This is a genomic window from Rhizobium sp. USDA 3886 (assembly GCF_056279785.1).
Window position 1 is genome coordinate 1,396,780 of the sequence record NZ_JBWCDC010000001.1, and the last position, 219,223, is coordinate 1,616,002.

Consider the following 219,223-nt stretch of genomic DNA (forward strand, 5'->3'; position numbering starts at 1 on the left):
CGGCCAGCGCGGACTACCGCGACATGGTTGATGCGGTAGGCCTCGCCAGTGGGCGTCGTACCGGCCGTAAAGTCGAGATCGCAGGTATAGCCGGCGGAAAGCTCCTGCTTGCCTGCCTCGATGTCCTTGATGGTCGCCTCGTCGCTGTGACGTGCGGGCTGTACTCCGGATAGGTCGACTCGGCGCCGATCCGCTTCAGTTCCATATGCCGCCATGACAGAGAGGCCGATGCGAATTCCAGCACGACAGCGCCGCCATCGAACGCTTTCGAGGAGCAACTGCTGGTGGCCGTATAACCGGCTTAGCTGAAGCTCACGGGGCGATTGCTCACTCAGCGCCAGTGCCTTCCACAGGCCCTTATCCAGGAGCCATCGCGATGACTAAGATGCTTATTGCTAAGCGCCGAAACCTAATGGGCGAGCTCGAGGACTGCAGCATCCTGGATGCTCTTTATCGGACGAGCTGCGTTTACCTGTGCCCGGAGTGCAACCGCTACGTCCGTCCGAACAGCGACCACCATGGCGCCCATTTTAAGCACCTGACGAAATCGCCGAAGTGCAGCTACTCTCGCCCACAAAGAAAGGTGGGTGCCAGGTAAACATGCCGTGTTTTTCAGAACTGGCATGGATCACCAATGGAGAGATGGATGGAAGACGAAGACGAATTACTAATGCGCGAGATCAACGCTTTCGCGGATCGAGCGGAAGAGAACAAACATTCTCATTCGGACATCAACGCAATCGCCATGACGTTGAATGCCCACTTCCCGCACCGCTCGGTCGATGAGATCGAGCAAAAAGCCAAAGACGTTTGGCGCTCTCGCGATCTGTTCTGGTTCAGTTGACAGCGAACCGGGCAGGAACTGACCCTTTCGTCTCTCACCCTGTGGAGAAGTCGAATAACCGGAAAACCGCGTGCAAAGCCGTTCCTGTTGTTGAACTGCACTTGCGACTCATGGGTGTTCATTATCAATTGCTCATGCAACCAGCAAAGGAACGGCTATGGCACGCTACATTGCAGTTTACGATATCGCCGATACCTATCGAGATCCGCACGCCGCGTTTATCGCTCAAGCGGAGAAACTTGGATGGTCGACTTGGGTATGGGCGCTTACCGCAAAGAAATGGTATAAGCTACCCAACACCACCCTGATCGGCGACTTCCAAGATCGCGACGCGGCACAAGCAGCATTCAACGCCGCAGCAAAGGCCGCCAGAGCTGAGAAGGGTGAGCTTACGGTCGAGAAGTATTTTGTCGCCGACTGGGGCTCAGCCACATTTGACTCTGATGTTAAAGCCGACCCTGCGAAATGATCGCTCGCTCGGTGCGCTTAGACATAGGTGACTTTTGTCATCACCCCGGAAGCCGTGTGTTGTAAGGCCTCCGAGGTGATTTCCTTCACCGTTCGTCACCGGCCTTTTCAAAGGTCAGGCGATAGACCCCGCCGATCTCGAACTGCTCGATGGCAGCCGGATTCGTGACGGTCATGGCAAGCTCGCCCTGCGACGTATACTTCGCCCAGTCGCCATTGCCTTCTGGTAGGCCCTGCAGATAGCCACCAAAGGCCGCGGCAAGCTTGACCTTGACGTTAACCTGATCGGGCTGGCTGGTGGCGCGGTGGTTGATTTCCTTAACGTAGAACATTGCCTGTACGCTCATGCGTCTTCTCCTTTTTTGCCGGAACCCGCCGGCGCGGATGGTGCCCCCGGGACCGAAACAAATGGGCCTGCTTCGCGTTTATCATATAGGCGCTTTTGCTTACGGGGCGCCGGAAAGGAGGACATCATGTCTTCCGACATCTCCTACATGCCGTATGACCGCCGCGCAGAAACAGACGGAACGTGGACCGTTGTTGATGCCATTACTGGCCATCCTGCTACGATCGGGTACAAGCAGTTGAACGACCTGACGGGCAAGGATGCCTCCGAATTCATGGACATCCTCAACCGGAATAAGGTTGTGTCCACATGGCGTCGTCTCCCAAGATACGCAATCCAGGGACTTCCAGCACAGAAAAGGCGCATCGATCCCGATCAAGCATAGCCGCGGTCGCAGCGGTTCTGCTGAAATGAAAAGCCCGCCGACCGGTTAAGGTGGCGGGCTGTGGTGGTCGGGACGACCGGTACCGCAACCACCCAAAATTGGTAGTTGAACAGCAAAGTGCCGATTCGTTCACCGGTTGTCCTGTAATGTTGCTACTTATATTAGCAATGCAATTCTGAGCGCCTCGAATTTTGTGCCCAAGCCTTAGCCCGGGCTAGTGCGGATGCATGCATCCGGCGATCAATCCGGGCAGAGCCTCTGACTTCATGCCGCCTGCCTGCCTCTCGACCGCTTGCGGTTCGCCCGTTCCAACCGCTTGATGAGCGCCGCGAGTTCCGGGTTATCCGGATGCGTCGCTCGGCAGCCAGTGCAGCGTGCTTAGCAACAGGTGTTGTAACCTTATCCAAATCGATAGCCGAATTCGGCATCATTGGCGACACCCTGCCCCAGTCAGGCTCTTGTAACGATTGAGGAAATTTAATTATCGCGCTGGAAATGTGCTGGAATTCATTTTGAAGATGGCGTTCCGCCGTCCTACGAATTCTTCCCGTTTCCTTGCAGAAATCTCGGAACGATCCAGCGATATGAGGCGCTGCGAGGCACATCGACCACTTGCCAAGCAGGACGCGGCGATCTTCGTCCTTCACATAATCGAGCAGCCAACGGTACATGACTTCCTCTGCTCTGGATATGGCGGATGACGACGGTCGATAGCGGAGTTTCACCTCCTTGTAATCGAGGGCGTGCTCCGGCCAGAAGGCTCGCAGTGCTGCCGGTCGCAGCCCGCGCACATCAATATGCAGGAGGGTGTCGGCGGCCTCGACGAACCTTGCCCTCACGATGAGGCTGGCGTCGGCGATCATTGCCGCACTTTCCGTCAGGTCTTCAAACCGCAAGGCGCTGTTCTGGTTCATCAAGAATGCTCTCCAATCGATCGTAGATGTAGGTTCTGAGGGTTGCGCGTACCGGCCAGGGTCGGCGCGCAACGGCCTTTCCGCGCAAGATACCAAGGGGGATAGTGTCGAAGGCTTCGAGGACTTCGGAGGGGCGATCTAATGCCCAATCCTGGCGCTGTGCGAGGATATCGGAGATCGCGGCTATCGTCTCCGACCAGAGCTCGTCCCTGTTGTTCTTTGTCTGCTTGATGCAACGGAGGACAAAGACCAAGTGGCCGTCCCCATATTCGTTCCTGATCTCGTGCATCGTTCCTCGAGCGTGGCTTTGCGCGGCCGCACGGCGTCGATAGACCGGCACCAACTTGATGCCGAGACCGTCGAGCAGTGCGTCGAGCTTGCCTTTGCTCATATGCCAGCTGCCCTCCACATGATTGCCTTCTGATCTGCCGGAATACGATGCGTCCCCCGCGCCATCGGATGCTTAGGAGCTCCGCTCGACGTCACGCCCCAGCACCACAAGTCAGATACGGCCCTTCCCCGGACTGGATTTCATCGGCGACATGTTGGGTGCACGGAGAACCAGGTCGGCGCGATCTGCAATATGTCGGCGCAGATGGTTCAGCACTACGGGAGGGAGGTCGCACTGCGCAGCTTGGCGCGGGATGCGATGAAGCTCATGGAGGCTCGATGGAGCGAGATCGAACCGGCCGCTTTCAGGAACAGGAACGGAACGTGGATTGGAAACCGTTTCCAATTTGTTGGAAACCAGTCCCCGGGAAACTCCGGAGCAAGGCCGTATTTCTCAATGATTTCAAGAGGTTTTTGGTGGGTGATGTAGGGCTCGAACCTACGACCTGCTGATTAAGAGTAATCGAAAAATCTCGACACGCCCTGAGAAGGAAGGAAAGTGGTTTCCAATAGCTGGCTATGACAACCCGCAAAAACACGGGAACAAATGGTGAATTGGAAACCGCTTTTCAGCCCTCGATCTCCTACAAAACCAAAGACCCCGCAGAGAGAATGCGGAGTCTTTTCTTTGTCCGTCATCTGACTGTTACTGGCAATTACCTCCGGCATCCTTGGCCGTACCAGGTACGGGCTTGGTCGCTTTATTATTCGCTGTTTTGCCTTGGACGCAGTCAGAAGACTCTTGCTTGCCGGCAGCGTCCTTGTCTTTATCGGAAGCGGAGGTGGAGGTGCCGCCGGACTGGCCCGAACCACTAGTTCCGCCAGAACCGCCGCTGGCCTGAGCCAGGGCTGACGTTGCAAGACCGATCGAAAGTACAGAGGCGGTGATGAGTTTCAGAAGCATTGGATTCTCCTATTCTTGCATGTTGCTTCTGACGGACCGAACTCCGGCGCGAAAAATCAGTTCCTTTCAATTTTCTTTAGCCATCTCGTAGATCGCCGCGTTATCCTGCACTTCGCGGAGCCCCTTGTAGGACGAATGCCGCAGGTTTCCATCGTCCACGCCCGGTACTCAATCTCGGCAATCAGCGTCGGCCTCACCCAGACGATGCCCTTCCGCCGGCCTTCGTATTCGACCGTTCTCCGCACCGCACCAGTACTTGTAGGTTCCAGCGCCAGGTCATCTCGACCGGTGGGCGTATCTATCAGACTAAGGCTGCGATCGACGCCAATTCCAACGGATTGTCACCGGAATGTTGTGATGGGTGTCGCCTGTCACGAGGACGCCGATCTCCGGATCCTCATCGATGCGAACCTGTGGATCGATGCGCAGCAGTTTCGTGCCGCGGCGGAACGCCTTCCGCAGTTGCCCTGCAAGCTCGTATCCGTCGACAATTGCCGAACCTTTCGGCCACATGACGTTCGTTCGCATGAAGCCTTGCCGGATCGGGTCCAAGACCAGCGAAAGGTCCGTCTCGATCGAGCGGTTGAAGTGGATCTCGATGCTGACGTATTTCGTGGTGGCTGATCGCCTCGGCGCCCTGGTTGCTCACGTCCCAGCGGAAGACGACACGGGCGCCCATCGGATCGAACAGGCGCGGCATGTTCTGCGACGTCAGCAAGCCGCCTTCGTTGAAGGCCTGCCTCAGCGCCTCAGAGAGAGGCCGGAATGCGGCCGGATCGATGTGAAGGGCTTCAATGGCGCCTTGGATATCGTGGCTTTCAAGACTTTCGACCACCTCGCGCAGCACGATCTCGCTCCTTATGTCGTCGATCGCCTCGCGAAAGGCCCGCTCCATGTCGGGAGACAGGCGGTCAATGAGATCGCTAAGCTGCTGGCGAAGGGTGGCCATTATTCGGCGCCCTTGCCGGCCTTCTTCGAAGCGGGAGCCTTGATGATCTGCCCGAGGCCGAGACGTTCGAGGTAGTCCGCTTCACCGTTCGGGATGTCGAGGATTACACCAGGCTTCCGGGCCTTGTAGCTCTTCGAGAGTAGCACCTTAGTCATATGGGGTTCCTTTCCATTGTTTCGGCTTTCGATGATACTCGTGCCAAGAAGATCGCCGGGGGGTGACACATGGATGAATTCGAGAAGATCATCGTCAAAAACATTCCGTATTCTGACTTAGGAAAGCTCTCCAAATCCGTGAGGAAGTACGCCGGGAGTTACGGGCTCACGCGACCGAGCTGCGGACCGGGAATGCCTGCGCTCGACGCTCACTGCCGGTTCCCGTCACTGGATGACAGTATTGAATTCAAGCTCCAATGGGCACCCGACAACGACTAAGGCGCTATCCTTCCCTGGACGATGAAGACGACGTTGGTGACGCCGTCGTAGTCGTTCGGATCGGCGGCAATGATGTGATAGTCCACGCCGCCGGCCGTCACGACGTCACCAACGTGGGGCACGATCGCGAAGCCGACCGATGAGATGTAAATCTGCCGGTCTGCGGTGGTGATGACCGTGCCGTCGATATACCGCTGGTCATAGGTCATCGCCACGAGTTTTGCCCCGTACTCGGTTTCCGTCGGCGCACCGCCTTCAACTGGGTCAGGTGCAGTAACCCGCGTCACCGTGCCCGCTTGGCCATATGACGAGATCAGGCGATGCGCCGTGCCCTGCAGGCGGGTGTAGAGAGGGTTGGACATCCAGAACTTCCTAGTGCTCATTCATATGGCATGATACGTCACACACTTCTTTGCCGAGGACGCCCTGATGGAAAGACCGGTTTCGAAAAGAGCTCCTCAGCCCAGGAGATTGAACAATGGAGTTTTGTGGTCCCTAATCGGTATCTGGCTGATCGTCCTACCTTTTCTAGTCATGCTGCTCTCTTTCGGGAGAGAAGTCTCGGTCTGGTTCACAGAACAGACACCTGCCGGAAATACTCTCGCCTCGATCATGACTGATAAGTTTCACGTCATTTTTGGACTGCCCGCCGCCGCCCTTTTCTCTCTACTTGTGGTCAGCACGCTCCGCCAAGCTGTCGGGCAAATCGAGCTCAAGGCATTCGGCGTGGAGTTCAAGGGAGCATCTGGTCAGGTCGTAATGTGGGCGATTTGCTTCTTGAGCATCGTTCTCGCCGTGAAAATCCTTTGGTAGTTAGACCACCAGTATCCCAGGCAGGATCGGGGTAAGCGATGCATACACCCCATCTGGTGATGGCAGGTCAGCGGGTTTATCCGTGACAGAGCGATCCAGGAATTAGCTCGGGTGTGAACTTCTATGTCTGCTACTGTGCCTGATCATAGAACCTTCCATATGATTGAGGCCGTCGCCGGCCCATTGGAAGGAGCTCCGCGACAAGTGCGGCGACATTGGTCGAATGACTTCAAGGCCACAGGCTGTGGCCGAGACGGTGCAGCCTGGAGCGAGCGTCTCGGCAGTAGCACGCCGACTTGGTGTTGATCCGTCACAGTTGTTCACGTGGCGTCGCATTGCCCGGCAGAAAGCCATGTCTTTGCCGTCGAAAGCCGAAAAGGGGCAGCAAGCTGCCCAAGCATTCCCATCTTCCACAGTCGACATCATCATCGGTGATGCGGTAATCCGCACGGGTGCCGAGATCGATGAGGCTCATCTTGCTCGGGTGATCCGTGCGGTGCGCTCGGCATGATCCCGGCCGGTGCGAAGGTGTTTCTGGCAAGCCACCCCGTGGACTTCCGCAAAGGTCCAGATAGCCTTCTGTCGCTGGTGCGCGATGCCGGTAATGATCCGTTCAACGGCTCGCTTTATGTCTTCCGTGCAAAAAGAGCAGACAGAATTAAGATCGCTTGGTGGGATGGTTCCGGTGTTTGCCTGTATTCGAAGCGGCTGGAAAAAAATCAGTTCGTTTGGCCGAAGATCGGCCATGCCAGGGTGCAGCTCAACCACGCACAATTGATGGCGTTGATCGACGGCATGGACTGCGTCCGCTCGATTGCTGTGAAACGGCCGGAACTTGTTGGGTAAAAGCCCTGCGGCAGAGTGAATCAGGCCGTCGAAACTGCGGGAAATCGTCGGCAAAATGTGCTCTATTTGCAGGCATGACACCAGCCGATCTGCAGCTTCCCGATGACGTTGATGCGCTGAAAGCCATGATCCTGGCGATGGCTGAGAAGGCTGCGCGCGCGGACGCTCTGGAGAGTGAAGTCGCTGATCTCAAGGCTCGCAATGCGGACGCCGACGAGCAGATCGCCAAGCTGAAGCAGGTCCTCAAAGCCTTCGACCGTTACCGCTATGGAAGACGCTCGGAGAAGCAGAGCAAGAACATCGACGCGGATCTCGACGAGCAGGGTGCGTTTGTCTTCGAGGAGATCGAGACCGGCATTGCCGCCATCCAGGCATTGGTCGAAAAAGGAAGAGGTGCAGGCGCTGCGAAACGTGCGCCGCGTCCACGCAAGGGCTTCCCGCCGCATCTGGAACGTATCCATGTGGTGATCGAGCCGGACGAGCTTCCTGAGCATGCCGGCACACAGAAGATCCTGATCGGTGAAGATACCTCCGAGCGGCTGGATGTCATCCCACCGAAGTTCCGGGTGATCGTCACCCACCGTCCGAAGTATGCCTTCAAAGACGAGGACGGGGTCATCCAGGCCTTGGCACCGGCGCACATCGTCGAGAGCGGCATCCCAACGGAAGCGCTGCTCGCCTATATCGCGGTCTCGAAATACGGCGATGGCTTGCCGCTTTATCGGCAGGAGGCAATCTTCCTGCGCGACCATGTCGAAGTCGATCGCGGCATCATGGCACGGTGGATGGGCAAGCTCGGGTTCGAGCTCGAGATCCTTGCGGACTACACCTTCAACCAGATCAAACAAGGCGAGCGAATATTCGCCGACGAAACGACATTGCCGACGCTGGTGCCAGGATCGGGATCGGCCAAAACCGCGTATCTATGGGCGTATGCCAGGGACGATCGGCCATTCGGCGGAAGTGGTCCGCCGATGGTGGCCTATCGTTTTGAAGACAGTCGATCCGGCGATTGTGTCGCTCGGCATCTCGACGGCTATCGCGGCATCCTGCAGATAGATGGCTACACTGCTTACAACCGCGTCGCCCGACCTGACCGGGGAAACGACGGCGCGCTATTGGCTGGGTGTTGGGCGCACAGTCGCCGCCGGTTTTACGAACTCCATGCGAGCGACAGTTCCAAAGTGGCAACGGCGACGATCGAAAAGATGGGCGCGCTGTGGGCGATCGAGGAAAAGGTGCGTGGACAAAGCCCTGATCGGCGTGTTGCCGCCCGCCAGGAGGCGTCCATGGTCGTCGTTGCCGATCTCTACAAGCTGTGGCAAGACACGCTGCCTCGCATCTCTGGGAAATCCAAGCTCGCCGAGGCCATCCGCTACGCCATCAACCGGCGTGAAGCCTTCGAACAGTTCCTTCACGATGGACGGATCGAGATGGACTCCAACATCGTTGAACGGGCTATCAGACCCCAAGCAATCGTTCGGAAAAATAGTCTATTCGCGGGTAACGCCGGCGGCGGCCGAACGTGGGCGACCATCTCAACCCTTATTCAGTCCGCCAAAATGAACGATGTTGATCCGCTCGCTTGGCTAACGCAAACACTCCAACACATTGCGGCCGGATGGCCGGCCAGCGATATCGACGCTCTCATGCCCTGGAACTTTCAAAAGTAACGGTCTCAGTTCACCGCTTACGGATCGGGCACAGAAACGGCCAGAGCAGCCCTTCGATGACCGTAACTACCGGCGTTGCGAGGGCTGCCAGTTCAGCAGGCGTCAGATCCGTCGCCGTCTGCTGATACTCTACCTCAAGCTGGCCGACCTTTTCGCGCTTGACCGTTGCGGAGCCGGTTACGACTGGCGACAGACTGCCAGGATTGGTTAGCTCGAGGAATGCCGCTTCATACGAGGCATTGACGATTGCGACCGGGATTTCATTGTCCGGTATCGCTTCGCCGTAATAGGTCGTGGCACCTGTGCGCGGCCATGCCCGTTCCTGAGCATATGTTCGCCGAGAACTGCGGAACCTTGATGATCTCGATCTTGGCCTCGAAGATCAGCGAAGCGATGTTTCCTGCCGTGCTGTCGGCGTTCTTGATAGCGTCAAGGGTGGACGTCAGCACGCTTTCGCCCCAGCCGAGATTGACCGCCTGGTTGAAATCCTCATCGGGCGCCATCGCTCCCCCGAAGATCACCAGCCGCGATGGATGAATTTCCATCTGCATGCCATTGGCGCCGCTCAGGATGTAGTTCTTCGGCCGTCCATACCATTCTGAGGCCGGATCGCGATCGATCTCGCCAGCGGTCAATTGCCGGCGCGTCATGACCGTGAGGTATTTCAGTCCATCCGTGCCGATGCGCTCGACGTTGAGCGGTTCTGCCGGGTTCCTGTCGGCCGTGCCGATATAGACAGCACCGCCGCCCCCAAACGGGCGATATGTAGGCACGGTTGTAAACGACAGACTTGTTTATCGTTCGACGGACAGTGCCTCTATAAGCTCCCCGTTCGCGACGGCGAATCGAGCGGGCATTGCAAGAGCCAGCTCTGCCGGAAGAGCCATGTGGGGTGATGAACCGGATATCCCGGATTGAATCCAATGCTACCAAAACATCCAGATCAGTGCAGCGATTGCACATAGGCAGAGTACCAGCAGCGCGCCCCGCTCGACCTTCGCGCTCATCTCGGCCACCATGCCGGAAGCGATGACAGACCAAACGTCAGCGCCACCAGAGCGAGATAGACGGTCCATGCAGCAGCGTTGCGGACAGGACGAGGCAAGCGAGCCAGACGATCTTGCAGGCGATGTGGAGGGCTTGGTCCTGGGCGAACGTCGTCTTGCCCCTCACCTTCGCCTCGTCTATCACCGCGTGTGCCACCCATTCGAGCAGACCTAGCCAGACGCTCCCCGTGACCACTGCCACGCCGGCACCTTGGATGCCGGAATGAGCGATTAAGTGATAAACGCGCAGCGGGCCTGATTGTTTGGCGTCGGAGAGGAACTGTCCCTGCAGCGGGTAATCGCAGAGCCAATGCGTAGCGAGCAGCATCAGGGCGAGAGTGAGGATGGCTTCCATGCATAACCTCGGGCATACTTTTCAGGCCGAAGAACCCGAACCTTGGGAGGATGGGATGGCAGACAACAAGAAAGCGGTGAAGCAGGACCGCGGCAGAGTTGCAGCTGGCCAGCCATACGAACTCTCTTACTTCAAAAGGAAGCACGGCCTTTCCGACGAGCAAGCCCGAGATATTATCAAGAAGGCCGGCAACAATCGAGACAAGGCCAACGAACTGGCTGAGAAGGCGAAGAAATAGCCTGCCGACTGCGCAACCTCGAATGAAGGTGGCTGCCGCCCAAGCGGCGAGCGCCACCTATTCCCCATCTATTTTAGATCGAACCGCCCCATGGCTTGTGGAGAAGTCGAATAACCGGGGCGACAATGTGCAAAGCCGTTCATGTTGTTGAACTGCACTTGCGACTCACAGGCGTTCATCGTCATCTTGATGCAACCCAAAAGGAACCGCATATGACTAGATACGCTGTCTATTTGAGGCGCCCGGTTGAACAGGTCGGACATCTGACAATCGAAGACAATCGTTCGATGGCCGATTTGGCAAACACACTTCAGCGTGTCGGCTATATCCTCACAGAGGAAGTCACGACATTGGGTGGAAGACCGGCCAGAGCGAAGGAGTCAACGATATTCCTCCGCGACGTCAGCCGGATTCACCCAGAATAATGAAAGCCTCTCATGCCGTTCGTTCTCAGAACTGGCATCGGTAACCTCGGGGGACGAAAGGTGGAGAAACAATTCCGCAGGACTGGGTTGCCACATGGCAACGAGCAGCGCTGCACGCTCTATTTCTATGAAGATGAGGGCCGCTTCACAGTCCGAATCTACCGGACATCATTCATCAATGGCGTATCATACGAGGAAGACCCACTTGAAATCTTTCTCAAGAGGCCCGGCTTCAACATCGAGAAACGCGCTCTGCGCAGCCTCCTACAACCTATCTCTGGATTAATGCAAAAGTGGGGTTCATCTGTCAGTAGAAAGCCCACTGAGACATGACAAAGCTAACGTAGCTAAAAGACGCAATTTGATGGGCGAACTCGAAGACTGCCACATTAGCCGCGCCCCCTCCTCATCAGTCTATCTCTGTCCTGAGTGCAACCGCTACGTCCGTCCGAACAGCGACTACCGCGGCGCCCATTTCAAGCACATGACCGTATCTCCGACGTGCAGTTATTCCGGCCGCCGTAAGAATAAAACCCGACAGGCATAGTTATGGCAGTTCTCGCGATATTTTTTGGCTTGGCATCTGCTGCACTTTGAGTCGCTTCCAGCCTCGCCTGGGTCTGGGCGGCGAAACTTTCTCCTCCACTTGTGAAAGCCCCTCACGGCGCGCGGGACAGTATTGTCTTGAGTGACGGTCCCGGCGGTGCCGTAGCGATCGGAGGTGCCCTCATCTCCAACTTCGACGAGCTGGACAGTTTTAATAAGAAAGTCGCCTTCCGGAATCAGCTCGCAGCTTGGGTCAGCGCTGCGGCCGCTGTGCTTTCGGGAGCAGCGGTGGCGGCCAGTACTTTCATAGCGGCTGAGATGCCTCTGCATTGATCACATATAGAGAGAACCATGGATCGTTCGTTGCGACTTTTTTCAGCCGACCGACGAGGCTTGTACGGCGATGGAGCATTGAAATTATGGTTATCGGCACCGCAAGCTCATATGAAATTCCTTAGGTCGCACCGCGACGATTTCACGTCCGATGACATCGCTCAGCACATCATCAGTCTATTTCCTGACGGGTTGTCTATCCACGGATGGGAGTTCGCGACCAGGTCATCTGGTATCCGGCTTAACGACGGAGCTAGAGTGGTAGAACCTAGCTGCGCCGTGGAGATGGTATTCGAATTCGTGCGGCGCGCCGACTTTTCCCTTCGGCCATCACGATTGCAGTCTTATTTTGCATTCGATAGTGTCGACGAGGTCAAGGCGTTCACATCAGCCCATCCGATATACGAAGTCAGCGCGAACAGCTTTTTCAAGTGCGACCAAACTTGGCTCACCGTTGCGGATCAGATGGCTGTGGCATTCTATAATGCTCATCAATTCTGGTCGGGCGCAGCATCAGCCACCCCAAAATGGGAATACCTTCTTGTGCCGCCAGTCGAGGTTAAAAAGCTTGATCTGTAGTGCAGGATGAAATGAAAAACCCGCCGACCGGTTAAGGTGGCGGGCTCGGATTAGCGGAGAGTTTTCTAGGCCTGCGCGATTTGCCAAATTTTGGATCTGGCATCTTTCAAGCGCATGATTTGGCTTTCGAATTCGTATCCTGCGTGGCCGTCTTTGGTCGACCATCATGATATATCTTTGTTCTTCCCTTATGTAGACGCGGAGCGCGCCGTTCATAAGAAGGTGCCGTCTTCTTCCTCCGCCCGCGTTGATCCCGTGTCCTTAATCGCTGTCGCAAGGTTGACCGCTCTCCCGAGCTTCCGGCGCGTCACCGGCACCCTTCGAAGGCGGTCACCGGTCCTGTGGAGGCACTTGGCCCCGAATGTTTACCGACACCAAGGCGCCCCGGATTTTCAGGTGGTCAGTCTCCGGTCTGGTGTTCTGAGCGACCTATTTGTGTGACGTCCAGTCACTTGCCATAAGGATCATCTTCGATCTTCTGACGCATCTCCGATTGAGTCAGCGTGTTCTGACGCTCCATGAGATAGGCCGCAATATCGCCTCCGCATGCGTCTTCGAGATCCTTGGTGGTGAAGCCATCGGCTTCCGCCTGCGCGCGCAATATCTCAGCTTCCCTTTCGAACCCAGACGAGCTTTCTTCAAAGCCCGGCGTATTGATGATGTCGTCGACCTTGTCGTCGAGCCAGTCGCTGATGCTTTTCATTTGCTCCTCCTTTCCTAAGAAGGTGAAGGTAGGGCGCGGCAATAACCGCGGCTAGTCTCAGGCGAGCCGAACTATCACATGGAATTATTTGTCGGCTTTCCTGGACATTGCCGGTGCTGACACCGACGATAGCAAGCGTGCTCGACGAATGTATCTGGGCGCTGGGACCTCGTCCTTACTACGTGGAATAAAATCTCGGGCCGCAGTTGGCTTTGGAGATGGTTTCCCTAAATGCTTTCGAAGGGTTCACTGTGATCCCTTCGCTAACCGAAGGAGATTTGATGAACCTTAAAATCTACTACCGCAAACTGACTATCGAGCTCGCGATTTCCGCCGCGTTCCTCGCTCTGATAATCCATGCAATGATCTTCGCCGCTCGATAACGGCGGCCGGGATGGTCGTCTCGACCATCCCTTCAACCTATGCGGCCTGGCGCTTGCGTTCACGCCGACGGTTCGCCTTCTCCAAGCGCTTAACCAGCTCCGCAAGCTCCGGGCTCAGCGGATCGTAGACCGGCTTTGCGCCGTCCATCAGATGATGAAGATCATGCTTGGCAACAGGTGTTCTAACCTTATCCAAATCGATAGCCGAATTCGGCATCATTGGCGACACCCTGCCCCAGTCAGGCTCTTGTAACGATTGAGGAAATTTAATTATCGCGCTGGAAATGTGCTGGAATTCATTTTGAAGATGGCGTTCCGCCGTCCTACGAATTCTTCCCGTTTCCTTGCAGAAATCTCGGAACGATCCAGCGATATGAGGCGCTGCGAGGCACATCGACCACTTGCCAAGCAGGACGCGGCGATCTTCGTCCTTCACATAATCGAGCAGCCAACGGTACATGACTTCCTCTGCTCTGGATATGGCGGATGACGACGGTCGATAGCGGAGTTTCACCTCCTTGTAATCGAGGGCGTGCTCCGGCCAGAAGGCTCGCAGTGCTGCCGGTCGCAGCCCGCGCACATCAATATGCAGGAGGGTGTCGGCGGCCTCGACGAACCTCGCCCTCACGATGAGGCTGGCGTCGGCGATCATTGCCGCACTTTCCGTCAGGTCTTCAAACCGCAAGGCGCTGTTCTGGTTCATCAAGAATGCTCTCCAATCGATCGTAGATGTAGGTTCTGAGGGTTGCGCGTACCGGCCAGGGTCGGCGCGCTACGGCCTTTCCGCGCAATATACCAAGGGGGATAGTGCCGAAGGCTTCAAGGACTTCGGAGGGGCGATCTAATGCCCAATCTTGACGCTGTATGAGGATATCGGAGATTGCGCCGATCGTCTCGCTCCAAAGCTCGTCGCGGTTGTTTTTCGTCTGCTTGATGCAGCGAAGGACGAAGACGAGATGACCATCGCCGTATTCGTTCCTGATCTCGTGCATCGTCCCTCGAGCATGGCTTTGCGCGGCCGCACGGCGTCGATAGACCGGCACCAATTTGATGCCGAGACCGTCGAGCAGTGCGTCGAGCTTGCCTTTGCTCATATGCCAGCTGCCCTCCACATGATTGCTTTCTGATCTGCCGGAATACGATGCGTCCCCCGCGCCATCGGATGCTTAGGAGCTCCGCTCGACGTCACGCCCCAGCACCACAAGTCAGGATACGGCCCTTCCCCGGACTGGATTTCATCGGCGACATGTTCCGCAAAGTCTATGTCCCAGGCTATCGCGCCCCAGCAGACAAACACTTTGGCTGCGGCTTTCGCCTTGGCAACGACATGAGGGAGGTTGACGAAATAGAGATCGTCTCTGACGTCCCATGCGCCATGCTCGATGGTTGCGACGATACGGCGGCACTCCGAAGGGTCTGAGGTGCAGAAAGGATAGAGGTTGACGGCGTCATATCCGCCGAATCCGAACTCGCGGAACCATCTATTCCACCAGAGAGAGGTGTTGTCCTCGACGAGCTTTCCTGCCCTCGACGGATTGTGGCCAATAACACAGGCATGCGGGCCTTCTCCCCAGCGCCTGGTCAGCGTCAGCCGGTTCGGGCCGTAGAACTCGGCATCGCGGTGCATCTCGAAGCCGAAGAGGTCAGTCATTCGCTCTCCTTCGGCCGATAGGCACGCTTCAAGTGATGCCAGCAGTAATTATCGTCGCCGGTGGCCTGAGCACAAAAGATGAAGGGACCGCCTTGGTTAACCTCCTGCTCGATCTGCTCCGGAGTGATGTTCTCCTCGGTAAGGCGCTCAAGCTGGCTGAACAGGTGGTTGTTGAGGTCGATAAGTCTGTTTTTCATTCGCCTATCCTCGCTTGGATCTCGTATTCGTCGGTGAGCCTTCCCAACCAGGCCATGCCCTGGCGCGCCATATCTTGATGTCTTGAAGTGCAGCAGCTTCCGGCTTTCCCATCGATGATCGTCTGGCAGCCGCGCCGCAGGCAAGGAAGAACGCGGTAATCAAGCTGCTGGAAGTTGGGTGCACGGAGAACCAGGTCGGCGCGATCTGCAATATGTCGGCGCAGATGGTTCAGCACTACGGGAGGGAGGTCGCACTGCGCAGCTTGGCGCGGGATGCGATGAAGCTCATGGAGGCTCGATGGAGCGAGATCGAACCGGCCGCTTTCAGGAACAGGAACGGAACGTGGATTGGAAACCGTTTCCAATTTGTTGGAAACCAGTCCCCCGGAAACTCCGGAGAAAGGCCGTATTTCTCAATGATTTCAAGAGGTTTTTGGTGGGTGATGTAGGGCTCGAACCTACGACCCGCTGATTAAGAGTCAGCTGCTCTACCAACTGAGCTAATCACCCGTTCGCGCTTGGCTGCGCGGTGTGACGGGGCGTATAAACAGGATCGCTGGTCTTGTCCAGCGCCCTGCCGAAAATTCTTTGATTAATTTCGAAGAATTTTTCGCACGGCTGAAATGGGAATGAAATCAAAGGTCGAGCGTACCCGTGGCGATGCGCACCGCCTGCCCGCCGATCCGGGCATTAGAGATGGTCCCGGCTTCGACATCGACGTGCAGGTGAATGAAGGATGGCCGGCCCATCTCCACGCCCTGTTCGACCGTGATCGGATGATGGCCGTCCGGCAGCCGGTCGAAATGATGGATCGCGCCTGAAAGAGCTGCGACAGCCGCGCCGGTCGCCGGATCCTCGGTTATCCCCATGTCGCTTGCAAACATACGCGCGTGGAACTGCGCCGAATGGTTCATGCCGGCGCGGCAATAGACATAGGCCGAGGCCAGCGAACCGTCGACGAATGGCACGGTCTTCTCCCATAGCTGCGGATCGAACTCGAGCCGCGTTGCAGCCCCAACATCGTGGACCGGCACCAGCAGGAAAGGAACGCCGGCGCTCCAGATCGAGGGCACGTGATTTTCGAAGCCGATCTCCGTCACCTTAAGCGACAGCGCATTGGCGATGCCCAGCTTGTCCAGCGGCATGCTGATCTGCTGCGATTTTTTCGGCAGATCGAATTCGGCAAAACTCGCCTCGCCCCGCCGCAGCCGGACCGCGCACCGCACCGGCCCGACATTTTCCTCCAGCACCGAGACGAGATCGAGCGTCATGTCGCGGCCATGCGCCTCTTCGGCAAGCGCAATCGCCGCGCCGACGGTCGGGTGGCCGGCGAAGGGCAGTTCGCGGCCCGGCGTGAAAATCCTGAGCTTGGCTGTGTAGGCCGGATTTGCGGAGGGACGTACGAAGACGGTCTCCGAGAGGTTCATCTCTCGGGCGATCGCCTGCATCGCATCGTCGCTCAGATCGTCGCCGTCGAAGATGATGGCCAGCGGATTTCCGGCGAGTTTGCGGTCGGTGAACACGTCATAGACGCTGTAGCTGCGCGCCACGTCGGTCTCCTTAATCGGTCATCGAACCTGCAACCTGCCCGACCGGCGAAACGAGTGCAAGATATTAGCCATCGTTTATATTGGCGAAATACCAATCGATGATCGGAAGCATGGCGACGTTATAGGGATAGGCCGAATTATCGGCCGATCGAATTGCGACCGCTCCGGCGATTTCCTTGTCCTCGGCAACGAGCATATGGGCCGCGATCCGCTCGATCATTTCATCCGCAGTGAGGTCGAAGCGGAACAGCCGGAACACGGTGACCGTGCGGCGGAAATGGCTGGCATAATAGGTGGCATCCGGCGTCGCATCGCGAAGATCGATGCCCGTTTCCTCAAGCACCTCGCGCCGCATATTGCCCTCGACGTCGCAACAGCCGCCCGCGATATCGTCGAGGTCCAGCGAACCGGCGGCACAATAAACCTGGCCGGCATTCGCCGTATGCGCACCCATGCGCACGGCGATGATCGCGCCATCCGACGACACCATGATGCCGAATGCGAAAAGATGGATGCCGCCGCGGCGTTCGGCCTGCTTGCGCCACCACATGAAGGTCGAGAAAGGAATGATATGGCCCGCGCCCGCTATACCGCCATCATTCAGGGCAAGCTCATGCTGAAACACCATGCGACCGTCGAAGAGCTCCGGTTTGGCCGATATCTCGCGCTTCCAGTTCTCGCCCGCAAGCGCTGCATTCTGCAGATGAAAAGGATGCTCGCCCGGCAGCACGCGAAGGTCGATCGAGGCGACAGGAAAAACAGTCTTCTCCGGCGGCCACCCGGCAAAATCATCTGAAAATTCAAGACTCATATTAAATCCAGTGTCATGACGACGGGGCAATGGTCGGAGGCTTTCGGCCGGTCCCAACCGGTGCGCGGATAGCGCTCGACTTCCTGGCCTGGCGGAAAGATGGTGCGGAAAGGCTGGCCGTTCCGAATGATCTCCGCCGCCCGGCCAACGTTTGCTTTCGCAAGCGCCGGTGAGAGCCAGAGATAATCGAGCTGGCAAAGCCACTGCTCTTCGGGTCCCCGCGCGTGATAGAGCGTCCAGCGGTCGAGCGGATCGCGGCGACGAACGGCGTTCTCGGCAAAGCCGTCATGGCTGAACACGTCGAGCGCGCTTTCGGCCTCGTCCTTGTGTTCGAAACGGTACCCGCTCCTGCGCACGCCGATGACGTTCACCCGCTCCTGATAGTCGTTCATGTCGCCGCAGATCACGAAATTCTTGTTGGCTGTATGTCCGGCGCCAAACCTATCCTCGATGATCCGGCGCACGGCCAGCGCCTCCGCCCGGCGGACGGGCATCGTCGCCTGCCTGCTGCTGACGCCGTTGGTGCGTGGCCCGTCCATCGACTTGAAATGCACGACATAAAGCGACAGCGGCACGCCGCCGATCACGAGATCGAGTTCCAGGCAGTCGCGCTTGAAGATCTTGTCGTCAATACGGTTCGTGAGCGCCAATTGATCGTTGAACAAATCGAGATCGCGATAAGTGAGCATCGCGTGGCTCTTGATCTCCTTCAGTTCGATCTTCTGGCCGTCATGCGTTTCCTCGCGCATGAGGACCGCGACATCGATACCGCGGCTGTCATTGCCCTTGACGAGATATTTCTGCCGGTAACCGGTTCCCACCATCCGGAAAAGATAGCCGTACTCGAAGGCCTGCAGCGCCTCTATGTTGTCGATTTCCTGCAGGCAGAGAATGTCAGCATCGGCATCGGCGATCGCAAGCGCCGTCATCTGTCGTGTATCATCGGTCGAGGCGATGACCCGCGCCTGTTCGAGCTGCTGATAGATGCCTTCGCTCTGCACCTCGAAAAGCTTGATCACACGGTCTTGGCGCAACTGATTGCGAAAGCCGGTGAAATCGAAACGCGTCATCAGGTTTTCGACGTTGAATGTGGCAAGGCGAAGCGACATCGAACATTTCCGGTTGGCGTTACGTCATTTGTAGAGACGAAAGAGGCATTCGGGAAGGCTGCTTGGACGAAATCAGAGCCGCCATGCGGCACGGATCGCGACCTTTAACACATCGCCCGCCTGCACTGCCGTACGGCTGAAAGCGCGCAGCATCTTGCCATCCTCCAGGGCGAGTTTCAGCGCATAACGCTCGCCTTCATAGAGAACCGATTCCACCGTGGCCGGAATGCCCTCGCCGCCGAGCAGGACGTCTTCGGGACGCACGAGCATATCGATCTGCGGTCCCTCGCCTGGCTCGCCGGCGATAATAGCCTGCAGCGCTTTCCAGTCGAGATCGCGCCTGTCACCGACCGGAGACCGCGCGGTCAGGATCGCCCCTCGCCCTATCAACCCACCGACCATCCGCCCTTCGGGGCGCGCATAAATTTCGGCTGGTGGCGCGACTTGCAACAGGCGCCCTTCGGACATCACCGCAATGTCCGTCGCCAGCGCCATCGCCTCGCTCTGGTCGTGCGTCACATAGATCATCGTTGCGCCGGAACGCTGGTGAAACTCGCGAAAGGTCTCTTCCATCTCCTGCTTCAGATGCCGATCGAGATTGGCGAGCGGCTCGTCGAGCAGCACCACATCCGGCGATGTCACCAGGCAGCGTGCCAGCGCCACGCGCTGGCGCTGCCCGCCCGAGAGGTCGGCCGGACGCCGCTCGGCGTAGTCCGCAAGCCGCACAGTCGAAAGCGCATCCCGCACCTTCCGGCCATAGGTTTCGCCTGCAATGCCGCGCACCTTCAGCGGGTAGCCGACATTGCCAGCGACGTTCATATGCGGCCAGAGCGCATAGGACTGGAAGACCATCGCCATGTTGCGCCGTTCGGGCGGCAGAGATTGCGACGCATCGGCAAGCAGCCGCTCGCCGAGATGGATCGAACCGTCGCTCGGTGTCTCGAAGCCTGCGATCATTCTGAGCACCGTCGTCTTGCCGCAGCCGGAAGGGCCGAGAAGCGCCAGGAATCCTCCATCGCGCACGTCGAGTGAAAGCGCGGTCACTGCCGGTTTTCCGGTGCCGAAATCCTTGGCTACATGATTGAGGATCAGCTTCGCCACGGCACCACGCCCTTGGGAAGCTGCTTTGCCAGCAATTCCAGAAGCAGCATCATGACGACGACCATGACGACGACAAGCACGGAAAGCGCCGACGCCAGATCCGAGCTGCCGCTGTCATCGAGATTGTAGATTGCCACGCCGAGCGTCTGCGTACCTGCGGACCAGAGCAGCGCTGAAATTGTCAACTCGTTACAGGCAATCAGGAAGACGAGAATGACGGAAGCACCGGCTGCCGGGGCAATCAGCGGCACGATGACATCCCTCAGCCGCCGGAAGAAGCCTGCGCCGGAAAGCCGTGCTGCCTCCTCCAGCGCCGGATCGAGCTGGTGGAACGCGCTGACGACCGGCTTCAGGCTGACGGCAAAGAAGCTCGAGAGATAGGCGATCAGGATGATCCAGATGGTGCCGTAAAGCGTGACGTTGAGAACAGGCACCGGTGCGGCAAAGACGAGGATGAAGCACACCGCGATGACGATGCCCGGCAGCGAATAGGGTATTTCGATCAGACTTGAGACGATGCGCGCAATCGCATCCTTGCGCCGCGTCAGGGCATAGGCCGCCAGAAAAGTCACCAGCAGGAGACACACCGCCGTTCCGGCCGCGAGCGAGAGCGAATTGACAAAGGCCGTCCGCGTCACCGCCTGGCGGAAGAGAATTTCATGAAAGGCGCTGAGGGACATGGTCTTGAAGGTCAGCGGCACGCCATATGCCGGCACCAATGCTCCGGCAAGCAGCGCGAAGAACGGTGCTGCCAGCATGAAGAACAAGATGATCCAAAGCAGCGGCGCGAACAGATACTTCCATCTGCCGAGACCGAAGGCCGCTGTCGCGCCCGAAAGGCCAAGCACACGATAGTCCCGGCCGCGCAAGGCCCGATCCTGGATCGCAAGCCCGGCCACCGAAATGATCGCGATGATTGCCGACAGCAGCGCCACATCGCCGAACGTACGGCTGGTGAAGGCCGAGAATTTCGAGAAGATCAGCGTCGGCAAGGTATATATCGAGGCGGGAATGCCGAGGATCGCCGGAATGCCGAAATTGCCGGTGCAGGAGACGAATGAGATCGCCGCACCCGCGATGACACCGGGCAGCGACAGCGGCAGGATAATATCGCGAAACACACGAAAGCTGGACGCGCCCGAAAGCCGCGCAGCCTCCACGCCGTCGCGCGGCAGCGCCATCAGCCCGGCCCTCAAAGCCAGATAGACGAGCGGCGCATGCTGCACGCCGTAGAGCAGCGCAATCCCGCTGACAGAATAAAGCGGCTGCGGGGAGCCTAGCGGTGGCGCGATGTGCAATGCTTTGAGAAGCGGGCTCGACGGGCCGGACATCTGCACCCAGGCCAGCGCCGTCACCTGCGGCGGGATCATCATCGGCAGCACGAAGAGGAAGCTCAAAAGCCCCTTGCCGCGAATATCCGTCAGCGTCAGCAGGAAGGCGAAGGCGCAGCCGATGACGAGCGAAAACGCCGTGCCGAGAACGGCGGTAACGATTGTGTAATAGGTGGCCGACCAGAGGGCCGGATCGGCAAGCACGGCAGCCACGCCACCATTCGCCAACGCGGCAATGCCTGCAACGGCGAGCCGCGCCAGCGGCAGCACGCTGAGAACCAGAACCATAAGAATGACAAAGGGAAACAGCCAGGCCGGCTGGCTGCTTCCCGCACGAATATATCCCTGCATCGGCTATCCGGTTGTGATCAGTTCGATCCGTAGATGCCCGAGAAGGTCTTCAGATCCTGATCGGTATTCTTCAGCGCTTCGCCAGCCTTGATCGGTAGCACCTTGATGCTGTCGCGTGCCGGAAAACCTTCCGGTTGCTTCATGCCGTTACGGGCCGGAATATAGCCGAGCTTCACGAAGGCTTCCTGACCCTTTTCAGACAGCACGTAGTCGACGAATTTCTTCGCCGCGTCGGCGTTCTTGGTGCTCGCCAGAATGCCGACGGGCTCGGTCACGGCCGAAACGCCCTCTTGCGGGAAGACGAACTCGACCGGTGCGCCCTTTGCCTTCTCGCGGATCGGCATATAATCGACGACCATGCCGTAAGCCTTCTCGCCGGAAGCAACGGACTTCAGGACCGCGCCGTTGCCGCCGGCAGCTATGGCGCCGTTTGCGGCAAGCGCCTTGTAGTAGTCCCAACCGAGGCCATCGACTGCAGCCAGCGTCTGGGCATGGATGAGAGCCGCACCGGAGGTCAGCGGGCTCGGCATAGCAACGAGGCCCTTGGCGTCCGGCTTTGTCAGATCCTTCCAGCTCGCCGGCTTCATCGGAGCCGAGGTATTATATATGATGCCGGTGGTGATGAGCTTGGTGGAATAATAGTATCCCTCGGCATCGTAGAGCGCGGCGTCGTAGTTTGCCGCTTCCGGCGACTTGTAGGCGAGCAGCTTACCGGCTTCCTTGAGGCGCTCTAGCGTCACCGTGTCGGCAATCAAGAGCACGTCGGCGACCGGATTGCCGGCTTCGATCTCGGCCTGGAGCTTCGCCATGATCTTCGGCGTGCCGTCGCGCACCCAATCGACCTTGACGTCCGGATTGGCGGCCATGAAGCCATCGACCGTCGCCTGCGCGTCTTCGTTCGGCTGGCTGGTGTAGAGCACGAGATCGGCGGCCTCGGCCGAAACGGAAATGAGACCGGCAGCCAGCAGTGCGGTAAAGATGGACAGCTTCTTCATGGCAATTCCCTCATGATGAACATGAGCGTTCCATAGAGAGGGCGAATAACATGATTGTGACAGTCGGCTAAAGATCGCCGCGAATACCGGCGCGAGCCGCACTTGACCGTAACGGCACCCCGCTATCTTCTACCCCGCGTTTCGATTTTTGATTTTTGAAGTTGGGAGATGAGCAATGGAATATCGTCTGCTTGGCCGCTCGGGCCTCAAGATTTCGACCATGACGATGGGCACGATGACTTTCGGCGGCAAGGGCTGGGCGAAGATGGTGGGCGATCTCGGCATTGCCGAAGCCCGCCGCCTCGTCGACATATGCCTCGATGCAGGCGTCAATCTGATCGATACCGCCGATGTCTATTCGGCCGGTGTTTCGGAGGAAATTCTTGGCGACGTCCTTGGCGGCAAGCGCAAGAACGGCGTGCTGATCGCCACGAAGGCGCGCTTCCCGATGGGCGACGGCCCGAACGACGCCGGCTCGTCGCGCCAGCACTTGATCGCAGCCTGCGAGGCAAGTCTCAGGCGCATGAAGACCGATGTCATCGATCTTTACCAGCTCCATGAATGGGACGGCCAGACGCCGCTCGAAGAAACGATGGAGGCGCTCGATACGCTCGTGCGCCAGGGCAAGGTCCGTTATGTTGGCTGCTCGAACTTTTCCGGCTGGCACATCATGAAAGCACTCGGCGTCAGCGAAAGGGAAAGGCGCCAACGCTTCGTCAGCCAGCAGATCCATTATACGCTCGAAGCCCGCGACGCCGAATACGAGCTGCTGCCGATCAGCGTCGATCAAGGTCTCGGGGTTCTCGTCTGGAGCCCGCTTGCGGGCGGCCTCCTCTCCGGCAAGCATCGCCGGAACCAGCAAACGCCGGAGGGCACGCGCCAGTTCGCCGGATGGGACGAGCCGCCGATCCGCGACGAAAACCGTCTCTGGAATATCGTCGAAACGCTTGTCTCGATCGCCGAGAGCCGCGGCGTATCGGCCGCACAGGTGGCGCTTGCCTGGCTGATCGGCCGCAGGGCCGTGACCTCCGTTATCATTGGCGGGCGCACCGACGCGCAGTTCAAGGATAACCTCGCGGCCGCTGAACTGAAGCTGACGGAGGAGGAGCGCAAACGCCTCGACGACGTCAGCCTGCCGCCGCTGATGTATCCTTACTGGCACCAGCTCAATACGGCGAGCGATCGCCTCAGCGAGGCGGACATGGAACTGTTCGCCCCGCACCGCAAGAAATAGGCTTCGAAGGGATCGGCGGCGTTCAGCCGCCGATTTCCTTGGCGATCAGCTTGCCGAGACGACCGATGCCTTCCTGGATCATGACGTCGTTGGCGCATGAGAAGCTGACGCGGATCGTGTTCTCGCCTGAGCCATCGGCAAAGAAGGCCCTGCCGGGAACGAAGGCGACCTTGGCGGTCTCGATCGATTTTGCAAGCAACGCCGCGCCATCCATGCCCTTCGGGAGCGTAATCCAGATGAACATGCCGCCTTCCGGTTTCGTCCAGGTGATACCGGCCGGCATATGCTTGGCAAGCGCAGCCAGCATCGCGTCGCGGCGATGGCTATAGGCGGCCTTGATCTTTGCAACCTGCGCATCGAAGCCGCGCTCGGCGACCTGGGTAATTGCCATCTGGTTGATCGTCGAGGAATGCAGGTCGGCCGCCTGCTTCATCAGCACCAGCTTACGGATGACCGGCGCGTTGGCGACGACGAAGCCGACGCGAAGACCGGGCGCCAGCGTCTTCGAGAAGCTGCCGCAATAGATCGTGCGGGTGTTGTCGATATGCCCCTTCTTGGCGATCTCCAGCGCCAGGATCGGCGGGACCGGCTCGCCGTCATAACGCAGCGACTGGTAGGCGGCATCTTCGATAACCGCGATATCGAGTTCTTCCGCAAGCTCGAGTACCTTTTCACGGCCCACGCGATCGACGGTCTCGCCGGTGGGGTTCGAAAAGTCGGCGGAGAGATAGGCGAACTTCACCTTGCCGCCATTCCGGGCAGCCGCCGCGCGGTAAGAATCCGGCGTGCGGTTTCCATTCGGCGTCAGCTGGTCGTAGGACGGCTCGTACGCGTTGAAGGCCTGCAGCGCGCCGAGATAGGTCGGCCAGGTAACGAGCGCCGTATCCTTCGGCGAGAGGAAAAGCTTGCCGAGATAATCGAGCCCCTGCTGCGAGCCGGAGACGATGAAGACGTTGTCGAGTTCGCAGGGGATATCGAGCGCCGCCATCTGTTTCACCAGCCATTCGCGCAGAGGCTTGTAACCTTCGCTCACCGAATACTGCAGCGCCGAGCCGACAGCCGCGCTATTGAAAATATCAGCATAGGCCGCCTGGAATTCCTTGCCGGGAAACAGCGCCGGATCCGGAATACCGCCGGCAAACGAAATGATGTCCGGCTGGTCGAGAAGCTTCAGAAGCTCGCGGATTTCCGATGCACGCATGCGCGACGAACGCGTCGCAAACATATTCTCCCAATTCAACATGGGCGTTTCCTCATATTTTCTATAGCCGCCACCAGACCACGCAGCCGCATTTATGTCAACAATACTGACCTATTTTCTTGTCATGGTGACAAGTTTCAGGTCTTGTATTCGAAAGCGGCAGGGACAGGAATAGCGGGATGATGGAAATCGAATGGCTCTTGACCGATCCGCGCAGTATTCTTACCTTGTTGAGATCGATACCACAGAGGTAAGAATGGCCACTGCAACGTTGTCCACGAAATTTCAGATTTCCATTCCCAAGGAAGTGCGCGACCAGCAGCACTGGACGGCGGGCCAGGAGTTCGTCTTTATCCCGAAAGGTAAAGGTGTATTGCTGATGCCCGTCCCGGGATTGAACGATCTGCGCGGGCTTGCAGAAGGCGCAAACCTCGAGAATTATCGCGACAGGAACGACCGCTTTTGATGCGGGTCGTCGATAGCTCCGCGTGGGTCGAATGGCTGGTCCGGGGTCAGGCCGCCGAACGCATTCAAGGCGAAATACCCGAGCGAACTCAATGCATCGTTCCCACCATCGTGCAGCTCGAGCTTGCAAAATGGCTGGAGCGGGAACGCGGCGAAGAGGCCGTCGACAGTTTCTTCGCTTACACGGCCACATGCGTCGTCGTACCGCTCGACACGGTACTTGCCCGCAGGGCTGCAGAGATTTCGGCTGCTCATAAGCTGGCTATGGCCGACGCGATCATCTATGCGACTGCAGAACAGCATGATGCCGATATTTTGACGCTGGACGCTCACTTCAAAGATTTGGATCGCATCATTTATTTCGAGAAGAACGGATGACCTCTTCATTCTACGACGAAAATGCCGAGATCTACGCCTCGCGAAACCGCAAACTGCCGGCGGCGCGGCTCGATGTGTTTCTCTCCGCCCTACCCTCCGGAGCTGCAATTCTCGAACTCGGTTGCGGCGGCGGACAGGACAGCGCCTACATGCTTTCGAAAGGCTTCGACGTGACGCCGACGGATGGCTCGGCGGAACTGGCCAAGCAAGCTGAAAAACTGATTGGCAAGCCCGTGCAGGTGATGCGTTTCGAAGAACTGCAGTCCGAGAACGAATTCGATGGCATCTGGGCCGAAGCCAGCCTGCTGCATGTGCCGCGCGCGGACTTGCCCGGCGTGCTCGCGCGTATCCGCCGGGCGCTGAAGGATGGCGGCGCACTCCACGCGAGCTTCAAGGCGGGAACGGCAGAGGGCCACGATGGCTTAGGCCGGTATTACAACTACCTTTCCGCGGCCTGGCTTTCGGAATTGCTGACGGCCGGCGGCTGGCGGCACATCACCATCGGTGAAACAGATGGTAGCGGCTACGACAACAAGCCAACGCGCTGGCTTCACCTCCAAGCACAAAAATGAAAAGGCTGGAGCATTCGCCGCGGCCTTGGCCCCGTGATTGACGCCGCTTGATTGGCTGCATTTCGTCGGGCGTGATCCCGTCCGCCTCGCCGGCGTAGCCCCGCGGGCGGCAGATCCGCCGACGCTCAGGCCGGCGTGACGGAGCGCACGGTGCCGCTATTGTCGACCACGCATGTAAATTTCCGGCCGCTTGCGTCGAGGTCGACACCATAGGTCGCCGCATCGATCTGACGCGAACCCATCGGCAGGATCTTTGTACTCTCTGTGCCGGCGCTCTTCGCCACCGCGTTGGCGCAAATCAGTTGCAGATCGGCCGGCGCCGTCTGCAGGCTGGTTCGCGACATCTCCGTCGGTGGCGGCGCCGACGACTGGCAGGCGCCAAGAAGTGCGGCCGCAACCGAAATGAATGCCATCGTCCAGTTCAAACGCCCGTTCATAGGTATCCCCGACACGTCCGCCTCCGTTCCTTTTGTTGGCAGCGCACTCCCAAAGACAGCGCTCTCACCGGCCTTGCCACCGCAGTCCTTCAGATGCCCTTGTAAAGCGCCGCTCCTTGCATCAAGACGATGACCTTCGCACCAACCGAGACCCGGGAGTAAAGGTCGACAACGTCGTCGTTGTTCAGCCGGATGCAGCCGGACGAAACGTCGAGCCCGATCGTCCACGGTTCAACAGTTCCGTGAATGCGGTAGATCGTGTCGCTGTCGCCTTCGTAGAGATACATCGCTCGCGGGCCGAGCGGGTTGTCCGGGCGCCCTCCCGGCATTCCGGCGGCCCATTTCGCCGCGTTAGGGTCGCGCGCCACCATCTCCGGCGGCGGCGTCCACGTCGGGTTTTCTGCCATCCGTCCAACGCGGACCATACCGGCCCAACCGAACCCCTCGCGCCCGACGCCGATGCCGTAGCGGATTGCCTGGCCTCCGGGCTGCACGAGATAGAGAAAGTGCTGGTTGCCGTCGATGATGATCGTGCCCGGCTCCTCGGCCGTGCGGAACGTTACAAGCTGCCTGCGGAACGCCTCCGGAGGCTGCTTGTTGCGCGCATAGTATTGCCGCGCCTTCTTCTTGTCGAAGTCGACCCATTTGTGCGTCTTCGAATCATAGATCTGCGTCTGTGCGAGAACAACGAGCGGTCCCAGGCACACGGCGGCAGCAAGAAAGAAGGCGCCGATTCTGCGAGGCCGCGCGACGACGGTTTGGCGGCGATCGAAGCACTTCGTCATTGCTTAGCCCACCCGTCGATTCGTATTGCATTGGCTTCGACCCATTTGGTCGCGTAGTCGATCGGCGACTGGCGCTCCACCTCGAGCGCGTAGCTCATCTTCGTCACCTCTTCCTGCGAGAAATCCACGTGATCGAGAAACCTGGCGATATCGGGGTGTTTCTTGCCGAAGGCGGTGGCGTAGGCGATCCGGAACTCGGTGGCGTCCCAGGCCGTCGTCGCGTTCGACTTGCTGATCCACAATGGATCGCGGGCCGGCACGATCTTCCACTTGGCATCGTCGTGCGGCGGCTCCTTGAGACGGACGAGCGTGTGGAGTTCGAAGACGTGGTGTGGCGCATAGCAGTAAAATACCATCGGCCGACCTGTCGCCACTGCCGCATCCACCGCCGCCATGGCCACATCCTCCTCCACTTCGACCAGCGTCAGGTTCGCCCCATAGCCATAGCTGTTGGCCCGCACGCGCTCGATCCCGGTCGACAGCCAGGTGGGCGCGCCGATCCACATCTCGCCAAGCCCATCGTCATCCGTATCGAGGATCTTCGTCTTGGCCGCATCGGCCAAGTCGCTGACCGACTTTATGGTCTTTGCCGCATCGGGCGTCGCACAGAGGCCTTGCCATGCAGCCACGCCGCGCGGCGACAGGGTCACGGTGCTCCTTTCCGTCACGTATTTCTTGATGAGCTCGTCGAAATTCGGGCGCCACACCTCGGGCTGAATATCGACCTTGCCGCCATCGAGCCCGACGAAAGCATTGAGCGTGCCGAGCGGCTGAATTTCTGCTTCGAGACCGAACTTCTTGGCGATCCCGACCTTCAGGATATTGGCGGCCGCTTGCCCCGACGGCCAGTTCGGCATGGCGATCACCAGATCTGTCGCGCCGGCTGGCAGGACCGCCGCGAGCGCGAATGCCAGCGCCATGGAGCAAATGCGCAGTTTTGTCTTCACAGTCCCCTCCGAGCAGATTGACCTGACCGATCCGAATGACATGCGAATGCGAGATGCCTGCGAGTGGATGGCCGAAGCCGACACCACCAATCAATTGCGACGCGATATCAAGACCGCGTCTCAGCATTTTTCAATTGCTTCTGTTTTTTAAGCCCAATTCAGCGCGCTGTGCCCGCTCAGTTTCCACCATCGAGAGCAAGATGCCCAGCTTCTTGGCCCCCGTCAACTTGCCGTTGACGGTTTTTTATCTTGGGATGCCGGAGATTGCCGGCACCTTGCTCCAAAAATAAGGGCCGGAGCGTTCCGCCCGGCCCCTTCTAATCCAGCAGTCAAGACGCGCTTAGTTGACGCTCTTGTCGACCAGCTTGTTCTTGCCGATCCACGGCATCATGCCGCGCAGCTTGGCGCCGACTTCTTCGATCTGGTGCGAGTCGTTGACGCGGCGGATACCCTTGAAGCGCGAGCCGCCGGCGCGGTATTCCTGCATCCACTCGGAGGTGAACTTTCCGGTCTGGATGTCCTTCAAGACGCGCTTCATCTCGGCCTTGGTTTCTTCGGTGATGATGCGCGGACCGGTAACGTACTCGCCCCACTCGGCTGTGTTGGAGATCGAGTAGTTCATGTTGGCGATGCCGCCTTCATAGATCAGATCGACGATCAGCTTCACTTCGTGCAGGCACTCGAAATAGGCCATTTCCGGCGCGTAACCGGCTTCGACCAGCGTTTCGAAACCAGCGCGGATGAGCTCGACGAGACCGCCGCAGAGGACAACCTGCTCGCCGAAAAGGTCGGTTTCGCATTCTTCGCGGAAGTTGGTTTCGATGATGCCCGAACGGCCGCCACCAACGCCGCAGGCGTAAGAGAGAGCGAGTTCAAGTGCATTGCCGGACGCGTTCTGGTGAACGGCAACGAGGCAGGGAACACCGCCGCCCTTCTGGTATTCGCCGCGAACCGTGTGGCCCGGGCCCTTCGGCGCGATCATGACGACGTCGACCGAAGCCTTCGGCTCGATGAGGCCGAAGTGGACGTTGAGGCCGTGCGCGAAAGCGATCGCGGCGCCGTCGCGAATGTTGGCAGCAATTTCCGCCTTGTAGATGTCGGCCTGCAGTTCGTCAGGCGTCGCCATCATCATCAGGTCGGCCCATTTGGCGGCTTCGGCAACGGTCATGACCTTGAAGCCGTCGGCTTCAGCCTTCTTGACGGTCGGCGAACCGGCCTTGAGCGCGATGACGACGTTGCCGGCGCCGCTGTCCTTCAGGTTCAGCGCATGGGCGCGGCCCTGCGAGCCGTAGCCGATGACGGCGACTTTCTTGGACTTGATGAGGTTGAGATCGGCATCACGATCGTAATAGACGCGCATTTGAAGTTCCTTCCCTTTGCTTGTCGTGTTGATGGTAGAACAGCGGAAATCAGCTCAGCGCCGGCATTTCCGCCAAAACCTTGTCCGTGCCGTAAAGCCGGAGGAAGGCGGTGACCGCCCTCTCCGCCTGGCGTGCGGTATCCTTGAGGCCTGGCTCGCCGAGCAGCATGCGCACATGCAGATCGGAAACAATCAGGCCGTAAAGCGTGTGATAGGCCTCGTCGGCATCATAAAAGCGCAGCAGCCCGGCCCGCTTCCCCGCATCGATCAGCGCCATGGCGCGGCGGTCGATCTGGCGGCGGCCGCGCTCCAGAAGCAGCTTGCCGAGCTTCGAGCCGTCGCGATGCGACTGGCCGATCGCCAGCCTGTTCAAGGCCAGCGAGACATCGCCGGCCAGAACCTCCAGCAGGTCGCGTGCGAAGAGGACGACATGGTCATGCAGGCTTGCCGCCGTCAGCCGCTCGCCATTGCGCTCGAAGGTGCGCACCTTGCTTGCCTGGTAGGCGATCATCGCAGACAGCAGGCCATCGCGGTCGCCGAACCACTTGTAGAGGCTTTCCTTGGAGCAGTTGGCCGCGCGCGCGACGCCGGAGGTCGTCAGCGCCTTCTCCCCGCCATCGACAAGAAGCTGCAGCGCCTGCTCCAGAACGGCGTTCTGACGCGGCGAAAATTCGCTGGGCTCCAAGGTTTCGACAGACACGATATGCGCTCCCAAATACGTACCGTACGGTACGGTTCGTGGGTGCTTATCGCGCAGACGCCATCCCCCGTCAAGAGGGGTCACGACAGGCGAAGCACAAATTTTCTGCAGCCGGCCGCTTTATTCGGCAGCGGTCGCCAAGAGCTCTGCATCGACGTCGCGCGCAGGCGAGATGCCGTAAAGACGGCTGTATTCCCGGCTGAATTGCGACGGGCTCTGATATCCGACGCGATGCCCGGCCATTCCAGCATCCAGCCGCTCGACCATCATCAGGCGACGCGCCTCGTGCAGGCGGAGCTGTTTTTGGAACTGCACCGGCGTCAGTGCGGTGACGGATTTGAAATGATGATGGAACGAAGAGACACTCATGCCGACATGATCGGCGAGCGTTTCGATCCTCAGGGGTCGCGCATAGTTTTCCCTGAGCCACGCAACAGCGCGGGCAATCCTGTTGCTCTGGCTTTCTGATAGGACAATGCTCAGGAGGCGCGGGCCGTCAGGCCCAGTCAGAACGCGATAGAGGATCTCCTGCTCGATCAGGGGCGCCATGGCGGCGATATCATTTGGACGGTCAAGCAGGCGCACGAGCCGCACGGCGGCATCCAGCAATTCCGGTGGCGCAGCGTTGACGACCATGCCGCGCAGCCCGCCGGTATTCGCCTCCGGGCGCGGGATGTCGACACGGTGCAGAAGCGCAGCAACCCGCTCGGCATCGATCGCCATTGCAAAGCATAGATGGGGCGCCTCCGGGTTTGCTTCCGTCACACGCCACGACACCGGAAGGTCAAGTGACGTCAGGAGATAGTCACCGGTGCCGTAGTTCAGCGTTTCCGTCCCGAGCCTGACGCTCTTTGCGCCCTGCAGCACCATAGCGACGCAGGGGCGGTAGGCCGAGTGGAAAGGTCCCGCCGGCTGGGAACGACGGCTCAGGAACAGGTTGCCGATTGCCGTCGCGAACTCGCCCTCCCCGGACGTATGGCGCGCCGCAATGGAAGCGATTTCCTGATATGGGTGGAAGGGCAGTGTCATTGAGTCACTCGTTCTGAGAGGCGCAGTTCATTTTATCTAAGCTTCATGGCAGCATCCCACAAACCCGAAGTCGCATTATGCGGTCTCAGGAAGCAAAGGAGTAGAAAACGATGCGTTTCATCAATCCTATTCCTTTCGTTCGCGACATAAATCGCTCGAAGGAATTCTACAACAAGCTGCTTGGTCTAAAAATTATAGAGGACGCCGGAAATTTTGTCCTTTTCGAATCCGGCTTTGCAATTCATGAGGGACGATCGCTTGAACAAACGGTCTGGCGCCAGACGCGTGACGCCGCCGAATCCTATGGGCGAAGAAACTGGATTTTGTATTTCGAACACGGCGATGTTGATGCCGCCTTTGAAAAGATCGCGCCGCAGGTGGAGTTGATCCACCCCGTAGAAAAACAAGCGTGGGGCCAGCGGGTCTTCCGTTTTTACGATCCGGATGGGCACGCAATAGAAATTGGCGAACCACAGAGTTGAAGATCGACATTTGACATGTCCCGACAATCTGCGTGGGAACGTTTTTCACGCGTGGATGTCCGCAAATCATCACCCTGGAGCATGGCGCAGCACACCTGAACGACAGCGCCCGGCCTGCAACTGCCGCCAATAGCCTTGCTACCAGACAGCGCGGATTTGCAGGATCGTGCAAAAAGCTCGCAGGATCTTTCTAGCACTTCTTTGCAGTTTCGATGCATAGTTCGGCCGTCCAATTCTCACATCAAAGGAAGTTTCAGATGGCTATTGCAAAAGGCTATGCCGCGACCGATGCGTCGGAACCGCTGACGCCCTTCACCTTCGAGCGCCGCGAGCCGAATGACGACGATGTCGTTATCTCGGTTCAGTATTGCGGCGTCTGCCATTCGGATATCCACCAAGCCCGCAACGAATGGGGCAATTCGCGTTACCCGATGGTCCCGGGCCATGAAGTTGCCGGCGTGGTGTCCGCTGTCGGCTCAAAGGTCACGAAGTTCAAGGTCGGCGATCGCGTCGGCGTTGGCTGCTTCGTCAATTCCTGCATCGGCTGCGCTACACGCGACCTCGACTACGAACATTTCCTGCCAGGTCTCACCCAGACCTACAACGACGTCGAAGCAGGCGGCGAAACGCCAACCTATGGCGGTTATTCCGACTCGATCGTCGTCAAGGAAGGCTATGTCCTCTCCTTCCCGGACAACATCCCACTCGACTCTGGCGCGCCGCTGCTTTGCGCCGGCATCACGCTCTATTCGCCGCTGCGTCACTGGAAGGCCGGTCCCGGCAAGAAGGTCGCAATCGTCGGCATGGGTGGGCTCGGCCACATGGGCGTCAAGCTCGGCGCCGCCATGGGTGCCGATATCACCGTGCTCAGCCAGACGTTGTCAAAGAAGGAAGACGGCCTGCGGCTCGGCGCCAAGGAATATTACGCCACGAGCGATGCCGAGACCTTCACCAAGCTCGCCGGCACGTTCGACCTGATCATCAACACGGTCGGCACGGCGATCGACTGGAACGCCTACCTCAACCTTCTGAAGTTCGATGGCTCCATGGTGCTTGTCGGTGTTCCGGAACATGCCGTACCTGTCCACGCCTTCTCCGTCATCGCCGGCCGCAAGAGCCTTTCCGGCTCGATGATCGGCTCGATCAAGGAAACGCAGGAAATGCTCGACTTCTGCGGCGAGCACAACATCGTCTCCGAAATCGAGAAGATTGCGATCCAGGACATCAACGAAGCTTACGAACGTGTCATCAAAAGCGATGTGCGCTATCGCTTCGTCATCGACATCGCCTCGCTGGCGGCCTGACAACACGCAGGCGGCTCACCGAGCCGCCTGCCTATTTCTCGTCCCGCATGGTTTCCCTCTGAGTGATCAGCCGCGCGCTGTGCTGGCCGCTGAGATAGATCCAGAGCCAGCTCCAGGCGACGGCAAAGCGCGAGCGCGTGCCGATCAGGAAGTAGATGTGGGCGATGCCCCATATCCACCAAGCGATCCACCCTTTGAGCTTGATCCTGCCGAAATCGATGATCGCGGCACTTTGGCCGATCGTCGCAAGGCTACCCTGATGCCAGTAGCGAAAAGGCCCCGGCGCAGGCTTGCTCTGCAGCCGCGCGCGGATGACCTTCGCAACGTAAGCGCCCTGTTGCTTGGCGGCAGGCGCGATCCCGGGCACCGGCTTGCCGTTTTCCCGAACGACGGACGCCGTATCGCCGATGACGAAGACGTCCGGCAATCCCGGCGCGCTCAGGTCCTTTTCGACGATAGCCCGGCCTGCCCGGTCGGCTGGTATATCCAGCCATTTCGCCGCCGGCGACGCCTCCACGCCCGCCGCCCAAACAATCGTCCTGCTCGGGATGAATTTCTCGCCGACCTTTACGCCGTCTGCGGTGCAGTCCGTCACGAATTCGCCGAGATGAACCTCGACGCCGAGTTTTTCGAGCGCCTGCTGCGCATAGGCCGAAAGCTCCTCGGCGAAGCTCGCAAGCACCCGCGGCCCCGCTTCGATCAGCACGATTTTCGCATTGCGCGTATCGATGTTGCGGAATTCCCGCGGCAGCGTCTTGCGCGCCAGCTCGGCGATGATGCCTGCAAGCTCGACGCCGGTCGGTCCCGCTCCGACGATCGCGAAGGTCAGAAGTGCATCGCGCGCGACCGGGTCGGTTTCCGTCTCCGCGCGCTCGAAGGCCAGCAGCACGCGCCGGCGGATCGTCGTCGCGTCTTCCAATGTCTTCAGACCAGGAGCAACGGGCGCCCAGTCGTCGCGCCCGAAATAGGCATGCGTTGCGCCGGTGGCCAGAACGAGCGTGTCATAACCTAACGTCATTCCGCCGCGTAATGCCACTTGCTTTGCCGAGGTGTCGACGCCGGTGACTTCACCGAGCAGCGTCGTGACGTCGGGCCGATCGCTGTAGAGATGGCGGATAGGCCACGCAATCTCCGAGGTGGACAGGATCGTCGTCGCGACCTGATAGAGCAGCGGCTGGAAGAGATGGTGGTTGCGGCGATCGACCAGTGTGATCTTCGCCCCCGCGCCCTTGAGCCCGTTGACGAACTGCAGCCCGCCAAAACCGCCGCCGACAACGACGACACGATGATCGCTCATGACATAGCCCTCTTCGCCATTTCGCTGTCGCAAATGTCACGCTTTACGGGCAGGTTTCAACTGCCGGTTCGGCATGGCTGCCCTGCAGTCTCAGTCGGCATAGCTGACCGGGATCGCTGTGCCGCCTTTCAGCAGTTCCATGGAGATCGACGCCGCGACCTCGAACAGCTCGATCTTGCGGACGATCTGCTTGTAGATGACGTCATAATGCTCGACGCGCGGCAGCACGATCTTCAGGATGTAATCCTGATTGCCCGTCAGCCGATGGGCTTCGACGATTTCCGGAATGCCGCTGATAGCCTTGCGGAACGTCTCGATCCATTCATCGGAATGGTGCGCCGTCTTGATCAGCGCAAAGACCGTGGTCGGCACGCCCATCTTTTCGCGGTCGAGCACGACGACGCGCCGGGCGATGTGGCCGCTTTCCTCGAGGCGCTGGATACGACGCGAACAGGCCGATACCGAAAGCGCGACACGCTCGGCAAGATCGCTGACGGAAATGCCGGCCTCCGCCTGGAGAAGATCGAGAATCTTTTTGTCACGATCATCAAGCATTGCCATCTTTCATATTGGCGCCGATTTTTTGCACGATACAGAGAAAATGGGCAAATTCCTAGATCAAGGCTGCAAAGTCGGTCAAAGAATGCAAAGATTCGGCGCGAAGACTGATGCATGCTTTGCGCAGATAGAAATCTGAACAGCGGGAGCGCGAAAATGCAGACAATCGGCTTGATCGGCGGCATGAGCTTTGAAAGCTCTGTGGTCTATTATCGTCTGGCGAACGAGATGGTGCGCGAACGCCTGGGCGGCCTCGCATCTGCCGAACTCGTCATGCACTCCGTCAATTTCGAAGAGATCGTCGCCATGCAGAAGGCCGGCGACTGGAACGCCGCTGCCGCGCGCCTCGGCGATGTCGCGCTTCGCCTGCAGGCCGCCGGTGCCAGTTGCATCCTGATCTGCACCAACACCATGCACCTGATCGCCGATCAGGTCGCATCCCGGCTCTCTGTTCCGCTGATCCATATCATCGACGAGACGGCGAAGTCGCTGAAGGCTGCCGGGCGCAAACGTCCGCTGCTGCTCGCAACGCGCTACACGATGGAGCATGGCTTTTACGCGGATCGCATGAAAAGCCTGGGCGTCGACGTGAGGGTTCCGGACGCAGACGACCGCACCATTATTCATGACATCATCTTCAACGAGCTTTGCGCCGGAAAAGTGCTCGACAGTTCTCAGGCAAAGCTGATGGAGATCATCGAACGCGAACGCGCAAATGGCGCGGACAGCATCATCCTCGGCTGCACCGAGATCTGCCTCATTCTCGATCCAAACAGGCTGCCCCTGCCCGGCTTCGACACCACGGCGATCCACGCGAAGGCCGCTGTCGACTTTTCGATCGGTGAAGTGCGGAGCGAGAAAACAGAAGCGGCGTAACATGCAGTTTACTTGACTCAGTCAACTAAATACAGGACAAAATCTCCTAATAGGAGGTTTTGTCCATGTATGACTCTGCTCTCATCGACGCTGCCCGCGACTTCAACCGCTTCTACACCAACTTCCTCGGCGTGCTGAACAAGGCCTACCTCGACACGCCCTTCACCCTGACGGATGCACGGGTGCTTTTCGAGATCGGCTCGCATGACGGCATCAGCGCCGTCACGCTGGTGCGCGATCTGCATCTGGACCCCGCTTACCTCAGCCGCATTCTGAAGCGCTTCCGCAGCGAGGGGCTGATCGAGACGAAGGCCGATCCTGCCGACCTGCGCAGCCAGACCATCAGTGTCACCAGCAAGGGATACGAGCAATTCCGGGAACTCGGCCACCGCGCGAATGCGCAGATTATTGAGCGTTTCGAGGCGCTTGCCCTTGGCGAGCGGCAAAGCGTCGTCAGCGCCATGCAGACTATCCGCTCGCTGCTCGACCCAAACCTAAAGCCGAACCCACCGATCATCCGCGCACACCGGCCGGGCGATATCGGCTGGATCGTCCAGAGCCAGGGCAAGGCCTATGCCGAGAAATATGGCTGGGACATGCGCTTCGAGGGCCTCGTCGCCGAGGTCGCCGGCAAGTTTCTGGCGAACTTCGACCCGGCGATGGAATATTGCTGGATCGCCGAGCGCAATGGAATCAACATCGGCTCGATCCTCGTCACGAACGGTGGCGACGGCATTGCCAAGCTCCGCCTCCTCTATGTCGACAAAGCGGCACGCGGCTTGGGACTTGGCAGAATGCTGGTCGACGAGTGCATCCGCTTCGCAAAAGCAAAAGGTTACCGGCAGATATCGCTCTGGACGAACGACGTCCTGCACGCCGCACGCGGGATCTACGTGAAGGCCGGATTCAGACTTGTCTCCGAGAAGAGACACCGCATGTTTGGCCCGGAGGAAACCGGCCAGACCTGGGTTCTCGAGCTCTGATTTCGCCGTCGCAAAAGTTTCGCTTGATTTGGAAACGATCATTTTCTAATTAGGTGAGCCATGACCACAGCGATCCTCGACGACAAAAGCCGACCCCGCGGCAGGCCGCGTGAATTCGACATGGATGCAGCACTCGACAAGGCGCTCTGCGTCTTTTCCGAACGCGGCTATCATGCGGCTTCCATCAGCGAATTGACCGACGCGATGGAGTTGACCTCCGGCAGCGTCTACAAGGCCTTCAAGGACAAGCGCGGCATCTTTCTGGCTGCCTTTAACCGGTACCGCGCCGTGCGCCGCGGCCTGCTTGATGAGCGCCTGGACAAGGCAGAGAGCGGGCGCGACAAGATTTACGAGCTCATGCGTTTCTACGCCGCGTCATCGCACGGCGACATCGGCCGCCGCGGCTGCCTCGTCGTCGGCAGCGCCAACGAGCTTGCGATCTTCGACGGGGGAAGCGGCAGAGCGCGTCGCCGCCGCCTTCGCGGCCAACGAAGCGTTGCTGCTGGACCTCATCCGTCTCGGCCAGTCCGACGGCTCTATCCCGGAAACGCTCGATGCGGCCACCACGGCTCGCGCCCTGCTCTGCCTCACGAAAGGCATGCGCGTCGCCGGCAAGACCGGCCGCCGCGAGGAAGACATGACAGCCGTCGCGGACGCCGCGATGAAACTTCTCGCCTGAGACGCTCCGCCCACAAAAAACGGGTGGCGCCGAACGACTTCAAGACCGATCCTCCCAGATCCGCATACCGGAGTTTTTCATGAGCATTTCAACTGCAACGAATGAGACCGCCGTGCCCCGGACGATCTCACCTTTGATGACGTTTCTTTTTGCGGCCGCCTGCGGCCTTGTTGCCGCAAATCTCTATTATGGGCAGCCGCTGGCCGGTCCGATCAGCGCCGATCTCGGTTTTACGCCGGCGGCCACCGGCCTGATCGTCACGCTGACACAGATCGGCTACGGCATCGGCCTGCTTCTCATCGTGCCGCTCGGCGATCTGCTCGAAAACCGCCGCCTCGCGCTGATGCTGATCCTGGTGTCGGCCGCCGCACTCATCGGTGCAGCACTTTCCTCAACGCCCGCCCTGTTCCTGCTGGCCTCGCTCTCTATCGGCCTCTCCTCGGTCGCGGTGCAGGTTCTGGTGCCTTTCGCCGTCCATATGGCGCCGGATGCGATGCGCGGTCGCGTCGTCGGCAACGTCATGAGCGGTCTTCTCTGCGGCATCATGCTGGCTCGCCCCTTTGCGAGCTTCGTCGCCGAAGCCTCGTCGTGGCACATGGTCTATTACATCACGGCGGCCGTCATGGTCGGACTGGTCCTCATCCTGCGCGCAAATCTGCCGGTTCGCGTCCCGCATACGAAGCTCGGCTACGGCGCCCTGCTCGCCTCGATGCTCCACCTTGCAGTGACGTCGCGCATCCTGCAGCGCCGCGCGCTCTATCAGGCAGGCATGTTCGGCGCCTTCAGCCTGTTCTGGACGACGACGCCGTTGCTGCTTGCAAGCCCGGCTTTCGGCCTCTCCCAGAACGGCATCGCGCTCTTCGCGCTTGCCGGCGCTTCCGGCGCCATCGCCTCGCCGATTGCTGGACGCCTCGCCGACCGTGGCCTGACGCAGGTTGCCTCGGCCTTTGCTATGCTGCTCGGCATGGCTGCCTTCGTCATCAGCCACTTCGCGGGCGACGGTTCGCTGACCGCGCTCGTCCTGCTGACGGCGGCGGCGATCCTTCTGGATTTCGGCGTGACGACCAATATGGTCTGCGGCCAGCGCTCGATCTACGCGATCAGTGCTGACCATCGCAGCCGCTTGAACGGTCTCTATATGGCGACCTTCTTTGCCGGCGGCGCTCTCGGCTCGGCGCTCGGCGGCTGGGCCTATGCGGCCGGGGGATGGACGATGACAGCCTGGATCGGCTTCTGCTTTCCGGCTTTCGCCTTCCTGCTCTTCCTTACCGAGGGGCGCGGCAAGTAAGCCGCATCTCAGCCTTCAGCGGCATCGAAGCGGGCGCGGGCGCCGCGAACGGCATCATGGTTCGCTTCCGCCCAGTTCAGAAGCAGCGCCAGGGTGGCGTAAAGCGAGCGCCCGAGTTCGGTGACCCGGTATTCGACGCTCGGCGGCTTCGTCGGAAATACCTCGCGCTCGATATAGCCCTCGCGCTGCAGGTCACGCAGCGTCTGCGTCAGCATCCTCTGCGAGATATCCGGTATCTTCCGCCGCAGCTCGCCGAAGCGGTAGGGCCGCGCGGCAAGCGCCTCCAAAAGCAGCGTCGACCACTTGCCGCCGATCTGCTGCATCATGTCCCTGACCGGGCAATTGTTAAAATCGAGACTGCCGAGATCGATCTCCCGGCGGATACCGGGGGCCGGCTTGCTCTTCAGATTGACGACAGCGCTCATAATGGGCTGGTTCCCTTTTGGTAACGTAGAGCGGAAAAACTGCCTTCTTTACAGCGCGAAGTCAATTCCTATTTTAGAGCTGCTCTCTTTTTGAGACTACCATAGAGGAAGACCTATGAGCGAAACGATTCTCGTCACCGGCGCCGCCGGCCAACTTGGCCAGCGCGTCATTCATCACCTGCTCGAAACATACAAGGTTCCGGCCGGAAGCATCGTCGCCGCCACCCGCGATCCGGCGAAACTCGCTTCGCTCGCCGCAAGGGGCGTCGCCACCCGCAAGGCCGACTTCGACGATGCGGCAAGCCTCGAAGCCGCCTTCAAGGGCGTCGATCGGCTGCTCATCATCAGCACCGACGCGCTCGCCGTTCCCGGCCAGCGCCTGACGCAGCACAAGGCCGCCGTGGAGGCTGCCGCCAAGGCGGGCGTGAAGCACATCGCCTATACCTCGATGCCCTCGCCGGACAAGTCGGTCGTCACTTTCGCACCGGATCACCTCGGCACCGAAAACGTCATCAAGGCAGCCGGCATTCCCTACACGATCATCCGTAACGCCTGGTATTTCGACAATTATCTGCACGGCATGCCGCATAACCTGCAGTCCGGCAACTGGTACACGGCAAGCGGCGACGGCAAGATCTCCAATATCTCCCGCGAAGACTGCGCATTGGCGATCGCCGCCGCCCTCGCCTCCGGCACGGGCGAAAGCGCGACCTACACGCTAACGGGCAGCGAAGCGCTGACGGCCGACGAGATCGCCACCGGCATCGCCGCTGCTGTCGGAAAGCCCCTACAGGCCGTCAAAGTCAGCGACGAGCAGCTCGGCCAGGGTATGCGGGGCGCGGGCCTTCCCGATTTCGTCGCCGACATGCTGGTCTCCGCCGATGCCAACATCCGCGCCGGCAACTTCGATCTCGTCACGGACGACTTCAAGACGCTGACCGGCAAGCAGACGCAGAAGCTCAAGGACTTCTTCGTTGCAAACAAGGCGGCGCTGCTGGCCTAGGCCGCTTGCGCTTATAGGAGGCTGGCGCACCGGGACAAAGAGCACGTCGCCGCCTCTTGAGCCGCTGCGCCTCCAAACACTCCGTCATGCTTGGGCTTGACCCGAGCATCCAGTCCTACATCGGCTAGTAGCGGCTTGGATCCTCGGCTCAAGGCCGAGGATTCCGGCGGAGGGTTTAGGGACGGAAGAGAACCGGCCCTGCGGTGACGCGTTTATCGCCGATCGGCATCTACCGAAAATCCGATGACCTCAAACCTTCTGCCCGCAGGCCCGGCAGAACCGCCGCACCGTTTCCGCCATGCCGTATTCCAGCGCATCGGCCGTCAGGCCGTGGCCGATCGAAACTTCCGCAAGCTTCGGGATGCGCGTCACGAGCGGCGGCAGGTTGGCCACAGTCAGGTCATGGCCGGCATTGACGCCCAGGCCGATCGCAAGGGCTGCGTCCGCCGTCTTGCCGAGCACTTCGAGAATGGGGCCTGCCCGCTCCGGCGCGTCGTAACAGCCGCCATAGGGGCCGGTGTAAAGCTCGATCCGGTCCGCCCCCACCGCCTTGGCGATCTTAACCGCCTCGGCATCGCCGTCGCCATCGGCAAACAGCGAAACGCGGGATCCCATCTTCTTCAGCCGTCCGATGACGTCCGTGAGGAAGGCCTGGTGTTTGCGGAAATCCCAGCCGTGGTCGGATGTCGCCTGCGACGGATCATCGGGCACGAGGGTCACCTGCTCGGGTGCGGCATCCTTGCAGAGCTCGAGGAATTCCTCCGTCGGATAGCCCTCGATATTGAACTCTGCTTCCGGAAACTCGTCGTCGATCAGGTTGCGGATCACCGGTAGGTCAGAGAATCGGATATGCCGCTGGTCCGGCCGCGGATGGACGGTCAGCCCGCTGGCACCCGACTGCAAGGCGATGCGCCCCAGCCCTTCCACGCTCGGCCAAGGCAGATCGCGCCTGTTGCGCAGCATGGCGATGGCGTTGAGGTTCACGGAAAGCGTCGTCGGCATGTCGATGATCCATTCGATATCGGTAAAGCGTGAGCTGCTTTTATGCCAACGAACCGGCCGAGGCCAACGAGATTCGCATATGGCTGCATGCAAATCTGTGATGGACGCCTCACCAGAGATTCAGCGACGCCCGCTGCCAATCCGGCTAACGTCACGCCGGAATCAAGTTTTCGAATGCTGCGCGTTGCTATCCTATTTAAGAACGATTATTTTTAGCACTTACAAAAATGCCCATTCACGCATAACGTGAGAATAAGTATCGAGTAAGTACGCCGCGTACTGCTTCTTCCCGACGACAAGAACGCCTCGAGGAAACACCACTCCGCAGCGCCTTCGAAGCAACTGGCAAACCGCATGAGGTGCAACTATTTGCTCCAGGAGGGTTCATGCCAGACGGTGCCAAACGTGCCGCCGGTAAAGCTTCGGAAAGCCGGTCCAGGTCCAGATACCGGTTCCTGCCATCTGCAGCACTACCGCCGGATTTGCCTGAGGGACCGGTGCCAATCGCCGAAATGGCGAACGCATTCGGGGTCACACACAGGACACTCCATTTCTACGAAGAGAAACGACTGCTCTCGGCAAGCCGCATCGGCCTGATGCGCGTTTACGGCGAAGACGACGTCATGCGCATGGCCGTCATCAACATCTGCCGCGAGGCAGGGATGCCGATCGCCGTCATTCAGGAACTAATGGGCGATCTGGGCCGCGCTGCCTCACAGGAGGAAGCCGAGGCAATCTTCCAGGAGGCGCTCGCCGTCCGCAAGCGCGAGCTAACGGCGGAAATGTCGACACTGCACCGTCAGCTACAGCAGGTCAGCGACCTGCTCGACCCCGACGCCAGCAGCGAGATACCGTCGCTGAACGACAACGAGGATCAATCCACTCTTTCAGATAAGGAACTGCGCTGCCTCTCTTTGATGGCCGAGGGCTTTTCGACGCAGCGCATCGCCCGGTCGCTTGACCTGAAGCATGACGAAGCACAGGCGCTCGAAGCCGACATCATCTTGAAGTTCCGCGCAAACAACCGCTTCCAGGCGATCGCCAAGGCGGTGCTTCTCGGCATCGTCAAGATTTGACGCTCCGGCAACGGCCGCCACCGTTTCCGCAGCGTCACCGCACGATTGTCAACGTTTCCGCCGCGCGGGTGATCGCCGTGTAAAGCCAGCGTTCGCGGGTATCGCGGAAGGCCCAGCTTTCATCGAAGAGCACGACATTGTTCCACTGCGAGCCCTGCGCCTTGTGCACGGTCAGAGCATAGCCGTAATCGAATTCGTCGTAGCGCTTGCGCGTATTCCACGGGATTTCGCCTTCGACATCCTCGAAAGCCTGCTTCAGCAGCTTGATCTTGGCCGCGCCGCGATCCATGTCGTCGTCTTCCGGCCGCACGAGCAGGTTGATACCCGGCTTCGTCGTCTCCTTCGACGAGGTCATCACCTGCCAGAGCGAGCCGTTGAGCAGCCCCTTGGCGGGGTCGTTGCGCAGACAGACGAGCTTGTCGCCAGTCTGTGGATAATCCGCCGTGAAGCCCTTCAACTCGCGCAGCCGCTGGTTATAGCGCCGCCGCGTGCGGTTGGTGCCGACGAGCACCTGGTCGGCGTCGAGCACCAGCGCCTGGTTGACCTCGTTCTTCGAGATCACCTGGGCGGTGCCGTAGTCGCCATGCATGATTTCGTTGCCCTCGCGCACCTGCATGGCAAGCTTAATGATTGGATTGTCACGCGCCTGCCGGTGGATGTCCGTCAGTAGGTAATCCGGCTCCTGATTGGTGAAGAAGCCGCCACCCGAAACCGGCGGCAGCTGGCCGGGGTCGCCGAGCACCAGGATCGGCGTGCCGAAACTCATGAGATCCTTGCCGAGCGCCTCGTCCACCATCGAGCATTCGTCGACGATGATCAGCGCAGCCTTGGCAACCGGGCTCTGCCGGTTGATGGAAAACATCGGCGCGATCGAGGTCTTGCCGGTCTGCTCGTCCTCGATCGCCTCTTCGCCGCGCGGACGGTAGATCAGCGAATGGATGGTCTTGGCGTTGCTCGCCCCGCGCGAACGCAGCACCTGCGCCGCCTTGCCGGTGAAGGCGGCAAACAGCACGTCGCCGTCGACATTCTCCGCAAAATGCTTGGCGAGCGTCGTCTTGCCCGTTCCGGCATAGCCGAACAGACGGAAGAGCGGCGACCGGCCCTCCTTCAGCCATTTCGAAACGGCCTTCAGGGCTTCGTCCTGTTGCGGAGCAAATTGCATGCGAGCGACTTGGCAGGATTCGCCGCTGCGAAGCAAGGCGGAAAAATGCGCCAGGAGGTAGCTGCCGCGCGATTGCCTGCTTTCAGCCGCTTGAACGCAGGTTTTGCGCCCTTTAGTGTCGCCGCGTTGCCTGAGGGATTCGCGTGAGAAGAAGCATTCAACTCTGCCTGATGATGTTGGCTGTGCCGATGCCTGCTGCCGCCCAGGCGGAATGGCTGGCCGTCGAACAGGTCAAGCCCTACGCCATCACCGGCAAATCCGGCGCCGAGCTCTACGCATCGATCGGCGAACATGGCCCGAAGGCCGGCATCGGACGCGTGATCGCGCATACGACGTTCAAGCTCACCTGGACCAGGAAGTACGAGCCGCAGCCGGACAAATCCTGCAAGCTGACGGTGGCGCGGCCGAAACTGATCATCACCTATACGCTGCCGAAGCCTTCGACGCAGCTACCGCCTGCGACCAAGGTGAGTTGGGAGAGCTTCATTACAGGCGTCGAGACCCACGAGCGCTGGCACGGCGAAACCATCAAGCATATGGTCAAGGCGATCGAGGCCTACAGCCTTGGCCTCACCGCCGCCGACGATCCGGACTGCAGCAAGATCCGCGTCGTGCTGACGAAACGCCTCGGCGAACTCTCCGGCTACCAGCGCCAGCAGGGCCGCGATTTCGACAAGGTCGAGATGGGCCAAGGCGGCAACATCCAGCAGCTCATCCTCAAGCTGGTGAATGGCCCGTAGGCAATTCCAGTCTGCGCGTAATCCCAATGCCGTCCAGAAAGACGTCGTCGTGACTGACGACCAGTAGCGCGCCGTCATAGGCACGCAATCCGCTTTCGACCGCAGCGATCGAATCGATGTCGAGATGATTGGTCGGTTCGTCGAGGATCAGGAGCGAGGGTGGTTTCGGTCCGCCCAGAACGCACGCCAAGCCGGCCCGCAGCAGCTGGCCGCCGCTGAGCGTCGATACGATCTGGAGCGCCGCATCGGCCCTGAACATGAACCGGGCGAGCGCCGCCCGGCAGGCATTTTCGGCCGCGCGTGTGTTTATCCGCAGAAAATTGTCGCGAATCGAGATCGACGGATCGAGCAGGCTCACCTGCTGGTCGAGCATTGCGAACTTGGTCATGACTGAAACCGTCCCGGTCCATGGCTTCAACGCCCCGGTGACAAGCGCCAGCAATGTCGTCTTGCCCGAACCGTTCGGGCCGGTAACGGCGATGCGCTCCGGTCCAACGATATCGAAGGACAGATCGCTAAGGACCGCATCGGCAGGACGATAGCCTGCCGTCACGGAGTCCATCTTCAGGACAACCTTGTTGGCAGGCAGTCCAGCCGGCGGCAGCGTTACCGAAAAAGGCTGCAGGATTTCGATCCTCTCGTGCGCGGCGGCGGCATCTTCGAGCGCCTGGGTACGCCTGCGTTCGGCAAGCCGGGCGTTGTCGCCGCGTGTTGCTTCGCTACGCCGTTTCAATCCGCCGGCGACGATGCGCGGCATGTCGCCCTTGGCGGCCTTCTTCCGGCCGGCGCGATCCCTGCGCGCTTGCCGTTCGGCCGTCGCTTGCGCGCTTCGCTCAACCTCGGCCACGCGCTTCTCAGCGTCGGCGAGATCATGCTGCGCTGCAGCCAGCTCGAGAGCCTTGCGCTCCCGGTACTGGCTCCAGTTGCCGCCGTAACGGGTCGCACCGAGCGACGTCAGCTCGACGATCGCGTCCATGGTTTCGAGCAGCTCCCGGTCATGGCTGACGGCGATGGCTCCCGCCCGCCAGTTTGCGAGCAGGTCGATGACGGCTCGGCGTCCATCGCGGTCGAGATTGTTGGTCGGCTCGTCGAGGATGAGAAAATCGGGCTCGACGAAGATCAGTGCGGCAAGTCCCGCCCGCGTGCGCTGTCCGCCCGACAGCGCGGCAAGACGTGTCCCGGGCTCAGCATCGATCCCGGTGCGATCGAGAGCGGAGGCCATGCGTGCTTCCAGCGTCCAGTCGGCAGACGCAAGCTCTTCGGCCGTCGCTTCGCCCGCCTCGGCCCGCCGAAGGACGGCGAGCGCCTCGGTCACGCCGAAGAGATCGTTAACTGTTTCGTCGGCTTCCACCCGGACGCTTTGGCGCAGCACGCCCAGGCTACCGCCCAAAGCTATCGTCCCAGACTGAGGCTGGAGTTCGCCGGAGATCAACTTGAGAAGCGTCGTCTTGCCGACGCCGTTGCGGCCGACAAGACCTGCGCGGTCCGTGCCGAAGTTCAGATCGAGATTTGAGAAAAGCGGCCGGCCGTCAGGCGTGGACCACGACAGATTGGAGAGAGTGATGGATGCAGGCATGGATATGACGTTCCCCGGTGGCAAGGCGAATTGGCGTTGCGATCGGGTTGAAATCCATTGCTGCACACATCCTGTTCAAATGATCGATTGCCGGCAATTTAAGCGACGAATGTTTCTGGTTCAAGGCGGGCAAGTCGCCATCATTTGCAAACGAGGCATTCATTTCAATAATTTCATCCTCTGCATGGAATAAAATCACGGCTCCCCGTGTCTCATCTCCGGCAGCGAAAAGCCTGCCGAACGTGAGGAGAGACCCGCATGAAATCCGCAAAATTCGTGATCGCTTTCGCCGTCGTATCCGCTGCGGCAACGGCTGCATTCGCGGCAGAGCCGGTGATGACCGTCGAGACCGCCAAGGGCAAAGTGCTTGCCGGCGAAAACGGCATGACGCTCTACACCTTCAAGAAGGATACGAAGGGCGTTTCCAATTGCTACGACCAATGCGCCACGAACTGGCCGCCACTGAAGGCCGCTAGCGATGCGAAGGCCGATGGGGCATATTCGATCATCGATCGCAAGGACGGCACGAAGCAATGGGCCAAGGACGGCATGCCGCTCTATTTCTGGGTGAAGGATACCAAGAAGGGCGATATCACCGGCGATGGCGTGGGCGGCAACTGGGAGCTTGCCAAGCCCTGAGTGAACCGGCGTGAAGACACCCGCACCTGAAACATTCGAGGGCCAGATCCTGGCCCTCCTTCCCTCGCTCCGGCGCTATTCGCGAAGCCTCACCCGCTCCGACGCCGATGGCGAGGATCTGCTGCAGGACTGTGTCGAGAAAGTGCTTGCCCGCCGCTCGCAGTGGCGCGGCCTGAACCTGCGCGGCTGGGCGCTGACCATCATGACCAATCTCTACCGCAACACGCGCCGCCAGACCCCGCCCGGCATGATGGTCGAGCTTGACAGTGCCGAGGTCCTGCCCTCGCCTGAGACGCCCGCCGACCCGCTGGAGCGCTTGCGGCTGGAAGATGCGCTGAACAGCCTTTCGGAGGAGAACCGTGCCGTGCTGATGCTGGTGGTCGTCGAAGGCTATACCTACAGCGAGGTGGCCGCCGTGCTCGACATACCCGTCGGCACCGTCATGTCACGCCTGTCGCGCGCCCGCCAGAGGCTTGGGGACCGAATGAAGGCTGACAATGTGATTACGCTTCGGAGACCGAAATGAACGAAACCAACCCGACCGTGCCCGAAGCGGACCTCCACGCCTATGCCGACGGGCAGTTGCCCGAAAGCGCCCGCGCCCGTGTCGAGACATGGCTGCAGGACAATCCCGAGGACGCCGCCAAGGTGACGGCATGGCAGGCACAGAATGCCGCGATCCGCGCGATGTTCGCGCCTTACGAAAAATCCAAGGAAAGCGACATCCTGCTGGTCAAGCCGGAGAATGGCGCTTCCATTTGGGCAAGACGCTCGGCCATCGCCGCAGCTGCCGTTTTCCTCTTCGCGCTTGGCGCCCTTGCCGGTCATTACGGCCCTCCGCTCCTCCAGCAACCCGAGCTGCAGCTTGCCGCTTCCGAGACGCTGCCGGCAGAGGCACAGAACGCATTCCTGGTCTATGCAGGCGAGGTTCGCCACCCGGTCGAGGTCTTCGCCAACGAGGAGGCGCATCTGGCGACCTGGCTCGGCAAACGGCTGTCGATCCCGAACCTGAAGGTGCCGGACCTGCAGCCCCTCGGCTTCCGGCTCGTCGGCGGACGGCTGCTGCCGGTGGATGGAAAGCCGGGTGCGATGTTCATGTACGAGAACCAGGCGGGCGAACGCCTGACCGCGCTGGTCGGCCGCAACAAGGCGAACCGGACGACGAGCTTCCGCTTCGCGTCCGCCGGCAATGTCGAGACGTTCTACTGGATCGACGGCGAACTCGGTTATGCTGTCACCGGCGAGATTTCGCGCGACATGCTGCGGCAGGTGGCCGAGGAGTGCTACAAGCAGTTTCCGTCGTGACGATCAGCGCAGCGGATCGTTGGAACGCTCGATCGGCTTTCCATGCGGCGTCGCTTCCGCGGCACGCTGCCAGCTCTCCTGCAGCAAAAGGATAGCACCAGCATCGGCGATGCCCTTGCTGACAAGGAGCGAGGAAAGCGCTGCAACCCAGCAGTCGAAATAGTCGCTGCCGTCGATTGCCCGGCCGGGCCTGTGCAGTTCGGCCGAAAGCGTCTCCGCCCATTCGCTCCATGTGAAGAGACTGCGTTCGTGGAGGTGTACCGTCATTGCAAAAGCTGCAGCCGCCCAGGGCTCGGGAAAGACGGGCTCGCCATCGGCGGATTTCGGCAGCTCGGGCGATCGCGCCAGCGGCGAAGCCGTTTCACACAGGCTCAAGATAGCTCTCCCAGGCATCGATCGAAACCGTCAGCGAGGAATCGGCGCCCTCGCCCCAGATTTCCTTCCCGTTGAACACGACGGTATAGACCCATTGCGGATTCTCGCCCTTGCCATGCGCATTGTCGTCCGGGAACACAAAGGAGCCCTGCACCGCCTCGATCACGCCGCTCCTGGCACGCGCATAGCGCGGCAACCGGGTATGCGTTTCCGGATTGAAATTCTTCGTCCGGACCTTGTCGCCGACGGCAAAGCGCGCAGCCGTTTCCACCGGACGGTCGCAAGCGCCTCCGCGCGCCAGAACGCTTGCAACCATATCCGCCTTCAGAACCCGTTTCGGCACCGCTCCGGCCGTCTGCTTGTGCCCGGCGTCGATCTCCGCAGCCGTTGCGAACCCGTGCCGCTCGAGCAGCACTTCCAGCGCCCGCATCCATATTTCGTAATAGCTTGCGGAAAGATAATCAGCCGGCGGAATGTTCTCGCGCGCGTGCCGGCTCTCGTCGATCGTCCAGGCGCCGAAGGCACCGCAGGATAGCGTCAGGCCGAGCGCTCGTTTCTCCCATTCGGCATGGAAATACGGCTCGTCCTTTTCAGGCGCGACCGGCCCGAACCCCATCTGTCCGCCAAGATCGTGCGGCCCATTCATGCGGCAACTCCCGGCGCGGAGGCAATTGCTGTTCCGATCATCGCATCGCGGCTGACGAGACCGGCAAGTTGCTGCTCGCTCAGACCTTCCGTTCCCTCGGGACGCTCGGGAATGACGAGATAGCGCAGCTCGGCCGTCGAATCCCAGACGCGGATTTTCTTCTCCGCCGCAAGCGTCAGGCCGAATTCGGCAAGCACGCCGCGCGGATCAATCACCACCCGCGCGCGATAGGCCGGCGCCTTGTACCAAACCGGCGGCAGGCCGAGCACCGACCATGGATAACAGGAGCAAAGCGTGCAGACGACGAGGTTATGAGTCTCCGGCGTATTGAAGACCGCGCGCATATGTTCGCCTTGCCGTCCGGTATAACCGAGGCTCGCAATCGCCGCCGTAGCATCGGTCTTCAGCCATTCGGCAAACGCGGCATCGCTCCAGGCCTTAGCAACGACATGGGCGCCGTTGCGCGGGCCGATCTTCGTCTCATAGGTCTCGACGATCGCATCGATCGCCGCCGGATCGATCAACCCCTTCTCCGTCAGCACCGTCTCCAGTGCTTTCACGCGCGCCTGCATGTCGGAATAGCGGTTGTCGTGATGATGGTCGTGGTCGTGATCAGGATGATCGTGCAAGACGAGGCCCTCCGCGCATGAAACCTTATCTTAAGGCGCTTGGAGGCAACCCGCCAAGCCAATCTATGCGCCTTGCGGTTTTTCGATAGTCTCGGCGCATGAACATTCTGATTCTCGGCGCAACAGGTTTCATCGGCTCCGCCGTCGCCGCCCGTCTGGCCGCCGACGGCCATGTCGTAAGCGGCCTCGGCCGCACTTCCGTCCAGGCCCGGATCAAATGGCCCGATGTCCGCTGGCTGCGCGCCGATCTCGCGCACATGACCACCGCTGCCGATTGGCAGGAGACACTGAAAGACCAGCATGTGGTCGTCAACTGCGCAGGCGCCCTGCAGGACGGCCTCTCTGACGATCTTGCCGCATCACAGGCAGATGCGATGCTGGCGCTCTATGCTGCGGCCAAGACATCGAACATCCGCCTTATCATCCAGATCTCAGCAAACACGAGTGGTCCAGTTGCCGATCTGCCGTTCCTCGCCACAAAACGCCGCGCCGATGATGCCCTTGCGTCAAGTGGTTTATCTTACGTCATCCTACGCCCGGCGCTCGTTCTCGGCCGCAATTCGCACGGCGGTTCAGCACTCTTACGAGTACTCGCGTCTATGCCATTTGGGTTGCCGCTTATCCATTCGCAAAGCCCGGTCGAGACGATCGACATCAAGGATGTCGCTGCCGCCGTCGGCGCAGCAGTCTCCGGCGAAATTGCCAGCGGAAGCGACGTCGCGCTCGCATCCGGAGAGACGTTAACACTCTCCGACCTCGTGAAACTGCATCGGACGTGGCTGGGCCTTCCGCCCGCGCCCGTCATCCCCATCCCAACAGCGTTGGCAAAGCCCTTAACTTGGCTTGCCGATATCGCCGGACGCCTCGGCTGGCACTCACCCTTGCGTTCGACCGCCACGGCCGTCATGTCCAAGGGCGTCACAAGCAGCGGAACGGTCCCAACCATCCGCCGCGGCTCGGCCGCGGCTACGCTGGCAGCCAACCCGTCGGGCATTCAAGATCTGTGGTTCGCGCGCCTCTATCTGCTGAAGCCACTGATGGTCGCATGCCTCGCTCTGTTTTGGTTGCTGTCCGGCATTATTCCGCTTCTGTCGCCAGAAGCGGCAAGTCAGCTTCTTCTACCCTTCATGCCGCCCGCCGCGGCAATGGCACTCACGCTTCTCACCTGCGCCGTCGACATCGCGCTCGGTGCAGCACTCCTTTTCCGGCCCATCGCCCGCAAAGCCCTCCTTGGGATGCTCGCAGTTGCTGTCGCCTATCTGGCCGGAGGTTCACTTCTGGAGCCGGAACTTTGGCTCGATCCGCTGGGACCGCTCGTCAAAGTCCTGCCGTCGTTGCTGCTGATGCTCGTCACCCTCGCCGTCCTGGATGAACGCTGATGCTTGCACAATGTCTCCTACTCGCCCACGTGATCGGCGCAACGGTCCTCTTCGGAACAGGTGCGGGTATCGCCTTCTTCATGGTCACGGCGCACCGGACACGCGATCCGAAACTGATTGCGCATGTCGCGGGGACAGTAGTGGTTGCCGATACGGTCTTCACGGCCACGGCCGTCATTCTCCAGCCGGTGACAGGCTATCTGCTTGCCCGCATCGTCGGCTGGGATTTCAGTGAAGGCTGGATCGTGCTTTCCCTCCTGCTCTATGTCGTCACCGGCCTCTTCTGGCTCCCAGTCGTTTGGATACAGATCAGGCTTCGCGATCTGGCGCGGTGGGCAAGCACCAGCGGCGTTCCGCTTCCGGACGAATATTTCCGCCTCTACCGGATATGGTTCGCGTGCGGGTTCCCCGCATTCTTCGCCGTCGCCGGCATTCTCTGGCTGATGCTCAACAAGCCCTCGCTCGCATTAATTCAGCTGCCGCTGCGTTAGCTAAATTACGAAACGTCATGTTGGATGCGATCAAGGTCAGCCTTGCGATGGCGTAAACACCTGAAACAAAAGAGCTAATCCCTATGATCCCGAGGCCAAATCCGGTTTGCGTGATATTCTCCGCCGGCTTGCAAGCAGGGGAAAGGCATTGCGATGAACAGGATCATTCTTCCCGCATTCGCTGTCGCTACTGTTTTTGCTTCTTGGGCGACCGCCAACGATTACCACAATCTAAAAGAGGGCGAGTACCAGATTCCCGGACATCCTTATAAGTCCGCGGAGAACTGTCCGCGCACCGCACCGGTCGGCGAGTTCGACCGCCGCTGCGACATCCCGCTCTTGGGCTACCGCAACTTTACCGACCCGACGATCATAGTGCAGTCGGGCGGATTGTGATCGAATCGGCGGACGACTGCTTTGGATCGTCCGCCTTCTCCGTCGAAGGGTCTTCGCATTATTTCAACATCGGCCAGAGGCTAACCACCAAGAGCACCGCCATGGTGACGTTGAACCATTTGAGCCGTAGGGGGTCGGATAGCCATTCGCGCAATGCGGAGCCGAAACCGGCCCAAGTCGAAACACTCGGAACGTTGACCGCCGCAAAGGCGAGGCCGACGATCAGCACGCTTGCGAAGTAAAGTTCTGGATTGGTGTAAGTCGCCATCGCCGTCACTGCCATAACCCAGGCCTTGGGATTGACCCATTGGAAGGCGGCCGCCGCAAGGAATGACATCGGCTTGACGCTTTCCATTCCCTCGCTCAGCGACCGTGACGTCGCGATCTTCCAGGCGATCCGGACGAGATAGATACCGCCCGCGAATTTCAGCGCTGTATAAAGCGCAGGCACCGTATGCAGCAACGCGCCGAGCCCGAGGCCGACGCCGAGAAGTAGCGAGAAAAACCCAGCGCCAATGCCGAACATATGCGGGATCGTCCGGCGAAAGCCAAAATTCGCGCCCGATGCAAAGAGCATCATGTTGTTCGGCCCCGGCGTGATCGAGGTCGTGAAGGCAAAAAGAACGAGAGCCAGAAACGTATCCAGCGGCATGGAACCTCCCGCGGATCGTCATCAACCACGTCGATCCCTGTCAATGAGGCAGCTAACCGACCATTATTCCTTAAGCCAGATAATCATTGTCACAGTGACAGGATTGCTTGAAAGATGACGCGGCTGCGCAATCTTTGAAGGAAAAACGGAAGATTCGGCCATGCAAGACGACCCCATTCCCAAGATCACCTTTCCGAACGGCATCGAAGTCCCGGCCCTCGGCCAGGGTACCTGGAACATGGGAGAACGGGCGTCGGAAGCCGAGCGCGAAATCGCGAGCCTCAAGGCGGGCATCGAGTTCGGCATGACACTGATCGACACGGCCGAAATGTACGGCGAGGGCGACTCCGAACGCATCGTTGGCCGCGCCATCAAAGGCCGGCGCGACGGACTGTTCATCGTGACCAAGGTCTATCCGTGGAATGCCAGCCGCAGGGGCACGATCGAGGCCTGCGAGAGAAGCCTCTCCCGTCTGGGTGTCGACCAGATCGATCTCTACTTGCTGCATTGGCGCGGCGAACATCCGCTTGCCGACACGGTCGAGGCCTTCGAGGACCTGAAGGACGCCGGAAAGATCGGCGCCTGGGGCGTTTCGAATTTCGATATCGGCGACATGGAGGAACTGCTTACCGTCCCGGGCGGCAGGCTTGTCGCCGCCAACCAGGTTCTCTACAATCTCGCGCGGCGCGGCATCGAGTACGATCTGCTGCCCTGGTGCCAGAAGCATGATATCCCGGTCATGGCTTATTCGCCGATCGAGCAGGGCCGTATCCTGCACAATCCCGAGCTCATCCGCATCGCCAAGGTCAATCAGGCGACACCGGCGCAGGTTGCCCTCGCCTTTCTTCTCGAACGCGACGGCATAATCGCCATCCCGAAGACGTCGAATGCCGAACGCGCCGCCGAAAACCGCGATTGCGTATCGCTCGATATCAGCGACGAGGATTGGGCGGCCCTCGACGCCGCCTTCCCGCCGCCGACCCGCAAATCGGCGCTCGAAATGCTCTGAACAGGCGGCGGCGAGCCAGACGCCGGTTCACATTCCCTGCGGGCCGCGGTTCATGGCGGCGATGCCTGTGCGGCAGACTTCGATCAGGCCAAGCGGCTTCATGATCGCCACGAACTGATCGATGTTCGAGGACTTGCCGGTGATTTCCAGAATGAAATGCTCGACGGTCGCATCGACTACCTTGGCATGGAAGGCATCGGCAAGACGCAGCGTCTCGGCGCGCGTTTCGCCGGTCCCGACCACCTTGACGAGCGCCACTTCCCGTTCAATCGGCCGCTCCTGCCCGAGTTCGCGGGCGCGCACCGTCAGATCCACGACGCGATGCACCGGCACGATGCGCTCGAGCTGCGCCTTGATCTGCTCCAGCACATGCGGCGTGCCGCGCGTCACGATGGTGATTCGCGACAGATGCGCCTGATGCTCAGTTTCGGAGACCGTCAGACTTTCGATGTTATAGCCCCGGCCGGAGAACAGGCCCGATGACGCGGGCAAGGACGCCTGGCTCGTTATCGACGAGGATCGAAAGGGTATGGTTCTCGGCGGCTGCGGTTTCCGGCGAGATGAAGTAGGCGGAGCCTGTCGGCTGTAGATGTGCGTTCATAGTCTTGGCTTCCTCACCTTCGATATCAAACGAGCTGACGGCCCTTGGCGTCGATCGCATTGGCGACCGCTTCGTCCGTGGCTTCGTCCGGCAGCAGCATCTCGTTATGCGCCTTGCCCGACGGGATCATCGGGAAGCAGTTGGCGAGATTGGCGACGCGGCAATCCAAGATGACCGGCTTTTTCACGTCGATCATCTCCTGGATCGTACCGTCGAGATCATCCGGCTTTTCGCAGCGCAGGCCGACGGCGCCATAGGCCTCCGCCAGCTTCACGAAGTCCGGCATTGCCTCCGTATAGGAGTTGGACAGCCGGTTGCCGTGCAGCAGCTGCTGCCACTGGCGGACCATGCCCATGTATTGGTTGTTCATGATGAAGATCTTGATCGGCGCATTGTGCTGGATCGCCGCCGACATTTCCTGGATGCACATCTGGATCGAGGCATCGCCGGCAATATCGATGACGAGGCTTTCGGGATGGGCGATCTGCACGCCGAGCGCTGCGGGCAGGCCGTAACCCATCGTGCCGAGGCCGCCCGAGGTCATCCAGCGGTTCGGCTGTTCGAAGCCGAAGAACTGCGCGGCCCACATCTGATGCTGGCCGACTTCGGTGGTGATGTAGGTGTCGCGGTCCTTTGTCAGTTCATAAAGACGCTCGAGCGCATATTGCGGCATGATGACGTCGTTGCTCTTCGTGTAGGCGAAGGAATTGCGCGCGCGCCAGCGTGCGATGCTCGTCCACCAGTCGGAAAGCTGGCCCTTCTCCGGCCTCTTCGGCAGGGCACGCCACAGGCGGACCATGTCTTCCAGCACGTACGCGACGTCGCCGCGGATGGGGATGTCGACGCGAACGTTCTTGTTGATCGAGGACGGGTCAATGTCGATGTGAATCTTCTTGGAATTCGGTGAGAAGGCATTGATGCGGCCCGTAATGCGGTCGTCGAAGCGGGCGCCGATGCAGACCATGACGTCGCAATCGTGCATCGCCATGTTGGCCTCGTAGGAACCGTGCATGCCGAGCATCTTCAGCCAGTTTTTGCCGGAGGCCGGATAGGCGCCAAGGCCCATCAGCGTCGAAGTAATCGGGAAGTCGGTGAGTTCCACCAGCTCGCGCAGTAGCCTGCAGGCTTCCGGACCGGAATTGATGACGCCACCGCCGGAATAGATGACAGGACGGCGCGCATTGGCCATCAGCTCGATTGCCGCATGAATCTGGTTGAGATCGCCCTGGAGTTTCGGCTGATAGCTTCTCTGGATCGTATGATCGGACGGCGGCGTATAGGTGCCTGTCGCGAACTGAACGTCCTTCGGAATATCGACGACGACCGGGCCGGGCCGGCCGGACTGGGCGATGCGGAAGGCTTCATGGATAACGGCAGCGAGCTCGTTGACATCCTTGACCAACCAGTTGTGCTTGGTGCAAGGCCGCGTGATGCCGACGGTATCGCATTCCTGGAAGGCGTCTGAACCGATGAGCGAGGTCGGCACCTGGCCGGTGAGGCAGACGAGCGGGATCGAATCCATCAGAGCGTCCTGCAGCGGCGTGACGGCATTGGTTGCGCCCGGACCGGAGGTGACCAGCATGACGCCGACCTTGCCGGTCGAGCGGGCATAGCCTTCAGCTGCATGGCCGGCGCCCTGCTCATGGCGGACGAGGATATGCTTGATCTCGTCCTGCTGGAAGATCTCGTCATAGATCGGCAGCACGGCGCCGCCCGGATAGCCGAAGAGATGCTCGACGCCGTTGTCCTTCAGCGCCCGCAGAACGATTTCCGCTCCTGTCATCCGATTGTCTGCCGTCTGCTTGTCCGTGCCCGTCATGTTTTCTGATCCGTTTTGACTGCTGGGATTGAGGTCTTTGGTGCGGATGCCTGGATTTCAGGCATAAAAAAAGGCCCCAGAGGGAGCCTGTCATCTAGCGCATGGGTGGCTGTCGCCGGATGGTCACACCATCCTGCCCATGCGCTTTCCCACCACAATAAGAACCGCTGCGATTTTCATGGGCGCAATTGATAGACAGAAAATTTCACAGCGTCAACGCTTGCCGAAATAAAAAATCGGCGCCCGGAGAACCATGCCGCGTCGGCTATCCCATTAAGAAACAAGGTCCCGGAAGGATTTTGTTAAAGGATAAATCATAGGATTGCTGGCTAACGTAGGGAGTGGGCCGTTGCTCAACAACGACTTGCAAACGTCAGGCACAGCCAGTGAGCAGGACCGCCGCGACAATCTAACCCCCGGGAATCGCTTCCTTGGCCGTGTCGTCGCGTGCAGCGGTTCCCGCGCGACCATCGCCGCCATCGCGGAGGCCGGAGGCACCGATCTTACCGAACTCTGGTCCGTGGGCCGCCTGATCTCGATCAGCGTCGGCCGAAACCGCGTCGTCGCTCTCGTCTATGCCATGAACACCGGCACGCATGCCTGGGGTGAAGGACAGGACAACTATTTCAGGATCGAGACCGAACTGCTCGGCGAGGTTCGCGTCGAGGAAGACGGCCGCGAGGAATTCTCGACCGGCATTTCGTGCTACCCCCATCTCGGGGCCATCGCCCACCGCATCCGCACCGCCGATCTGATGCGCATCTACGACGCCGGCGCCGGAACGACGGCGGTCATCGGCAAGCTCACCCAGGACGAAAGCATCGACGCGGCGATCCACATCCCCTCGATGCTCTCCAAGCATTTCGCGATCGTCGGCTCCACCGGCGTCGGCAAATCCACGGCCGTCTCCCTGCTTTTGCATAAGGCGATAGAAGCCGATCCGAAACTGCGCGTCCTGATCCTCGATCCGCACAACGAATTCGCCGCCGCCTTCCCGGAGCATTCGGTCGTGATCGACACCGACACGCTCGACCTGCCCTTCTGGCTGATGCGGCTTGAAGAATTCGCCGAAGTCGTCTTCCGCGGCCGCACGCCGGTGCCGGAAGAACTCGACATGCTTCGCGACATCATGCCGGACGCCAAGCGCGCCTTCCGTGGCAGCGACAATTCGCTCGTCCGGCGCACGACCGAAAAGAGCTCGATCACCGCCGATACGCCGGTCCCCTACCGCATGGCCGACCTGCTGGCGCTGATCGACGAGCGCATCGGCCGTCTCGAAGGCCGGGCCGAGAAGCCCTTCCTGCGCTCATTGAAGATGCGTATCATCGCGGCGATCAACGATCCGCGCTACCACTTCATGTTCTCCAATAACACGATCAGCGACACGATCATGGACACCGTGGCGCAGATCTTCCGCATTCCCGGCGACGGCCGGCCGATCTGCACGTTCCAGCTTTCCGGCATCCCGTCGGAAGTGGTGAATTCGGTCGCTTCTGTCCTTTGCCGCATGGCCTTCGAAATCGGCCTCTGGAGCGACGGCGCCGTCCATATGCTTGTCGTCTGCGAGGAAGCGCACCGCTATGTTCCGGCCGATCCGAATCTCGGCTTCATCCCGACCCGCCAGGCGATTGCCCGTATCGCCAAGGAAGGCCGCAAATACGGCGTCTCGCTCGGCATCATCACGCAGCGCCCCGGCGAACTCGACCAGACGATCCTCTCGCAGTGCTCGACGCTGTTTGCCATGCGCCTTGCCAACGACCGCGACCAGGACATCATCCGCTCGGCAATCCCGAACTCGTCGATCTCGACGACAAGCTTCATCTCCTCGATCGGCAACGGCGAAGCGATCGCCTTCGGCGAGGCGATCAGCGTGCCAATGCGCATGCGCTTTTCGCGTGTCGAGCAGCATCTGCTACCAAAGGCGAACGGCGCGACCGCCAAACACTCCGACGAAGATCCCGATACCGTCGATCTGCGCAAGATCGTGACGCGCATGCGCGCCGTCAGCGGCGGGCCGGATATTTCGTCCTTCCAGCAAAGCTACAACACAGCGCAGAGCGACATGCTGTTCGACGACGAAGAGCCGCCGGAGGATGTGCCCTATCCTGCACCCGTCTCTGCCCCACCGCTGGCACCGACCGATTCCTACAGGCCGGACATGCTGCCGCGCAGCGATGCACCGCGCGAGCCGCGAGCCGCACCGCCGCAGACATCTCTGGACAGCCGCCTGGAAGCTCTTCGGCGCGAGATGCGCCTCGAGGAGACAGTTCCTCAGAAACCGGCATTCTCGCAGGATTCCACCGCTACCCCGCGCCGCGAGCCCGGCATGTCACTCCGCGACAGCATTCTCAAGAAGCCGCTGAGCAGCCTCCACAACAAGGATTGAGCGCTTACTGCCCCTGAGGTTGCCTGGTTGCAGCGGCAATTACGCTCAGGTGGCGCTCTATCAGCGTCAGAAAGGCGATCGTTCCGCAGACCAGCGCGGCGACCGCGATGCCGGCGATCGCGCCAACGATCGCTCCGATCACGAACATTCCGGACCCGCCGTGAGCCGAGGCGGTGGTTGCGCCGGAGAGCGTGCAAAATGCCAGGATGACGACTGCGATCAAGGCATTGATGGAAGCGAGCGTCTTTGCAAGAAAATTGTTCATGGCATCCTCGGTCCGATGGTTTGTATTCCTAATGATTATAACGAGCTGACAAACTTGGAACTTACGCGCTGATCACGGCTGCGGCGATGTCAGGTGCTTCCAGCTCTCATCCATCTGATTGCGAAACCAGGTCATCTGCCGCTTGGCATATTGCCGCGTCGCAGCGGCAGCCTTCTCGATCACTTCGCTGCGCGTCATCTCGCCCTTCAGCATCGCTGCAATCTGCGAGACGCCGATTGCCTTCATCACCGGCATTTCCGGTGAAAGGCCGAGCGCCAAAAGCGTCTTGACCTCATCTTCAGCACCCTGCTCCAGCATTTTCTCGAAGCGCCCGTTGATGCGCTGGTGGAGCACAGCGCGCTCCGGCATGACGACGATCTTTTCAGCGCTTGCCGGATCGACGATCACCGGACCTGCCTGTTCTTGGTAACGCAGAATCGATTGCCCCGTTGCCTCCACGACCTCCAGGGCACGTACGATGCGCTGCCCGTCCTGGATGCTGAGACTGCCTGCAGCCGCCGGGTCGAGCCTGGCAAGCTCGGCATGCAGCACCTCCGCGCCTTTATCCAGCAAACGCGCCCGCAGGCGGGTGCGGATCTCCTCCGGTATCGCCGGCATATCCGATAGGCCGCCGGTCAGAGCCTTGAAGTAAAGCCCCGTCCCGCCGACGAAAACCGGCAATTGCCCCTTGGCGCGCAGCTCGGGCAGCAACGCTGTGACGTCGCGCAGCCAGGCCCCCGTCGAATAGAGATCGCCGGCCGGCACATAACCGTAGAGATGATGCGGCACGCCCTGCATCTCCGCCTCGGACGGCCGCGCCGTCAGGATGCGAAGCGTATCGTAGACCTGCATGCTGTCGGCGTTGATGACAGCGCCGCCGTGGCGTTTCGCCAATTCCACAGCAAGCGCGGACTTGCCGCTGGCAGTCGGCCCGGTTATCAGGATCGCACTTGTTGCGCTCAGAAGGTTTTCCATATGGCTCTCGTTGCCACGCTTGTTGCCAATCCGTCAAATCCCGTTCTCACACCGAGGTTCGCCGAACAGGCGGCCGAAACCGTGAAAGCATCCGGGCTCTACTGGCTGGCGGACGGTATCGCCTGCGATATCGCCCTTCGCGACGGCACCGATGCGCAAGCGGCGGAGGCAAATATCCTCGCCATCATCGCCAGCGCGCCGATCGATCTGGTCGTCCAGAAGGCCGAAACGCGCCGCAAGAAACTGCTGATCGCCGACATGGATTCGACGATGATCGGACAGGAGTGCATCGATGAGCTCGCCGCCGAAGTCGGCCTCAAGGACAAGGTCGCAGCTATCACCGCGCGTGCCATGAACGGCGAGATCGCCTTTGAACCCTCTCTTCGCGAACGCGTGGCGCTTCTGAGGGGCCTGCCCGTCTCGGTCGTCGACGAGGTCATCGCCAAACGCATCACGCTGACGCCAGGCGGTCCGGAACTGATCGCCACGATGAAATCGAAAGGCTGTTACACGGCCCTCGTCTCCGGCGGCTTCACTGTCTTCACCAACCGCATTGCCGCAGCCCTCGGCTTCGACGAAAACCGCGCCAACATCCTTCTCGAAGAGGACGGCCAGCTCTCCGGCTTCGTTGCCGAGCCGATCCTCGGCAAGCAGGCCAAGGTGGATGCGCTCAGCGATATTTCCGCGAGGCTCGGCATCTCCACCGAAGAAGCGATTGCCGTCGGCGATGGCGCCAACGATCTCGGCATGATCCATCTTGCCGGTTCCGGCGTCGCCTTGCACGCCAAACCCTCCGTCGCCGCCGAAGCGAAAATGCGCATCAACCACGGCGATCTGACCGCGCTGCTTTATATCCAGGGCTACCGGAAGACGGATTTTGTGACGCCATGACAGTGATCGCGACGACGGAGCGTCTACTTTTGCGCAATTGGACGGATGCGGACCGGCCACTTTTCCACGAGATCAATTCCGATCCCGAAGTGATGGAATTCTTCGCCTTCCGCCGCGACCGTGCCCAAGCAGATTCGATGCTGGACAGCATCCGCGATGCCATTGCCACAACAGCGCTTGGCTTCTATGCCATGGCCCTGAAGGAAACCGACGAGCCGATCGGCTTTTGCGGCCTCTGGAAACCCGAACTCGAACCGTTCCTCCCGGCAGGCACAATCGAAATCGGCTGGCGTCTTGCGAAGCGGCATTGGGGCAAGGGATATGTGACAGAAGCGGGAGAGGCGGCACTCCGCCATGGCTTCACCCAATTTGCTCCTCCTGAAATCGTCTCTTTCGCGGTAACGGACAATCATCGTTCCACCGCGGTCATGCGCCGGCTTGGCCTGCATCACGATCCGCACCGCGATTTCGACCATCCCCGCGTTCCCGACACGCATCCGCATCTGAAACGCCACGTGCTCTATGCGATCAGCCGTGAGCAATGGGAACGAGGGATCGGCTGACGTCGTATGCCCATGCGCGACAGAGACAGGAGAGTGATGTGCAGTCTGTTGTCGTCGCTGACCGGAGATCGGAAGAGGATGTGCGGCATTCCGCCCGAACTGGTCGTGGGAAGCGCCATCGCGACGCAACTTCTTCAATTCGCTCCGTTTGCATATTTCGGGTGAGCCACCGCCATATGCCGAAGCGGCTGATCACTCAGCAGGATGCGGTGTTTGCGGATGGTGGCCGGGCGAAGAGGGTGGACGCTTCCACCAGCCGGCCGAACGGTTCACCAGCCGGAAATAGAGGCCGTAGGGCATCAGCCGGAGAAGTTTCAGCATATAGGTGAAGCGCTTCGGAAAGCTGACTTCGAAGCGGCTGGATTTGAGGCCTGCCGCGATTTGTTCGGCGGCTTCCTCTGGCGAAACGAGCGGCGGCATGGGGAGGCTGTTTTCGCGCGCCGCCGGCAGATCGGCGAAGCCGGGGCAAATGATCTGGATGCGGATGCCCATCTTGTCGAGATCGAATTTCAGGCTTTCGGCCATGTTGATCAGCGCCGCCTCGGTGGCGCCATAGGCTGCGCTGGTCGGCAGCCCGCCATAGCCGGCGGCGGAAGAGACGATGGCGATCTGCCCCTGCCCCTTGGCTTTCATGTGCCGGATGGCAGGCAGCAGGCAATTGACGACGCCAGAAAGATTGACGGCGAAGCTCTTCTCGAAATCCGCGCGGTTCAATTCCTGGGCATACACAGGCTGGTAAATGCCGGTATTGAAGACGGCCAAAGCGAGCGCGCCGTGCTCGTATTCGATCGAGGCAAGCACATGCTCCATATCCTCCGGATCGGTCACGTCGCCGTCGAGAACGACGATGCTGCCGCAAAGGCCGCGTGCTTCGGCCTGCAGTTCGGCCAGTTCTTCATGATTGCGCGCAGTGACGGCGACTTTGTATCCCTCGCCTGCCAGTTTCAGCGCCAACGCCCGCCCGATGCCTGAATTCGCGCCGGAAATCCAGGCGATGCCATGTTCGGGACGGGCGATGAATTCACGCATGATAGACTTCCTCCAGACTGCCGATCCAGCACGAAACCAAAACCGGAAGTTCCTCGCTGCCTCCCGAATTCATGCCTCTATCATGCTATTGTGGCTCATTTCAGCCGATCCCCCCGGTCGATGGTCCGGCAGAAGGGATTGATCGGAACGTGTCCGCCGCAAACCTCGTCCTTCCGGGCGGGGTAAGGCGGACGGGACGCCGTTAACCATGTTCCGGTCCGGCATCCGCCGGCGCTTGCGGAACATATGAAGAACGTCCTATGGTCGTTCCGATGAAGGAACGGCTGGGCTACCGATACAGGATCTACCCGGACGCGCGGCAGGCGCGGCTGTTCCGCCAGACCGTCGGCTGCTGCCGCCTCGTCTACAACCTCTGCCTCGAGCAGCGGAGCATGGCGTATGCGATGCCGTCCCGGCACCGCCTGTCCTCGTTCGACCAGATCAAGGAACTGCCGGGCCTGAAGGCCCATCTGCCGTTCCTCAAGGACGTTCCGAACCACTGCCTGCAGCAGGCGGCCGTCGACCTCGACAAGGCGTTCAAGAACTTCTTCAAGGGCCACGCGGCGTACCCGAAGGCGAGACGGAAGTTCCAGAACGAATCCTTCCGCTTCCCAGACCCGAAGCAGATCTCCTTCGGTGAGAAGGGAATCCTGCTGCCGAAGGCGGGCTGGGTGAAGCTCGTTCTCCATCGGCCCTTCCTTGGCGAGGTGAAGAACGTCACGGTCTCCGCCGACGGCGACCACTGGTACGTCGCGGTGCAGACCGAGCGTGAGGTCGACGAGCCTGCGAGCGTGCTCGACCTGCCGGATCTCGTCGAGCTCGGGGGCGACCTCGGCGTGGTCAACGCGCTCGCGCTCTCCGACGGCACGGTCTACGACCTGCCAAGAATGACCGAGAAGGAGAAGCGCAGGGAGGCGAACCTCGCCAGGCGCGTCTCGCGCCGCAGGAGGGGTTCGAAGAACCGTCTGCGGGCGCAGCGCGATCTCAGGCGGTTCAGGGCCAGGATCGTCCGGCGCAGACGGGACGCGAAGCATAAGATGACGACCGACGTCGTCAGTCGCTGCGACGTCCTCTATCTCGAGGACCTGAAGCTGAAGAACATGACCGCCTCGGCCAAGGGGACCGTCGAGGAGCCGGGCACCAACGTCGCGCAGAAGTCCGGACTGAACCGGGCGATCCTCGACGTGTCGCCCGGAGCGACGCGTCTGCAGTTCGAATACAAGATGCGCCGCCGCGGCGGCGCCGTCTTCTACGTCAACCCCGCACGGACGTCGCAGCGATGCGCCGAGTGCGGGCATGTCGATCCGAAGAACCGGATCGACCGCGACCGGTTCGAATGCGTCAGATGCGGCCACGCCGCCTGCGCCGACCACAACGCCGGCCGCAACATTCTTCATCTGGGCCGCAAGGCCCGAACCGGAGGACATCCGGGGATGGCCTGTGGATCGAACCTCGCGGGAGGTCGGAAGCAGGAAGAAGACGGTAGCAGTCAGGTCGCGCAAGCGGCCTGATCAAGACCAGAAGCTCCGGCCTTCAGGCAGGGGAGTAGTCACGTGCTCGATCAGCTTCTGGGACTGGGACCGCCATTGAGGGGCAGTCCGGAGGCAAATTGCAAGTCACGCAGGATTTTTGAAAGCAGAAGTCTAATTTTATCGTGGCAGGCGGGGTCCTGGAATAGCATTTCTTGCCAACCCAGCCTTGTGAAGGGAAAAGACCGTTCCTAAACTACCACTTCCACAGAGGCAGATTCCATGACCTTCCACCCATCCGTCATCGAGGCGATCGGCAACACTCCGCTCATCAAGCTCAAGGGCGCATCCGAAGCGACCGGCTGCACCATCCTCGGCAAGGCGGAGTTCCTGAACCCCGGCCAGTCGGTGAAGGACCGCGCCGCGCTCTACATCATCCGCGATGCCGAGAAAAAAGGGCTGCTGAAACCCGGCGGCGTGATCGTCGAGGGCACCGCTGGCAATACCGGCATTGGGCTGGCGGTCGTCGCCAACGCGCTCGGCTACCGCACGGTGATCGTCATCCCGGAAACGCAGAGCCAGGAGAAGAAGGATGCGCTGAAGCTGCTCGGCGCCGAGCTCGTCGAAGTGCCTGCCGTGCCTTACAAGAACCCCAACAATTACGTGAAGGTTTCCGGCCGCCTGGCTGAGCAAATGGCGAAATCCGATCCGAACGGTGCCATCTGGGCGAACCAGTTCGACAATGTCGCCAACCGCCAGGCGCATATCGAAACCACAGCCGCCGAAATCTGGAGGGATACCAACGGCAAGGTCGACGGCTTCGTCAGCGCCGTCGGCTCGGGCGGTACGCTTGCGGGCGTCGCAGCCGGTCTCAAGGCGTTCCGCAAGGACGTCAAGATCGCCATCGCCGATCCTGAAGGGGCAGCACTTTACGAGTTCTACAAGAACGGCGAATTGAAGTCCTCCGGTTCCTCGATCACCGAGGGTATCGGCCAGGGCCGTATCACCGCCAATCTCGAAGGCTTCACGCCGGATTTCGCTTATCAGATTCCCGACGCCGAAGCGCTGCCTTACGTCTTCGATCTCGTCGAACACGAAGGCCTCTGCCTCGGCGGCTCGACGGGAATCAATATTGCCGGCGCGGTACGCCTCGCCAAGGATCTCGGCCCGGGCCATACGATCGTGACGATCCTCTGCGATTACGGCAACCGCTACCAATCGAAACTTTTCAACCCCGATTTCCTGACGTCGAAGGGGCTGCCCGTTCCGGCATGGCTGACTGCGTCGCAGGACATAAAGATACCTTACGAACCAGCAGCGTGAGACCCATGCCAGTCAATCCCCTCTATCGTGACGATTTCTATCTTTCGACATGCGAAGCGGTGGTCACCGCCATTCACGAAGACGGGGGCATCGAGCTGGATCAGACCTGCTTTTATGCAGCCTCCGGCGGCCAGCCGGGCGATACCGGCTTTCTCGAACGCGCCGACGGCTCGAAGATCGAACTCGGCCCGACGAAGCACGGGGCGACCAAGGATATTGTCATCCACACCCCGCCTGCGGGCCAGCCGCAGCCGGTCGTCGGCGAAAAGCTGGTGCTGCACGTCGACTGGCCGCGCCGCTACCGGCTGATGCGCATGCACACGGCCTGTCACCTGCTGTCCGTGGTCTGCTCCTATCCGATCACCGGCGCTGCGGTCGGCGAGGACGAGAGCCGCATCGACTTCGACATGAGCGAAACGATCGACAAGGATGAGGTGACGGCGAAGATGATGGAACTCGTCGCCCAAAACCATCCGGTCTATGTCCAGTGGATCACCGACGAGGAATTGGCTGCAAACCCCGGCATCGTGAAATCGAAGAACGTGCGCCCGCCGATGGGGCTTGGCCGCGTCAGCCTAGTCTGCATCGGCGAAAACTCGGCGATTGACAGCCAGCCCTGCGGCGGCACACATGTCTCCGAAACGCAGGAAGTCGGCCAGATCCACATCGCCAAGATCGAGAAGAAGGGCAAGGAGAACCGGCGCTTCCGCATCCGCTTCGGCATGCCTGGCAGCGAAGCCTAGAACCAGTCAGGGAGAGATCAGAATGAGCGAAGAGAAGAGCCGTTTCGTCGTCTCGGCCGATTGGCTGCAGGGTGAGCTCGGAAAGCCGGACCTGCGCGTGCTGGACGCCTCCTTCTACCTCTCGGCGCAGAATCGCGACGCGGACGCCGAATATTCAAGCGGCCATATTCCGAGCGCGATCCGCTTCGATCAGGACAAGATCGCGGACCATTCAACCGGTCTGCCGCATACCATCCCCTCGCCGGATTATTTCGCGGAAGAAGTAGGCAAACTCGGCATCAGCGAGACGGACCGCATCGTCGTCTATGACGGCATCGGCATGTTCGCCTCCCCGCGCGTCTGGTGGCTCTTCCGGGTGATGGGAGCGAAAAACGTCTTCGTTCTCGACGGCGGCCTCGATGGCTGGAAGGCGGAGGGTCGCCCGCTCGAAACGGATGTCCCGGCCTACAAACCGGCGACCTTCAAGACGAGCTATGACGCAAGCCGCGTCGTCACCCTGGAAACGATGCGCGACATCGTTTCCAGCAGCGCCCTGCAGATCGCCGATGCCCGCAGCGCCGGACGCTTCGCCGCCACCGAACCGGAGCCGCGCGCCGGGATGCGCTCCGGCCATATGCCAGGCGCCCGCAACCTGCCGTCCGGCGTTTTTGCCAATCAGGGCCGTTTCAAATCACTGCCCGAATTGAAGCAAACGATCGAGGATGCCGGGATCGACCTTTCGAAACCGGTCGTCACCTCGTGCGGTTCGGGGATTACGGCCGCGATCATCACGCTGGCGCTCGAATCGATCGGCCATACCGACAACAAGCTCTATGACGGCTCGTGGAGCGAATGGGGCAGCCGCGACGATACGCCGGTGGTGACCGGTCCTCCCGACCCGATCAAGGCCTGAGACGCGCCATGGCGAAGTCCCCCCTCCTCGCTCACGGCCCATATCACCCGACTGGAAATGACTTCGCCGCCGAAGGCAAGCCTGCCGGTGCCGGTCAACATTCAGACGGCGATCATGCGCGCGCCCGGCATTCCGCTGCCCTTCTATCGCTACCTCTACCGGCAGGTCGGCGCCCGCTGGCAGTGGGTCGACCGGCTGCGGATGAGCGACGAGGCGCTGACGGAAACGCTGCACGACAAGCGCAACAATATCAGCGTGCTCTACGTCAACGGCGCCCCTGCCGGCTTCTACGAGTACTTCTGCGAGGACGAGGACACGATCGAGCTCTGCCATTTCGGCCTGATCGAGCACGCGCTCGGCCTCGGCATTGGCAAGTGGTTCCTGCTGCAGGCGCTTTACGCGATCTGGACACTGAACCCGACGCGCGTCACGACGACCACCAACAATCTCGACCATCCGCGCGCCCTGCAGCTCTACCAGATGTTCGGCTTCTCGCCGGTTTCGACCGGCACCGGGATCGTACGGCCGCTGAGCGATAAGGAACTGCTGGAGATTGCCAGGAAGAGCTGACGGTGCATTCTACGATCACCGCGATATGCCCGTAATCTGGTGTCGCTACCCTTCAAGTGGCCAAAGAAAAAGCCAAGGAGCTGTTCCGTGAAGTCCTCCCCGACAGCTATGTCTGCGATCGAACGCCCGCGTGGCAGTCCCGGTGAAGTCTTCTGGGTCTTCCTGAAACTCGGCTTGACCTCCTTCGGCGGCCCCATTGCTCATCTCGGCTACTTCCGCGACGAGCTGGTGGTGCGGCGCAGGTGGACCGACGAGGCCGGCTATGCCGATCTCGTTGCACTTTGCCAGTTCCTGCCGGGACCGGCGTCAAGCCAAGTCGGCTTCTCGCTCGGCATCCTGCGCGGCAACGGTTTGCTTGGCGGGCTTGCGGCATGGTTCGCCTTCACCATGCCGTCGGCGATCATCCTCCTGGCTTTCGCGCTCGGTGCCGCCGCTTTCACCGGACCCGAAGCGGAGGGATTCCTCCACGGCTTGAAGCTCGTGGCCGTTGCTGTGGTGGCCCAAGCGATCTGGGGTATGGCGAAGAGCCTCACGCCCGACCGCGAACGTGGCGGCATTGCGCTGGCAGCCGTTGCCATCGTTGCCTTCATCGGGGGATCGTTCGGCCAGATTGGGGCAATCGCGCTGGGTGCCGTCGCCGGGCTCTGGTTCTGCCGCGCGGAAGTACCCGCGTTAACTGGTCATCTCGGCTTTCCCGTCTCGCGCCGGGGTGGAGCGATCGCACTCGTCTTGTTCGCAGCCTTCTTCCTGATCCCGCCGCTGGTTGCGGGCGCAACGGGCCATCAGGCGGTCGCGCTGTTCGATGCCTTCTACCGCTCGGGTGCGCTGGTCTTCGGCGGCGGGCATGTCGTGCTGCCGCTGCTGCAGACGGAAGTGGTGACACCCGGCTGGGTGACGAACGAAGCCTTCCTCGCCGGCTATGGTTTGGCGCAGGCGGTGCCCGGGCCGCTCTTTACCTTTGCGGCCTATCTCGGCGCGGTCATAGGACCAGCGCCCCATGGATTTGCGGGAGCAGCCATCGCGCTTGTCGCCGTTTTCCTGCCGGGACTGCTGCTGGTCTATGGCATGCTGCCCTTCTGGGATGCGCTGCGGCTGCGGCCGGCGGCACAGGCCGCCATGCGCGGTGCGAACGCCGCCGTCGTCGGGATCCTCGGAGCCGCACTCTATAGCCCGGTCTGGACGAGCGCCGTGCTCTCGACCGTGGATTTCGCGCTGGCGCTCACAGGATTCCTCCTGCTTACGGTCTGGAAGACGCCGCCCTGGATCGTGGTATTATTGTTGGCAGCGAGTGGTGCGCTTCTCCATCTGATTTGAGATCTCCGGCCAAGAGGAGAATTTCGCGTTGGCTCGGGATTGAAGCAATGAGGAGTACAACGGAGGAAAACGATCATGCCAGGCATCAGCGTGCGCTACATCGTCGATGACGTCGATGCGGCAGTGGAATTCTACACACAGCATCTCGGCTTTTCCGTCGCGTTTCGTCCCGCGCCGGGCTTTGCCATCCTGACCAGGGACGGTTTCCGTCTCCTCGTCAGCGGAATGACGGGACCGGGCGGGGCGCCTCAGGCGATGCCGGACGGGCGCAAGCCGGAACCGGGCGGATGGAACCGCATTCAAATCGAAGTCGCGGATCTGGAGACGGAGGTCGCGGCGCTGCGCCAAGCCGGTGCGCGCTTCCGGAACGAAATCGTGCAGGGAATGGGTGGCAAGCAGATTCTTCTCGAGGATCCCGCAGGAAACCCGATCGAACTGTTCGAAGCGCCGAAAAAATGAGCTTCGTGACTTTGCGCAGCCGGTATTGAAACAATGGCGCAGGAATCGGGTGGTTAAAGCGGCTTTGAAGGCGCATTTCATGGCAATTGCGAAGGAGATTTGCCATGTCAGCCATCCGTTTTTCCGCCATGCCGTCCGCCGATGCCGAGCACCTCTGGAACGGCGGCCGTGATGCCTATGACAACTTGCCGGAGACCATGGTCTCCGATGGGCCGGGTCATCCCTGCCGCCATTGCCTGAAGAATATCGATGCCGGCGACGAGCTTCTCGTTTTCGCCTACCGCCCGTTTCCGGAATTGCAGCCCTATGCCGAGACCGGCCCGATCTTCCTGCACAAGAACCGCTGCGAACGTTATGCGGCGGCGGAAGTGCTGCCGCCCGTGCTGACGACGAGCCGCGATTTCATCGTGCGCGGCTATGGCGAAAACAACCGCATCGTCTACGGCACCGGCGCCGTTACCGCGATTGCCGACATTCCGGGCTATGCCGAAGAGTTGCTGAAGCGTCCGGAAATCGCCTACGTGCATGTCCGCTCGGCGCGCAACAATTGCTTCCAGTGCCGGATCGACAAGCAAAAGGCGCCGGCCTTCAGCGAGACCGGCGCCTTCATCTAGTCTAACGCAACATGATGGGAATTACGCTACGTTCAATACGCTTTCCGCTGCGTAGGCTTCATAGCCCAGCGCATCGGCAACCGGCTTGTTGGTGATGCGGCCCCTGTGGACGTTCAGGCCGTTGCGTAGATGCTTGTCCTCGGCGATCGCGCGCAGGCCGCGGTCGGCGAGGGCCAGACCGTGGACGAGCGTCGCATTGTTCAGCGCATGTGCGGACGTGACGGGAACCGCGCCTGGCATATTGGCGACACAGTAGTGCACCACGCCGTCGACCTCGTAGGTCGGCTCGGAATGCGTCGTCGCATGCGAGGTCTCAAAGCAGCCGCCCTGATCGATCGCGACATCAACGATCACCGAGCCCTTCTTCATGCCCGAAAGCATCTCGCGGGTAACGAGCTTCGGCGCGGCAGCGCCGGGGATCAGCACAGCGCCGATGACGAGGTCGGCGGAGAAGACCTCCTCCTCCAGCGCCTGGATGCTGGAATAGCGCGTGTGGATGCGGCCGCCGAAAATGTCGTCGAGCTGGCGAAGGCGCGGCAGCGACTTGTCAAGGATGCTGACGTCGGCGCCGAGGCCGGCTGCCATCTTGGCTGCATGCAGGCCGACGACGCCGCCGCCGATGATTGCGACCTTGGCCGGCAGCACGCCGGGCACGCCGCCAAGGAGAATGCCGAGACCGCCATTGGCCTTCTGCAGCGCCGTGGCGCCTGCCTGGATCGACAGGCGTCCGGCGACTTCCGACATTGGCGCGAGCAGCGGCAGGCCGCCACGCTCGTCGGTAACGGTTTCGTAGGCGATTGCGGTGACGCCGGACGCAAGCAGGCCCTTGGTCTGCTCCGGATCGGGTGCCAGGTGCAGGTAGGTATAAAGAAGCTGGCCGTCGCGAAGCTGCGCCCATTCGGAGGGCTGCGGCTCCTTGACCTTCACGACCATGTCGCACTTCTCAAAGATGTCTTTTGCCGAGGCCGCGATCTTCGCGCCGGCGGCTGCATAGGCGGCATCATCGGCACCAATGCCGGCGCCTGCCTTTGTCTCGACCCAGACGTCATGGCCGTGGGCAACATATTCACGAACCGAGGCGGGTGTCAGGCCGACACGATACTCATGATTCTTGATTTCCTTCGGGCAACCGACACGCATTTAGCGTTCCTCTCATTTTATGTCCGCTTATGCGGCGCGCTATCGACGATCCAAATCCAAACACCCGGCGCGCGAAATGTCCTTGCAAAGACCATTTGCGCGGACGCTATTTTTCGAATATTATTGTGCAAACCCCGCTCTTTTCGAAGGTTATTCGAATGCCGGAACTTGATACCATCGATCGTGCGATTCTGAGAGCGCTTCAAGCGAACGCCCGCATCACCAATGCCGACCTCGCCAACAAGGTCGGCCTTTCGGCCTCGGCCTGCTCGAGACGGCTCGACATTCTCGAGAAGAGCGGTGTCATCGGCGGCTACCACGCACGTCTTTCGCACAAGGCGCTGGACTACAAGATGATCGCCATCGTGCACATCTCGCTCTCCGGCCAGTTTACGAAGACCCTTGCAGAATTCGAGGCCGCGGTGAAGCGCTGCCCGAACGTGCTCGTCTGCTACCTGATGTCAGGCGAATACGACTATATCCTGCGCGTCGCTGCCCGCGACCTGGAAGACTACGAGCGCATACACCGCGACTGGCTTTCCGCCCTGCCCCATGTCGTCAAGATCAACTCCAGCTTCGCGCTGCGGGAAATCATCGACAGGCCGAATGTCGGCCTTTGAGGCCTTGCAAAGCGGCATGAATCCTGACCTGCTTCCGTCGTATGCGGGCCTCTCCCGCCTTATGGCAAGACATGAAATCCAAGACACAAGGCTATATCTTCGTCCTTCTGGCGATCACCATCTTTTCCGTGCAAGATGGGATCTCGAAGCATCTGGCGAGCATCTATCCGCCGGTTTTCGTGACGATGATCCGCTACTGGGCCTTTGCGCTTTTCACGATCCTTCTCGCGTCGAGAATGCGCGGAGGCCTGACGGAGACCGCGCGCACGAAGCGGCCTTTGCTCCAGGTCGCGCGTGGCGTGCTGCTTGCCGCGCAGGTCGTGCTGGCGATCACCTGTTTCGCGATCATCGGTCTTGCGCGCACGCAGGCGATCTTTGCCGGCACGCCGATCCTGATCGCCCTGCTTTCCATGCCGCTGCTCGGCGAGCGCGTCGGATGGCGCCGCTGGACGGCAATCTGCGCGGGGCTCGCCGGCGTTCTTCTAATTCTGAAGCCCGAAAGCGGTTTCTTCGATCCGAAGCTGCTGCTTGCGGTCTTGGGCTGCTTCCTCTTCGCCTTCTACGTCATCGCCACCCGCCTCGTCAGCCGCGACGATTCTTCGATGACGAGTTTCTTCTATACCGGGGTTGCGGGCGGCGTAATGATAACGCTCATCGGTCCTTTCTACTGGACCTCGATGTCGGCCGGCGACTGGGGCTGGATGGCGCTTCTCTGCCTGACCGGCATCTCGAGCCACTACTTCCTGATCCGCGCCTACGACATGCTCGATGCCGCAGCCGTTCAGCCGCTCACTTATCTGCAGCTTGTCTACGCCTCGATTATCGGCGTCGTCATCTTTGGCGAAGCCCTAAGCCTCAACACGATCGCCGGCTCGGTGATCGTTGTGGCTGCCGGCATTTTTACCATCTGGCGTGAGCATGTGGTGGCGCGCAGCAGCGCTGTCGGGAAATAGGGCCATACTCGTAATTTAGCATCTGCTGTAAAAGGATTTTCAACCTTTTCGCGATAGTGAATGCTACGTATTCTTTTGAGGGCAGGAAATGCGCAATCTGAATATCATTACCCGCAAGGCCGAACGCAAGTATTGCCGCATTTTCGGCAAGGTCCGCTATCTCAATAACGAAGTAGACGTCCGTATCCTCGATCTCTCGATAACGGGCGTTGCGCTGGAAATTCGAACGCCGCTGCATGCGGCATCAGGCAGCCGCGTTCAGATCGTCGCCGAAGACCTTGGAACGCTCTATGGTATTATCCGGTGGAGCCATAACGGACGCCTTGGCATCGAGTTCGATCCGAACTCGAACTCCAGGGCACAGGTTGCCTCCTATTTCCGATTCTTCCACAAGGAAGTCCGGCCGGTGTTGAAGCGATAACATTCAACACCAGCCTGTCATTTTCCCGATGCACTCCCGTGCAAATCACTCTAGGCTCGCCGCTGCGTTGAGCCATGCGTGATTTGTGAAGGAATGTTCGATGTCTTCCATCCTTGATTTGCACCCGATTACCCGCCGGTCGCTGCTCGGCGGACTTGCCGCGACTTCGGCGCTCGTTCTGCTTCACCCGTTCGCGGCGCGGGCGGCCGCCAACCAGGCGCATCTGCGCCTCATGGAAACCACCGATATCCACGTCAACGTCTTCCCCTACGACTATTATGCCGACAAGCCGAACGATACGATGGGTCTGGCCCGTACCGCGACGATCATCGACAACATCCGCGCCGAAGCGGCAAACGTACTGCTGGTCGACAACGGCGACCTGCTGCAGGGCAATCCGATGGGCGATTACATGGCCTATCAGCACGGCATGAAGGACGGCGACGTGCATCCGGTCATCAAGGCGATGAACACGCTTGGCTACACCGTCGGCACGCTCGGAAACCACGAGTTCAACTACGGCCTCGATTTCATGTTCAAGGTGCTCGGCGGCGCGAATTTCCCGTTCGTCTGTGCCAACTTGACGAGGGGCCAGCTTGCCTCCGATCCGAAGAAGGACGATCTCTTCTTCAAACCCTATGTGATCGTCGAGAAGCTGATCAAGGACGGCGCAGGCAACGAGAGCCCGGTCAAGATCGGCTTCATCGGCTTCGTGCCGCCGCAGATAATGCTCTGGGACACCAAGAACCTCGAAGGCAAGGCGCAGACCCGCGATATCGTCGAGGCGGCCAAGGCCTGGGTTCCGGCGATGAAAGAGGAAGGCGCGGATATCGTCATCGCGCTTTCCCACTCCGGCATCGATGGCGCGGCACCCTCCGAGAAGATGGAAAACGCTTCGCTGCATCTTGCCGCCGTCGACGGCATCGACGCGATCTTCACCGGCCACCAGCATCTCGTCTTCCCCGGTCCGAAGAGCTGGGACGGGATTGCCAATGCCGATCCGATGAAAGGCACGCTGTATGGCAAGCCGGCTGTCATGGGCGGCTTCTGGGGCTCGCATCTCGGCCTCATCGACCTGCTACTCGAAAAGGACGGCAAGAGCTGGAAGATCGTCGATTTCACCGCCGAGGCGCGGCCGATCTATCACCGCGACGACAAGAAGAAGGTCGTTGCCGATGTCGCCGACAAGAAGGACGTGATCGAGGCCGCAAAGGCCGAGCATGAGGCGACGCTTGCCTATGTCCGCACCCCGGTCGGCAAGACTTCGGCACCGCTCTATTCCTACTTCGCGCTCGTTGCCGACGACCCGTCGGTGCAGATCGTGAGCCAGGCGCAGACCTGGTACATCAAGCAGATGCTGGCCGATACCGAATTCAAGGATCTGCCCGTGCTTTCGGCCGCCGCGCCCTTCAAGGCCGGCGGCCGCGGCGGCGCGGATTATTATACCGACGTTCCGGCGGGTGATGTCGCGATCAAGAACGTCGCCGACCTCTACCTCTATCCGAACACCGTGCAGGCCGTAGTCATTACCGGCGAGCAGGTGAAGAATTGGCTGGAAATGTCGGCGGGCATGTTCAACGAGGTGAAGCCGGGCACGAAGGATGCGGAACTGCTCAACGGCGATTTCCCGTCCTACAATTTCGACGTGATCGACGGTGTGACCTACCAGATCGACCTGTCCCAGCCGCGGAAGTTCGACAATGACGGCAAGGCGATCAATCCCGATTCGAACCGCATTCAGGATTTGAAGTTCGGCGGAAAGCCGATCGACCCAAAGCAGAAGTTCGTCGTGGTCACCAACAACTACCGCGCCGGCGGCGGCGGCAAGTTCCCGGATATCGCCGCAGACAAGGTCGTCTTCCAGGCGCCGGACACCAACCGCGACGTGATCGTCCGCTTCATCCACGACCAGGGCACGATCAACCCATCCGCCGATAGCAACTGGACCTTCAAGCCGCTGCCAGACACAAGCGCCGTCTTCCAGAGCGGGCCGAAGGCTAAGCAGTTTCTGGCCGATGTGAAAAGCATGAAGATCGAGGACGCAGGCGAAGGCGCCGAAGGCTTTGCCAAATTCAGGTTGATACTTTAGCGGAATGGGAGGGCGCGGGAATCCGCGTCCTCTTATTCAGCAGCTATCGGCAAATCCGGCGGCGACAGCTCAGCCAGCTGCGCCGTGAAATCGGCGTGTTTGGGGCATTGTGCAAGCCTTGCCCGAAACGCATCGATCATCCAGCTGGCCGCCGGACCGGGCGGGCTGGCAATCCGTCTCATGGCATAGATCGGATACTCGCCCTGCTCGAAGGCCGGCAGGTCGAGATGGACCAAAGCGCCGCTTATCAGATCGTTGCGGATAAGCGAGGCCGGCAAGCCGCCCCAACCAAGCCCACCGCGAATGAGGGAGTGTTTCGTGGCAATGTCGCTCACGCGCCATGTCTTGTAGGAGAGCACATTGAAATCGCGGCCTTTTGTCAAACCTGACGCATCCGTCACGACCAACTGGGTTTCTTCGCGGACATCCGCCAGCGTCAACGGCTTGCCGATCTTCGTCAGCGGATGACCATGCGCGGCAACGGGCATCATGAAGGAGTGTCCGATTTGCTCTGCGACAAGCGCGTCGTGTTGCTTCAGCAGGGCCCCGCCAATACCTATCGTTGCCTTGCCGCTCAAAACGAGATCCATCACGACACCGAGTTCGCCCACCGTCAAACTGAGCGCTACAGACGGGAACCTGTCACGGAATTCGCGTAGCACATCGACCACCGCATGCGACGGCACCATGACGCTGATGGCAACAGAAACCTCGGCTTCCAGCCCGTCCTTGAGACTCTTCACGCGGGCACGCATTACCTCCAGATCGGTCAGCAGGCGGCGTGCGTCTTCGAGCATGGCCTTGCCCGCATTGGTGAGCTTCGACTGGCGGGCGCCGGAACGTTCGAAAAGCGGCATCTCGAGCTGCGCCTCGAGGTTGGCGATTGTGTAGCTGATTACCGACTGCGCGCGGTTGAGTGCGCGCGAGGCGGCCGAGAAGCTGCCGGTTTCCGCCACCGTGAGGAACACCTGCAGCTGGTCCAATGTCGGGTTGGGAAGCATCTTCCATCCAATCTATCGATAGCTTTGATCGACATTATCACAGTTTTTTCGATGGCAGACCAGACCTATTTTCGCTCTGGAACAGCGGCTCGAATCTCCCAAGCGAGCTCGCAGAATCTTAATTCGAGAGGAATTACAACAATGTCGTCCATCCTGCTCCTGACATCCAGCCCGCGTGCTGAATCGCTTTCGACCACCATTGCCACCGACCTTGCCGGCAAGCTTCAGGCCCAGAAGCCGGGCAGCGTCATCGCCCGCCGCGATCTTGCCGCCAATCCGCTGCCGCACATCGACGACCTGTTTACCGCCGCGATCCGCAAGCCTGCCGAAGAGCGCACGGCGCAGGAAGCCGAAGCGGTCAAGACCTCCGATGCGCTGGTCGACGAACTGCTCGCCGCCGACACTATCGTTATCGGCACCGGCCTCATCAACTTTAACATCTATTCGTCGCTGAAGACCTGGATCGACAACGTCGCGCGCGCCGGCCGCACGTTCAAGTACACCGAAAGCGGCCCGGTCGGGCTTGCAACCGGCAAGAAGGTCTACGTCGTGCTCGCCTCCGGCGGCGTCTACTCGCAGGGTCCTGCCGCCGGCTTGAATCATGCCGTTCCGTATCTGAAGTCGGTTCTCGGCTTCCTCGGCATCACCGACATCGAAACCATCTATGTCGAAGGCCTCGCCTTCGGTCCGGAAGCTGCGGAAAAGGCAATCGGCGCCGCCAAGGCCCGTGCTGAAGAAATCGCCCTCGCCGCCTAACCGTCCGACATCGCCCCCCAGAAGCGGCCGGCCCTGTCCGGCCGTTTTTGTTTCAGCGTGCCTCGCCTGACGTCGGCAACCCTCGTTGCCAACTCTCAGGCGGTGTAATCGAGCTTCCCCGTCCTTTGATCACGAACAATGTCCAAGCTGCGGCAAGGCTCCAAGGGGCGGCGCAACGAGCCGACAGGCATTTGGTGCGAGCAGCACTTGTCCCGCAGAACCAAGCGTCGGATTAGCTGACGTTGACCAGGCCTGTACGCCCGAAGACGCAGTTCCGGCCGTTCTTCTTCGCCTGATAGAGCCGGTGATCGGCGGTCGAGAGAACGGTGGTGAAGCTGACGCCGTCCGCGTCGGCGGTCGCAACGCCGATGCTGACGGTGACGGGTCTTCCGTCCGGCGTCCTGACGCTCGTCGCGATCGCCCATCGGAGGCGTTCTGCGAGCAGCAAGCCTTCCTCGTGGTCCGTGCCCGGGCAGATAGCGACGAATTCTTCGCCGCCGAAGCGGAACACCCGGTCTGCGGAGCGCAGGATGGCCGCAAGCCGGGAAGCGATCGCCTTCAGCACTTCGTCGCCCTGCAGATGACCAAAATTGTCGTTGACGTCCTTGAAGTGGTCGGCATCGATAATGACGACGGTCATGAACTGTCCCTGCCGCAGGGCTTCCCGCATCATGACCGGCGCTTCGAGTTCCATGCGCGAGCGGTCGTAGACGCCGGTCAGCATGTCCCTGCCCGTCCGTTCGAGAAGATCGTTGTATCGCTCGCGGAACGTCAGGTCGCCGAAAAGATCGCTGAGCGAGCGCGCGGCGGCCGGAACGCCGTTCCGGTGAATACAAAGCCGGTAGAAGGCAAAGAGCGCGGTATAGATGCAGACCGCGAACATCTTCGCCCTCCAACCGTCCCAGAAGGCCGCCAGCGGCACGTCGAGAAAATAGTGTAAGGCGCCGAAGAAGCCGATCTGGTCGAAGGTCAGAAGTGCGAAACCGCACAGCATGAAACGGAGGATCACCTTGCGTTTCAGCCAATGGCCGAGGCGCTCGTAAAACAGGATGATGCCGAGCGAATCGAGATAGAGCAGCGCCGTGCCCCAGACCATCAGCCAGCCTATCTCCTTCAGGAAGCTGAAATCGGCGGCGTTGCCGGGCGAAATCTCGACGGTCTCGTGCAGTTGCAGCACCCACGCGATCGCAGCGGTCAGCAGATTGCCGAGGAACAGGCCGTAGATCGGCTGCCGGACTGTCGACGCATCCTCTTGAAGGTAGAGCATCAGGATCATCATCAGCTTGCCGGCGAAGAAGACCGACGAGCCGGGCGAGGCGACGCCGAAGGGCAGCGACACGTAGAATACGGCAGCGAGATAGGTTTCCAGGAAATGCATGACGCCAAGCGCAGTCATGAAAACGCCAAGGCCCAGCCGGTGGCGGAAATGCAGCAGGCTCACCATCAGCGCGAAGTAGCCGACAGCTTCCACCACAACGAGACCGAGATTGACAAATGCCATCGCGCTTTTCGCTCCCCAACCCGCCCTTTATAGCGCGATACGGTTAAGAAACGGTCCAGTTCACGCCCGGAAATGAACAGCTTCATGCCGGATGACTTGCACGGTACGGTACTGCCAGGCAGCGGCTCGCCGGCGAAGGGCCGTTAGACCTGCCGCTCCTTTTCGCCGTCGGCGAAGAGCGATGGCCCATGCTGATCGATGATCTGTTGCGCCTTGCGCACAGTGCATTCGATTGCATCGTCCGGCGAGGAGAACACGTCGGCGCGGATGAAATTGCGAACCAGGACCTCGCCGCCGACCGTCTTTTCGATACGGCCCGCCAGGCGGTACTGTCCGCCTTCCTTGCGCGGCTCGGCATAGATGGCGCACTCGCCGTAAAGCTGCGGCTCACCCTTCGGGCTTGCACCGGCCTCGGCGGCTTTGCCGCCGGAAAACATCGAGAAAATGCTGGAAAAAATCGAAGCCATGTTTCGCCTTTAGCACGGGCCGCCCGCGCCCGCAAAGTCAAATGATGAGGTTGGCGAGGATGTCGTTCTCGGTGATGTCCTCGAAGCCCATGCCCGCCTTTTCGAAGTTCGAAATCAGGGTGGCAAAGTTCTCCGGCGCCTTGGTTTCGATGCCGATCAGCACCGAGCCGAAGTTGCGCGCCGTCTTCTTCAGGTATTCGAAGCGGGCGATGTCGTCGTCGGGGCCGAGCAGGTTGAGGAAATCGCGGAGCGCGCCCGGGCGCTGCGGCAGCCGCAAGATGAAGTATTTCTTCAGCCCGGCGTGGCGCATCGCCCGTTCCTTGACGTCGGGCAGCCGCTCGAAGTCGAAATTGCCGCCGGAGACGACGGCGACGATCGTCTTGCCGCGGATGGCCTGCGGATCCATCGCCGCGATCGCCGTCAGGGACAAAGCCCCCGCCGGCTCCAGCACGACGCCCTCGACATTAAGCATTTCCGAGATCGTCACGCAGATGGCGTTCTCCGGCATCAGCATGACCTGCCGGGCTGGAAAACCCTTGAGCGCTGCGAAATTCAGGTCGCCGATGCGGGCAACGGCCGCGCCGTCGACAAAATTGTCGACCTTGGAAAGCGTCACGACTTCACCAGCCTCGATGCTCCGCTTCAGGCTCGGCGCGCCCGCCGGCTCGGTGAAGACAAAGGCGGATTCCGGAACGGAACCCTTGAGATAGCCGGTGATGCCCGCAGCAAGCCCGCCGCCGCCGACCGGCAGGACCAGCATGTCCGGCACCCTGCCCTCTGGCAACTGCTGCAGGATTTCGGCTGCGACCGTTGCCTGCCCCTCGATAATATCCGCATGGTCGAAGGGCGGCACCATGACGCCTCCGGCCGCCTCCGCGTGGTCGCGCGCAGCCTGATAGCACTGATCGAAGAAATCGCCGTAGAGCTTGATGGTGATGAATTCGGCGCCGAAGATGCGCGTCTTGTCGATCTTCTGCTGCGGCGTCGTCACCGGCATGAAGACCACGCCCTGGACGCCGAAATGGCGGCAGACATAGGCAAAGCCCTGCGCATGGTTGCCAGCCGAAGCGCAGACGAAGAGGCGCTCGCCGCCGCCTTCAGTGATCGCCTTGCGGAGGAAATTGAAGGCGCCGCGGATCTTGTAGGAGCGGACGGGCGACAGATCCTCCCGCTTCAGCCAGACATCCGCACCGTAGCGCGCCGAAAGATGGTCGTTGAGCTGCAGCGGCGTTGCCGGAAAGAGGGTGCGCAATGCTTCTTCCGCGCGGTCTACATCCTGTCGTGTGACGGTCATCGGTCCATTCCTGTCTCAGGCCTTCGCTATGGCACAGGTCGGCCGGCAAAAGAAGTCCGTTCGGCCACCACGCGGTTCCGTGCGGAAAGGTTTTCTTCATCGCGTCCGGCGGATTGCTGCGGCTCCCCCGTGCGTTCGCTTTGCAATGCTGCTAACGTAACAGGATGATGACCTCCCGTTTTATCCGACCGCTCGCCTGGCTGCTGCTTGCCGCTATCATTTTCGTCACCATTTCGCCGATCGGCCTCAGGCCGCACACGATGACCAGCGTCAATGCCGACCGCGCGCTTGCCTATGCCGTCACCGGCTTCGTTTTCGCGCTCGGCTATCCGAAACAGTGGAAGCTCGTGGCACTACTGCTGATCTTCGGCACGCTTGCCATCGAGTTCCTGCAATACCTGTCGCCGACGCGGCACGCCCGCCTTCACGATGCCGTCATCAAGGCGGCCGGCGCCATGCTCGGCATCCTTGCGGGCAGCGCCGTCTACCGGCGCGCGCAGACCAAGCAGCGACTAAACGCCGTCTCTGCTCAGGAACCACAAACAGCCGCCGCTCTTGACTGAATCGCTCCAGTTGTTGAATGAAGAGCCCCGCGCGCCCGCGCTAACCGGTGACGCAGCGGTACATGAAGTTGTCGCCCTCGACGCTCGCCGACGTGGCAGCGGCGCTGCAACCAACGGCCCCGAAGCTGCGGCTGGTAGCCAACGACTGAGCTGAGTGAACTCGGGTCACCGGCTAGTGATGTTCGGCGACAACTCGTTAATGGCTGGAGGACGATGTTGGCGCGTTGATCCTTAGGGAATTTGTTCCGCTGAATTTTGTTATCAACAGGGACGACAGCTCCTCCTGCGTCCGATGCCCTTGGTTGAATAAGTCAAGCGCAGTGCTGCATAGCAGTTGCGAAGCCTCTTCATTCAGGGTCAAGCGATAGTGACGGCCGCAAGTCTTGACAGCTCTTAGAATGACCTTCAGGTCTTTTGCTTTCAACGATGCACCTAAATCGAACATTCCAGCCTCCCTTATTTAGCTCCCGCTTACGAAATGCTACTAAAGTATAAAGGTCGTCAACGTCATGTGCGTTTCCGCACAATCCCGCATCCCGTTCTGACCGATCATGGTTCCGAGGCCGGAGGTTCTGCAGGTCGTTAAGTCGTCTCCTGTGAGACGTCCTTGGTCCTGTGATCACCGGCTAAAGAGCGGTTGTATGTGGCTGCGGCGCTAGAACCAACGGCTCCGAAGCTGTGCCTTGTCGAGAACGGGTGACCACCGAGCTGTGTGAAAACTTGGTAGTGTCTCAGTTTGTCAGTTTGTGACTCCGGTTTCGACCCAGACTGGCCAAAGCCGCTCGACGAGAGCTTACTCTATATACCTCATCAGGAGCGCCCGATGACCAGCGACACAGAGCTTCTTGAGCACCTTTACGACCGTTTCAACGCCCGCGACATGGAAGCGGTGCTGGCGACCATGCACCAAGATGTCGTGTGGGCCAACGGCCTGGAGGGCGGGCATGTCTATGGACACGATGGCGTTCGCAAGTATTGGGCGCGACAATGGGCGACGATCGATTCTCATGCTGAGCCAATTGGCTTCTCGATCGGGGCAGATGGAACGACCAATGTCGAGGTCCACCTGACCGCGCGCGATCACGAGGGAAACGTGCTGTTCGACCAGATGGGCGGACATATTTTTCAGATAGAGGAAGGCTTGATCAGGCGCTTTGATATCCGCTAGTCCGGACATCCAACGCTCCAGGCGTCAGGAGACAAGTCGGAACTTGACAGATGCTCTCTGATAAAGGGAGCAGCAGAGGGCCGCTAAAGGCTCGAAGAAGCTGCAAAAAGATGCCCTAGTGATACCCGAAGAAGATGCCGAAGTCGGAGTTCCATTAACAGATGCCTAACGCTTGATCTTGTGACAAATCCGTGTGACAAACCGCGCCGTGACAAAATGCGGACGTGGTGAAACTGGTAGACACAAGAGACTTAAAATCTCTCGCCTTCAAGGGCTTACGGGTTCGATCCCCGTCGTCCGCACCAACAAGCTAAAGCGTGTCGCACTTATTCCGCCTCATAACCTGCCGCTCTGAAGAAATTCAGGCATTCCTCGACGGAGAAGATGCCGACAATCTCACCCAGGGCTTTTGTTATTGCATCGAAGCTTCGTGCGGCGCGTTTTCGCAGCAAGGTCTTGAGCTTGGAGAATGCCATCTCGATGGGATTGAGGTCGGGTGAATAAGCCGGCAGGAGCAGCAGCCACGCCCCTCGCTCCTTGACCAGTTGCACAGCGCGCTCGCTCTTGTGAAAGCCGACATTGTCGATGACCCACGGAGTAACGCATCACGCTACCTCCCTCATCATGTGAACATGGCAGCGGGACCCGGAGGCCAAGCACGGCGAACCGACAGCACCTGTCAATGCGTGGTGGCGCCGTGGAAGCCAACGGAGTCGAGCACCGTTATCTGCTCGCCGTTAATATAGAAGCGAATCTCGCGCGCTTGGTCGTCTATTTCGATGCGCGTCGGGGCAACGAGCTGCGGCGCGTCAGCGCGTAGCCCGTTTGCATTGGCGCGTGATACGCGAGGCTCGCTGCCCGAGGCCGCAGCCGATAAGAGGATGACAATCGCCCCCGCAAATGCGGCAGAGATCGAGAGGCGAGTTAACGTACTGCTGGTCATGATGTTCTCCTTGCTTGTTGAAGGGAAATTTTATTGCTGCGAAGATCACGCATGAATAGAGGCGTTGGTGCGGCAACACGGGCGTTGCCTCTGCATATTGATTGAAGTCGGTGATGCCTGGAAAGAAGCTCACTTCAGGTGAGGCATAGTAGTTTGTCGGAACTTATCTACACACCGAAGTCGACATGTCCGAGCTCATGATCAAAACTTCTTTTGGCTAACATTTCATTTGACGCCAATGATGCCATACGTTCGCATGGACTATATTAATAAGAAACCTTGCATATATAGGCGCGTTAAGGCAACTATTGACGTTTGGAATGTCGCGGAAATTTCTTTCTTTTCCTGGAAATGAAGTGGAATTGGCGCAGTCAGGGAGCTGTGCAGAAAGGCATTTGTATGGTCCGTGATTTCAGTCGGAAGTTGCGCTTGACCGGCGCCGTACTCGGCTGCGCCACCTGCAAGGAACTTGCAAGTGAGTTTCGACGGGTCAACTCTCGCACGACGTTCGACGTCGAACGTGCATACAAATGGCTACAAGGGCGTGCGCTGCCACGACAGCAGCAGGTCTATCTTGACTGGCTGGCGCTTCTGAATATCGACCGCCCATTTGCTTGGCTTATAGAATGCGATACCGAAGAACTACTCGACCTTCTTTGCAGAAGTCGAAATCTGCCACCTGATGATATACGTCGTCGCGCAGAAGCATTCGCGGCCGGATCGTCCTTGGCCGTTAACAGGCGGAGCGTTGGCGGTAATCATCATATATGTGGTTTGTATGTGGGCTACTCGTTTGCGTGGTCACCATATTATTCTGGGCGCGTAATTCGCGGTGCGCTGGCCGTCGAATCGCCACTGGCGCAGGGGCGGCTTACCGCAAGTTATACGGAGAACTTACCAACCTCCCATGTCAATGTGCGAGGATCGGTGACAATCTCAGGGCGATCACTTTATATGCATCTGTGCGAACAGGGCAGCAAGCTCCCGTTGTTTCTTAGCTTGTACCGTCCGACGCCGCCTGCCAGCGTGCTCGCCGGGCTTATTTGCGGGGCGACTTTGGTTGGCCACGACCCGCGACCGTCTGTAAGCCGAATTGTTTTTCTTCGGGTTTCCGCTTCAGAGGGACGCGCGCTGCAGGCCAGCCGCTATCTCGAGGATGGCGAATCGCTATCCGCCGACCTCAGCGCCGCAGGTTTGGTCCTTTCGGCCCCCGAAGAAGTGGAGGAAAGCTTGAATGACTTTCTTCGCGGCACCGACGGTGGAGGTCGTGATCAAGTTCTTGCGGATGAGTATGCCGGGCTGGTGGCATTGTTCGATCGTGCCCTGATTGATCAAAACTCGAGCTCCACACCCTAGTATCGCCCAAAAGTGTGCAGCGGTTTTGGGACAACGACATGCATAAAAACACCTAAAGCGCTCCGCATGAATGCGACTCGCTTTAGCCATTTGCGGGATTTAAATCCCTCGGCCTTAGGCCTTACGGGTTCGATCCCCGTCGCCCGCACCAATTCGCAAGCCGTGACGCGACCGTTGCGGTGTCGGTCAACTCACTCACCATTTCGTCCGCGGAAAGTGCCAGTAGTCGGAGCCGGTTCGGCGGGAGATGAGTTTCAGCGTACCATCCGGCTGGACCACGTATCTCTCGTACGTCCGGTATCCGAACTTGTCCGGAAACTCATGCTTGACGGTGTATCCCGGCGGTGCGGGATAGTGGATGATCCTGCCATAGGTGAGGCTGCCGCGGATGGGCTCCAGCGGAGCGGTGTTGCAGCCGGCAACAGCAAAAGCGATCAGCAGTGAAGCGATAACAGCGCGCATCAAGAATCTCCGGTCCCTGACATATAGGACCAATTGCAGGCCGCATAGCCGCGGCGGAAAGAACCATGCGCCCAGCCGCGTTGCCCACACTATCTTTATCAATCCTAATAAATATGATTTTATGCCGGCGTCTGAAAGGCGGCAGGGCTGGAGGGCACCTTCGCGAATGCAGGAATTGCAGTGCCACATATGTGAGTAAGCTTGTCTTTGGGAGTAAGGCGATGGTTTACGATTGGAGTGGAGAAAGGGCGCGGCGTCTCAGGTTTTACAAGACAGCCGTTGCATGCCTGTTCGGGAGCATGCTTGCGGGGACCATGTTGCTGGTCCTGATCGCCCAGTTTCACTGAAATGCGCAGGTAGCATCGGTGTCCAAACCAAAACGGCGCAGTGATGAGCCGCGCCGTCTTTATCTTTTGATTGGATCGCTTCTCAGCCGAGCTTCGCCGCAATCTTTGCGACGTGGGCGCCCTGATATTTTGCCGCTTCCAATTCGATTGCCGAAGGCTGGCGCGAGCCGTCGCCGCCGGTGATCGTGGAAGCACCGTAGGGCGAGCCGCCCTTGATCTCATCGACGCCCGTCTGGCCCTGGAAGGAATAGGGAAGACCGACAACGATCATCCCCTGATGCAGGAAGGTCGGGATGAAGCCGAGGATTGTCGATTCCTGGCCGCCGTGCTGTGTTGCGGAGGAGGTGAACGCCGAGCCGACCTTGCCGACCAGCTTGCCGCTCATCCAATGGCTGCCCGTCTGGTCCCAAAAATTGCGCATCTGCGATGCGACGGTGCCGAACCGCGTGCCCGCGCCGACGATGATCGCGTCGTAGTCGGCAAGTTCGTCGACGGTTGCGATCGGAGCTTTCTGGTCGAGCTTGAAGTGGGAGGACTTTGCGACTTCTTCCGGAACCAGTTCCGGAACGCGCTTTACGGTGACTTCGGCGCCCGCGGACTTGGCGCCTTCGGCGACTGCATATGCCATAGCTTCGATATGGCCATAGGCCGAATAGTAGAGAACGAGAACCTTTGCCATGGTGAACTCCCTTGCGGCATGGGTTGAATTGGTAACCGGGGAAAGTTCTATCAGCGCGCTCCTGCGCGCATAACCCGCGCGGGAAGAACTCAGTGTTCAACGCATGTAGACAAAATTCACTTGGCGTTTCTAATTCCCCTCTCCCGCGACCGGGTGCCGCCATTTGCAAGCCGGGAAAACGGCGCTACCTATAGCGAAGCCCCATCATCGGATATCCTTTTCATGAATACTGAAACCGTCGTCACCGCCGCCATGCTCGCCATCGGCGATGAGCTTCTGTCCGGCCGGACCAAGGACAAGAATATCGGCCATCTGGCGGATATGCTTCAGCTTTCCGGCATCGACCTCAAGGAAGTGCGTATCGTCGCCGACGACGAGGATGCGATCGTCGAAGCACTGAACGCCCTTCGCGGCAGATATGACTACGTCTTCACCTCCGGCGGCATCGGCCCGACGCATGACGATATCACCGCGGACGCGGTTTCGAGGGCTTTCGGCGTGCCCTGCGACTACGATGCAGCCGCCATGACACTGCTTGGTGACATGTACCAGCGCCGCGAGATGGAATTCACCGAAGCGCGCAAGCGCATGGCGCGCATGCCGCGCGGGGCGGCACACATCGCCAATCCGGTGTCGACTGCGCCCGGCTTCATCATCGGCAATGTCTACGTGATGGCGGGTGTGCCGCAGGTATTCCAGGCCATGGTCGACAATGTGCTGCCGACGCTCCGCACGGGCCAGCGCGTGCTGTCGCTCGCGATCGCCTGCCCTTATGCCGAAGGCGATATCGGCATGCTGCTCGCCGCGATTCAGAAAGCGCATCCCGATACCAGCATCGGCTCCTATCCGCGCTATGTCGGCCAGAAATTCTCGACGGAGATCGTCGTGCGCGGCCGGTTGCAGCAAGCCGTCGACGCAGCGGGCGCTGAGGTTCACGCCATGATCGAGGATATCCGCAAGACGAGGGAGATTGACGAAAACCGGTCCGCTGAAGCCTAGAGCAGCAATACACCGCCCGCGAGCAACCAAGGAACCGTTCCATCGGCAACGCATTTCCTGCTTACGAAGTCCATTTCAGCCGCGAGGAGAATTGATATGCCTTACAAGACCATACTCGCCATTCTCGATACGGCCGACAACAGCCGTGCGGTCTCCGATTTCGCCTTTGCGCTTGCCGCCGAAAACGATGCCCATGTCATCGGGCTCCACGCCGAAAGCATCTCGGCCGTCCCGCTGGTCGCTCCGATGGAAATTCCAGATCCCATCGCCGTTCAGGCGCTGCAGGAGATGGCGCATTCCGAGACCGTAGAAGTGGAGCGCATCTTCCGCCAGAAAGGCGAAGCGGCCGCCGCATCGTTCGAATGGCGCAGCTTCGCAACCTCGGCGGGCTACGGCTCGGCGCCGCTGATCGAGAGCGCCCGTAGCGCGGACCTCTTGATCGCCGCTCAGGCCGATCCTTCCAAGCCATCCGACAGCCAGGTCGATGTCGACAGTTTTCTTTTCGAGAGCGGCCGTCCGGTTCTGATGATCCCCTATATCATGCGGCAGCCGAAACCGATCAAACGCGTGTTGATTGCCTGGAACGGCTCGAAGGAAGCCGCACGCGCGACATTCGATGCCATGCCGATCCTGAAGGCCGCCGACGAAGTCGAGGTCTTTTCCGTCGATCCGGTGGATTCGGCTATGCAGACGGCAGGTCTGGCGGGAGCGGAGATCGCCGCCACGCTTTCCCGCCACGGCGTGAAGGCGACGCTTGCGGTTGCAGAGGGCACCCATAAGAGCGCCTCGAACGTCATCGAAAACCGCCTCTCCGACAGCAGCATCGATCTTCTGGTCATGGGCGCCTACACCCATTCGCGCCTCTGGCAGATGATCTTCGGCGGCACGACGAAGTCGCTCTTGCAGTCGATGACGGCCCTCACCCTGCTCTCCCGTTGACGAAGTACCGGCGGGACTTGCCTTTTACCCGCAAATCCCGCTAATTGCGGCAACCGGTGACGGCTCCGGCACTTTCTTTCGCGCAGGATCGCCTGCGCGATTTGCGTTTGACGGATTGCGCTCGATCGCCGGCGATTCCTTTTCATGCCGCGGAGCAGTTCGATGTCCCTTCCCGATAAAGCCTTTCCCGTTTCCTGGGACCAGTTCCATCGCGACGCCCGCGCGCTTGCCTGGCGCATCGCCGGCCTCAACAAGGAATTCACGGGCATCGTCTGCATCACCCGCGGCGGGCTGGTTCCGGCAGCGATCATCTGCCGCGAGCTCAATATCCGGCTGATCGAAACGGTCTGCGTCGCCTCCTATCATGACTATGTGAACCAGGGGGATATGGTAGTGCTGAAGGGCATTGCGCCGGAACTTCAGGAAAACGGCGGCGAAGGCATCCTCGTCATCGACGACCTCACCGATACCGGCAAGACGGCGGTGCAGGTGCGCGCCATGCTACCCAGGGCGCATTTTGCCTGCGTCTACGCAAAGCCGCTCGGCGTGCCGACGGTCGACACCTTCGTCACGGAGGTCAGCCAGGACACCTGGATCTACTTCCCCTGGGACATGGGCTTTACCTACCAGGAGCCGATCGCCAAGGCGCCGCGCTGACCGAGCGTGCCCGCTCAGGTGCGAATAAACGCCAGGCGGAATTGTCATCTTAGTAATACTGCAGATGTATGATGTGAGCCCAGCCTGCACGCGCACATCGGTGCACCGTGCCAAAGGGCCGTGCCACGGATCGCGCGAGGGCGAAAACGCGCGGAGCAAGGAAGAGGGGAATGGCATACCGGGGTTGGGTTAGTGCGGTCGTCGCTTCAGGGCTGGCGATCCCCTCGCTGTTGCCCGTGCTGGCCTTTGCCGAACCCGCTTATGTCGCCGTCGTCCGCGAATATGTCGATACCGTCGTGCGGCCGATGGTGGGCACACCGATGATTCTTGCAGCGATCAGGGAGCAGAACGCCAAGTTCAGCGACGTCAGCAGCACGGATATCCAGGTCCTTGATTCGACCTACCGGTCCGAAGTGGAAACCGGCGCCCTGCAGATGATATCTGCCATTCTGTCCACGCCGGTTTCGCGCTACCTGAAGGAAAAACAGGATGCCTCCCAAGGTGTTATCCTCGAGCTTTTCATTACCGACAGGAACGGGCTCAATGTCGGCGAAAGCGGGGTGACGGCGGATTTCTGGCAGGGTGACGAAAACAAATATCTGGAAACCTTCGCGCGCGATTCGGACGAGACTTTCGTCGACCGTGCCGAGCGCGACGAGGCCACGCAGATTCTCGAAGCGCAGGCCAGCTTCACCATCCGCGACGAGGCTGGAGCGGCGATCGGCGTTGCTACGGTGACCGTCGCGCTCGATGCAATGTGAGGCCCCCGAATCGGGATGCCGATCCGGGTCGAAAATGCCATCCTTAGATTTGGATTCGGCGAACTTTTTCTTTCTGTCGTCGCTTTTCAGACGCGCGAGGCCCGCAAAGCCTTGAAATTCAGAGCTTTCAGGCTTTTCCCCAGTCTTCACAGGGCCATCCACAATATGTTGTGGTGAACACTTCGTTAAAAACCACCCCTTGACGGAATCGCCCATTTCTCACTTAATGGTTTCCGATGTTGCGGCGGCAACTGGACCGGGTTTAACGAGGCCGGTTCTTTTCAAAATTCGAGCGTGGAATCAGGGTGTTGCATCCATGATGGATGGCAGCCGTGAGGGGACTTGTGCGCGATTTTTGACCTCCAAAAAAGTGACATCCGGGGCTGGCGATAATAAGCTGTTAATACTATATTTAGTGTTTGCAGCCACCATCACCACTAGATACAGGGAAAGACATCTCCGGATGACACTCCTGTGACGGTACGGAAATCGAGAACTGGCTGCGCACCTTCCGGTGCTGCCGGATGAGAAAACTTGCGCCTTGGTCGACGGGGATGGGGCGCGCTAACAGAGGTCAAGGACATGCGCATAGAACGCCGTTTCACAAAGGCAGGCCAGAGCGCTTATGCGGACATCGAGTTCCGCAAGGCGACGAGCGAGATCAAGAACCCGGACGGTTCGATCGTCTTCCGCCTTGAGAACATCGACGTTCCGGCGCAGTTCTCCCAAGTCGCGGCCGACATCCTGGCCCAGAAGTACTTCCGCAAGGCCGGCGTTCCAGCAAAGCTGAAGAAGGTCGAGGAAAACGACGTTCCTTCCTTCCTGTGGCGCTCGGTTGCCGATGAAGCGGCCCTCAAGGAACTGCCGAAGGATCAGCAGTACGGCTCCGAAATCGACGCGCGCCAGGTCTTTGACCGTCTGGCCGGCACCTGGACCTACTGGGGCTGGAAGGGCGGCTACTTCTCGTCCGAGGAAGATGCCTCGGCCTTCCGCGACGAACTTGCCTACATGCTCGCCACGCAGCGCGTCGCTCCCAACTCCCCGCAGTGGTTCAACACCGGCATGCATTGGGCCTACGGCATCGACGGCCCTGGCCAAGGCCATTTCTATGTCGATCCCTTCACCGGCAAGCTGACCAAGTCGAAGTCGGCCTATGAGCACCCGCAGCCGCATGCCTGCTTCATCCAGTCCGTCGAGGACGACCTCGTCAACGAAGGTGGCATCATGGACCTCTGGGTCCGCGAGGCGCGTCTCTTCAAATACGGCTCCGGTACCGGCTCAAACTTCTCGTATCTGCGCGGCGAAGGCGAAAAGCTTTCAGGCGGCGGCCGCTCTTCCGGCCTGATGAGCTTCCTGAAGATCGGCGACCGTGCAGCGGGCGCCATCAAGTCGGGCGGCACGACGCGCCGTGCGGCAAAGATGGTGGTCGTCGATATCGACCATCCGGATATCGAGGAATACATCAACTGGAAGGTTAAGGAAGAGCAGAAGGTCGCGGCCCTCGTCACCGGCTCCAAGGTCGTCGCCAAGCACCTGAAGGCGATCATGAAGGCCTGCTTCAACTGTGAAGGCGGCGCCGATTCCGATTGCTTCGACCCGGCCAAGAACCCCGCCCTGAAGCGCGAAATTCGCGCCGCCAAGAAGGACCAGGTTCCGGAAAACTACGTCCAGCGCGTCATCCAGTTCGCCCGCCAGGGCTATAAGGACATGGAGTTCAAGACCTATGATACGGATTGGGATAGCGAAGCCTACCTCACCGTTTCCGGCCAGAACTCCAACAACTCCGTCTCGATCCGCGACGACTTCCTGCGCGCCGTCGAAGCCGATGGCGACTGGAACCTGACGGCCCGCAAGGACGGCAAGGTCATGAAGACGCTGAAGGCCCGCGACCTCTGGGAGACGATCTCCTACGCCGCCTGGGCGTCGGCCGACCCGGGCCTGCACTTCAACACGACGATGAACGACTGGCACACGAGCCCGGCCGCCGGCCCGATCCGCGCCTCCAACCCGTGCTCGGAATACATGTTCCTCGACGACACGGCCTGCAACCTTGCCTCGCTGAACCTCATGCAGTTCAAGGATGCGGGCACCAAGCGCATCAACATCGCCGACTACGAGCATGCCGTGCGCCTCTGGAGCGTCGTGCTCGAAGTCTCCGTGATGATGGCACAGTTCCCGTCGCGTCGCATCGCCGAGCTCTCCTACGAATACCGTACGATTGGCCTCGGCTACGCCAACATCGGCGGCCTCCTGATGTCGTCGGGCATTCCCTATGACAGCGATGAAGCCCGCGCCATCGCCGGCTCGCTGACGGCGATCATGACCGGCATTTCCTACGCCACCTCGGCGGAAATGGCCGCCGAACTCGGGCCGTTCCCGATGTTTGCGCCGAACCGTGAAAACATGCTGCGCGTCATCCGCAACCATCGCCGCGCCGCCTATGGCGAGACCTCCGGCTATGAAGGCCTTTCGATCAACCCGGTCGCCCTCATCCACTCCGAAAACCCGGACCAGGATCTCGCAGCGCATGCCAAGAGCGCTTGGGACAAGGCTCTCGAACTCGGCGAAAAGCACGGCTACCGCAATGCCCAGGCAACCGTTATCGCGCCGACCGGCACGATCGGCCTCGTCATGGATTGCGACACGACCGGCATCGAGCCCGACTTTGCGCTCGTCAAGTTCAAGAAGCTCGCCGGTGGCGGCTACTTCAAGATCATCAACCGCGCCGTTCCCGAAGCATTGCGCACGCTCGGCTACTCCGAAAGCCAGATCGCCGAGATCGAAGCCTACGCCGTCGGCCACGGCAACCTCAACCAGGCGCCCGCCATCAACCCCTCGACGCTGAAGGCCAAGGGCTTCACCGACGAGAAGGTCGAGGCCGTCAATGCGGCTCTTAAGTCCGCCTTCGACATCAAGTTCGTCTTCAACCAGTGGACGCTTGGGCTCGACTTCCTGAAGGGCACGCTGAAGGTTTCCGACGAGCAGCTTGCCGACATGAGCTTCAACCTGCTCGACCACATGGGCTTCTCGAAGAAGGACATCGAGGCTGCGAACATCCACGTTTGCGGTGCGATGACGCTGGAAGGCGCGCCGTTCCTGAAGAACGAGCACCTCGCCGTCTTCGATTGCGCCAATGCCTGCGGCAAGATCGGCAAGCGCTACCTCTCGGTCGAAAGCCATATCCGCATGATGGCGGCTGCCCAGCCCTTCATCTCGGGTGCGATCTCCAAGACGATCAACATGCCGAACGATGCAACGGTCGACGATTGCAAGAGCGCCTACATGCTCTCCTGGAAGCTCGGCCTCAAGGCCAACGCGCTTTATCGCGACGGCTCGAAGCTGTCGCAGCCGCTGAATTCTTCGCTGATTGAGGACGAAGGCGACGAGGATACGCTGGAGGAACTGCTGGCCCAGCCGGCTGCCGCCCAGGCCGTCACCGTCACCGAGAAGATCATCGAGCGCGTGATCGAAAAGGTCGTGCGCAGCCAGGAAAAGCTGCCGGGTCGCCGCAAGGGCTATACCCAGAAGGCAAAGATCGGTGGTCACACGATCTTCCTGCGCACCGGCGAATATGACGACGGCCGCCTCGGCGAAATCTTCCTCGACATGAACAAGGAAGGTTCGGCCCTTCGCGCCTTCATCAACAACTTCGCGATTTCGGTCTCGCTCGGCCTGCAATACGGCGTGCCGCTCGAAGAATATGTCGATGCCTTCACCTTCACGAAGTTCGAGCCGGCGGGCATCGTCACCGGCAACGACGCGATCAAGAACGCGACGTCGATCCTCGACTACGTGTTCCGCGAACTCGCCATCTCCTATCTCGGCCGCCACGATCTGGCGCATGTCGATACGTCCGACTTCAATAACACGGCGCTCGGCCGCGGCGTGTCTGAAGGCAAGGCGGACATCGTCTCCAAGGGCCTGACCCGCGGCTACAAGCCGACGCTGGTTTCGGGCACCGGGGCATCGGAGATCAAGGGGGCTGCAACGGCCGCCCCTGCCCGCGCCTCGTCCGGCGCGACGATTACCGCGATTGCCGGCAACACCGTGCGCAAGCTCGAAGCCGTCGCCGCCCCCTCCGAGGTCGTCGCCTTCAAGCGCGATTACGAGGAACGCGCCAAGGAGCTGGCGGAGGAAATCGCCGAAGAACTCGTCGAGGAATCCAGCGCGCTCTTCACCGACGCCGCCGCAGCCGACGCAGCCTCTGCCAAGACCGAAGCCAAGAAGGTCGAAGCCGAACGCCGCGCCCGCTCCATCATGCAGGGCTACACGGGCAACATGTGCACCGAGTGCCAGAACTTCACGATGGTGCGGAATGGCACCTGCGAGAAGTGCGATACGTGCGGCGCGACCAGCGGGTGCAGCTGATTTCTGTGAATATCTTGTTCCTGTAACGCGCACATAAACCCGGTCAAAAAACGAAGGAAAACGGACATTCTACAGCTATCGGTTGCCATAGCGAAGGAATTTCACTCCTTCACAACCTGCAGCTCGCGTAGCATCGGCTGCTTCAGACATGGGTGAAGGAATTACTCCGGGCGCGCAAGCTCCCGGAGTTTCGAATCTAAATGCCAGGAAAAGCTGACCGACCTCTATGTCGCGATGCATCGTCCTGGTGAATGCGCCTGTACGTTGGAGTGGCGGCAACACACTGCTCCACGCGCATCACTGTTGTCCCAACACGCGAGACAACGTGCTTACACCATTGAATTTTAAGACATTTTTAAAGAATAACGCTTCCCTATTTCCACGAAACATCGTAGATTCAGGGGTGCGAATCAGCAAGAGAACGGAGGAATTCTGCTGTGACTTCGGAGATCTTCATCTCCGCAATACCGCAACCGAGCTACCAACCCGGTTGCAGCATTTTGCGAATATCGCGTGCGTCATTCGCAAGGCGAATAGACCGAAGCCCTCCGCCGTAAGCAGGAACACTATGGGGGATTCGGGACTATCTGTCGATGGTTGGGCGCATGTTTTCCACGGTTCGAAAAGGAACACGGACATGAGTACCCGCAAGACATTTGACGTTGGACGAGACTCTGGCTCGGGCAAATTCGTCACGGTGAAAGAAGCCGAGGCCCGTCCGAACACGACAACTGTCGAACGCATCCCGAAATCCGGTTACGGCGACACCAAGGGTGAGCCCGTCCGCCGCAAGTAAGCGAAGGAGGTGCCTATAGAAGGCACCTCTTTTGAAACCTTGAAACCCAGAGTGAGGTTAAAGCATGACCGACAATGAAGACGTCGGCCTGAAGGCCGCGTTGCGCAGTTTTGGAGAAATCGTCCGGCATAAGCGGCAGGCTTGCCGCTGGGTCTTTAGGGAGCTCTCCGAGAAGACCGGTATCGACATCACGTCGCTCAGCGACGTCGAAGCAGGGATCGATGTCCTGACGGCTACGGAACGAGAAACCCTTTGCGAGTTCCTCGGGATCGACATCGACACCTTTCCGAAGATCCTCCGCAACGAGCGCTCCAAGGCAGTCTCGACCAAGGTCGAGACCCCGAGGGAGCTTCGTTCCGCATCAATCGTCGACCTGACGAGGTACCGCGAGACATGGCAAACGACTACTTCACATCCAGAGGACTAAACACTCCGAAGATGATGTCGGTGGCGATGAAGTATCGTAGCGAGTTCGACATGCAGCATGTCGAACTCGTCGACATCGTCAACATTATCGAGTTCAAGCTTGTCGAAAGGTTCCCGGATTTCAGGCTCGTCATCGCCCGAGATTCCGAGATGACAGAAGACGCGCTAGCCGAGCCGCTGAAGGGCCGGATAACAGTCAGGAAGTCGGTCTATCTTGCGGCGTGCGATGGAGACGCCGAGGCAAGGCTCGTTCTTGCCCATGAGTTAGGTCACTTCCTGCTGCACCGGGAAAAGGACGTGCCCATGCACAAGGATTCGCGTGGCGCCGTCCAGAACATCAGAGGCATGACGGCAACCGAAAGCGTCGAGGACCAAGCTGACATGTTCGCGAGACATTTCCTTGCGCCTCCCGATCTTGCCTATCGGTTTAGAAACGAACCCCGGCGGTTGGCGGAAGCTGCAGGCGTGCCGCTCCGGATATCGAAGGGCAACATAACGATGTCGAGGCGGCAAGAGGTTTACGCGATCAGAAACCAGGGAGGGACTGCCGGCCTTAAAAGCGACCTGTGATTTCGTCCGCAGTTCAGTCCAATCCTTCGACTGCCGTCATCCGCGGGTCGGTCGCGTTTATCGAAAAGGTCATTGCATGCCAGTTCCGAAAATAGGTTTCTCCGCGTTTCTGAAGATCATCAACAGCAACCCTCGTCCCCAACGATCCATCGTTCGGGACCGGTGCCGTCCTAGTTCGGGTGGCTACGATTTTCATAAAAGCTTCCGCTACCGCGTTCAGCAAGTCTCGTTCGCAGGCCTCACGCCTGCCGAGGTGCTAGCGTCCACCCAGCAGATATCTAGGGAGCCTGAACGGCGGTCGGCTCGGCGGGCGTTGGAGCAGTTCTTCGTATGGAAGGAAGAACACCCCGGTGAGATGTTCTCGTCTCAGGCGGTGTTGTTCGAGAGTCCGGCCGGACAGTTCAAGCTTGAGTTCGTGCCAGACTTCCTGTTGGAAATCGCAGGGCGACGGACTGCAGTTCATCTCTGGAACACCCAACATGATCTCAGCGCACACCTTGTACGCGCCGCGTTGTGCTCCGTAGCTACCCATCACCCCTTGGACGGCCGCCCCGACGACTTCGCGGTGCTCTCGCTTCGGGACCGTACGCTCTATCGATGGTCAGATGCCGACAGGGAAACCGCATTGCTTGGCGAACGCCTCCTTGAACTGCTCGACATGCAGTTCGCTGCTGCACGCACGGAACTCGGCCTGCCGGCGTCGCCGCGGGAGGAGCCCCGTCCCTTGTCCTGATCCTAGTGATCGCGCCGCAACTGAAATGCGGCGCCGACCGATCCGAAGAATTGTTGGAGTTACGAATGGCTAGCGTCTTCTTTTCATATTGTCACGTAGACGAAGCATTGCGGGATCAGCTCGAGAAGCAGTTGTCGATCCTGAAGCGCCAAGGCGTCGTGGAAACATGGCATGACCGGAGGATCGGCGCGGGAGAGGAAATCGACGCGGCGATCAGTAAGAACCTTACATCGGCAGACATCATTCTTCTTTTGGTCAGTCCCGACTTCATCAATTCCGACTACTGCTACGACCGCGAAATGATGGCGGCGATGGAGCGCCAGGCGGCGGGCAGCGCGATCGTCATACCTGTTATCCTTCGGGCATGCGATTGGCATGGCGCGCCGTTCGGTAAGCTAAATGCCACGCCACCCGACGGTCGCCCCATCACTCAGGCCGTCGACCGCGACCAGGCCTTTCTCGAGGTCGCAAAAGCCGTGCGGGCTGCGGCCGAGCGGATTGGGAAAGTTGCCGTCGATGCGGGCGTTGCTCGGACCAGATTCTCTCCTCCGACTGAATCGTCAGCCCTCAAGCGAACGCTCCCGGACACGCCTCGCTCGAGCAACCTCCGCATGACGAAGACCTTCACCGACCGCGACCGAGATCGCTTCAAGGCCGATAGCTTCGAGTTCATCGCCAAGTTCTTCGAGAACTCCCTAAACGAACTCCAAACACGCAATCCCGGCGTGGAGGGAGACATGCGAAGGATCGATGCAAACCGGTTCACTGCGTCGGCCTACCGCAATGGCAAGGCCCTCAGCCGATGTACCGTTTTTGTCGGCGGCGACCGAGGCTTTATCAACGGCATAGCATATTCGGACGGCGAAATCTCGGCGAGCAATTCCTACAATGAGATGCTGCATGTGGAGTTTGACGATCAATCGCTTTTCCTGAAGTGCTCTGGGATGAGGCACATGACGGGCAACGGTCGTGACGAGAAGCTTTCGCCGGAAGGAGGCGCAGAACTTTTCTGGACGATCTTCATGGCACCGCTTCAACGCGAACGAGGCTAGGAGTGCTGAAGATGCTTTCGATCTCTGAATTCTGGGTTGGCGACGTCGCCGAGGCTCCCTTGCGCAGTCTCATCCTTCCCCGCTCCACGCGTGAACAGCCAGGCTTCATCGGACAAGTCGAAGACGTTCCGTACTTCGTTTTCCTGAACGGCAAGAACAACTTCGGAGCGTTCAAGCAGTCCGTGAGGCTGCGGAACCCAGGCATCATTATTCCCAACGTCAGCGTGGAAGTAGATGAATCCTCGGTCGGCGCATACGACGCGTGGGAAACCCGCGCGGGGTCATTCGTCTTCGACGGAGGAAAGGCGGGAGTGCTTGCTGGAGACACGCGGACGGAGGGTGTCGGCCGCTTCGTTGTCACCGTTGCCGATGTCACCCGGAGTGAGGTCTCCTTGTCATTTTCCAGATGGCAGGTAGTGCTTGGCTCAGGTCAAGATCGGAAAGTGCTTCTTTCTATCGACGCCACACCATCTTCATAGCGCGCTACGTCCAATCCATGCGGCGGTTCGCGCGCGCCGAGCAAAAAATGTCGAACGTCTGGCGCCTTTAACACTTTAGACGCCGCGGCGCCGTACGTCTCCGAATGCCGGTCGAAACCCGGCTGAATCCTTCAGGAGACCAATGTGAAATTCATTGTAGCTGCGTGCCTTCTTAGCGAGAGGCTGAAACCTCGCCCCAAGCCTGGAATTCAGGAGTTCTTCGAACGATCGGAGATCACGATACCCTTCGCAACCTATCTTACGATCGAGCGTGGCCTCGACGTCCTCTCGAGAAACGATACGGAGAAGGAAATCCGACTGCGTGGACAGATCGAAGCGCTGGTCGCGGGATGCGAATTCCTCCGGGTAGACGATGCGGCGATCGCCCGTGCCCTGGCTCGAATCCTTGGTCATACGGTCGGCTTTCCTGGCTTCCAACTTTCATCAGGACCTGCCCGATCCATGCATCCTATCTCGTTCCCCTGCCAGACCCGATCCAGTTCGGCTCGCCGCACGACTTTGCTGCGCGAGTACGGCTCGCACGCGAGTCATGGAATGCATTCTGCAAGGTCGCGACGCCGGCCACCCCGTCTGCCTTTGAGAAGTATGTGTCGGATCGGCTTCTCGGGCGTTCTCGATCTTCATTCTGGTTGGACGAGCTCCCTCTTTACGCGGCAGGAAAGCTCACCGAGACGGTCGGCGCGATCGTCAATCATGGCCGAAACTTCGTCGCGGGCGACCTTAGCGAGGCCGAGTGGCTTGAAGCCGGTCGAACTGGCTTCGAGATAACCTCGTCCGGGGCGGCGGCCTTCTCCGAATGCCTGGTTCGCTCCATGACCGATTCTGGAACGGGAACGGCGATTTCGGAGGCCGACTGATCTACGGCCGTCTTTACGAAATGCTCGCACATGAAAATGAGGACCCGGCCTACGATCCTATTCGCGACCTCATTCGAGAAACCGCCGTCCGGTCCCTTCCGATCGGTCCCGACCATCAGCTTTTCGGGAAGGCCTCTCCGCGACGCTGGCATTCAGTTCATTCCGCCACGAAGGAATTCGGACTGCATCACAAGACTGCCCGGAAGATGTTCGCGGCAGCGGGCCTGATCCCGTCTGGCGACGAAACCGCTGATAGCCGAACTGTTGTCGCGGCCGGCGAGATCGAATCCTTCATTCATCGATGGCAGTCGTCTCTCAAGACCGACGCCGCGAGGGAGCGGGTGAACATCGGGAGATCCTCGTGGGACATCGTCCTGAAGGAGGGATACGTCAAACCGTTGATCGAGGACTACAGGCAGCATGGGGTAGCTCCCCTCTTCCCGCTGGATGAACTCGACCGGTTTATTGCTCGGCTGCAAACCGTGGCACCCTCGGGAATGGCAACGGCACCGGATTTTGTCAGCTTGCCGACAGCGGCGAAAAGGGCGTCCGCCCGCCTGTCGCAGATATTGGAATGGCTCTTCGATGGGGCGCTGGGGACCGCCTATATGGAGGCCCGCCACCGAGGGTTCGAAGGCGTTCGCGTCAGCGTGGCGGAAGTGATCGCGGTGTCGGGTAGGTGAGCTCTGAAGGTATTGTCATGACGCGTCGTCGAGATCCACAGGACGCCCGCCCACTTCTTGACCCGACAGGTCAGAGTTAGATGGTCTGCCTGTAGCCGGGATTCGGCTGCCTCAGCCGGTGGGATGGAGCTTGGTGCTTCCGATATTTTAACAAAATTCTTGGTTGAGACGGGTCAGCTCACATCTGCGACAGTAAAGGCGTCATCTTTCTGTAGGTCGCCTCGTATTCCGAGGCGCGAAGGACTGACCGGTTCTCAGTGAATGTGATGACGTCGGCATCCTGAGGCTGGTTTCCGTGAAGCGAGATCGTTCCGACAATGGTCTGTCCACCGTTCGGTCGTTTGGACATGACTTGTCGAATGATGGCCGGGGCATTGCTCATGTCCTGTTCCTGCTGCACCGGACTGTCGATAACAAGCGGAGCGCTGAAGGCCGTCGTGAACTTCTGAATGGTGTCGGCCAAAGCAAGGACATACGCCAGAAGAAGACGGGGCTGTTCGCTTCCTGTTTCGACCATGGACCCTGCGATCTTCGTAACCGCGTCGTTGTCAGCCTCCTGGACGTTCAGATTTCGCATGTAGGTGCCCATTAGCGCGGCATAGTAGTTCTCGATCTTGTCGCGCCGAGCGGGATCTTCCAGTTTGCCGATCTCGTCCTCCGCATCCGAGATTTCCCCCGCCTTTTCCCCGATAAAGTGTTCAAGCTCCCTAATCTGCTCCTCGAAAACCTCGTATGCGGCCGCCCGGCCCCGCGCCTCGATGACATCCTCCAGGGTTAGTTCACCGCGCTTCTCTTCAAGGATTCGCTGCATCTCGCCAATCGTGGAATCGGCCTCGCCGATGGCGGCTTGGAGTTTCGCCACGCTGTCGGCCAGTTGCCGGCGTTTCTGTTGCGCGCCATTCAAGAACTCGAAGCACTCCTCCCTATCGGCCAGGATCGCAAAACGATTCCGAAAGTCGTTGACGTGGACCACTCCACACGTGGGACACATGATCTCATCCGGCTGGTCTGCCGACCAGGCGGCGTCGTCCGCAAGTTCACTCGCGGACGCCTGGACCATGGCGATCTGCTGATCGATACTGGCTCGTTGGTCGAGAATGTCTGCTAGCTCGACTGCTCTCGTCTGACGGATCGTAAGTATCGATCGCATCCGCAAGAGAAGATCATTGATTGCGATCTCGTGTTCGACCGCATTGAGCTCGAGGCCAGAGAATTCGGGCTGCAGCTTGAGCTTGTCACGAGCCTTGCAGACGATGGTACGATCCTGTTCGAAGACCGCTTTTTCGATTTCAAGCTTCTTCTTTTTAGCCGTCAGCTCGTAGTACTCGTTGGGTCGAATTCCTGAATGAAAGTAGATGAGCGCAGGTCGAAAGCGCGTGTACTGTCCAAGATTCGCGAACGACGTCAGCGGTCTCTGCCATCCTCCATCTTGGTCTACGTACATAGGAAGAAACGCGTAGGCTGGCGGTGGTGTCTCCGGCTGACCTTGCCGGTTCGAAAATACCAGCTTGAAGCCGAGAAGTTCCGCGATGAAAGGTCCAAGCTCGCTGGTGAACGACGATGTGGATAGCAGAAGCTCGTTGTTGGCGTCGAAAATCGCAACCGTCTTCTTGTTGCGAACCGCTTGAAATCTGGTCCCATCGACGGTGAAGGTCAGCAAGGACTTGACGTTGACGTCCTTCCACTTCGGATGCACCACGGCCGGCTCCGCGCCCAGGGTCCAGTAAATGCATTTGATAAGCGAGGATTTACCGACGCGGTTCTTGCCCGTTATCACCGTCAGGCGCGGGTGGAACATCACCTTTCTCGCCTTCTTTTCGGTCAGCGACAGCAACTCCAGACTTTCGAATATCAAGCTTTTCATGGTTCTTTTTTCTGAGGTTCCGGACGAGAAGAAGGAAGTTGTCGCTTGGTTTCATCGCATGTACTCGTAAAGAGCGACGGCGAAGACAAAATCGTCCGACGCACCCGGTTTCCATTTTCGGATCTGGGCCGCGACCAGTGGAACCGCAGTGTTGATTCCATCAAAAAGCTCGCCGGCACCGTCGACAATGGGCGCAATCTTTGTCTTGACCTCGGATGCCATTTCCAAGGTCGCCGCACTCCAACGCCTCTTTTTCTCAGCCATGTAGCTGTGCCATTCCCTGCTCAGGGCGGCCTCGCGACTATGATCGAGATGGAGGTGTCTTGATGCACTTTCCCATGTGGGCCGGTAGCTGGCCTCGTTGTCGAGCTGGGTCAGCCAACCCTCAACCTGTTCCCGTGTCATGAACTTGGATCGCTTAAGCTCCTCGAAATTCTTGACCTGAGCGAGCTTTTTCGAACGACGCCGTCCTTCGTTGACGAGGTGCAGGGTGAATGGGATCGGGCGGGCGTCAATATTGCGTTCGTGGAGAAGCATTCCGACCTGTCCGAAGACGGCGTCTTCATAACTCCCCAGCCCCAGACGGCATTGCTCGTAATGGAAGTAACCGAGGTGATCCGACTCTTTGAACCCTCTGCACTCGAGCTTTATTGCCGTCACGAATTTTGCAACGTCGGCCTCTTGCAATGTTGCCAGGGGAACTTCCTCGTAGCGTGCCCCGACCTCCGACAGCGGCTGGTTGCTGACCATCACGAGCTTGCCAACAACGGCGCCGAACCGCTTGATGTTGTCGAACATCTTTCCCGCGATCGACGATTTCAGCGTCTGTTTCGTCTTTCCAGCTACCGGCCGGTCAAGGATTCGAGAAAGGGTCCAGTGACCTGAATCCAGTGACTTCATCTGGTAGAACACGGCAACCGTCGGCGCATCTGCGTCGTCAAGCTCGACCAGGTCGTCGTGGAACTCGAACCCAACAGCGTAGTTGGCGCCGGCTTGGTGCAAGTCGATGACCTTGGAAATTCCCCAAGCAGTCTGAAAGTCAAATCTGTCGTACGCCGTGCGGCCGCCGTTCTCACGTTCGGGTACGTTCAACAGATCGTCGATGACTGCGCCCAATTGCCCTCCCCAGCCCGAAACGGAATCGAGCACAAGTATTGTGGGTGCACTTTATGGGTGTCGTCAGCCCTTGGAAAGGTTCGGCTTTATGGGATGCACAAATAAAGATGGCGCTGGCGGAGGTTACGCGGATGCGCGCTGAGGGAACGGTGAAAACGGCGGGGCTTTGGTGCTTTTTGGCGGAGGACGCTGCGCGGCACTCCGATTTGTCTTTTGTTTTCAATACGCGATCCGAAGAAAAACGCGGGGTATATGTGCTCGTTACAGTTCCTGTAGGCAGCCATTCATTTTGACCGGCAGCCATTGAAATGACGCAGATTACGCCTCGCCCAACGCAGAGATTGCGGGCGGGGCGCAATAACTGAAGATCACCAGCAAATACTGGGAAAAAAATATAACGGAGCTAAACGCAGAAACTGCGATGCATCGGGAAGTGGAAACAGCATGTTTCGGTCACGTAATGATAATTTCCGCGCGTTTCTATAGTTCTAGGTGGCAAAATCTACCTCGTCGATTTCCAACAGTTCAGCGAATGAATCAATCCTCCCGCATATAGTTGAGGAATAGCATGGCAGATGATGAAGAGCTGCTTGATATTCATGCCGATGCCTCAGTCGCGGCATCGCCCCCTGAAGGTCCGCAATTCCCCCGAACGTGAAAGCAATCGTCTGGGCCCGCTCGGCGGGGCGCTGCGCCTTTCGCAACAAGCTCCTCATCGGCGACCTGCTTTCCGGCAAATCAGACCTTAACACAGCCTACATTGCTCACATCGTCGCTGACGCTCCGAAGGGAGCGCGCGGCGACAAGGTTCTGTCCGCCAAGCTATCAAAGGATCCGGCCAACCTGATGTTGCTCTGCGACGTCCATCACAGGCTGATCGACGGTCCGGAAACCAGCGGTAAATAGTCGCGTAAGTATGAAACAGACTGATCGCAATGCCCGTGGGCTCAGATAGCGCTCGGTCGTATAGACTTGCAGCGGCCCATTTCGTCCGCCCGGAGGCGGCCTGCAGTTCACCGTATTCGTGATATTCGACGGAGCTTGATCATCGCGAACAAGATATGAACAACTTTTTTGAGTCAAGACTACTCGCCCGATCTTCACCTGGTGGTCCGGGTGGATGTAGGCGCCCAGAAGCCACCGAACCGGGAGCTGATTTGCCGTGGTGGACTTTGCAAACCTCCGCAATGCACCTAATATTGGTGCAATCAAACCAGTAATGGGTTGCACCCTCGCTCGTGGTGACGAGGAAGTCGGTCAAATAGGAGTCGTCGCCGAACCAGCAGTTCATGGCGCGGCGTTACATGTAGACTCGATCAGGTTGCCGAACTTCTGCCCCTCGGCCTCCACCAGCCACCAGCCGACACCGCGATCATCTTAATCTTTCATCGGCTCGCCGAGCGTATGCATCAGGCGGTTAGCCCAGCCGAAGATGGCGGACGAGAGGACGAGATCGACAGCTTCGAGTTCGTCGAGCCCGACGTCGGCCAGCGCCTGCGCGTCGGCCGCCGTCGCCTCGGCAGGCGTGGTCGACAGCCGTGCCGAGAAGTCGAAGATTGCCTGCAGATGCTCATCCAACTCTGCCTCGAGACCGTCGGCGAACACGGCGTCGATGACATCTGTGCGTTTCGTCAGGTTGTTGAAGCGCGATGCGTGGACGGCCGCGCAGTAGACGCAGCGGTTGACAACGGACGCGGCGACGGCGCCCAGCTCGCGTTCGCTCGATGCCAGTCCGTCCTTTCCGTACATGATCAGGTTGAACAGGGGCGAGCGGACCGCGAGCGTCTCGGGGTCGTGCGCCAGGGTGAGCACATAGGGCGAGATGCCCTTTTTGGACGGCGTCGTCTGCATCGCCGCGTGCTGCTCGTCGGTGGCGGTCGCGAAATCGACTGGAACGACATAGGGCTGCCAGCGCGGCACAGTCGTAGTGAAGGTGTGGACGACCTCGCTCATCGCATTTCTCCAAGCAGCTTCAGGCCGGCGAGAACGCGGACCTGGTAGTTGACGAAGGCCGCAAGCTCCGCGAGCCGGACGATGTCGGCATCGGTTACGCCGACTTGGCGCAAGGCCTCGATATGCGCTCGCGTCGCATCGCGTGGCGCGACCGTCAGCCGGTCGGCATGACGGACGATCTCCGCGGTACGCGGGTCCGCCACGTTCGTGTCGGGCTCGGCGAGCAAGGCCGTCGCCGGTTCGTCGGCACGGGCGACCAGGGTGTCATAGTGGCTTGCGAGAGCAGTGTTGTGATTGTGGCGCGCCATTCGTGCAGCGAGCGCGGCCCTGAAGCCGTGGGACAGTCCGCCGGGATCGCGCGGCAGGAGCACGGCGTCATGGGCAGCCTCACTCAGACGCAAGATCTCGGTGCGTTTTTCCATGGCTTCGGCGAGCGCGGAGCCCGGCCTCGCGGAGACGAGGGTTTCGATGAGTGTCAAAACAGGCTCCTCAGTACATCAAAGGCATTCGGTCTAGGTAGGCGCGACACCCAATCATGTCAATTGGTAATGATATGTCGCATATGATGCGGAATATTTATCTATTGACGGTCGTCAAATGAGGACTCTCATGCTTTACTGACATAAAGGAGGATGTTCGATGTCCATTATGCATTCTAACTTTTTCGATATTCGGCAACTCGAAGCCTTTGCTGCGGTGATGTCCGCCGGCAGCGTGACCGGCGCGGCGCGGCTGCTTGGTCGATCGCAGCCGGCGGTGACCAGGCTCATCCAGGATCTGGAAGTCGACATCGGCTATGCCCTCTTGCACCGAAGCGGACCTCGCATCACCCCGACCTCGCGCGGCCTACTGTTTCACGCCGAGGTGGAGCGCCATCTCGCAAGCCTCACCCACATCCGCGAACGGGCGAATGCCATCGGTCTCGACGAGCCGGCGTCGCTGACGATCGCGGCCACGCCGTCTCTTGCGGCCGGCGTTCTGCCGCAGGCGATCGCGAACGTCGCGCCGGGTCTCATTCCACGCCACCTTCATGTGCAGGCGCTCGCGGCCGAGAATGTCGTGCAGGCCGTGCTCGCCCGCTCGGCGGACTTCGGGATCGCAAGCCTGCCGCTGGAGCATCCCGGCCTCGACGTGCACTGGGTCGCCGAAGCGCCGTGCGTCGTCGCTCTCGCCGCGGATGATCCGCTCGCCGGTGATGGCGTCGTGCGGCTCGGCGATCTCTCCGAGCGCCGGATCATCACCTTGGCGAACCCATATCGTCTGCGCCACCGCGTCGACGAGGCCCTTGAACGGGCTGGCGTCGTCCCGGGCCAAATGATCGACGTCAACGCCTCGATGACGGCCCTGACCATGGTCCGGGCCGGCCTGGGGGCTGCCATCGTCGAGCCGGCCACCGTCGTTGGCGTTCCGCTCGAGGGCATCGTGATGCGCGTTATCGACCAGACAATACCCTTCGTGTTTGGCGCGATCTCGCCTGCAGCGCTGCCGATGAACCCGACCGTTACGGCCGTGATCGACGCAGCCCGCGCCGTGGCTCTTGCGATGCCCGGTTGCCGACTGCATGACTCGGGCGGCGTCGAGGCCTTGGCCGACACCGTGTATGGACAGACTCCACTGCTTGAGGGAGTTCCGTCATGAGCGACCTGTCCTCCCTCCCTCAAGGACTCGACGCGCTCGAGACTCGCCTGAAACAGGATCTTGCCTGGCTGGAGTTGCCCGCGAAGTCCTGGATTCCTCCTCGCGAAGTCGACGGCAAGACGGTCGTCGACGTCGTCATCATTGGCGGCGGCATGGCCGGGCTTGTCGCATCGGGCATGCTGAAGCGGCTCGGAGTCGCGAACCACGTCGTGCTCGACAAGGCGTCCGCTGGCCAGGAGGGGCCATGGGTCACCTTCGCGCGGATGCGAACACTTCGCTCCCCCAAGCAGTTGACCGGGCCTGCGATGGGGCTGCCGTCTCTTACGTTCCGCGCCTATTACGAGGCCCGCTACGGCAACGAAGCCTGGGTCGCTCTCGACCGCGCGCCGCGCGAGACCTGGATGGACTACCTGATCTGGTACCGCCGGGTGCTCGAGCTCCCGGTGTGCAACGGGATATCGGTCGACGCGATTCTCCCTCGCGAGGACGGAATGCTCGACCTAGTTTGCCGTCAGGGTGACAGAACAGAAATCATGATCGCGCGCCACGTGGTACTGGCGACAGGCCGCGACGGCCTGGGTGGCCCGTTTCTACCTGCCATCGCCGACGACATCGATCGAAATTTCTGGGCTCATACCGCCGACGAGATCGACTTCGCCGCACTTCGTGGAAAGCGGGTCGGCGTCGTCGGAGCCGGCGCGTCCGCGATGGACAATGCCGCCACGGCGCTTGAAGCCGGCGCCGCGCGCCTCGACATGTTCGTGCGTCGCAAGGAGCTGCCGCGGATCAACAAGTTCACCGGCATCGGCAGCCAGGGGGTGGTGCATGGATTTGCGGACCTTCCCGACGAGTGGAAATGGCGGTTCCTGAACTACGCGATGGGCCAGCAGACGCCGCCGCCACGGCCGAGCGTCCTGCGCGTCAGCGCCTTCCCGCAGGCCCGTCTCCACCTGGAAAGCCCGATAAGCGAGCTGAAGCAGATCGGCGACCATCTCGTCGTGGCGACGCCGAAAGGCCGCTATCCGGTCGACTTCCTGATCTTCGGAACCGGCTTCAAGATCGACCTAACCAACCGGCCCGAACTTGCCGCCGTCGCACCGTATATCCGCCTATGGCGCGACCGTTTCCCGACGCCGGCCGGAATGCCTAACGCGGAACTCGAAGGCTCGCCCGATCTTGGAGATGCGTTCGAATTCTTCGAGACGGAACCCGGCGCCTGCCCGGCGTTGGCGAAGATCCACTGCTTCAATTTCCCGGCGACGCTGAGCCACGGCAAGCTCACCGGTGACATTCCAGCGATCAGCGAAGGTGCCGACCGGCTCGCGCGCGGCATCGTCAAGGCGTTGTTCGTCATCGACCGCGAGCGTCATTTCGCCGACCTCCAGGCGTTCGACACGCCCGAGCTGCTCGGAGACGAATGGGTCGATGCCGAGACCACAACCGAAAAGGACACCGAACTGAATGCTTGAGCTCAAGAACCTAAAGCTGTCCTACGGAACCACGCAGATTCTCAACGGCGTCGATCTCTCCGTGAAGCGCGGAGACGTGGTGTCGATCATCGGCCCCAGCGGTACCGGCAAGACGACGCTGCTGAAGTGCATCAACTACCTGGTAAAGCCGGCGTCCGGCACCATCGCGTTCGATAAGCTCAAGATGGACTACCAGCGCCCGGACAACACCGCGATACAGGCGATCCGGCTCCGGACGGCCATGGTCTTCCAGCAGTTCAATGTCTTCAAGAACATGACGGTCATTCAGAACGTGATGGATCCGCTCGTGGTCGTGCAGCGCAAGTCAAAGGACGAGGCGCGGGCGATCGCCCTGCAGGAGCTCGATCGGGTAGGTCTCTCCGACAAGCTGGACAGCTACCCGTCCCAGCTCTCCGGTGGCCAGCTACAGCGGACCGGCATCGCGCGGGCGCTCGCGGTCAAACCGGACGTGATGCTCTTCGACGAACCCACATCGTCGCTCGATCCCGAACTCGTCGGCGAAGTTCTTAGGGTGATCAAGGACGTCACGTCGTCGGGGATCACCTCGCTGCTCGTCACCCACGAGATGCAGTTCGCAAAGAACATCTCGAACCGCATCGTCTTCATGGACCGGGGCGTCGTCGCCGCCGACGGCAGCCCGACCGAGATCTTCGACGCGCCGTCGAATCCACGCCTTGCCCAATTCCTCAATTCCGAGCTTGCAATCCAGTAGAGAAAGGATGCCTGACATGCCTTCTATTAAGTCAACTTCCCGCCGTACTTTCGGCCTCGCCGTAGCCGGCGTCGCATTCGCTCTCGCAACGGCTGGCGTATCCCATGCCCAGGACGTGCGCACCATCAAGATCGCGACGGCAGCCGAATCCAAGCCACTGTCCTGGGGTGCGATCGGCGTCGAGCCGCAGGGCTACGAGCCCGACGTCCTGAAAGCCATCAACGCGAAGCTGCCCCAGTACAAGTTCGAGATGGAAGGCGCCGCCGACATCGCTCAGGAGACGGGCCTCGTCACTGGCAAGTACGACGTCGCGACCGGCGGCTACTACCGTGCGCCCGCTCGCGAAAAGCAGTTTCTTATTCCGGAGAGCCCGATTGGCGCCAGCCTGATCAAGATCTATAGCCGCAAAGACAGCGGCATCAACGAGATGAAGGATCTCGTCGGCAAGAAAATCGTGCCCGTCACTGCCGGCGGAGGCATCTACAAGTTCGCCACGGCGTGGCAGGAACAGAACCCCGACTATAAGATCGAGATCACCGCTTCCAGCGCCGGCATTCCATATCCGGATCGCCTGAAGGAGGTCCAGAACGGCAAGTACGACGCGCTGGTTCTGCCGTCCAACCTTGGCGAGCAGACGGTCATCGACCAGCAGAAGCTCGACATCAAGGCGAGCGAGCCCGTCGCTATCAACAACACCTTCGTCCTGATCCACCGCTCCGAGGAGAACAAGGCCCTCTCCGAAGGCATCGACAAGGCGCTGAAGGAACTCAAGGCCGACGGCACGCTCGCCAAGCTCTCGCAGAAATGGTTCGGCGAGGACATCACCACGTACATGAAGTAACGCTCGGTTGAGACACCGGCGATCAGGCCCAAGACTGAAAGAAGGAGTGTTCCGAAGTGGACTTATCCATAACGATCCCAGAGCTGCTATCGGCGCTGCCGCTGACGCTTGCGATCACGTTCACGGCCATGATCGCCGGCTTCGTGCTGGCCTTGATTGCAACGACGTTCCGGGTGCGCAGGACGCCCGTGGTCAGCCAATTTGCCGACCTTTACGTGTCCTATGCCCGCAGCGTCCCCGTCGTGCTCCAGTTGTTCGTCGCCTTTTACGGGCTTCCGTTGGTGGTTGACCTGTTCGATGTCGAGGACTTCGTGTCCCCTAACGTGGCGGCGATGGTCGGCCTCAGCCTCTACCATGGGGGATATCTCTCCGAGGTTCTACGGCCAGCCTATCTCGCTGTAGAACGAGGTCAGCACGACGCCGCGGACAGTCTCGGATACACGTTCCGTCAAAAGATCCTTCGCGTCGTCGGGCCGCAGGCCGTGCATATTGCCCTGCCCGGCTACGGCAACGCGATCATCTACCTGATCCACAACGTCGCGCTCGTCATGTACATCGGGGCCGCGGACGTGATGGCGACCGCCCATCTCGTCATGGAGCGGGACTACAACCAGTACCAGTTTGAGACGTATCTCGTACTGGCGGTGATCTATTCGCTGCTGTGCCTCGTGGCATGGCTCGTCGTCCGCTTCTTCGAAATGCGGAACTCGAAGTTCGCGCCAGCGGCCACGCCGGCCAAGGTTACCATGATGGCAAGCGTCTGATCAAAGAGGAGGTCATCACATGTTCGATTCCGAAGTTCTTCTACCCGATCTCTGGGACATCCTTGGCGCGGTTCCCGTGACGCTCGCCATGGCGCTTGCGATCTTCGTCCTCTCCACGATCGTCGGCAGCCTGTTTGCGATGGTCGAGTATCGGCGGGTATCAGTGCTGCGGGAGCTCGTCGTTGCCTACAAGGTCGCCTTCAAGGGCGTCCCGATGGTAATCGTGATCTTCCTCGCCTACTACGGTCTTCCACCGGCCCTCCAATTCCTGGCCTCGTTGATCGGGATCGAGTTCAACGGTCACGTGACGCCGAACTGGGTCACGCTCATCGTCGCATTGACCACCTGCGTCGCGGCTTTCCAGGCGGAAGTCGTGAAAGGCGCTCTGAACTCCTTTGACACCGGTCAGGCGGACGCGGCCTACTCGTTGGGCTACAAACGCAGCCAATTGTTCCGCCGGGTCATGCTTCCCCAGGTGATCGTAGCGGCAATCCCGGACCTCGCCAACTCGTTCATGGTGATCATGAAGGCGCTCTCTCTTGGGTTTGCCATCGAGGTTGTCGATATCTTTGCGCAGTCGCAACTGACCGCCGCGCTGAATTTCTACTACCTCGAAGCCTTCTTGATCGCGGTCGTCGTCTACATGGTGATCGCCTATATCGTCACACATGGTGCCGACCGGGTGGAAGCGGCCCTTAGGGCGCGGACCTAGGGGAGCCCGCGCGCCGGCATAGCGCACTGGGACGCCCATGCAAATTAGATAACGATATGCTCGCTGCGAAGCTGGAGTAGTCCGAAGGATCGATCGCGAAGCCGCCATGGCGATAAACTGCCAGTCCTGTCCGTTCGGGACGCCCGTCTCGCCTCTCCTCCATCCTTCTATCGGTGGCTGGGACGAACGCGGCCTCGCCTTCAGTTGATTTTCCTGTTACGTTTCGGCTATGACGCTACCAACCACGTAGTTCCTTTCCGCCGGTTCGGCGGGGACAATCAGGGTGACAAGTTCCCTGCGCCCTCTGAAGATCAAGCTATAGAGTTTGTGGACGTGGCGTGGACCACGTTCTTCCTGAACGACTTCCGCATCGGTCCGCTGGAAGAAGCTCCTCTCGAAGCCAACGCTGTCGATGTCGGACATTGCGACGGTGCAGCCTTCCACCGCTTTGCCACCGAGCGTCGCCCTGGTCAACGCGATACGGTTCGCTGTTGCCGCTCGCCGACAAGCCAACCCTCGATCGCCTCCGGGTTTTCCATGGGGGCCAGCGTCAATGCCTACAGGAACAAAAGGTGAAACAAACGAATGTTTGGGGAACCTGGATGCTTGAGCACGAATACACGCTGCTGGGTGGAGTAAGTCGCCTTATCCTGGCAGCACGCTGGCTCCGACGCTTGGTCCGCCCGTCGAGTTTCCACTCCGACGGGTCGACCGTCCTGCCGAATACCTTTTGCAAGCGCTCGATCGCTTCGCCAACCTCGAACATGTCGACGTCGGAGATCACTATCAGATCGACGTCGCTGTCCGGCCGTTCGTTACCGGCGGCCATCGATCCGAAAAAGAAACGCCGTCTCGATTCGATCACGAAACGGCTCCAACTCCCCTGCCACGACGTCAGCCAACCCGAAGGTCTTCATGCAGATCGACCGCAGTTCTTCGTAGATGGGACCGCCTGTATCCATCGAATAAGGAACCTGGTTTCCAAGCGTGGACCTCACCACGATGCCAGATTGCTCAAAAGCCTGGATCACGCGGCGGCGCGCGCCAACTCCAGGCCCGCCAATGGCAACCAACTCGTTCGTTCCAATCAGCCTGTTCGGCTGCAGGATGAGTGCTCGCAGCATCGCCTGCTGGCGCTTGGATATCATGAAGTCGATTGTTGACATGTCGAACCCATTTACAGGCCCGATCAGACCAGTAATTGGATGATTTTCGACCGTCTACGGCGATCGAAGGCCAATCAACCGGCAGCAAAGGCGGTCGGACAGCAGGTCACCAGGATAGAGCGGCCTCAATAACGGGAAGCCGAGGTAACATTTCGGGCTCGGTGCTGTACTCTCCATTTGCTTCTGCGTCAGCATGACATTGACGCCACAAGACTGTACATTTGGTTCGCAGCACTCCTCGTTTCCACGGGAATTGTCGCAGATGCCCTCTTCGCCCACCACCAGACGCCTCATGGCCATTTTGACGGCGGACGTTGTCGGCTACTCGCGCATGATGGAAGCAGACGAAGAAGGAACGCTGGCAAGCGTTAATGTCTTGCAGGAGGAGATACTGAAACCTCGGATCGTCAAGGGTGGTGGCCGGACGATCAAGCTCATGGGTGATGGCCTCCTTTCGATATTCGACAGCCCCGCGGTCGCCGTCTCGACGGCGTTGCAGGTTCAACACCTGCTAGCAAGCGAGGCCGTCGCTACCGTTGGGACTAAACCAGTGAGAATTCGGATTGGTATAAACTTCGCCGAGGTGATGACGACGGATGACGATGTGTTCGGCGATGGCGTCAATGTCGCAGCGCGTCTGGAGCACCATGCGTTACCCGATGGAGTGTGCATCTCAGAAACAACTTACGCCGCCCTACCCGAAGAATTGCAGCAGCTGTTTGCAGACGGAGGACTGCTACGCCTCAAGAATATTTCGAAGCCGGTGCATGCCTGGCACTGGCCTCGAGCTCCTGCAAAAGAGCAGCTGGTCAGAACCGTCGTTGCCGTCCTTCCCTTTCAAAACGCTGCGACAGGCGCAGATGAATTTATGGTGGATGGCTTCACCGAAGACATCATCTCCGGTCTTGCGAGATTCAGGAGCCTGTCCGTCATTGCGGCGTCCTCAGCGTTTGCTTTCCGCGACCGTTCGGAGGATTTAAAGGAGGTTGGACGCAAGCTTGCTGCCACCTATCTCGTTACAGGCAACATGCGTCAGTCGCAAGACGAGGTCCGGATCGCGGTGCGGATGATCCAGGCCGACACGGAGCGATTGGTCTGGTCAGAAAAATATCAACGCCGAGCCTCGGATCTCTTCAGCATTCAGGACGACATCGTGAGAATGATCGTCGCCAATCTAGTGGGGCAGATCGAGAGCGCTGATTATCGAGAGTCCATCCGAAGGCCACCGGCCAGCCTCGCTGCATACGAATTTTATCTGCGAGGGCTAGTGCATCTCAGAGGCTATGAGCCGGACGACAACGTTAAAGCTGTGGAAATGTTCGAAGCTGCCGTTGCGGGCGACGGGGGCTTTGCGCTGGCACACGCACATCTTGCATTGGCCCGGATCGCAGCCAGCGGCTATGCAAACGCACCGGAGGCCGTCCTTCGCGACGGCATCGCGCTCGCACGACATGCCGTAAAGCTGGACGAGGGAGAATCTGGCGCCCATCGTGTGCTTGGGCTTGCGCATCTTTACCTAAAGGACTTTGAGAACTCCGAAAGAGAATTCCGTTTGGCGTATAAGCTTAATCCCAGTGACGCCAATGCTTTGGTACAGCTCGGCGGACTGCTGGCAAGGCGAAATCGTATAGACGAAGCGCTTCCGTGGGTCGAAGAAGGGATGCGGCTCAACCCTTTCCCACCCCACTGGTATCACGCGGTACTGGGAAATCTTCTCTATTTTAAGGGCGACTACGAGCAGGCTTTAGCGGCGCTACGCCGGTTACCGAATCCCGGAAAATACACCAACACTAGGATAGTCGCCTGCTTATCGATGGCGGGTCGCCTTCAAGAAGCTACCACGCTTGCCCAAAGCCTTCGCGAAAAGCATCCGGATCTTACTATCAGTGAATTTCTGGAGCGGGGGATCGTGGTCGAAACTGCCGAACAGACTGCTAAGTTCAGACGAGGCCTGGTGGGAACTGGATTGCCGGAATAGGTACCGTGACCCTTGAAAGGACGTTGAGCCACCTAGAATTTTGATCAGCGCTTGGCCTGCCCGGTGCTGGCCGGGATTGCGGAGGGTTGGCCAAGTGCGGGTGAGAGTCGTCTTCGCTTTAGCCTTGAGAGCGGTTTTTGAAGCGCCATAGGGATTCGTTTCCGGTCTCGACGATCTCGCAGTGATGGGTCAGACGGTCGAGGAGCGTCGCCGAACACTGTCGGCCATTCTCCAAAAGCCGGGCTCGTCGTGACGATGATCGAGGTACGCTGGTCGGATGCCGGCCTTCTCTTCTTATTGCTGGTTTGGTCGTCAGTTTGCGGCGCTTGTCTGCTCCAGTTCGGAAAGACGCTCCTTACACAGCGCCGCGACAATCTGGTGGAGCTGCTCCGTTCGCTCGAGCAACCAGGCTAGCGCTTCTTCGGTGATCTCGAAGTGTTTCGAGTATCGCGCCTTTACATAGGCTTCGTTGAGGATGTTGTACCAGGCGGTATAGCGGTGCTGGTCACGCGGCCAGGCGTCAATGAGCCGGCGGTCCTGGTCTTCGGCCAACCCGCGCAGGAATTTCAGATTGTGCGACGGCGGGCTGTAGTTGGTCAGCGTCAGAAGCAGGCAGGAATAGGCAGTTTCAACCGCTTGGTGGAGCATGAAAGTGGCGAGGGCCAAGTTGGCTTTGCTGAGATAGAACCTACTTCCGTCGGCGAAATCTTTTGCATTAACGAAGTGCTTCGCAAAATGCTCCTTCGCCACCCTATACGCATCGACGGCGGTTAGCTTTTTCGGTTCGGCCAGCGGCCGGTCGTCGAGCTCGTAGAGCACGATGCCCTCGCGCAGGATGTCGACGAAGAAATACTGGCCGTCGGCCAGGAAGTTATTCACCTCCCTGGCACCATGGACGATCAGCCCGACCGGCGTCTTCACATCCTTGTCCCAGAGCAGCCGGTCGGTCGCTTTCTCCCAATATTGTGGCTCCGCCAGCTGCTTGGAATTGACGAGCACCAGGATGTCGTAGTCGGAGCGGTAGCCCTTCATCGTGTGCGGCTCGTCGACCCAGGTGCCGCGCGCGAACGAACCAAAAAGCAGAATCTTTAAGATCCGGCCGCGCTTCTTGAAGGCGGCCGACGTGCCTGACAGCGCATCGGCGAACTCCTCATGGATGATCGCAACGACGCGAGCAAGCTCGCGCTGCTTTTCTTCCGGCAGATGTTCCAGGGACGATCGCATGGGTTCATCGATAGGCCAAAGACGATTCGCCGTCTACTACTGGAAACTATAGGAAGTGCGGCCGCTCGCAAGCCGACGCAATCTGCTGCGGCCTACGGTGGGGCGGAATGATTCCCAGCTATTTCAGGGGCAAGCTGAAGCCAAAGCACGTCCGCTGGTCTCGGAATCGGAATTGTGGTGACGGCTGTCGCTCGTCGCCCACGAGAGTTTTCTCCAATGACTTTTCTGTCCCGCGCTTTTACCCGCCATCTGCGCCGCCTGCGCATTTGACGATGAGGCGAAGCTGGAATGTGCGGCGATCGAGGCTCGTTCAACGGCGTGTCGATGGGACAGGCTGCAGAATGCGGGACTGTCACCATCGCTACTATGAACTGATAGAGTGCCGAGGCTCTTTCGAGCGCCGATGAGGTAATCCTTGCCTAGCCGGCCGGAGTTTAATCACGGGCAGACGGCTCCAGAAACCGGCGTAACGCGGCGCCGATCGTTTCTGGGGATGCCTAAACTCGCTGAATGGAGATCACGCTACCCTGGATAATCCGTGGAAAGGAAACGACAATGAGCGATAGCGACAGCAAAGAGTTCGTTCTTGCAGGCGTCGTCATGAAGCGCCTGCTGTCCGGAGAACAGACCGCGGGGCAGTTCTGCCTCTTCGAAAACAACAGCGGCGGAAACACGCGGACGCCGATCCATGTCCACGCCAGGGACGACGAGACGGTTTACATCATCGAAGGCGAGCTGACCGCGATGATCGGCGGCGAGCCTCGACGCCTAACCGCGGGCGAGAGCATCTTCCTGCCGCGCAGCATTCCGCACCAGCTTATGAACCTGAGCGGCAATCCTTGCAGATACATCCTGATCGGGACGCCTGCGCTGTTCGACCGGTTTCTCGAGGAAGCTGGCCGCGAACGTCAACTCGACGAAGTCGCAGGACCGCCGACAGCCGAGGAGATCAAGCGTCTTCACGAAGCTTCGCCAAGGTTCGGCATCACTTTGCTCGCGGATTGGCCCTCCGCCCAAGTGACACGCCCGCCCTCGCCCTCGAGGGCCGCTGCACTTTCGCCTCAGGGTGAGGTTGACGGTTTACGCTCCGCTCCAAGGGCGGTAGGCAATAGCTGTCAGTGGCTGTTGTAGAGCGGCGGCGACACGTCTTCGGCGGCAAGATCGGGATAAAGCCTAAGCCTGATGCGTTCCAACTCCTCCACGTTCCGCCGCTCCCGCTCCATCACCTCAATCGTTATATTGCGCCATGAAGCGCCGGCCGGCTGGTCCCATACTGTTCCGCCGGATGCAATGAATTCGCAGAAGCTCCTGCCCGATCTGATGCGGCTGGTGATCTCTACGTAGTGGTTGAGACGGTGATCCATGGAAGCCTCTCAAGCTCGTCCATGCCGAACGGTCGCTCTTAAAAATGACGAGATAATGACGCCCGCGCGGACGCCGCTATTCGCCAATCAGCAACAGCTGCGCTTTTTGTCGCCATCCATGGTGCTCATCGCGGAAAACGGATCATCTGCGTCTCTTGCCGCCTCTCGGCAATCCCGCCTATTCCATCGGCACGGCGATGAACCGCAGATCGCCGTTTGCCGAGGCGATCATCAGCTGCGCGTTGCGCCGGCCTTCCTGCTTCAGCGACTGCACCTTCGCCGCGACGGCATCCGGCGACTTCATGAATTCCTGAGCGACCTCGACGATGACATCGCCGGCCTTCAGGCCCTTTTCGGCAGCGGCCGAACCGGGCGCCACCTCCGTCACCACGACGCCGTCCACGCTTTCTGCAATGCCGAAGGTCTTGCGGATCTCGGGGCTGAGCTGCGACAGCGAGAGGCCGAGGACATCCTTCGGCGTCTTGGCATCGGGCGTCACCTGCCCCTGCTGACCGTTCTGGCCATTGCCGGGCGGCGGCGGCGCCTGATCCTGATCCGGCTCGTCCATGTCGTCATTCTCGTTCGGATCCGGGTTGATCACGCCATCCCCCGAAGCATCGTCGGAAGCAGCCTGATCGCTGTCCTCCAGACGGCCGAGCGTCACCTTGACAGTCTGCTCCTTGCCGTCGCGCATCACCACGACATCCACGGCCTTGCCGACAGGGCTTTCGGCCACGACGCGTGGCAGGTCGCGCATCTCGTTAACCGGCTTGCCGTCGAATTTCAGGATGACGTCGCCCGCCTTGATCGAACCGTTATCGACTGGCCCGCCCTTGATGACGCCGGCGACGAGCGCGCCCTTGGCCGTATCGAGACCCAGGCTGTCGGCCACGTCGTCGGTGACCGGCTGGATACGCACGCCGAGCCAGCCGCGGCGCGTTTCCCCAAATTCACGAAGCTGGTTGACCACGCCCGCAGCAAGCTCCGAGGGCACCGAAAAGCCAATACCGATCGAGCCGCCGCTCGGCGAAATGATTGCCGTATTGATGCCGATCACCTCGCCCTTCATGTTGAAGAGCGGGCCGCCGGAATTGCCCTTGTTGATCGCCGCATCCGTCTGGATGAAGTTGTCGTACGGGCCTGCGTTGATGTTGCGGCCCCGGCCCGAAATAATGCCGACGGTCACCGATCCGCCGAAGCCGAACGGATTGCCGATCGCCATGACCCAGTCGCCGATGCGCATGTCGGCGGAATCGCCGAATTTCACGGCCGTCAGCGGCGTCTTCGGCTCGACCTTCAGTACCGAAAGGTCGGTCTTGGTGTCCGTGCCGATCAGCTTCGCTTTCAGCTTGGTTCCATTGGCGAAATTCACCTCGATGTCGTCCGCGCCCTCGATCACGTGGTTGTTGGTGACGATGTAGCCCGATGGATCGATGACGAAACCGGAGCCGAGCGAGCTGACATTATGGTTGCCGCCCGGGCCGCCCTGCTGCTTGTTGAAGAAGTCGTTGAAGAATTCCTGGAACGGCGAGCCGTCCGGTGCGCGCGGTGCCGGGCCGGCGCCCTCATCGCCCTTGACGTTCTGCGAGGTGGAGATGTTCACGACCGCATCGAGAAGCCCTTGAGCAAGATCGGCAACAGAGGCCGGACCATTCAACGGAGGCGTGTTCTGCGCTTCAGCAGCGTCGGTAAGACTAATATTTGCCAGAAGTGCAACCCCGGCCAGGAGCGCGAGCGATCGTCTGAAGGTCGGGCGTGTCGTGGGGGCCATCAAGCTTCCTCTTATGCGGTCAAGCGGCAGTCTGACCATCAACATAGGGCGGAATGATGGAGCGTGAAATCACCTTTTCGAGAAATCCCGTGCAATCTGCGTCAGTGTCTGACGAGCCAGACGAGCGCGACACCAAGCACCACCGCGCCAAGTCCGAAGATGCGAAGCTGGCGCTCGGGAACCATTGGAAGCAGCCGCGCCATCTCGACAAGAAAACGAGGGGCCAGTGCGTAGACCAGCCCCTCGATGATGAGAAAGAATGCGATTCCGGTCAGGAAATCCTGCATCCGAAACGTGTCAGTTTGACGGGGCCAAAGGGGCCGTCGTTTGAGGTGGAGCCGGAGGCGTCGTACCGGCAGGATTGTCGAAATAACGGAAGAATTCCGTATTCGGCGACAGCACCAGCGTTGTATCCTGGGACGACAGAGCTGCGGAATAAGCCGCCATCGAGCGGTAGAACTCGAAGAACGCCGGATTCTTGCCGAAGGAGTCAGCGAAGATGCGGTTGCGTTCCGCATCGCCTTGACCGCGGATGATTTCCGCATCGCGCTGGGCTTCCGCCGTGAATTCGACCACCTGGCGATCGGCGATGGCGCGGCGGCGCTGGCCCTCTTCGGTGCCTTGCGCGCGAAGCAGCTCGGCCTCGGCAAGACGCTCGGCACGCATGCGGCCGTAGGTTTGTGGCGCCACCTGCTGCGTCAGATCGGTCCGGCGGATACGCACGTCCTGGATATTGATGCCGAGATTTTCGGCGTCGCCATGCAGGTCGTCGCGCACTTCAAGCATCATCGCCACGCGCTCGTCCGAAAGGGCGGCATCAAAGTCACGCAGACCGTAGACACGGCGGAGAGACGAATCGAGCTGGGTGCGAAGTCGCGCTTCGGCGGCTTCGCGGTCGCCCGACACCGTCTCGCGGAACTTGCGCACGTCCTTGATGTCGTAGATCACGAAGGCATCGACGTCGAAGGTCGAACCACCGCGAACCTGGACGCGGATATTGTCGAGGTCAAAGCGCAGCGCCTGCTTCTCGACGATCTGAACGCGATCGGCATCCATGAAGGCTAAGGGCAGCTTGAAGTAGATGCCCGGCTCCGTCTTCACCGACTGGATCTGGCCGAAGCGCACGACGATTGCCTGCTCGCGCGCATTGACCACGAAGATCGAGGAATAAACGACGACAAGCACGACGGCGAGCAGAATGATAATAACGGGAAGTCTGTTCGAATTCATGGCTCAACCTCCCTGCCGTGCGGGTTTGCCAATCTCGTTGAGCGGCAGATAGGGAACGATCCCCTGCTTCTCATCGATCACGACTTTCTTGGAATTCTTCAACACCTGTTCCATCGTCTCGAGGAATAGCCGCTTTCGGGTCACTTCGGGAGCCTTCGAATATTCTTCGTTGATGGCAGTGAAGCGCTGCGCCTCACCGTCCGCTTCCTTCACGACACGGTCCTTGTAGGCCGCTGCCGCTTCGCGAATCTGTGCCGCATCGCCTCGTGCCTGGCCAAGCTTCTGGTTGGCGTACTGGTTCGCCTCTTCGACGAGACGCTGCTTGTCCTGTTCGGCGCGCTGCACCTCTTCGAAGGCATCGGCGACATCGCGCGGTGGCGCTACGTCCTGAATTGTGACCGCAGTAACGGCAATGCCCGAATTGTAGCGATCCATCGTGCCCTGCACGATAGCGGCAACTTCCGTCTCGATCGGCTGGCGGTTGTTGCGGAACGCATCCTGGGCCGGCCGCCGGCCGATGATTTCGCGCATGGCGCTTTCGGCGACCTGCTGCAGCGTTTCGGCCGGGTTTTCGACGTTGAAGAGATAGGCCTTCGGGTCGATCACGGTGAAGAAGACCGAGAACTCGACGTTCAGGATGTTCTGGTCGCCGGACAGCATGAGACCCGTCGAAGCCGAGGCGGACGTCGAGCCGATATTCTGCTGCTGCACCGTTACCTTGACGATCTCGACGGTTTCCATCGGCCAGAAGTGGAAATGCAGACCGGGCGTCGAAATCTCTTCCTTCGGCTGGCCGAAGCGAAGCTCGACCCCGCGCTCGTCCGGCTGGACGATATAGATGCACTGGAAAAGCCAGAAGACGACGAGAACCGCGGCGATGATCACCGCAACGCCGCCGTTGAACCCGCCGGGGACGATGTTGCGCAGCTGATCCTGGCCACGCCGGATGATGTCTTCGAGATCGGGAGGCCCGCCCCGGCCGCCGCGTGGACGCTTCGGTCCCTGCCCCCATGGTCCCTGATTGTTACCGCCGCCGCCGCCCCAAGGGCCGCCGCCGCCATTCTGATTGCTCCAGGGCATCAAAACCTCGTTATTTGTTAAACTCCCAATCGCATCGTGCCTGCGGGGGCGGCAGGCCTTAAGCGATTGTGACCGTTATAGGTATCACCGCTGCCGCTTTCAACGCGGCATGAAGAACTTGGCGATGTTTATTGATAAATATTTCGTTTTCAGGCGCTGCGACGCTCATAGATGACGAAGCGGGTCGGATAATTGTCCTTTTCCCCCGCAGGCACGTCGATTGCTTCAACCGCCATCCAGGCGGAGGGGTCGATTGCCGGGAAGGACGTGTCGCCCGCAACTTGGGTTTGCACGTGCGTGACGCACATACGGTCCGCAAGCGCCATTGCCTGTGCATAGATTTCTCCGCCGCCGGCTATGACGATCTCGCTCTGGCCGGCCTCGCGTGCCAGCCTTTCGGCAATGCCGATCGCCTCGGGAAGAGAATGCGCCATCGTCACGTCCGGATGGTCGATCGTCGCGTGCCGGGAAATCACAACATGCGGGCGTCCTGGCAGCGGTTTCCCGAAACTCTCATATGTCTTACGCCCGACCACGATCGGCTTGCCGAGCGTCAACGCCTTGAAGCGCTTGAGATCGGTCGAAAGCCGCCAGGGCATATCGCCGTCGCGGCCGATGACGCCGTTCTCGGCCACCGCAACGACAATTGTCTTTTTGATGTCGGACATGGACTTCCTGAGTTGAAGTAACGGCTTTGTCCACCGGGTCTATCGCCGGGCAGGCCAACAAGCAAGACAAGGCTCGACGAAATGCCGCCCGCGCCTGCGGCACGTCTCAATGCGAGACATCGCATCGCAGCATACGCATTTCGTAAACCACGCCGCATGTTTGGATTTTACTCCAGAAAATGCTACGTTAAGTTGAGATTTATGGGAGACAGATCAGCGCAAAACAATCGGCCGTGCCGCATCGACCTCGTTATCGTCGCGATGGCGGCGGGGCTTTTCGCGTGGGTTGTTACGGGCGGCAAGGCCGGTTCTCCGGTAACGACAGGTCTGGGCACGGCATTCGCCTGGCATTTTATGGGCTTTCCCATCATTCCCGTGAAATTCAGGGAACGCATGCTCGGGCGGCCCGGAAAGCGTCTGTTAACGGCTGTCGGCCTAATCCGGAAAGGATAACGAAAGGCTGGTGCGAATGACGAATGCGATACATCGATTCGATGTCATCTGCGACCCGATGGACCGATGGATCGTCTGGGACCACGTCACGGAGTCACCGGCGTCGTTCGGCGGACGGATTCTCGACGGGCTGGACGAACAGGAGGCATCGAGGCTCGCGGAAGTCATGAACGAGCTTCAAAGACGTCAGCAGACACCTGCCGATCGCGCCGGCAAGCGTCCGGCCCGCTAGGACAAGCGTCGTCAGACGGCGACCGGGGCGTCGATCCGGTCATGCGACTGATATCCTACGACCTCGAAATCGTCGATCCGATAGCCGTCGATCCCGTCGGGCTCGCGCGTCAGCAGCAGCTTGGGGAAAGGCATCGGCTTGCGCGCAAGCTGCTCTTTGGCCTGGTCGAGGTGATTCAGGTAGAGATGCGTATCGCCTCCGACCCAGATGAGTTCACCCCGATCCATCTGCACCTGCTGCGCGACCATCGCAAGGAGCGCCGCCTGCTGGCATATGTTGAAGGGCGCGCCGAGGAAAATATCGCAGGAGCGCTGGTTCACAAGCATGGAAAGCCGGGGCCGGCCGCGGCCGCTCTGCAGTCCGGAAACGTGAAACTGATAGGTCATATGGCACGGCGGAAGCGCCATCTGATCTATCTCGCCCACATTCCAGGCGTGGAACAGCATGCGCCGGCTCATGGGATTGGTCTTGAGGCTATGGATGAGCCCGCCGATCTGATCGTGCTCCACCCCGTTCCGGTCAAGCCACCGCCTCCACTGCTTGCCGTAGACCGGCCCGAGATCGCCCCATTTCGCTGCAAAGGCGTCAACCTCGATAACGCGCTTCTCGAACGCGTCCTGGGATATCTCCTCGCCCGTCGCCTTGCGGTATGCGGCAAGCGGCCAGTCCGTCCATATCTTGACGTTTTCCTTGAGCAGCGACTGAATGTTCGTCTGTCCGGTCAAAAACCAGAGCATCTCCTTCACCGCCGTCTTCCAGAAGACCTTCTTGGTGGTGAAGGCGGGAAAGCTGCCGTCCGAAAGATCGAAGCGCATCATCGCTCCGAACGTCGAAAGTGTGCCCTCGCCGGTGCGGTCCATCCGCCGGTCGCCCTTTTCCAGCAGATGGGCCATGATATCGAGATATTGATATTCAGGATGGCGAAGCATCTGTGTCTCCAATGTGCGGCAGCCTGGGTTGCAGAAAATCCACCCGGCCGCTGCCGATTCCGCTTGGACGAATTTAAGCGCTCCTGCCGCTCAAACCAACTGCGAAGAGGGCTTATCCCGATAATTCTGCTGCCACATGCAACGCTTTTGTGACGTATCCCCTTTTCATGCGCTTCGGAAAACACTATATCACCCTTGCCGGTTTTCGGACCGGCTATGGCGATAAATGAGCGGTGTAATAAACCTATTGGACCCGGGGGCGGTACCCGGCGCCTCCACCAAAAACAGCCGGTTCACGACTGCTTTTGATGGGGGCGAAACAGGATCGACAAGGGTGTAAAGATCGACTTTTTGCTCGGCATGATACCGCCGTTATCGGGTCACAAGTGTAGTTGCAAACGACAACAACGCTAAGGAATACGCTCTCGCTGCCTAACGGCGGTGCGGGAATTCCGCTCTAAGTCCTTTTGGTTAGCACCTTAAGGCGGGGTCCGAAGGCACCTGGCAACAGAAGCCTTCACCTTCTCCCTGCCGCCCAAATCATGTATTGTTTGTGAAGATGACTCGGACACTTTGCCTTTCCCAAGGCCGCCGGACATGGCATATACCCTTGTGAAAAGACTTCCGAACCAAAGAAAGACAGGAATAGTATGGGGCAGGACCACATCCGCTACGACATTTTGGCACAGGACGCGCTGCGTGGCGTGATCCGCAAGGTCTTGTCCGAAGTCGCGACGACGGGCCGCTTGCCCGGCGACCATCATTTCTTCATCACGTTTCTGACCGGCGCACCCGGCGTCCGTATCTCGCAGCATCTGAAATCCAAGTATCCGGAACAGATGACCATCGTGGTCCAGCACCAGTTCTGGGATCTGAAGATCACCGAATCGCTGTTCGAGATCGGCCTTTCCTTCTCCGACGTGCCCGAAAAGCTGGTCATCCCCTTCAATGCCATCCGCGGCTTCTATGATCCTTCGGTCAATTTCGAGCTCGAATTCGACGTGCCGCTGACGGACGGTGAGGAAGTCCCCGCGGGCGAAATCACCGCCTATCCGGTCGCACCCGAGAAAAGCGAAGAAACGCCTGCGGCAAAACCCGCCGAGGGCGACGAGAAGAAGCCGGGATCCGTCGTCTCGCTCGACGCCTTCCGCAAGAAGCAGTAATTACCAAGGGAAGCATCTGCTTCCCTTTTTCATGTGCCCTTTTCCAAGCCGGATGGAGGTAAGCCATGAGCGCCGAGATCATCAATCTCCGCCAGTTCAAGAAAAAGCAGGCCCGTTCCGAAAAGGAAAAACAGGCCGAGCAGAATCGTGGCAGTTTCGGCCGTACCAAGACCGAAAAACAGCTGACCAAAGCACTGAACGAGAAGGCCGAAAAAGCGCACCGCCAGGGCCGGATCGAAAAAGACGAAGGCGGCGAATGACGGCGCATCGAAGCCGAAAAGAACCCGCAATGAATCGCTTGGCGGCGTTTCCTCACTCAACTTGTCAACTCCGCGAAACGGGCCTGCGGAAAGCCTGATGATCCGCAAACATTCCGCCAGCCTGCACGGGCACCGCACCAGCTTCTCGCTGGAAGACGAATTCTGGGCCGAGCTGAAGGCCATCGCCACAGCCCGCACCATTCCGCTCGCGGCCCTCATATCCGAAATCGACGATAACCGTGCGCCGGAAAGCAACCTCTCCTCCGCGTTGCGCATCCATGTCTTGAGCTGGCTGAAAAACCGCAGCTAAGCGGGCCTTCACTGAGGCAACGGCACGCCCGGCAAGGCATCAAAATTCAATCGATTGCCCGTTATCGGTGGCGGCTGGTTGAGCTGCAGCGCGCGCCGCGCCGCCTCTTCCGCGGCTGCTTTCGCCTCGGCCTCCGCCCTTGCCTTGGCTTCAGCCTCCGCATTGGCTTTCGCTTCCGCCTCGGCCTTTTGCCGCGCAGCTTCCGCAGCGAGCGTCCGCAGGCGCTGCTCTTCGCCCCTGCGCTGGGCCTCGATCGCCGCGGTTCTTGCGCGTTCCGCATCGTTGAACTTGTAAAGCGCCACCTCGCGACGCAGACGCTGCTTTTCCAGGACGTTCGACTGCAGACGCTCGACACGCCGGCGTTCGCGTTCGAATGCACGCAGCGACAGATATCCGGCAAGATCGGTTACATCCATCGTCCGGCCGGGCGATGCAAGCAATCCGGAATAGTTGAGCCGCAGCGCGGGCTCTGCGCCCGCAAGCGCTTCCTCGCCCGGATTGAGAGCAATGTTCAGCGATGCGTTGATACGCTCTTGCGGGAGGCTCAACTGCGCATTGCCGGTGACCTTGGCGAGTTCGGTGGCAACGGTGACATTCTGGACGCGAAGCACGCCGTCGGTGATATTGAACGGAATGCCCGTCGGCGGAAGTTTCGCCTCGCCATTGTTGAGCAGCGTCTCGACGATCGGATGTATCTTTCCGGCATTGAGCTGGTCCTGCATCGGATCCGTTGCCGCAAGCAGCGGTGGCAGGAGCGCGAGGTTCAGCCCGCGCACGCTGGTTTCGCCAAGCCGCATCTCGCCGGACCCGGTGAGCGAACTCAAGAGTTCCGTCATCGTCTTGCCGGAGGCTTCCATGCCGAGAGAAAGCCCGAACTTGCCGTTCGCAACCGGCGCGCCGTCGCGTGGCCACACGACGCCGGCGAGATCGGCATCGGCCAGCGAAAGCTTGGTCTGAAAGAAGCCGGTGCCTTCGGCGTTGGTGAAAAGCAGGTTACCGGAAAGCTGGCCGCCGTCCCAGCCGCCCTTCATGTCGTTGAGCTGCAGTTCGTCGCCCTTATAGACGAATTTGGTGGTGAAACCGGTCATGGCCGCCGACCATCCCGGCCAGAGCTCCTTGGCCGAGAACTTCAGGTTGACATCCATGTCTTTGAAAACCGGCTGCCCGAGTGCAGCGGTCGAGAAGTTGCCCGTCGCCGCATCAGTCGTCGGGCCATAGACGGCCTCGCCCAGCCAGGTCGCATCGGCGCGGTCAAGCGCGAGCTCGCCGCTCGCCGTCGTCCTGTCCGTTTTGCGGTCGACCGTCAGCGCACCCGAAAACTGATTTTCTGCGGCATGACCCTTGAGGTCGGAAAAAACGATCTTGTCGCCATCGACGGTCGCCGTCGTCTGCAGCCCGAAGGGCAGCCCGGTGCCCATCTGCGGCAGCGCGATGCCGTTCATCACGAGATATGGATCGAGATCGGCGCTTTCGAGCGAGACGCCGATCTGGCCGTTCATGAAATTCCCGGGACGGACATCGACCTTCCCGTTTGCGGTAAAGGACGTCCGGTCCGTCGCAAAAGTCAGCGATGCATCGGCCGGATCGGTGCCGGTTGCCTGGACCTTCAGGGCGAGCCGGCCGTTGGCGTCAGCCTCGATCGGAAGTGGATCGAGACCCGCCTGCCCGAACAGGATCGAGGTCGTGCTGTTTTCGAGTGTCGCCTCCAGGCTCGTCGTGCCCGCGCCGGTCAGTGCCAGGAGGTCCGACATGCGGTAGTCGAGGTTCACACGGCTGCCGTTGGAAACGCCGGCGAGCGTCAGCGCGAGCCCGTCGCCCTCGTCGCCGCCGAGCGTCAACGCGCCGCGCAGCGCCGTGTTGGTGTACCAGGCAGCATTGCGCACCAGCCTGTCCATCACTGGATGCTGCGGCAGATGCTCCTTCAGCATCGTGAAAAAAGATCCCGGATCGGCGGACTTGAAGGTGATCTCGCCCGAGCCTTTGTAATCGAGCAAGGAGCCTTCGGCCCGGCCGGTGGCGGTGAGTTCCGCACCCGCCAGATTCTTGGCGACCAGCTTGTCGATGGCAAGCGCCCCGTCGGCGATCGTAAAGCTGGTCTCGACATTCTCCGCCTCGACGCCGAAGGCGCTGAACTTGTCCGCCTTCAGCTGCGCCGTGATCTTGTGGTCGAGCACGTTTTCGCCTGCGTCCTGGCCCGTGAACAGGCCTGTCAGTGCCCTCAATGCATCGAGGTCGAGCGCATCGCCGGCAAGGTCGACGTTCAGGAGCGGCGGCTGGTTCTCCAGCGCCTGCCGCTCGAGCTTGCCCTTCAGCGTAGCCGGACCGATGGCAATCTCCAAATTGTTGAAGGTCTGCCGCTGATGCGTCAAGCTGACGTCGGCGGAAAAGCCCGCCTGCTTCAATTGACGGATCGCAGGATCGACCGAGCCCGCAAGCCAGGAGGCAAGCCCTGAGGGCTGATTGGAGGCAACGGTAATCCGTCCATTGAACGAAGGTTCGCCCCTCAGCGTCAGCTGACCCTGACCCTCTACCTGGGTGCGCCCGGGCAGCGTTCCAACGGCATTGTCGATCGTCCAGCCGTTGCCGGCCGGCTGCAGATCGAGCTGCACGTCACGGATCGTCGTGTCCCCGGCAACGATTGCCGGCAGCTTGACGCTCGCCTTGCCCGGCACCTGCGGCACGGGAATCTGTGCAATGATGCTAATCAGCGAATTGAGCCGCTGCCGGGCGGACTGGCCGGGATCCCGCGCGGTCTTACCGCCGGCGCCTTGATTGCCTATCCTGTTCACGTCGATCTGCTGGCCATCGGCGATCAGCAGGAACTCGGGCGCGTTGCCAGTATCAAGCGTCGCCTCGCCGGTGATCACATACGGATCCTCCACCGAGCCTATCTCCATCCGGTATTCGGAAAGCCGGATGCGCTCGTTGGTCAGTTCGAAGCGGCCCTTGAGGCGCGGCGGCAGCACGTTGTTTTCGTCGGATTTGGCCGTGCCGCGGTTCTCGACCGCAGCCGATATGAGACCCTGATAATTCGGCTTTCTGTCGATCAGCTTCAACTGGCCATCGAGATCGATTTTGACCGGACGCTGACGAGGTATCAATTGCGCCCTGACCTGCAGCGCACCGGTTTCATCGGGCTGTCCGCTGGAAATCGAAAAGCTGCCATGCTCGCCGTCGAGCGCGGCATCGCCTTCGATCCGCCAAGGGCCTGCCAGCGACCTCGCCGACATCTCCGCGTTTAACCCCGTAATGTGGCGGGCACGGCCAGACTGATCGTCGATGAACTGCACGTCGCCGCCGGTGACATGCACGCTTTCCAGAATGACAGTCTTTGCGGGAATTTCCGGCCGGCTGCCGCGCATCCAATCGAGTGTGCCGTCCTTGAGCAGCCGCAAGCGCAGCTTCGGGTTGACAACGCGCATATCGAAAATCAGCGCCTCGCCGGAAAGGAACGGCGCAAGTTCGGCATCCATGGCGAATTGTTCGATCTGCACGACCGGCTGACCGTCGGATTCCTGCCCGACACGAACGTCATGCAGCGTTACCGCAGGAAAAGGCAAAAGACGCGCATCGACTGTGCCATGCACCGTCACCTTCTTGCCGATAATGCGGCTCGCCTGATCCTCGAAATTCATGCGGAAGTCTGTCCAGTCGATGAAAAGCGGCGCGAGCAGTGCCACGAAGAGCACTACGACGATCACTCCCCCCAGAAAGACGAGGAACCGGCCTATCAATTCAAGCATTCTCCATTCGGGATTCTGTTGCCGACACTACTGTCATTCATGCCGGGAGCAAAGCCGAAGATCATGAGATTGTTCCGTTTTCAGACAAGATGGAAAATCTTGCCCGGATTGAAGATATTGTCCGGATCGAGCGCTTGCTTGACCTGCCGCATAAGTCCTACGGCGCCGCCGAGTTCCTGCTCGAGAAACGCCATCTTTCCCTGTCCGATCCCATGCTCTCCGGTGCACGTTCCATCCATCGCAAGAGCCCGCTGATTGAGCCGCGTCACGAAAGTCTCCGCAACGGCGACACCTTCCATCGTCTTGTCGTCGAACAGGAGAAGCACATGGAAATTGCCATCTCCTGCGTGACCGACGATCGGCGCCAGCAGCCCATGTTCCCGGATATCAGCCTGCGTCTCGGCAACGCAATCCGCAAGTCGTGATATCGGAACACAAACATCGGTCGAAAGTGCGGCAAGCCCCGGCGCCAGCGCGCGGCAGGCCCAATAAGCATCGTGCCGCGCCTTCCAGAGCTTGTTGCGCTCCTCTGCATTTGCCGTCCAAAGGAATTCGCCGCCGCCGCATTCGGCCGCGATCTCGGCAAACTGCGCCGATTGAAGTTCGACGGTTTCGTCGGTTCCGTGGAATTCGAGGAAGAGCGTCGGGCTTTCGGCGTAAGCCAGACCCGAATAGGCGTTGCATGCCTGCATCTGCACGTCGTCCAGCAATTCGATGCGCGCGACCGGAATGCCCATCTGGATCGTCATGATGACCGCATCGCAGGCGGCTTTGATCGTCGGGAACGAGCAAGCCCCGCCCGCGATCTTCTGGGGAATTCCCTGCAGCTTGAGCGTCACCGAGGTCAGAATCCCGAGCGTGCCCTCGGCGCCCACGAAAAGCCGCGTCAGATCGTAGCCCGCCGAGGATTTGCGTGCCCGGCGCGCGGTGCGGATTTCCTCGCCATTGGCCGTCACGGCCGTGACCGAGAGCACATTGTCCTTCATCGTGCCGTAACGCACGGCGTTAGTTCCGGAGGCCCGCGTCGAAGCCATGCCGCCGATCGAGGCATTCGCACCGGGGTCGATCGGAAAGAAGAGCCCGGTGTCACGGAGATAGACATTCAGTTCCTCGCGCGTGATACCCGGCTCGACGGTGCAATCGAGATCTTCGGCATTCACTTCGAGAACCCGGTTCATCCGGCTGAAATCGATCGAAATCCCGCCGTTCGGGGCATTCACCTGTCCCTCCAGCGAAGAGCCGGTGCCGAAGCCGATGACCGGCACCTTGTGCTCGGCACAGACCCTGACGGCGGCCTTCACGTCATCGGCCGTCTCGGCAAACAGCACGCCGTCCGGCAGCTGTGCAGGAATGTATGTGGTCGTATGCGCATGCTGGGCGCGGAAGGATTCGCCGGTCTGGAAGCGCTCGCCGAAGCTCTGCTTCAATATCCCAACCGCCGCGGAAATGCCCGCCTCGTTGCGTTTTCCAGCCTTCGCGTCCCTGAGCGCCATCCTGTTGATCTCCCATGCATTCCACCATTACAGGCAGGCTGGTATGAGACAACGGATGGCGCCTGTCCAGTCAAGAGTCTCGCCCGGCGGCTCAAACGAGAGGTGGATTGAGCCGCGCGAAGCCTTCCTGTCTCCTGTACGGGAAATAAGGGTAAGGCGCCGGCACAGCGCTGACCTTATTGAGCCTCTCGACCTGCTCCTTCGTCAGCGACCAGCCGACGGCACCGAGATTCTGGCGCAACTGCTCCTCATTGCGGGCCCCGATGATGACGCTGGACACAGTCGGCCGGGCGGTCAGCCAATTGATGGCGATCTGCGGCACCGTTTTACCGGTCTCCGCGGCAATCTCATCAAGAACGTCGACGATGTTGAAAAGCGTCTCGTCATCGACCGGCGGGCCGTACTCCGCCGTCTGGTGCAGCCGGCTTCCTTCCGGCAGCGGCTGGCCGCGGCGGATCCTGCCGGTGAGCCTGCCCCAGGCGAGCGGGCTCCAGACCAGCGCGCCGACGCCCTGATCGGCAGCAAGCGGCATCAGCTCCCATTCGTAATCGCGGCCCGCCAGCGAATAATAGACCTGGTGCGCCACGTGACGCGCGTAGCCGTGTCTCTCAGAGACAGCGAGCGACTTCATCAACTCCCAGCCGGCAAAATTCGACGCGCCGATATACCGGAGCTTGCCGGCAGCAACGAGACGATCAAGCGTCGAAAGCACCTCCTCGACCGGCGTCGAGGCATCGAAGGCATGAAGCTGCAGCAGATCGATATAATCGGTGCCGAGACGGCGAAGCGCCTCGTCCACGGATTTGATCAGCCGCGAGCGCGAGCTTCCCCAATCCGCCGGCCGGTCGCCCATCGGCAATGCCGTCTTCGTGGAGATGAGCACGGCGTCCCGCTTTCCACGGATCGCCTGCCCCAGGACCTCTTCGGACGCGCCCGCCGAATAGACGTCGGCTGTATCGAAGAGATTGACGCCCGCCTCGAGGCAGATGTCGACCAGGCGCCGGGCCTCCGCCGCATCCGTATTGCCCCATGCGCCGAACAGCGGGCCGCTGCCACCGAAGGTGCCCGCGCCGAAACTCAACACCGGTACCCTGAGGCCGGATGCGCCGAGATTTCTGTATTCCATGGTTTGTCTCTCCTGTTGTCTGTGGACAGATAGACACTCACTGAAGCGCGATATAGATTGCCTGAAAGAAAATCATTTATGATTTGAATTCATCATGAGCCGTCAAGACATCAATCGCTCCGGCGAAATGGAAGTGTTCGTCCGCGCCGTCGAGCTCGGCGGCTTTACAGCCGCGGCATCCGCCTGCCGGATGACCCCATCGGCCGTGAGCAAGCTCGTCGCCCGGCTCGAAGCCCGGCTTGGCACACGTCTCATCAACCGCTCGACGCGGCGCCTGCTGCTGACGCCGGAGGGCTGCGCATTCTACGACAGAAGCGTTTCCATACTTGCCGATATCGCCGAGGCCGAACGCTATGCGTCAGCAGGCGAGCAGGCGGCGGGGCCGATCCGCATCAATACCAGCGCGTCTTTTGGCAATCATGTGCTCGCGCCGCTTCTGCCCTCTTTCATGGCGCTTCATCCGGCCGTGACGCTCGACATTTCCTACACGGACAAGATCGTCGATCTCATGGAGGAGCGCACCGACGTCGCAATCCGCGCCGGCCCGTTGAAAAACTCCAGCCTGATTGCCCGCAAGCTCGGGTCGGCCCGCAAGTTGATCGTCGCTTCGCCGAACTACCTTTGCCGCCATGGCGAACCAAAGTCGATCGCCGATCTCGATCAACAGTGCCGCATCGGCGTTTCCTATTCCCGCGCCATCCAAGGATGGCCGCTTCTCGATCAGGGTGAAAGCATACTTGTCCCGGTCACGCCGGGCGTCCAGGTCGGCGACGGCGAAGGGATGCGCCATATGGCACTTTCCGGCGCTGGCCTTGCGCGCCTTGCCGTCTTCACCGTCCGCGCCGACATCGCCGCAGGAAGGCTCGTGCCCGTCCTCGAAGACCTGAACCCCGGCGACATCGAGGAATTCTATGCGGTCTATCTCGGCCAGGGCGGTCCGTTGCCCGCCCGCGTCCGCGCACTGCTCGATTTTCTCGCGGCTAACGTTCGTCTTTGAACCGAAAGTCCCTGCCAGGGCCAGATTTCGCAATTGACCCCAGCGGGTGCTGACAAATATACCGGCCATGCGTCTTCGGCTGACTTGGCCGGTCCTTTCGTTTTCGCGATTACTTCCCTTCTTGCCGGATCGCGGCCTTCCTCCTGCATTGGTCAAAAAGATACCGTTCGATGCCGTTTAAAGCCGCAAGCCGAGCCTTGCAGAAAGCCAGCCTGCCGAGGTGGGTACTGCTGCTTAGCCTCTCCACCGCCCTCGTTGTCGTGCTCGAACTTTTCGCCCTTCCGGCATCGCTGCTCGTGGGGCCGATGATCGCGGCAATCTTTCTCGCTTTGGTCGTCGGCAAGGGCCAGATGCGCGTGCCTTATTGGCCCGTGCAGTTCGGTCAGGCCTTGGTCGGGCTGATGATGGCGCGCGCCATCACGCCGGACATTCTCGCCACGATGGCCAAGGACGCGCCGCTCTTCATGCTGGTCATCGTCTCGGTGATCGCCGTCGCAGCCGTGCTCGGCTATCTCCTAACCCGGCTGCAGGTGCTACCCGGCACCACCGCCGTTTGGGGCTCATCCCCTGGCGGCGCCTCGGCCATGGTCATCATGTCGGAGGCCTATGGCGCCGACGCCAGGCTCGTTGCCTTCATGCAATATCTGCGGGTCGTCTTCGTCTGCGTTGCCGCTTCCGGCGTCTCGCGCCTCTGGGTCGCCGCAGACGGCGGCGGGCCGCCACCGCTCATTCTCTTTCCGCCGATCGACTGGCCCGCCTTTGTCGCAACCGTGCTGGTTGCCTGCTGTTGCATCTACGCCACCTTCCGTTTCCGCGTGCAAGGCGGCACCATCATCCTGCCGCTTCTCGCAGGCTCCCTGCTGCAGGGTTTCGGCCTCTTGACGATCGAGCTGCCGATGTGGCTGCTTGCGATCAGCTACGCCCTGATCGGGTGGAGCATCGGACTGCGCTTCACCCGCTCGATCCTGAAGCATGCCGCCCGCGCGCTGCCGCGCGTCTCCGCCTCCATCCTGCTTTTGATGTCTATCTGCGGGCTAATGGCCGTGGCGCTGCATAAATTCGCCGGTGTCGATCCCCTGACGGCCTATCTCGCCACCAGTCCCGGCGGCGCGGATTCGGTTGCCATCATTGCCGCCTCCAGCGATGTCGACCTGCCCTTCGTCATGGCGATGCAGGTGGGGCGGTTCGTGATGATCCTGCTGACCGGACCGATGCTCGCGCGCTTCATCGCGCGAAAGAGCGGCCTGGCTGAGAACCCCGCCTGAGCGCGGCCCACTGGCCGGGCGTCATGCCATAGGCTTTTTTGAAATGCCGGTTCAGATGGCTCTGATCGGCAAAGCCGGTGGCAAAGGCGACATCGGATAACTCCCCGCCCTCGCCGATCATCGCCCGCGCCTGCTGCAGCCGTCGCATCAGGAGATAACGATGCGGACTGGTCGCGAATGCGGCCCGGAAATGCCGCGACAATGCAAATCGATCGAGTCCCGTTACGGACTCAAGCTCGCCGGAACGCACCGTTCGCGTCACGTGTGCTGCAAGGTAGTCGCGGGCGCTACGGGCCTGGTTCCAGGCAATGCTCGCCGGCAGCCTGCGCAACGCCCTCGCATGTCGTAGGAGCCCGTCCGCCACGCGCATCAGGAAATCGTCGACGAAGAGCTCGTCAAGCTCGTGATCGAGGTCGGTCAGCGCGCCGAGCAGGACATCGGCAAGAGCCGAATCGCTGATAACGGGCTGATCGACAAATGGGAGCCCGAGCTTCTCCGCTTCGAGGCATTCGGCAAGCAGAGAGGGTTCCAGGTAAAGGATGCGGTATTGCAGTCCGTCATCAGTGCCCGCCCCGCCGTCATGCTCCTCGTCCGGATGCAGCACGATCACCTGACCGGGCATGCTGAAGCGCCTTTCGCCGCGATAGGAGAAAGTCTGCACGCCCTTCAGCGTCACACCAAGCGCGTAGGTGTCGTGCCGGTGCGGTTCGAAGGCGTTTCCGCTGAATTTCGCCTCGATGCGTTCGATCCCCGGAAAGGCAGGCGCTGCCACGATGCCGTCGCCGCCCTGCGGCACGCACAAACGTTCAAGACCTTCGAAAACCTGCGGCATTACATCCTGGCTCAACGCGACCTCGAAACGCATGAAAGAGACTGGAATGTTTGATACCAAAATCGCGATCGTCTTGCGAAACAATCTTGCGTCATGGCAAAAGTTGAATGTGACCGCCTTCCTGATGAGCGGCATCGCCGGCCGGAATCCAGAGATCATCGGCGAGCCCTACAGGGACCGCGCAGGCAACATCTACAATGCCATGTCCATCCAGCCGATCATCGTGCTTTCCGCCGATGAGGCGACGATCGCGGCGATCCATCGGCGAACTCTGGAGCGCGAGATCCCGTCCTCGCTGTTCATCGAGGAGATGTTCGCGACCGGCCATGACGCAGCCAATCGCACTGTCTTCGCTGAATACGCGCCTGACGATGCCAAGGTCGTGGGCATCGCCTTGCGCGCCGAAAAGAAGACTGTCGACAAGATCACCAAGGGTGCAACGATGCATGCCTGAAGCAAAAGCAGCCGGGCGATTGCCCGGCTGTCGGGTTTAACGCAGTTGAGATCAGCTCTCCGTGATCGGAGCGATCTGAATTTCGACGCGGCGGTTCTGTGAGCGTCCTGCTTCCGTCGCGTTCGACGCGACCGGCTGCGACGGGCCGAAGCCGACGGCGGAGACGCGGCGCTGGTCGATGCCCTGCCCGCCAAGGTAGCCGGCAACCGAAAGGGCGCGGCGCTGCGACAGATCCTGGTTATGCTGCAGGCTGCCGGTGGAATCCGTATGGCCGTTCACATCGATCAATGTGCGGTTGAATTTCCTGAGAACGACCGCCACCGAATTCAGCGTTGGGTAGAAGCCCGGCTTCACGGCATCCTGGTCGATGTCGAAAGTGATGTTCGACGGCATGTTCAGGATGATGTTGTCGCCGTTACGCGTCACCGAGATACCGGTTCCCTGCAGCTGGGCGCGGAGTTCCGCTTCCTGCTGGTCCATGTAGTTGCCAATCGCACCGCCTGCGAGCGCGCCGAGACCGGCGCCGATCAGCGCCGCGTTGCGGCGTCCGTGCGCGGAACCGCCTACGGCTAGACCGACAAGCGCTCCACCCACGGCGCCGAGTGTAGCACCGCCGGCCGTATTGGAGACTTTCTGCTGACCCGTATAGGGGTCGGTCGTTGTGCAGGCGGTCAGGTAGCTGGCGGCGACCGCCAGAAGTATGAATTTCTTGATCATGGACAGAAAGCTCTCCGTTCGAAGCTGACCCGAGCAAATATTATGGAATGCGGCAACAAGATGAACGCGTACCCTCCGATAAAACAAAATCAGTGGATTGGACACGTTTCGCTTGCACAAATCCTGGGGGTATCGCCAATTTGCCACAACAGTCTCAACAGTCACGGTCATATCGAGGCAGGAGGGATCGCAGACCGCTCAGAAGTTTTGGAAGAGCTGCCTTACGGTGTCGTAGCTGGCATTGGCGATCGAGAGCGCTTGCAGGCCCAGTTGCCGCTGCGTCTGCAACGCCGTGAGCTTGCTCGATTCCTCTTCCATATTGGCATCGACCAGACGTCCGATGCCTGAGCTGTACGCGTCGAAGAGCGTTTTCGCGAACTCGTTCTGCAGCTCGATGCGCTTCTCCAGCGCACCAAAAGCCGAACCCACAGTGGTCATCTGTCTCAGTATGCCATCAACAACGCTGATCATCTCATCGACCTGACCTTTTGTCGTTGAGGACGAAAGCCCGATCTCGACCTGTCCGGTGGTATTGCCCGCCTTGCTCAAAATCATGACGTAATTCTGAGAAGCGCCGATTTCGGTCGCGAAATAGGATGATGTCAGAGCGCCGTATTCGCCGCTCCCGCCGGAACGGTCGTCGACGAGGTAGCGGGCATCCTTCGATGTGGTGACGCCTGTCGACGGCAGATCGATGTGATAGGTCAACGTTCCGATCGAAACGGTGCCGTCGGCATTGCGGATATAGGATGCCGGAATCTGCTTCGGCTGGGTGGGATTGTCTTCATCCGTCAGGACGACCCAGTTGTCGCTGTTGAAGGCTGCCGCTTCGGCGACGGAGCGCAACTGCGCCTTCAGTTGCGTCAGCTCATCATTGATCTTTTCCTTGTCGACGCCCTGCTCTGTCGCCGCGACAAGTTTCGCCTTGATCTCGGAGACGACATCGACGGCGCTGGCAACGCCCGTATATGCCGTGCCCATCGTGGCGGCCGCCATGCCGAGCGCATCCTGGATGGCTGCATGCGCCTTGTTGTCGGAGCGGGCCGTCGTCGCAACCGACCAGTAGGCGGCATTGTCGCGGGCCTGTTCGACGCGAAAACCGGACGAGACCCGGTTTTGCGTCCGCGTCAGGCTGCGATTGATATCGCGAAGCGTATGCAGCGCCGCATCGACAGATGTGCGTTGAAAAATACTCACGGGAACGGAACTCCGAACATAACTATACGCAAACAAACAGTGAACCGTGTCCGCGAAACGTCATGTTCGGGCGCTGAAATCAGCGGATGGCAAGCCTCCGAAACGCTGGGGGCCTTTGATCGGTTACGGGGAGATCATTGCGTTTTATGCTTAAGAAACATCTAACGTTCAGAAGAAATTTATCATGTTTTGCAACCGTTCATTGACCATGAAAACGCCTATGGTTTTTACTTTGTCATTTCAAATGGAAAATGTCATACGCCCGTTAGTTTAGCCGATAAACGAAGGACGATTTTCCGCTAACGATTTCACTGAAACGCCCCTTTGCCAAAACGATTTCAAGATCGAACACCGCCGTCGTCGACTCGCACGATTTCGGGAGAGCAGTGGTCGACGGCACGTCACATTGCCCGCGAGTTGGACAAGAAACTCGATGGCAGCGATCCGAGGCTCCATCAAATACAAGCGTCGACGCGACCGATTTAGGGTCAATCTGACGAAGGCCTCGGGGCTGTAGGGACCTTATCCCCCCAGCATACGTGCGAGCATATTTCTGATGTGGTCCTGCGCGCCGTAGAAAATAGCCGCGACAATGATTGTGCGGCTATTTTCTACCGGCAGAAACCAAATAGCCGCCTTGTCTCGCCGAAGAAATCGCATCCCGGGATGAATATCGGGCCTCAGAGTCCCGATATAGGGCGTATCGACGAGACGATCGATTTCGACACGCAATTTGCGGATCCGTTCAGCGGTACGCTCCACAGCCTCGTCAGGCGAGTCCCCGAGTTCGACATAGGCGTCGAACAGATGATCGAAGATCAACTCGAAATCGCGTTCGGCATCCTCAGAATATTCAAGGGTCCACACGAACAACCCGTCGCTTCCGCTCAATCATTGCCGCGACGCGGCTTTCCATTTCCGTCGCAGAAATCATCGGTCCGTTCAATCGCCGCCGGACCAATTCGCGAAGCGCTGCCGTTTCGACGGTCTCAGTTTCCGTCTTTTGGCGAAGCAGTTCTAGGCCCTGCTGAAGAACGGAACTCATGCTGGAATACCGGCCGCTCTCCACCAGCGAACGGGCAAACGCATCCTGCTGGTCGGTCAGCGAGATCGACGATTTGACACTCATCGGTTAACTCCTTTGAGCCTAATTTGCTACTCAGTAGCACATTTGTCAATCTGACGAGATGATCCGGCAGGGGCGACAAAGTCAAGGACGTCGGACCGGATCGTCTCAATGACTAGGAGGTGGCGCATTTAGTCGAGCGAACGGCGATTGCCGCCGGCGCGGGTGGCGACCCCGCCGAGGTCGAGCGAGGACTTAAATTCTCTGGCCACTTGCTGCGCTCGCGTCTAGCGTCTTCGGCGCAGGTCGACGAGCGATATGTGCAAAAGCAGCTGGGGCACGCTTCGGCCGAAATGACGCGCAAATATCGCGCCGACGCGACTGCTTCCACACCAATCTCACAAAGGCGTCGGGGCTTCGAGAGCCCCCCTGCTCCCGGCGTGAAATCGTTAGGTCAAAATTTAGGGCTGGGTTTTCAGCTTAGCGCTTCAATTGAAATCGGGAAGTAAAAGCCACAACGCCGCCGCGATAGAGGCGGCGGCGTTTTAGCAGACGGAATCAAATCTATTCCGCGGCCTGCAGATGCTTCGGATCGGGTACCGGCTTCGGCCGTGCCGCAACCGCCATCTCCTCGTGCAGGCGGGCTTCCTCATGCGCATGCGGCTTGGCAAAGCGTGCGACCAGCAGATAGGCGACCGGCGTGATGAGCAGCGTCACCAGGGTTGCGAAACCCAGTCCGCCGACGATCACCCAGCCGAGCGCAATACGCGCTTCTGCGCCTGCGCCATGCGCGAAGACGAGCGGAACGCCGCCGAGGATGGTGGCGATCATCGTCATCATGACTGGGCGAAGGCGCAGCGCGCAGGCGCGTTCGATCGCCTCGCGCACTTCTATCCCGCGGTCGCGGAGCTGGTTGGCGAACTCGACGATCAGGATGCCGTTCTTCGCCATGACGCCCACAAGCAATACAAGGCCGATCTGGCTGTAGATGTTGAGGCTCGATCCGGTGATGATGAGCGCGAAGACGGCGCAGGCAAGCCCGAGCGGCACGGTCGACATGATGATCAGCGACGACAGCACGCTTTCGAACTGCGCCGCCAGCACCAGGAAGATGATCACGATCGCAAAGCCGAAGGTGAGCGCCATGCCGCTGGAATTCTCTTCGAGGGTCGCCGCTTCGGCAAGTGGAACAAGACGTGTGCCCGGCGGCAGGATCGGCTCGGCAAGCTCCGTCACTTGCTTGACAGCATCGCCGAGCGACATACCCTCCTTGAGGCCTGCCGTGATCGCCACGGAAGCGAGCTGCGATTCACGGTTCAGCTGCGGCGCGACCGCACCCTCCTTCAGCGAAGCGATAACCGACATCGGCACGATCTTGCCCTCGCCGGTCTTCAGGAAGACGTTTTCGAGATCGGTTGGATCGTCGATCGGTCGCATGGTCGAGGTGAGCAGAACCGGATAGGCATCGCCATTGACGAAAACATCGACGACGGAACGCCCCTCAAGCAGCGATTGCATCGCCGTCGAAAGCCCGGTGATATCGATGCCGAGATCAGAAGCCCGCTCGCGGTCGATCGTCACCGAGACCTGCGCCTGCGTCGGTTCGTTGGTGAGGCGCGGCGTATCATACTGCCCGGTCGCATCCAGCGCCTGCACCAGCTTGACGGCGGCAGCCGTCAGCTTCTCGTAGTCGTTTCCGACGAGAGCCATCTGCAGGCCACTGCCGGCGCCGCGAATGCGCAGGCTGTTCGAGGATATCGCATTGCCGCGGAGCGCCGGCACGCGGGATGCCGCCCGGTTGATATCCTGGACAATCTCCGCCTGCGTGCGGTCACGCTCGCCCCAGGGCGCCAGCGTCAGCACCATGAAGCCGCTATTGGCCGAGCCGCCCTGCCCGGAGATCGAAAAGACGTTCCGGATGTCGTCGCTGTCGACCAGCGGCTGCAGGTATTCTTCGACGAGCTGCAGCTTGTCGCGCGTATATTCAAGGCTCGATCCCTGCGGCGCGGTGAGCCGCATCATCACCATCGCGCGGTCCTCGTTCGGCGTGAGCTCACTCTTGACAGTCGAGAAGGCGACGAGTGCTGCCCCCGCAAACAAAACCGATGCGACAATGACAACGAAGGGCGCGTTGAGGCAGCGCTGCAAGGCCCATCGGTAAACGTTCGCAAAGGCGTCGCCGAACCGGCCAAGGGCGCCGTGATCCTCCAGCATCGGCTTCGTCAGCATGCGCGAGGCGAGCATCGGACAGAGCGTCAGCGCGACGATCGACGAAAGCCCGACCGAGAAGGCCAGCACGAAGCCAAATTCGCGGAAGAGACCGCCTACCTGCCCCGGCAGGAACGACAGCGGAATGAAGACGGCGGCAAGCGTTGCCGTGGTCGCGATGACCGCAAAGAACACCTCGCGCGTGCCGAGGACGGCCGCCGCCCGCGGTCCCATGCCTTCGGCGCGCCGTCGCACGATATTCTCGAGCACCACGATGGCGTCGTCGACGACGAGACCCGTCGCCAGGACGATCGCGAGCAGCGTCAGGATATTGATCGAAAAGCCCACCAGATAGATCGCCGCCAGCGTGCCGATCAATGCCACCGGCATGCTGACCGCCGGGATCAGGGTTGCCCGCCAGTCGCGCAGGAAGAGGTAGATGACGCCGGTGACGATGACGCCGGCAAGGATCAGGGCCAGCACGACCTCATGGATCGCCCCCTGGATGAACACGGCGTCATCGCTGGTGATGGCGATCTTTGTGCCTTCCGGCAGCGTCTTCGACAGCTGCTCGACAACCGTCTTGATGCCGCTCGAAATATTGAGCGTGTTCGATTGCGCCTGGCGGATGACGCCAAGGCCGATGCCGCGGTTGCCGTTGGAGCGCAGCGCCGTATCGCCGTCGCGCGGCCCGAGCGTCACTGTTGCGACATCGCCGAGCCGCACGCGATCCTGCAGGATGACATTGGCGAAATCCTCCGGCTTCTGCAGGCTTGCCGTCGCGCGCACGACGATGTCCTGCGTCGTGCTCTTCAGCGATCCGGCCGGTACGTCGAGGGCGGAATTGTCGAGCGCCTCCGTCAGATCGCCGACCGTCAGCCCGCGGCTTGCGAGAGCGCCCTGATCGACATCGACGCGGAAGATCTTTTCCTGGTCGCCATATTGCTCGACATCGGCAACGCCGTCGACGGACGCCAGCCGGTCGACGATCTCGTTTTCGACGAGCAGCGTCAGGTCGTCCATGTTGAGGTTGGTCGAGGTGACAGCAAGACGCATGATCGGCTGCGAATCCGCATCCGCCTTGACGATCTGCGGCGCATCCGCATCGTCCGGAAGCTGCTCCATGATGCGGCCGATCGCGTCACGCACGTCGTTTGCGGCAACGGCAAGATCGACGGTATCGGAAAACTCCAGCGTCACGCGGCTTTGGCCGAACTGCGACTGCGAGGAGATCGACTTCAGGCCGCTGACGCGCGCAACTGCGCCTTCGATGACTTTCGTCAGCTCCTGATCGATCGTCTGCGGCGCAGCGCCGTCGAACATGGTGCGCACGGTCACGACCGGGCGGTCGACATCCGGCAGCTCGCGCACCTCCACCCCGGCATAGGCAGCAAGACCCGCCACCACCATCAGCGTATTGAACACGAGCGCCAGGATCGGGCGGCGCACGAAGAGCGCCGTAAAGGTCTGCTTGCCGGAGGCTCTGTCGGGAAGGTCGGTCACGCTTATGTTCATTGTGTCGCGACCCCGTTGTTCGAGGCCACTTCATTGGCTACCCGCACTGGTCCGCCCTCGCGGACGCGCTGCAGGCCCTGCGTCACGATGGCGTCGCCATCCTTGATGCCGGCCTTCACCAGCACGAAATCCGGATTGCGCTGCACGATGGTGACGCGCACCTTGTGCGATTTGCCGTCGACTACCTGCCAGACGAAGGAGCCCTGCGAATCCCACTGGACGGAAATCGGATCGACCGCCGGATATTTGTCGCCTGCGAACTTCATGCTGACATTGAAGGACATGCCGGCGCGGAGTTCATCCGCGCTGTTGTCGATCCGGGCGCGGATGCGCAGCGTCCGGCTTGCCGCGTCGAGACGGTTGTCCACCGCGTGCACTTCGCCGGAAAAAACCTGTCCTGCCCTCGCGACCGACGTTGCCTCCACCGGCTGGCCGACGGAAACCGTGTTGGCGAAGCGCTCCGGCACCCAGTAGTCGACCAGGATTTCCGAGCGGTCGTCGAGCGTCACGATCGGCGTGCCGGTGGTGACGTTGTCGCCGATGTTGACGGGGACGATGCCGACGATGCCGTCGATCGGTGCGACGATATTGCGCCGGGTGAGATTGAGCTCGGCGGCCTGCAGCTGCAGCCGCGCGCCCTGCTCGGCGATCTCGGCATCGAACACATCCATGCGTGCGACGCTGGATTTGATGTTGTGATAGAGATTGGATTTCTCGATCGCGCTCTTCAGCGCCACGTCCGCCTGCCCCTTGGCGATCACCTGCTCTTCGCTATCGAGTTTGGCAAGCACCTGGCCCTGCTTGACCTTGTCGCCGGACTTGATGAGGATTTCGCGGATCGTGCCGGTTGCCTGCGGCGTCACCGCAACCGAGCGGATCGCGTCGCCGGTGCCGATCGCGTTCAGCCGGTCGTTGACGATACCCTGAACGACGGCCTGCGTGACGACCAGAACGGCGCCGTTGCGCCCGCCGCCATTGCGTCCTCCGCCGCCCTGACCGCCCTCGCCTTGCGCGGACGCACCGCCACCGGCTGTCTCGACGGCAGGAGCCAGTTTGGCGACAATGCTTTCCGGAACACCGGCATTTCTCAAAGTATCAGCCGCACCCGGCACAAGGAAAATCCATCCGGCAAAGCCGGCAGCAATAACGATTATAGAAAGAACAAACTGCTTCCAAAAAGCCATTCACGTCTCCGAAAAGCCATTCACGTCTCCGAAGGGACTCAGGGTCCGTCGAAAGAGGCGCACGCAGGACAGAATTCCCACCTGACTGCGGCAATATCGCCCCTTTACAATCCCTCATCAAGCGCAAGTGCCGGTCATTACAGAATTGTAATCTCCATCCGAACGGAAGCATGTCACTTTTGCTTGAGCGGAAGCGTATTTCTCACCGCCATATTACCAGTCACTTCTTCAGCGATCGAGGAGACTGCTGGCGTGTCATAACTGCGACACAAGATCGACAATCCACTTTCATAAGAAGAGCCCATGCACCGGCCCCTGGAACCGTGGGAATGAAAGCAGAACATCTTTTCTGGCCTTTCCATCCCGAATCACTACATTACGCGCCATGAGCAATAGTTTCGACGATATCCCCTTCTTCGACGAAGAACCGGGCGAAGCGCCGCGCAAGCCGCAGGCGCCAGCCCCTACAGCCGGAGGGATCGCCGCCCGCGCCATGGCCGCCCGCGATGGCGGCAAGCGGCCAGATTACCTCGCAGGCCTAAACCCCGAGCAGACGGAAGCCGTCGAAACGCTGGAAGGCCCGGTCCTCGTGCTGGCGGGCGCCGGCACCGGCAAGACCCGGGTGCTGACGACCCGCATCGCTCATATCCTGAGCACCGGCCGTGCCTTCCCCTCGCAAATCCTCGCCGTCACCTTCACCAACAAGGCGGCCCGCGAGATGAAGGAGCGCGTCGCGCTGCTCGTTGGCGGCGCTGTCGAAGGCATGCCCTGGCTCGGCACCTTCCACTCGATCGGCGTCAAGCTGCTGCGCCGTCATGCCGAGCTCGTTAACCTGCGTTCCGACTTCACCATCCTCGACACCGACGATGTCGTGCGCCTGATCAAGCAGCTGATCCAGGCCGAGGGGCTGGACGACAAGCGCTGGCCCGCCAAGCAGTTCGCCGGCATGATCGACACGTGGAAGAACAAGGGCCTCGGCCCGGCCGACATTCCCGAAGGTGACGCCCGCGCCTTTGCAAACGGCAAGGGCCGGGAACTTTATTTCGCCTATCAGGCGCGATTGATGACCTTGAACGCCTGCGATTTCGGCGACTTGCTGATGCATCCGATCGCCATCTTCCGCAAGAACCCGGACCTGCTCAAGGAATACCACCAGCGCTTCCGCTATATCCTCGTCGACGAGTACCAGGACACCAACACAGCGCAGTATATGTGGCTGCGGCTGTTGGCACAGCGGCCGAGCAGCAAGCCGATCTCTCCCCTTGTGGGGGAGATGCCCGGCAGGGCAGAGAGGGGTATCCCCTCGGACACCGACGCGAGAACACCCCTTTCTGTCGGCTCCGCCGACATCTCCCCTACAAGGGGAGAGATCAGGGGCACCACCATCAACATCTGCTGCGTCGGCGACGACGACCAGTCGATCTATGGCTGGCGCGGCGCGGAGGTGGACAACATCCTGCGCTTCGAGAAGGACTTCCCGGGTGCCAAAGTCATCAAGCTGGAGCGCAACTATCGCTCGACCGAGCATATCCTCGGCGCCGCCGCGCATCTGATCGCCCACAACGAAGGCCGCCTCGGCAAGACGCTCTTCACCGATCGCGCCGACCCGGAGGACGTGAAGGTCCAGGTGCACGCCTCCTGGGACAGCGAAGAGGAAGCCCGCGCCATCGGCGAGGAGATCGAGGCGCTGCAGCGCAAGCAACATAACCTCAACGACATGGCGATCCTCGTGCGCGCGTCCTTTCAGATGCGCGAATTCGAAGACCGCTTCGTCACGCTTGGTCTCAACTACCGCGTCATCGGCGGCCCGCGCTTTTACGAGCGTCTCGAAATCCGCGATGCCATGGCCTATTTCCGCCTGGTCGCCCAGCCCGCCGACGATCTCGCCTTTGAGCGCATCATCAACACGCCGAAGCGCGGCCTCGGGGACACCACCGTCCGCGCGCTGCACGATTACGCCCGCGCCCGCGACATTCCGATGCTCGCCGCAGCGGCCGACATTATCGAAACCGACGAGTTGAAGCCGAAGGCCCGCAAGGCGCTCTTCGACGTGGTTCAATCTTTCCGCCGCTGGCAAGGGCTGCTCGAAAACACGCCGCACACCGAACTTGCCGAGCAGATTCTCGACGAGTCCGGCTATACGGACATGTGGAAGGCCGACAAGACCGCCGAAGCGCCCGGACGGTTGGAAAACCTCAAGGAACTCATCCGCTCGATGGAGAGCTTCGAGTCGTTGCGCGGTTTCCTGGAGCACGTCGCGCTGGTCATGGATGCCGAGCAGAACGAAAACCTCGACGCCGTCTCGATCATGACGCTGCATTCGGCCAAGGGGCTGGAATTCGATACCGTCTTCCTGCCCGGCTGGGAAGAAGGCCTCTTCCCGCATCAGCGCTCGCTGGACGAAAGCGGCCGCGCCGGCCTCGAGGAGGAACGCCGCCTCGCTTATGTCGGCATCACCCGCGCCAAGCACCGCTGCCACATCTGGTTCGTCTCCAACCGCCGCATCCACGGCCTCTGGCAATCGACGATCCCGTCGCGCTTCCTCGACGAACTGCCGGAAACCCATGTGGAAGTCGCCGAAGTCGAGCAGAGCTACGGCGGTTACGGCCGCGGCGGCTATGGCCAGTCGCGCTTCGACAAGGCCGAGCCCTTCGCCAATTCCTATTCGACGCCCGGCTGGAAGCGCGCCCAAGCCAACAAGACCGACGCCACCCGCGACAACTGGGGCACCCGCTCCGGCCATGCCGTCGAACGCATCGGCTACGGCGAAAGCGGCCCCAAGGGCCGAACCATCGAAGGCGAACTCGTCGCCAAATCCACTTCCGCCGAACCCTCCCGCTTCCAGATGGGCGAGCGCGTCTTCCACCTGAAATTCGGCAATGGGAATATTACGGGGATCGAGGGGAACAAGCTGACGATCGACTTCGATCGGGCGGGGCAGAAACGCGTGCTGGATGGGTTTGTGGAAAGGGTTTAGCTAGTGCCCGTCCATAAACACCTGTTTTTCTGGGTTTTTCAAAGGTTGTTTGCCGGCTTGCCAAACGAAAGTCTCTAATTCGCGTTTCAAAAAGCGCAATCCATGCAGGCGCGATGGAACGACTGCGACCCACGCAAAAGCCGTGGATTCACTCCTATGTTACCTCACCCATTCGTGACTTCCCCCTCCACCCTCCTCTCCCCCATACTTCCTCTCGGGCTGGAATAGGAGGATGCAGATGAAACGCTATTCGCTATCGGTGATTGGTCTGTCTCTGGTGATTGCTGTTCTCAGCAATCCGGGCATTGCACTGGCAGCTTGCAACAAGCTGATTGGGACCTGACCTCTTCAAACATCCATGCGGACGGCAGCGTGACAGCGCCGCGGCCAAGGCAAAGCCTGACGGCCCGGTAGAAGCGCGCCGAATGCCTTGTGGAGCGGGCGTGAATGAATGCCCGCTCACCCCAGCATCGGCATCGTGCCCATCCCCAGAATGTCGTTGACGAGCGCGATCGCGATGCCGATGGCGACGATGCTCAATCCGATCAGGAAGAGCCGCCGCGACCGGTCGTATTTGGCGGCGATGAGCGAGTCCCGCGCCAAAAGGTCGGCGAAGACCTTCACCTGCAACGCGATGCCGACGGTCAAAAGCAGCATCGGCAGGATGTCGATCCGGCTCCAGTCATTCGGGTTGGAGACCCAGCGGCTGATGAAGCTCAGCGAAAAGCCAAGGATAATGCCCGCCGCCGTCAGCGAGCCGTTGCGGAAAGTGGCGTCGATTTTCTCTTCTGGCCCTGGCTCGGTCATGGCTTGCTCCCGCCTGCTCTTCTGCGCCAAGGAAGGCAGAAATAACCGGGATCGGCAAGAGCGAGCATCCGCCGCCTAGGAGCAGGCCTCCGCCCTAAGCCGCGCACCGCGCTCCGCAAGAAGCCCGCGTAGCAGGCTACGGTGGCAGCGGCTTTCGTTTTCGCAGTAGCAGCCGACGGCAAAGTTGGCGGTGTGGGAAAGCGCTGCCAGCGTGTCGAGGACCCGGCTGGTGTCGGCTGCGGCCATTTCCTTGAGATAGGCGCGAGAAAAGGCCTTCCACTCGGCCTCGGTCTGCACTGCCTTCGCATCGGCCACCAGCTCCTGGCTCGGCGCCAGCATCGGCAGCCAGACGTCGTAATAGTCGCGGCTCGCAAACTCCTCCTTCGGCACGCCGCGCGGCGGGCGGCGCACTGTGCCGATGCGCAGGCCCTCGTCCTTGCCCCGTGGCGAGCCCAACTGCACGATGCTGATTGCCATTGTGGTCTCCTCGCCTGGCCGGACGAAATATCTAGCGCGGCGGCTGCGCTTTCGCCAGCGGACAAGGCACACCCGTGGACGCATGAGCCTGCCGCCGGCGTCCAATCCACTTGCGGACCGCGGCGTGCAGACAAGGATTACAAAACCTTCATTTTAAAATCATGTTTTATCCTTGCCAAGCCACCGGGTGGCCGTTAGACACGAGACATATGCCGCATCACCAACGCGGCACGTAGGCGTTAACGTCAACCAACGCGCTGATCGAACCCGAGCCGGGTTGCGAGCGGCGCGGCATGTCTGCGTCCCATGCGCCCCGGTTCCGAACAAAGGAACCATCGATGACGGCAGATACCGCCTCCAAGATCACCGAAATCCGCCACCGGATCGAACGCGTCCGCCACGACATCAAGCGGCGCGTGCTGACCGTCCGCCGCGTTGCAAGACTGACGCCGCAAATGCTGCGCATCACGCTGACCGGATCGGATCTTCACGATTTCGTCAGCCTCGGGTATGACGATCACGTGAAGATCCTCGTTCCGCGCCCTGGCGAAGAGCCCGTCTTTCCGGACATGAGTCCCGAAGGCAGGCTTCTCATCGATCCGGCCAACAAGCCCGCGCTGCGCGATTACACGCCCCGGCGCTTCGACCCGGTGACGGGCGAACTCGATCTCGACTTCGCGCTCCACGAGGCAGGCCCTGCAACCGAATGGGCCTTGCGCGCGCAGCCCGGCGACAAGCTCGGCGTCGGCGGCCCGCGCGGCTCCTTCGTGGTTGCGACCGACTTCGACTGGTATCTGCTTGCCGGCGACGAAACCGCCCTTCCCGCGATCGGCCGCCGCCTCGAAGAACTGCCGGCCTCCGCCCGGGCGCTCGTCGTCGCCGAGGTTGCAGGACCCGAAGAGGAGCAGGCGCTGGAAAGCAAGGCCGAGCTGACGACGCTTTGGCTTCATCGGGGTTTGGCACCGGCCGGCACCACGGATCAGCTCGACCAGGCATTGCGCGGCCTCACGCTTCCCACCGGCGACGGCTATGTCTGGATCGCCTGCGAAACTCTCGTCGCCAAGCGCCTGCGCGCCGTCATGGTCGATGAGCGCCAGCATCCGAAAGCCTGGATCAAGGCGGCCGGCTACTGGAAGCGCGGCCAGGCCGACTTCCACGAAACGCACGGCGACTGAGTCGCCACCCCGTGCCGCTGGGATAGACATGGTCGCGGGGAGCCCGCCGCGCCCCAAAAAAAGCTTGCGCTTAACCACCTGCGAATCCACTAGTTGATAGTGGCGTATCCGCTTGGCATGCTGCACCGCAAACGTATGGAGTCGCCTGATGAAAGCGTTATTGCTGGTCGATATTCAGAATGGCTTTTGCCCCGGCGGCAATCTCCCGGTGCCGGAAGGTGATCAGGTGGTGCCGGTCGCAAACCGTCTGATCGACAGCGGCAAATACGATCTGATCGTCGCCTCGCAGGACTGGCATCCGCCTGGCCATGGAAGCTTCGCCTCCTCCCATCCCGGCAAGAAGCCTTTCGAGATGGGTGAGCTTTCCGGCAAGCCGCAGATGATGTGGCCGGATCACTGCGTGAAAAACACCCTCGATGCCGAGTTTCATCCGGCGCTCAAATCGGAAGAGATCGACCTTATTCAGCAGAAGGGCGAGAATCCGCTGGTGGACAGCTATTCAGCATTCCGCGACAACGATCAGGATGCCTCGACAGGTCTTTCCGACTTCCTTCAGGACCAGGGCGTGAACGAGATCGACATCTGCGGCCTAGCCACGGATTATTGCGTCAAGTTCTCGGCGCTCGATGCTCTGGCGATGATGCCCGGCATCAAGGTCCGCTTCATCGAGGATGCAAGCCGCGGCATCACACCGGAAGGGGTGGCTGCTGCCATCGATGAGATGCGCGCACGCGGCGTCGAGATCATCGACAGCCAAAAGGTTCTCGCCGGCTGAGGCTCAGTCCCGCGCCGCCTGCTCCAGCCCGTAGATATCGTCAGCAAGGTCGTCGGCGCGCTTAAGAAATGCAGCATGCGCATCCTGCAGGCCCTGTTTGTAATAGGCGGCGCCGATCTCCTTGGCGAAGAAATCGAGGACCAGTTCCGACTTGAGCAGCCCGACGGGCTGATCCAGTTCCTTGTCGAAGAAGTGCTGGATGCGCGCGATCAGCGCCGCCTTGTCTTCCTTGGAAAAGTCTATCGGCTTCACCGTCTCGTCTCCCGCCATTGTCTGAGGTTCCCACCGTTCAGCGAAATCGATTGGTCGATCAAGGAAATTCGATTGCGGCCAAGGCGCTGGGCACATAGAGCAGGGTCGTTTTGAAGAAGGACACGTGCCGATGAGTCGCGCGGATTTTGCCGAGGGTTTGCGGGGCGGCTTTGCCGTCGCCGTGGCGGCCGCGCCTTTCGGCGCCCTATTCGGCGCGCTTGCCGTGGATAATGGCATGTCGCTCGGCGAACTGACACTGATGAGCGCCACGGTCTACGCGGGTGCGAGCCAGATGGTCGGCATCGAGCTTTTCGGCCACAACGTCCAGGCCTGGCTGATCGTCGCCTCCATCCTCGCCGTCAACTTCCGCCATGTCCTCTATTCGGCGGCGATCGCGCGCTATGTCCGCGAGTTCACGCCGCTGCAGAAGTTCTTCACCTTCTTCCTGCTCGTCGACCCGCAGTTCGCTGCAATGGCGAAACGCGGCGAGGAGGGAAAGCCGGTCACCTTCATCTGGTATCTCGGCTTCGGAATCATCATCTACGTGCCCTGGGTGCTGATCAGCCTACTCGGCGGGCTGCTCGGCAGCTTCATCGGCGACCCGAAGGCGCTCGGCCTCGATATCCTGCTACCCGCCTATTTCCTCGGCATCGTGCTCGGCTTCCGCAACCGCGACAACTTCCTGCCCGTCGCCCTTGTCAGCGCCGTCGCCTCGGCGATCGCCTATCACTATGTCGGCTCGCCCTGGCATGTCAGCCTGGGGGCTGCGGCCGGCATCATCCTGGCTGCGCTGATGCCGCTGCCTTCCGTCCACAAGCCCGAACCCGAAAACGAACCGCACGAGGTCTGACATGGAATTCGATCTCCAGATGGTCCTCGTGATCCTCGCATCGGCTGTTGCGACTTATGCGACGCGCATTGGCGGCTATGTGCTCATCACCACGATGAAACGCATCCCTCCGCGCATGGAGGCAGCCCTCAACGCCGTCCCTGCCGCCGTGCTGACGACCATCGTCGCGCCGGCCTTCTTCGACGGCGGCTGGGATGCCAAGCTGGCGCTTGTCGTCGCTCTCATCGTCGGCCTCAAGGTATCGCATACCTGGATGCTGGTCGCGGCCTGGCTCATCGTCATGGCTTGGCGCCGCACGATCGGATTTTAGGCCGCGCGGCACTTGAACCTCAATATTCCAGCGGCAGCGTCGCATTCTCCAGCCACGCCTTGACGTCCTTGTCGTGGATCAGCGGCATCAACGCCTCGCGGGTGCGGGCGTGGTAGTCGTTGAACCAGTGCAGCTCGTCATGCGTCAGCAATTCGGGGATGACGATGGTGCGGTCGATCGGGCAGTAGGTCAGCGTCTCGAAACCGAGCATCGGCATGTCGCCGCCTTCGATGTCCTCCGCCTCCCGCACATAGATCAGGTTCTCGATGCGGATGCCGAAGCTGCCCGGCCGGTAATAGCCCGGTTCGTTGGAAAGGATCATGCCGGGCAGCAGTTCCTGCGTCGAAATCCTCGAAATGCGTTGCGGCCCCTCGTGCACCGAAAGATAGGAGCCGACGCCGTGGCCGGTCCCATGCCCGAAGTCGACGCCTGCCCGCCAGAGCGCGATGCGCGCCAGCGGATCGAGATCGCAGCCGCGCGTGCCCTTCGGAAAGCGCGCCGTGCTGATCTGGATCATGCCCTTCAACACCAGCGTGAAGAAGCGCTTCTGCTCCTCCGAAACCGCCCCGATGCCGACGGTGCGGGTGATATCCGTGGTACCATTGATGTATTGCGCGCCGGAATCGATGAGGAAAAGCTCCCCGGCATTGATCGTCCGGTTGGTATCGACTGTCACGCGGTAATGCATGATCGCGGCATGCTCGCCGGCCCCGGAAATCGTGTCGAAGGAGATATCCTTGAGCGGGTTCTGCATGTTCTGGCCGACGCCGGCACGCACGGCCTCCAGCTTCTCGGCCGCGGCAATTTCCGTCACCGTGCCCGGCTTTTCCTGCGATAGCCAGTAAAGGAACTCGACCATGGCCGCACCGTCCTGCAGGTGCGCCGCTGCCGAGCCGTTGAGCTCGACGCTGTTCTTCACCGCCCGCGGCAGCTTGGCGGGATCGGCGCCCTCCACCACCTCGCCGCCCGCCTTGCGGATGATGTCGGCAAGCGCATAGGAAGCGATATCCGGATCGATCATCACCCGGCCGCCATCCTTTGACACGCCAGCGAGCCGCTCGTCGAGCGAAGATGGCGGCAGCTGCACGCATATCTGCGCAAGATAGGCTTCCGGCTCGATGCCGGTCTTGCGCTTGTCGAGGAACAGTTCCGCCTTGCCGTCGGCGTGGATGATAGCGCGAGCCAGCGGATGCGGCGTATGCGGAACGTCGGCACCGCGAATGTTGAAGATCCATGCGATTGAAGAGGGATCGGCTATCAGCACGGCTGCGGCATTCTTCTTGGCGAGATCGGCGGCAACCGTCGCGATCTTGTCCTTCGCCAGCATGCCGGCCTGAGCGACATTCTGGATGACCACAGCGCCGAGCGGTTCGGCCGGGCGATCCGTCCAGAGCCTGTCGAGCGGATTGTGCGGCAGCATCACCAATGTGCCGCCGATCTCGGCAAGCGCCTTTTCAAGACGGCGCACGTCGGCACCGGAATGCAGCCACGGATCGATGCCGAGCCGCATGCCCTGCTTGCCGTTCTTGGCTATCCAGACATGCGGTGCCTCGTTGACGAGATCGCCGCCGGTAAAGACCGAGCCGTCGACCTGCTCGGCGAGCTGCGTCACATAGCGGCCATCGACGAAAATGATCGCCTGGCTATGGGTGATGAGCGCAATGCCCGCTGATCCGGTGAAGCCGGTGAGCCAAGACAGGCGCTCCGCGCATGCCGGCACATATTCGCCGTTGTACTCATCGGCTCGCGGCACGAGGAAGGCATCAATGCCAAGCCCATCGAAACTTGCGCGCAGTTGCCCAACCCGATCGCGGCCGAATTGTGGCGTGGAGGTGACCTCAAAAGACTGGAACATGCTGAAAACCCAATGGCTATATCCGAATCCGCCGAAAAGCGTGCGGCCCATGTTATCGAAAAATCAGGGCAAGTGGAGAAAAAGGAGCCACTTTGCCCTAGGTTAGGCCGCTCAATATTTTGGCAGAAATGTGACAGCAGAATCGAAACTGGCACGCTTTATGCGTTCCACGCATGGCTCCCATGAGCGAAACCCTCTGCCTAAGGATTTGGGAATAGCTATATACGGCGCATCAAACGGGTTCGGAATCGAGCCTGCAACGAAAAGGAAATGAAAATGACTGCCTCTCTGTCGCGCTTCGCTTACAGCAGCCCGGTGCAGGCTGGCGAACGCCAGACTGTGCATCATGTCATCGGTGCCCGCCGTCCGCTCAATGGGGATAGCCTCAAGATGCTCGGCACGGGCCACAAGGTTACGCACCACAAGGGTGTACCCAGCTACGCGTTCTGAGCTATTTGCCGCTTCGTTTCTCCTCCTCCCTCAACGGACCGGCAATCAGAACTGTAGAGCCCGCTCGAGCGCTCCTCCTCCTTCGAGCTCGCGGGCATGGCCGTCTAACGGTCGAAGGCGGTGCCGTTTGGCACCGCCTTCTTTTTTTGCCGATAGCTTACGGACGGTCGAGATGGATCGTCACCCAGCCGTTTCGCCAGATGGTGCGGACGTGGCGGAGCTTTGCGCCATTATAGGCCGAAAGCACCTTCCAGCGCTGTTGCGCAAGAATGCCGGACAGGATCACCGAGCCGGAAGGTGCCAGGTGCTCGACCAGTTTCGGCGCCATCTTGATCAGCGGCCGCGCCAGAATATTGGCGATGATGAGGTCGAACGGCCCGTATTCCGCAAAGGCCGTCGAATGAAAGCCCGGCGCAGTCTTCGCAATGATCCCGGACGCAATGCCGTTCCGCCGCACGTTCTCGGCTGCGACACGCGTGGCGATCGGATCGATATCGGTCGCGAGAACCGGGATATTCTTGAGCTTGCGCACCGCAATAGCCAAGACGCCGCTGCCCGTCCCGAGGTCCAACGCATTGCCGACCGGCCGCGAACGCAACACGCTGTCGATCACCTCCAGGCAGCCGGCCGTCGTGCCGTGATGGCCGGTGCCGAAGGCCTGCCCTGCATCGATCTCGATACCGATATCGCCGGGGCGTACCTTGGCGCGGTCATGCGAACCATGAACGAGAAAGCGCCCTGCCCGCACCGGCTTCAGACCTTCAAGAGATTTCGCCACCCAATCGATATCGGGAATGACTTCGCGCGCGACCTTCAGGTCTGGAAACGGAACCTTCAGCGCCTCCTCGATGCGAAGGCGAACCGCGTTTTCGTCCTCCCGCATCATGTAGACGGAGGCTTCCCAGATGTCCTTCTTCTCATCGATCTCGGTCGTCGCGATCGCAATGTCCTCTTCACCGAAGACCTCGGTCAGAAGATCAAGGACTTGCCCGGCCTTCTTTTCGGTCGTCGTCACGTACAGGCGAATTTCACTCACTCGAACTTTTCCTATTCTTATTGCGCGTCGTCGATCCAGACCGGCGGCGGCGTATCATATCCGGCAACGCTGCGCAGTATCCGCCGGGTAATTCCCGGGATGCGGATCAGCAGCGGTGCGAAAAAATTGCGAAGGCCGGTCGCAACCGGATGATGCATGGTCACCAGCCTCGTCAGCCCATATGTCTGCTTCAGCACCATTTTGACCGCCGGCATCCGAAGGCCCGAATAATCCTGTTCTCGGCCTTCCGAAATCAGATAGGCAACCCAGCAGGCATCCTCGATGCCGAGATTCATGCCGCGGGCACCAGCCGGCGAATGGATATGCGCCGCATCGCCGGCGAGAAAGACGTTACCCTTTGACATGCGCTCGACATGTCGGAAATGGATGCGGAAATTCGCAGCCCACACCAATTCGCCGCCGGGCACCGGATGCTCGATATGGCTCTCGAAATCCGGAAGCGTCGAGATGTATCGCACCGTATCGCGGGAAACCGGAATCCTGCCGACCATGCCGGGATTGAACAGGCTGATCTCGACGTAATGTGCGTCGATCGGCTGCGGATAGCGATAGTCCACAAGATGGAAGGACTCTTCGAGAGCGTCGCCCGGAAAGCCGAAACCTGCCGCCTTGCGCACGGCCGAGTGCGCACCATCTGCGCCGATCAGGATGTCGGGGTCGAGTTCCTCGCGGGAGCCGTCCGCGCGGCGCAGCGTCACATGCGGCTTGTCCATCGTGCCGCTGATGCTTTCAAGCACGGTCTGCCACTCCGGCTCGACTTCATAGTCGGAAAGCTTGCCGAGCAGCAGCCGTTCCGTATGGCCCTGCGCAAGTGCCTGGATGGCCGGAAAGCGGCCGCCGATTTTAGAAGGATCGATCTCGAAAAGCACTTTCCCGCCTGACCGCACCCGAAAGCGGTCGATCCTATGGCCTTCCTGCAGGATCGTGTCTGCGACACGGGAGGGCGAAAGCAAGGTGAGCGTGCGGGCATTGATGCCGAGCGCCCGGCTCTCGGTCAGCGGCACCGGGCCTGCATCGCTGTCGATGATACGTGGACGAAAGCCTCGCCGGGCAAGTTCCACCGCTGCCGCAAGACCCGTCGCGCCGGCACCGGCGATCAGGATGCTGCGATGCCCGGCCCCCATGGTTTCATCCCTTGCTGATCAAATTCTCCAGCTTCTTTACCGCCGTGTCCGGGTTTTCGCCATAGGCGATCGTGCCGGCAAAACGGCCCTCGGAATCAAAGAGGAAGACCGATGCGGTGTGGTCCATCGTGTAATCGCCATTCGGATCCTTCTCGTCGACCGGCACCTTCTTGGCGTAGACGCGAAAGCCCTTGACGACGTCGGCGACCTTCTCCGGCGGACCGGAGATGCCGGTGATGCGCTTCGAAACGTTCGAGACGTACTGGTTCATGATTTCCGGCGTATCGCGCTCCGGATCGACGGTGACGAAATAGGCCTGCAGCTTGTCGCCCGCCGGATCGACTTTCTCCATCCAGCCATTGAGTTCGAAGAGTGTCGTGGGGCAAACCTCGGGGCAATGCGTGAAGCCGAAGAAGACGGCGCTCGGCTTGCCGCGAAGCGCCTGCTCGGTGATCGGCTGGCCGTTTTGCGCAACGAGCGTGAACGGAACGCCGAACGGCCCCTCGGCGAGCGGGATATCCCTCGTCTTCGTGATGTTCAGCGTCAGGAAGCCGAGCACGGCCGCGACAATGATGATGGCAACCCAAACGGCGACACGGAAATTCTTCATGTCTACGACCCCTGAAAGCAAGCGGACGGCGCAGCCCGCGACTGCGCGCCTGATACCTCTTCTGCGGAGCGCACGCAATTCAACATCCCGTTTTCTCACCCGTGATTAATTGCCTCACCGGGTATGCGCAGAAATGGCAGCGCCGGAAATCGATCTTAAGAGAAAAACTTGTTACTACAAATACTTGACCGGCAAACAGGAAGATGCCGGCAAGAAATACATCGTTAGCAAAGACTTAAGCGGTCAACCCTATATTTTATAGGGCGTCCGGCGCCCTCCGCGCCGCTCCGACATGATGTCTATGGCGTGTCGTCAGACACGGGTGTTTGCATGCAACTGCACGAATACTTCAATCCGGCATCTGAGGCAGGACGATTTCTCTATGACGAATGCGACAATACGCAAGACCCTTTCGGTGAACCAGAGACTGTGGACGCTCGGGCGCCGCCCTCCTCGGTTTCAGCTCAATGCTCGCTGTCGGCTGGTTTGAAGGCGCCCGTGTCGAGAGTGCGCTGGATCGAGCAAACAGCATCCAGCAGAGCGTCGAACGCCGGTGTCGAAGCGGCCCGCGCCGGCGAAGCCGGAAAGGGCTTTGCGGTCGTAGCACAGGAAGTGCGCGAACTTGCCGGGCGCGCAGCGGGCGCGGCCAAGGATATCAAGGCCTTGATCTCCAAATCGGGCGGCGAAGTAAAGACAGGCGGAGAACTGGTGACAAAAGCCGGCGAAGCGCTGCGCGAGATCGGCGAAGATGTTTTGCGCATCGACGAGCACGTTAAATCAATCGTAACCTCTGCGCGCGAACAATCCGTTGGACTGAACGAAATCAATGCGGCCATCAGCCAGATGGACCAGGCCACGCAGAAGAATGCGGCCATGGTCGAAGAGACGAACGCCGCGAGCCACATGCTTGCTGCCGACGCCGAAAATCTGATCCGGCTCGTTGGACAGTTCAAGACCGGCGAGGGCATGAATGCCCGTCACGCGCCGCGAGAAGCAACCGCCGCCTCGCATCCGAAACCCTCACCCGCACGGAGCCTGATTGGCAAGGTCGCGGACGCATTCAGTGGCGGCGCCGCCGCCAAAGCCGTGGCCGCTTCGGCCAGAGACAACTGGGAAGAATTCTGATCATGACAAGCGCCGTTATCACGCAGGCCGGTTCCCACCTCGAAATCGTTTCCTTTCATCTCGCGGAACAGGAATTCTGCATCGACATCATGGCAATCCGCGAAATCCGCGGATGGGCGCCGGTGACCCCGATGCCGCACACGCCGCCCTACGTACTCGGCCTCATCAACCTTCGCGGCGCGGTGATCCCGGTCATCGACATGGCCTGCCGCCTCGGCATGAAGATGACGGAGCCGTCGGAGCGCTCCGCGATCATCGTCACCGACATCGCCGGCAAGCTGGTTGGTCTCCTGGTCGAACAGGTTTCGGACATGATGACGATCAAAAGCGAAGACCTGCAGCCGCCGCCGGAAATCATTCCGGAAGCCCAGCGCGCCTTCTGCCGCGGCATCGTGGCACGGGAAAAGACCATGGTCTGTTTCCTCAACCTCGACACGGTCATCGCCGACGAACTGACACGCGAAGCCGCCTGAACTCCGGCACTGTCGGAATCGAAAGGGCCTGGCGAAAACCAGGCCTCCTTTTCATTGCGGCTTGCCGTTCTTCCAGGTGACGTTCTGGCCATAAAGCGGGATCGTCGAGATCGACATCTTCGCCGAGCCATCGGTCAGTTCGCGGGAATGGGCGAGATAGATCAGCGTGTCATTGGTCTTGTCGTAGATGCGATTGACGACCAGCTTCTTCCAGATGAGCGACATGCCCGCTTTGAACACCTCGTCGCCGTCCTTCGAGAGATTGATGTCGCCGATTTCGATCGGTCCCGTCTGACGGCACGCGATCGAATTGTTCGAGGGATCCTCGAACCAATTGCCGTTCTTCACCCGGTCTATGATGCTGCGGTCGAAATAGGTGACATGGCACGTCACGCCCTTCACCTCCGGATCGGGGATCGCATCGACGATGATATCGTTGCCGATCCAGTCGACCCCGACCTTGCCGACGACTTCGGCAGACGCGGCACCGGCGCCCAGCGCGGCAACCGAAGCGGCGGAAAGAACAAGCTTATGCAACGAGGACATCGCGGCTCCCTGAATAATCCGCTTCACTAGATAAGTACGGCCGCCGTCAAAACAAGAAAGCGCGAACTATGCCTTTCGGCAAGTGCAGGGCTCGTAGCCGCTTGCGGTGAGTCTGCCGGGCGTCATGCCAATCGCCGCGGGAATGGCATGCACGGCGGCCGCCTTGACCGCCCTCGCCATCTCGATCGCCGCACGCGCGCACACGGCAGCGTCCTCCGCGGCATTGTGGTGGGAAAAGCGCAGGCCGAGATGCTCGGCAATTACGTTCAATCTGTGCGACAGGAACTGTGGCCAGATGCGCTGTGCCATCTTAAGGCTGCAGAGATAGGTGAGTTCCGGATAGGACTGGCGATAAAGATCGAGCGAAGCGCGCCAGACGCTGAAATCGAAGGCGGCATTGTGCGCGATCATCGTCGCGCCCTGAAAATCATCGTGGAACTCGTCCATGACTTCCGGAAATTCCGGCGCATCTTCCACATGCTCGGGCCGGATGCCGTGGATTGCGATATTCATCCCGGAAAAACGCATATCCTTCGGTCGGATCAGCCGCTCCTCGACACGAGTGACCGTGCCCTCCTCGATCCAGGCAAGGCCGACCGAACAGGCGCTGCCGCGCTGCTCATTGGCCGTTTCGAAATCGATGGCGATGGTCTTCAAGGCTGCTCCGCGATTCTGCCGTCCACGACAGGCTTAACCCGCCGGTGCAGCCAGGCAAATGCCGCAGGTTGACTTTCCGGAAAAGATCAACGACTTTTTGCTCATGATCGGAACGAGCATCATTCTTACGGCCATGCATATGACCACGACCCATGCAGGGTGCGGGGCAGCTTTGGCGCGTTAATCATCCAATCAGCCCGAAACCCTGCCGAGGCGAGCAGGGTTTCGAAGTCTGCTCTCCTCTTTAAATTCAAGGAGAGCATTTTGAAAACGTTAGAAAACAATCCATCCGAACACCCGCCAGCGACGGCGGGGCTGATCATTCGTACGTTGCGCGCCTCCGATATCGAGGCGGTGACGGCACTCATCAACCTGCCCGGCTTCCGCTTCGGCACGCTGCGCCTGCCCTATCAAACCGTCGAGGAAACGCGCAAACGCTTCGAAAACGCCGACGCCGGCCATGTCAGCCTCGTCGCCGAGTTGAATGGCCAAGTTGTCGGCGACGCAGGCATGACGCGCTATCACGGACGGCGCGGCCATGTGGCAAGCCTCGGCATGGGCGTGCATGACGATTTCGCCGGCAAAGGCATCGGCAGCGCCCTGCTCGCCGAACTCATCGATACGGCGGACAACTGGCTGAACATCAAACGGTTGGAGTTGACCGTCTATACCGACAATGCCGCCGCTATCGCGCTCTACAAGAAATTCGGCTTCGAACAGGAAGGCCTGCTCAAAGCCTTTGCCTTCCGAGCTGGCAGCTATGTCGACGCCTATACGATGGCACGGGTGCGCATTTAGCCGCTCTAGGCCACGGCCAGCTTGTAAGGCTTTAAGAGGCAATCGCCCGGAATGCCCCATGCCTCGTTGAGCTTAAAGATCATTTCCACCGTAAGCGCGCGCTTGCGGTGGAGAATCTCGGAGGCCCGGGAACGGGAACCCAGAACATTGCCGAGGTCGGCCTGCGTGCGGTCGGTCATTTCCATGAAGGCGTAAAGAAAATCGACCGGTTCCAATTCAACTGCCGGAAAGCGCCGGCTTTCATAGGCTTCGATCAGATCGGAAAGCACATCAAATCGATCAGCGTCCGCGCTGCCGTGCGCCGGAGGCGCATCGAAATAAGGCGTGACTTCGCCGATCGCCCAAGCGAGATCAGCATCATTTCTAATCGGTCTGACTTCCATCACACAGTCTCCGGATCGATTCTGTCATATTCCGCATGCGTCCCGACAAACTTGATCAGCACGCGGCCATAACCATACGCGACATGCACGATTAGCCGGTACTTGTTACCGCCGATGTCGAAGATCACTCTGTTATCGCCGACGAAGTCGACATTGGTGCCGAATGTCTTCTTGATATCGGACGGCCCTGTCCAGTTCGCCTTGCTGACAATCGAATGCCAAACGCTTAAAGGCACCTTCGCCTGAGGATGCCGCTCCCAAAAGGCACGCAACGTCGACTTGGCGATGATTTGCATAAACAGTAAGATATTCCCAAACCGGGAACAAATCAAGGGAGCCTATCCGCCGATCAGCGCCAGCCACTCGTCCTCATCCATGGTCTCGACGCCAAGCTCGCGTGCCTTGTCGAGCTTCGAGCCCGCGCCTGGTCCGGCAACGACGATATCGGTGTTCTTGGAGACCGAGCCTGCCACCTTTGCGCCGAGGCTCTCCGCTTTGGCTTTGGCCTCGTCGCGGGTGAACTTCTCCAGCGAGCCGGTGAAGACAACCGTCTTGCCAGCAACCGGACTGCCGGAGGTGACCGGCTGCTCCGCCTCCTGTGGCGTCACTTCCGAAAGCAGCGCCGAGATCACCTCGACGTTGCGCGGCTCCTTATAGAACTCCACGATGGCGCGGGCGACGATCTCGCCGATGCCTTCGATGGCGTTCAGGTCGTTCCAGGCATCGCCGGAAAGTGGCGCGGCCTCCTTCATCGCCGAGGCGAAAGCCTCATAAGTGCCGTAGGAGCGCGCCAGCAGCTTCGCCGTTGTCTCGCCGACATGGCGGATGCCGAGCGCATAGATGAAGCGGTGAAGCGCGATGCTGCGCCGTTCGTTGATCGCCGCATAGAGCTTGCCGACGCTGACCTTGCCGAAACCTTCGATATTTTCGAGTTTCGTCAACGAATTCTGCTGGCGCCGTTCCAGCGTGAAGATTTCCGGCGCCGTGCGGATCTTCAGCGCGTCATCCTCGCTCTCGAAGAAGAAGTCGATCTGCTTCGAACCCAGACCCTCGATGTCAAAGGCGTTGCGCGAGACGAAGTGCTTGAGATGCTCTGTTGCCTGCGCGCGGCACACGAAGCCGCCGGTGCAGCGCGTAACGGAATCGAGCTTTCCCGTCTTCTCGTTTCTTTCGCGCACAGCATGCGAACCGCAGACCGGGCAGCGCTTGGGAAACGCGTAAGGCACCGCGTCCGTCGGCCGCTTTTCGAGCACCACATCGAGCACCTGCGGAATGACGTCGCCGGCCCGCTGCACGATCACCGTATCGCCGATCCGGATATCGTGCTCCTCGTCGCGGATGGGCTCGCCGGAATTGCCTAGGCCCTTGATGTAGTCCTCGTTGTGGAGGGTCGCGTTGGTCACCACCACACCGCCGACAGTGACGGGCGTAAGCCGCGCGACCGGCGTCAACGCGCCGGTGCGGCCGACCTGAATGTCGATGTTTTCGACCGTCGTGAACGCCTGTTCTGCCGGAAACTTGTGAGCCGTCGCCCAGCGCGGGCTGCGCGAGCGAAAGCCGAGGCGCTGCTGGAGTTCAAGGCTGTCAACTTTGTAGACGACACCGTCGATGTCGTAGTCGAGGTCCGGGCGCTTCAGGCCGATCTCGTCGTAGTGGGTGAGAATATCGGCGACGGAATTCAGCCGCTTCATCAGCGGATTGACCGGGAAGCCCCAATCCCTGAAGAGCTGAACCATGTCGAACTGCGTATTGGCCGGCACCTCCGACATCTCGCCCCAGGCATAGGCGAAGAATTTCAGCTTGCGGCTCGCCGTCACCTTCGCATCGAGCTGGCGCAGCGATCCGGCTGCCGTGTTGCGCGGGTTGACGTAGGTCTGCTTTCCCTCGGCCTCCATCTGCTTGTTGAGCGCCATAAAATCGCTCTTCGCCATATAGACTTCACCGCGTATTTCCACGACGGCGGGAACGCCCTTGGGCAGTTCATTCGGAATTTCCTTGATGGTGCGGATATTGGCCGTGACGTTCTCGCCCGTCGTGCCGTCGCCGCGCGTTGCAGCCGTGACCAGCCTACCGTTCTCGTAACGGATCGACATGGAGAGCCCATCGATCTTCGGTTCGGCGGTAAAGGCGATCGACTGGTCCGGCAGGCGCCCCAGGAAGCGATAGACACCGGCGACGAAATCCTGCACGTCCTCCTGCGAAAACGTATTGTCGAGCGACAGCATCGGGCGGGCGTGGACGACCGGCGCAAAGGTGACGGAGGGTGCAGCACCCACCCGGCGCGACGGGCTGTCTTCGCGGATCAGTTCCGGAAACCGCGCCTCGATCGCATCGTTGCGCCGCTTCAGCGCGTCATAGTCCGCGTCCGAAATCTCCGGCTGATCCTTGCCATGATAAAGCGCGTCGTGATGGGCGACCTCTTTCGCCAGCCGCGCAAGCTCGGTGGCGGCATCATCGATCGTCAGGTCTTCAACGGCAACGGACTCGGTCGGCATGTGGGATCACTCCAGAGAATCTGGAGTCGTTTTAGAGCAAAAAACGGCGTTGGGAAGAAGCAGGAAAACCGGAACTCCCTTCTCCCCAGCGGGAGACGGAGCCCGAAGGCCGGATAAGGGGCGACGAGCGATGCGTTGCAAGAAGTCCTTCGCTCCCGCTTCGGCCATTCGCGTCTGGCGACGCGGCCCCCCCTCATCACCTCGCTATGCTCGGCTGGGAGAAGAGAGGTCAAGCATTCCCTGCCAACAGCCGAGCCGCAGCCGCCCTTGCCTCTTCCGTCACGGAGGCTCCGGCAAGCATGCGGGCGATTTCTTCGGTGCGATCCTTGTGTGCCATTGTCGCGACACGCGTGGCGATCTTCTCGGAGCCGTCGGAGACCGGACCCTTGGAAATGAGCAGATGCGTTGCCGCCCGTGCGGCCACCTGCGGGGCGTGGGTGACCGAGAGCACCTGCACGCGATCGGAAAGCCGTTTCAGGCGCTGACCGATCGCATCGGCAACGGCACCGCCGACGCCGGTATCGATTTCGTCAAAGACGAGCGTCGGCGCCGAACCGCGATCGGCAAGCGCCACTTTCAAAGCAAGCAGGAAGCGCGAGAGCTCGCCACCCGATGCCACCTTCATCATTGAACCCGGACGCGTGCCGGGGTTGGTCTGAACGTGAAACTCGACGACATCGATGCCTTCGGCCGTTGCGTCTGCCGCATCCGTCGCGATCTCGACCATGAAGCGCGCGCGCTCCAGCTTCAGCGCCGGAAGTTCCGCCATAACCGCGGCAGCGAGCGCTTCGCCTGCATGGTGACGTTTGTCTGAAAGCGAGCGGGCAGCGGCAGCGTAATTCGCCTTGGCCGCGCCGACTTCGGCTTCGAGCTTCACCAGTCGCTCCTCGCCGGCATCGAGATCGGCAAGGTCGGTGATCATCCGCACGGCAAGCGCCGGAAGCTCGGTCACAGGCACGGAGTATTTGCGGGACGCGGCGCGGAGTGCGAAGAGACGCTCCTCGACGCGCTCCAATTCCTTCGGATCGTATTCCGTCTTTCGAAGCGCCGCCTCCACTTCCATCTGCGCGTTGGAAAGCTGGTCCAGAGCCGCATCAAGCAGCGCCACGGTGTCTTCCAGCAGTCCGGGCGCCTCGTGGCTCTTCCGCTCCAGGCGGCGCACGAGCGAGGCGATATGCGGCACCGGAGAGGCATTGCCGTTCAGAAACTCGGAGGCTTCGGCGATGTCGCCGGCAATACGCTCCGCCTTCATCATCTTCTGGCGGCGATCAGCAAGCTCCTCCTCTTCGCCGTCCTGCGGCGAGAGCTTTTCCAACTCGTCAACGGAGGACCGGAGATAGTCGGCTTCGCGGGCTGCGTTCTCCACCTTTTCGCGATGCTTTTTCAGCGTCCGCTCTGCGTCGCGCCAGATACGGTAAAGCTCGGAGACAGAGGTCGCGTCCTCGTTGATGCCGGCAAAGGCATCGAGCAGAAGCCGGTGCGCATGCGTGTCGACGAGCGCGCGGTCGTCATGCTGACCGTGGATTTCGACCAGCATCTGTCCGGCCTGGCGCATGAGTTGCACGCTCACCGGCTGATCGTTGACATAGGCCTTGGTGCGTCCGTCGGCCGATTGCTGGCGCCGGAAGATAAGGTCGCCTTCGTCATCGATGCTATTCTCGCGCAGAAGTTGGCGGACACCGTGATCCATCGGCACGTCGAAGACGGCCGTCACTTGCCCCTTGTCCTCGCCGTGACGCACAAGGCCGCCGTCGCCGCGCCCGCCGAGCGCCAGCGACAGACTGTCGAGGAGAATGGATTTGCCGGCACCGGTTTCGCCTGTCAGAACCGAGAGCCCGGTTTCGAAGGCAAGATCCAGCCGCTCGATCAGAACGATATCGCGGATCGAAAGCTGGATCAGCATTGCGTGTCAGGCCTCACGAGCCGAGCAGCAGCTTTCTGCCGGCTGCGGAAATCCAGGAGCCTTTGTTCTCCCGGGGTTCTGCACCGCCCGACTGCAGCAGCTTGAAGGAATCGGCGTACCACTGGCTATCCGGATAGTTGTGACCGAGAACGGCGGCTGCTGTCTGCGCCTCTTCCACGATACCCATCGCGTAATAGGCCTCGACGAGGCGCGCCAGCGCTTCTTCGATCTGATTCGTGTTCGGATACTTCTCGACCACGATACGGAAGCGGGAGATGGCTGCAAGATATTCCTTGCGCTCGAGGTAATAACGGCCGACCTGCATTTCCTTGCCGGCGAGCTGGTCACGGGCGTAGCGGATCTTCGCCTGGGCGTCGTCGACATATTCAGAGTCGGGGTAGTTGTCGATGACGGCCTGCATGGCTTCGATGGTCTTGGAGGAAGCCCGCTGATCCTGCGTCACGTCGGAAATCTGCTTCGAATAGCTGAGGCCGATCAGATACTGAACGTATGCCGCGTCTTCGGACTTCGGATACTGCGCCATATAGCGGTTGCCTGAAGCGAGAGCATCGTCGATCTTGCCCTGGCGGTACTTCACGAAGGTGCTCATGACGAGAGCCTTGCGCGCCCATTCGGAGAACGGGTTTTCGCGGTCGATCGCGTCGAACTTGCGCGCGGCTTCGACCATGTTGCCTGCCTTCATGTTGGCAAGCGCCTGACTGTAGAGGACGTCCGGCGGATCGTTATTGACGCCGAGCTTGGTGATGTCGATATCAGGGTCCGATTGGCAACCGGAAACCAAGGCGCCTGCACTCAAAATCACGAGCGATGCGAGCAAAGCGCGCGCTGTCTTCATCATACCTTCAGACCTTGCATAACCCATAAAAGAATCCCAACTGCCGCTACCCCAACCCTGCGGTAGCCACACCTCGCCGGCGTTTCTAGCCACAAATGTGTGGCAAGAGCAACGCAATGATGAGCCATTGACGCATTTTTGTGGCAGCGAGCGTCAGAATATCCCGGTTTTTAACTTTAATCGGGCCTGTTGCTCCTAAGCATATGTTGGAGAACAGTTATCGGCTTACGGAAGTACTAAAAAAAACCGCCTCCCGAAGGAGGCGGCCCTGGCCTGAAATTTGGTGTGGAGGTCATGCCGACCAGGGGGCGAATCCGGGAGCGTTAACAGCGACGAAATCGCGGGGTGTAACGCGCGGGCGCGCAGCAGAAGTCTCGACAACTTCATAGGCAGTTGTGTCGCTGAGCAGCGCCTTCAAAGCATTGGCATTCATCTTGTGGCCACCGCGATAGGAGCGGTAGCAGCCGATGAAGGGAGCGCCGGCAAGGGCCAGGTCGCCGACCGCATCGAGCGCCTTGTGACGCACGAACTCGTCCTTTGCGTAGCGCAAGCCTTCGATGTTGATGACGGTATTGTCGTCGGAGATGACGACAGAATTTTCAAGCGACGAACCCAGCGCATGACCCGACGCCCAGAGGCGTTCCACGTCGCGCATGAAGCCGAAGGTACGTGCGCGCGACAGTTCGGACTTGAAGTTCGCGGCCGTCAGGTTGCCTTCCCATTTCTGGCGTCCGATCAGCGGGCAATCGAAATCAATCTCGACTTCGAAGCGCGTGCCGTCATACGGACGGAATTCGCTCCACGACCCGCCATGTTCGATGCGAACCGGCTTGGTGATGCGGATATAGCGGCGCTTGATGCCGAGCGAGACGAGGCCAACCTGCTCGATCGCCTCGATAAAGGGCGCCGAACTGCCATCCATGATCGGCATTTCGGCGCCGTGAACCTCGATCACGACGTTGTCAAGGCCGAGTGCATAGAGCGCGGCCATGACATGTTCGATCGTCGCAACCGAATGAACGGGGGAAAAACCGAGGACAGTGCAGAGATCGGTGTTGCCGACCTGGGCGGAGACGGCACGCAATTCGGTGACACTGCCGTCTTCATGCATGCGATGGAAAACGACGCCGGTATCGACTTCAGCCGGATTGAAAGTGATAGTGACTTCCGCGCCGGAATGGACGCCGGTGCCCGAAAGCGTCACCGGGCGCGAAACCGTCGTCTGGAAGCCAAGCATGCCAATAACCATAAAATTCTGCCTTCATTGCCTTTTACGGTCCGTAGCGCCAAAAGCACCGAAATCAAACCGCCAACTTATCTTGCCCACCGCCGAATTGTCGCCATGAAGGCGGCAAGGCACGGTCCCATGACGTCATACATACGTGCGGCAGGGCTCCAATCCAAATCACTGTTCGTTTCGTTTTGTTACGAAACCATCCGCTTGAAATGATTTAGGAATCATCAACTTATATGACGCTTTGAAACAGCAGCGCCCGGGACTGTGATCCCGGGCACATGCGTGGCGATTCTGTGTCCGCTCAGTTCGACTGGCGGCGCAGGAACGCAGGAATCTCGAGCTGATCGTCTTCCTGCATCATGCGGGCCTGCGGAACACTGCGGCCCTGGTCGTCGAGATTGCCGCGGCGCGGCGCATAAAGGCTCGCCTCAGGCGAAAGCGGGCGACGCTGCTGCGAAGCGGCGGCAGGCGCTGCCGTCATCTCGGGAGCAACTTCCTCTTCGCGGCGGCCGAGCGAATTGGTGATTCGCTTCAGCAGACCCATCGGGCCGCGCTCCTCATGCGCCTGTGCCGCAGCCGGCTGGGCGCGGTGGTCCATCTCGGCCTGAACGACCGGCGGGAAGTCCTCGACCTTCGGCATGCGGACCGGCTGCTGCATGGCAGGTTCTTGGCGAACCGGCTGCTGCTGCATGACCGGCTGCTGCGCCGGCTGGCTCATGACAGGTGCCGGAGCAGGCTGCATCGGGCGAGCAGCCGGAGCTTCTTGAGCGGCTGCGAAGATGCGGCTCTGCGGACGGAACGTGTCCTGAGCAACAGGCTGCTGAAGCGGAGCTGCAGGGCGCGGAGCCGGGATTTCGAGCTCGCGTTCCATTTCGGCTTCCGCCATGCGGATGGTCTGCGCGACCGGATCGGCTGGCTTCGGTGCCTGCATGACTGGCGCAGGCTGAACTGCGGCCGGTGCCGGAGCAACGGCCGCGGAAGGACGGATCATCGGCTTGGCGGCAGCCTGGAAGTTCTTGGCAGCAGCTTCGTTCATCGCACGGTCGATGCCGGTCGCAACGACGGAAACGCGGATGATGCCTTCGAGCGATTCGTCGAAGGTCGCACCGAGGATGATGTTGGCATCCGGATCGACTTCCTCGCGGATGCGGGTCGCAGCCTCGTCGACTTCAAAGAGCGTCAGGTCGCGGCCGCCGGTGATGGAGATCAGCAGGCCCTGAGCGCCCTTCATCGAGGTTTCATCAAGCAGCGGGTTAGCGATTGCAGCTTCGGCAGCCTGCATCGCGCGGCCCTGACCGGATGCTTCGCCGGTGCCCATCATTGCGCGGCCCATTTCGCGCATAACCGAGCGGACGTCGGCGAAGTCGAGGTTGATGAGACCTTCCTTCACCATCAGGTCGGTGATGCAGGCAACGCCCGAGTAAAGAACCTGGTCGGCCATCGCGAAAGCGTCGGCGAAGGTCGTCTTGTCGTTTGCGATGCGGAAGAGGTTCTGGTTCGGAATGACGATCAGCGTGTCGACCGACTTCTGCAGTTCCTCGATACCGGATTCGGCAAGACGCATCCGTCGGCCGCCTTCGAAGTGGAACGGCTTGGTGACGACGCCGACAGTCAGGATGCCCTTGTTGCGGGCGGCCTGTGCCACGACCGGCGCGGCCCCCGTGCCCGTGCCGCCGCCCATGCCGGCGGTGACGAAGCACATATGCGTGCCGTTGAGGTGATCGATGATCTCATCGATGCACTCTTCGGCAGCTGCACGGCCGACTTCCGGCTGCGAGCCGGCACCAAGACCCTCGGTGACATTGGCGCCGAGCTGGATGATGCGTTCGGCTTTCGTCATCGTCAGCGCCTGGGCGTCCGTATTGGCAACGACGAAGTCGACGCCCTGGAGACCGGCAGAAATCATGTTGTTGACAGCATTGCCGCCACCGCCGCCGACACCGAACACGGTGATACGCGGCTTCAGCTCAGTGATATCCGGCTTTTGCAGCTTGATAGTCATGTTACCCGTTCCTTCTCTCTATGGCCGCATCGCCACGCCGGCCAATTCACTCAATTTCAGAAACTTTCCTTCAGCCACTGGCCCATGCGGGCGATGCGGCTGTTATTACTCCCAAGCGACATGAGCAGGCCGCTCTGTGACGCATGTGTTTCCATGTCCGCGACCTGCGGATAGATCATCAGGCCGACCGCCGTCGAAAAGGCAGGCCCCTTGGCTGCCGTCGGCAGGCCCGAGACACCCATCGGACGGCCGATGCGGACGTTGCGCGCAAGAATGCGCCGCGCCACTTCCGCAAGGCCGGTGAGCTGGCTTGCGCCGCCTGTCAGCACGACGCGCTTGCCGACGATCGGGCTGAAGCCCGAACGCTGGATCCGGTCGCGGATCAATTCCATCGTTTCCTCGATGCGTGCACCAACGATGCGCGAAACGAGCGCGCGCGGCACCTGCGTCGGCTGATCGCGCTCGTCTTCGCCGATCGGCGGGATCGAGATGAGCTCGCGTTCATCGGAGGAGTTCGAGAACGCCGAAGCGTGAACCACCTTCAGGCGCTCTGCGTCTTCGATACGGGTCGAAAGGCCGCGCGCCAGATCGGTCGTGACATGAAGGCCCCCAAGACCGACGGCATCCGTGTGAACGAGCTTGCCTTCGGCAAAGACCGAGATCGTCGTCGCCCCGCCGCCCATATCGATCGCACAGCAGCCGAGTTCGACCTCGTCGTCGACGAGTGCTGCAAGACCGGAAGCATAAGGCGTAGCAACAATGCCCTCGACGGAGAGATGCGCGCGATTGACGCTGAGCTCGAGGTTCTTCAACGCGGCGCGTTCGGCAGTCACGACATGCATGTCGACGCCAAGCTCATCGCCGTACATCGCCAGCGGGTCGCGGATGCCGCGTTCGCCGTCGAGCGAGAAGCCGGTTGCGAGAGAATGCAGCACAGCGCGATCCTGGCGCAGCGACTGCTGGCAGGCGGCAGCAAGCACTTTCTTGAGATCGTTAAGCTCGACTTCCTGACCGCCAAGATCGATCGTCGCCGTATAGATGTCGCTGCCGAGACGGCCGGCCGTCAGATTGACGATCAGGCTTTCGACAGTCAGGCCCGCCATACGCTCGGCCGCATCGACGGCGAGCCGGATAACGCCTTCGAGCGCATCGAGATCGGCGATGACGCCGGTCTTGATGCCGCGGGAGCGCTGGTGACCGATGCCGATGATTTCGATATCGTGCGTGCGGCCCGGAAGGATTTCGCTCTCTTCGCGAGGCGTCAGGCGGCCGATCATGCAAACGACCTTAGTCGAGCCGATATCGAGCACCGAAACGATGTGCGACCGCTTCGACGAAAGCGGTTTCAGGCGCGGCAATCCGAAATGGGACGAACCGAACAAGCTCATATATTCTGCCCCGCCTTCTTCAAATCCTTGGTCCGCTGATCGAGAACGACCTGCCGGCGTGCCATAGCATCCGGAGTCAGTTGGATCGCGGTCCTGTCCACCAGCCTGAGATCGACGGCTGCGATGTCGCGCGCCAGAAGATCCTGTTCCTTGTTGAATTTCGAGAGCCTGGCGAGCGCCTGATCGACATCCTCGGACGGCAGCTTCACGACCACGCCGTTATCCATATGCAGGTCCCAGCGGCGGCCGGAGACCCAGACGTAGGCCTTGACGCGCGACGTAATGTCGGGCCATTTCGAAAACTCGCCCTCGAGCGAAGCCGCAGCACTTTCTGCATCGCGGCCGACAACGAGCGGCAGCGTCGAAAACTTGTTGTCGCGAAGCGGCGCAATGACGCTGCCATTCCTTTCGATCAGCGAAAGCTCCTGTCCGTGCTGCCAGATCGCATAGGCCTGGCGCTCCTTGAGCTTAACCTCGATCGTCTTCGGATAAATCTTCCTGACCTCGACGCTTTCGACCCAGGGAAGCTTGACGATCTTCCGGCGCGCAGCACCGACATCGAGCGCCACCAGCGACGTCGTTCCGTCTAGGCCAAGGAGTTCAAAGATTTCGATCTCGGAGGTTTCCGAATTGCCGGAAACCTTCACATCCTCGATCGCGAAACCGGCAGCTGTGGTCGCCGCCTGCGCGACCGTTTCCGTATGGCCGCCGAGTGACATGCCGTAGAGACCGGTCGCCGCAAAGAATGCGAGCGCAGAAATCGTCCCGGTATGCGCGGGAATGTGGATACGGCCAGTTCCGAGACTGACGAGGAAGCGCACGACGCGGCGCAGCGGCCGCGGGAGAATCATCCGTCCATCGCCCTCAGCAAGAGCGATGCTCGGTTGACGGCTCGGGCGCCCCATCCTTTTGACCGTCAACGAGAACAAGAAGCGTCCTCCACCATCCAACGCAAGAATTCACCAAAGGAATAACCGGCATGGCCGGCCATTTCAGGCACAAGTGAGGTTGGCGTCATGCCCGGCTGAGTATTCACTTCCAGCCAGATAACTTCACCATCTTCGGAGAACCGGTCGTCGTAACGGAAGTCGGACCGACTAACCCCGCGACAACCAATTGCTTGATGCGCCCTTAGTGCCAATGTTTGTATTTTTTGGTAAATATTCGGTGAAATTTTCGCCGGGATGACATGTTTTGAGCCGCCCGCAGCGTACTTCGCGTCATAGTCATAGAAGTTGTGGCCCTGCGGCACCACTTCGGTCACGCCGAGAGCTTCGTCTCCCATGACGCCGCATGTGAGCTCCCGCCCATAGACATACCGCTCGACGATGACCTCCTCGCCATAGCGCCACTCCGGCGAGCTGATGATCTGCGGCGGATGCGCCTGATCCTCCTGAACGATTACGACACCGAAGCTGGAGCCTTCCCGGACAGGCTTCACGACATAAGGCGGCTTCATCGGGTGCTCGGCCGGAAAGGCGAAACGATTGATGACTTCCGATTGCGCCACAGGAATGCCGGCCGCTGCGGCAACCCCCTTGGCCTTGCCCTTGTCCATCGCAAGCGCCGAGGCAAGAACGCCGGAATGCGTATAGGGAATTTCGAGATATTCGAGGATGCCTTGAATGGTGCCATCCTCGCCGAAGGGGCCATGCAACGCATTGAAGGCGACATCGGGACGAAGGGCCGCGAGCTTCGCGGAAATATCGCGATCGACATCGATCCGCGTAACCTGGAAGCCCTCGCCTTCGAGAGCGTCCGCGCAAGCCGTTCCCGAAGACAGGCTCACCGGCCGCTCCGAGGAAAATCCGCCCATCAGGACAGCGACATGCTTGCGACTCATACATACCCCCAAAATAAATCTCAGCCTGATTTTCGAGGCTTGCACCAAGCTTGCCCGCGAATCCGCTTCGCTTCAGACATGGGAGCGATATGACAACATTATGGTTAATGAAGTGTTTACTTTTATTAACCGAAGCCTCTTGGAGAGTTCTCGACCTCTTCCTGGAGTCAGCCGCGCGAAGGAGTTTGCGACTCCAATCAGCACGTTGCGGCAACATGCTGAAGTTCGTTCACAGCATGAAAAAACCCGCACAGATGGTCCGTACGGGTTTGCTGGAAAGACGGTGAAGGCCGCCCTCAGTCGTCCTTGTCGAGCAGTTTCCAGACAAGCCCTCCAAGCGAGCCGCCGACAATCGGCGCCAGCCAGAAGAGCCAAAGCTGCTGCAGAGCCCAACCGCCGACGAAAAGAGCCTGACCGGTCGAACGCGCAGGATTGACGGAGGTGTTCGTCACCGGGATCGAGATCAGGTGGATCAACGTCAGCGCCAGGCCGATCGCAAGCGGTGCGAAGCCCGCAGGTGCCCTGCCATGCGTCGAACCCAGGATGACGATCAGGAAGAACAGCGTCAGCACGACTTCGATGACCAATGCCGAGATCAGTGAATAGCCGCCCGGAGAATGCTCGCCATAACCGTTCGAGGCAAAGCCTCCCAATTCAAAGCCGGCCTTGCCGCTCGCAACGAGATAGAGGAGCGCGGCCGCCGCAATGGCGCCGATCACCTGCACGACGATGTAAGGAATGAGGCGTCCCACCGGGAATCGGCCAGCAACAGCAAGGCCTATGGAAACAGCCGGATTGAAATGTCCGCCCGAAATGCCGCCCACGGCGTAAGCCATCGTCAGGACGGTCAGACCGAACGCCAATGAAACACCAGTAAAACCGATACCAAGTTCCGGAAAGGCCGCGGCAAGAACGGCGCTGCCGCATCCGCCGAACACCAGCCAGAACGTTCCCAAAAACTCTGCAATAAGACTTTTCTGCATATTTTTCTCCTTCGCTCTCAACCAGAGAGAGAACGAAGACGCCGCTTGAAAGCGATTCGCGTCAATGCCTTCAATTTCGGGTAGCGGTCCACACGGCTGGACATGACATGCGAGAAGAAATCATTGCGGTGCCCGGTGTATCGGATTTCATCACTTTCCTGCTCATTCGGCGTTTGCGGAATTGAATTTGCGCATTGAAGGAGTCTGGAACATCTGAGGCTGGCGGCACTGATCAGGTCAACGGTCCAAGGATCACCTTGGCTTCAAGCAGGAGCCGTTCACCGGTTGAAGTGAGTGCTGGATTGCGTCCTGATCGGTCGAACAGCTTGAGACCAAGATCCTCCTCGAGTTTCTTGCAGCCTGAGTGCTGACGGCGCCTTTTGTAAAGCCCGGCCCATAGCAGAGAGCGACCATGTTCGGCGACAACGAAGGTCTCCAACTGATCCATGAAAGCGGAGATCTATCTATATTCCAGATAGTATCTGACTTGATGCGCATGCAGATAGAATTTACATATTCAACGCAATAGTGTTCTAAGACCCCTTCGACCCAAGGGTGCTCCTGATAAATCCCGAATGGAATAAAAATGTCTGACGCGATATCTCCCGTATCGCCGACCTCCGCTTCATCGAACATTGCGCAAGTCAATTCCCCGGCGCGCGTTCTGATCGCGAGTCTCGTCGGCACCACGATCGAATTCTTTGATTTCTACGTCTATGCGACGGCAGCCGTCCTGGTCTTCCCGACGCTGTTCTTCCCGAACAACGATCCGACCACCGCCCTTCTCGCTTCCTTTGCCACCTTCTCGATCGCCTTCTTCGCCCGTCCGCTGGGTGCTGTGGTCTTCGGTCATTTCGGCGACAGGATCGGCCGCAAGACGACGCTGGTCGCCGCTCTCCTGACCATGGGTATCTCCACGGTCATCATCGGTCTCCTGCCCTCCTACGAATCGATCGGCGTCGTCGCGCCGCTTCTGCTCGCTCTATGCCGGTTCGGTCAGGGCTTCGGCCTTGGCGGCGAATGGGGTGGTGCCGTTCTGCTTGCGACCGAGAATGCACCGGAAGGCAAGCGCAGCTGGTACGGCATGTTCCCGCAGCTCGGCGCACCCGTCGGCCTTTTCCTGTCGTCCAGCGTCTTCTGGCTGCTGCTGCATGTCATCTCGCAGGAGGCGCTTCTGAGCTGGGGCTGGCGCGTTCCGTTCATTGCCTCGATCGTGCTGATCGTCATCGGCCTCTGGGTTCGCCTGTCGATCACCGAAACGCCTGCCTTTCAGAAGGCGATCGACAAGCATGAGCGCGTTGCCGTGCCGATCGCGGAGCTCTTCCGCAAGCACAAGCGCAGCCTGTTCCTCGGCACCTTCGTGGCGCTTGCCACCTTCGTGCTCTTCTACATCGGCTCAGCCTATCTGCTGTCCTACAACGTCAAGGTCCTGAAGATCCCGTTCCTGGACGCGCTGGAAATCCAAATCGTCGGCTCAGTAGCCTTCGGCATCTTCATCCCGATCGCCGGCAAGCTCGCCGAGCGATTCGGACGCCGCGAAGTGCTGATCCTCACCACCGTCCTGATCGGTATCTTCTCATTCTTCCTGCCTGGCCTGATGACCGGCGGCGAAGGCAGCATCGTCATTTTTGCCATTGTCGCAATGACACTCATGGGCATGACATACGGCCTGATCGGCACGGCGCTCGCGGCCCCCTTCCCGACCGCAGTGCGCTACACCGGCTCGTCGATCACCTTCAACCTTGCCGGCATCTTCGGCGCCTCGCTAGCGCCCTACATCGCCACCTGGCTGCAGGCGAACTACGGCATGCTCTATGTCGGCTACTATCTCGGCCTCGCTGCCGTGATCACGCTGATCTGCATCCTGGCATCCGGCCGCGACGACGTCTGATCCGGATTGCTTGTGAAAAGCAAAAAGCCGCGACGGTCTCCCGTCGCGGCTTTTTTGATTTCTGTCACACAGCGTGGCAATTTTCCTGCGAAGAGCAGCTACTCGCTTGTCACGCCCTGGAACGGGCGCACCTCGCGCCCTGGCATGAAGACGCCGAGGCGCTTGATTTCCCATTCGAGCTTGATGCCGGAATTTTCGAAGACCTCGCGGCGGACCTGCTCGCCGAGATATTCGAGATCGTAGCCCGTTGCCTGCCCCATGTTGATCATGAAATTGCAGTGAAGCGACGACATCTGCGCGCCGCCGATGACGAGACCGCGGCAGCCCGCTTCGTCGATCAGCTTCCAGGCCGAGTGGCCCTCCGGGTTCTTGAAGGTCGAGCCGCCGGTCCTTTCGCGGATCGGCTGCACCGTCTCGCGATGATTGCGCACGGCATCCATGTCGGCGCGGATCTTCGCGCGATCCTCCGGATAGCCCTCGAAGAGCACAGAGGTGAAGATGAGGTCAGGCGACGCCTTGGAATGGCGGTAGGAATATCCCATCTGCGCATTCGACAGCACGACCTTGTTGCCCTTGCGATCGATGGCATTGACCTCGACGAGGCGATCGCGGGTCTCGCTGCCATTGGCGCCGGCGTTCATGCGCGCCGCACCGCCGATGCTGCCCGGGATGCCGTAGAAGAAATGCAAGCCGCCGATGCCGTTGTCCATCGCCATCGCAGCCACATGCTTGTCCGGGCAGATGGCGCCGGCGAGAATGCGATTCTCACCCGCAAGTTCAACCGAACCGAATCCCTTGGCCGACAGGCGCAGCACAACGCCGGGAATACCGCCATCACGCACGAGAATATTCGAACCGACGCCGACGACCGTCAACGGCACGTTCTTGGGAAGAATTTTCAAGAAGGCAATCAGGTCCGCCTCATCATGCGGCTGGAACATCAGCTCGGCAAGGCCGCCTGCATGGAACCAGGTGACACGGTCCATGGGGGCATCCGGCGTGATGCGGCCGCGGATGTCCTTAACACCTTCTCCGAGAGACTCGAGAAGCTTTTCCCCATTCACCTGTTTCATGCAGACTTTCCCGAAAGACCTTCCAGTTGCTTTGGCAGCGCCACTGCCCAGTAAGTTATATTCCCAGCACCTAACAGAACCACAAAATCGCCGGGCTTTGCAATCTCCGCGACCATTTCCGGCAAAAGCTCCTGGTTGGCAAGGAAACGCGCATCGCGATGACCGCCCGCCTTGATACGCGAAACGAGCGCCTCAGAATCCATGCCTTCGATCGGATCTTCACCAGCGGCATAGACCGGAGCAAGGAAAATGCTGTCTGCATCGTTGAAGCAGGCGGCGAACTCTTCGAACAAGCTGGAAAGGCGTGTGTAGCGATGCGGCTGATGAACGGCGATAACCCTGCCCTTGCAGGCTTCGCGCGCGGCCCGCAGCACGGCCTTGATCTCGACCGGATGATGGCCGTAATCATCAAAGATCTGCACGCTGTTCCATTCGCCGGTCAGCGTGAAGCGCCGCTTGACGCCGCCAAAGGAGGCGAGCCCCTTTGCGATATCTACACTCGAAATGCCGAGACGATTGGCGACCGCAATCGCCGCCGTCGCATTCGAAATGTTGTGCCGGCCAGGCATCGGCATTACGAGATTGTCGAGCCTGATGACCTGCCCCGTGCGGCGGCGGCGGATTTCAACGTCGAAGATCGACCGTGCGCCGTCGATGCGCACATTCGTGAAGCGCACGTCGGCCTGCGGATTTTCACCATAGGTAATGACCTTGCGATCCTCGATGCGGCCGACGAGAGCCTGCACCTCCGGATGGTCGAGGCACATGACGCCGAAGCCGTAGAAGGGTACGTTCTCGACGAACTGCCGGAAGGCGGTGCGCACGGCGTCGAAATTGCCGTAGTGGTCGAGATGTTCCGGATCGATATTCGTCACAACCGCCACATCGGCGGGAAGCTTCAGGAATGTGCCGTCCGACTCGTCGGCCTCGACGACCATCCACTCGCCCTCGCCCATACGGGCATTCGTGCCGTAGGCGTTGATGATGCCACCATTGATGACAGTCGGATCAAGCCCGCCCGCATCGAGCAGCGTAGCGACCAGCGATGTCGTCGTCGTCTTACCATGCGTGCCGCCGATGGCGATCGCATTGCGGAAGCGCATCAGTTCGGCAAGCATTTCGGCGCGGCGCACCACCGGCAGCAGCTTCTCTCGCGAGGCGACAAGCTCCGGGTTGTTCTTCTTGATTGCGGTCGAGACGACAACGACTTCGGCGTCACCCAGGTTTTCGGCCCTGTGCCCGACGAAGACTTCGATGCCCTTGTCGCGCAGGCGCTGCACGTTGGCGCTGTCGGCCTGGTCCGATCCCTGCACGCGGTGGCCGAGATTGTGTAGCACCTCGGCGATGCCGCTCATGCCGATGCCGCCGATGCCGATGAAATGGACAAGGCCGATCGCCTTCGGCATTTTCATGACTGTGTCCCCTTGAACTCTGTAACTGTACGTCCGGCGGCAATAGCCTCAACCATCCCCGCAAGCAAGTTCGCAGCGTCCGGTTTCCCGGCCTGCTTTGCGGCGGCCGCCATGCGGGCGAGCTTTTCCGGGTCGTTCATCACGTGCGCCAGGATCGAAGCGATCTTCTCCGAGGAGAGCTCCGATTGCGGAATAACCTTCGCACCACCGGTCGCCGCAAGCGCTGCGGCATTCGCTGCCTGATCGTGATCAAGTGCATGCGGATAAGGCACCAGCACGGCAGGACGACCGATCACCGAAATTTCCGAAACGGTCGAAGCGCCGGAGCGGCAGATCACGAGATGCGCATTCGCAAGGCGCTGCGCCATGTCGGTGAAGAACGGCGCGATATCCGCTCCCATCTCAAGCTTTGCGACGCAGCCACTGACCATCTCCATATCTTCCGGACGCACCTGCTGGGTGATGCGCAACCGGGCACGCAGTTCGTCGTCGAGCAGGCTGATTGCCGTCGGCATCGCCTTGGAGAAATACTGCGCGCCCTGGCTGCCGCCGAAGACGACGAGATTGAAGGGTTCGCCGGCGTGCGAAGGCCTGTACGGCACCTTCGCCGCTTCGATGATTGCTGGACGCACCGGATTTCCGGTCGTCACGGTCTTTTCCGGATAAGCGCCGCCATTTTCCGGCAGGAACCCGCCGGCGATCGCCTGGACGCGCTGCGCCAGTGCCTTGTTGGCGCGGCCCATCACGGCGTTCTGCTCGTGGATCATCGAGGGCACGCCGAGACGCGTGGCGGCAAGCAGCGGCGGAACCGTCGGATACCCGCCGAAACCGACGACGACCGCAGGCTTCAGCCGCTGGATCAGTTTCTTCGCGGCCCGCATTCCGGTCCAGAGTGTCCAGAGCGAACGCGCGACCGCAACCGGATTCTTCGAGCCGATCGTCGCGGACGGCACGACATGAATCTCATCCGCCGGGAACTTGCCGGCAAAGCGCTCGGCACGGCTGTCTGTCACGAGATGCACGGTATAACCGCGCGCCTTCAGCTCATATGCCAAAGCCTCTGCTGGAAACACGTGGCCGCCGGTGCCCCCGGCGGCGAGCAGGATGATACCTTTGCTCATCGGCTTTTACTCCGCCGGCATTCCGTGCGGCATGCGGAAGAAGCTCCGCTCCTGTGCCCGTTTTTCCGGGCGATGGCGCGTCAGCGCGAGAATGAAGCCGGCGGTCACGCAGATCGCGACCATGGACGAACCGCCGTAGGAAATCAGCGGCAGCGTCATGCCCTTTGCCGGAAGCAGCTCGAGATTGACGCCGATATTGATGATCGACTGGATGCCCATCTGGAGCACAAGCCCCGCGACGGCAAACCGGTTGAAGTCGTTCTTCTCCTTATATGCGTGCGATAGCCCCCTCAAAACAAGGACCGTGAAGAGCAGAACGAGCGCGATGCAGAAGACGATGCCGAATTCCTCGGCGGCGACCGAGAAGATGAAGTCGGTATGCGCGTCCGGGATGATGCGCTTGACGATGCCCTCGCCCGGTCCTTTGCCAAACCAGTCGCCGCGGATGATGGCCTCGCGGGCGGTGTCGATCTGGAACGTGTCGCCCTCGCCGGTCATGAACTTGTCTATTCGCCCCGCCACATGCGGGAAGACGTAGTAGGCGCTGAACAGGCCGCCCGCGCCGCAGACGCCGAGCAGGACGATCCATATCCATGGCATGCCCGCCATGAAGAACATGCCGCCCCAAACGGCGGTCGTCAGGATCGTCTGGCCAAGGTCAGGCTGGGCAACGAGCAGTGCCGCGACCATGCCGAAGAGGATGATCGCAAAGAGGTTGCCCGGGATTTCCGGCTGACGCGCGTGCTCGGCAAAGAGCCAGGCGCAGACGACCACGAAGGCGGGCTTCATGAATTCCGACGGCTGGACCGAGATACCGGCAAGCGTCACCCAGCGCCGAGAGCCCTTGACCTCGATGCCGAAGAAAAGCGCCAGCACCATCATGGCGAGCGAGATGACAAGCAGCAGGATGGCGGTCCGCCGCACCTGCCGCGGCGTCAGGAAGGAAAGTCCGATCATAACGGCGATCGACGGGATCATGAAAGCCGCGTGCCGCTTCACGAAGTGGAACGACTCGAGCCCGATGCGCTCGGCAACGGCGGGCGAGGCCGCAAAGGAGAGCATGAAGCCGACGCCCATCAGGAAGATGAACATCGCCAGGAAAAAGCGGTCGATGGTCCAAAACCAATCGGCCAAAGGCCCACGTTCCGCACGGCTCACCATGTCATTTATCTCCTGTTGCCGAACCGATCAGCATGGTCACTGCGTCGAGCGCTGCCACATGGCTGACAAATGCATCGCCCCTGACTTCGAAGTTCTTGTACTGGTCGAAGCTTGCGCAAGCCGGGGATAACATCACCGCGACAGGACCAGTTTCATCTTTTTCCGCGTCGGCCGCGGCATGCGCGACAGCGCGTTCCAGCGTCCCCGAAATCTCATAGGGCACGGCCTCGCCGAGCGTCGCGGCAAATTCCGCCGCCGCTTCGCCGATCAGATAGGCCTTGGCGATGTGCGGGAAGAACGGCGCAAGTGTCGTGATGCCGCCCGCTTTTGGCAGACCACCGGCGATCCAGTAGATCCGCTCGTAGCTGGAAAGCGCGGGCGCTGCGGCATCCGCATTCGTCGCCTTCGAATCGTTGACGAAGACGACATTGCCGCGTGTCCCCACCGGCTGCATGCGATGCTTGAGGCCGGGGAACGAGGCAAGCCCGGCGCGAATCTCTTCGTCCGAAACGCCCACGGCAAGGCAAGCTGCGGCCGCGGCGGCGGCATTCTGTGCATTGTGGCCGCCGCGCAACGTCTGGATGCCGTCGAGATCGGCAAGCGGCAGAGCCGCAGCGGAAGAAGCCTGTATGAGCTTCGTACCCTCGGCATAGATTCCATCGGCCAGCGGATGGCGGCGCGAAATGCGGACCACCTTCGTTCCAGCTCGCTCGACACGGTCGGCGATCATTTCGCAATGACTGTCATCGACGCCGACGATGGCGGTACCGCTGCCGGCAACCAGCCGCTCCTTGATGCCGGCATAGTGCTGCATCGTGCCATGGCGATCGAGATGATCAGGCGTCAGGTTGAGCAGAATGCCGGCGGAGGGGTTCAGTGTCGGCGCGAGGTCAATCTGGTAGGACGAGCACTCGACGACATAATAGCGTCCGGCCTTCGGCGGATCGAGCGTCAGTATCGCCGTTCCGATGTTGCCGCCAAGCTGCGTGTCGCGGCCGCTGGATTTCAGGATATAGGCAATCAGCGCGGTCGTCGTCGATTTGCCATTCGTGCCGGTGATGGCGATGAACGGGCAATCCGGCGCGTGCGCCCGGCGCTCGCGCACGAAGAGTTCGACATCGCCGACGATATCGACACCGGCGGCGCGCGCGAGATCGACCGTCCAATGCGGCTTCGGATGCGTGAGCGGCACGCCCGGCGAGAGCACGAAGAGCGACTGAACGCTCCAATCGATGCTTCTGAGGTCCTCGGTATGAATTCCTTCCGCGGCCGCCTTCGTGACGCTGTCTGGATTGTCGTCCCAGGCCGTGACATGGGCGCCGCCCAGCATGAGCGCGCGGGCCGTTGCAAATCCGGACCCACCAAGCCCGAACAGCGTGACCTTCTTTCCTGCAAGCGTCGTGACAGGAATCATGACCGCCTCACCGCAGCTTTAGGGTGGAAAGGCCGAGCATCGCGAGGCCGACGGCGATGATCCAGAAACGGATGACCACCTGGCTTTCGGTCCAGCCCTTCTTCTCGAAATGGTGATGGATCGGCGCCATCAGGAAGACGCGGCGCCCGGTCATCTTGAAGAAACCGACCTGGATGATGACGGAGAGCGTCTCCGCGACGAACAAGCCGCCGATGATCGCCATGACGATCTCGTGCTTGGTGGCGACCGCAACGGTGCCGATCGTGCCGCCAAGCGCCAGCGAACCGGTATCACCCATGAAGATTGCGGCGGGCGGCGCGTTGAACCAGAGGAAGCCGAGACCCGCACCGATGACTGCGCCGAGAACCACGGCAAGCTCGCCAGTGCCGGGCACGAAATTGATCTGCAGATAGTTCGCGAAAACAGCGTTACCGGCAAGATAGGCGATGATGCCGAAGGAGGCGGCGGCAATCATCACCGGAACGATCGCAAGGCCATCGAGGCCGTCCGTCAGGTTGACGGCGTTGCCAGCCGAAACAATGACAAAGCCGCCGAAGACCACGAACATGATGCCGAGATTGACCAGGAAATCCTTGAAGAACGGGAACGCAACCGAGGAGCCGAAGGTCGAGCCTGCGGTACCGGAGGCAAGCGCGGTGCGCATCATGAAGTAGACGGCGATACCTGCAATGACGAACTCGATGCCGAGGCGCGCCTTGCCCGAAAAGCCTTTGTCGCTCTGCTTCGTGACCTTGAGATAGTCGTCATAGAAGCCGATCGCACCGAAGCCGAGGGTGACGAGCAGTGTCGCCACCACATAGACGTTGGAAAGGTCGGCCCAGAGCAGCGAGGCGCCGACAATGCCGGCCAGGATCATCAGCCCGCCCATCGTCGGCGTGCCGGCCTTCTTGAAATGCGTCTGCGGCCCGTCGGCGCGGATCGGCTGGCCCTTGCCCTGCCGGATGCGGAGCGAGTTGATGATCATCGGCCCGAAAAGGAAGACGATCAGTGCGGACGTGAAGAGAGAGGCGCCTGTACGGAAGGTAATGTATCTGAACAGGTTCAGAAATTTCAGTTGGTCCGACAGTTCGACTAGCCAAATTAGCATTCAGGGCCCCTTGTTTACCCGGTCAGCGTTCGCGTTGCGTGTCTGCAAATGGCGCAAACTTGTCAAGGAGCGCGGCGACAATCTTGCCGAAGCCTATCCCCAAGGACGATTTCACCATCAACACGTCGCCCGGCGCGACCGAGTTCAATACATATTCCGTGAGTTCTTCCGTCGTCTCGCGGTATTCCACCTGCACGCTGTCGGGAAGCGATTCCCTCAGCGCCAGCATATCCTTGCCCGCAAGCCAGACATGTTCGATGCCGGCCGCAAGCAGCGGCCCTGAAAGGTCGGAATGGACCTTTTGCGCGTATTCGCCCATTTCCAGCATGTCGCCGAGCACCGCGATGCGGCGCCCGCGGCCAGCCGGATCGGCCGCGGCAAGCAGCGCGATCGCCGCGCGCATCGAGGCGGGGTTGGCGTTGTAGCTTTCGTCGATCAGCGTGAAGCTGCCGCTGCCGATCGACAACTTGTGGCGGCGGCCCCTGCCCTTTTCGGGCTGCAGGGTGGCCAGCGCTGTGATCGCCTTGTCGAGGTCCGCATCGACGAGCGTCACAATGCCGAGAGCGGCGAGCGCATTTTCGGCGATATGCCGCCCGGGCGCGCCGATCGCCACCTCGAACGTGTCGCCGTCGATCGTCAGCCAGAGTGCCGAGCTTTCGTCCGAACCGTTGAATTCCGCAAGGCGGAACTCGGCCTTGGCGTGCTGGCCAAAGGAATGGATATTCTCGATACCGAGCGACTGCGCTGTCCGTTCGAGGAAATTGAACTGGTCGCTGTCTCGATTGAGCACCACATGCCCGCCGCGCACCAGACCTTCGAAAACCTCCGCCTTCGCCGCGGCGATTTCCTTGATGCTCTTGAAATTGCCGAGATGCGCCGGAGCGATGGTCGTGACGACCGCGACATGCGGCCGGATCATCTCAACCAGCGGACGGATTTCGCCCGGATGGTTCATGCCGACTTCGAAGACGCCGAAATGCGTATCGAGGGGCATACGCGCGAGCGTCAGCGGCACGCCCCAGTGGTTGTTGAAGGAGGCGACGGAGGCGTGCACCTTGCCGGATGGCGAAAGAACGTGGCGAAGCATTTCCTTCGTCGTCGTCTTGCCGACCGAGCCGGTCACCGCGATGATCTGCGCCCGTGAACGCTGACGCGAGGCGACGGCAAGCCGGCCGAGTGCGGCCAGCACATCGTCGACGACGATCATCGGAACGGTCAAACGGCCGAGCCCCGGAAGGCGGGCTTCGCTGACGACGAGAAGTGCGGCGCCATTGGCCATCGCCATCGAGGCAAAGTCATGGCCGTCGACCCGGTCGCCTTTGATGGCGAAGAAGGCCTCGCCCGGCATGATCGAGCGGCTGTCTATGGAAATGCCGGTGATGCCTTCAGGAAGCGTGCCGAACGGACGGCCCGTCATCGCGGCAACCATGTCATCGGTGGTCCAGAGCCAGTTCACGATTTTAGCTCCTCCAAAGCTTCGCGCACTTCGGCATGGTCCGAGAACGGCAGCGTCACGCTCCCGATGGTCTGCCCTTCCTCATGCCCCTTGCCAGCGACGATCAAGGTATCGCCGGATCTCAGCATGGCGACGGCCTCGTAGATCGCCTGCGAACGATCGCCGATTTCGGTGGCACAGGGTGCTGCCGCCATGATCTCCGCGCGAATCGAAGCCGGCTCCTCCGAGCGCGGATTGTCGTCCGTGACGATCACTACGTCAGCCAGGCGGCAGGCGATCTCGCCCATGATCGGACGCTTGCCGCGGTCGCGGTCGCCGCCGCAGCCGAAGACGACGATCACGCGCCCGGTCGTAAAAGGGCGCACCGAATTCAGTACATTCTCCAGCGCATCCGGCTTGTGGGCGTAATCGACATAGGCAAGCGCACCATCCTTCGTATGGCCGACGAGCTCGAGGCGGCCCGAGGCGCCCTGCAGCTTTTCGAGTGCGGCCATCGCGATCCTGGCCGGAACGCCGGTGGACATGGCGAGCGCCGCGGCAACCAACGCATTGGCGACCTGGAAATCGCCGGCAAGTGGAATATCGACCTCGAAAATCTCGTCATAGAAATGCACTTCGGCGACCTGCTTATGGCGGAAGTGCTCAACCCGCTTGAGCGTCAGATAATCGCCTTTGCGGCCAACGGTACGGACATCATGGCCCGCATCCTTCGCCGCCTTGATCGCCTGCTCGGACCAGGCATCGTCGGCGAAGATGACGGCGGGCGAACCCTTCGGCAGCAGCGTTTCGAAAAGCCGCATCTTGGCGGCCATGTAGCTTTCGACCGTCGGGTGATAATCCATGTGATCGCGGCCGAGATTGGTGAAGGCTGCAGCCGAAAGACTCACGCCATCCAGCCGGCACTGGTCGAGACCATGGCTCGACGCCTCCATCGCAGCATGCGTCACGCCCTCGTCGGCAAGATCAGCCAGCAGCTTGTGGAGCGAAACCGGATCGGGCGTCGTCAGCGAACCATATTCATTGCGCGTCGGCGAAACGACGCCGGTCGTGCCGATCATCGCCGCCGGATGTCCGGCATAGGCCCAGATCTGGCGCGTGAAGGAAGCAACAGAGGTTTTGCCCGCCGTGCCGGTTACGGCAACCATCGTCTCCGGCTGCCTGCCATAGAAATGCGATGCGGCGACGGAAAGAAAACGGCGCGGTTCCTTGACCGCCAGGACGGGAATAGAAGCCTCGACGGCCTGGGCCGACACGGCAAGGGCTGCGCCATGCTTGGCGGCATCGGCGATGTAGCCCGCGCCATCCGCCTTAGAGCCGGCCACGGCAACGAATGCCATTCCTGCTTCGATCTTGCGGCTATCGGCGGAAAGCCCGGAAATTTCCAGTCCTCCGACCGGCCCTTCGAGTTGCTCGTTGATTTCCGGAAATGCGCTTCCGGCAATGTCCCGCAGTTTCATCGAATGTCTTTTCTCTCTCACGCCGCCCACCCCACGCGAATCGGCGCTTTTATTCATTCACACTCAATAAGACACCAGCAAGGCCGATCCGTCTTCACCGAATTGCGGCTCGATACCGAGGATGGGCGCGGCACGCCGGATGATATTCCTGACCATCGGCGCAGCCGTGTAGGAGGCGATGGTCTGGCCCTTTTCGCCGTTGTGCGGCTCGTCGCAGAACGTCAGCACGACATATTGTGGATTATCGATCGGGAACGCTGCGATGAACGCGTTGAAATTCAAGTCATTCGCGTAGCGGCCGTTGACGACCTTGTCGGCCGTGCCTGTCTTGCCGCCGACGTTGAAGCCCGGCACGTCGGCGTTGCGCCCCGACCCCTTGAGGCCATTTAGCTTGAACAGGTAGCGGATCTCGTCGCTGGTGCTCTTCTTGACGACGACCTCGGCCGTCTCGTCAGCCTGGTCGCGGGTGCGCGGCAGGAAGGTCGGCTCGATGAGCTTGCCGCCATTGACGAGGGCGGCACCCGCAACAGCCGTCTGCAGCGGCGTCGTCGAGACGCCGTGGCCGAAGGAGATCGTGACCGAGTTGATCTTCTTCCAGACTTTCGGCTGGCTCGGCATCTTCACTTCCGGCAGTTCCGTCTGCATCTTGGTGAGCAAGCCGAAGCGCGTCAGATATTCCTTCTGCAGCTCTATGCCGACGATATCGATCATCTTCGCCGTGCCGATGTTCGACGAATACTCGAAGATTTCCGGCACCGTCAGCCAGCGGCGCTTGCCATGGAAGTCGTTGATCGTGAACCCGCCGATGCGGATCGGGCGGCTCGCATCGAAGCTGTCGTTGATGCTGACCTTGCCGCTGTCGAGCGCCATGGCCGTGCTGAAGGTCTTGAAGGTCGAGCCCATCTCGAACGTGCCGTTCGACATGCGGTTCAGCCAGCCTTCCTTGGCACCCTCTTGCGGATTGTTCGGGTCGAAGTCCGGCGCAGAGGCCATACCAAGCACTTCGCCGGTATGAATATTGAGGACAACCGCGCCCGCACCCTTGGCTTCGTAATTGGTGACCGCGTTTATCACGACATCGCGCACGATGTTCTGGACGCGCAGGTCGATCGAGAGCTTGACTGGCTCGAGCGGCTGGTCACTGGTCATGCCCACCGATGCCAGATCGGCAAGACCCTGGTCATCGATGTATTTCTCCATGCCGGCGACGCCGCGGTTGTCGATGTTGACGTAACCGAGAATATGCGAGGCCGTCGGACCACCCGGATAGAAGCGACGCTTCTCAGGGCGGAAGCCGATACCGGGAATGCCAAGCGCCAGAATCTGGCTCTGCTGCTTCGGGGTCAGCTGGCGGCGAAGCCACGCGAAATGCGAGCTCTTGACCGAGAGCTTCTTGTAAGTGCCCTTCACGTCGAGATCGGGCAGGATGGTCGAAAGCTTCTCGATCGCCTCGTCTGCATCGACGATCTTGTTCGGTTCGGCGAAGAGAGAAACGGTGCGGATGTCGGTCGCCAGCACCTCGCCGTTGCGGTCGAGGATGTCCGGCCGCGACGCCATCAGGCGGTCAGGCGGCAGGATGCTGGAAACGACTTCCGGATCCTTCATCCCATATTCGACGAGGCGCCCGCCGATGACGCCGTAAAGCGCGGTGAACCCGAGGATCAGCAGGCCGACGCGACTTTTGGCCTGACCGGCCTTCTTCTTGCGCGAACCCTCGAGCGGCAAGCTGCCCGACGGGCCACCGAAGCGATTATAGACGCCGGAGGAAAAATGCGCCTGGCTTTTCAGGACCATGATGCGAGAGAGAAACGACATGGCTACTCCACCGATCCAGTTGACATCAGGTTTTCGTCTTGCGGCTCTTCGGCGCGCGCCTGCGGAACAGGCTTCGGCAGCGCCTTGGCAGCAAGGGCCGTACCCGTGCTTCCATCGGGCTTTTTGCCGTTCTTGGCTTCGGTGATTTCCGGAACCGGAACCTGCGACTTCAACATCGGCAGCTCGCGCACCTGTACGAGCGCGGTCGAGTCCGTCGGCTGCAGCTTGAGCTCATCATTATAGGTGTTCACCAAACGCTCCAGCCGGTTCGGCTGCGATTGCAGCGCCCAGTCGGCCTTGAGCAGATCGATGGTATCCTTTTCGAGCTTGATCTCGGCCTCGAGGCGATTGACCTCTTCGAGCTTCAGTTCCGCGCGGTGCTTGATCGTATAGGTCACGGTGGCCGCGGCCGTCATGATACCGATAAGTACGACGTCGAACGTTCTCAGCATATCAACCTCCAAGCTTTCCAAGGCTGGCAAGACTGGGCAATCCGAAGATCGCCATATCCGCAGCTTCGGCCGGCGCATTGGTGCGCATTCCGGCACGCAACTTGGCGGAACGCGCCCGCGGATTGGCCTCGGCTTCAGCCTGGCTTGCAGCAATCATGGATTTTCCAACCGGTTCGAAAGTCGCGGCCCGCTCATGCGCGATCGGCAGATGGCGCGAGCCGGACGCCTTGCCCGCGCGGTCGGAGAAGAATTTCTTGACGATACGATCTTCCAGCGAATGGAAGGTGACGACAACGAGACGGCCGCCCGGCCTCAAGACGCGCTCGGCGGCAAAGAGCGCCTGACCGAGCTCGCCGAGCTCGTCATTGACGAAGATGCGAAGCGCCTGGAAAACGCGGGTCGCCGGATGAATCTTGTCCTTCATCTTGCGCGGCGTCACCACCTCGATGAGCCCGGCGAGATCGCGCGTCGTTTCGAACGGCTTTTCGGCCCGGCGCTTCTCGATCGCGTGCGCGATGCGCGGCGCCTGATCTTCTTCGCCGAGGAAATGGAAGATGCGGATGAGCTCGGCGACTTTTGCGCGATTGACAACATCGGCGGCAGAAACGCCCGAAGCCGACATGCGCATGTCGAGCGGGCCGCTCTTCTGGAAGGAGAAGCCGCGTTCGGCCTCGTCGATCTGCATCGAGGAAACGCCGATATCGAGCACGACGCCGTCGAGCTCGCCGGCAGGCGCATAGTCAGCCAGATTGGAGAACTGTGCGTGGATGAGGCTGAGACGGCCGCCATGGGCAGCGACCATATCCTGGCCGGCCGCAATTGCCGTCGGGTCCCGGTCCAGCGCGATTACATCGGCGCCAGCATCAAGAATGGCCGACGTATAGCCGCCGGCACCAAAGGTCCCATCGAGAATGATTTTGCCGGGAGCCGGCTGAAGCGCCGAAAGCACCTCAGCAAGAAGAACCGGAATGTGGCGAACCGGTCCGCCACCGGCATCAGTTGAACCTCCGCCAGGATTCGCCGCCATTCCGTACCCTCGTTCTATCCGGAGCGCCTGCCCGCCAGCCTGCGCTCCCCTCGTGCCTGTATCTGGGCCGCCTGGAATGCCTGCGGCTGCCACAGCTGAAAATGATCCGCCCGACCGACGAAGGCCACCTCGTCCGAGATGCCGGTAAAGTCGCGGATGAAATCCGTGACCATCAACCGCCCCTCGGCGTCGAGCCTCATGAAGACCCCGCCCCCATGGATAAGAAGCGACATCTCGTTCGCATCCGGCGAAAACGGATCCTCCGCAGCAATCTGCCGCTCGAACCTTTCGAGAAGGTCCGGGCCGCCGACGCTGATCGCCGGAAACACAAAGTCCTGGAAGCAATAAAGTTCCTGGACGTTGCGCTGCGCCAGAATGGAGCGAAAGGCCGCAGGCACGGAAACCCTGCCCTTGGAATCGATCCGGTTGGTCGCATTTGAAAGGAAGCGGCTCATGACACGAAACATCCGTTCCCGAAAGGGCCCGGACCGACATCTTACGCCCGGAACCCCCAAATTCAGGCACAGCTTCGCCAGCCGGATGAACAGGATTCCATCCGGCGCCTCCGAAGAGGAAGACGCCTTGGCTTTGCGATTGATGGGCGCTTGATCGCCCTCGTGCAGTGCAATTATGGGATAGCATGGGACCGTATGGGCGTCAATGGGAAACGCCCGTCTCGCGATGAGCGCAGTATCGAAAATTTATAAGCTGTTAAGTTTAATAAAGGGTTAGGACCGGCTCGCCCGCCGTCCCAGAAAGCATCGATGAAAATAGAAAAACATGCATGCCTTCGGGCGTCGCCATAAAAGAAAATCCTGAAGAATCAGGAGAATGAGAGCCTCCCGACCGGAGGCCCTTGCCACAGAAGTTAATCGCCAGTTGGCCTGTAAGCCGGGTTCTGTATGGCTCCGGCCGAAACCGGAACGTGGCAGCCATTCCTCTGGGACAGCGTTCGCACGCTGCCTCACGCAACCCACCCGGATGACTGACCCGGAAACCGGCCGGCGGGCTTTCGCCCGCCACGTCATCCCTATTCGGTCTTGCTCCCGGTGGGGTTTACCGTGCCGTCGCCGTTGCCGGAGACGCGGTGGGCTCTTACCCCACCCTTTCACCCTTACCTGCGCAAGCGCAGGCGGTTTGCTTTCTGTGGCACTTTCCCTGAGGTCACCCTCGCCGGACGTTATCCGGCACCGTATTTCCGTGGAGCCCGGACTTTCCTCACCTCACCGCCTTTCGGCATTGGTAAAGCGCGGCTGCCCGGCCAACTGGCAGGGCTCAAATAACCGAGAGCGCCGCCGATTGCCACCAGAAATATGCGGATGTTACCGGAAAGCGGGTTTGAAATCCGTTGCGTAGCCCTGATCCGCGATTTTGCCCTCAAGCAGCAGTTCGGCTCCGAGACGGCCGATCTCGTCGGAGCTTTTCGCCGAAGTGCCTGCGCAGCCGGTGAGAACCGCAAGTCGCGGAGACGAAGTATAGCCGATCATCGGATAACGGCCCTTGGTGTGCGAGACGGCGCAGGCCGCTGTCGAAACGGAAAGCGGCCTCAATTCCGGAACAATACGGCGGGCGACCGACATCAGATAATCACGCGCCGCCGGGCGCCCCTCGGTGCGGAACCAGGCGCGCAGTTCCGCCTCCGTCTCAAGTCGGTAGTCATCGGGATCGCCGCCGATCTTCAGATAGAATTTTCCATCGGGATAGCAGATCGGCGGCAGCAGATAGATGTCGATCCCGGGCGCATTGAGGATCAGCGACGGCATGGCGACGAAATCCGCTGCCTGCGCCTCGCTCACCTCGAACAGTGTAACCGTTCGCCCATGAACCGACATGTCGACGGATTGTGGCAACAGATTCTCGCCAATGGAAAAACCGCCCGCCGCAAGCAGCACCTTTTTCGCCGTGTACGTCCTGCCCTCCGAAGTCTCGACAGCGGCCACCCCGCCCTCGTCGCGGATCGCCGTGACATAGTCGCGAACGACTGTTGCACCCGCCTTTTCCGCGATAATCGACTGCGCCTTTACCAGCTTGCGCGGGCTGATATGTCCGGCGCCCTTTACCTGGAATACGCCCTCGCAGCCGTCCGGCAGGGCAAAGAACGGAAACGTTGCTTTGAGGCCTGCCTCGTCGAGCAGTTTCGTTTCGACACCAAGCGATGCAGCGGCTTTTGCCGTGTTGGCGATATAGTCACTCTGCGCCGGCGCCACGAAGACGCAACCCGCTTCGGTGTAGAATTCGAGGCCGCTCTCTGCTTCGATCTCCGCGTATCGGGCGATCGAACGATTGGCCAGCAGCGCCCAGTCGCGATCAGGATCGACGGTTCGGGTGATGCGGCCCTCGTCGTAATGGCTGGCGAAAACGCCCTGATGCGCCTTGCGGTTTTCCGGTTCGTCGGGACCGATCACGGCCACGCCGTCCGTCTGTTTCGCCAGATGCTTCGCCGCCGCCGCGCCCATCATCCCACGGCCGACGACGATATATTTGAAATCAGCCGCCATATCTCACCTCGCTTCGAGGTCCAGATAACATGGCGGCCGAGGTGATTCATATTCTTAAATCGAGGTTTGCGCCGCGCTCGACATAAGGACCAGCACTTTGCCGCAATAGGCTTTCGAGACCGGGTTCATCTTCCGTGCGCCGTGGCCGGCGTTGTATTTGAGGATGGTGTTGCAGGTCTGTCCGCCGCCGAGATCGTGGGCTGCCGCCAGATATTTCATGCCGTATTTGATGTTCGTTTCCGGATCGAAGAGGCCCTTCTTCGTTCCCGAGTAACCCATCATGCGCGCGGTGGCCGGCTTGATCTGCATGAGGCCGATTTCGCCTGCGCTACCGCGTGCGTTCGGGTTGAAATTGCTCTCGACCCGGACGACGGCATGGGCAAGCTCGACAGGCACATCGTATTGCTTGGCGTATTTGACAATCAAAACGGAATATTTGTTGGCTGTGAAATCCGGCATTGCATAACCGCTCTGGCGGTCGACGGTCTTGAAAATGACCGTTTGGGTTTTATCGTTCCCATCTTTGTTTTTATTAGCTGCATCGCCAGCAAAAGCGCAGCCGTACCCTGCCAGCAGCAAGCTTGCGCATGCCGCTGCACCAATAATCATATGTCTCATGTAGTCTAGTTACTCCGACCCAAAGAATTACCGGACTGCGCGCCTCGCCGTCTTCCCGTTTCACGTGCCAAGGACTGGCAACGTTCCGCAGCAATTCTTATCGTTTCATTTTGACTCTCGCAGCTACACACAAAAACAGCCGCGAGCGCCGTTCAGCGACCGGGGTTAGACCATCGCAATGAGGAGATAATAGGGAAATCATGTGGCAGTGCAGCATTCAAGGCTGTTTGCGCAAAACCGTTGCGTGCGTGTCACACAGGCGTCATGAATAGCGCGGCAGCGCCGAAAGCAGGCGGTGCAGCGTATCGATCGTCGAAAAGTCGGCGATGCCGTCGACGCGTTCCTGGCGGAAATGGCGCTGGAAGGCCTCCACGTCACCCGCCGTCTTCTCGGAGAATTCACCTGTGATTTCCGTAGCATAGCCGTAGAGCGAGAGCATCGACTGCAGGGCTTCGACCGGTTGGCCGCAATCGCCCCGCTGGAAGAAGCGCCCGCCGGTGATCGGTGCCGGTTCGACCCAGTGTCCTACCCCTGCGTGATGCAGTTCTGCCCACGGAAATTTCTCGCCCGGATCGACCTTGCGAACGGGTGCAACGTCCGAGTGCGCAAGCACCTTTTCCGGTGCGATTGACCAACGTTCGCCGCAATCGCGACACAATTCGATCACCGCCGCAATCTGTTGTTTAGGGAAGTCCGGCAAACCGCCCGGATGCCCGGCATTGGCGATTTCGATGCCGATGGATCGGGAATTTATATCGCCCTGGCCGTGCCAACTGCCCGTGCCGGCATGCCAAGCCCGCCGCGCCTCCGGCACGAGCTGAACGACATCGCCGTTCTCATGGACGAAATAGTGGCAGGAGACCTGGCTTTCCTCGCGACAGAGCCAGTCGAGCGCCCCTTCCGCCGTCGGCATGCCCGTATAATGAAGAATGATCATATCCGGCTTTCGCCCGCCCGCGCGTTCGCCATGGTTCGGCGACGGCTGCACGGAAGCCTTGCGGTAGTCGGCCTCGAAAGAGGTCATGCGGCGCGGCGTTCCTTCTCGATCGTCGCATAGGCGTCATTGAGGGCAGCCATGCGCTCATTGGCGATCGCATGGAACTCCCTGGGGACGCCACGTGAAATCAGCCGGTCGGGATGGTTCTCGCTGACGAGGCCACGGTAACGGCGGCGGATGGTCGGGAAATCGTCGGAAGGGGAAACGCCGAGGACCTTGTAGGGATCCCGGCCGATCGAGACATGGCGCGCCGCGATCTGCTCGAAACGTTCTTCGCTCATCTCGAAGATCTGGCCGATATGATGGAGGAAATTCATCTCCTTCTCATGGACCGCCCCGTCCGCCTTGGCGATGTGGAAGAGGCCGTCGAGCACGTCTTCCAGAACCGCGCAATTGGAGGTGCAGCTGACGCAGAGAGACGAGAGCTTCGCGGCATAGGCCTCGTAACCCGCAACGTCCTGGCGCGCGAGATTGTAGAGGCGGGCAACGTTCTTCGCTTGGTCCTGCGGAAAGAAGAAGATGTCGCGGAAAGCCTGGACTTCCTTCTCGCTGACGACGCCGTCAGCCTTCGCCATTTTGGCGGAAAGCGCGATGATGGCGACGGAGAATGCGACCTTACGACGGGTCTCGGGATCACCCTCGAAAACCGTGCGGATCGCCTCGACCATCGCCGAGAGCGCGTTGCCCGCAACGTTGCCAAGAGCATTCAGCAGTTTTTCCCAGAAGGACATCGAAGTTTCTCGCATCGCAATATGAAAACACCTTGATCAAATAATCATAGCCTTTGCAAGGCGGCGATTGGTCGTAGGATTGAAAACACTTTTCACAATTCGGTAATTGTCCCGGCTTATCAGGCGAGAGACAGCACTCGGATGCGCACTTCCATACGCCTTTCGAACAGCCTGCCATTGCCTGCTCGAGATTTTCCACAGCGCGTCTCGGCGGGCAAATCGGGCTTGAAACGATTAGATGCGTTCTTCCGGCGGAACCGGCCATTTTTCGTAAATTCTTTACTTTACAGGCCTCTTTCCCTGCCGCATCCATGCGTTACGTTAGCTGCATGTAATCGCGCCTCGAAGCGCTCAAGGAGGGAAAATGGCCAAACAGAAAGTAGCAATGCTGACCGCCGGAGGCCTGGCCCCCTGTCTTTCCTCCGCCGTCGGCGGTTTGATCGAACGCTATAGCGACGTCGCGCCGGACGCCGAGCTCATTGCCTACAAGTCCGGCTATCAGGGCGTGCTGCTTGGCGACAGCATCCTGGTCAGCAAGGAAATGCGCGAAAAGGCGCCGCTTCTCCACCGCTTCGGTGGCTCGCCGATCGGCAACAGCCGCGTCAAGCTTACCAATGCCGCCGATTGCGTCAAGCGCGGCCTGGTCAAGGAAGGCGAGAACCCGCTGCGCGTCGCCGCCGAACGCCTTGCCGATGACGGCATCACCATTCTCCACACCATCGGTGGCGACGACACCAACACGACTGCCGCCGATCTCGCAGCCTATCTCGCTGCCAACAATTACGACCTTACCGTCGTCGGCCTGCCGAAGACGGTCGACAACGACGTCGTGCCTATCCGCCAGTCTCTCGGCGCCTGGACGGCGGCCGAAGTCGGTGCGCATTTCTTCGACAATGTCAGCAACGAGCAGAGTGCGGCGCCGCGCACACTCGTCATCCACGAAGTCATGGGCCGTCATTGCGGCTGGCTGACGGCGGCGACCGCCCGGGCCTATCTCAGCCGCACGAAGAACTACGAATATGTCGACGGGATGATGATGAATGCGGGCCTGAAGAGCATCGATGCCGTCTATCTGCCGGAAATGGCTTTTGATCTGCAGGCCGAAGCCGAACGTCTCAAGGAGATCATGGACAAGACCGGCCACGCGACCGTCTTCGTCTCTGAAGGCGCCTGCCTCGATGCCATCGTCGCGGAGCGGGAGGCCGCCGGCGAGACTGTCAAGCGCGATGCCTTCGGTCATGTGAAGATCGACACGATCAACGTCGGCGGCTGGTTCCAGAAGCAGTTCGCCAATCTGCTCGATGCGGAGCGTTCGCTGGTTCAGAAGTCCGGCTATTTCGCCCGCTCCGCGCCTGCAAATGCCGACGACCTCCGTCTCATCCAGAGCATGGTCGACTTGGCCGTCGAAAGCGCGCTCAATAAGATCTCCGGCGTCACCGGCCACGACGAGGGACAGGACGGCAAATTGCGCACGATCGAGTTCCCCCGCATCAAGGGGGGCAAGGCCTTCGATCTTTCGACCAGATGGTTCTCCGAAGTGATGGATACGATCGGGCAAAAATACCAGGAAGCATGATTGACGCAGGGCTAATATGGTGTCTTTGCTTGTTTCCTAGGGATTAGGAGGAGATTCCATGTCGCTCGAAGCCTGGCTCGCTTTTGCCGCCGCATCCGCCATCATGCTCGCCATTCCGGGGCCGACGATTCTCCTCGTCGTCTCCTATGCGCTGGGACATGGGCGAAAGACGGCGCTAGCGACGGTGAGCGGCGTGGCGCTCGGCGATTTCACGGCGATGACGGCTTCCCTCTTCGGCTTGGGCGCGGTACTGGCCGCATCGGCAATGCTCTTCACAGTGCTGAAGTGGGTCGGCGGCGCCTATCTCATCTGGCTCGGCATCAAGCTCTGGCGCGCCCCCCTCATCACCGAGCCGGTTGCCGACAACGACAACCTGCCGGAAAAGAAGTCGCTGAAGATCTTCCTGCACGCCTATATCGTGACGGCGCTTAATCCGAAGAGCATCGTCTTCTTCGTCGCCTTCGTTCCGCAGTTCCTCAATCCCGCGAAGCCTTTTTTCGAGCAGATGGTCATCATGGAACTGACCTTCCTCGTCCTCGCGGCCATCAATGCGTCGAGCTACGCCCTTCTTGCAAATGCCGCGCGCGGACTCATCCGAAAGGCCAGCGTACAGCGCGCCGTCAACCGTACTGGTGGCACGTTGCTCATCGCTGCAGGTGCCGTGACGGCCGGTTATCGCCGTATCGCCGCCTGACGATTTTCGCCGGGTTGCCGCGCAACAGCGAATAGGTTAATGGCAAATCAGGTTTCAGGGTTTCAATAATTTTCTAAACGCTGCCAGGGCGGCGCCATCCACGAAAGTGACCGAATGGTAGCGAACGGATTTTCCGGCCTGAAACGCGGCCTTGTCGCGACGACAATGCTCTGCGCTATCGCCGGATGCTCGACCGTCGAGTACACCTCACAGGCGGAATTGACCGCAGTACAAACCGTCGTTCCAACGCCGAAACCGGGCGAAAATGCCATGATGGCTGCCGTACCGGCCGCCGAAGGCGCCGGCCAGTCCGAAACCGCATTCGCAGCTTCCAATCCGCAAGCAACGCCCGCTCTTTCCGCCACCGCAACGGCAATGCCGGCGACGGCAACGTCCGCCGATCCTGCCATGCAGCAGGCAATGGCCGCCGGCGCAACGCAGATCCCGCTGACGCCGGAAATGACAGCGATCCAGTCGGTCGTGCCAACCCCGCGTCCGGCAACTCCGGCATCGCCATCGACACAGATTGCCTTCGCAGCGACGACCCCGCAAAGCGGCGCCCTGGCCGCTATCGCTTCCGTCGGTCCCACGCAGCGTTCGATGTCGGATTTCACCTTCGACGAATCCGGACCGATGGATCCGCCGGCCGCACCGCCGATGTTCAGCGATAGCGACGTCGACACCGCTCCGACCGCGGAAAAGAGCTTCATCAGCAAGCTAATCAGCAAATATTCGAAACTCTACGAAGTTCCCGAAACGCTGATCCACCGCGTCGTGCGCAGAGAAAGCCGTTACAATTCGAAGGCTTACAACAAGCGCGGCTATTTCGGACTGATGCAGATCAAGTACAACACGGCCAAATCAATGGGCTATGACGGCGCCCCCGCCGGCCTTCTCGATGCAGAGACCAACATCAAATATGCCGCGAAATATCTGCGCGGCGCTTGGCTTGTTTCCGACAACAAGGAAGAAGATGCCGTGAAGCTCTATGCGCGCGGCTATTACTACGACGCCAAGCGCAAGGGCATGGCCGATATCGCCCACGGCAATTACTGAGTCTCAATTGGCGGACAGTACGGCCAGCAGCTCCTTCAGCACGACCTGCGGCTTGTAGCCAAGGCGGCCGGGTGTCAAGCCCATGCGGACGAAGACCAGATTGGCGGACGGCACGATCGCCATGCTTTGCCCGTCGTGCCCTTCCAGCCAGAACGTATCTTCCGGCAGCCCCGATTCGGCGCTCGTATCTCCGCCGGGCGCTGCGAGCCATGCCTGGGCTTGCGTATATTTGCCGCCCGACGATTGCGTTGGCGTGCGCATCGCCCTGACAAACCCATCCGGCAACAGCCGCTCGCCGTTCCAGACCCCATCCTGGAGCAGGAACTGTCCAAAACGCGCCCAGTCGCGTGCCGTCGCGTAGAGGTAGGAACTCCCCACAAAGGTTCCACGCGCATCGGCCTCCAGCACCGCGCTCGACATGCCGAGCGGCCTGAAAAGCGCGTCCCCCGGATAGGCGAAGGCCGTTTTCTGGTCGCCCACCCCGTCCATCCAGATTCGCGATAATAGGACCGCCGTGCCGCTCGAATAGCGGAAACGTTCGCCGGGTTTCGCCTCGAACGGCGCGTTGGCGGGCAGCGCAACCATATCGGGATCGAGATAGAGCATGCGCGTCACATCCGCGACATCGCCGTAATTCTCGTTGAAAGCGAGGCCGCTTTCCATGCCCAGTAGATCGCGGAGTTTGATCCGAGACCGCTCGTCATCCTTCCACTGCGGCAAGAGGCCGGCGGTGTCGAAATCGACCTTCCCGTCGAGCATGGCACGCCCGACAAGCGCAGCATTGACCGTCTTGGTCATCGACCAGCCGAGCAGCGGCGTCTTCGCATCGAACCCTTCCCCGTAGCGCTCCGCGACGATCCGGCCGTTGTGGACGACGACCATCGCCCGCATTTGCGGACCGGCCAGCACGTCATCTGCCAGCAGTGACGCAAGCTCTCCGTCGTTGGCGGCGGTGACACTTTCGCCTTCCGGCCATAGTTCCGCTTTTTCCTGAACAGACGGCAGCGGATCGGAAGGTGCGGCATTGGCGGCCACCTCGAAATCGCCATCCGGCACGCTCGTGCACCCAAGTGCCCCGCGATAGAGCGCATATCCGGGTGCGAAGAGCCCCAGGATGCGTGCCGTCACATGCCCTCGTTCCCGGTCAACCGAAACGCGCACCAACCGCAGCAGCGGATTTCCCGGCGCCTGCACATCGTTATGGAGCACCGCCTGCGGATCGCGGCCTGCCAGAAAGACGTTCGAGCAGACGATCTTCGCCGCATATCCGTCGCCCACGCGCAGCAGCTCCGGCGGACTGACGGAAAGCCAGGCCCCGCCTCCGATGACGATGACGGCGGAAGCCGTGGCAAGTGCCTTCAGGATACGCAGAACAGATCGCATGTCATTCCCTCCACGAACGGAGAGAAGCAGGAAATCTCTTCACAAAAAAGAGCACAATGGCGCGAGTGCCGTTTCGTCTCGGGCAATTCCTGTGGAAAGCGATGCCCACAGTCTGCGTCATCAAACTGTAGCAGGGACGCGCTACACGCCCTGAACGCTAAAAGGGTGACAGACTCACATGACGGAATTTGCACCGGATACCGGCTTCCGCAAGAACCGGAAACTCAAGGACGCTCTTCTCCGCCACAAGGCATTTTCCAAGGACGGGTTTTCGGAACGGCTTTTCGGCCTGCTCTTTTCCGGCCTTGTCTATCCGCAGATTTGGGAAGACCCGGATCTCGATATGCAGGCGATGGAACTGCAGGCGCATCACCGCATCGTCACGATCGGATCTGGCGGCTGCAACATGCTAGCCTATCTCTCCAAGGCGCCAGCCTCCATCGACGTGGTCGATCTCAACCCCCATCATATCGCGCTGAACCGCCTGAAGCTTGCCGCCTTCAAGCATCTTCCCCGCCACACCGACCTCGTGCGCTTCCTCGCCATGCCTAACGAGCGCTCGAACAGCCAGGCCTTCGACCACTTCCTGTCGCCCAAGCTCGATGAAGCATCCCGCACCTATTGGAACGGCCGCAAGTTCGGCCGCCGCCGCGTCACCGTCTTCGACCGCAATATCTATGAGACCGGCCTGCTTGGCCGCTTTATCGGCGCGGCCCATCTGCTCGCTCGCCTGCACGGGGTTGATCTCAAGCAGATGACGAAGACCCGCTCGATCCGCGAGCAGCGCCAGTTCTTCGAGGAGCAGGTTGCGCCACTCTTCGAAAAGCCGGTGGTGCGCTGGATTACCGGGCGCAAGAGCTCGCTCTTCGGTCTCGGCATTCCGCCGCAGCAATATGACGAGCTTGCCAGCCTGGCCGCCGATCAGTCGATCGCACCGGTGCTGAAGCATCGCCTCGAAAAGCTCGCCTGCCATTTTCCGATGCGCGAAAACTATTTCGCCTGGCAAGCCTTCGCCCGCCGCTATGCCTCGGATGACGAAGGCCCGCTGCCGACCTATCTGAAGCCGGAGCACTACGAGGTGATCCGCGCCAATGTCGATCGTGTCAACGTCCATCATGCAAGCTTCACCGAGCTTCTCGCCAAGGAACCGGCCGCCTCCCGCGACCGCTATATTCTGCTCGACGCGCAGGACTGGATGACCGATCAACAGCTGAACGATCTCTGGGCGGAAATTACCCGCACCGCCCGCCCCGGCGCCCGCGTCATCTTCCGCACGGCGGCCGAAAAGAGCGTCATCGAGGGCCGTCTTTCACATGCGGTCCGCGATCAGTGGGAATATTCCGAAGAGAAGTCCCGTGATATGACTGCGCTCGACCGTTCGGCCATCTATGGCGGCTTCCACATCTACGGGAAGAAAGCGTGACCGAAATCCGCACCGTCGTGGACGAGAAAGCCGAAAAGCATGCCGATCTCATGGACGGCATGTACCGCTATCAGCGACACATCTACGATCTGACGCGCAAGTACTACCTGCTCGGCCGCGACCGCACGATCCGCAATCTGGACGTTCCAGAAGGCGGCACGCTGCTCGAAGTCGGCTGCGGCACGGGCCGAAATCTGGCGCTCGCGCATCGGCTGTTTCCCGGCGCCAAACTCTATGGCCTCGACATTTCGCAGGAAATGCTGATTTCGGCGCGCAAGACATTCGCTACAAAGGCCGCTGTTGCCGATTTTCGCGTTGCCGACGCGACTGCCTTCACGCCACGGGAGTTCGGCGTCGGCGGCTTCGACCGCATCCTCATCTCCTATGCGCTCTCGATGATTCCCGATTGGGAACGCGCCGTCGATGCGGCGATCGCCGCATTGAACCCCGGTGGGCAGCTGCACATCGTCGATTTCGGCCAGCAGGAGGGGTTGCCGGCCTGGTTCAGGGCGATGCTGAAGTCATGGCTTGCAAAATTTCACGTCACGCCGCGCGCCGATCTGCGCGATGTTCTGGAAGCGCAAGTCCATGAAAACAACGCAAGATTGTCGTTCGAGACGATCGGCGGCGGCTATGCCTGGCGGGCGGCAATCATCGCGCGGCCTTCATAATTCACTTGAAACTAACCGATTTTTTACGTTGATATGTTGAAAGAGGGGGATTCCTCTACTGAAACTCGTCTTTCGAAGGTCAAGCTGTGGGGCAAGTCGATCATTCGGTCCACGACGGGACATTTATGCGCCGGATTTTGTTTTGTGTATTGCCGTTGGCCATCATGTTGGCCGGCTGTACCTCGTCGGGATATGATTATCTCGAGACTGCGTCCGTAAAGCCGAAGACCCGCTTCAAGGATACCGACCCGCAGGATTTCGGGGCGAAGCATCCGCATCGGAGCGAGGTTCACGGCATCGACATCTCCAAATGGCAGGGCGATATCGACTGGCAGGCGGTGAAGACTTCCGGCGTTGCCTTTGCCTTCATCAAGGCGACCGAGGGGAAGGACAGGTTCGACCAGCGCTTCAATGAATATTGGCAGCGTGCCCGCGCCGTCGGCATCGCCCATGCGCCCTATCATTTCTATTATTTCTGCTCGTCCGCCGACGAGCAGGCCGACTGGTTCATCCGGAACGTCCCGCGGGAATCGATGCGCCTGCCGCCGGTTCTGGACGTCGAGTGGAACGGCGCATCACCGACCTGCCGTCACCGGCCCGATCCCGCCACGGTACGGGCCCAGATGCAGCGCTTCATGGATCGCCTGGAAGCCTATTACGGCAAGCGCCCGATCATCTATACGTCGGTCGACTTCCATCGCGAAAACCTGCAGGGCTATTTCCAGGACTACCACTTCTGGGTCCGCTCGGTCGCCAAGCACCCCGAGGTCACCTATGCTGACAGGCGCTGGGCCTTCTGGCAGTACACGTCGACCGGCGTGATCCCGGGCATCAAGGGCCCGACCGACATCAACGCCTTCGCGGGATCCTCAAAGAACTGGGCCAACTGGGTGGCTTCCGTTTCCAAGGACAGAAATTCTTAGTAACGTCCGTCGATCTTTCTTGCTTCCGTCACATTCATCTGTGAAAGCAGCGGACATATTTCGGATATAAGGACGATCTCATGCACCGCTCGCTCGCAAGCCGCTCTGCACTTGCTCTTTTGTTTGCAGTCACCGCGGTAACCACGGCATTGGCTCAGCAGCAGGCAATGGCTCCAGCGGCCTCCCCTCCACCCGCCGCAACGCCTCAGGCTGCTCCCGCGGCCTGCGGCGGCGATCTTGCCGAATTCCTGGCCGGCGTGAAGGCTGATGCGATCGCTGCAGGCGCTTCGGCCGAAGCCGCCGACAAGGCGCTCGCCGGCGCGCAGATCGATCCGAAGGTTCTCAGCCGCGACCGTGCGCAGGGCGTCTTCAAGCAGACCTTCCTCGAATTCTCGCAGCGTACCGTCAGCCAGGGCCGCCTGGATATCGGCCGCCAGAAGCTGAAGCAGTTTTCCGACGTCTTCACCAGGGCCGAGCGTGATTATGGTGTCGCACCGGGCGTCATTACCGCCTTCTGGGCGATGGAGACGGACTTCGGCGCCGTTCAGGGCGACTTCAACACGCGCAACGCGCTTGTCACGCTGGCGCATGACTGCCGCCGTCCCGAACTCTTCCGCCCGCAGTTGATCGCGCTCATCGAAATGGTCCAGCACGGCGACCTCGACCCGGCGGCCAACACCGGCGCATGGGCAGGCGAAATCGGCCAGGTGCAGATGCTGCCGCGCGATATCGTCGCCTACGGCATGGACGGCGACGGCGACGGCCATGTACGGCTGAAGGAGAGCGGCCCTGACGCCATCCTCACGGCTGCGAAGTTCATCCAGCATCTCGGCTTCGAACGCGGTCAGCCCTGGCTGCAGGAGGTCACCCTGCCCGACAACCTTCCCTGGGAAAAATCGGGGCTTGGCGGCACCATGACGGCGGGCGAATGGTTCGCGCTCGGTGTCCAGCCGCGCGACGGCAACACCAGCTTCGGCAATCTGGAGGGCGACCTCGTTCTCCCGCAGGGCCGTCACGGGCCGGCCTTCATCGCCTACCCGAACTTCAAGATCTATCTCGAGTGGAACAAGTCGTTCATCTACACGACCTCGGCCGCCTATTTCGCCACCCGCTTTACCGGCGCCCAGCCCTACCTCAAGGGGACGCCGGAACAGGGCCTCGTGAACGACCAGATGAAGCAGCTGCAGACCAAGCTGCAGTCCAAGGGCCACGATGTCGGCAAGATCGATGGTATCCTGGGCTCCGGCACCCGCGTTGCGATCCAGAAGGAGCAGCAACGCCTCGGAATGCCGGCCGACGGCTGGGCGACGCCCGGCCTATTGAGCGCGCTCTAATCCGCTATTTCGCGAAGACCGCCAATTTCGATCGCGCCCCGGAAATTGCCGGAGCGCGCTTTCGTTTTCCCGCATCATATCAGCAGCTTCCGGCCATGCCTTGATGCAGCCGTGAACGTTAACGGGCCAATCGCCCAGTTTAACGTGCCGTTAAAATGTGTGAATAAAATTTCGTTGTGATTTATCGCTTAATTCCAATTGGTTAGCCGACAGGAGCCCGACTCATCCACAGCCCGCCGCTGCGCTGCAGCATAGAATCCGCTTTTCACGCGACACAATTCAGACATATTATGTGCCGGTTAACGCGAGGAGGCAGACATGGGTATCACACGATCCTTGAATGTCCTGTTGGTCAGTGCAGCGTTCGCGTTCGTCTTGTCCATGCTCTTCATTTGAGCGCTCGACGAGCCCTATGACTGGAATACCTAGCTCCTGAAAAGCTAACAGTTCAGCCAATTAAAAAGCGCATGTCACCGCCAGACATGCGCTTTTTTATTCGATGCCGATTGGCAGCTTTCAGGCGGCGGCGCCCGCTGCCCTCTTCGCGCCTTCACGGCGGAGACCGAGATTGGTGAGCACTGCCGAAACCAGCGGCGAACGATTCATCGTGTAGAGATGGAACTCGTCCAGGCCGCGGCGAACGAGATCCTCGATCTGCTGGACGGCGACATCCACGGCAACCTTTGCCCGTTCGTCCACCTTGTCGTCGAGACCGGCAAAGCGTTCGTCGAGAAACGCCGGGATCACCGTGCCGCACGCACTGGCAAAGCGCTTCAGCTGCGTCAGGTTCTGGATCGGCATGATGCCGGGCACGATCGGAATTTTGACGCCTGCAGTCCGCACCTTCTCCAGGTAGCGCTCGAAATTGTCGTTGTCGAAGAAGAACTGCGTCAGCGCGCGGTCCGCGCCGTTGTCGGCCTTGCGCTTCAGCATGTCGATATCGGCCGCCACGTCCCGGCTCTCCGGATGCTTTTCAGGATAGGCGGACACAGAAATCTCGAAGTCGCCGATGCCGCGGAGGCCGGCCACGAGTTCAGCCGCATTGGCATAGCCGCCCGGATGCGGCTGGTAGGGAACCCCTGCCCCGCCGGGCGCATCGCCGCGCAATGCGACGAAATGCTTGACGCCCACATTGCGGAAATGGTCGATCACCTGATGCGTCTCTTCCTTGGTGGCGCCCACGCAGGTGAGATGCGACGCGGTCGCAAGCGGCGTCTCGTTGAGGAACCGCGTGACGGCCGTCAGGGTCGGCGCCTTCGTGGTGCCGCCCGCGCCATAGGTCACCGAAACGAAATCCGGACTCCAGTCCTGCAACTCTGCCACGGTCTTCCAGAGCTGTCCTTCCATCTCCTCCGACTTCGGCGGGAAGAATTCGAAGGAAATGCCGATATTGCGGCGGTCTCCGGTGTTCAAAGCCATATCATACCTCCCCGGCCAGTACTGTTTCGGCGCCTTCGGATGCAACGAGGCGCCTCGGATCGCGCGCAAGCCAGATGGTGACCGTAAGCCCCTTCTCGCCCTGCTGACCCGGATGAAGATCGACGGTCTGCTCCACATCGAGCCCCGTCTTGCGCAGCCAGTCCGTCACCGACTGATGCGAGAAACCGAGGCGGATATGCGCATGCTCGTCGCGAAGATATTCGAGCGCGTGCGGCGCAAGGTCGATGACCATAAGACGTCCGCCCGGGGCAAGCATCCGCGCCGCCTCGGCGATCGCGATTTCCGGCTGATCGAAGAAATGCAGGACCTGATGAATGGTGACGAGATCGAAGTCCTGCCCCTCGAACGGCAGGTTCAAAATATCGGCATGCCGTACCGAAGCCTTGGTGATGCCCGCCCTGTCGAGATTGGCGCGGGCAACGCTCAGCATGTCGCGGCTGGCATCGACCCCGATCGCCCGGCGATAAAGCCCGGAAAGCAGCTCCAGCATGCGCCCGGTCCCCGTGCCGAGATCGAGCAGCGAGTAGATCGGCTGAGTGCCGAGCAGCTTGATGACAGCGGCATCCACCTCCTCGTCGGCGGCGTGCAGACGCCGAAGCTCATCCCATTCGGCGGCGTTGCGGCTGAAATAGGCTTGTGCCCGCTCCGCACGTTGGCGCTTCACAGCAGAAAGACGCTCGCCGTCGCGCAGGATCACAGGGTCGTTCGCGGAGGCATGTGCCAGCAGCACGCGCACCAGCGCTGCCGCCTTGCCGTCCTGCCTCAGCCGGAAATAAGCCCAGGCACCCTCCTGATAGCGATCGATGAGGTCGGCCTCGCCGAGCAGCTTCAGATGCCGCGAAATACGGGGCTGCGATTGGCCGAGAATTTCCGTAAGATCGGTCACGGTCAGGTCACTGGCGGCAAGCAGCGCGAGAAGCCGCAGACGCGTCGGCTCACCGGCCGCCTTCAAGACGTCCACCAGCGCATCCAGTCCAAGCCTCACAGCTTCAGCCATATTCGACCCAATCAACATATAAAGATATCTTTATGTGATTTGAATGCGAGTGGCAAGCATGAATCCGCTCCATTCACGAAATTCGCCGCTCTGAAAGCGACCACACACAATGCAAAAAGCCCCGGCGTTTGCCGAGGCTCTTGATCTGAGGGGCCGTGAGAAGATCAGCGCGTCAGGCGCTTGTAGGTCACCCGCCTTGGATTGACGGAATCCACGCCGAGGCGCCGCATCTTGTCCTGCTCGTAATCTTCGAAGTTCCCCTCGAACCATTCCACATGGCTGTCGCCTTCGAACGCGAGGATGTGCGTTGCCAGGCGGTCGAGGAACATGCGGTCGTGGCTGATGATAACGGCGCAGCCGGCGAAGTTTTCGAGTGCGTCCTCAAGAGCTCCCAGCGTTTCCGTATCGAGGTCGTTGGTCGGTTCGTCGAGCAGGATGACGTTGCCGCCGGCCTTCAGCATCTTGGCGAGGTGGACGCGGTTGCGCTGGCCGCCCGAAAGCGTGCCGACCTTCTGCTGCTGGTCGCCGCCCTTGAAGTTGAAGGCGCCGCAATAGGCGCGCGAATTCACTTCGTACTTGCCAAGCTTGATGATGTCGTTGCCGCCGGAAATTTCCTCCCAGACGGTCTTGCTGCCGTTGAGCGCATCGCGGCTCTGGTCGACATAGCCGAGATCGACGGTATCGCCGATTCGGATTTCGCCGCTGTCCGGCTTTTCCTGGCCGGTGATCATGCGAAACAGCGTCGTCTTGCCGGCACCGTTCGGGCCAATGACACCGACGATGCCGCCCGGCGGCAGCTTGAAGGTGAGATTCTCGATCAGAACCGTATCGCCATATCCCTTGGTAAGGTTCTCGGCCTCGATCACGACCTGGCCGAGACGCTCGCCGACCGGGATGACGATCTGGGCGTCGCCGGGACGGCGGTCGGCGGCTGCCGCAACCAGGTCGTCATAGGCGCGGATACGCGCCTTCGACTTTGCCTGACGCGCCTTCGGGCTGGACGCAATCCATTCCTGCTCGCGTGAAAGCGCCTTCTGGCGGGACGCTTCTTCGCGGCCTTCCTGCTGCATGCGCTTCGCCTTCGCCTGCAGATAAGCCGAGTAGTTGCCCTCGTAGGGAATGCCGCGGCCGCGGTCGAGCTCGAGAATCCAGCCGGTGACGTTGTCGAGGAAGTAGCGGTCGTGGGTGATCATCAGCACAGCGCCCGGATATTCGCGCAGGTGCTTTTCGAGCCAGGCGATTGTCTCGGCATCGAGGTGGTTGGTCGGCTCGTCGAGCAGCAACACGTCCGGCTGCGACAGCAGCAGCTTGCACAGCGCAACGCGGCGGCGCTCACCGCCGGACAGCGTCGTGACGTCCGCATCGGCCGGCGGGCAGCGCAACGCGTCCATCGCCATCTCGACCTGGCTTTCCAAGTCCCAGAGGTTCTGGCTGTCGATAATGTCCTGGAGCTTGGCGCCCTCCTCCGCCGTCTCGTCGGAGTAGTTCATCATCAGTTCGTTGTAGCGGTCGAGGATCGCCGTCTTCGAAGCGACTCCTTCCATGACGTTTTCGAGCGCCGTCTTCGAAGCATCGAGCTGCGGCTCCTGCGCCAGAAAGCCGAGCGTCGCGCCTTCAGCGAGCCAGGCCTCGCCCGTATACTCCTTGTCGAGGCCGGCCATGATGCGCAGGACCGTCGACTTACCGGCGCCGTTCGGGCCGAGGATGCCGATCTTGGCGTCGGGATAGAAGGAAAGGTGGATGTTCTCCAGCACCTTCTTGTTGCCATATGCCTTGCTGAGGCCGGCCATGTGATAGATGAACTGACGTGCCATTATATGCTGCTCCGGGCGGAAACTTGAAAACCGTGGCCGCTATGTAGGCGAAAGCCGGCGCCCGGGCAACGCCGAAACCGGCTTTCTATACGGCAAATCGATTTTGGTTCCGTTCGAAAAGCAACGGAACGGAGGGATTCTCCTGCTCTCGTCAGGCCTTCCGCCCAGTCGCGTGAAATAGCCGCGCCATCGCTCGATATGGGTCACGCAGCGAAGCAGCGCGCTCAAGCGCGATGAGCTTGCCAGCGAGCGCCTCGTCAAAGCCGGGTTCGTCAAGATGATCGGAAAACACGCGGACTCCCCGCCATTGGCATTCCGCAAAGCCACAGGCCTCCATCTGCTGAACAACCGCCGAAGGATCATCGCCGCGCGTCTTGATTCCAAGGTTGCCCATGCTGGCCGCCGCGCCGGTTTCGATCAATTCCCTTGCCGTCGCGTAGTCTCCAAGCAGCGCTTCCCGGAAACCGCTGGAGAGTGCGTTTTTCGTCAGGATGCTAAGCAGCCCGCCGCGGGTTACATGACTTGCCAATTTTCGGATGGCAGCGGCGCTGTCGTCCAAGTACATCAGCACCCCGTGGCAGCAAACCGCATCGAACAGATGCTCCCATGCGAAATCGGTGATGTCGCCCGGCGCAAACTCAAGCCGGTCGCGGACTTGCTTCGGCAGTTCTGCCTTGCGCAGATTTGCCCGGCGTAGCATTTCCGGCGAAGCGTCGATGCCGAGAACTCTAAAGCCTGCTTCGGATAGGCGCGCGGATATCTCGCCATCGCCACACCCCATATCCAGAATTGTTCCGCCGGCAGGCGCAAGGCTGGCCACGACTTCGAACGCCAGCTCGTGACGTATTCTGCCGCGTATCCCATTCGAGTATCTTTGATAGGCGTCCCCGACGCTTCCGAAGTCGTCCAGCCGCATTGTTCTCCCTCCCTGCGCGGAAAGTATGCCGGTGCTCCAGTTTCCGGCCGTGGCGACAAACCTTCAGAAGCCCGCAGCGTCGACAACGCCTTCATCGCAGCCGAAGGAGGTGCGGCCGGCGCTTTGGATGAGTTTCGCAAGCCCCGCACCGGCACCGGCGCCCGAGCCCGCATCCTCCGACAGGCCGATCGTCAGCTCACTGATCACACGGATGCCGCCTGCACGGCGGCAGCTCATCTTCACGCGCTCGCCGGCGCCAGCCCCGAAGCTCTTGTCGAAAGCCGCCTTGATCTGATCGGCCTTGACCGTCATACCGACATTCGCCGCAAAGAGGTCGCGCACCGCCGAGCCGTTCAGGTCACCCATCAGGCGGATCGCCGCGCCGAAATAATCGTCGGCGCTCATCTTCGTGCAGGTGCCGTGCTTCGTCCATTCGTGACGTTCGAGACCCGATTGCGTTCCGGGCATGGCCTTCGCAAGGGCCGACGCGTTCTCGGCCGTCAGCTTGACCTCCGGCAGCTTCTGCCAATCGCCGTCCTTGTCGGCTGCCTGCAAGTCCTTCGGCACACCGCAGTAGTTCTGGCGCAGCGGCCAGAGGCCGTGCAGCGAGAAATTCGTCGCGTCGAAACGCTCCCTCGTCTGGCTGCTGCATTCCGGCTTTTTCTGGTTTGTCTGGCAGAATGCCGGCTGCCAGCTTGCAGCAAGGATGAAGCGAGTCCGCCCTTCCCGTTCCTGCGCAACCGCAAAGCCGGCCAGAATCATCGACAGAACGAACGCCATCAAGCGCAGAAACACCCTGCTCATCGCCACTCCCCGCAGACGGAACAATTCAGGAACACATAAACACGGAGCCCAAAACTCTGCAACCCTGAATCGCAAGAAATTTCGCTGCAAACATGTGCCGGGATGTTGCATTTGGCCCGCGATCTGCTCTGTTGCAGCGGGAGGATAGAAATGTTTTCGCAAACACAATGGCTTAAGACGCCGGAGGCAACGCTCGCCTTTCATCATGAGATAGCCGGCGGCGGCTCGCGTGGCGTGTTGTTGATCTCCCACGGACTTGCCGAACATTCGAAGCGCTACGCACGCTTCGCCAACGCGATAGCTGCACGCGGCTATCATGTCTATGCCCACGACCACCGCGGCCATGGCGAGACGGTGGCTAAGGGCGCACCGATCGGGCAGTTCGCCCCGCGAAATGGTGTGCAGCAGGTCCTCGCCGACACCGTCGCCATGCGGGACTATGCGGCAGAGCTCCACCCGAATCTCCCGGTGATCCTCTTCGGCCACTCCATGGGCGGCCTGATCGCGCTCAACGCTGCCGTGACCTATCCGGAGAAGTTCGACGCCGTTGCCGTGTGGAACTCGAACTTCGCGGTCGGTTTCGCAGGCCGCGCCGCGCAAGCCATCCTGCTTGTCGAAAAAGCCCTGAAGGGTTCCGACGTTCCGAGCGGCATGCTGCCTAAACTCACCTTCAGTGCCTGGGGCAAATCCATCCCCGGCCATCGGACGGAATTCGACTGGCTCTCCCGAGATCCGGCCGAAGTCGACAAATATATAGCCGATCCGCTCTGCGGCTTCGATGCTTCCGTCTCGCTCTGGCTCGATATCTTCGAGCTCACCTTCCGCGCGCCGCAGAAGCGGCATCTCGACAGGCTGCGAAAGGATCTGCCGATCCACGTCGTCGGCGGCGGAAAGGATCCGGCGACCGATGGCGGAAAAGCCGTGGCCTGGCTGTCAAACCGTTTGAAACGGCATGGTTTCTCCCGTATCACGACCGAAATATATCAGGACAAACGGCACGAAACGCTGAACGAGATCGGCGCCGAAGCGGCGATTTCGGCCTTTGCCGATTGGTGCGATGAAGCAACCGCAAGGTCCTGATAAGAGGACCATGGAATGAGCAGTGCCGCGATGATGAAGAATGCCTCCTCCGACGTGACCATGGGTCTGCTGCTCATGTTCCTTTCGGTGCTCGTCTCGCCGGTAATCGACATTTTTTCCAAGCTTGCGATCACGACGATTCCGTCCGCGGAAATCACCGCGGCGCGCTTTGCCGTGCAGGCGCTCTGCATGCTTCCGATCGTTCTCTGGCGGAAAAACCTGGCGGACTTGTCGTGGCGGCAGAGCCTCTTCCACGCGATCCGCGGCGCCATCATCACCATTTCGATGATCTCGTTCGTCACGACACTGAAATACATGGCGGTTGCAGACGCGATCGCGATCTTCTTCGTCGAACCCATCATTCTGACGATCCTGAGCAGTATTTTTCTCGGCGAGACAATCGGCTGGCGCCGCTACGCCGCCTGCGGCGTCGGCTTCTTCGGTGCGATATTGATCATCCAGCCAAGCTTCCAGGAGGTCGGCTACGTGGCGCTGTTGCCGGTCGTCAGCGCAGTCTGCATCGCCATCTCCGCGATGATGAACAGGGCCCTGGCACAACGCGAGGATCCCTGGGCGATGCAATTTCATATGGGCCTGTGGGGCCTTCTCTTCTGCGTCATTTTGCTCTTCATTGGGCATGGGAGCGGCTCGGATGTGTTTGATCCGGTGACGCCGGACATGACAGGTCTCGTCTGGCTCCTCGGCGTCGGCGTAACGGCCGCGATCGCCGGCATTCTCGGCGTCTATGCCTATCGCTCCGCACCCGCCTCGACCTTGGCGCCGCTGCAGTATTTCGAGATTGTCTCGGCGACGATCTTCGCTTGGCTGGTTTTTGGTGATTTTCCCGATGCCATCAAATGGCTCGGCATTCTCATCATCATCGCATCCGGACTTTACATCATCTGGCGCGAGCGCCGCTTTGCATCCAAGCCCGTATCCGATACATCTGAGGCGACGCGGGCGCCGTGATCCGTTCTCGGGAGGAACATGACGGACAGAAGCAGGAAGCCGCCGCTTGACGGCATCAGGGTCATCGAACTCGCCCGCGTTCTCGCAGGTCCCTGGGCCGGTCAGATGCTGGCCGATCTCGGCGCCGACGTCATCAAGGTCGAAAATCCGGATGGTGGCGATGATACGCGGCAATGGGGACCGCCCTTCATCGAGGGTAAGGACGGCGAAAACCTTTCAGCCGCCTATTATCACTCCGCCAATCGCAACAAGCGCTCGGTCACGGCCGACCTGAGGACCGAAGAAGGCCAGTCGCTGGTGCGGCGCCTTGCGGCAACGGCCGATGTCTTGATCGAGAATTTCAAGCTCGGCGGCCTCGTCAAATACGGGCTCGACTACGAGAGCTTGCGCAAGATCAACCCGAAGCTCGTCTATTGCTCGATCACCGGCTTCGGCCAGTCCGGTCCCTATGCCGGCCTCGCGGGCTATGACTATATCGTTCAGGGAATGTCCGGCTTCATGTCGATCACCGGCGAGCCGGATCGACAGCCGATGAAAGCGGGTGTCGCTATCGCCGATATCTTCACCGGCATCTATGCCGCATCGGCAATCGAGGCGGCCCTCATCCATGCCCTGAAGACGGGTGAAGGTCAGCTCGTCGATATGGCGCTGCTCGACGTTCAGTCCGCCGTGCTCGCCAATCAGAACATGAACTACCTGATTTCCGGCCGCGCGCCGACGCGGCTCGGCAATGCCCATCCGAATATCTCTCCCTATGAGGTCGTGCCGAGCGCCGACGGCTACCTGATCCTCGCCGTCGGCAATGACAGCCAGTTCCGTCGCCTCTGCACGGTCCTCAGCCTCGATGGCATCGCCAGCAACGAACGCTTTTCGACCAACAGGGCCCGCGTCGCCAACCGCGATGAGGTGCGCCGCCTGGTATCGACCGAAACGCTGAAATGGCAGAAGGCCGACCTCTTGAAAGCCTGCGAAGAAAACGCAGTGCCGGCCGGCGCGATCAATACCATCGAAGAGATGTTCGCTGATCCGCAGATCGTCGCGCGCGGCCTGCGCATCGATCTGCCGGATGCGGCAGGAACCGTGATCCCCGGCGTGAGGACGCCGGTCGTGCTCTCCGAAACGCCCCTGCGATACGAAAGGCCGAGCCCGCGGCTTGGCGAACATCAGGAAGAGGTTCTGGCCGAGCTCGAGGCATTGGAGCGCGCCGAACGGGAGAGGAAATCGGCATCATGAAGAAGAGCGGCGGCGAGCTGATTGTCGAAGCGCTGAAGGCAAACGGGGTCAAGCGCCTTTCCTGCGTGCCCGGCGAAAGCTTTCTCGCCGTGCTGGACGCGCTTTATGACACCGATATCGAGGTGATCGTCTGCCGTCAGGAAGGCGGCGCCGCGATGATGGCCGATTGCTGGGGCAGGCTCACCGGCGAGCCCGGCATCTGCATGGTCACCCGCGGCCCTGGCGCGACGAATGCTTCGGCGGGCCTGCATATCGCCAGACAGGATTCGATCCCGATGATCCTCTTCATCGGCCAGGTCCAGCGCGATGCCCGCGAGCGCGAGGCCTTCCAGGAAGTGGAGTTCCGGCGCGCCCTGACAGAATATGCCAAATGGGTCGGCGAAATCGACGATGCGGCGCGCACTCCCGAATTCGTCACCCGCGCCTTTGCCGTTGCCACCTCTGGCAGGCCCGGGCCTGTCGTGCTGTCACTGCCCGAGGACATGTTGCGTGATCAAGTGGAAGCGCCGCGCGCGAAGCCTTATGCCCGCGTTCCGGCTCATCCCGGACGCCGTCAGGTCGACGATTTCTACATGCGGCTCCTGAAGGCCGAGCGTCCGATGGTCATTCTCGGCGGCACACGCTGGGATGCGGATGCCGTTGCCGATTTCCGCGTCTTTGCCGAGCGTTTCAAGCTGCCGGTCGGATGCTCCTTCCGCCGCCAGATGCTCTTCGACCACCTGCACGCAGGCTATGCCGGCGATGTCGGCATCGGCATCAATCCGGCACTGGCGGAAGAGATCAAAGAGAGCGACCTGCTGATTTTGCTGGGCGGCCGGATGTCGGAAATGCCGTCGTCAGGCTATACGCTGATCGACGTCCCCTACCCGGCACAATCGCTCGTCCATATCTATCCCGACCCGTCCGAGCTCGGCCGCATCTACCGCCCGGATCTTGCGATCTGCGCATCGCCGCAGGACTTCGTCGCCGCCCTTGGCGATCTCGAAGCGCCTACCGAACCGCGCTGGGCCGAGCGGACGGAACGCATGCACCAAGCCTATCTTGACTGGTCGAAGCCGCCGCGGACAGGCCCCGGAGCCGTGCATATGGGGCCGATCATGGAATGGATCGAGGGCAACACGAAGGCCGACACGATCTTCACCAACGGTGCCGGCAACTATGCCACCTGGCTGCACCGCTTCCATCGCTTCCGGCAGTTCAATACGCAGGCGGCACCCACATCCGGCTCGATGGGTTACGGATTGCCCGCCGCCGTTGCCGCCAAGCGGCTTTTTCCGGAGCGCGAAGTCATCTGCTTTGCCGGTGACGGCTGCTTCCTGATGCACGGGCAGGAGTTCGCCACCGCAGTTCGCTACAATCTTCCGATCATCGCCCTCGTCATCAACAACGGCATCTATGGCACGATCCGCATGCACCAGGAACGTGACTATCCCGGCCGTGTCAGCGGTACGGATCTCACCAATCCGGATTTCGCGGCTCTTGCCCGTGCCTACGGCGGCCATGGCGAAACGGTGGCGAAAACCGAGGACTTCGCGCCCGCCTTCGAGCGCGCCCGCGCCAGCGGCAAGCCGTCGATCATCGAGGTGAAGCTCGATCCGGAGGCAATCACGCCGACGCGCACGCTCTCCGAAATCGCCCAAACAAAAAGCCGGTGAGCGAACCCACCGGCTTTCGAAATTGGCAATGACGCCGATCTTAGTCGATTGCCGCGGTGACGATGAACTCGACCTTGTACTTCGGCGCTGCGAGCTTGGCTTCGCTGGTCGCGCGGGCTGGCGTGTTCGTCGGATCGACCCAGGCTTCCCAGGCAGCGTTCATTTCCGCAAAGTAGGAAATGTCGGAGAGATAGATCAGCGTCTGCAGGATCTTCGATTTGCTGGAACCTGCAGCAGCAAGCAGGCGATCGACTTCGGCAAGCGCCGACTTGCACTGATCGGTCACGCTCTCGCCTTCGCCGACTTGGCCTGCGAGATAGACGGTGTTGCCGTGGATGACCGCGCCGCTCATGCGGGCGCCGACGTCGATACGCTTGATGCTCATGATGCTCTCCTAAGTTTTATGAAATAAAGGCGCGGTGGGAGGCCGCGCCGGAAGATCAGCCGCGAATATGATGGGTCTTCTGATAGATTGCGGTGGAGCGCGCGCCGGAACGGCAATAGCCGAGCATCGGGCGCGGAAATTCGTCGAGCGCGTCGACCATGCCCTGCACGGCTTCCTCCGTCACGCCCATCGGGCCGACGGGCACATGCGCGATGTCGAGGCCAAGTTCCTTGGCGCGGGCTTCGATCACGGAAAACGGCGTCTGGTCCGGGCCTTCCTGATCCGGGCGATGGCAGACGATCGACTTGAAGCCCATCGCCTTGATCTGATCGAGATCCTCCAGCGTGATCTGGCCGGATACCGAATATTCGTCGTCGATCTGGCGGATGTCCATCGCACGTTCCTCCTGAGAATGAATGGCAGAAGCTCTACGATGCGAGACCGGAAGCGTCAATAACTGTTCGCCTAGAGGAAGGCGACGCGAAGCGCATAGCTGCGGCTCTCGCCCGGCTGCAGCATGTTGAACTCGCCGCCCGCCTGAAGCTCGCTACGCGAGACCCAACGATGCGAGACCGGTTCGATGCCGAAAACGTCCGCCGGCGTCTTCTGGTTCCGCCAGACCTGCAGATGCGGCAGCGTATCCGTGTGGAAACGCACGCACAGCGTCTTGCCGCCCGCTGCTTTCATCGGCCCCAGCCGGACTTCGGCAAAACCATCCTCGGCGGCCAAAGCCTCGACGCAAAAGAGGCCGCCAAGCTCTTCTCCGAAGGTCCACGGAAAACCACCGCCTTCGAGCATAGCCCCTTCCAGCCGCGTACCGGCATCGAGCCATTTGCCGCCGGTATTTATGTGATACATCAGGAAGGTCGGTACCACTTGGCCGCTGGTGTTGACGACGGTGTCGTCCAGCAAAACTTCCCCCGTCGCGCCGTCGATGCGCCAAAGCCGTTCGATCCGCTGCGGCAATCCTTCGACGGTGACGATATCGATGTCGGCGCGGCACTCGGCATTGCCGTTCTCGAATTTGGTCCAGAGAACCTTGGCGGGATGACCGGACACCGAACCATGAAGCGGGTAGACCTTGCCATCCGTCCGCGCCGGGATCGGCTCGCGATGGCGGATGTGGTCCGGACCGCAGGTGAAGAGAAAACCTTCGAGCGAGTGGTCGATACGCGGATCGCCGTCGTCCGGGATGGCGCGCTTCGGCGCGATATCGACGCCGTCGACGATGCATCCGCCGATATCCATCACCGATGTTTCGTCCAGCATCAGGCGCGGTCCCTTGGCGGCGGCAAACTCGATCATTGCATTCCTCCCGATCTTTAGGCTGCCGTAGGGTTAGGACCCGTCCGCACATTCGTCAATCGCGGCAAGCCCGTTGCGCACAACCGGCAATGCATGCCGGAACCCGCTTGCCAAACCAAGCGTTTTGTCCCAGGCAGGAAACGCAATTATTTTCATCTTTTGTTTAGTACGAATTCATAAATTCCACATTAGCGTCAAGATTCGCAGGTGTGTGTCGGCCAAGTCACTGTTCGAGGTGTAAGACGTGAAGCGCTTTCTGAAATCGGGGATGTCCCTTGCCGCGGCCGTGCTGGCCCTTGCGGCCGCCGCACCAGGTGCCGATGCGCAGCAATACGGCCGCCGCCAGCGCGATGTCGTGATGGTGACCCCCGACGGGGCGATAATCGACTACATTCCGCCGGGTGCCGACGTCTATTACTCGCGGGATCGCAACGGCAAGCGCGTCCTGCTCGATGGCTACGGCAACGTCGTCGCGACCGAAATGCGCGGCAGCGGCTATTATCCGCCACCGCCTGTCCGCGAAACCTATAACAACGATCCCTATTATCCAGATAGCGACAGCACACGTTACGTGGAACGCGGCGCCGTGACCGGCTCCATCCCGCGCGATGCGGAAATCCAGCGCGAGCCGCTTTACGACCAGCCCTATCCGGATGCCAACGGAGAAAGCTATCCGCAGAACGAGGACTATGCGTCGATCGAACCGGATCAGCCGTTCCCGGGCGACATGCAGCCGAAGCCGCCCTCAGAACCCGTCATCACGCTCAAGGGAAAATCGAAGCCTGAAATCGTCGCCATTCAGGTCTTCCTTGACCGCGCGGGCGTTTCTCCGGGCGTCATCGATGGCCACATGGGCTCCAACGTCACCAAGGCGATCTATGCCTATGAGCAGATGACCGGCGAAAAGCTTGACCCCAACAATACCGAAGCGATCCTCGAGCAGCTTCGCCTGTCGGGCGGGCTACCCATCACCAGCTACACGATCACGCCGGCGGACGCCGCCGGGCCTTATGTCGCCGCGATTCCGGAAGACTATTCGCAGAAAGCGCTTCTGCCGTCGATGGCCTACACCTCGACGACCGAAATGCTTGCCGAGCGCTTCCACATGGATGAAGCCTTCCTCAAGGAAATGAACCCCGGCGCCGATTTCACCGTTCCCGGCACGATCATCAAGGTCGTCAACCCTGGGCAAGCCAAGACCGGCGCCGTCGCCAGGATTCTCGCGGACAAGGCCAAGAAGCAGGTCTTCGCCTATGATGCTGCCGGCAATCTCGTCGCCGCCTATCCCGCCTCGATCGGCTCCAACGATACCCCTTCGCCCTCCGGCCTTGTCAACGTCGAACGCGTTGCCCTGAACCCCGGCTATACCTACAACCCGAAGATCAATTTCCAGCAGGGCGCAAACGACCGGATCCTGAATATCCCGCCCGGCCCGAACGGTCCTGTCGGAACGGTCTGGATCGCCCTTTCGAGGCCGACCTACGGCATTCACGGCACGCCGGAACCGTCGAAGATCGGCCGCACCCAGAGCCACGGCTGCATCCGCCTGGCAAACTGGGACGCAACGGAGCTCGCCAAGATGGTCAAGCCCGGCGTGACGGTCGAATTCGTCGACTAAGCCCAAAAGTCCAAGGCACGCAGGGACCATCGGCCAGGCGCAAGGAATTTGGTGGGCGTCAGGATTTTCGCGACAGTGCCGCCAGCAAGTCCGCCAACTGATTGGCGTGAACATCGTCCAGCTTCGCGCCTAGATGGCGTTGGAGCGCCGAGGCATAGACGGTCCACATGCGCGCTTGCATGGCGCGCCCCGCCTCCGTCACAGTGACCCACCGGCCGCGGCCGTCCTCGTGGAACATCTCGCGCCGAACAAACCCTTCCTTCTCCATTCGGTCGATAAGGCGTGAAAGATTGTGTTGCGCCAGCAGCGTGCGCTGCTCGATCTCATACGGCCGCAATTTGCCATCCTTGGCACGCGTCAACTCTAACAGCACGTCATACCAGCCGAGCGGCGGAAAGCCCGCCGCCTTCAAGTCCTGCTCGATCGCCATCAAGACGAGCCTTTGAGCACGCATGAGACGCACCCACGCGCGTGTGATGGACGGTGAAGGTTGATCGGCTGTGACGTTTGAGCAATCGGACATAGATGCAATTACATCTATATTGACCCACAAGGCAAGCTCCAATATAGATGCATATGCATCTACATTGACGGAGACCCTCCATGACCCAGAACCGCCTGACAGGCTATGGCGCGGCATTGCTGCGGCTCAGCCTCGGCGACGGCTTTTTCGGGCTATGCCCTTCTCGCCCATCCGTTGATTCCGATTAATCAGGAGCTTTCATCATGTCCGACAACAAGCTGACCTTGGTCAGTCATCATCTCTGCCCCTACGTCCAGCGCGCCGCTATTGCGTTGATTGAGAAAGGCGTTCCGTTCGAGCGCCGATATGTCGATTTATCTGCAAAGCCCGATTGGTTCCTCGCCATTTCCCCGCTTGGCAAGGTGCCGTTGCTGGTCGTGCGGCAGGAGGATGAAACAGAGGCGGCGTTGTTCGAAAGCGCCGTCATCTGCGAATATCTTGAAGAAACCCAACCTGGCGTTCCGCTCCATCCAGCCGATCCGCTCACGCGGGCGCGGCACCGCGGGTGGATCGAGTTCGGCTCGTCCATCCTCTCGGACCTGTGGGGGTTCGAGACCGCGAAGGATGCCATAACCTATCAGACAAAGCGCCAGATGCTGATTGAAAAATTCAGGCGTGTCGAGGCTGAGTTAGGCGCGGGACCGTTCTTCGCCGGTCCCGCATTCAGCCTTGTCGATGCGGTGTTCGCGCCGGTCTTCCGCTATTTCGACGTATTCGACGCGATCGCGCCGAGCGGCATATTCGAAGATCTTCCTCGCGTGACGGAATGGCGCAAGACGCTGGCCGGGCGGCAAAGCGTGAAAGAAGCAGTGATGGAGGACTATGCCGATCGCCTCAAGGTCTTTCTCAAGAACCACGACGCATGGCTTCTGAAACTAGCCGGCTGAGAAACTCGCAATCGACCGCCGCCTTTCGAAACCTGATCGAAAATCAGAATGTTGCTTCGATCCCACTTTCAAGCAACATTCACACATTGTGGAAGATCAGCCTGTGGCGGCCTCAAGTCGATCAGCGCGAAGAACGGTCGGCGCTCCTTGGGAAGAGGCGTGCTTTTGTTCCAAACCGTATTGCCGGGGTGAACCGCCCATCTCTCTCCTGAAGGCAGTGCTGAACGCGCTCTCGGATTCATAGCCCAGCGACAAAGCAATGGCCGAGATCGGATCGTTCGAGTTCGCCAGCCTGTCCGCCGCCAACAACATGCGCCAGCGAGTCAGGTAGTCCATAGGCGTCTCTCCGACCGTTGCCTTGAACTTCATGGCAAAGGCCGATCGGGACATGCAGGCGCGCCGAGCAAGCTCCTGCAACGTCCACCGGTAGCCAGGATCGGCATGCATCGCCGTGATCGCCGCGCACATCTGCTTGTCGGCGAGCGCGAAGAACCATCCGACCCGGCCCTTTACCTCCTCCGCCAGATGGAGCCGCAATGCCTGGACAAGCATCATATGCGCAAGGTGCTGGGCGATGAGGAAGCTACCTGGCTGAGGCTCGCGCAATTCCTGCATCATCCGCTCTACCGACCAGCGCAACGCGGCCTGATCGGAATCCCTGCGGATATGCACGATGGGAGGCAGTGTCCGCAGCAGCGCACCAGCGTTTTGACCGCTGACAGCGAACCGGCTGCCGACCAGAAAAAAATCCCCGCCGCCATTCACCGAGACGACACCGCCCGCCCTTGCCGGCGGAAAGATCGTGCCGGCCTCGACAGCTTGCAGGCTCAAGTCGCTTGCGAGGCGAAAGGGCCGGCCGCTCGGCAGCACGAAGCAGTCGCCGCCCTCCAGACGGACCGGATCGGAGACATCTTCCACCGACAGCCAGCATCCGCCGGAGACCACCGCATAACACTTGATGCACTCGTGCTGGTCGGCGAACTGGATCGACCAGTCTCCGCCCGCATCGAAGCCGGAGGACACATAGCTGCGCGGTTTCAGCAGCGAGAGGACATCGGAGAGCGGATCCATCGTGAAACCTGGACGATCGCGAAAGTAATATAGACTTTAACGCATAGATCGTACTTCGGCAACCGCCTAAGTTCCCACCATAACGACTGCGATCGCCGTCATGACCTCGACGACTTCGCCTTGTTCGCGGCGCTGGCTAGGCCGCCGACGCCCAGAAAAAGACCTCGCTGGAGCCGTTACAGAACGGTTCGGCCTCACCCTCATTGCTGTCAGCCTTAGGAAGGATTCTGCCGTGAGTACCACCGAAACCGCAAACATCCATCGTCAAACTCCAAGACAGTTCATCCTCTTCACGCTCATCGCGGCAGCTGTCGCGTCTTTCGCGGCCTGGAGCAGCGCGACCCTCGCGCTGGAAGTCTGGGTGATGTTTGCAGGCTTCATCGCCTGGTTCGTTCGCCCGACATCGTTGCGTGAAAGCCTTTCCGCCATGGTCTGCCTTTGGCTGGGAATAGGTCTGGCGGCGGTCGCGGAGGTCGCGACCGGAGCATTGATCCCGACAGCGGGAGGCTTATCCCTGCCATTGGTGGTGTTCTTTGTCGCCATCCTCATCGTCGGCCTGCGAACTACGCGCATCGTCAACAACATGCTGACCTGGTTTCTCGGGATGGTCACCTTCTTCGCGGCGGGCTGGGATCTGTCCGCGGAGACATTCCTGCATCTCGGTGGAGCAACGGCGATTGGCGGCTTCGCGGGCTGGGCCTGCCAGGCGATCAATCGCCGCTGGGTCGAAAGCTGACCTCGACCTTCACTACCCGCGCAATTCCTACAATTTTCGACTGCAACAGGCGGTCGCCATACCGGACCGGAGATAAACATGATCGTCGTTACCGCGCCCACCAGCATGATCGGCAGCCAAGTGCTCGACAACCTTATCACAAGCGAAGAGCGCATTCGCGTGATCGCCCGCGATCCATCACGCCTGCCTTCGCAGGTCCGGGAACGGGTCGAAATCGTACAAGGGTCGCACGGCGATATCGACGTCGTCGTTCGGGCGTTTGCGGGGGCGGATGCTGTATTCTGGCTGCTTCCTCCCGATCCCCAGGCAGAAAGCGTCGAGGCCGCTTATGTGGGCTTCACACAGCCGGCCTGCGAAGCCTTCAAGAGCCGGGGCGTCAAGCGCGCAGTCGGCATTTCTGCGCTGGGCCGCGGGACCCGCGTCGCCGCACGGGCCGGCTACGTCACGGCGTCCCTGGCGATGGACGATCTGATTGCCGGCACGGGGGTGAGCTACCGCGCGCTGACCATGCCCTCGTTCATGGACAACATTCTTCGCCAGGCCGGCGTGATCAGGAACCAGGGCGTATTCTTCTCCCCGATCTCCGCAGACCGTAAGATGCCGAGTTGCGCCACCCGCGACATCGCCGCCGCTGCCGCCGAGCTCCTGCTCGACCCATCCTGGAACGGATGCGGAGAGGTTCCCGTCCTTGGCCCTGAAGACCTGTCCTTCAATGATATGGCGGAAGTCATTTCGGAGGTGCTGGGCAGGCCAGTCCGCTTCCAGCGGATTTCATTCGAAGCCTACAAGGCACGCTTCATCGAGCTCGGCATGTCAGAACCTATGGCGCAAGGCATGACTGACATGGCCCTCGCCAAGGACCAGGGTCTCGACAACGCCGAGCCGCGTACACCCGAAAACACCACCCTGACCAGCTTCCGACAATGGTGCGAAGAAGTGCTGAAACCCACCATCCTCCGTTGACCATCGGGCGGGGGGCCTCGCCCTCGCCTTTCACGGCAAAATCAGGCAGCGCTGCGGATCAGCGGGCCGGTTATGCGGGCGGAAGCTGGAAGCTTCATTGGCAGCTTGCGCATCATCTCTTCGGCAAGACAGATTGCATTCTCGCGAGCCTTGTCGAGATTGGAGACCCGCGCCGGGTCCATATCATACAGCGTGCCGCCGCAATCGAAGATGTCGCGAAACGCGGCCCGCTCGATGATCGCCGTATCGAGAACCGGAACGTTCCGCTCGTTGAGCAGTGTCTTGACGAGTTGCAGCGCCCGAGTGGTCACCATGGAGTTGACGCGGGTAAGCACCACCGAATGGCCGATCTTGATGCCCGCCTTCTCATCCAGATACTGCAGCAGTTCCAGGACCTGCGCCCCGCCGCGCGCATCCATGGCGCAGCCCTGGATTGGGATCAGGACGTGGTCGGAAAGACCGACGGCGGTGGCCAGCAGCGGATTGCGAGCACCCGGCAGGTCGATGATGAAGTAGTCGGTGGACTGTTTGTTTTCGCTGATGTGCTGCGGAAGCGATGCACAGGTCACGAAGTCGATGACCTGAATATTCGGCACATGGCCGGAAATCTCATGCCAGCGGGAAATCCAGTGCTGCGGATCGGCATCGA

Annotated in this window: 227 protein-coding genes, 2 tRNA genes, 2 other RNA genes and 13 pseudogenes (2 of these 244 running past the window's edge); 111 read left to right on the top strand and 133 right to left on the bottom strand. The window is 60.4% G+C overall.

Features of this window, described 5'->3' with window-relative positions; genetic code table 11:
- Both ACZ9BX_RS07265 and ACZ9BX_RS07270 read right to left on the bottom strand, forming a co-directional pair.
- A pseudogene (locus ACZ9BX_RS07265) lies at positions 1-143 on the bottom strand (DUF2213 domain-containing protein) (its annotated part extends 181 nt beyond the left edge of the window); the annotation flags it as partial.
- Between the two features lie 50 nt (positions 144-193).
- Positions 194-244 (bottom strand): annotated as a pseudogene (locus ACZ9BX_RS07270) (hypothetical protein); the annotation flags it as partial.
- Between the two features lie 402 nt (positions 245-646).
- Here ACZ9BX_RS07270 and ACZ9BX_RS07275 point away from each other — a divergent pair.
- Entirely contained in the window at positions 647-844 is a 198-nt protein-coding gene (locus ACZ9BX_RS07275) for a hypothetical protein (protein WP_476216774.1), read from the top strand.
- A 157-nt stretch (positions 845-1,001) separates the two neighbouring features.
- Positions 1,002-1,313 carry a hypothetical protein gene (locus ACZ9BX_RS07280; protein ID WP_476216775.1) on the top strand — a complete coding sequence of 104 codons (312 nt, stop codon included), beginning with the start codon at positions 1,002-1,004 and terminating at the stop codon, positions 1,311-1,313.
- 85 nt (positions 1,314-1,398) lie between these two features.
- On the opposite strand, the gene ACZ9BX_RS07285 is transcribed toward ACZ9BX_RS07280, so the two are convergent.
- Complete coding sequence (locus tag ACZ9BX_RS07285) at positions 1,399-1,659, bottom strand: hypothetical protein (protein ID WP_476216777.1); 261 nt, start codon at positions 1,657-1,659, stop codon at positions 1,399-1,401.
- A 126-nt stretch (positions 1,660-1,785) separates the two neighbouring features.
- Between ACZ9BX_RS07285 and ACZ9BX_RS07290 the strand changes: the two genes are divergently transcribed.
- Positions 1,786-2,043 carry a hypothetical protein gene (locus ACZ9BX_RS07290; protein WP_476216779.1) on the top strand — a complete coding sequence of 86 codons (258 nt, stop codon included), beginning with the start codon at positions 1,786-1,788 and terminating at the stop codon, positions 2,041-2,043.
- Positions 2,044-2,204: 161 nt separating this feature from the next.
- On the opposite strand, the gene ACZ9BX_RS07295 is transcribed toward ACZ9BX_RS07290, so the two are convergent.
- From ACZ9BX_RS07295 to ACZ9BX_RS07320, 6 genes and pseudogenes are all read right to left on the bottom strand, one after another.
- Entirely contained in the window at positions 2,205-2,957 is a 753-nt protein-coding gene (locus tag ACZ9BX_RS07295; protein ID WP_476216781.1) for a DUF6362 family protein, read from the bottom strand.
- Complete coding sequence (locus ACZ9BX_RS07300; protein WP_476216782.1) at positions 2,929-3,348, bottom strand: hypothetical protein; 420 nt, start codon at positions 3,346-3,348, stop codon at positions 2,929-2,931. The genes ACZ9BX_RS07295 and ACZ9BX_RS07300 overlap by 29 nt, the downstream gene beginning before the upstream one ends.
- A 645-nt stretch (positions 3,349-3,993) precedes the next feature.
- Entirely contained in the window at positions 3,994-4,251 is a 258-nt protein-coding gene (locus tag ACZ9BX_RS07305; protein WP_476216783.1) for a hypothetical protein, read from the bottom strand.
- Positions 4,252-4,317: 66 nt separating this feature from the next.
- Positions 4,318-4,454 (bottom strand): annotated as a pseudogene (locus ACZ9BX_RS07310) (ATP dependent DNA ligase); the annotation flags it as partial.
- 103 nt (positions 4,455-4,557) lie between these two features.
- A complete protein-coding gene (locus ACZ9BX_RS07315; protein WP_476219913.1) occupies positions 4,558-4,851 on the bottom strand; it encodes a phage tail terminator-like protein in 294 nt (97 codons plus the stop codon).
- A gap of 348 nt (positions 4,852-5,199) precedes the next feature.
- Complete coding sequence (locus ACZ9BX_RS07320; protein ID WP_476216784.1) at positions 5,200-5,355, bottom strand: hypothetical protein; 156 nt, start codon at positions 5,353-5,355, stop codon at positions 5,200-5,202.
- A 69-nt stretch (positions 5,356-5,424) separates the two neighbouring features.
- Between ACZ9BX_RS07320 and ACZ9BX_RS07325 the strand changes: the two genes are divergently transcribed.
- The gene (locus ACZ9BX_RS07325; protein ID WP_476216786.1) at positions 5,425-5,634 is read left to right on the top strand and encodes a hypothetical protein; all 210 of its coding nucleotides are present in this window, start codon (positions 5,425-5,427) and stop codon (positions 5,632-5,634) included.
- Here ACZ9BX_RS07325 and ACZ9BX_RS07330 read toward each other — a convergent pair.
- Entirely contained in the window at positions 5,631-5,996 is a 366-nt protein-coding gene (locus ACZ9BX_RS07330; RefSeq protein ID WP_476216788.1) for a hypothetical protein, read from the bottom strand. The two genes, ACZ9BX_RS07325 and ACZ9BX_RS07330, sit on opposite strands and share 4 nt — an antisense overlap.
- Before the next feature lie 67 nt (positions 5,997-6,063).
- Here ACZ9BX_RS07330 and ACZ9BX_RS07335 point away from each other — a divergent pair, with 67 nt between their 5' ends.
- From ACZ9BX_RS07335 to tnpC, 4 genes are all read left to right on the top strand, one after another.
- Positions 6,064-6,447: a hypothetical protein gene (locus ACZ9BX_RS07335; RefSeq protein ID WP_476216789.1), complete on the top strand. Its 384-nt coding sequence runs from the start codon at positions 6,064-6,066 to the stop codon at positions 6,445-6,447.
- A 244-nt stretch (positions 6,448-6,691) separates the two neighbouring features.
- Positions 6,692-6,958: a transposase gene (locus tag ACZ9BX_RS07340; RefSeq protein WP_476214808.1), complete on the top strand. Its 267-nt coding sequence runs from the start codon at positions 6,692-6,694 to the stop codon at positions 6,956-6,958.
- Entirely contained in the window at positions 6,955-7,293 is a 339-nt protein-coding gene (tnpB, locus tag ACZ9BX_RS07345) for an IS66 family insertion sequence element accessory protein TnpB (protein WP_476216790.1), read from the top strand. The genes ACZ9BX_RS07340 and tnpB overlap by 4 nt, the downstream gene beginning before the upstream one ends.
- A 74-nt stretch (positions 7,294-7,367) precedes the next feature.
- Complete coding sequence (tnpC, locus tag ACZ9BX_RS07350; protein ID WP_476216791.1) at positions 7,368-8,966, top strand: IS66 family transposase; 1,599 nt, start codon at positions 7,368-7,370, stop codon at positions 8,964-8,966.
- Positions 8,967-8,976: 10 nt separating this feature from the next.
- Here tnpC and ACZ9BX_RS07355 read toward each other — a convergent pair.
- The 3 genes and pseudogenes from ACZ9BX_RS07355 to ACZ9BX_RS07365 all read right to left on the bottom strand — a co-directional run.
- Positions 8,977-9,312: pseudogene (locus ACZ9BX_RS07355) on the bottom strand (DnaT-like ssDNA-binding protein); the annotation flags it as partial.
- Positions 9,296-9,715 (bottom strand): annotated as a pseudogene (locus tag ACZ9BX_RS07360) (anti-CBASS protein Acb1 family protein); the annotation flags it as partial. The pseudogenes ACZ9BX_RS07360 and ACZ9BX_RS07355, both read right to left, overlap by 17 nt.
- Before the next feature lie 295 nt (positions 9,716-10,010).
- Positions 10,011-10,367 (bottom strand): DUF3307 domain-containing protein, encoded by a 357-nt coding sequence (locus tag ACZ9BX_RS07365; protein WP_476216792.1) that lies wholly within the window; start codon positions 10,365-10,367, stop codon positions 10,011-10,013.
- A gap of 55 nt (positions 10,368-10,422) precedes the next feature.
- Here ACZ9BX_RS07365 and ACZ9BX_RS07370 point away from each other — a divergent pair, with 55 nt between their 5' ends.
- The gene (locus ACZ9BX_RS07370; protein WP_476216793.1) at positions 10,423-10,605 is read left to right on the top strand and encodes a DUF3606 domain-containing protein; all 183 of its coding nucleotides are present in this window, start codon (positions 10,423-10,425) and stop codon (positions 10,603-10,605) included.
- A gap of 1,322 nt (positions 10,606-11,927) precedes the next feature.
- On the top strand, positions 11,928-12,488 hold the full coding sequence (locus tag ACZ9BX_RS07375; protein WP_476216794.1) for a hypothetical protein: 561 nt from the start codon (positions 11,928-11,930) through the stop codon (positions 12,486-12,488).
- Positions 12,489-12,936: 448 nt separating this feature from the next.
- On the opposite strand, the gene ACZ9BX_RS07380 is transcribed toward ACZ9BX_RS07375, so the two are convergent.
- The 5 genes from ACZ9BX_RS07380 to ACZ9BX_RS07400 form a co-directional block, all read right to left on the bottom strand.
- Complete coding sequence (locus ACZ9BX_RS07380) at positions 12,937-13,191, bottom strand: hypothetical protein (protein WP_476216795.1); 255 nt, start codon at positions 13,189-13,191, stop codon at positions 12,937-12,939.
- A gap of 420 nt (positions 13,192-13,611) precedes the next feature.
- Entirely contained in the window at positions 13,612-14,277 is a 666-nt protein-coding gene (locus ACZ9BX_RS07385; protein ID WP_476216796.1) for a DUF6362 family protein, read from the bottom strand.
- Positions 14,249-14,668, bottom strand: coding sequence for a hypothetical protein (locus tag ACZ9BX_RS07390; RefSeq protein ID WP_476216797.1), 420 nt, complete (start codon positions 14,666-14,668; stop codon positions 14,249-14,251). The genes ACZ9BX_RS07385 and ACZ9BX_RS07390 overlap by 29 nt, the downstream gene beginning before the upstream one ends.
- A complete protein-coding gene (locus ACZ9BX_RS07395) occupies positions 14,665-15,225 on the bottom strand; it encodes a DUF1643 domain-containing protein (RefSeq protein WP_476216798.1) in 561 nt (186 codons plus the stop codon). Before ACZ9BX_RS07395 ends, ACZ9BX_RS07390 begins: the two co-directional genes overlap by 4 nt.
- The gene (locus ACZ9BX_RS07400) at positions 15,222-15,422 is read right to left on the bottom strand and encodes a hypothetical protein (protein WP_476216799.1); all 201 of its coding nucleotides are present in this window, start codon (positions 15,420-15,422) and stop codon (positions 15,222-15,224) included. Before ACZ9BX_RS07400 ends, ACZ9BX_RS07395 begins: the two co-directional genes overlap by 4 nt.
- A gap of 143 nt (positions 15,423-15,565) precedes the next feature.
- On the opposite strand from ACZ9BX_RS07400, the pseudogene ACZ9BX_RS07405 reads away from it, so the two are divergent.
- Positions 15,566-15,766 (top strand): annotated as a pseudogene (locus ACZ9BX_RS07405) (hypothetical protein); the annotation flags it as partial.
- 90 nt (positions 15,767-15,856) lie between these two features.
- Here ACZ9BX_RS07405 and ACZ9BX_RS07410 read toward each other — a convergent pair.
- The 7 genes from ACZ9BX_RS07410 to ACZ9BX_RS07440 form a co-directional block, all read right to left on the bottom strand.
- Positions 15,857-15,932, bottom strand: a tRNA-Lys gene (locus tag ACZ9BX_RS07410).
- A gap of 125 nt (positions 15,933-16,057) precedes the next feature.
- The gene (locus ACZ9BX_RS07415; protein ID WP_476216800.1) at positions 16,058-16,972 is read right to left on the bottom strand and encodes a PhzF family phenazine biosynthesis protein; all 915 of its coding nucleotides are present in this window, start codon (positions 16,970-16,972) and stop codon (positions 16,058-16,060) included.
- A gap of 64 nt (positions 16,973-17,036) precedes the next feature.
- Positions 17,037-17,783: an NUDIX hydrolase gene (locus ACZ9BX_RS07420; protein ID WP_476216801.1), complete on the bottom strand. Its 747-nt coding sequence runs from the start codon at positions 17,781-17,783 to the stop codon at positions 17,037-17,039.
- Positions 17,780-18,892, bottom strand: a complete 1,113-nt coding sequence (locus ACZ9BX_RS07425) for an endonuclease/exonuclease/phosphatase family protein (RefSeq protein ID WP_476216802.1) — start codon at positions 18,890-18,892, stop codon at positions 17,780-17,782. Before ACZ9BX_RS07425 ends, ACZ9BX_RS07420 begins: the two co-directional genes overlap by 4 nt.
- Before the next feature lie 72 nt (positions 18,893-18,964).
- Positions 18,965-19,993 carry an ABC transporter ATP-binding protein gene (locus ACZ9BX_RS07430; protein ID WP_476216803.1) on the bottom strand — a complete coding sequence of 343 codons (1,029 nt, stop codon included), beginning with the start codon at positions 19,991-19,993 and terminating at the stop codon, positions 18,965-18,967.
- Positions 19,981-21,675, bottom strand: coding sequence for an ABC transporter permease (locus ACZ9BX_RS07435; RefSeq protein WP_476216804.1), 1,695 nt, complete (start codon positions 21,673-21,675; stop codon positions 19,981-19,983). Before ACZ9BX_RS07435 ends, ACZ9BX_RS07430 begins: the two co-directional genes overlap by 13 nt.
- Positions 21,676-21,692: 17 nt before the next feature.
- Positions 21,693-22,670 carry an ABC transporter substrate-binding protein gene (locus ACZ9BX_RS07440; RefSeq protein WP_476216805.1) on the bottom strand — a complete coding sequence of 326 codons (978 nt, stop codon included), beginning with the start codon at positions 22,668-22,670 and terminating at the stop codon, positions 21,693-21,695.
- Between the two features lie 175 nt (positions 22,671-22,845).
- On the opposite strand from ACZ9BX_RS07440, the gene ACZ9BX_RS07445 reads away from it, so the two are divergent.
- Positions 22,846-23,904 carry an aldo/keto reductase gene (locus ACZ9BX_RS07445; RefSeq protein WP_476216806.1) on the top strand — a complete coding sequence of 353 codons (1,059 nt, stop codon included), beginning with the start codon at positions 22,846-22,848 and terminating at the stop codon, positions 23,902-23,904.
- Positions 23,905-23,926: 22 nt separating this feature from the next.
- Here ACZ9BX_RS07445 and ACZ9BX_RS07450 read toward each other — a convergent pair whose 3' ends face one another.
- On the bottom strand, positions 23,927-25,147 hold the full coding sequence (locus ACZ9BX_RS07450) for an aminotransferase-like domain-containing protein (RefSeq protein ID WP_476216807.1): 1,221 nt from the start codon (positions 25,145-25,147) through the stop codon (positions 23,927-23,929).
- A 214-nt stretch (positions 25,148-25,361) separates the two neighbouring features.
- On the opposite strand from ACZ9BX_RS07450, the gene ACZ9BX_RS07455 reads away from it, so the two are divergent.
- From ACZ9BX_RS07455 to ACZ9BX_RS07465, 3 genes are read left to right on the top strand one after another with little or no spacing between them, the layout of a single operon-like run.
- Positions 25,362-25,571, top strand: a complete 210-nt coding sequence (locus tag ACZ9BX_RS07455; protein ID WP_476219915.1) for an AbrB/MazE/SpoVT family DNA-binding domain-containing protein — start codon at positions 25,362-25,364, stop codon at positions 25,569-25,571.
- Positions 25,571-25,948 carry a PIN domain-containing protein gene (locus ACZ9BX_RS07460; protein WP_476216808.1) on the top strand — a complete coding sequence of 126 codons (378 nt, stop codon included), beginning with the start codon at positions 25,571-25,573 and terminating at the stop codon, positions 25,946-25,948. The genes ACZ9BX_RS07455 and ACZ9BX_RS07460 overlap by 1 nt, the downstream gene beginning before the upstream one ends.
- Positions 25,945-26,520, top strand: coding sequence for a class I SAM-dependent methyltransferase (locus tag ACZ9BX_RS07465; RefSeq protein ID WP_476216809.1), 576 nt, complete (start codon positions 25,945-25,947; stop codon positions 26,518-26,520). Before ACZ9BX_RS07460 ends, ACZ9BX_RS07465 begins: the two co-directional genes overlap by 4 nt.
- Positions 26,521-26,645: 125 nt before the next feature.
- Here the strand turns inward: ACZ9BX_RS07465 and ACZ9BX_RS07470 are convergent, their stop codons facing one another.
- The 3 genes from ACZ9BX_RS07470 to ACZ9BX_RS07480 all read right to left on the bottom strand — a co-directional run bounded on the left by ACZ9BX_RS07470 (position 26,646) and on the right by ACZ9BX_RS07480 (position 28,662).
- Positions 26,646-26,957, bottom strand: a complete 312-nt coding sequence (locus ACZ9BX_RS07470; RefSeq protein ID WP_476216810.1) for a hypothetical protein — start codon at positions 26,955-26,957, stop codon at positions 26,646-26,648.
- Between the two features lie 89 nt (positions 26,958-27,046).
- A complete protein-coding gene (locus ACZ9BX_RS07475) occupies positions 27,047-27,742 on the bottom strand; it encodes a L,D-transpeptidase (protein WP_476216811.1) in 696 nt (231 codons plus the stop codon).
- On the bottom strand, positions 27,739-28,662 hold the full coding sequence (locus ACZ9BX_RS07480; RefSeq protein ID WP_476219917.1) for an ABC transporter substrate-binding protein: 924 nt from the start codon (positions 28,660-28,662) through the stop codon (positions 27,739-27,741). The genes ACZ9BX_RS07475 and ACZ9BX_RS07480 overlap by 4 nt, the downstream gene beginning before the upstream one ends.
- A 7-nt stretch (positions 28,663-28,669) precedes the next feature.
- Between ACZ9BX_RS07480 and ACZ9BX_RS07485 the strand changes: the two genes are divergently transcribed.
- A complete protein-coding gene (locus ACZ9BX_RS07485; RefSeq protein WP_476216812.1) occupies positions 28,670-28,840 on the top strand; it encodes a hypothetical protein in 171 nt (56 codons plus the stop codon).
- A gap of 189 nt (positions 28,841-29,029) precedes the next feature.
- On the opposite strand, the gene ilvC is transcribed toward ACZ9BX_RS07485, so the two are convergent.
- The 3 genes from ilvC to ACZ9BX_RS07500 form a co-directional block, all read right to left on the bottom strand.
- Positions 29,030-30,049 carry a ketol-acid reductoisomerase gene (ilvC, locus tag ACZ9BX_RS07490; protein WP_027508918.1) on the bottom strand — a complete coding sequence of 340 codons (1,020 nt, stop codon included), beginning with the start codon at positions 30,047-30,049 and terminating at the stop codon, positions 29,030-29,032.
- A gap of 49 nt (positions 30,050-30,098) precedes the next feature.
- A complete protein-coding gene (locus ACZ9BX_RS07495) occupies positions 30,099-30,764 on the bottom strand; it encodes a TetR/AcrR family transcriptional regulator (protein WP_476216813.1) in 666 nt (221 codons plus the stop codon).
- A gap of 105 nt (positions 30,765-30,869) precedes the next feature.
- Entirely contained in the window at positions 30,870-31,778 is a 909-nt protein-coding gene (locus tag ACZ9BX_RS07500) for an AraC family transcriptional regulator (RefSeq protein WP_476216814.1), read from the bottom strand.
- Positions 31,779-31,888: 110 nt separating this feature from the next.
- On the opposite strand from ACZ9BX_RS07500, the gene ACZ9BX_RS07505 reads away from it, so the two are divergent.
- Both ACZ9BX_RS07505 and ACZ9BX_RS07510 read left to right on the top strand, forming a co-directional pair.
- Positions 31,889-32,260 (top strand): VOC family protein, encoded by a 372-nt coding sequence (locus ACZ9BX_RS07505; RefSeq protein ID WP_132568030.1) that lies wholly within the window; start codon positions 31,889-31,891, stop codon positions 32,258-32,260.
- Positions 32,261-32,517: 257 nt separating this feature from the next.
- Positions 32,518-33,564: an NAD(P)-dependent alcohol dehydrogenase gene (locus ACZ9BX_RS07510; protein WP_476216815.1), complete on the top strand. Its 1,047-nt coding sequence runs from the start codon at positions 32,518-32,520 to the stop codon at positions 33,562-33,564.
- 31 nt (positions 33,565-33,595) lie between these two features.
- Here ACZ9BX_RS07510 and ACZ9BX_RS07515 read toward each other — a convergent pair whose 3' ends face one another.
- Together ACZ9BX_RS07515 and ACZ9BX_RS07520 are read right to left on the bottom strand one after the other, a co-directional pair.
- The gene (locus ACZ9BX_RS07515) at positions 33,596-34,861 is read right to left on the bottom strand and encodes an NAD(P)/FAD-dependent oxidoreductase (RefSeq protein WP_476216816.1); all 1,266 of its coding nucleotides are present in this window, start codon (positions 34,859-34,861) and stop codon (positions 33,596-33,598) included.
- Between the two features lie 90 nt (positions 34,862-34,951).
- On the bottom strand, positions 34,952-35,416 hold the full coding sequence (locus tag ACZ9BX_RS07520; protein ID WP_132568034.1) for an Lrp/AsnC family transcriptional regulator: 465 nt from the start codon (positions 35,414-35,416) through the stop codon (positions 34,952-34,954).
- A 159-nt stretch (positions 35,417-35,575) separates the two neighbouring features.
- Between ACZ9BX_RS07520 and ACZ9BX_RS07525 the strand changes: the two genes are divergently transcribed.
- From ACZ9BX_RS07525 to ACZ9BX_RS07540, 4 genes and pseudogenes are all read left to right on the top strand, one after another.
- Positions 35,576-36,295 carry an aspartate/glutamate racemase family protein gene (locus ACZ9BX_RS07525; protein WP_476216817.1) on the top strand — a complete coding sequence of 240 codons (720 nt, stop codon included), beginning with the start codon at positions 35,576-35,578 and terminating at the stop codon, positions 36,293-36,295.
- Positions 36,296-36,360: 65 nt separating this feature from the next.
- Positions 36,361-37,278: a bifunctional helix-turn-helix transcriptional regulator/GNAT family N-acetyltransferase gene (locus ACZ9BX_RS07530; RefSeq protein ID WP_476216818.1), complete on the top strand. Its 918-nt coding sequence runs from the start codon at positions 36,361-36,363 to the stop codon at positions 37,276-37,278.
- A gap of 60 nt (positions 37,279-37,338) precedes the next feature.
- Positions 37,339-37,957, top strand: a pseudogene (locus tag ACZ9BX_RS07535) (TetR/AcrR family transcriptional regulator).
- 79 nt (positions 37,958-38,036) lie between these two features.
- Positions 38,037-39,245 (top strand): MFS transporter, encoded by a 1,209-nt coding sequence (locus ACZ9BX_RS07540; RefSeq protein WP_476216819.1) that lies wholly within the window; start codon positions 38,037-38,039, stop codon positions 39,243-39,245.
- Positions 39,246-39,253: 8 nt separating this feature from the next.
- On the opposite strand, the gene ACZ9BX_RS07545 is transcribed toward ACZ9BX_RS07540, so the two are convergent.
- On the bottom strand, positions 39,254-39,673 hold the full coding sequence (locus ACZ9BX_RS07545) for a winged helix-turn-helix transcriptional regulator (protein ID WP_476219919.1): 420 nt from the start codon (positions 39,671-39,673) through the stop codon (positions 39,254-39,256).
- 112 nt (positions 39,674-39,785) lie between these two features.
- Between ACZ9BX_RS07545 and ACZ9BX_RS07550 the strand changes: the two genes are divergently transcribed.
- A complete protein-coding gene (locus ACZ9BX_RS07550) occupies positions 39,786-40,673 on the top strand; it encodes an SDR family oxidoreductase (RefSeq protein WP_476216821.1) in 888 nt (295 codons plus the stop codon).
- A 249-nt stretch (positions 40,674-40,922) separates the two neighbouring features.
- On the opposite strand, the gene ACZ9BX_RS07555 is transcribed toward ACZ9BX_RS07550, so the two are convergent.
- Positions 40,923-41,675: a pyridoxine 5'-phosphate synthase gene (locus tag ACZ9BX_RS07555; RefSeq protein WP_476216822.1), complete on the bottom strand. Its 753-nt coding sequence runs from the start codon at positions 41,673-41,675 to the stop codon at positions 40,923-40,925.
- Between the two features lie 386 nt (positions 41,676-42,061).
- Here ACZ9BX_RS07555 and ACZ9BX_RS07560 point away from each other — a divergent pair, with 386 nt between their 5' ends.
- Entirely contained in the window at positions 42,062-42,751 is a 690-nt protein-coding gene (locus tag ACZ9BX_RS07560; protein WP_476216824.1) for a MerR family transcriptional regulator, read from the top strand.
- A 34-nt stretch (positions 42,752-42,785) separates the two neighbouring features.
- Here ACZ9BX_RS07560 and ACZ9BX_RS07565 read toward each other — a convergent pair whose 3' ends face one another.
- Positions 42,786-43,913: an ATP-dependent DNA helicase gene (locus ACZ9BX_RS07565; RefSeq protein ID WP_476216826.1), complete on the bottom strand. Its 1,128-nt coding sequence runs from the start codon at positions 43,911-43,913 to the stop codon at positions 42,786-42,788.
- Between the two features lie 170 nt (positions 43,914-44,083).
- Here ACZ9BX_RS07565 and ACZ9BX_RS07570 point away from each other — a divergent pair, with 170 nt between their 5' ends.
- Positions 44,084-44,653 (top strand): DUF922 domain-containing Zn-dependent protease, encoded by a 570-nt coding sequence (locus tag ACZ9BX_RS07570; protein WP_476219921.1) that lies wholly within the window; start codon positions 44,084-44,086, stop codon positions 44,651-44,653.
- Here the strand turns inward: ACZ9BX_RS07570 and ACZ9BX_RS07575 are convergent.
- Positions 44,631-46,229 (bottom strand): ABC-F family ATP-binding cassette domain-containing protein, encoded by a 1,599-nt coding sequence (locus ACZ9BX_RS07575; protein ID WP_476216828.1) that lies wholly within the window; start codon positions 46,227-46,229, stop codon positions 44,631-44,633. The two genes, ACZ9BX_RS07570 and ACZ9BX_RS07575, sit on opposite strands and share 23 nt — an antisense overlap.
- Here ACZ9BX_RS07575 and ACZ9BX_RS07580 point away from each other — a divergent pair.
- The 4 genes from ACZ9BX_RS07580 to ACZ9BX_RS07595 all read left to right on the top strand — a co-directional run bounded on the left by ACZ9BX_RS07580 (position 46,216) and on the right by ACZ9BX_RS07595 (position 48,173).
- On the top strand, positions 46,216-46,422 hold the full coding sequence (locus ACZ9BX_RS07580; protein ID WP_476216830.1) for a hypothetical protein: 207 nt from the start codon (positions 46,216-46,218) through the stop codon (positions 46,420-46,422). The two genes, ACZ9BX_RS07575 and ACZ9BX_RS07580, sit on opposite strands and share 14 nt — an antisense overlap.
- A 65-nt stretch (positions 46,423-46,487) precedes the next feature.
- On the top strand, positions 46,488-46,868 hold the full coding sequence (locus tag ACZ9BX_RS07585; protein WP_476216832.1) for a COG4315 family predicted lipoprotein: 381 nt from the start codon (positions 46,488-46,490) through the stop codon (positions 46,866-46,868).
- Positions 46,869-46,878: 10 nt separating this feature from the next.
- Positions 46,879-47,394: an RNA polymerase sigma factor gene (locus ACZ9BX_RS07590; protein WP_476216834.1), complete on the top strand. Its 516-nt coding sequence runs from the start codon at positions 46,879-46,881 to the stop codon at positions 47,392-47,394.
- Positions 47,391-48,173 (top strand): anti-sigma factor family protein, encoded by a 783-nt coding sequence (locus ACZ9BX_RS07595; protein ID WP_476216836.1) that lies wholly within the window; start codon positions 47,391-47,393, stop codon positions 48,171-48,173. Before ACZ9BX_RS07590 ends, ACZ9BX_RS07595 begins: the two co-directional genes overlap by 4 nt.
- A 3-nt stretch (positions 48,174-48,176) precedes the next feature.
- Here ACZ9BX_RS07595 and ACZ9BX_RS07600 read toward each other — a convergent pair whose 3' ends face one another.
- The 3 genes from ACZ9BX_RS07600 to nthA are packed head-to-tail and all read right to left on the bottom strand — an operon-like array spanning position 48,177 to position 49,823.
- Complete coding sequence (locus tag ACZ9BX_RS07600) at positions 48,177-48,548, bottom strand: nitrile hydratase accessory protein (RefSeq protein ID WP_476216838.1); 372 nt, start codon at positions 48,546-48,548, stop codon at positions 48,177-48,179.
- The gene (gene nthB, locus ACZ9BX_RS07605; protein ID WP_476216840.1) at positions 48,535-49,194 is read right to left on the bottom strand and encodes a nitrile hydratase subunit beta; all 660 of its coding nucleotides are present in this window, start codon (positions 49,192-49,194) and stop codon (positions 48,535-48,537) included. Before nthB ends, ACZ9BX_RS07600 begins: the two co-directional genes overlap by 14 nt.
- Positions 49,191-49,823, bottom strand: a complete 633-nt coding sequence (nthA, locus tag ACZ9BX_RS07610; RefSeq protein ID WP_476216842.1) for a nitrile hydratase subunit alpha — start codon at positions 49,821-49,823, stop codon at positions 49,191-49,193. Before nthA ends, nthB begins: the two co-directional genes overlap by 4 nt.
- A 98-nt stretch (positions 49,824-49,921) precedes the next feature.
- On the opposite strand from nthA, the gene ACZ9BX_RS07615 reads away from it, so the two are divergent.
- From ACZ9BX_RS07615 to ACZ9BX_RS07625, 3 genes are all read left to right on the top strand, one after another.
- The gene (locus ACZ9BX_RS07615; protein ID WP_476216844.1) at positions 49,922-51,202 is read left to right on the top strand and encodes an SDR family oxidoreductase; all 1,281 of its coding nucleotides are present in this window, start codon (positions 49,922-49,924) and stop codon (positions 51,200-51,202) included.
- Positions 51,202-51,693, top strand: coding sequence for a DUF2269 family protein (locus ACZ9BX_RS07620; RefSeq protein ID WP_476216846.1), 492 nt, complete (start codon positions 51,202-51,204; stop codon positions 51,691-51,693). The genes ACZ9BX_RS07615 and ACZ9BX_RS07620 overlap by 1 nt, the downstream gene beginning before the upstream one ends.
- A gap of 153 nt (positions 51,694-51,846) precedes the next feature.
- Positions 51,847-52,089: a hypothetical protein gene (locus ACZ9BX_RS07625; RefSeq protein ID WP_476216848.1), complete on the top strand. Its 243-nt coding sequence runs from the start codon at positions 51,847-51,849 to the stop codon at positions 52,087-52,089.
- Positions 52,090-52,147: 58 nt separating this feature from the next.
- Here the strand turns inward: ACZ9BX_RS07625 and ACZ9BX_RS07630 are convergent, their stop codons facing one another.
- Positions 52,148-52,741, bottom strand: coding sequence for a LysE family translocator (locus ACZ9BX_RS07630; protein ID WP_476216850.1), 594 nt, complete (start codon positions 52,739-52,741; stop codon positions 52,148-52,150).
- A gap of 160 nt (positions 52,742-52,901) precedes the next feature.
- Between ACZ9BX_RS07630 and ACZ9BX_RS07635 the strand changes: the two genes are divergently transcribed.
- Complete coding sequence (locus ACZ9BX_RS07635) at positions 52,902-53,750, top strand: aldo/keto reductase (RefSeq protein ID WP_476216852.1); 849 nt, start codon at positions 52,902-52,904, stop codon at positions 53,748-53,750.
- A 27-nt stretch (positions 53,751-53,777) separates the two neighbouring features.
- Here the strand turns inward: ACZ9BX_RS07635 and ilvN are convergent.
- A pseudogene (gene ilvN / locus ACZ9BX_RS07640) lies at positions 53,778-54,351 on the bottom strand (acetolactate synthase small subunit).
- 25 nt (positions 54,352-54,376) lie between these two features.
- Entirely contained in the window at positions 54,377-56,170 is a 1,794-nt protein-coding gene (locus ACZ9BX_RS07645; protein WP_027508890.1) for an acetolactate synthase 3 large subunit, read from the bottom strand.
- 349 nt (positions 56,171-56,519) lie between these two features.
- On the opposite strand from ACZ9BX_RS07645, the gene ACZ9BX_RS07650 reads away from it, so the two are divergent.
- Positions 56,520-58,556 (top strand): ATP-binding protein, encoded by a 2,037-nt coding sequence (locus tag ACZ9BX_RS07650; RefSeq protein WP_476216855.1) that lies wholly within the window; start codon positions 56,520-56,522, stop codon positions 58,554-58,556.
- A gap of 4 nt (positions 58,557-58,560) precedes the next feature.
- Here the strand turns inward: ACZ9BX_RS07650 and ACZ9BX_RS07655 are convergent, their stop codons facing one another.
- Positions 58,561-58,821, bottom strand: coding sequence for a hypothetical protein (locus tag ACZ9BX_RS07655; RefSeq protein WP_476216857.1), 261 nt, complete (start codon positions 58,819-58,821; stop codon positions 58,561-58,563).
- A gap of 72 nt (positions 58,822-58,893) precedes the next feature.
- Positions 58,894-59,796 carry a tRNA (adenosine(37)-N6)-dimethylallyltransferase MiaA gene (gene miaA, locus ACZ9BX_RS07660; protein ID WP_476216859.1) on the bottom strand — a complete coding sequence of 301 codons (903 nt, stop codon included), beginning with the start codon at positions 59,794-59,796 and terminating at the stop codon, positions 58,894-58,896.
- Between miaA and serB the strand changes: the two genes are divergently transcribed.
- Entirely contained in the window at positions 59,797-60,687 is an 891-nt protein-coding gene (gene serB, locus ACZ9BX_RS07665) for a phosphoserine phosphatase SerB (protein ID WP_476216861.1), read from the top strand.
- Positions 60,684-61,250, top strand: a complete 567-nt coding sequence (locus tag ACZ9BX_RS07670; protein WP_476216863.1) for a GNAT family N-acetyltransferase — start codon at positions 60,684-60,686, stop codon at positions 61,248-61,250. The genes serB and ACZ9BX_RS07670 overlap by 4 nt, the downstream gene beginning before the upstream one ends.
- A 192-nt stretch (positions 61,251-61,442) precedes the next feature.
- Here the strand turns inward: ACZ9BX_RS07670 and ACZ9BX_RS07675 are convergent, their stop codons facing one another.
- Positions 61,443-62,279 carry an SDR family NAD(P)-dependent oxidoreductase gene (locus tag ACZ9BX_RS07675; protein ID WP_476216865.1) on the bottom strand — a complete coding sequence of 279 codons (837 nt, stop codon included), beginning with the start codon at positions 62,277-62,279 and terminating at the stop codon, positions 61,443-61,445.
- Between the two features lie 272 nt (positions 62,280-62,551).
- On the opposite strand from ACZ9BX_RS07675, the gene ACZ9BX_RS07680 reads away from it, so the two are divergent.
- The 8 genes from ACZ9BX_RS07680 (at position 62,552) to ACZ9BX_RS07715 (ending at position 69,663) form a co-directional block, all read left to right on the top strand.
- A complete protein-coding gene (locus tag ACZ9BX_RS07680) occupies positions 62,552-63,790 on the top strand; it encodes an RNA-guided endonuclease InsQ/TnpB family protein (RefSeq protein WP_476216867.1) in 1,239 nt (412 codons plus the stop codon).
- Between the two features lie 240 nt (positions 63,791-64,030).
- On the top strand, positions 64,031-65,071 hold the full coding sequence (locus ACZ9BX_RS07685; protein ID WP_476216869.1) for a cysteine synthase A: 1,041 nt from the start codon (positions 64,031-64,033) through the stop codon (positions 65,069-65,071).
- 5 nt (positions 65,072-65,076) lie between these two features.
- Positions 65,077-65,814 (top strand): alanyl-tRNA editing protein, encoded by a 738-nt coding sequence (locus tag ACZ9BX_RS07690; RefSeq protein WP_476216870.1) that lies wholly within the window; start codon positions 65,077-65,079, stop codon positions 65,812-65,814.
- 22 nt (positions 65,815-65,836) lie between these two features.
- Positions 65,837-66,706, top strand: a complete 870-nt coding sequence (sseA, locus tag ACZ9BX_RS07695; protein ID WP_476216872.1) for a 3-mercaptopyruvate sulfurtransferase — start codon at positions 65,837-65,839, stop codon at positions 66,704-66,706.
- Positions 66,707-66,763: 57 nt separating this feature from the next.
- Positions 66,764-67,276, top strand: a complete 513-nt coding sequence (locus tag ACZ9BX_RS07700) for a GNAT family N-acetyltransferase (RefSeq protein WP_476216874.1) — start codon at positions 66,764-66,766, stop codon at positions 67,274-67,276.
- 108 nt (positions 67,277-67,384) lie between these two features.
- Positions 67,385-68,590, top strand: coding sequence for a chromate efflux transporter (gene chrA, locus ACZ9BX_RS07705; RefSeq protein ID WP_476219923.1), 1,206 nt, complete (start codon positions 67,385-67,387; stop codon positions 68,588-68,590).
- A gap of 75 nt (positions 68,591-68,665) precedes the next feature.
- Positions 68,666-69,049, top strand: a complete 384-nt coding sequence (locus ACZ9BX_RS07710; RefSeq protein ID WP_132565445.1) for a VOC family protein — start codon at positions 68,666-68,668, stop codon at positions 69,047-69,049.
- Positions 69,050-69,153: 104 nt separating this feature from the next.
- Entirely contained in the window at positions 69,154-69,663 is a 510-nt protein-coding gene (locus tag ACZ9BX_RS07715; protein ID WP_132565442.1) for a DUF1203 domain-containing protein, read from the top strand.
- A gap of 21 nt (positions 69,664-69,684) precedes the next feature.
- Here ACZ9BX_RS07715 and ald read toward each other — a convergent pair whose 3' ends face one another.
- Positions 69,685-70,803 carry an alanine dehydrogenase gene (gene ald, locus ACZ9BX_RS07720; RefSeq protein WP_476216877.1) on the bottom strand — a complete coding sequence of 373 codons (1,119 nt, stop codon included), beginning with the start codon at positions 70,801-70,803 and terminating at the stop codon, positions 69,685-69,687.
- A gap of 158 nt (positions 70,804-70,961) precedes the next feature.
- On the opposite strand from ald, the gene ACZ9BX_RS07725 reads away from it, so the two are divergent.
- The 4 genes from ACZ9BX_RS07725 to ACZ9BX_RS07740 all read left to right on the top strand — a co-directional run bounded on the left by ACZ9BX_RS07725 (position 70,962) and on the right by ACZ9BX_RS07740 (position 74,886).
- Positions 70,962-71,423, top strand: coding sequence for an Lrp/AsnC family transcriptional regulator (locus tag ACZ9BX_RS07725; RefSeq protein WP_476216879.1), 462 nt, complete (start codon positions 70,962-70,964; stop codon positions 71,421-71,423).
- Positions 71,424-71,494: 71 nt separating this feature from the next.
- On the top strand, positions 71,495-72,376 hold the full coding sequence (locus ACZ9BX_RS07730; protein WP_476216881.1) for a DMT family transporter: 882 nt from the start codon (positions 71,495-71,497) through the stop codon (positions 72,374-72,376).
- Between the two features lie 88 nt (positions 72,377-72,464).
- Positions 72,465-72,797, top strand: coding sequence for a PilZ domain-containing protein (locus tag ACZ9BX_RS07735; protein ID WP_027508834.1), 333 nt, complete (start codon positions 72,465-72,467; stop codon positions 72,795-72,797).
- A 100-nt stretch (positions 72,798-72,897) separates the two neighbouring features.
- Complete coding sequence (locus ACZ9BX_RS07740; RefSeq protein ID WP_476216884.1) at positions 72,898-74,886, top strand: bifunctional 2',3'-cyclic-nucleotide 2'-phosphodiesterase/3'-nucleotidase; 1,989 nt, start codon at positions 72,898-72,900, stop codon at positions 74,884-74,886.
- Positions 74,887-74,918: 32 nt separating this feature from the next.
- Here the strand turns inward: ACZ9BX_RS07740 and ACZ9BX_RS07745 are convergent, their stop codons facing one another.
- Positions 74,919-75,887, bottom strand: coding sequence for a LysR family transcriptional regulator (locus ACZ9BX_RS07745; RefSeq protein ID WP_476216886.1), 969 nt, complete (start codon positions 75,885-75,887; stop codon positions 74,919-74,921).
- A gap of 141 nt (positions 75,888-76,028) precedes the next feature.
- On the opposite strand from ACZ9BX_RS07745, the gene ACZ9BX_RS07750 reads away from it, so the two are divergent.
- The gene (locus ACZ9BX_RS07750) at positions 76,029-76,643 is read left to right on the top strand and encodes an FMN-dependent NADH-azoreductase (RefSeq protein ID WP_132565424.1); all 615 of its coding nucleotides are present in this window, start codon (positions 76,029-76,031) and stop codon (positions 76,641-76,643) included.
- A gap of 232 nt (positions 76,644-76,875) precedes the next feature.
- Here ACZ9BX_RS07750 and ACZ9BX_RS07755 read toward each other — a convergent pair whose 3' ends face one another.
- The 3 genes from ACZ9BX_RS07755 to ilvA all read right to left on the bottom strand — a co-directional run bounded on the left by ACZ9BX_RS07755 (position 76,876) and on the right by ilvA (position 79,905).
- Positions 76,876-78,144, bottom strand: coding sequence for a GGDEF domain-containing protein (locus ACZ9BX_RS07755; protein WP_476216888.1), 1,269 nt, complete (start codon positions 78,142-78,144; stop codon positions 76,876-76,878).
- Between the two features lie 143 nt (positions 78,145-78,287).
- Entirely contained in the window at positions 78,288-78,611 is a 324-nt protein-coding gene (locus ACZ9BX_RS07760) for an HlyU family transcriptional regulator (RefSeq protein ID WP_476216890.1), read from the bottom strand.
- A gap of 37 nt (positions 78,612-78,648) precedes the next feature.
- Positions 78,649-79,905, bottom strand: a complete 1,257-nt coding sequence (gene ilvA / locus ACZ9BX_RS07765; RefSeq protein ID WP_476216892.1) for a threonine ammonia-lyase — start codon at positions 79,903-79,905, stop codon at positions 78,649-78,651.
- A 164-nt stretch (positions 79,906-80,069) separates the two neighbouring features.
- On the opposite strand from ilvA, the gene ACZ9BX_RS07770 reads away from it, so the two are divergent.
- The 3 genes from ACZ9BX_RS07770 to ACZ9BX_RS07780 all read left to right on the top strand — a co-directional run bounded on the left by ACZ9BX_RS07770 (position 80,070) and on the right by ACZ9BX_RS07780 (position 81,941).
- Complete coding sequence (locus ACZ9BX_RS07770; RefSeq protein WP_476216894.1) at positions 80,070-80,468, top strand: VanZ family protein; 399 nt, start codon at positions 80,070-80,072, stop codon at positions 80,466-80,468.
- Between the two features lie 823 nt (positions 80,469-81,291).
- Positions 81,292-81,636 (top strand): nuclear transport factor 2 family protein, encoded by a 345-nt coding sequence (locus ACZ9BX_RS07775; RefSeq protein WP_476216896.1) that lies wholly within the window; start codon positions 81,292-81,294, stop codon positions 81,634-81,636.
- A gap of 218 nt (positions 81,637-81,854) precedes the next feature.
- Positions 81,855-81,941, top strand: a tRNA-Leu gene (locus ACZ9BX_RS07780).
- Positions 81,942-81,962: 21 nt separating this feature from the next.
- On the opposite strand, the gene ACZ9BX_RS07785 is transcribed toward ACZ9BX_RS07780, so the two are convergent.
- Together ACZ9BX_RS07785 and ACZ9BX_RS07790 are read right to left on the bottom strand one after the other, a co-directional pair.
- The gene (locus tag ACZ9BX_RS07785) at positions 81,963-82,223 is read right to left on the bottom strand and encodes a transposase (protein ID WP_476219925.1); all 261 of its coding nucleotides are present in this window, start codon (positions 82,221-82,223) and stop codon (positions 81,963-81,965) included.
- Positions 82,224-82,315: 92 nt separating this feature from the next.
- Positions 82,316-82,579, bottom strand: a complete 264-nt coding sequence (locus ACZ9BX_RS07790) for a hypothetical protein (protein WP_476216898.1) — start codon at positions 82,577-82,579, stop codon at positions 82,316-82,318.
- Positions 82,580-83,008: 429 nt separating this feature from the next.
- Between ACZ9BX_RS07790 and ACZ9BX_RS07795 the strand changes: the two genes are divergently transcribed.
- Complete coding sequence (locus ACZ9BX_RS07795; RefSeq protein ID WP_476216900.1) at positions 83,009-83,935, top strand: hypothetical protein; 927 nt, start codon at positions 83,009-83,011, stop codon at positions 83,933-83,935.
- A gap of 195 nt (positions 83,936-84,130) precedes the next feature.
- Here ACZ9BX_RS07795 and ACZ9BX_RS07800 read toward each other — a convergent pair whose 3' ends face one another.
- Positions 84,131-84,397: a hypothetical protein gene (locus ACZ9BX_RS07800; protein WP_476216902.1), complete on the bottom strand. Its 267-nt coding sequence runs from the start codon at positions 84,395-84,397 to the stop codon at positions 84,131-84,133.
- A gap of 429 nt (positions 84,398-84,826) precedes the next feature.
- Entirely contained in the window at positions 84,827-85,423 is a 597-nt protein-coding gene (wrbA, locus tag ACZ9BX_RS07805) for an NAD(P)H:quinone oxidoreductase type IV (RefSeq protein ID WP_476216904.1), read from the bottom strand.
- Between the two features lie 222 nt (positions 85,424-85,645).
- On the opposite strand from wrbA, the gene ACZ9BX_RS07810 reads away from it, so the two are divergent.
- The 11 genes from ACZ9BX_RS07810 to ACZ9BX_RS07860 all read left to right on the top strand — a co-directional run bounded on the left by ACZ9BX_RS07810 (position 85,646) and on the right by ACZ9BX_RS07860 (position 97,203).
- Positions 85,646-86,422, top strand: coding sequence for a competence/damage-inducible protein A (locus ACZ9BX_RS07810; protein ID WP_476216906.1), 777 nt, complete (start codon positions 85,646-85,648; stop codon positions 86,420-86,422).
- A gap of 96 nt (positions 86,423-86,518) precedes the next feature.
- Positions 86,519-87,361, top strand: coding sequence for a universal stress protein (locus ACZ9BX_RS07815; RefSeq protein ID WP_476216908.1), 843 nt, complete (start codon positions 86,519-86,521; stop codon positions 87,359-87,361).
- A 162-nt stretch (positions 87,362-87,523) separates the two neighbouring features.
- Positions 87,524-88,018, top strand: a complete 495-nt coding sequence (gene gpt / locus ACZ9BX_RS07820; protein WP_027508821.1) for a xanthine phosphoribosyltransferase — start codon at positions 87,524-87,526, stop codon at positions 88,016-88,018.
- A gap of 170 nt (positions 88,019-88,188) precedes the next feature.
- On the top strand, positions 88,189-88,779 hold the full coding sequence (locus tag ACZ9BX_RS07825; RefSeq protein WP_476216911.1) for a hypothetical protein: 591 nt from the start codon (positions 88,189-88,191) through the stop codon (positions 88,777-88,779).
- A 582-nt stretch (positions 88,780-89,361) separates the two neighbouring features.
- Positions 89,362-93,147, top strand: a complete 3,786-nt coding sequence (locus ACZ9BX_RS07830; protein WP_476216913.1) for a vitamin B12-dependent ribonucleotide reductase — start codon at positions 89,362-89,364, stop codon at positions 93,145-93,147.
- Positions 93,148-93,784: 637 nt separating this feature from the next.
- Positions 93,785-93,943 carry a hypothetical protein gene (locus tag ACZ9BX_RS07835; RefSeq protein WP_476216915.1) on the top strand — a complete coding sequence of 53 codons (159 nt, stop codon included), beginning with the start codon at positions 93,785-93,787 and terminating at the stop codon, positions 93,941-93,943.
- Between the two features lie 64 nt (positions 93,944-94,007).
- On the top strand, positions 94,008-94,370 hold the full coding sequence (locus ACZ9BX_RS07840) for a helix-turn-helix domain-containing protein (RefSeq protein WP_476216916.1): 363 nt from the start codon (positions 94,008-94,010) through the stop codon (positions 94,368-94,370).
- A complete protein-coding gene (locus ACZ9BX_RS07845; protein WP_476216917.1) occupies positions 94,337-94,939 on the top strand; it encodes an ImmA/IrrE family metallo-endopeptidase in 603 nt (200 codons plus the stop codon). The genes ACZ9BX_RS07840 and ACZ9BX_RS07845 overlap by 34 nt, the downstream gene beginning before the upstream one ends.
- 313 nt (positions 94,940-95,252) lie before the next feature.
- Positions 95,253-95,672 (top strand): hypothetical protein, encoded by a 420-nt coding sequence (locus ACZ9BX_RS07850; protein WP_476216918.1) that lies wholly within the window; start codon positions 95,253-95,255, stop codon positions 95,670-95,672.
- Between the two features lie 65 nt (positions 95,673-95,737).
- Positions 95,738-96,724, top strand: a complete 987-nt coding sequence (locus ACZ9BX_RS07855) for a toll/interleukin-1 receptor domain-containing protein (protein WP_476216919.1) — start codon at positions 95,738-95,740, stop codon at positions 96,722-96,724.
- A gap of 2 nt (positions 96,725-96,726) precedes the next feature.
- Positions 96,727-97,203 carry a hypothetical protein gene (locus ACZ9BX_RS07860; RefSeq protein WP_476216921.1) on the top strand — a complete coding sequence of 159 codons (477 nt, stop codon included), beginning with the start codon at positions 96,727-96,729 and terminating at the stop codon, positions 97,201-97,203.
- A gap of 75 nt (positions 97,204-97,278) precedes the next feature.
- Here the strand turns inward: ACZ9BX_RS07860 and ACZ9BX_RS07865 are convergent, their stop codons facing one another.
- A complete protein-coding gene (locus tag ACZ9BX_RS07865; RefSeq protein ID WP_476216923.1) occupies positions 97,279-97,617 on the bottom strand; it encodes a hypothetical protein in 339 nt (112 codons plus the stop codon).
- Between the two features lie 194 nt (positions 97,618-97,811).
- On the opposite strand from ACZ9BX_RS07865, the gene ACZ9BX_RS07870 reads away from it, so the two are divergent.
- Together ACZ9BX_RS07870 and ACZ9BX_RS07875 are read left to right on the top strand one after the other, a co-directional pair.
- Positions 97,812-98,081 carry a hypothetical protein gene (locus ACZ9BX_RS07870; protein WP_476216925.1) on the top strand — a complete coding sequence of 90 codons (270 nt, stop codon included), beginning with the start codon at positions 97,812-97,814 and terminating at the stop codon, positions 98,079-98,081.
- A 206-nt stretch (positions 98,082-98,287) separates the two neighbouring features.
- The gene (locus ACZ9BX_RS07875) at positions 98,288-98,764 is read left to right on the top strand and encodes a hypothetical protein (protein WP_476216927.1); all 477 of its coding nucleotides are present in this window, start codon (positions 98,288-98,290) and stop codon (positions 98,762-98,764) included.
- Positions 98,765-98,942: 178 nt separating this feature from the next.
- Here ACZ9BX_RS07875 and ACZ9BX_RS07880 read toward each other — a convergent pair whose 3' ends face one another.
- A complete protein-coding gene (locus ACZ9BX_RS07880; RefSeq protein WP_476216929.1) occupies positions 98,943-100,628 on the bottom strand; it encodes a hypothetical protein in 1,686 nt (561 codons plus the stop codon).
- Between the two features lie 51 nt (positions 100,629-100,679).
- Complete coding sequence (locus tag ACZ9BX_RS07885) at positions 100,680-101,744, bottom strand: dsDNA nuclease domain-containing protein (protein ID WP_476216931.1); 1,065 nt, start codon at positions 101,742-101,744, stop codon at positions 100,680-100,682.
- Between the two features lie 53 nt (positions 101,745-101,797).
- Between ACZ9BX_RS07885 and ACZ9BX_RS07890 the strand changes: the two genes are divergently transcribed.
- Together ACZ9BX_RS07890 and ACZ9BX_RS07895 are read left to right on the top strand one after the other, a co-directional pair.
- On the top strand, positions 101,798-102,037 hold the full coding sequence (locus ACZ9BX_RS07890) for a hypothetical protein (RefSeq protein ID WP_476216933.1): 240 nt from the start codon (positions 101,798-101,800) through the stop codon (positions 102,035-102,037).
- A gap of 361 nt (positions 102,038-102,398) precedes the next feature.
- Positions 102,399-102,650 (top strand): hypothetical protein, encoded by a 252-nt coding sequence (locus ACZ9BX_RS07895; RefSeq protein ID WP_476216935.1) that lies wholly within the window; start codon positions 102,399-102,401, stop codon positions 102,648-102,650.
- A 471-nt stretch (positions 102,651-103,121) separates the two neighbouring features.
- Here ACZ9BX_RS07895 and ACZ9BX_RS07900 read toward each other — a convergent pair whose 3' ends face one another.
- A complete protein-coding gene (locus ACZ9BX_RS07900; protein WP_476216937.1) occupies positions 103,122-103,697 on the bottom strand; it encodes a peroxidase-related enzyme in 576 nt (191 codons plus the stop codon).
- Positions 103,694-104,176, bottom strand: a complete 483-nt coding sequence (locus ACZ9BX_RS07905) for a CMD domain-containing protein (protein ID WP_476216939.1) — start codon at positions 104,174-104,176, stop codon at positions 103,694-103,696. The genes ACZ9BX_RS07900 and ACZ9BX_RS07905 overlap by 4 nt, the downstream gene beginning before the upstream one ends.
- 160 nt (positions 104,177-104,336) lie before the next feature.
- Between ACZ9BX_RS07905 and ACZ9BX_RS07910 the strand changes: the two genes are divergently transcribed.
- Genes ACZ9BX_RS07910 through ACZ9BX_RS07935 form a run of 6 tightly spaced genes read left to right on the top strand, consistent with a single transcriptional unit; the run spans position 104,337 to position 109,854 of the window.
- A complete protein-coding gene (locus ACZ9BX_RS07910; protein ID WP_476216941.1) occupies positions 104,337-105,335 on the top strand; it encodes a LysR family transcriptional regulator in 999 nt (332 codons plus the stop codon).
- Positions 105,332-106,804, top strand: coding sequence for an NAD(P)-binding domain-containing protein (locus ACZ9BX_RS07915; protein WP_476216943.1), 1,473 nt, complete (start codon positions 105,332-105,334; stop codon positions 106,802-106,804). Before ACZ9BX_RS07910 ends, ACZ9BX_RS07915 begins: the two co-directional genes overlap by 4 nt.
- Positions 106,797-107,537: an amino acid ABC transporter ATP-binding protein gene (locus ACZ9BX_RS07920; protein ID WP_476216945.1), complete on the top strand. Its 741-nt coding sequence runs from the start codon at positions 106,797-106,799 to the stop codon at positions 107,535-107,537. The genes ACZ9BX_RS07915 and ACZ9BX_RS07920 overlap by 8 nt, the downstream gene beginning before the upstream one ends.
- 16 nt (positions 107,538-107,553) lie before the next feature.
- Complete coding sequence (locus ACZ9BX_RS07925) at positions 107,554-108,378, top strand: amino acid ABC transporter substrate-binding protein (RefSeq protein ID WP_476216947.1); 825 nt, start codon at positions 107,554-107,556, stop codon at positions 108,376-108,378.
- 56 nt (positions 108,379-108,434) lie between these two features.
- The gene (locus ACZ9BX_RS07930; RefSeq protein ID WP_476216949.1) at positions 108,435-109,142 is read left to right on the top strand and encodes an amino acid ABC transporter permease; all 708 of its coding nucleotides are present in this window, start codon (positions 108,435-108,437) and stop codon (positions 109,140-109,142) included.
- 19 nt (positions 109,143-109,161) lie between these two features.
- Positions 109,162-109,854, top strand: coding sequence for an amino acid ABC transporter permease (locus ACZ9BX_RS07935; protein ID WP_476216951.1), 693 nt, complete (start codon positions 109,162-109,164; stop codon positions 109,852-109,854).
- Between the two features lie 216 nt (positions 109,855-110,070).
- On the opposite strand, the gene ACZ9BX_RS07940 is transcribed toward ACZ9BX_RS07935, so the two are convergent.
- The 3 genes from ACZ9BX_RS07940 to ACZ9BX_RS07950 form a co-directional block, all read right to left on the bottom strand.
- Positions 110,071-110,328 carry a hypothetical protein gene (locus ACZ9BX_RS07940; RefSeq protein WP_476216952.1) on the bottom strand — a complete coding sequence of 86 codons (258 nt, stop codon included), beginning with the start codon at positions 110,326-110,328 and terminating at the stop codon, positions 110,071-110,073.
- 76 nt (positions 110,329-110,404) lie between these two features.
- Positions 110,405-110,683 (bottom strand): hypothetical protein, encoded by a 279-nt coding sequence (locus tag ACZ9BX_RS07945; RefSeq protein ID WP_476216954.1) that lies wholly within the window; start codon positions 110,681-110,683, stop codon positions 110,405-110,407.
- A complete protein-coding gene (locus ACZ9BX_RS07950) occupies positions 110,670-111,020 on the bottom strand; it encodes a hypothetical protein (RefSeq protein ID WP_476216955.1) in 351 nt (116 codons plus the stop codon). The genes ACZ9BX_RS07945 and ACZ9BX_RS07950 overlap by 14 nt, the downstream gene beginning before the upstream one ends.
- Before the next feature lie 292 nt (positions 111,021-111,312).
- Between ACZ9BX_RS07950 and ACZ9BX_RS07955 the strand changes: the two genes are divergently transcribed.
- Positions 111,313-112,998 (top strand): adenylate/guanylate cyclase domain-containing protein, encoded by a 1,686-nt coding sequence (locus tag ACZ9BX_RS07955; RefSeq protein WP_476216956.1) that lies wholly within the window; start codon positions 111,313-111,315, stop codon positions 112,996-112,998.
- Between the two features lie 118 nt (positions 112,999-113,116).
- On the opposite strand, the pseudogene ACZ9BX_RS07960 reads toward ACZ9BX_RS07955, so the two are convergent.
- A pseudogene (locus ACZ9BX_RS07960) lies at positions 113,117-113,270 on the bottom strand (ATP-binding protein); the annotation flags it as partial.
- 40 nt (positions 113,271-113,310) lie between these two features.
- The gene (locus ACZ9BX_RS07965; protein WP_476216957.1) at positions 113,311-114,222 is read right to left on the bottom strand and encodes a nucleotidyltransferase and HEPN domain-containing protein; all 912 of its coding nucleotides are present in this window, start codon (positions 114,220-114,222) and stop codon (positions 113,311-113,313) included.
- 555 nt (positions 114,223-114,777) lie between these two features.
- Between ACZ9BX_RS07965 and ACZ9BX_RS07970 the strand changes: the two genes are divergently transcribed.
- Positions 114,778-115,353, top strand: coding sequence for a cupin domain-containing protein (locus tag ACZ9BX_RS07970; RefSeq protein WP_476216959.1), 576 nt, complete (start codon positions 114,778-114,780; stop codon positions 115,351-115,353).
- Here the strand turns inward: ACZ9BX_RS07970 and ACZ9BX_RS07975 are convergent.
- The 6 genes from ACZ9BX_RS07975 to ACZ9BX_RS08000 form a co-directional block, all read right to left on the bottom strand.
- Complete coding sequence (locus ACZ9BX_RS07975; RefSeq protein WP_476216960.1) at positions 115,338-115,586, bottom strand: hypothetical protein; 249 nt, start codon at positions 115,584-115,586, stop codon at positions 115,338-115,340. The genes ACZ9BX_RS07970 and ACZ9BX_RS07975 overlap by 16 nt on opposite strands.
- A gap of 178 nt (positions 115,587-115,764) precedes the next feature.
- A complete protein-coding gene (locus ACZ9BX_RS07980) occupies positions 115,765-117,357 on the bottom strand; it encodes a DegQ family serine endoprotease (protein ID WP_476216962.1) in 1,593 nt (530 codons plus the stop codon).
- Between the two features lie 101 nt (positions 117,358-117,458).
- Positions 117,459-117,644 carry a DUF2065 domain-containing protein gene (locus tag ACZ9BX_RS07985; RefSeq protein WP_027508787.1) on the bottom strand — a complete coding sequence of 62 codons (186 nt, stop codon included), beginning with the start codon at positions 117,642-117,644 and terminating at the stop codon, positions 117,459-117,461.
- A gap of 10 nt (positions 117,645-117,654) precedes the next feature.
- Positions 117,655-118,587, bottom strand: coding sequence for a protease modulator HflC (hflC, locus tag ACZ9BX_RS07990; RefSeq protein ID WP_476216963.1), 933 nt, complete (start codon positions 118,585-118,587; stop codon positions 117,655-117,657).
- A 3-nt stretch (positions 118,588-118,590) separates the two neighbouring features.
- Positions 118,591-119,667 carry an FtsH protease activity modulator HflK gene (gene hflK / locus ACZ9BX_RS07995; RefSeq protein ID WP_476216965.1) on the bottom strand — a complete coding sequence of 359 codons (1,077 nt, stop codon included), beginning with the start codon at positions 119,665-119,667 and terminating at the stop codon, positions 118,591-118,593.
- Positions 119,668-119,816: 149 nt separating this feature from the next.
- Positions 119,817-120,335 (bottom strand): dihydrofolate reductase, encoded by a 519-nt coding sequence (locus ACZ9BX_RS08000; protein ID WP_476216967.1) that lies wholly within the window; start codon positions 120,333-120,335, stop codon positions 119,817-119,819.
- A 469-nt stretch (positions 120,336-120,804) separates the two neighbouring features.
- On the opposite strand from ACZ9BX_RS08000, the gene ACZ9BX_RS08005 reads away from it, so the two are divergent.
- Complete coding sequence (locus ACZ9BX_RS08005; protein ID WP_476216969.1) at positions 120,805-121,020, top strand: hypothetical protein; 216 nt, start codon at positions 120,805-120,807, stop codon at positions 121,018-121,020.
- A gap of 11 nt (positions 121,021-121,031) precedes the next feature.
- Here ACZ9BX_RS08005 and thyA read toward each other — a convergent pair whose 3' ends face one another.
- Entirely contained in the window at positions 121,032-121,949 is a 918-nt protein-coding gene (gene thyA / locus ACZ9BX_RS08010) for a thymidylate synthase (protein ID WP_476216970.1), read from the bottom strand.
- 158 nt (positions 121,950-122,107) lie between these two features.
- Here thyA and ssrA point away from each other — a divergent pair.
- The 4 genes from ssrA (at position 122,108) to ACZ9BX_RS08030 (ending at position 123,682) form a co-directional block, all read left to right on the top strand.
- Positions 122,108-122,471, top strand: a transfer-messenger RNA (tmRNA) gene (gene ssrA, locus ACZ9BX_RS08015).
- Between the two features lie 128 nt (positions 122,472-122,599).
- On the top strand, positions 122,600-123,112 hold the full coding sequence (locus tag ACZ9BX_RS08020; protein WP_086994559.1) for an SspB family protein: 513 nt from the start codon (positions 122,600-122,602) through the stop codon (positions 123,110-123,112).
- A gap of 65 nt (positions 123,113-123,177) precedes the next feature.
- Positions 123,178-123,372, top strand: a complete 195-nt coding sequence (locus tag ACZ9BX_RS08025; protein ID WP_476216972.1) for a DUF4169 family protein — start codon at positions 123,178-123,180, stop codon at positions 123,370-123,372.
- Between the two features lie 97 nt (positions 123,373-123,469).
- Positions 123,470-123,682, top strand: a complete 213-nt coding sequence (locus ACZ9BX_RS08030; RefSeq protein ID WP_476216974.1) for a ribbon-helix-helix domain-containing protein — start codon at positions 123,470-123,472, stop codon at positions 123,680-123,682.
- A gap of 8 nt (positions 123,683-123,690) precedes the next feature.
- Here ACZ9BX_RS08030 and ACZ9BX_RS08035 read toward each other — a convergent pair whose 3' ends face one another.
- The 3 genes from ACZ9BX_RS08035 to ACZ9BX_RS08045 all read right to left on the bottom strand — a co-directional run bounded on the left by ACZ9BX_RS08035 (position 123,691) and on the right by ACZ9BX_RS08045 (position 130,044).
- A complete protein-coding gene (locus ACZ9BX_RS08035; RefSeq protein WP_476219926.1) occupies positions 123,691-127,416 on the bottom strand; it encodes an AsmA family protein in 3,726 nt (1,241 codons plus the stop codon).
- A gap of 89 nt (positions 127,417-127,505) precedes the next feature.
- The gene (locus ACZ9BX_RS08040) at positions 127,506-128,918 is read right to left on the bottom strand and encodes an FAD-binding oxidoreductase (RefSeq protein WP_086994568.1); all 1,413 of its coding nucleotides are present in this window, start codon (positions 128,916-128,918) and stop codon (positions 127,506-127,508) included.
- Between the two features lie 91 nt (positions 128,919-129,009).
- Entirely contained in the window at positions 129,010-130,044 is a 1,035-nt protein-coding gene (locus tag ACZ9BX_RS08045; protein WP_476216977.1) for an aldo/keto reductase, read from the bottom strand.
- A 94-nt stretch (positions 130,045-130,138) separates the two neighbouring features.
- Between ACZ9BX_RS08045 and ACZ9BX_RS08050 the strand changes: the two genes are divergently transcribed.
- On the top strand, positions 130,139-131,041 hold the full coding sequence (locus tag ACZ9BX_RS08050) for a LysR family transcriptional regulator (protein WP_476216979.1): 903 nt from the start codon (positions 130,139-130,141) through the stop codon (positions 131,039-131,041).
- Between the two features lie 170 nt (positions 131,042-131,211).
- Positions 131,212-132,306 carry an AbrB family transcriptional regulator gene (locus ACZ9BX_RS08055; RefSeq protein ID WP_476216981.1) on the top strand — a complete coding sequence of 365 codons (1,095 nt, stop codon included), beginning with the start codon at positions 131,212-131,214 and terminating at the stop codon, positions 132,304-132,306.
- On the opposite strand, the gene ACZ9BX_RS08060 is transcribed toward ACZ9BX_RS08055, so the two are convergent.
- Complete coding sequence (locus ACZ9BX_RS08060; RefSeq protein ID WP_476216982.1) at positions 132,266-133,153, bottom strand: AraC family transcriptional regulator; 888 nt, start codon at positions 133,151-133,153, stop codon at positions 132,266-132,268. The two genes, ACZ9BX_RS08055 and ACZ9BX_RS08060, sit on opposite strands and share 41 nt — an antisense overlap.
- A 31-nt stretch (positions 133,154-133,184) precedes the next feature.
- Between ACZ9BX_RS08060 and ACZ9BX_RS08065 the strand changes: the two genes are divergently transcribed.
- Positions 133,185-133,592, top strand: coding sequence for a DUF2000 family protein (locus ACZ9BX_RS08065; RefSeq protein WP_476216984.1), 408 nt, complete (start codon positions 133,185-133,187; stop codon positions 133,590-133,592).
- A 51-nt stretch (positions 133,593-133,643) separates the two neighbouring features.
- Here ACZ9BX_RS08065 and ACZ9BX_RS08070 read toward each other — a convergent pair whose 3' ends face one another.
- From ACZ9BX_RS08070 to ACZ9BX_RS08085, 4 genes are all read right to left on the bottom strand, one after another.
- The gene (locus ACZ9BX_RS08070) at positions 133,644-134,309 is read right to left on the bottom strand and encodes a YiaD family glycine zipper/OmpA-like lipoprotein (RefSeq protein ID WP_476216986.1); all 666 of its coding nucleotides are present in this window, start codon (positions 134,307-134,309) and stop codon (positions 133,644-133,646) included.
- 198 nt (positions 134,310-134,507) lie between these two features.
- Positions 134,508-135,506 carry a flagellin N-terminal helical domain-containing protein gene (locus tag ACZ9BX_RS08075; RefSeq protein WP_476216988.1) on the bottom strand — a complete coding sequence of 333 codons (999 nt, stop codon included), beginning with the start codon at positions 135,504-135,506 and terminating at the stop codon, positions 134,508-134,510.
- Between the two features lie 522 nt (positions 135,507-136,028).
- A complete protein-coding gene (locus tag ACZ9BX_RS08080; RefSeq protein ID WP_476219928.1) occupies positions 136,029-136,379 on the bottom strand; it encodes a type II toxin-antitoxin system RelE/ParE family toxin in 351 nt (116 codons plus the stop codon).
- Positions 136,360-136,635 (bottom strand): type II toxin-antitoxin system ParD family antitoxin, encoded by a 276-nt coding sequence (locus tag ACZ9BX_RS08085; RefSeq protein ID WP_027508768.1) that lies wholly within the window; start codon positions 136,633-136,635, stop codon positions 136,360-136,362. Before ACZ9BX_RS08085 ends, ACZ9BX_RS08080 begins: the two co-directional genes overlap by 20 nt.
- An 83-nt stretch (positions 136,636-136,718) precedes the next feature.
- On the opposite strand from ACZ9BX_RS08085, the pseudogene ACZ9BX_RS08090 reads away from it, so the two are divergent.
- Positions 136,719-136,990: pseudogene (locus ACZ9BX_RS08090) on the top strand (tyrosine-type recombinase/integrase); the annotation flags it as partial.
- 146 nt (positions 136,991-137,136) lie between these two features.
- Here the strand turns inward: ACZ9BX_RS08090 and ACZ9BX_RS08095 are convergent.
- The gene (locus ACZ9BX_RS08095) at positions 137,137-140,289 is read right to left on the bottom strand and encodes an efflux RND transporter permease subunit (protein ID WP_476219929.1); all 3,153 of its coding nucleotides are present in this window, start codon (positions 140,287-140,289) and stop codon (positions 137,137-137,139) included.
- Positions 140,290-140,291: 2 nt separating this feature from the next.
- Entirely contained in the window at positions 140,292-141,479 is a 1,188-nt protein-coding gene (locus ACZ9BX_RS08100; protein ID WP_476216990.1) for an efflux RND transporter periplasmic adaptor subunit, read from the bottom strand.
- 385 nt (positions 141,480-141,864) lie between these two features.
- Here ACZ9BX_RS08100 and ACZ9BX_RS08105 point away from each other — a divergent pair.
- Positions 141,865-142,731: pseudogene (locus ACZ9BX_RS08105) on the top strand (ATP-dependent helicase); the annotation flags it as partial.
- Positions 142,732-142,863: 132 nt separating this feature from the next.
- A pseudogene (locus tag ACZ9BX_RS08110) lies at positions 142,864-144,456 on the top strand (ATP-dependent helicase); the annotation flags it as partial.
- A gap of 459 nt (positions 144,457-144,915) precedes the next feature.
- Here the strand turns inward: ACZ9BX_RS08110 and ACZ9BX_RS08115 are convergent.
- Together ACZ9BX_RS08115 and ACZ9BX_RS08120 are read right to left on the bottom strand one after the other, a co-directional pair.
- Positions 144,916-145,263 (bottom strand): hypothetical protein, encoded by a 348-nt coding sequence (locus ACZ9BX_RS08115; RefSeq protein ID WP_476216992.1) that lies wholly within the window; start codon positions 145,261-145,263, stop codon positions 144,916-144,918.
- Positions 145,264-145,338: 75 nt separating this feature from the next.
- Positions 145,339-145,740: a DUF488 domain-containing protein gene (locus ACZ9BX_RS08120; protein ID WP_476216994.1), complete on the bottom strand. Its 402-nt coding sequence runs from the start codon at positions 145,738-145,740 to the stop codon at positions 145,339-145,341.
- A gap of 338 nt (positions 145,741-146,078) precedes the next feature.
- Between ACZ9BX_RS08120 and ACZ9BX_RS08125 the strand changes: the two genes are divergently transcribed.
- Entirely contained in the window at positions 146,079-146,915 is an 837-nt protein-coding gene (locus ACZ9BX_RS08125; protein ID WP_476216996.1) for a siderophore-interacting protein, read from the top strand.
- Positions 146,916-147,063: 148 nt separating this feature from the next.
- Positions 147,064-147,690, top strand: coding sequence for a bifunctional nicotinamidase/pyrazinamidase (gene pncA, locus ACZ9BX_RS08130; RefSeq protein WP_476216998.1), 627 nt, complete (start codon positions 147,064-147,066; stop codon positions 147,688-147,690).
- Between the two features lie 3 nt (positions 147,691-147,693).
- On the opposite strand, the gene ACZ9BX_RS08135 is transcribed toward pncA, so the two are convergent.
- Complete coding sequence (locus ACZ9BX_RS08135; protein WP_476217000.1) at positions 147,694-147,960, bottom strand: DUF2164 domain-containing protein; 267 nt, start codon at positions 147,958-147,960, stop codon at positions 147,694-147,696.
- Positions 147,961-148,072: 112 nt separating this feature from the next.
- Here ACZ9BX_RS08135 and ACZ9BX_RS08140 point away from each other — a divergent pair, with 112 nt between their 5' ends.
- A complete protein-coding gene (locus ACZ9BX_RS08140) occupies positions 148,073-148,792 on the top strand; it encodes an AzlC family ABC transporter permease (RefSeq protein ID WP_476217002.1) in 720 nt (239 codons plus the stop codon).
- Position 148,793: 1 nt separating this feature from the next.
- Complete coding sequence (locus ACZ9BX_RS08145) at positions 148,794-149,102, top strand: AzlD family protein (protein WP_086994605.1); 309 nt, start codon at positions 148,794-148,796, stop codon at positions 149,100-149,102.
- A 19-nt stretch (positions 149,103-149,121) separates the two neighbouring features.
- Here ACZ9BX_RS08145 and ACZ9BX_RS08150 read toward each other — a convergent pair whose 3' ends face one another.
- Complete coding sequence (locus ACZ9BX_RS08150) at positions 149,122-150,957, bottom strand: aminopeptidase P family protein (protein WP_476217005.1); 1,836 nt, start codon at positions 150,955-150,957, stop codon at positions 149,122-149,124.
- A gap of 276 nt (positions 150,958-151,233) precedes the next feature.
- Here ACZ9BX_RS08150 and ACZ9BX_RS08155 point away from each other — a divergent pair, with 276 nt between their 5' ends.
- The gene (locus ACZ9BX_RS08155; protein ID WP_165918524.1) at positions 151,234-151,407 is read left to right on the top strand and encodes a hypothetical protein; all 174 of its coding nucleotides are present in this window, start codon (positions 151,234-151,236) and stop codon (positions 151,405-151,407) included.
- Between the two features lie 157 nt (positions 151,408-151,564).
- On the opposite strand, the gene ACZ9BX_RS08160 is transcribed toward ACZ9BX_RS08155, so the two are convergent.
- Genes ACZ9BX_RS08160 through ACZ9BX_RS08170 form a run of 3 tightly spaced genes read right to left on the bottom strand, consistent with a single transcriptional unit; the run spans position 151,565 to position 154,198 of the window.
- Positions 151,565-152,443 carry a 50S ribosomal protein L11 methyltransferase gene (locus ACZ9BX_RS08160; protein ID WP_476217007.1) on the bottom strand — a complete coding sequence of 293 codons (879 nt, stop codon included), beginning with the start codon at positions 152,441-152,443 and terminating at the stop codon, positions 151,565-151,567.
- A 17-nt stretch (positions 152,444-152,460) separates the two neighbouring features.
- Positions 152,461-153,588, bottom strand: a complete 1,128-nt coding sequence (locus ACZ9BX_RS08165) for an FAD-dependent oxidoreductase (RefSeq protein ID WP_476217009.1) — start codon at positions 153,586-153,588, stop codon at positions 152,461-152,463.
- 4 nt (positions 153,589-153,592) lie between these two features.
- Positions 153,593-154,198 (bottom strand): SCO family protein, encoded by a 606-nt coding sequence (locus tag ACZ9BX_RS08170; protein WP_476217010.1) that lies wholly within the window; start codon positions 154,196-154,198, stop codon positions 153,593-153,595.
- Positions 154,199-154,738: 540 nt separating this feature from the next.
- On the opposite strand from ACZ9BX_RS08170, the pseudogene ACZ9BX_RS08175 reads away from it, so the two are divergent.
- Positions 154,739-155,323: pseudogene (locus tag ACZ9BX_RS08175) on the top strand (methyl-accepting chemotaxis protein); the annotation flags it as partial.
- A 2-nt stretch (positions 155,324-155,325) separates the two neighbouring features.
- Positions 155,326-155,796: a chemotaxis protein CheW gene (locus tag ACZ9BX_RS08180; RefSeq protein WP_086994613.1), complete on the top strand. Its 471-nt coding sequence runs from the start codon at positions 155,326-155,328 to the stop codon at positions 155,794-155,796.
- A 51-nt stretch (positions 155,797-155,847) separates the two neighbouring features.
- Here ACZ9BX_RS08180 and ACZ9BX_RS08185 read toward each other — a convergent pair whose 3' ends face one another.
- Complete coding sequence (locus ACZ9BX_RS08185) at positions 155,848-156,342, bottom strand: CreA family protein (protein WP_086994616.1); 495 nt, start codon at positions 156,340-156,342, stop codon at positions 155,848-155,850.
- Positions 156,343-156,408: 66 nt separating this feature from the next.
- A complete protein-coding gene (locus ACZ9BX_RS08190) occupies positions 156,409-156,999 on the bottom strand; it encodes a 3'-5' exonuclease (RefSeq protein WP_086994619.1) in 591 nt (196 codons plus the stop codon).
- 261 nt (positions 157,000-157,260) lie between these two features.
- Here ACZ9BX_RS08190 and ACZ9BX_RS08195 point away from each other — a divergent pair, with 261 nt between their 5' ends.
- Positions 157,261-157,797: a GNAT family N-acetyltransferase gene (locus ACZ9BX_RS08195; RefSeq protein WP_476219931.1), complete on the top strand. Its 537-nt coding sequence runs from the start codon at positions 157,261-157,263 to the stop codon at positions 157,795-157,797.
- 5 nt (positions 157,798-157,802) lie between these two features.
- Here ACZ9BX_RS08195 and ACZ9BX_RS08200 read toward each other — a convergent pair whose 3' ends face one another.
- From ACZ9BX_RS08200 to ACZ9BX_RS08255, 12 genes are all read right to left on the bottom strand, one after another.
- A complete protein-coding gene (locus ACZ9BX_RS08200; RefSeq protein WP_476217013.1) occupies positions 157,803-158,183 on the bottom strand; it encodes a helix-turn-helix domain-containing protein in 381 nt (126 codons plus the stop codon).
- Positions 158,180-158,476 (bottom strand): type II toxin-antitoxin system HigB family toxin, encoded by a 297-nt coding sequence (locus tag ACZ9BX_RS08205; RefSeq protein WP_132565079.1) that lies wholly within the window; start codon positions 158,474-158,476, stop codon positions 158,180-158,182. The genes ACZ9BX_RS08200 and ACZ9BX_RS08205 overlap by 4 nt, the downstream gene beginning before the upstream one ends.
- Positions 158,477-158,518: 42 nt before the next feature.
- Positions 158,519-160,675: an NAD-dependent DNA ligase LigA gene (gene ligA / locus ACZ9BX_RS08210; protein ID WP_476217016.1), complete on the bottom strand. Its 2,157-nt coding sequence runs from the start codon at positions 160,673-160,675 to the stop codon at positions 158,519-158,521.
- 229 nt (positions 160,676-160,904) lie between these two features.
- Positions 160,905-162,578, bottom strand: coding sequence for a DNA repair protein RecN (gene recN / locus ACZ9BX_RS08215; protein ID WP_476217018.1), 1,674 nt, complete (start codon positions 162,576-162,578; stop codon positions 160,905-160,907).
- Positions 162,579-162,591: 13 nt separating this feature from the next.
- Positions 162,592-163,461, bottom strand: coding sequence for an outer membrane protein assembly factor BamD (locus ACZ9BX_RS08220; protein WP_027508745.1), 870 nt, complete (start codon positions 163,459-163,461; stop codon positions 162,592-162,594).
- Between the two features lie 265 nt (positions 163,462-163,726).
- A complete protein-coding gene (gene lpxC, locus ACZ9BX_RS08225) occupies positions 163,727-164,683 on the bottom strand; it encodes a UDP-3-O-acyl-N-acetylglucosamine deacetylase (protein WP_086994639.1) in 957 nt (318 codons plus the stop codon).
- A gap of 289 nt (positions 164,684-164,972) precedes the next feature.
- On the bottom strand, positions 164,973-166,673 hold the full coding sequence (ftsZ, locus tag ACZ9BX_RS08230; protein ID WP_476217022.1) for a cell division protein FtsZ: 1,701 nt from the start codon (positions 166,671-166,673) through the stop codon (positions 164,973-164,975).
- A gap of 56 nt (positions 166,674-166,729) precedes the next feature.
- Positions 166,730-168,061, bottom strand: coding sequence for a cell division protein FtsA (ftsA, locus tag ACZ9BX_RS08235; RefSeq protein ID WP_476217024.1), 1,332 nt, complete (start codon positions 168,059-168,061; stop codon positions 166,730-166,732).
- Complete coding sequence (locus ACZ9BX_RS08240; protein WP_476217026.1) at positions 168,058-168,990, bottom strand: cell division protein FtsQ/DivIB; 933 nt, start codon at positions 168,988-168,990, stop codon at positions 168,058-168,060. Before ACZ9BX_RS08240 ends, ftsA begins: the two co-directional genes overlap by 4 nt.
- A complete protein-coding gene (locus ACZ9BX_RS08245; RefSeq protein WP_476217028.1) occupies positions 168,978-169,904 on the bottom strand; it encodes a D-alanine--D-alanine ligase in 927 nt (308 codons plus the stop codon). Before ACZ9BX_RS08245 ends, ACZ9BX_RS08240 begins: the two co-directional genes overlap by 13 nt.
- A gap of 296 nt (positions 169,905-170,200) precedes the next feature.
- Complete coding sequence (gene aqpZ / locus ACZ9BX_RS08250) at positions 170,201-170,887, bottom strand: aquaporin Z (RefSeq protein ID WP_476217030.1); 687 nt, start codon at positions 170,885-170,887, stop codon at positions 170,201-170,203.
- Between the two features lie 232 nt (positions 170,888-171,119).
- A complete protein-coding gene (locus tag ACZ9BX_RS08255) occupies positions 171,120-171,335 on the bottom strand; it encodes a helix-turn-helix domain-containing protein (protein WP_476217032.1) in 216 nt (71 codons plus the stop codon).
- Between the two features lie 138 nt (positions 171,336-171,473).
- Here ACZ9BX_RS08255 and ACZ9BX_RS08260 point away from each other — a divergent pair, with 138 nt between their 5' ends.
- Positions 171,474-172,778, top strand: coding sequence for an MFS transporter (locus tag ACZ9BX_RS08260; RefSeq protein WP_476217034.1), 1,305 nt, complete (start codon positions 171,474-171,476; stop codon positions 172,776-172,778).
- Between the two features lie 98 nt (positions 172,779-172,876).
- Here the strand turns inward: ACZ9BX_RS08260 and murB are convergent, their stop codons facing one another.
- The 17 genes from murB to ACZ9BX_RS08345 all read right to left on the bottom strand — a co-directional run bounded on the left by murB (position 172,877) and on the right by ACZ9BX_RS08345 (position 191,118).
- Positions 172,877-173,851, bottom strand: coding sequence for a UDP-N-acetylmuramate dehydrogenase (murB, locus tag ACZ9BX_RS08265; RefSeq protein ID WP_476217036.1), 975 nt, complete (start codon positions 173,849-173,851; stop codon positions 172,877-172,879).
- On the bottom strand, positions 173,848-175,263 hold the full coding sequence (gene murC / locus ACZ9BX_RS08270) for a UDP-N-acetylmuramate--L-alanine ligase (protein WP_476217038.1): 1,416 nt from the start codon (positions 175,261-175,263) through the stop codon (positions 173,848-173,850). The genes murB and murC overlap by 4 nt, the downstream gene beginning before the upstream one ends.
- Positions 175,260-176,384, bottom strand: a complete 1,125-nt coding sequence (murG, locus tag ACZ9BX_RS08275; RefSeq protein ID WP_476217040.1) for an undecaprenyldiphospho-muramoylpentapeptide beta-N-acetylglucosaminyltransferase — start codon at positions 176,382-176,384, stop codon at positions 175,260-175,262. Before murG ends, murC begins: the two co-directional genes overlap by 4 nt.
- A 6-nt stretch (positions 176,385-176,390) precedes the next feature.
- On the bottom strand, positions 176,391-177,545 hold the full coding sequence (gene ftsW / locus ACZ9BX_RS08280) for a putative lipid II flippase FtsW (protein ID WP_476217042.1): 1,155 nt from the start codon (positions 177,543-177,545) through the stop codon (positions 176,391-176,393).
- 1 nt (position 177,546) lies between these two features.
- The gene (murD, locus tag ACZ9BX_RS08285) at positions 177,547-178,959 is read right to left on the bottom strand and encodes a UDP-N-acetylmuramoyl-L-alanine--D-glutamate ligase (RefSeq protein WP_476217044.1); all 1,413 of its coding nucleotides are present in this window, start codon (positions 178,957-178,959) and stop codon (positions 177,547-177,549) included.
- Between the two features lie 7 nt (positions 178,960-178,966).
- A complete protein-coding gene (gene mraY / locus ACZ9BX_RS08290; protein ID WP_027508731.1) occupies positions 178,967-180,067 on the bottom strand; it encodes a phospho-N-acetylmuramoyl-pentapeptide-transferase in 1,101 nt (366 codons plus the stop codon).
- A gap of 22 nt (positions 180,068-180,089) precedes the next feature.
- Entirely contained in the window at positions 180,090-181,523 is a 1,434-nt protein-coding gene (locus ACZ9BX_RS08295) for a UDP-N-acetylmuramoylalanyl-D-glutamyl-2,6-diaminopimelate--D-alanyl-D-alanine ligase (RefSeq protein ID WP_476217046.1), read from the bottom strand.
- Positions 181,520-183,037: a UDP-N-acetylmuramoyl-L-alanyl-D-glutamate--2,6-diaminopimelate ligase gene (locus ACZ9BX_RS08300; RefSeq protein WP_476217048.1), complete on the bottom strand. Its 1,518-nt coding sequence runs from the start codon at positions 183,035-183,037 to the stop codon at positions 181,520-181,522. The genes ACZ9BX_RS08295 and ACZ9BX_RS08300 overlap by 4 nt, the downstream gene beginning before the upstream one ends.
- Positions 183,038-183,043: 6 nt before the next feature.
- Positions 183,044-184,795, bottom strand: a complete 1,752-nt coding sequence (locus ACZ9BX_RS08305; RefSeq protein ID WP_132565043.1) for a peptidoglycan D,D-transpeptidase FtsI family protein — start codon at positions 184,793-184,795, stop codon at positions 183,044-183,046.
- A gap of 2 nt (positions 184,796-184,797) precedes the next feature.
- The gene (gene ftsL, locus ACZ9BX_RS08310) at positions 184,798-185,247 is read right to left on the bottom strand and encodes a cell division protein FtsL (protein WP_476217050.1); all 450 of its coding nucleotides are present in this window, start codon (positions 185,245-185,247) and stop codon (positions 184,798-184,800) included.
- Position 185,248: 1 nt separating this feature from the next.
- On the bottom strand, positions 185,249-186,274 hold the full coding sequence (gene rsmH, locus ACZ9BX_RS08315; RefSeq protein WP_476217052.1) for a 16S rRNA (cytosine(1402)-N(4))-methyltransferase RsmH: 1,026 nt from the start codon (positions 186,272-186,274) through the stop codon (positions 185,249-185,251).
- 14 nt (positions 186,275-186,288) lie between these two features.
- Positions 186,289-186,729, bottom strand: coding sequence for a division/cell wall cluster transcriptional repressor MraZ (gene mraZ, locus ACZ9BX_RS08320; RefSeq protein ID WP_476217054.1), 441 nt, complete (start codon positions 186,727-186,729; stop codon positions 186,289-186,291).
- 416 nt (positions 186,730-187,145) lie between these two features.
- Positions 187,146-187,543, bottom strand: an RNA gene (gene rnpB / locus ACZ9BX_RS08325) — RNase P RNA component class A.
- A 53-nt stretch (positions 187,544-187,596) separates the two neighbouring features.
- A complete protein-coding gene (locus tag ACZ9BX_RS08330) occupies positions 187,597-188,772 on the bottom strand; it encodes an NAD(P)/FAD-dependent oxidoreductase (RefSeq protein WP_476217056.1) in 1,176 nt (391 codons plus the stop codon).
- Between the two features lie 54 nt (positions 188,773-188,826).
- The gene (locus tag ACZ9BX_RS08335; RefSeq protein WP_476217057.1) at positions 188,827-189,390 is read right to left on the bottom strand and encodes a lytic transglycosylase domain-containing protein; all 564 of its coding nucleotides are present in this window, start codon (positions 189,388-189,390) and stop codon (positions 188,827-188,829) included.
- A 262-nt stretch (positions 189,391-189,652) separates the two neighbouring features.
- Positions 189,653-190,414 carry an N-acetylmuramoyl-L-alanine amidase gene (locus ACZ9BX_RS08340; protein ID WP_476217059.1) on the bottom strand — a complete coding sequence of 254 codons (762 nt, stop codon included), beginning with the start codon at positions 190,412-190,414 and terminating at the stop codon, positions 189,653-189,655.
- Entirely contained in the window at positions 190,411-191,118 is a 708-nt protein-coding gene (locus ACZ9BX_RS08345) for a TerB family tellurite resistance protein (protein WP_476217061.1), read from the bottom strand. The genes ACZ9BX_RS08340 and ACZ9BX_RS08345 overlap by 4 nt, the downstream gene beginning before the upstream one ends.
- Before the next feature lie 364 nt (positions 191,119-191,482).
- Here ACZ9BX_RS08345 and ACZ9BX_RS08350 point away from each other — a divergent pair, with 364 nt between their 5' ends.
- From ACZ9BX_RS08350 to ACZ9BX_RS08360, 3 genes are all read left to right on the top strand, one after another.
- On the top strand, positions 191,483-192,694 hold the full coding sequence (locus tag ACZ9BX_RS08350; protein WP_476217062.1) for a pyrophosphate--fructose-6-phosphate 1-phosphotransferase: 1,212 nt from the start codon (positions 191,483-191,485) through the stop codon (positions 192,692-192,694).
- Positions 192,695-192,752: 58 nt separating this feature from the next.
- Positions 192,753-193,388: a LysE family translocator gene (locus tag ACZ9BX_RS08355; protein WP_027508719.1), complete on the top strand. Its 636-nt coding sequence runs from the start codon at positions 192,753-192,755 to the stop codon at positions 193,386-193,388.
- A 114-nt stretch (positions 193,389-193,502) separates the two neighbouring features.
- Positions 193,503-194,444, top strand: coding sequence for a transglycosylase SLT domain-containing protein (locus tag ACZ9BX_RS08360; protein ID WP_476217065.1), 942 nt, complete (start codon positions 193,503-193,505; stop codon positions 194,442-194,444).
- 3 nt (positions 194,445-194,447) lie between these two features.
- Here ACZ9BX_RS08360 and ACZ9BX_RS08365 read toward each other — a convergent pair whose 3' ends face one another.
- Positions 194,448-195,827: a serine hydrolase domain-containing protein gene (locus tag ACZ9BX_RS08365; RefSeq protein ID WP_476217067.1), complete on the bottom strand. Its 1,380-nt coding sequence runs from the start codon at positions 195,825-195,827 to the stop codon at positions 194,448-194,450.
- A gap of 178 nt (positions 195,828-196,005) precedes the next feature.
- On the opposite strand from ACZ9BX_RS08365, the gene ACZ9BX_RS08370 reads away from it, so the two are divergent.
- The 4 genes from ACZ9BX_RS08370 to ACZ9BX_RS08385 all read left to right on the top strand — a co-directional run bounded on the left by ACZ9BX_RS08370 (position 196,006) and on the right by ACZ9BX_RS08385 (position 200,178).
- Complete coding sequence (locus ACZ9BX_RS08370) at positions 196,006-197,250, top strand: BtaA family protein (protein WP_476217069.1); 1,245 nt, start codon at positions 196,006-196,008, stop codon at positions 197,248-197,250.
- A gap of 50 nt (positions 197,251-197,300) precedes the next feature.
- A complete protein-coding gene (locus ACZ9BX_RS08375; RefSeq protein ID WP_476219932.1) occupies positions 197,301-197,921 on the top strand; it encodes a class I SAM-dependent methyltransferase in 621 nt (206 codons plus the stop codon).
- Between the two features lie 125 nt (positions 197,922-198,046).
- Complete coding sequence (locus ACZ9BX_RS08380) at positions 198,047-198,844, top strand: glycoside hydrolase family 25 protein (protein WP_476217071.1); 798 nt, start codon at positions 198,047-198,049, stop codon at positions 198,842-198,844.
- 80 nt (positions 198,845-198,924) lie between these two features.
- Positions 198,925-200,178: a lytic murein transglycosylase gene (locus ACZ9BX_RS08385; RefSeq protein WP_476217073.1), complete on the top strand. Its 1,254-nt coding sequence runs from the start codon at positions 198,925-198,927 to the stop codon at positions 200,176-200,178.
- 516 nt (positions 200,179-200,694) lie between these two features.
- On the opposite strand, the gene metF is transcribed toward ACZ9BX_RS08385, so the two are convergent.
- The 5 genes from metF to ACZ9BX_RS08410 all read right to left on the bottom strand — a co-directional run bounded on the left by metF (position 200,695) and on the right by ACZ9BX_RS08410 (position 206,149).
- Positions 200,695-201,597: a methylenetetrahydrofolate reductase [NAD(P)H] gene (gene metF, locus ACZ9BX_RS08390; RefSeq protein WP_476217075.1), complete on the bottom strand. Its 903-nt coding sequence runs from the start codon at positions 201,595-201,597 to the stop codon at positions 200,695-200,697.
- 1 nt (position 201,598) lies between these two features.
- The gene (locus ACZ9BX_RS08395; protein WP_476217077.1) at positions 201,599-202,615 is read right to left on the bottom strand and encodes an ArsR/SmtB family transcription factor; all 1,017 of its coding nucleotides are present in this window, start codon (positions 202,613-202,615) and stop codon (positions 201,599-201,601) included.
- Positions 202,616-202,779: 164 nt separating this feature from the next.
- Positions 202,780-204,429, bottom strand: coding sequence for an energy-dependent translational throttle protein EttA (ettA, locus tag ACZ9BX_RS08400; RefSeq protein ID WP_476217079.1), 1,650 nt, complete (start codon positions 204,427-204,429; stop codon positions 202,780-202,782).
- 151 nt (positions 204,430-204,580) lie between these two features.
- On the bottom strand, positions 204,581-205,345 hold the full coding sequence (locus ACZ9BX_RS08405; protein WP_476217081.1) for a methyltransferase: 765 nt from the start codon (positions 205,343-205,345) through the stop codon (positions 204,581-204,583).
- A gap of 63 nt (positions 205,346-205,408) precedes the next feature.
- Positions 205,409-206,149 carry a ribonuclease T2 family protein gene (locus ACZ9BX_RS08410; protein WP_476217083.1) on the bottom strand — a complete coding sequence of 247 codons (741 nt, stop codon included), beginning with the start codon at positions 206,147-206,149 and terminating at the stop codon, positions 205,409-205,411.
- 150 nt (positions 206,150-206,299) lie between these two features.
- Between ACZ9BX_RS08410 and ACZ9BX_RS08415 the strand changes: the two genes are divergently transcribed.
- The 4 genes from ACZ9BX_RS08415 to ACZ9BX_RS08430 are packed head-to-tail and all read left to right on the top strand — an operon-like array spanning position 206,300 to position 211,086.
- On the top strand, positions 206,300-207,229 hold the full coding sequence (locus ACZ9BX_RS08415) for an alpha/beta fold hydrolase (protein ID WP_476217085.1): 930 nt from the start codon (positions 206,300-206,302) through the stop codon (positions 207,227-207,229).
- Between the two features lie 15 nt (positions 207,230-207,244).
- A complete protein-coding gene (locus ACZ9BX_RS08420) occupies positions 207,245-208,198 on the top strand; it encodes a DMT family transporter (protein WP_476217087.1) in 954 nt (317 codons plus the stop codon).
- A gap of 18 nt (positions 208,199-208,216) precedes the next feature.
- Positions 208,217-209,431 carry a succinate--glutarate CoA-transferase gene (gene caiB / locus ACZ9BX_RS08425; RefSeq protein ID WP_476217089.1) on the top strand — a complete coding sequence of 405 codons (1,215 nt, stop codon included), beginning with the start codon at positions 208,217-208,219 and terminating at the stop codon, positions 209,429-209,431.
- A complete protein-coding gene (locus ACZ9BX_RS08430) occupies positions 209,428-211,086 on the top strand; it encodes a thiamine pyrophosphate-binding protein (protein ID WP_476217091.1) in 1,659 nt (552 codons plus the stop codon). Before caiB ends, ACZ9BX_RS08430 begins: the two co-directional genes overlap by 4 nt.
- Positions 211,087-211,126: 40 nt before the next feature.
- Here ACZ9BX_RS08430 and ACZ9BX_RS08435 read toward each other — a convergent pair whose 3' ends face one another.
- The 3 genes from ACZ9BX_RS08435 to ACZ9BX_RS08445 all read right to left on the bottom strand — a co-directional run bounded on the left by ACZ9BX_RS08435 (position 211,127) and on the right by ACZ9BX_RS08445 (position 212,776).
- Positions 211,127-211,471, bottom strand: a complete 345-nt coding sequence (locus ACZ9BX_RS08435) for a RidA family protein (protein WP_027508703.1) — start codon at positions 211,469-211,471, stop codon at positions 211,127-211,129.
- A gap of 55 nt (positions 211,472-211,526) precedes the next feature.
- Positions 211,527-211,865 carry a protein tyrosine phosphatase family protein gene (locus ACZ9BX_RS08440; protein WP_476217094.1) on the bottom strand — a complete coding sequence of 113 codons (339 nt, stop codon included), beginning with the start codon at positions 211,863-211,865 and terminating at the stop codon, positions 211,527-211,529.
- 71 nt (positions 211,866-211,936) lie between these two features.
- On the bottom strand, positions 211,937-212,776 hold the full coding sequence (locus tag ACZ9BX_RS08445; protein ID WP_476217096.1) for a DUF4432 family protein: 840 nt from the start codon (positions 212,774-212,776) through the stop codon (positions 211,937-211,939).
- A gap of 244 nt (positions 212,777-213,020) precedes the next feature.
- Here ACZ9BX_RS08445 and ACZ9BX_RS08450 point away from each other — a divergent pair, with 244 nt between their 5' ends.
- Positions 213,021-214,394, top strand: a complete 1,374-nt coding sequence (locus ACZ9BX_RS08450; RefSeq protein WP_476217098.1) for a L,D-transpeptidase — start codon at positions 213,021-213,023, stop codon at positions 214,392-214,394.
- 58 nt (positions 214,395-214,452) lie between these two features.
- Here ACZ9BX_RS08450 and ACZ9BX_RS08455 read toward each other — a convergent pair whose 3' ends face one another.
- The gene (locus ACZ9BX_RS08455) at positions 214,453-214,917 is read right to left on the bottom strand and encodes a MarR family winged helix-turn-helix transcriptional regulator (protein WP_476217100.1); all 465 of its coding nucleotides are present in this window, start codon (positions 214,915-214,917) and stop codon (positions 214,453-214,455) included.
- Between the two features lie 203 nt (positions 214,918-215,120).
- On the opposite strand from ACZ9BX_RS08455, the gene ACZ9BX_RS08460 reads away from it, so the two are divergent.
- The gene (locus ACZ9BX_RS08460; protein WP_476217101.1) at positions 215,121-215,804 is read left to right on the top strand and encodes a glutathione S-transferase family protein; all 684 of its coding nucleotides are present in this window, start codon (positions 215,121-215,123) and stop codon (positions 215,802-215,804) included.
- A gap of 96 nt (positions 215,805-215,900) precedes the next feature.
- Here ACZ9BX_RS08460 and ACZ9BX_RS08465 read toward each other — a convergent pair whose 3' ends face one another.
- Entirely contained in the window at positions 215,901-216,875 is a 975-nt protein-coding gene (locus ACZ9BX_RS08465) for an AraC family transcriptional regulator (RefSeq protein WP_476217102.1), read from the bottom strand.
- Positions 216,876-217,107: 232 nt separating this feature from the next.
- On the opposite strand from ACZ9BX_RS08465, the gene ACZ9BX_RS08470 reads away from it, so the two are divergent.
- Positions 217,108-217,611 (top strand): DUF1097 domain-containing protein, encoded by a 504-nt coding sequence (locus tag ACZ9BX_RS08470; protein ID WP_476217104.1) that lies wholly within the window; start codon positions 217,108-217,110, stop codon positions 217,609-217,611.
- A gap of 78 nt (positions 217,612-217,689) precedes the next feature.
- Positions 217,690-218,574, top strand: a complete 885-nt coding sequence (locus tag ACZ9BX_RS08475) for an NAD(P)H-binding protein (RefSeq protein WP_476217106.1) — start codon at positions 217,690-217,692, stop codon at positions 218,572-218,574.
- A 41-nt stretch (positions 218,575-218,615) separates the two neighbouring features.
- Here ACZ9BX_RS08475 and ACZ9BX_RS08480 read toward each other — a convergent pair whose 3' ends face one another.
- Positions 218,616-219,223, bottom strand: partial view of an AAA family ATPase gene (locus tag ACZ9BX_RS08480; RefSeq protein ID WP_476217108.1) — the 3' portion only. It continues 106 nt past the right edge of the window; 608 of the gene's 714 nt are visible here — the last part of the coding sequence; its start codon lies off the right edge, out of view; its stop codon occupies positions 218,616-218,618.

What these genes read in the sequence shown, in the direction of transcription:
- chrA (WP_476219923.1), top strand. Translation starts at nt 67,385, where the DNA reads ATGTCTGCGATCGAACGCCCGCGTGGCAGTCCCGGTGAAGTCTTCTGG.
- ACZ9BX_RS07370 (WP_476216793.1), top strand. Translation starts at nt 10,423, where the DNA reads ATGGCAGACAACAAGAAAGCGGTGAAGCAGGACCGCGGCAGAGTTGCA.
- ACZ9BX_RS07580 (WP_476216830.1), top strand. Translation starts at nt 46,216, where the DNA reads ATGGATGCAGGCATGGATATGACGTTCCCCGGTGGCAAGGCGAATTGG.
- ACZ9BX_RS07565 (WP_476216826.1), bottom strand. Translation starts at nt 43,913, where the DNA reads ATGCAATTTGCTCCGCAACAGGACGAAGCCCTGAAGGCCGTTTCGAAA.
- ACZ9BX_RS07725 (WP_476216879.1), top strand. Translation starts at nt 70,962, where the DNA reads ATGCCGGAACTTGATACCATCGATCGTGCGATTCTGAGAGCGCTTCAA.
- ACZ9BX_RS07615 (WP_476216844.1), top strand. Translation starts at nt 49,922, where the DNA reads ATGAACATTCTGATTCTCGGCGCAACAGGTTTCATCGGCTCCGCCGTC.
- ACZ9BX_RS08370 (WP_476217069.1), top strand. Translation starts at nt 196,006, where the DNA reads ATGACGGAATTTGCACCGGATACCGGCTTCCGCAAGAACCGGAAACTC.
- ACZ9BX_RS07845 (WP_476216917.1), top strand. Translation starts at nt 94,337, where the DNA reads ATGGCAAACGACTACTTCACATCCAGAGGACTAAACACTCCGAAGATG.
- ACZ9BX_RS08205 (WP_132565079.1), bottom strand. Translation starts at nt 158,476, where the DNA reads ATGCAAATCATCGCCAAGTCGACGTTGCGTGCCTTTTGGGAGCGGCAT.
- serB (WP_476216861.1), top strand. Translation starts at nt 59,797, where the DNA reads ATGGCTCTCGTTGCCACGCTTGTTGCCAATCCGTCAAATCCCGTTCTC.
- ACZ9BX_RS08030 (WP_476216974.1), top strand. Translation starts at nt 123,470, where the DNA reads ATGATCCGCAAACATTCCGCCAGCCTGCACGGGCACCGCACCAGCTTC.
- ACZ9BX_RS07920 (WP_476216945.1), top strand. Translation starts at nt 106,797, where the DNA reads ATGCTTGAGCTCAAGAACCTAAAGCTGTCCTACGGAACCACGCAGATT.
- ACZ9BX_RS07685 (WP_476216869.1), top strand. Translation starts at nt 64,031, where the DNA reads ATGACCTTCCACCCATCCGTCATCGAGGCGATCGGCAACACTCCGCTC.
- ACZ9BX_RS08415 (WP_476217085.1), top strand. Translation starts at nt 206,300, where the DNA reads ATGTTTTCGCAAACACAATGGCTTAAGACGCCGGAGGCAACGCTCGCC.
- ACZ9BX_RS08170 (WP_476217010.1), bottom strand. Translation starts at nt 154,198, where the DNA reads ATGAAGAATTTCCGTGTCGCCGTTTGGGTTGCCATCATCATTGTCGCG.
- ACZ9BX_RS08055 (WP_476216981.1), top strand. Translation starts at nt 131,212, where the DNA reads ATGCCGTTTAAAGCCGCAAGCCGAGCCTTGCAGAAAGCCAGCCTGCCG.
- ACZ9BX_RS07620 (WP_476216846.1), top strand. Translation starts at nt 51,202, where the DNA reads ATGCTTGCACAATGTCTCCTACTCGCCCACGTGATCGGCGCAACGGTC.
- ACZ9BX_RS07525 (WP_476216817.1), top strand. Translation starts at nt 35,576, where the DNA reads ATGCAGACAATCGGCTTGATCGGCGGCATGAGCTTTGAAAGCTCTGTG.
- mraZ (WP_476217054.1), bottom strand. Translation starts at nt 186,729, where the DNA reads ATGAGCCGCTTCCTTTCAAATGCGACCAACCGGATCGATTCCAAGGGC.
- ACZ9BX_RS07485 (WP_476216812.1), top strand. Translation starts at nt 28,670, where the DNA reads ATGCGCAGTTTTGTCTTCACAGTCCCCTCCGAGCAGATTGACCTGACC.
- ACZ9BX_RS08155 (WP_165918524.1), top strand. Translation starts at nt 151,234, where the DNA reads ATGACTGCCTCTCTGTCGCGCTTCGCTTACAGCAGCCCGGTGCAGGCT.
- ACZ9BX_RS08375 (WP_476219932.1), top strand. Translation starts at nt 197,301, where the DNA reads ATGGACGGCATGTACCGCTATCAGCGACACATCTACGATCTGACGCGC.
- ACZ9BX_RS07475 (WP_476216811.1), bottom strand. Translation starts at nt 27,742, where the DNA reads ATGACGAAGTGCTTCGATCGCCGCCAAACCGTCGTCGCGCGGCCTCGC.
- ACZ9BX_RS08255 (WP_476217032.1), bottom strand. Translation starts at nt 171,335, where the DNA reads ATGGATCAGTTGGAGACCTTCGTTGTCGCCGAACATGGTCGCTCTCTG.
- ACZ9BX_RS08330 (WP_476217056.1), bottom strand. Translation starts at nt 188,772, where the DNA reads ATGGCGGCTGATTTCAAATATATCGTCGTCGGCCGTGGGATGATGGGC.
- rsmH (WP_476217052.1), bottom strand. Translation starts at nt 186,274, where the DNA reads ATGGCGGCGAATCCTGGCGGAGGTTCAACTGATGCCGGTGGCGGACCG.
- ACZ9BX_RS07715 (WP_132565442.1), top strand. Translation starts at nt 69,154, where the DNA reads ATGTCAGCCATCCGTTTTTCCGCCATGCCGTCCGCCGATGCCGAGCAC.
- ACZ9BX_RS07980 (WP_476216962.1), bottom strand. Translation starts at nt 117,357, where the DNA reads ATGGCCCCCACGACACGCCCGACCTTCAGACGATCGCTCGCGCTCCTG.
- ACZ9BX_RS08380 (WP_476217071.1), top strand. Translation starts at nt 198,047, where the DNA reads ATGCGCCGGATTTTGTTTTGTGTATTGCCGTTGGCCATCATGTTGGCC.
- ACZ9BX_RS07825 (WP_476216911.1), top strand. Translation starts at nt 88,189, where the DNA reads ATGGCATACCGGGGTTGGGTTAGTGCGGTCGTCGCTTCAGGGCTGGCG.
- ACZ9BX_RS08040 (WP_086994568.1), bottom strand. Translation starts at nt 128,918, where the DNA reads ATGGCGCTCAGGGACGCGAAGGCTGGAAAACGCAACGAGGCGGGCATT.
- ACZ9BX_RS07375 (WP_476216794.1), top strand. Translation starts at nt 11,928, where the DNA reads ATGGATCGTTCGTTGCGACTTTTTTCAGCCGACCGACGAGGCTTGTAC.
- ACZ9BX_RS07285 (WP_476216777.1), bottom strand. Translation starts at nt 1,659, where the DNA reads ATGAGCGTACAGGCAATGTTCTACGTTAAGGAAATCAACCACCGCGCC.
- pncA (WP_476216998.1), top strand. Translation starts at nt 147,064, where the DNA reads ATGAAAGCGTTATTGCTGGTCGATATTCAGAATGGCTTTTGCCCCGGC.
- ACZ9BX_RS08220 (WP_027508745.1), bottom strand. Translation starts at nt 163,461, where the DNA reads ATGGGTTATGCAAGGTCTGAAGGTATGATGAAGACAGCGCGCGCTTTG.
- ACZ9BX_RS07760 (WP_476216890.1), bottom strand. Translation starts at nt 78,611, where the DNA reads ATGGCTTCGATTTTTTCCAGCATTTTCTCGATGTTTTCCGGCGGCAAA.
- ACZ9BX_RS07655 (WP_476216857.1), bottom strand. Translation starts at nt 58,821, where the DNA reads ATGAACAATTTTCTTGCAAAGACGCTCGCTTCCATCAATGCCTTGATC.
- ilvC (WP_027508918.1), bottom strand. Translation starts at nt 30,049, where the DNA reads ATGCGCGTCTATTACGATCGTGATGCCGATCTCAACCTCATCAAGTCC.
- ACZ9BX_RS08355 (WP_027508719.1), top strand. Translation starts at nt 192,753, where the DNA reads ATGTCGCTCGAAGCCTGGCTCGCTTTTGCCGCCGCATCCGCCATCATG.
- ACZ9BX_RS07455 (WP_476219915.1), top strand. Translation starts at nt 25,362, where the DNA reads ATGGCCACTGCAACGTTGTCCACGAAATTTCAGATTTCCATTCCCAAG.
- ACZ9BX_RS07330 (WP_476216788.1), bottom strand. Translation starts at nt 5,996, where the DNA reads ATGTCCAACCCTCTCTACACCCGCCTGCAGGGCACGGCGCATCGCCTG.
- ACZ9BX_RS07740 (WP_476216884.1), top strand. Translation starts at nt 72,898, where the DNA reads ATGTCTTCCATCCTTGATTTGCACCCGATTACCCGCCGGTCGCTGCTC.
- ACZ9BX_RS07320 (WP_476216784.1), bottom strand. Translation starts at nt 5,355, where the DNA reads ATGACTAAGGTGCTACTCTCGAAGAGCTACAAGGCCCGGAAGCCTGGT.
- ilvA (WP_476216892.1), bottom strand. Translation starts at nt 79,905, where the DNA reads ATGACCGTCACACGACAGGATGTAGACCGCGCGGAAGAAGCATTGCGC.
- ACZ9BX_RS07670 (WP_476216863.1), top strand. Translation starts at nt 60,684, where the DNA reads ATGACAGTGATCGCGACGACGGAGCGTCTACTTTTGCGCAATTGGACG.
- ACZ9BX_RS07835 (WP_476216915.1), top strand. Translation starts at nt 93,785, where the DNA reads ATGAGTACCCGCAAGACATTTGACGTTGGACGAGACTCTGGCTCGGGC.
- ACZ9BX_RS07830 (WP_476216913.1), top strand. Translation starts at nt 89,362, where the DNA reads ATGCGCATAGAACGCCGTTTCACAAAGGCAGGCCAGAGCGCTTATGCG.
- ACZ9BX_RS08445 (WP_476217096.1), bottom strand. Translation starts at nt 212,776, where the DNA reads ATGATCGAGTTTGCCGCCGCCAAGGGACCGCGCCTGATGCTGGACGAA.
- ACZ9BX_RS07560 (WP_476216824.1), top strand. Translation starts at nt 42,062, where the DNA reads ATGCCAGACGGTGCCAAACGTGCCGCCGGTAAAGCTTCGGAAAGCCGG.
- ACZ9BX_RS08345 (WP_476217061.1), bottom strand. Translation starts at nt 191,118, where the DNA reads ATGTCCTTCTGGGAAAAACTGCTGAATGCTCTTGGCAACGTTGCGGGC.
- hflC (WP_476216963.1), bottom strand. Translation starts at nt 118,587, where the DNA reads ATGAATTCGAACAGACTTCCCGTTATTATCATTCTGCTCGCCGTCGTG.
- ACZ9BX_RS08305 (WP_132565043.1), bottom strand. Translation starts at nt 184,795, where the DNA reads ATGTCGTTTCTCTCTCGCATCATGGTCCTGAAAAGCCAGGCGCATTTT.
- aqpZ (WP_476217030.1), bottom strand. Translation starts at nt 170,887, where the DNA reads ATGCAGAAAAGTCTTATTGCAGAGTTTTTGGGAACGTTCTGGCTGGTG.
- ACZ9BX_RS07815 (WP_476216908.1), top strand. Translation starts at nt 86,519, where the DNA reads ATGCCTTACAAGACCATACTCGCCATTCTCGATACGGCCGACAACAGC.
- ACZ9BX_RS08350 (WP_476217062.1), top strand. Translation starts at nt 191,483, where the DNA reads ATGGCCAAACAGAAAGTAGCAATGCTGACCGCCGGAGGCCTGGCCCCC.
- ACZ9BX_RS07530 (WP_476216818.1), top strand. Translation starts at nt 36,361, where the DNA reads ATGTATGACTCTGCTCTCATCGACGCTGCCCGCGACTTCAACCGCTTC.
- nthB (WP_476216840.1), bottom strand. Translation starts at nt 49,194, where the DNA reads ATGAATGGGCCGCACGATCTTGGCGGACAGATGGGGTTCGGGCCGGTC.
- ald (WP_476216877.1), bottom strand. Translation starts at nt 70,803, where the DNA reads ATGCGTGTCGGTTGCCCGAAGGAAATCAAGAATCATGAGTATCGTGTC.
- ACZ9BX_RS07555 (WP_476216822.1), bottom strand. Translation starts at nt 41,675, where the DNA reads ATGCCGACGACGCTTTCCGTGAACCTCAACGCCATCGCCATGCTGCGC.
- ACZ9BX_RS07925 (WP_476216947.1), top strand. Translation starts at nt 107,554, where the DNA reads ATGCCTTCTATTAAGTCAACTTCCCGCCGTACTTTCGGCCTCGCCGTA.
- recN (WP_476217018.1), bottom strand. Translation starts at nt 162,578, where the DNA reads ATGCTGATCCAGCTTTCGATCCGCGATATCGTTCTGATCGAGCGGCTG.
- ACZ9BX_RS07570 (WP_476219921.1), top strand. Translation starts at nt 44,084, where the DNA reads ATGATGTTGGCTGTGCCGATGCCTGCTGCCGCCCAGGCGGAATGGCTG.
- hflK (WP_476216965.1), bottom strand. Translation starts at nt 119,667, where the DNA reads ATGCCCTGGAGCAATCAGAATGGCGGCGGCGGCCCTTGGGGCGGCGGC.
- ACZ9BX_RS07435 (WP_476216804.1), bottom strand. Translation starts at nt 21,675, where the DNA reads ATGCAGGGATATATTCGTGCGGGAAGCAGCCAGCCGGCCTGGCTGTTT.
- ACZ9BX_RS07700 (WP_476216874.1), top strand. Translation starts at nt 66,764, where the DNA reads ATGACTTCGCCGCCGAAGGCAAGCCTGCCGGTGCCGGTCAACATTCAG.
- ACZ9BX_RS07645 (WP_027508890.1), bottom strand. Translation starts at nt 56,170, where the DNA reads ATGACGGGCACGGACAAGCAGACGGCAGACAATCGGATGACAGGAGCG.
- ACZ9BX_RS07745 (WP_476216886.1), bottom strand. Translation starts at nt 75,887, where the DNA reads ATGCTTCCCAACCCGACATTGGACCAGCTGCAGGTGTTCCTCACGGTG.
- ACZ9BX_RS07575 (WP_476216828.1), bottom strand. Translation starts at nt 46,229, where the DNA reads ATGCCTGCATCCATCACTCTCTCCAATCTGTCGTGGTCCACGCCTGAC.
- ACZ9BX_RS07950 (WP_476216955.1), bottom strand. Translation starts at nt 111,020, where the DNA reads ATGTCAACAATCGACTTCATGATATCCAAGCGCCAGCAGGCGATGCTG.
- ACZ9BX_RS07875 (WP_476216927.1), top strand. Translation starts at nt 98,288, where the DNA reads ATGTTCGCGGCAGCGGGCCTGATCCCGTCTGGCGACGAAACCGCTGAT.
- ftsZ (WP_476217022.1), bottom strand. Translation starts at nt 166,673, where the DNA reads ATGACTATCAAGCTGCAAAAGCCGGATATCACTGAGCTGAAGCCGCGT.
- ACZ9BX_RS07635 (WP_476216852.1), top strand. Translation starts at nt 52,902, where the DNA reads ATGCAAGACGACCCCATTCCCAAGATCACCTTTCCGAACGGCATCGAA.
- murC (WP_476217038.1), bottom strand. Translation starts at nt 175,263, where the DNA reads ATGAAAATGCCGAAGGCGATCGGCCTTGTCCATTTCATCGGCATCGGC.
- ACZ9BX_RS07275 (WP_476216774.1), top strand. Translation starts at nt 647, where the DNA reads ATGGAAGACGAAGACGAATTACTAATGCGCGAGATCAACGCTTTCGCG.
- ACZ9BX_RS08440 (WP_476217094.1), bottom strand. Translation starts at nt 211,865, where the DNA reads ATGGACATCCGCCAGATCGACGACGAATATTCGGTATCCGGCCAGATC.
- ACZ9BX_RS07300 (WP_476216782.1), bottom strand. Translation starts at nt 3,348, where the DNA reads ATGAGCAAAGGCAAGCTCGACGCACTGCTCGACGGTCTCGGCATCAAG.
- ACZ9BX_RS07710 (WP_132565445.1), top strand. Translation starts at nt 68,666, where the DNA reads ATGCCAGGCATCAGCGTGCGCTACATCGTCGATGACGTCGATGCGGCA.
- ACZ9BX_RS07280 (WP_476216775.1), top strand. Translation starts at nt 1,002, where the DNA reads ATGGCACGCTACATTGCAGTTTACGATATCGCCGATACCTATCGAGAT.
- ACZ9BX_RS08140 (WP_476217002.1), top strand. Translation starts at nt 148,073, where the DNA reads ATGAGTCGCGCGGATTTTGCCGAGGGTTTGCGGGGCGGCTTTGCCGTC.
- ACZ9BX_RS08005 (WP_476216969.1), top strand. Translation starts at nt 120,805, where the DNA reads ATGACGAATGCGATACATCGATTCGATGTCATCTGCGACCCGATGGAC.
- ftsA (WP_476217024.1), bottom strand. Translation starts at nt 168,061, where the DNA reads ATGAGCTTGTTCGGTTCGTCCCATTTCGGATTGCCGCGCCTGAAACCG.
- ACZ9BX_RS08455 (WP_476217100.1), bottom strand. Translation starts at nt 214,917, where the DNA reads ATGTCCGATTGCTCAAACGTCACAGCCGATCAACCTTCACCGTCCATC.
- sseA (WP_476216872.1), top strand. Translation starts at nt 65,837, where the DNA reads ATGAGCGAAGAGAAGAGCCGTTTCGTCGTCTCGGCCGATTGGCTGCAG.
- ACZ9BX_RS07690 (WP_476216870.1), top strand. Translation starts at nt 65,077, where the DNA reads ATGCCAGTCAATCCCCTCTATCGTGACGATTTCTATCTTTCGACATGC.
- murG (WP_476217040.1), bottom strand. Translation starts at nt 176,384, where the DNA reads ATGAGCAAAGGTATCATCCTGCTCGCCGCCGGGGGCACCGGCGGCCAC.
- ACZ9BX_RS07755 (WP_476216888.1), bottom strand. Translation starts at nt 78,144, where the DNA reads ATGGCATTTGTCAATCTCGGTCTCGTTGTGGTGGAAGCTGTCGGCTAC.
- ACZ9BX_RS08340 (WP_476217059.1), bottom strand. Translation starts at nt 190,414, where the DNA reads ATGACCTCTTTCGAGGCCGACTACCGCAAGGCTTCCGTGCAGCCGTCG.
- ACZ9BX_RS07955 (WP_476216956.1), top strand. Translation starts at nt 111,313, where the DNA reads ATGGCCATTTTGACGGCGGACGTTGTCGGCTACTCGCGCATGATGGAA.
- murD (WP_476217044.1), bottom strand. Translation starts at nt 178,959, where the DNA reads ATGATTCCTGTCACGACGCTTGCAGGAAAGAAGGTCACGCTGTTCGGG.
- ACZ9BX_RS07440 (WP_476216805.1), bottom strand. Translation starts at nt 22,670, where the DNA reads ATGAAGAAGCTGTCCATCTTTACCGCACTGCTGGCTGCCGGTCTCATT.
- ACZ9BX_RS08165 (WP_476217009.1), bottom strand. Translation starts at nt 153,588, where the DNA reads ATGGGGGCCGGGCATCGCAGCATCCTGATCGCCGGTGCCGGCGCGACG.
- ACZ9BX_RS07295 (WP_476216781.1), bottom strand. Translation starts at nt 2,957, where the DNA reads ATGAACCAGAACAGCGCCTTGCGGTTTGAAGACCTGACGGAAAGTGCG.
- ACZ9BX_RS07460 (WP_476216808.1), top strand. Translation starts at nt 25,571, where the DNA reads ATGCGGGTCGTCGATAGCTCCGCGTGGGTCGAATGGCTGGTCCGGGGT.
- murB (WP_476217036.1), bottom strand. Translation starts at nt 173,851, where the DNA reads ATGAAACAGGTGAATGGGGAAAAGCTTCTCGAGTCTCTCGGAGAAGGT.
- ACZ9BX_RS07910 (WP_476216941.1), top strand. Translation starts at nt 104,337, where the DNA reads ATGTCCATTATGCATTCTAACTTTTTCGATATTCGGCAACTCGAAGCC.
- ACZ9BX_RS07945 (WP_476216954.1), bottom strand. Translation starts at nt 110,683, where the DNA reads ATGGCCGCCGGTAACGAACGGCCGGACAGCGACGTCGATCTGATAGTG.
- ligA (WP_476217016.1), bottom strand. Translation starts at nt 160,675, where the DNA reads ATGCCGACCGAGTCCGTTGCCGTTGAAGACCTGACGATCGATGATGCC.
- ACZ9BX_RS08120 (WP_476216994.1), bottom strand. Translation starts at nt 145,740, where the DNA reads ATGGCAATCAGCATCGTGCAGTTGGGCTCGCCACGGGGCAAGGACGAG.
- wrbA (WP_476216904.1), bottom strand. Translation starts at nt 85,423, where the DNA reads ATGGCAAAGGTTCTCGTTCTCTACTATTCGGCCTATGGCCATATCGAA.
- ACZ9BX_RS08020 (WP_086994559.1), top strand. Translation starts at nt 122,600, where the DNA reads ATGGGGCAGGACCACATCCGCTACGACATTTTGGCACAGGACGCGCTG.
- ACZ9BX_RS07790 (WP_476216898.1), bottom strand. Translation starts at nt 82,579, where the DNA reads ATGACCAGCAGTACGTTAACTCGCCTCTCGATCTCTGCCGCATTTGCG.
- ACZ9BX_RS08410 (WP_476217083.1), bottom strand. Translation starts at nt 206,149, where the DNA reads ATGAGCAGGGTGTTTCTGCGCTTGATGGCGTTCGTTCTGTCGATGATT.
- ACZ9BX_RS07520 (WP_132568034.1), bottom strand. Translation starts at nt 35,416, where the DNA reads ATGCTTGATGATCGTGACAAAAAGATTCTCGATCTTCTCCAGGCGGAG.
- ACZ9BX_RS07425 (WP_476216802.1), bottom strand. Translation starts at nt 18,892, where the DNA reads ATGTCGCTTCGCCTTGCCACATTCAACGTCGAAAACCTGATGACGCGT.
- ACZ9BX_RS07365 (WP_476216792.1), bottom strand. Translation starts at nt 10,367, where the DNA reads ATGGAAGCCATCCTCACTCTCGCCCTGATGCTGCTCGCTACGCATTGG.
- ACZ9BX_RS07680 (WP_476216867.1), top strand. Translation starts at nt 62,552, where the DNA reads ATGAAGGAACGGCTGGGCTACCGATACAGGATCTACCCGGACGCGCGG.
- caiB (WP_476217089.1), top strand. Translation starts at nt 208,217, where the DNA reads ATGACGGACAGAAGCAGGAAGCCGCCGCTTGACGGCATCAGGGTCATC.
- ACZ9BX_RS07750 (WP_132565424.1), top strand. Translation starts at nt 76,029, where the DNA reads ATGTCGTCCATCCTGCTCCTGACATCCAGCCCGCGTGCTGAATCGCTT.
- ACZ9BX_RS07975 (WP_476216960.1), bottom strand. Translation starts at nt 115,586, where the DNA reads ATGGATCACCGTCTCAACCACTACGTAGAGATCACCAGCCGCATCAGA.
- ACZ9BX_RS07630 (WP_476216850.1), bottom strand. Translation starts at nt 52,741, where the DNA reads ATGCCGCTGGATACGTTTCTGGCTCTCGTTCTTTTTGCCTTCACGACC.
- ACZ9BX_RS07915 (WP_476216943.1), top strand. Translation starts at nt 105,332, where the DNA reads ATGAGCGACCTGTCCTCCCTCCCTCAAGGACTCGACGCGCTCGAGACT.
- metF (WP_476217075.1), bottom strand. Translation starts at nt 201,597, where the DNA reads ATGGCTTTGAACACCGGAGACCGCCGCAATATCGGCATTTCCTTCGAA.
- ACZ9BX_RS07550 (WP_476216821.1), top strand. Translation starts at nt 39,786, where the DNA reads ATGAGCGAAACGATTCTCGTCACCGGCGCCGCCGGCCAACTTGGCCAG.
- mraY (WP_027508731.1), bottom strand. Translation starts at nt 180,067, where the DNA reads ATGCTAATTTGGCTAGTCGAACTGTCGGACCAACTGAAATTTCTGAAC.
- ACZ9BX_RS08070 (WP_476216986.1), bottom strand. Translation starts at nt 134,309, where the DNA reads ATGATCAAGAAATTCATACTTCTGGCGGTCGCCGCCAGCTACCTGACC.
- lpxC (WP_086994639.1), bottom strand. Translation starts at nt 164,683, where the DNA reads ATGGTTATTGGCATGCTTGGCTTCCAGACGACGGTTTCGCGCCCGGTG.
- ACZ9BX_RS07840 (WP_476216916.1), top strand. Translation starts at nt 94,008, where the DNA reads ATGACCGACAATGAAGACGTCGGCCTGAAGGCCGCGTTGCGCAGTTTT.
- ACZ9BX_RS08365 (WP_476217067.1), bottom strand. Translation starts at nt 195,827, where the DNA reads ATGCGATCTGTTCTGCGTATCCTGAAGGCACTTGCCACGGCTTCCGCC.
- ACZ9BX_RS08335 (WP_476217057.1), bottom strand. Translation starts at nt 189,390, where the DNA reads ATGAGACATATGATTATTGGTGCAGCGGCATGCGCAAGCTTGCTGCTG.
- ACZ9BX_RS08180 (WP_086994613.1), top strand. Translation starts at nt 155,326, where the DNA reads ATGACAAGCGCCGTTATCACGCAGGCCGGTTCCCACCTCGAAATCGTT.
- ACZ9BX_RS08135 (WP_476217000.1), bottom strand. Translation starts at nt 147,960, where the DNA reads ATGGCGGGAGACGAGACGGTGAAGCCGATAGACTTTTCCAAGGAAGAC.
- ACZ9BX_RS07380 (WP_476216795.1), bottom strand. Translation starts at nt 13,191, where the DNA reads ATGAAAAGCATCAGCGACTGGCTCGACGACAAGGTCGACGACATCATC.
- miaA (WP_476216859.1), bottom strand. Translation starts at nt 59,796, where the DNA reads ATGGAAAACCTTCTGAGCGCAACAAGTGCGATCCTGATAACCGGGCCG.
- ftsL (WP_476217050.1), bottom strand. Translation starts at nt 185,247, where the DNA reads ATGCTGAGAACGTTCGACGTCGTACTTATCGGTATCATGACGGCCGCG.
- ACZ9BX_RS07465 (WP_476216809.1), top strand. Translation starts at nt 25,945, where the DNA reads ATGACCTCTTCATTCTACGACGAAAATGCCGAGATCTACGCCTCGCGA.
- ACZ9BX_RS08025 (WP_476216972.1), top strand. Translation starts at nt 123,178, where the DNA reads ATGAGCGCCGAGATCATCAATCTCCGCCAGTTCAAGAAAAAGCAGGCC.
- ACZ9BX_RS07450 (WP_476216807.1), bottom strand. Translation starts at nt 25,147, where the DNA reads ATGTTGAATTGGGAGAATATGTTTGCGACGCGTTCGTCGCGCATGCGT.
- ACZ9BX_RS08000 (WP_476216967.1), bottom strand. Translation starts at nt 120,335, where the DNA reads ATGTCCGACATCAAAAAGACAATTGTCGTTGCGGTGGCCGAGAACGGC.
- ACZ9BX_RS08100 (WP_476216990.1), bottom strand. Translation starts at nt 141,479, where the DNA reads ATGGCTTTTTGGAAGCAGTTTGTTCTTTCTATAATCGTTATTGCTGCC.
- ACZ9BX_RS07385 (WP_476216796.1), bottom strand. Translation starts at nt 14,277, where the DNA reads ATGAACCAGAACAGCGCCTTGCGGTTTGAAGACCTGACGGAAAGTGCG.
- ACZ9BX_RS08420 (WP_476217087.1), top strand. Translation starts at nt 207,245, where the DNA reads ATGAGCAGTGCCGCGATGATGAAGAATGCCTCCTCCGACGTGACCATG.
- ACZ9BX_RS08145 (WP_086994605.1), top strand. Translation starts at nt 148,794, where the DNA reads ATGGAATTCGATCTCCAGATGGTCCTCGTGATCCTCGCATCGGCTGTT.
- ACZ9BX_RS07865 (WP_476216923.1), bottom strand. Translation starts at nt 97,617, where the DNA reads ATGACCAAGGATTCGAGCCAGGGCACGGGCGATCGCCGCATCGTCTAC.
- ACZ9BX_RS08115 (WP_476216992.1), bottom strand. Translation starts at nt 145,263, where the DNA reads ATGACCGAGCCAGGGCCAGAAGAGAAAATCGACGCCACTTTCCGCAAC.
- ACZ9BX_RS07420 (WP_476216801.1), bottom strand. Translation starts at nt 17,783, where the DNA reads ATGAGTCTTGAATTTTCAGATGATTTTGCCGGGTGGCCGCCGGAGAAG.
- ACZ9BX_RS08125 (WP_476216996.1), top strand. Translation starts at nt 146,079, where the DNA reads ATGACGGCAGATACCGCCTCCAAGATCACCGAAATCCGCCACCGGATC.
- ACZ9BX_RS08435 (WP_027508703.1), bottom strand. Translation starts at nt 211,471, where the DNA reads ATGAGCATCAAGCGTATCGACGTCGGCGCCCGCATGAGCGGCGCGGTC.
- ACZ9BX_RS07965 (WP_476216957.1), bottom strand. Translation starts at nt 114,222, where the DNA reads ATGCGATCGTCCCTGGAACATCTGCCGGAAGAAAAGCAGCGCGAGCTT.
- ACZ9BX_RS07515 (WP_476216816.1), bottom strand. Translation starts at nt 34,861, where the DNA reads ATGAGCGATCATCGTGTCGTCGTTGTCGGCGGCGGTTTTGGCGGGCTG.
- ACZ9BX_RS08260 (WP_476217034.1), top strand. Translation starts at nt 171,474, where the DNA reads ATGTCTGACGCGATATCTCCCGTATCGCCGACCTCCGCTTCATCGAAC.
- ACZ9BX_RS08460 (WP_476217101.1), top strand. Translation starts at nt 215,121, where the DNA reads ATGTCCGACAACAAGCTGACCTTGGTCAGTCATCATCTCTGCCCCTAC.
- ACZ9BX_RS08405 (WP_476217081.1), bottom strand. Translation starts at nt 205,345, where the DNA reads ATGCGGCTGGACGACTTCGGAAGCGTCGGGGACGCCTATCAAAGATAC.
- ACZ9BX_RS07900 (WP_476216937.1), bottom strand. Translation starts at nt 103,697, where the DNA reads ATGAGCGAGGTCGTCCACACCTTCACTACGACTGTGCCGCGCTGGCAG.
- ACZ9BX_RS07935 (WP_476216951.1), top strand. Translation starts at nt 109,162, where the DNA reads ATGTTCGATTCCGAAGTTCTTCTACCCGATCTCTGGGACATCCTTGGC.
- ACZ9BX_RS07505 (WP_132568030.1), top strand. Translation starts at nt 31,889, where the DNA reads ATGCGTTTCATCAATCCTATTCCTTTCGTTCGCGACATAAATCGCTCG.
- ACZ9BX_RS07510 (WP_476216815.1), top strand. Translation starts at nt 32,518, where the DNA reads ATGGCTATTGCAAAAGGCTATGCCGCGACCGATGCGTCGGAACCGCTG.
- ACZ9BX_RS07595 (WP_476216836.1), top strand. Translation starts at nt 47,391, where the DNA reads ATGAACGAAACCAACCCGACCGTGCCCGAAGCGGACCTCCACGCCTAT.
- ACZ9BX_RS08475 (WP_476217106.1), top strand. Translation starts at nt 217,690, where the DNA reads ATGATCGTCGTTACCGCGCCCACCAGCATGATCGGCAGCCAAGTGCTC.
- ACZ9BX_RS08395 (WP_476217077.1), bottom strand. Translation starts at nt 202,615, where the DNA reads ATGGCTGAAGCTGTGAGGCTTGGACTGGATGCGCTGGTGGACGTCTTG.
- ACZ9BX_RS07985 (WP_027508787.1), bottom strand. Translation starts at nt 117,644, where the DNA reads ATGCAGGATTTCCTGACCGGAATCGCATTCTTTCTCATCATCGAGGGG.
- thyA (WP_476216970.1), bottom strand. Translation starts at nt 121,949, where the DNA reads ATGCTTCGCCATCCTGAATATCAATATCTCGATATCATGGCCCATCTG.
- ACZ9BX_RS07800 (WP_476216902.1), bottom strand. Translation starts at nt 84,397, where the DNA reads ATGCGCGCTGTTATCGCTTCACTGCTGATCGCTTTTGCTGTTGCCGGC.
- ACZ9BX_RS07325 (WP_476216786.1), top strand. Translation starts at nt 5,425, where the DNA reads ATGGATGAATTCGAGAAGATCATCGTCAAAAACATTCCGTATTCTGAC.
- ACZ9BX_RS07335 (WP_476216789.1), top strand. Translation starts at nt 6,064, where the DNA reads ATGGAAAGACCGGTTTCGAAAAGAGCTCCTCAGCCCAGGAGATTGAAC.
- ACZ9BX_RS08065 (WP_476216984.1), top strand. Translation starts at nt 133,185, where the DNA reads ATGTTTGATACCAAAATCGCGATCGTCTTGCGAAACAATCTTGCGTCA.
- ACZ9BX_RS07305 (WP_476216783.1), bottom strand. Translation starts at nt 4,251, where the DNA reads ATGCTTCTGAAACTCATCACCGCCTCTGTACTTTCGATCGGTCTTGCA.
- ACZ9BX_RS07625 (WP_476216848.1), top strand. Translation starts at nt 51,847, where the DNA reads ATGAACAGGATCATTCTTCCCGCATTCGCTGTCGCTACTGTTTTTGCT.
- ACZ9BX_RS08430 (WP_476217091.1), top strand. Translation starts at nt 209,428, where the DNA reads ATGAAGAAGAGCGGCGGCGAGCTGATTGTCGAAGCGCTGAAGGCAAAC.
- ACZ9BX_RS07445 (WP_476216806.1), top strand. Translation starts at nt 22,846, where the DNA reads ATGGAATATCGTCTGCTTGGCCGCTCGGGCCTCAAGATTTCGACCATG.
- ettA (WP_476217079.1), bottom strand. Translation starts at nt 204,429, where the DNA reads ATGGCACGTCAGTTCATCTATCACATGGCCGGCCTCAGCAAGGCATAT.
- ACZ9BX_RS07400 (WP_476216799.1), bottom strand. Translation starts at nt 15,422, where the DNA reads ATGAAAAACAGACTTATCGACCTCAACAACCACCTGTTCAGCCAGCTT.
- ACZ9BX_RS07395 (WP_476216798.1), bottom strand. Translation starts at nt 15,225, where the DNA reads ATGACTGACCTCTTCGGCTTCGAGATGCACCGCGATGCCGAGTTCTAC.
- ACZ9BX_RS07775 (WP_476216896.1), top strand. Translation starts at nt 81,292, where the DNA reads ATGACCAGCGACACAGAGCTTCTTGAGCACCTTTACGACCGTTTCAAC.
- ACZ9BX_RS07730 (WP_476216881.1), top strand. Translation starts at nt 71,495, where the DNA reads ATGAAATCCAAGACACAAGGCTATATCTTCGTCCTTCTGGCGATCACC.
- ACZ9BX_RS08245 (WP_476217028.1), bottom strand. Translation starts at nt 169,904, where the DNA reads ATGAGTCGCAAGCATGTCGCTGTCCTGATGGGCGGATTTTCCTCGGAG.
- ACZ9BX_RS07970 (WP_476216959.1), top strand. Translation starts at nt 114,778, where the DNA reads ATGAGCGATAGCGACAGCAAAGAGTTCGTTCTTGCAGGCGTCGTCATG.
- ACZ9BX_RS08385 (WP_476217073.1), top strand. Translation starts at nt 198,925, where the DNA reads ATGCACCGCTCGCTCGCAAGCCGCTCTGCACTTGCTCTTTTGTTTGCA.
- ACZ9BX_RS07890 (WP_476216933.1), top strand. Translation starts at nt 101,798, where the DNA reads ATGGGTGTCGTCAGCCCTTGGAAAGGTTCGGCTTTATGGGATGCACAA.
- ACZ9BX_RS08300 (WP_476217048.1), bottom strand. Translation starts at nt 183,037, where the DNA reads ATGAATAAAAGCGCCGATTCGCGTGGGGTGGGCGGCGTGAGAGAGAAA.
- ACZ9BX_RS07810 (WP_476216906.1), top strand. Translation starts at nt 85,646, where the DNA reads ATGAATACTGAAACCGTCGTCACCGCCGCCATGCTCGCCATCGGCGAT.
- ACZ9BX_RS07290 (WP_476216779.1), top strand. Translation starts at nt 1,786, where the DNA reads ATGTCTTCCGACATCTCCTACATGCCGTATGACCGCCGCGCAGAAACA.
- ACZ9BX_RS08085 (WP_027508768.1), bottom strand. Translation starts at nt 136,635, where the DNA reads ATGAGTGTCAAATCGTCGATCTCGCTGACCGACCAGCAGGATGCGTTT.
- ACZ9BX_RS08185 (WP_086994616.1), bottom strand. Translation starts at nt 156,342, where the DNA reads ATGTCCTCGTTGCATAAGCTTGTTCTTTCCGCCGCTTCGGTTGCCGCG.
- ACZ9BX_RS07880 (WP_476216929.1), bottom strand. Translation starts at nt 100,628, where the DNA reads ATGAAAAGCTTGATATTCGAAAGTCTGGAGTTGCTGTCGCTGACCGAA.
- ACZ9BX_RS07470 (WP_476216810.1), bottom strand. Translation starts at nt 26,957, where the DNA reads ATGAACGGGCGTTTGAACTGGACGATGGCATTCATTTCGGTTGCGGCC.
- ACZ9BX_RS08150 (WP_476217005.1), bottom strand. Translation starts at nt 150,957, where the DNA reads ATGTTCCAGTCTTTTGAGGTCACCTCCACGCCACAATTCGGCCGCGAT.
- ACZ9BX_RS07735 (WP_027508834.1), top strand. Translation starts at nt 72,465, where the DNA reads ATGCGCAATCTGAATATCATTACCCGCAAGGCCGAACGCAAGTATTGC.
- ACZ9BX_RS08045 (WP_476216977.1), bottom strand. Translation starts at nt 130,044, where the DNA reads ATGGAATACAGAAATCTCGGCGCATCCGGCCTCAGGGTACCGGTGTTG.
- ACZ9BX_RS07500 (WP_476216814.1), bottom strand. Translation starts at nt 31,778, where the DNA reads ATGACACTGCCCTTCCACCCATATCAGGAAATCGCTTCCATTGCGGCG.
- ACZ9BX_RS07770 (WP_476216894.1), top strand. Translation starts at nt 80,070, where the DNA reads ATGATGACCTCCCGTTTTATCCGACCGCTCGCCTGGCTGCTGCTTGCC.
- tnpC (WP_476216791.1), top strand. Translation starts at nt 7,368, where the DNA reads ATGACACCAGCCGATCTGCAGCTTCCCGATGACGTTGATGCGCTGAAA.
- ACZ9BX_RS08465 (WP_476217102.1), bottom strand. Translation starts at nt 216,875, where the DNA reads ATGGATCCGCTCTCCGATGTCCTCTCGCTGCTGAAACCGCGCAGCTAT.
- ftsW (WP_476217042.1), bottom strand. Translation starts at nt 177,545, where the DNA reads ATGGTGAGCCGTGCGGAACGTGGGCCTTTGGCCGATTGGTTTTGGACC.
- ACZ9BX_RS08360 (WP_476217065.1), top strand. Translation starts at nt 193,503, where the DNA reads ATGGTAGCGAACGGATTTTCCGGCCTGAAACGCGGCCTTGTCGCGACG.
- ACZ9BX_RS07585 (WP_476216832.1), top strand. Translation starts at nt 46,488, where the DNA reads ATGAAATCCGCAAAATTCGTGATCGCTTTCGCCGTCGTATCCGCTGCG.
- tnpB (WP_476216790.1), top strand. Translation starts at nt 6,955, where the DNA reads ATGATCCCGGCCGGTGCGAAGGTGTTTCTGGCAAGCCACCCCGTGGAC.
- ACZ9BX_RS07390 (WP_476216797.1), bottom strand. Translation starts at nt 14,668, where the DNA reads ATGAGCAAAGGCAAGCTCGACGCACTGCTCGACGGTCTCGGCATCAAA.
- ACZ9BX_RS07540 (WP_476216819.1), top strand. Translation starts at nt 38,037, where the DNA reads ATGAGCATTTCAACTGCAACGAATGAGACCGCCGTGCCCCGGACGATC.
- ACZ9BX_RS07675 (WP_476216865.1), bottom strand. Translation starts at nt 62,279, where the DNA reads ATGCGTGAATTCATCGCCCGTCCCGAACATGGCATCGCCTGGATTTCC.
- ACZ9BX_RS07855 (WP_476216919.1), top strand. Translation starts at nt 95,738, where the DNA reads ATGGCTAGCGTCTTCTTTTCATATTGTCACGTAGACGAAGCATTGCGG.
- gpt (WP_027508821.1), top strand. Translation starts at nt 87,524, where the DNA reads ATGTCCCTTCCCGATAAAGCCTTTCCCGTTTCCTGGGACCAGTTCCAT.
- ACZ9BX_RS08050 (WP_476216979.1), top strand. Translation starts at nt 130,139, where the DNA reads ATGAGCCGTCAAGACATCAATCGCTCCGGCGAAATGGAAGTGTTCGTC.
- ACZ9BX_RS07480 (WP_476219917.1), bottom strand. Translation starts at nt 28,662, where the DNA reads ATGGCGCTGGCATTCGCGCTCGCGGCGGTCCTGCCAGCCGGCGCGACA.